The sequence below is a fragment of the Aliivibrio sifiae genome, from assembly GCF_002954715.1.
In the GTDB taxonomy this organism is placed as follows: Bacteria; Pseudomonadota; Gammaproteobacteria; order Enterobacterales; family Vibrionaceae; genus Aliivibrio; species Aliivibrio sifiae.
This window is the reverse complement of sequence record NZ_MSCP01000001.1, coordinates 901,453-1,132,138: the sequence shown is the minus strand read 5'-3', so window position 1 is coordinate 1,132,138 and position 230,686 is coordinate 901,453. Positions and strand designations below refer to the sequence as shown.

General features: G+C 38.1%; 217 protein-coding genes, 1 pseudogene and 1 riboswitch. Of the genes and pseudogenes, 83 read left to right on the top strand and 135 right to left on the bottom strand.

All coding sequences use genetic code 11. The features are described 5' to 3' along the window. The first annotated feature begins 205 nt into the window (after positions 1 to 205). Entirely contained in the window at positions 206 to 1,426 is a 1,221-nt protein-coding gene (locus BTO23_RS05040) for a NupC/NupG family nucleoside CNT transporter (RefSeq protein WP_061011519.1), read from the top strand. 127 nt (positions 1,427 to 1,553) lie between these two features. Here BTO23_RS05040 and BTO23_RS05035 read toward each other — a convergent pair whose 3' ends face one another. The 7 genes from BTO23_RS05035 to BTO23_RS05005 all read right to left on the bottom strand — a co-directional run bounded on the left by BTO23_RS05035 (position 1,554) and on the right by BTO23_RS05005 (position 6,780). Then, positions 1,554 to 1,844 carry a putative quinol monooxygenase gene (locus BTO23_RS05035; RefSeq protein ID WP_060991006.1) on the bottom strand — a complete coding sequence of 97 codons (291 nt, stop codon included), beginning with the start codon at positions 1,842 to 1,844 and terminating at the stop codon, positions 1,554 to 1,556. Between the two features lie 75 nt (positions 1,845 to 1,919). After that, positions 1,920 to 2,231: a cupin domain-containing protein gene (locus tag BTO23_RS05030; protein WP_060991007.1), complete on the bottom strand. Its 312-nt coding sequence runs from the start codon at positions 2,229 to 2,231 to the stop codon at positions 1,920 to 1,922. Positions 2,232 to 2,243: 12 nt separating this feature from the next. Further along, the gene (locus tag BTO23_RS05025) at positions 2,244 to 2,900 is read right to left on the bottom strand and encodes a Qnr family pentapeptide repeat protein (protein WP_105063079.1); all 657 of its coding nucleotides are present in this window, start codon (positions 2,898 to 2,900) and stop codon (positions 2,244 to 2,246) included. 234 nt (positions 2,901 to 3,134) lie between these two features. Beyond that, a complete protein-coding gene (locus BTO23_RS05020) occupies positions 3,135 to 3,509 on the bottom strand; it encodes a hypothetical protein (protein ID WP_061002373.1) in 375 nt (124 codons plus the stop codon). A gap of 151 nt (positions 3,510 to 3,660) precedes the next feature. Continuing rightward, a complete protein-coding gene (locus tag BTO23_RS05015) occupies positions 3,661 to 4,272 on the bottom strand; it encodes a sugar O-acetyltransferase (RefSeq protein WP_060991010.1) in 612 nt (203 codons plus the stop codon). Between the two features lie 44 nt (positions 4,273 to 4,316). Next, on the bottom strand, positions 4,317 to 4,727 hold the full coding sequence (locus BTO23_RS05010) for a PACE efflux transporter (RefSeq protein WP_060991011.1): 411 nt from the start codon (positions 4,725 to 4,727) through the stop codon (positions 4,317 to 4,319). Between the two features lie 118 nt (positions 4,728 to 4,845). Further along, a complete protein-coding gene (locus BTO23_RS05005) occupies positions 4,846 to 6,780 on the bottom strand; it encodes a transglycosylase SLT domain-containing protein (RefSeq protein WP_061011512.1) in 1,935 nt (644 codons plus the stop codon). Positions 6,781 to 7,047: 267 nt separating this feature from the next. On the opposite strand from BTO23_RS05005, the gene BTO23_RS05000 reads away from it, so the two are divergent. Then, the gene (locus tag BTO23_RS05000; RefSeq protein WP_105063518.1) at positions 7,048 to 8,355 is read left to right on the top strand and encodes a polysaccharide deacetylase family protein; all 1,308 of its coding nucleotides are present in this window, start codon (positions 7,048 to 7,050) and stop codon (positions 8,353 to 8,355) included. 38 nt (positions 8,356 to 8,393) lie between these two features. Here the strand turns inward: BTO23_RS05000 and BTO23_RS04995 are convergent, their stop codons facing one another. The 4 genes from BTO23_RS04995 to BTO23_RS04980 form a co-directional block, all read right to left on the bottom strand. Next, positions 8,394 to 8,795 carry a DUF3465 domain-containing protein gene (locus BTO23_RS04995; protein ID WP_105063078.1) on the bottom strand — a complete coding sequence of 134 codons (402 nt, stop codon included), beginning with the start codon at positions 8,793 to 8,795 and terminating at the stop codon, positions 8,394 to 8,396. Between the two features lie 60 nt (positions 8,796 to 8,855). Continuing rightward, a complete protein-coding gene (locus BTO23_RS04990; protein ID WP_060991014.1) occupies positions 8,856 to 9,404 on the bottom strand; it encodes a VRR-NUC domain-containing protein in 549 nt (182 codons plus the stop codon). 388 nt (positions 9,405 to 9,792) lie between these two features. Beyond that, positions 9,793 to 10,449: a class I SAM-dependent methyltransferase gene (locus BTO23_RS04985; RefSeq protein ID WP_105063077.1), complete on the bottom strand. Its 657-nt coding sequence runs from the start codon at positions 10,447 to 10,449 to the stop codon at positions 9,793 to 9,795. 76 nt (positions 10,450 to 10,525) lie between these two features. Then, on the bottom strand, positions 10,526 to 11,878 hold the full coding sequence (locus BTO23_RS04980) for an MATE family efflux transporter (RefSeq protein WP_060991016.1): 1,353 nt from the start codon (positions 11,876 to 11,878) through the stop codon (positions 10,526 to 10,528). Positions 11,879 to 12,001: 123 nt separating this feature from the next. On the opposite strand from BTO23_RS04980, the gene BTO23_RS04975 reads away from it, so the two are divergent. Together BTO23_RS04975 and BTO23_RS04970 are read left to right on the top strand one after the other, a co-directional pair. Next, positions 12,002 to 12,946, top strand: coding sequence for a LysR family transcriptional regulator (locus BTO23_RS04975; protein ID WP_060991017.1), 945 nt, complete (start codon positions 12,002 to 12,004; stop codon positions 12,944 to 12,946). Positions 12,947 to 13,047: 101 nt separating this feature from the next. Beyond that, positions 13,048 to 14,658, top strand: coding sequence for an NAD(P)/FAD-dependent oxidoreductase (locus tag BTO23_RS04970; RefSeq protein ID WP_060991018.1), 1,611 nt, complete (start codon positions 13,048 to 13,050; stop codon positions 14,656 to 14,658). A gap of 69 nt (positions 14,659 to 14,727) precedes the next feature. On the opposite strand, the gene BTO23_RS04965 is transcribed toward BTO23_RS04970, so the two are convergent. The 3 genes from BTO23_RS04965 to BTO23_RS04955 form a co-directional block, all read right to left on the bottom strand. Then, a complete protein-coding gene (locus BTO23_RS04965; protein WP_081091933.1) occupies positions 14,728 to 14,994 on the bottom strand; it encodes a hypothetical protein in 267 nt (88 codons plus the stop codon). Between the two features lie 58 nt (positions 14,995 to 15,052). After that, positions 15,053 to 15,490, bottom strand: a complete 438-nt coding sequence (locus tag BTO23_RS04960) for a PaaI family thioesterase (protein ID WP_060991019.1) — start codon at positions 15,488 to 15,490, stop codon at positions 15,053 to 15,055. Positions 15,491 to 15,657: 167 nt separating this feature from the next. Next, on the bottom strand, positions 15,658 to 16,320 hold the full coding sequence (locus BTO23_RS04955) for a hypothetical protein (protein ID WP_060991020.1): 663 nt from the start codon (positions 16,318 to 16,320) through the stop codon (positions 15,658 to 15,660). Between the two features lie 262 nt (positions 16,321 to 16,582). On the opposite strand from BTO23_RS04955, the gene BTO23_RS04950 reads away from it, so the two are divergent. Then, on the top strand, positions 16,583 to 16,747 hold the full coding sequence (locus tag BTO23_RS04950) for a CCGSCS motif protein (protein ID WP_081091539.1): 165 nt from the start codon (positions 16,583 to 16,585) through the stop codon (positions 16,745 to 16,747). A 52-nt stretch (positions 16,748 to 16,799) separates the two neighbouring features. Here the strand turns inward: BTO23_RS04950 and BTO23_RS04945 are convergent, their stop codons facing one another. The 5 genes from BTO23_RS04945 to BTO23_RS04925 form a co-directional block, all read right to left on the bottom strand. Further along, entirely contained in the window at positions 16,800 to 17,345 is a 546-nt protein-coding gene (locus BTO23_RS04945) for a sugar O-acetyltransferase (protein ID WP_060991021.1), read from the bottom strand. A gap of 106 nt (positions 17,346 to 17,451) precedes the next feature. After that, positions 17,452 to 17,715: a hypothetical protein gene (locus BTO23_RS04940; protein WP_060991022.1), complete on the bottom strand. Its 264-nt coding sequence runs from the start codon at positions 17,713 to 17,715 to the stop codon at positions 17,452 to 17,454. Between the two features lie 25 nt (positions 17,716 to 17,740). Beyond that, positions 17,741 to 18,541, bottom strand: coding sequence for a PhzF family phenazine biosynthesis protein (locus BTO23_RS04935; RefSeq protein WP_060991023.1), 801 nt, complete (start codon positions 18,539 to 18,541; stop codon positions 17,741 to 17,743). 27 nt (positions 18,542 to 18,568) lie between these two features. Beyond that, complete coding sequence (locus BTO23_RS04930) at positions 18,569 to 18,994, bottom strand: DUF1090 domain-containing protein (RefSeq protein WP_060991024.1); 426 nt, start codon at positions 18,992 to 18,994, stop codon at positions 18,569 to 18,571. A 37-nt stretch (positions 18,995 to 19,031) separates the two neighbouring features. Beyond that, entirely contained in the window at positions 19,032 to 19,517 is a 486-nt protein-coding gene (locus tag BTO23_RS04925) for a GNAT family N-acetyltransferase (RefSeq protein ID WP_245922080.1), read from the bottom strand. A gap of 163 nt (positions 19,518 to 19,680) precedes the next feature. Here BTO23_RS04925 and BTO23_RS04920 point away from each other — a divergent pair, with 163 nt between their 5' ends. Further along, positions 19,681 to 20,445 (top strand): carbohydrate deacetylase, encoded by a 765-nt coding sequence (locus tag BTO23_RS04920; RefSeq protein ID WP_105063076.1) that lies wholly within the window; start codon positions 19,681 to 19,683, stop codon positions 20,443 to 20,445. A 73-nt stretch (positions 20,446 to 20,518) separates the two neighbouring features. On the opposite strand, the gene BTO23_RS04915 is transcribed toward BTO23_RS04920, so the two are convergent. The 4 genes from BTO23_RS04915 to BTO23_RS04900 all read right to left on the bottom strand — a co-directional run bounded on the left by BTO23_RS04915 (position 20,519) and on the right by BTO23_RS04900 (position 24,759). Next, the gene (locus BTO23_RS04915; protein ID WP_060991026.1) at positions 20,519 to 20,800 is read right to left on the bottom strand and encodes a hypothetical protein; all 282 of its coding nucleotides are present in this window, start codon (positions 20,798 to 20,800) and stop codon (positions 20,519 to 20,521) included. A gap of 158 nt (positions 20,801 to 20,958) precedes the next feature. Continuing rightward, positions 20,959 to 23,688 (bottom strand): glycoside hydrolase family 3 protein, encoded by a 2,730-nt coding sequence (locus tag BTO23_RS04910; protein WP_105063075.1) that lies wholly within the window; start codon positions 23,686 to 23,688, stop codon positions 20,959 to 20,961. An 85-nt stretch (positions 23,689 to 23,773) separates the two neighbouring features. Continuing rightward, positions 23,774 to 24,262, bottom strand: a complete 489-nt coding sequence (locus BTO23_RS04905) for a hypothetical protein (RefSeq protein ID WP_060991028.1) — start codon at positions 24,260 to 24,262, stop codon at positions 23,774 to 23,776. A gap of 11 nt (positions 24,263 to 24,273) precedes the next feature. Then, positions 24,274 to 24,759 (bottom strand): GNAT family N-acetyltransferase, encoded by a 486-nt coding sequence (locus BTO23_RS04900; protein WP_060991029.1) that lies wholly within the window; start codon positions 24,757 to 24,759, stop codon positions 24,274 to 24,276. Positions 24,760 to 25,098: 339 nt separating this feature from the next. Between BTO23_RS04900 and BTO23_RS04895 the strand changes: the two genes are divergently transcribed. Next, positions 25,099 to 27,570, top strand: coding sequence for a M9 family metallopeptidase (locus BTO23_RS04895; protein ID WP_105063074.1), 2,472 nt, complete (start codon positions 25,099 to 25,101; stop codon positions 27,568 to 27,570). Positions 27,571 to 27,618: 48 nt separating this feature from the next. Here the strand turns inward: BTO23_RS04895 and BTO23_RS04890 are convergent, their stop codons facing one another. The 4 genes from BTO23_RS04890 to BTO23_RS04875 all read right to left on the bottom strand — a co-directional run bounded on the left by BTO23_RS04890 (position 27,619) and on the right by BTO23_RS04875 (position 31,432). Then, on the bottom strand, positions 27,619 to 28,014 hold the full coding sequence (locus tag BTO23_RS04890; RefSeq protein ID WP_061002384.1) for an ACT domain-containing protein: 396 nt from the start codon (positions 28,012 to 28,014) through the stop codon (positions 27,619 to 27,621). Between the two features lie 56 nt (positions 28,015 to 28,070). Further along, on the bottom strand, positions 28,071 to 28,958 hold the full coding sequence (locus tag BTO23_RS04885) for a DMT family transporter (RefSeq protein ID WP_245922079.1): 888 nt from the start codon (positions 28,956 to 28,958) through the stop codon (positions 28,071 to 28,073). 119 nt (positions 28,959 to 29,077) lie between these two features. Further along, complete coding sequence (locus BTO23_RS04880; protein ID WP_105063073.1) at positions 29,078 to 30,496, bottom strand: lipopolysaccharide biosynthesis protein; 1,419 nt, start codon at positions 30,494 to 30,496, stop codon at positions 29,078 to 29,080. A gap of 12 nt (positions 30,497 to 30,508) precedes the next feature. Further along, a complete protein-coding gene (locus BTO23_RS04875) occupies positions 30,509 to 31,432 on the bottom strand; it encodes a glycosyltransferase family 2 protein (protein WP_105063072.1) in 924 nt (307 codons plus the stop codon). A 268-nt stretch (positions 31,433 to 31,700) separates the two neighbouring features. Here BTO23_RS04875 and BTO23_RS04870 point away from each other — a divergent pair, with 268 nt between their 5' ends. Together BTO23_RS04870 and BTO23_RS04865 are read left to right on the top strand one after the other, a co-directional pair. Next, on the top strand, positions 31,701 to 32,846 hold the full coding sequence (locus BTO23_RS04870; protein ID WP_105063071.1) for a glycosyltransferase family 4 protein: 1,146 nt from the start codon (positions 31,701 to 31,703) through the stop codon (positions 32,844 to 32,846). A 183-nt stretch (positions 32,847 to 33,029) separates the two neighbouring features. Continuing rightward, a complete protein-coding gene (locus BTO23_RS04865; protein ID WP_105063070.1) occupies positions 33,030 to 35,084 on the top strand; it encodes a tetratricopeptide repeat-containing diguanylate cyclase in 2,055 nt (684 codons plus the stop codon). A gap of 96 nt (positions 35,085 to 35,180) precedes the next feature. Here BTO23_RS04865 and BTO23_RS04860 read toward each other — a convergent pair whose 3' ends face one another. Further along, positions 35,181 to 35,534: a YkgJ family cysteine cluster protein gene (locus BTO23_RS04860; protein WP_105063069.1), complete on the bottom strand. Its 354-nt coding sequence runs from the start codon at positions 35,532 to 35,534 to the stop codon at positions 35,181 to 35,183. 131 nt (positions 35,535 to 35,665) lie between these two features. Continuing rightward, positions 35,666 to 36,079: a VOC family protein gene (locus BTO23_RS04855; RefSeq protein ID WP_060991037.1), complete on the bottom strand. Its 414-nt coding sequence runs from the start codon at positions 36,077 to 36,079 to the stop codon at positions 35,666 to 35,668. Between the two features lie 193 nt (positions 36,080 to 36,272). Here BTO23_RS04855 and BTO23_RS04850 point away from each other — a divergent pair, with 193 nt between their 5' ends. Beyond that, on the top strand, positions 36,273 to 36,917 hold the full coding sequence (locus tag BTO23_RS04850) for an NAD(P)H-binding protein (protein WP_105063068.1): 645 nt from the start codon (positions 36,273 to 36,275) through the stop codon (positions 36,915 to 36,917). Positions 36,918 to 36,973: 56 nt separating this feature from the next. On the opposite strand, the gene BTO23_RS04845 is transcribed toward BTO23_RS04850, so the two are convergent. Beyond that, positions 36,974 to 37,660 carry an MOSC domain-containing protein gene (locus tag BTO23_RS04845; protein WP_061002396.1) on the bottom strand — a complete coding sequence of 229 codons (687 nt, stop codon included), beginning with the start codon at positions 37,658 to 37,660 and terminating at the stop codon, positions 36,974 to 36,976. A gap of 233 nt (positions 37,661 to 37,893) precedes the next feature. Between BTO23_RS04845 and BTO23_RS04840 the strand changes: the two genes are divergently transcribed. Then, a complete protein-coding gene (locus BTO23_RS04840; RefSeq protein WP_060991040.1) occupies positions 37,894 to 38,604 on the top strand; it encodes an SDR family NAD(P)-dependent oxidoreductase in 711 nt (236 codons plus the stop codon). Between the two features lie 10 nt (positions 38,605 to 38,614). On the opposite strand, the gene BTO23_RS04835 is transcribed toward BTO23_RS04840, so the two are convergent. The 16 genes and pseudogenes from BTO23_RS04835 to BTO23_RS04755 form a co-directional block, all read right to left on the bottom strand. Continuing rightward, positions 38,615 to 38,809: a CPXCG motif-containing cysteine-rich protein gene (locus BTO23_RS04835; protein ID WP_060991041.1), complete on the bottom strand. Its 195-nt coding sequence runs from the start codon at positions 38,807 to 38,809 to the stop codon at positions 38,615 to 38,617. 81 nt (positions 38,810 to 38,890) lie between these two features. Further along, complete coding sequence (locus tag BTO23_RS04830; protein ID WP_060991042.1) at positions 38,891 to 39,241, bottom strand: YbbD-related protein; 351 nt, start codon at positions 39,239 to 39,241, stop codon at positions 38,891 to 38,893. 102 nt (positions 39,242 to 39,343) lie between these two features. After that, complete coding sequence (locus BTO23_RS04825) at positions 39,344 to 39,631, bottom strand: hypothetical protein (RefSeq protein WP_060991043.1); 288 nt, start codon at positions 39,629 to 39,631, stop codon at positions 39,344 to 39,346. Between the two features lie 294 nt (positions 39,632 to 39,925). Beyond that, entirely contained in the window at positions 39,926 to 40,276 is a 351-nt protein-coding gene (locus BTO23_RS04820; RefSeq protein ID WP_060991044.1) for a hypothetical protein, read from the bottom strand. 492 nt (positions 40,277 to 40,768) lie between these two features. After that, positions 40,769 to 41,302, bottom strand: a complete 534-nt coding sequence (locus BTO23_RS04815) for an outer membrane beta-barrel protein (protein WP_245922078.1) — start codon at positions 41,300 to 41,302, stop codon at positions 40,769 to 40,771. 645 nt (positions 41,303 to 41,947) lie between these two features. After that, positions 41,948 to 42,529, bottom strand: coding sequence for a hypothetical protein (locus BTO23_RS04805; RefSeq protein ID WP_061002401.1), 582 nt, complete (start codon positions 42,527 to 42,529; stop codon positions 41,948 to 41,950). A gap of 142 nt (positions 42,530 to 42,671) precedes the next feature. Beyond that, positions 42,672 to 43,026 (bottom strand): annotated as a pseudogene (locus tag BTO23_RS04800) (hypothetical protein); the annotation flags it as partial. A 95-nt stretch (positions 43,027 to 43,121) separates the two neighbouring features. After that, positions 43,122 to 43,649, bottom strand: coding sequence for a GNAT family N-acetyltransferase (locus BTO23_RS04795; protein ID WP_105063067.1), 528 nt, complete (start codon positions 43,647 to 43,649; stop codon positions 43,122 to 43,124). A 236-nt stretch (positions 43,650 to 43,885) separates the two neighbouring features. Next, positions 43,886 to 44,902, bottom strand: a complete 1,017-nt coding sequence (locus BTO23_RS04790; protein ID WP_061002404.1) for a formate dehydrogenase subunit gamma — start codon at positions 44,900 to 44,902, stop codon at positions 43,886 to 43,888. Between the two features lie 16 nt (positions 44,903 to 44,918). After that, positions 44,919 to 45,527: a formate dehydrogenase FDH3 subunit beta gene (gene fdh3B, locus BTO23_RS04785; RefSeq protein ID WP_061002406.1), complete on the bottom strand. Its 609-nt coding sequence runs from the start codon at positions 45,525 to 45,527 to the stop codon at positions 44,919 to 44,921. 13 nt (positions 45,528 to 45,540) lie between these two features. After that, a complete protein-coding gene (locus tag BTO23_RS04780; RefSeq protein ID WP_061028673.1) occupies positions 45,541 to 48,396 on the bottom strand; it encodes a formate dehydrogenase subunit alpha in 2,856 nt (951 codons plus the stop codon). A 12-nt stretch (positions 48,397 to 48,408) separates the two neighbouring features. Next, on the bottom strand, positions 48,409 to 48,609 hold the full coding sequence (locus BTO23_RS04775; RefSeq protein ID WP_060991052.1) for a twin-arginine translocation signal domain-containing protein: 201 nt from the start codon (positions 48,607 to 48,609) through the stop codon (positions 48,409 to 48,411). A gap of 78 nt (positions 48,610 to 48,687) precedes the next feature. Continuing rightward, entirely contained in the window at positions 48,688 to 49,299 is a 612-nt protein-coding gene (locus BTO23_RS04770; protein ID WP_060991053.1) for a TorD/DmsD family molecular chaperone, read from the bottom strand. A gap of 4 nt (positions 49,300 to 49,303) precedes the next feature. Beyond that, entirely contained in the window at positions 49,304 to 50,968 is a 1,665-nt protein-coding gene (locus tag BTO23_RS04765; protein ID WP_170066694.1) for a 4Fe-4S dicluster domain-containing protein, read from the bottom strand. Positions 50,969 to 51,171: 203 nt separating this feature from the next. Further along, positions 51,172 to 51,735 (bottom strand): DUF3306 domain-containing protein, encoded by a 564-nt coding sequence (locus BTO23_RS04760; protein WP_060991055.1) that lies wholly within the window; start codon positions 51,733 to 51,735, stop codon positions 51,172 to 51,174. Then, positions 51,716 to 52,177: a DUF3305 domain-containing protein gene (locus BTO23_RS04755; protein ID WP_061002411.1), complete on the bottom strand. Its 462-nt coding sequence runs from the start codon at positions 52,175 to 52,177 to the stop codon at positions 51,716 to 51,718. The genes BTO23_RS04760 and BTO23_RS04755 overlap by 20 nt, the downstream gene beginning before the upstream one ends. A 154-nt stretch (positions 52,178 to 52,331) precedes the next feature. On the opposite strand from BTO23_RS04755, the gene BTO23_RS04750 reads away from it, so the two are divergent. Then, a complete protein-coding gene (locus tag BTO23_RS04750) occupies positions 52,332 to 53,171 on the top strand; it encodes a formate dehydrogenase accessory sulfurtransferase FdhD (protein WP_061002413.1) in 840 nt (279 codons plus the stop codon). Positions 53,172 to 53,294: 123 nt separating this feature from the next. On the opposite strand, the gene BTO23_RS04745 is transcribed toward BTO23_RS04750, so the two are convergent. The 11 genes from BTO23_RS04745 to BTO23_RS04695 form a co-directional block, all read right to left on the bottom strand. Beyond that, positions 53,295 to 55,412, bottom strand: coding sequence for an HD domain-containing phosphohydrolase (locus BTO23_RS04745; protein WP_245922077.1), 2,118 nt, complete (start codon positions 55,410 to 55,412; stop codon positions 53,295 to 53,297). Positions 55,413 to 55,454: 42 nt separating this feature from the next. Further along, positions 55,455 to 56,603 carry a membrane-bound lytic murein transglycosylase MltC gene (gene mltC / locus BTO23_RS04740; RefSeq protein ID WP_061002415.1) on the bottom strand — a complete coding sequence of 383 codons (1,149 nt, stop codon included), beginning with the start codon at positions 56,601 to 56,603 and terminating at the stop codon, positions 55,455 to 55,457. Positions 56,604 to 56,844: 241 nt separating this feature from the next. Continuing rightward, a complete protein-coding gene (locus BTO23_RS04735; RefSeq protein WP_105063065.1) occupies positions 56,845 to 58,737 on the bottom strand; it encodes a methyl-accepting chemotaxis protein in 1,893 nt (630 codons plus the stop codon). Between the two features lie 368 nt (positions 58,738 to 59,105). Beyond that, complete coding sequence (gene pcp / locus BTO23_RS04730; RefSeq protein WP_061002419.1) at positions 59,106 to 59,744, bottom strand: pyroglutamyl-peptidase I; 639 nt, start codon at positions 59,742 to 59,744, stop codon at positions 59,106 to 59,108. Between the two features lie 8 nt (positions 59,745 to 59,752). After that, the gene (locus BTO23_RS04725) at positions 59,753 to 60,658 is read right to left on the bottom strand and encodes a DUF979 domain-containing protein (protein WP_061011468.1); all 906 of its coding nucleotides are present in this window, start codon (positions 60,656 to 60,658) and stop codon (positions 59,753 to 59,755) included. Then, positions 60,652 to 61,341 (bottom strand): DUF969 domain-containing protein, encoded by a 690-nt coding sequence (locus tag BTO23_RS04720; protein ID WP_061011466.1) that lies wholly within the window; start codon positions 61,339 to 61,341, stop codon positions 60,652 to 60,654. The genes BTO23_RS04725 and BTO23_RS04720 overlap by 7 nt, the downstream gene beginning before the upstream one ends. 210 nt (positions 61,342 to 61,551) lie before the next feature. Beyond that, positions 61,552 to 62,796: an NRAMP family divalent metal transporter gene (locus BTO23_RS04715; protein ID WP_061002424.1), complete on the bottom strand. Its 1,245-nt coding sequence runs from the start codon at positions 62,794 to 62,796 to the stop codon at positions 61,552 to 61,554. Positions 62,797 to 62,910: 114 nt separating this feature from the next. Beyond that, the gene (locus tag BTO23_RS04710; RefSeq protein ID WP_061002426.1) at positions 62,911 to 63,867 is read right to left on the bottom strand and encodes a 5-oxoprolinase subunit C family protein; all 957 of its coding nucleotides are present in this window, start codon (positions 63,865 to 63,867) and stop codon (positions 62,911 to 62,913) included. After that, positions 63,864 to 64,586 (bottom strand): 5-oxoprolinase subunit PxpB, encoded by a 723-nt coding sequence (gene pxpB / locus BTO23_RS04705; protein WP_245922076.1) that lies wholly within the window; start codon positions 64,584 to 64,586, stop codon positions 63,864 to 63,866. The genes BTO23_RS04710 and pxpB overlap by 4 nt, the downstream gene beginning before the upstream one ends. Continuing rightward, entirely contained in the window at positions 64,586 to 65,326 is a 741-nt protein-coding gene (locus BTO23_RS04700; RefSeq protein ID WP_105063064.1) for a 5-oxoprolinase subunit PxpA, read from the bottom strand. Before BTO23_RS04700 ends, pxpB begins: the two co-directional genes overlap by 1 nt. 63 nt (positions 65,327 to 65,389) lie before the next feature. Further along, complete coding sequence (locus BTO23_RS04695; RefSeq protein ID WP_105063063.1) at positions 65,390 to 66,175, bottom strand: putative hydro-lyase; 786 nt, start codon at positions 66,173 to 66,175, stop codon at positions 65,390 to 65,392. Positions 66,176 to 66,322: 147 nt separating this feature from the next. On the opposite strand from BTO23_RS04695, the gene BTO23_RS04690 reads away from it, so the two are divergent. Beyond that, on the top strand, positions 66,323 to 67,216 hold the full coding sequence (locus BTO23_RS04690) for a LysR family transcriptional regulator (protein ID WP_061002431.1): 894 nt from the start codon (positions 66,323 to 66,325) through the stop codon (positions 67,214 to 67,216). A gap of 38 nt (positions 67,217 to 67,254) precedes the next feature. Here BTO23_RS04690 and BTO23_RS04685 read toward each other — a convergent pair whose 3' ends face one another. From BTO23_RS04685 to BTO23_RS04670, 4 genes are all read right to left on the bottom strand, one after another. Then, positions 67,255 to 70,146 (bottom strand): alkaline phosphatase family protein, encoded by a 2,892-nt coding sequence (locus BTO23_RS04685; RefSeq protein WP_170066693.1) that lies wholly within the window; start codon positions 70,144 to 70,146, stop codon positions 67,255 to 67,257. Positions 70,147 to 70,487: 341 nt separating this feature from the next. After that, on the bottom strand, positions 70,488 to 70,838 hold the full coding sequence (locus BTO23_RS04680; RefSeq protein ID WP_061002434.1) for a hypothetical protein: 351 nt from the start codon (positions 70,836 to 70,838) through the stop codon (positions 70,488 to 70,490). 63 nt (positions 70,839 to 70,901) lie between these two features. Beyond that, positions 70,902 to 71,432: a GNAT family N-acetyltransferase gene (locus tag BTO23_RS04675; RefSeq protein WP_105063061.1), complete on the bottom strand. Its 531-nt coding sequence runs from the start codon at positions 71,430 to 71,432 to the stop codon at positions 70,902 to 70,904. A 134-nt stretch (positions 71,433 to 71,566) separates the two neighbouring features. Beyond that, positions 71,567 to 73,819 carry a peptidase U32 family protein gene (locus BTO23_RS04670; protein WP_061003227.1) on the bottom strand — a complete coding sequence of 751 codons (2,253 nt, stop codon included), beginning with the start codon at positions 73,817 to 73,819 and terminating at the stop codon, positions 71,567 to 71,569. Positions 73,820 to 74,001: 182 nt separating this feature from the next. On the opposite strand from BTO23_RS04670, the gene BTO23_RS04665 reads away from it, so the two are divergent. Next, positions 74,002 to 74,649: a glutathione S-transferase gene (locus BTO23_RS04665; RefSeq protein ID WP_105063060.1), complete on the top strand. Its 648-nt coding sequence runs from the start codon at positions 74,002 to 74,004 to the stop codon at positions 74,647 to 74,649. On the opposite strand, the gene BTO23_RS04660 is transcribed toward BTO23_RS04665, so the two are convergent. The 7 genes from BTO23_RS04660 to BTO23_RS04630 all read right to left on the bottom strand — a co-directional run bounded on the left by BTO23_RS04660 (position 74,646) and on the right by BTO23_RS04630 (position 78,455). Next, positions 74,646 to 75,110, bottom strand: coding sequence for a GNAT family N-acetyltransferase (locus BTO23_RS04660; RefSeq protein ID WP_061002439.1), 465 nt, complete (start codon positions 75,108 to 75,110; stop codon positions 74,646 to 74,648). The genes BTO23_RS04665 and BTO23_RS04660 overlap by 4 nt on opposite strands. 75 nt (positions 75,111 to 75,185) lie before the next feature. Next, positions 75,186 to 75,626 carry a GNAT family N-acetyltransferase gene (locus BTO23_RS04655; protein WP_061002441.1) on the bottom strand — a complete coding sequence of 147 codons (441 nt, stop codon included), beginning with the start codon at positions 75,624 to 75,626 and terminating at the stop codon, positions 75,186 to 75,188. Between the two features lies 1 nt (position 75,627). Further along, positions 75,628 to 75,846 (bottom strand): DUF6500 family protein, encoded by a 219-nt coding sequence (locus BTO23_RS21285; protein ID WP_060991074.1) that lies wholly within the window; start codon positions 75,844 to 75,846, stop codon positions 75,628 to 75,630. Between the two features lie 17 nt (positions 75,847 to 75,863). Next, a complete protein-coding gene (locus tag BTO23_RS04645; protein WP_061002442.1) occupies positions 75,864 to 76,709 on the bottom strand; it encodes a sulfurtransferase in 846 nt (281 codons plus the stop codon). Between the two features lie 24 nt (positions 76,710 to 76,733). Then, entirely contained in the window at positions 76,734 to 77,522 is a 789-nt protein-coding gene (locus BTO23_RS04640; RefSeq protein WP_061011449.1) for an SDR family oxidoreductase, read from the bottom strand. 9 nt (positions 77,523 to 77,531) lie between these two features. Next, complete coding sequence (locus tag BTO23_RS04635; protein ID WP_061002445.1) at positions 77,532 to 77,951, bottom strand: GNAT family N-acetyltransferase; 420 nt, start codon at positions 77,949 to 77,951, stop codon at positions 77,532 to 77,534. A 57-nt stretch (positions 77,952 to 78,008) separates the two neighbouring features. Beyond that, complete coding sequence (locus BTO23_RS04630; protein WP_105063059.1) at positions 78,009 to 78,455, bottom strand: GNAT family N-acetyltransferase; 447 nt, start codon at positions 78,453 to 78,455, stop codon at positions 78,009 to 78,011. Positions 78,456 to 78,641: 186 nt separating this feature from the next. Here BTO23_RS04630 and BTO23_RS04625 point away from each other — a divergent pair, with 186 nt between their 5' ends. Next, complete coding sequence (locus BTO23_RS04625; RefSeq protein WP_105063058.1) at positions 78,642 to 80,339, top strand: chitinase; 1,698 nt, start codon at positions 78,642 to 78,644, stop codon at positions 80,337 to 80,339. A gap of 85 nt (positions 80,340 to 80,424) precedes the next feature. Here BTO23_RS04625 and BTO23_RS04620 read toward each other — a convergent pair whose 3' ends face one another. The 4 genes from BTO23_RS04620 to BTO23_RS04605 form a co-directional block, all read right to left on the bottom strand. Further along, positions 80,425 to 80,916 (bottom strand): hypothetical protein, encoded by a 492-nt coding sequence (locus BTO23_RS04620; protein ID WP_245922075.1) that lies wholly within the window; start codon positions 80,914 to 80,916, stop codon positions 80,425 to 80,427. 211 nt (positions 80,917 to 81,127) lie between these two features. Further along, a complete protein-coding gene (locus BTO23_RS04615; RefSeq protein WP_060991081.1) occupies positions 81,128 to 81,523 on the bottom strand; it encodes a hypothetical protein in 396 nt (131 codons plus the stop codon). A gap of 116 nt (positions 81,524 to 81,639) precedes the next feature. Continuing rightward, on the bottom strand, positions 81,640 to 82,080 hold the full coding sequence (locus BTO23_RS04610) for a hypothetical protein (protein ID WP_060991082.1): 441 nt from the start codon (positions 82,078 to 82,080) through the stop codon (positions 81,640 to 81,642). Between the two features lie 152 nt (positions 82,081 to 82,232). After that, on the bottom strand, positions 82,233 to 83,792 hold the full coding sequence (locus BTO23_RS04605; RefSeq protein ID WP_060991083.1) for a BCCT family transporter: 1,560 nt from the start codon (positions 83,790 to 83,792) through the stop codon (positions 82,233 to 82,235). A 305-nt stretch (positions 83,793 to 84,097) separates the two neighbouring features. On the opposite strand from BTO23_RS04605, the gene BTO23_RS04600 reads away from it, so the two are divergent. Genes BTO23_RS04600 through BTO23_RS04590 form a run of 3 tightly spaced genes read left to right on the top strand, consistent with a single transcriptional unit; the run spans position 84,098 to position 86,559 of the window. Next, the gene (locus BTO23_RS04600; protein WP_060991084.1) at positions 84,098 to 84,487 is read left to right on the top strand and encodes a PepSY domain-containing protein; all 390 of its coding nucleotides are present in this window, start codon (positions 84,098 to 84,100) and stop codon (positions 84,485 to 84,487) included. A gap of 35 nt (positions 84,488 to 84,522) precedes the next feature. After that, positions 84,523 to 85,179 (top strand): response regulator transcription factor, encoded by a 657-nt coding sequence (locus tag BTO23_RS04595; RefSeq protein WP_060991085.1) that lies wholly within the window; start codon positions 84,523 to 84,525, stop codon positions 85,177 to 85,179. A gap of 15 nt (positions 85,180 to 85,194) precedes the next feature. Further along, the gene (locus BTO23_RS04590; RefSeq protein WP_105063057.1) at positions 85,195 to 86,559 is read left to right on the top strand and encodes an ATP-binding protein; all 1,365 of its coding nucleotides are present in this window, start codon (positions 85,195 to 85,197) and stop codon (positions 86,557 to 86,559) included. A gap of 41 nt (positions 86,560 to 86,600) precedes the next feature. Here BTO23_RS04590 and BTO23_RS04585 read toward each other — a convergent pair whose 3' ends face one another. Together BTO23_RS04585 and BTO23_RS04580 are read right to left on the bottom strand one after the other, a co-directional pair. Next, positions 86,601 to 87,878, bottom strand: a complete 1,278-nt coding sequence (locus BTO23_RS04585; protein ID WP_105063056.1) for an LssY C-terminal domain-containing protein — start codon at positions 87,876 to 87,878, stop codon at positions 86,601 to 86,603. A 21-nt stretch (positions 87,879 to 87,899) separates the two neighbouring features. Then, positions 87,900 to 88,631 carry a glycosyltransferase family 2 protein gene (locus BTO23_RS04580; protein WP_061011439.1) on the bottom strand — a complete coding sequence of 244 codons (732 nt, stop codon included), beginning with the start codon at positions 88,629 to 88,631 and terminating at the stop codon, positions 87,900 to 87,902. A 284-nt stretch (positions 88,632 to 88,915) separates the two neighbouring features. Here BTO23_RS04580 and BTO23_RS04575 point away from each other — a divergent pair, with 284 nt between their 5' ends. Next, on the top strand, positions 88,916 to 89,098 hold the full coding sequence (locus tag BTO23_RS04575; RefSeq protein ID WP_060991089.1) for a hypothetical protein: 183 nt from the start codon (positions 88,916 to 88,918) through the stop codon (positions 89,096 to 89,098). 282 nt (positions 89,099 to 89,380) lie between these two features. On the opposite strand, the gene BTO23_RS04570 is transcribed toward BTO23_RS04575, so the two are convergent. After that, entirely contained in the window at positions 89,381 to 91,423 is a 2,043-nt protein-coding gene (locus BTO23_RS04570; protein ID WP_061028710.1) for a sensor histidine kinase, read from the bottom strand. After that, on the bottom strand, positions 91,420 to 92,838 hold the full coding sequence (locus tag BTO23_RS04565) for a sigma-54-dependent transcriptional regulator (RefSeq protein WP_061002461.1): 1,419 nt from the start codon (positions 92,836 to 92,838) through the stop codon (positions 91,420 to 91,422). Before BTO23_RS04565 ends, BTO23_RS04570 begins: the two co-directional genes overlap by 4 nt. A gap of 283 nt (positions 92,839 to 93,121) precedes the next feature. On the opposite strand from BTO23_RS04565, the gene BTO23_RS04560 reads away from it, so the two are divergent. The 6 genes from BTO23_RS04560 to BTO23_RS04535 all read left to right on the top strand — a co-directional run bounded on the left by BTO23_RS04560 (position 93,122) and on the right by BTO23_RS04535 (position 98,986). Next, positions 93,122 to 93,943: an ABC transporter substrate-binding protein gene (locus BTO23_RS04560; RefSeq protein ID WP_105063055.1), complete on the top strand. Its 822-nt coding sequence runs from the start codon at positions 93,122 to 93,124 to the stop codon at positions 93,941 to 93,943. A 3-nt stretch (positions 93,944 to 93,946) separates the two neighbouring features. Further along, positions 93,947 to 94,645 carry an ABC transporter permease gene (locus BTO23_RS04555; RefSeq protein ID WP_060991093.1) on the top strand — a complete coding sequence of 233 codons (699 nt, stop codon included), beginning with the start codon at positions 93,947 to 93,949 and terminating at the stop codon, positions 94,643 to 94,645. A 12-nt stretch (positions 94,646 to 94,657) separates the two neighbouring features. Next, on the top strand, positions 94,658 to 95,365 hold the full coding sequence (locus tag BTO23_RS04550) for an energy-coupling factor ABC transporter ATP-binding protein (protein ID WP_105063054.1): 708 nt from the start codon (positions 94,658 to 94,660) through the stop codon (positions 95,363 to 95,365). After that, on the top strand, positions 95,343 to 95,927 hold the full coding sequence (gene mobA, locus BTO23_RS04545) for a molybdenum cofactor guanylyltransferase MobA (RefSeq protein WP_060991095.1): 585 nt from the start codon (positions 95,343 to 95,345) through the stop codon (positions 95,925 to 95,927). Before BTO23_RS04550 ends, mobA begins: the two co-directional genes overlap by 23 nt. Then, positions 95,924 to 97,705 carry a bifunctional molybdopterin-guanine dinucleotide biosynthesis adaptor protein MobB/molybdopterin molybdotransferase MoeA gene (locus tag BTO23_RS04540; RefSeq protein ID WP_105063053.1) on the top strand — a complete coding sequence of 594 codons (1,782 nt, stop codon included), beginning with the start codon at positions 95,924 to 95,926 and terminating at the stop codon, positions 97,703 to 97,705. The genes mobA and BTO23_RS04540 overlap by 4 nt, the downstream gene beginning before the upstream one ends. Before the next feature lie 216 nt (positions 97,706 to 97,921). After that, positions 97,922 to 98,986 (top strand): formylglycine-generating enzyme family protein, encoded by a 1,065-nt coding sequence (locus BTO23_RS04535; protein ID WP_105063052.1) that lies wholly within the window; start codon positions 97,922 to 97,924, stop codon positions 98,984 to 98,986. A gap of 42 nt (positions 98,987 to 99,028) precedes the next feature. Here BTO23_RS04535 and BTO23_RS04530 read toward each other — a convergent pair whose 3' ends face one another. The 4 genes from BTO23_RS04530 to BTO23_RS04515 all read right to left on the bottom strand — a co-directional run bounded on the left by BTO23_RS04530 (position 99,029) and on the right by BTO23_RS04515 (position 104,971). Beyond that, a complete protein-coding gene (locus BTO23_RS04530) occupies positions 99,029 to 101,521 on the bottom strand; it encodes a LysM peptidoglycan-binding domain-containing protein (RefSeq protein WP_105063051.1) in 2,493 nt (830 codons plus the stop codon). Positions 101,522 to 101,536: 15 nt separating this feature from the next. Continuing rightward, positions 101,537 to 102,130 carry a DUF4123 domain-containing protein gene (locus tag BTO23_RS04525; RefSeq protein ID WP_105063050.1) on the bottom strand — a complete coding sequence of 198 codons (594 nt, stop codon included), beginning with the start codon at positions 102,128 to 102,130 and terminating at the stop codon, positions 101,537 to 101,539. After that, entirely contained in the window at positions 102,112 to 104,376 is a 2,265-nt protein-coding gene (gene tssI / locus BTO23_RS04520) for a type VI secretion system tip protein TssI/VgrG (RefSeq protein ID WP_105063049.1), read from the bottom strand. The genes BTO23_RS04525 and tssI overlap by 19 nt, the downstream gene beginning before the upstream one ends. Before the next feature lie 76 nt (positions 104,377 to 104,452). Next, complete coding sequence (locus BTO23_RS04515; RefSeq protein WP_061002478.1) at positions 104,453 to 104,971, bottom strand: Hcp family type VI secretion system effector; 519 nt, start codon at positions 104,969 to 104,971, stop codon at positions 104,453 to 104,455. Positions 104,972 to 105,481: 510 nt separating this feature from the next. Here BTO23_RS04515 and BTO23_RS04510 point away from each other — a divergent pair. The 6 genes from BTO23_RS04510 (at position 105,482) to BTO23_RS04485 (ending at position 113,971) form a co-directional block, all read left to right on the top strand. After that, the gene (locus BTO23_RS04510; protein WP_105063048.1) at positions 105,482 to 106,999 is read left to right on the top strand and encodes a type I restriction-modification system subunit M; all 1,518 of its coding nucleotides are present in this window, start codon (positions 105,482 to 105,484) and stop codon (positions 106,997 to 106,999) included. Further along, complete coding sequence (locus BTO23_RS04505; protein ID WP_105063047.1) at positions 106,989 to 108,275, top strand: restriction endonuclease subunit S; 1,287 nt, start codon at positions 106,989 to 106,991, stop codon at positions 108,273 to 108,275. Before BTO23_RS04510 ends, BTO23_RS04505 begins: the two co-directional genes overlap by 11 nt. Positions 108,276 to 108,345: 70 nt before the next feature. Beyond that, positions 108,346 to 109,464, top strand: a complete 1,119-nt coding sequence (locus BTO23_RS04500) for a PDDEXK-like family protein (protein ID WP_105063046.1) — start codon at positions 108,346 to 108,348, stop codon at positions 109,462 to 109,464. 16 nt (positions 109,465 to 109,480) lie between these two features. After that, positions 109,481 to 112,753, top strand: a complete 3,273-nt coding sequence (locus BTO23_RS04495; RefSeq protein WP_425427808.1) for a type I restriction endonuclease subunit R — start codon at positions 109,481 to 109,483, stop codon at positions 112,751 to 112,753. Then, the gene (locus BTO23_RS04490) at positions 112,753 to 113,544 is read left to right on the top strand and encodes a M48 family metallopeptidase (protein WP_105063045.1); all 792 of its coding nucleotides are present in this window, start codon (positions 112,753 to 112,755) and stop codon (positions 113,542 to 113,544) included. The genes BTO23_RS04495 and BTO23_RS04490 overlap by 1 nt, the downstream gene beginning before the upstream one ends. Before the next feature lie 94 nt (positions 113,545 to 113,638). Next, a complete protein-coding gene (locus BTO23_RS04485) occupies positions 113,639 to 113,971 on the top strand; it encodes a PBPRA1643 family SWIM/SEC-C metal-binding motif protein (protein ID WP_105054831.1) in 333 nt (110 codons plus the stop codon). A gap of 140 nt (positions 113,972 to 114,111) precedes the next feature. Here the strand turns inward: BTO23_RS04485 and nagK are convergent, their stop codons facing one another. Beyond that, positions 114,112 to 115,023, bottom strand: coding sequence for an N-acetylglucosamine kinase (gene nagK, locus BTO23_RS04480; protein WP_105063044.1), 912 nt, complete (start codon positions 115,021 to 115,023; stop codon positions 114,112 to 114,114). A 126-nt stretch (positions 115,024 to 115,149) separates the two neighbouring features. Then, positions 115,150 to 115,893, bottom strand: coding sequence for a tRNA-uridine aminocarboxypropyltransferase (locus tag BTO23_RS04475; protein ID WP_105063043.1), 744 nt, complete (start codon positions 115,891 to 115,893; stop codon positions 115,150 to 115,152). An 86-nt stretch (positions 115,894 to 115,979) separates the two neighbouring features. Here BTO23_RS04475 and BTO23_RS04470 point away from each other — a divergent pair, with 86 nt between their 5' ends. Then, positions 115,980 to 116,783 (top strand): sterol desaturase family protein, encoded by an 804-nt coding sequence (locus tag BTO23_RS04470; RefSeq protein ID WP_061011418.1) that lies wholly within the window; start codon positions 115,980 to 115,982, stop codon positions 116,781 to 116,783. A gap of 55 nt (positions 116,784 to 116,838) precedes the next feature. Here BTO23_RS04470 and BTO23_RS04465 read toward each other — a convergent pair whose 3' ends face one another. The 3 genes from BTO23_RS04465 to BTO23_RS04455 all read right to left on the bottom strand — a co-directional run bounded on the left by BTO23_RS04465 (position 116,839) and on the right by BTO23_RS04455 (position 120,212). Beyond that, on the bottom strand, positions 116,839 to 117,537 hold the full coding sequence (locus BTO23_RS04465) for a pseudouridine synthase (RefSeq protein ID WP_105063514.1): 699 nt from the start codon (positions 117,535 to 117,537) through the stop codon (positions 116,839 to 116,841). A 176-nt stretch (positions 117,538 to 117,713) separates the two neighbouring features. Then, complete coding sequence (locus BTO23_RS04460; protein WP_061037187.1) at positions 117,714 to 118,352, bottom strand: CatB-related O-acetyltransferase; 639 nt, start codon at positions 118,350 to 118,352, stop codon at positions 117,714 to 117,716. 267 nt (positions 118,353 to 118,619) lie between these two features. Then, a complete protein-coding gene (locus BTO23_RS04455; protein WP_060991111.1) occupies positions 118,620 to 120,212 on the bottom strand; it encodes an AbgT family transporter in 1,593 nt (530 codons plus the stop codon). Between the two features lie 430 nt (positions 120,213 to 120,642). On the opposite strand from BTO23_RS04455, the gene BTO23_RS04450 reads away from it, so the two are divergent. Further along, positions 120,643 to 121,122: a C40 family peptidase gene (locus BTO23_RS04450; RefSeq protein WP_060991112.1), complete on the top strand. Its 480-nt coding sequence runs from the start codon at positions 120,643 to 120,645 to the stop codon at positions 121,120 to 121,122. 88 nt (positions 121,123 to 121,210) lie between these two features. Here BTO23_RS04450 and BTO23_RS04445 read toward each other — a convergent pair whose 3' ends face one another. Beyond that, positions 121,211 to 121,546 (bottom strand): DUF3802 family protein, encoded by a 336-nt coding sequence (locus BTO23_RS04445; protein ID WP_060991113.1) that lies wholly within the window; start codon positions 121,544 to 121,546, stop codon positions 121,211 to 121,213. 277 nt (positions 121,547 to 121,823) lie between these two features. Here BTO23_RS04445 and BTO23_RS04440 point away from each other — a divergent pair, with 277 nt between their 5' ends. Further along, positions 121,824 to 122,693 carry a fructosamine kinase family protein gene (locus BTO23_RS04440; protein WP_060991114.1) on the top strand — a complete coding sequence of 290 codons (870 nt, stop codon included), beginning with the start codon at positions 121,824 to 121,826 and terminating at the stop codon, positions 122,691 to 122,693. Positions 122,694 to 122,931: 238 nt separating this feature from the next. Next, on the top strand, positions 122,932 to 123,132 hold the full coding sequence (locus BTO23_RS04435; protein WP_105063042.1) for a zinc ribbon domain-containing protein: 201 nt from the start codon (positions 122,932 to 122,934) through the stop codon (positions 123,130 to 123,132). A gap of 10 nt (positions 123,133 to 123,142) precedes the next feature. Here BTO23_RS04435 and BTO23_RS04430 read toward each other — a convergent pair whose 3' ends face one another. Further along, positions 123,143 to 123,757 (bottom strand): riboflavin synthase, encoded by a 615-nt coding sequence (locus BTO23_RS04430; protein WP_061011414.1) that lies wholly within the window; start codon positions 123,755 to 123,757, stop codon positions 123,143 to 123,145. Positions 123,758 to 124,020: 263 nt separating this feature from the next. Here BTO23_RS04430 and BTO23_RS04425 point away from each other — a divergent pair, with 263 nt between their 5' ends. Beyond that, positions 124,021 to 125,403, top strand: a complete 1,383-nt coding sequence (locus BTO23_RS04425) for an MATE family efflux transporter (RefSeq protein WP_060991117.1) — start codon at positions 124,021 to 124,023, stop codon at positions 125,401 to 125,403. An 82-nt stretch (positions 125,404 to 125,485) separates the two neighbouring features. On the opposite strand, the gene BTO23_RS04420 is transcribed toward BTO23_RS04425, so the two are convergent. After that, positions 125,486 to 126,505: a hypothetical protein gene (locus tag BTO23_RS04420; protein ID WP_061002490.1), complete on the bottom strand. Its 1,020-nt coding sequence runs from the start codon at positions 126,503 to 126,505 to the stop codon at positions 125,486 to 125,488. A 34-nt stretch (positions 126,506 to 126,539) separates the two neighbouring features. After that, positions 126,540 to 127,859: an anaerobic sulfatase maturase gene (locus BTO23_RS04415; protein ID WP_061002491.1), complete on the bottom strand. Its 1,320-nt coding sequence runs from the start codon at positions 127,857 to 127,859 to the stop codon at positions 126,540 to 126,542. 211 nt (positions 127,860 to 128,070) lie between these two features. Between BTO23_RS04415 and BTO23_RS04410 the strand changes: the two genes are divergently transcribed. Together BTO23_RS04410 and BTO23_RS04405 are read left to right on the top strand one after the other, a co-directional pair. Beyond that, positions 128,071 to 128,856 carry a formylglycine-generating enzyme family protein gene (locus BTO23_RS04410; protein ID WP_245922097.1) on the top strand — a complete coding sequence of 262 codons (786 nt, stop codon included), beginning with the start codon at positions 128,071 to 128,073 and terminating at the stop codon, positions 128,854 to 128,856. Positions 128,857 to 128,937: 81 nt separating this feature from the next. Further along, positions 128,938 to 130,587 carry an alkaline phosphatase family protein gene (locus BTO23_RS04405; RefSeq protein ID WP_060991830.1) on the top strand — a complete coding sequence of 550 codons (1,650 nt, stop codon included), beginning with the start codon at positions 128,938 to 128,940 and terminating at the stop codon, positions 130,585 to 130,587. Between the two features lie 87 nt (positions 130,588 to 130,674). Here the strand turns inward: BTO23_RS04405 and BTO23_RS04400 are convergent, their stop codons facing one another. The 9 genes from BTO23_RS04400 to BTO23_RS04360 all read right to left on the bottom strand — a co-directional run bounded on the left by BTO23_RS04400 (position 130,675) and on the right by BTO23_RS04360 (position 142,293). Further along, positions 130,675 to 131,586 carry a LysR family transcriptional regulator gene (locus BTO23_RS04400; protein ID WP_081091554.1) on the bottom strand — a complete coding sequence of 304 codons (912 nt, stop codon included), beginning with the start codon at positions 131,584 to 131,586 and terminating at the stop codon, positions 130,675 to 130,677. 64 nt (positions 131,587 to 131,650) lie between these two features. Continuing rightward, complete coding sequence (locus tag BTO23_RS04395) at positions 131,651 to 133,000, bottom strand: BatD family protein (protein ID WP_105063039.1); 1,350 nt, start codon at positions 132,998 to 133,000, stop codon at positions 131,651 to 131,653. After that, complete coding sequence (locus tag BTO23_RS04390) at positions 133,000 to 134,715, bottom strand: VWA domain-containing protein (protein WP_105063038.1); 1,716 nt, start codon at positions 134,713 to 134,715, stop codon at positions 133,000 to 133,002. The genes BTO23_RS04395 and BTO23_RS04390 overlap by 1 nt, the downstream gene beginning before the upstream one ends. Beyond that, entirely contained in the window at positions 134,708 to 135,781 is a 1,074-nt protein-coding gene (locus BTO23_RS04385; RefSeq protein ID WP_105063037.1) for a vWA domain-containing protein, read from the bottom strand. The genes BTO23_RS04390 and BTO23_RS04385 overlap by 8 nt, the downstream gene beginning before the upstream one ends. After that, the gene (locus BTO23_RS04380; RefSeq protein ID WP_105063036.1) at positions 135,771 to 136,295 is read right to left on the bottom strand and encodes a DUF4381 domain-containing protein; all 525 of its coding nucleotides are present in this window, start codon (positions 136,293 to 136,295) and stop codon (positions 135,771 to 135,773) included. The genes BTO23_RS04385 and BTO23_RS04380 overlap by 11 nt, the downstream gene beginning before the upstream one ends. Further along, the gene (locus BTO23_RS04375) at positions 136,292 to 137,230 is read right to left on the bottom strand and encodes a DUF58 domain-containing protein (protein ID WP_061028731.1); all 939 of its coding nucleotides are present in this window, start codon (positions 137,228 to 137,230) and stop codon (positions 136,292 to 136,294) included. Before BTO23_RS04375 ends, BTO23_RS04380 begins: the two co-directional genes overlap by 4 nt. Positions 137,231 to 137,238: 8 nt before the next feature. Beyond that, positions 137,239 to 138,231 (bottom strand): AAA family ATPase, encoded by a 993-nt coding sequence (locus BTO23_RS04370; RefSeq protein ID WP_060991126.1) that lies wholly within the window; start codon positions 138,229 to 138,231, stop codon positions 137,239 to 137,241. A 97-nt stretch (positions 138,232 to 138,328) separates the two neighbouring features. Then, complete coding sequence (locus BTO23_RS04365) at positions 138,329 to 140,575, bottom strand: multiheme c-type cytochrome (RefSeq protein ID WP_105063035.1); 2,247 nt, start codon at positions 140,573 to 140,575, stop codon at positions 138,329 to 138,331. A 170-nt stretch (positions 140,576 to 140,745) separates the two neighbouring features. Further along, complete coding sequence (locus tag BTO23_RS04360) at positions 140,746 to 142,293, bottom strand: arylsulfatase (RefSeq protein WP_061002509.1); 1,548 nt, start codon at positions 142,291 to 142,293, stop codon at positions 140,746 to 140,748. A 241-nt stretch (positions 142,294 to 142,534) separates the two neighbouring features. Between BTO23_RS04360 and BTO23_RS04355 the strand changes: the two genes are divergently transcribed. The 5 genes from BTO23_RS04355 (at position 142,535) to BTO23_RS04335 (ending at position 148,395) form a co-directional block, all read left to right on the top strand. Next, a complete protein-coding gene (locus BTO23_RS04355) occupies positions 142,535 to 144,085 on the top strand; it encodes an arylsulfatase (RefSeq protein WP_065591250.1) in 1,551 nt (516 codons plus the stop codon). Positions 144,086 to 144,153: 68 nt separating this feature from the next. Beyond that, on the top strand, positions 144,154 to 145,059 hold the full coding sequence (locus tag BTO23_RS04350) for an AraC family transcriptional regulator (RefSeq protein ID WP_105063034.1): 906 nt from the start codon (positions 144,154 to 144,156) through the stop codon (positions 145,057 to 145,059). A 172-nt stretch (positions 145,060 to 145,231) separates the two neighbouring features. Continuing rightward, the gene (locus tag BTO23_RS04345) at positions 145,232 to 146,803 is read left to right on the top strand and encodes an arylsulfatase (RefSeq protein ID WP_061011390.1); all 1,572 of its coding nucleotides are present in this window, start codon (positions 145,232 to 145,234) and stop codon (positions 146,801 to 146,803) included. A gap of 199 nt (positions 146,804 to 147,002) precedes the next feature. After that, a complete protein-coding gene (locus tag BTO23_RS04340; protein WP_105063513.1) occupies positions 147,003 to 147,857 on the top strand; it encodes a DMT family transporter in 855 nt (284 codons plus the stop codon). A 16-nt stretch (positions 147,858 to 147,873) separates the two neighbouring features. Continuing rightward, positions 147,874 to 148,395: a MerR family transcriptional regulator gene (locus tag BTO23_RS04335; protein WP_105063033.1), complete on the top strand. Its 522-nt coding sequence runs from the start codon at positions 147,874 to 147,876 to the stop codon at positions 148,393 to 148,395. A 19-nt stretch (positions 148,396 to 148,414) separates the two neighbouring features. On the opposite strand, the gene BTO23_RS04330 is transcribed toward BTO23_RS04335, so the two are convergent. Together BTO23_RS04330 and BTO23_RS04325 are read right to left on the bottom strand one after the other, a co-directional pair. Further along, the gene (locus tag BTO23_RS04330) at positions 148,415 to 148,690 is read right to left on the bottom strand and encodes a nitrogenase-stabilizing/protective protein NifW (RefSeq protein WP_060991133.1); all 276 of its coding nucleotides are present in this window, start codon (positions 148,688 to 148,690) and stop codon (positions 148,415 to 148,417) included. A 165-nt stretch (positions 148,691 to 148,855) separates the two neighbouring features. Next, a complete protein-coding gene (locus BTO23_RS04325; protein WP_060991134.1) occupies positions 148,856 to 149,200 on the bottom strand; it encodes a hypothetical protein in 345 nt (114 codons plus the stop codon). Positions 149,201 to 149,424: 224 nt separating this feature from the next. On the opposite strand from BTO23_RS04325, the gene BTO23_RS04320 reads away from it, so the two are divergent. From BTO23_RS04320 to nqrM, 3 genes are read left to right on the top strand one after another with little or no spacing between them, the layout of a single operon-like run. Then, positions 149,425 to 149,712: a DUF134 domain-containing protein gene (locus tag BTO23_RS04320; protein WP_061002517.1), complete on the top strand. Its 288-nt coding sequence runs from the start codon at positions 149,425 to 149,427 to the stop codon at positions 149,710 to 149,712. Then, positions 149,709 to 150,149, top strand: coding sequence for a NifB/NifX family molybdenum-iron cluster-binding protein (locus BTO23_RS04315; RefSeq protein WP_061028735.1), 441 nt, complete (start codon positions 149,709 to 149,711; stop codon positions 150,147 to 150,149). Before BTO23_RS04320 ends, BTO23_RS04315 begins: the two co-directional genes overlap by 4 nt. Next, entirely contained in the window at positions 150,146 to 150,343 is a 198-nt protein-coding gene (gene nqrM / locus BTO23_RS04310) for a (Na+)-NQR maturation NqrM (RefSeq protein WP_061011384.1), read from the top strand. Before BTO23_RS04315 ends, nqrM begins: the two co-directional genes overlap by 4 nt. A gap of 108 nt (positions 150,344 to 150,451) precedes the next feature. Here nqrM and BTO23_RS04305 read toward each other — a convergent pair whose 3' ends face one another. The 8 genes from BTO23_RS04305 to catB all read right to left on the bottom strand — a co-directional run bounded on the left by BTO23_RS04305 (position 150,452) and on the right by catB (position 156,118). After that, positions 150,452 to 150,811 (bottom strand): DUF4156 domain-containing protein, encoded by a 360-nt coding sequence (locus tag BTO23_RS04305; RefSeq protein ID WP_060991138.1) that lies wholly within the window; start codon positions 150,809 to 150,811, stop codon positions 150,452 to 150,454. Between the two features lie 183 nt (positions 150,812 to 150,994). Next, positions 150,995 to 151,237: a hypothetical protein gene (locus BTO23_RS04300; RefSeq protein WP_060991139.1), complete on the bottom strand. Its 243-nt coding sequence runs from the start codon at positions 151,235 to 151,237 to the stop codon at positions 150,995 to 150,997. 259 nt (positions 151,238 to 151,496) lie between these two features. After that, the gene (locus BTO23_RS04295) at positions 151,497 to 151,949 is read right to left on the bottom strand and encodes a YccF domain-containing protein (protein WP_060991140.1); all 453 of its coding nucleotides are present in this window, start codon (positions 151,947 to 151,949) and stop codon (positions 151,497 to 151,499) included. 58 nt (positions 151,950 to 152,007) lie between these two features. After that, positions 152,008 to 152,169: a hypothetical protein gene (locus BTO23_RS04290; protein ID WP_105063032.1), complete on the bottom strand. Its 162-nt coding sequence runs from the start codon at positions 152,167 to 152,169 to the stop codon at positions 152,008 to 152,010. A 53-nt stretch (positions 152,170 to 152,222) separates the two neighbouring features. Further along, on the bottom strand, positions 152,223 to 152,675 hold the full coding sequence (locus tag BTO23_RS04285; RefSeq protein ID WP_060991141.1) for a hypothetical protein: 453 nt from the start codon (positions 152,673 to 152,675) through the stop codon (positions 152,223 to 152,225). Between the two features lie 131 nt (positions 152,676 to 152,806). Then, positions 152,807 to 154,075: a DEAD/DEAH box helicase gene (locus BTO23_RS04280; RefSeq protein WP_061002525.1), complete on the bottom strand. Its 1,269-nt coding sequence runs from the start codon at positions 154,073 to 154,075 to the stop codon at positions 152,807 to 152,809. Between the two features lie 172 nt (positions 154,076 to 154,247). Continuing rightward, positions 154,248 to 155,279, bottom strand: coding sequence for a cytosolic protein (locus BTO23_RS04275; protein WP_105063031.1), 1,032 nt, complete (start codon positions 155,277 to 155,279; stop codon positions 154,248 to 154,250). Between the two features lie 209 nt (positions 155,280 to 155,488). Next, on the bottom strand, positions 155,489 to 156,118 hold the full coding sequence (gene catB / locus BTO23_RS04270) for a type B chloramphenicol O-acetyltransferase (protein ID WP_105063030.1): 630 nt from the start codon (positions 156,116 to 156,118) through the stop codon (positions 155,489 to 155,491). A 304-nt stretch (positions 156,119 to 156,422) separates the two neighbouring features. On the opposite strand from catB, the gene rbsD reads away from it, so the two are divergent. From rbsD to BTO23_RS04240, 6 genes are all read left to right on the top strand, one after another. Next, complete coding sequence (gene rbsD, locus BTO23_RS04265; protein ID WP_105063029.1) at positions 156,423 to 156,842, top strand: D-ribose pyranase; 420 nt, start codon at positions 156,423 to 156,425, stop codon at positions 156,840 to 156,842. Positions 156,843 to 156,854: 12 nt separating this feature from the next. Continuing rightward, positions 156,855 to 158,369, top strand: coding sequence for a ribose ABC transporter ATP-binding protein RbsA (rbsA, locus tag BTO23_RS04260; RefSeq protein ID WP_105063028.1), 1,515 nt, complete (start codon positions 156,855 to 156,857; stop codon positions 158,367 to 158,369). After that, entirely contained in the window at positions 158,366 to 159,352 is a 987-nt protein-coding gene (gene rbsC, locus BTO23_RS04255; RefSeq protein WP_060991147.1) for a ribose ABC transporter permease, read from the top strand. The genes rbsA and rbsC overlap by 4 nt, the downstream gene beginning before the upstream one ends. A gap of 139 nt (positions 159,353 to 159,491) precedes the next feature. Further along, positions 159,492 to 160,373 carry a ribose ABC transporter substrate-binding protein RbsB gene (gene rbsB, locus BTO23_RS04250; protein ID WP_061002537.1) on the top strand — a complete coding sequence of 294 codons (882 nt, stop codon included), beginning with the start codon at positions 159,492 to 159,494 and terminating at the stop codon, positions 160,371 to 160,373. A 195-nt stretch (positions 160,374 to 160,568) separates the two neighbouring features. Continuing rightward, on the top strand, positions 160,569 to 161,489 hold the full coding sequence (gene rbsK / locus BTO23_RS04245) for a ribokinase (protein ID WP_105063027.1): 921 nt from the start codon (positions 160,569 to 160,571) through the stop codon (positions 161,487 to 161,489). Between the two features lie 78 nt (positions 161,490 to 161,567). Then, the gene (locus BTO23_RS04240) at positions 161,568 to 162,569 is read left to right on the top strand and encodes a substrate-binding domain-containing protein (RefSeq protein WP_060991150.1); all 1,002 of its coding nucleotides are present in this window, start codon (positions 161,568 to 161,570) and stop codon (positions 162,567 to 162,569) included. A 67-nt stretch (positions 162,570 to 162,636) separates the two neighbouring features. On the opposite strand, the gene BTO23_RS04235 is transcribed toward BTO23_RS04240, so the two are convergent. After that, a complete protein-coding gene (locus tag BTO23_RS04235) occupies positions 162,637 to 163,491 on the bottom strand; it encodes a DNA ligase (RefSeq protein ID WP_060991151.1) in 855 nt (284 codons plus the stop codon). Between the two features lie 352 nt (positions 163,492 to 163,843). On the opposite strand from BTO23_RS04235, the gene BTO23_RS04230 reads away from it, so the two are divergent. Next, complete coding sequence (locus BTO23_RS04230; RefSeq protein ID WP_170066692.1) at positions 163,844 to 166,504, top strand: ExeM/NucH family extracellular endonuclease; 2,661 nt, start codon at positions 163,844 to 163,846, stop codon at positions 166,502 to 166,504. Between the two features lie 92 nt (positions 166,505 to 166,596). On the opposite strand, the gene BTO23_RS04225 is transcribed toward BTO23_RS04230, so the two are convergent. From BTO23_RS04225 to BTO23_RS04215, 3 genes are all read right to left on the bottom strand, one after another. Next, positions 166,597 to 168,066 (bottom strand): MATE family efflux transporter, encoded by a 1,470-nt coding sequence (locus tag BTO23_RS04225; protein ID WP_105063025.1) that lies wholly within the window; start codon positions 168,064 to 168,066, stop codon positions 166,597 to 166,599. Between the two features lie 144 nt (positions 168,067 to 168,210). Continuing rightward, entirely contained in the window at positions 168,211 to 168,957 is a 747-nt protein-coding gene (locus tag BTO23_RS04220; RefSeq protein WP_060991154.1) for a hypothetical protein, read from the bottom strand. 75 nt (positions 168,958 to 169,032) lie between these two features. Next, positions 169,033 to 169,191 carry a hypothetical protein gene (locus BTO23_RS04215; RefSeq protein ID WP_105063024.1) on the bottom strand — a complete coding sequence of 53 codons (159 nt, stop codon included), beginning with the start codon at positions 169,189 to 169,191 and terminating at the stop codon, positions 169,033 to 169,035. A 301-nt stretch (positions 169,192 to 169,492) separates the two neighbouring features. Then, a riboswitch (glycine riboswitch) is annotated at positions 169,493 to 169,598 on the top strand. Positions 169,599 to 169,694: 96 nt separating this feature from the next. Between BTO23_RS04215 and BTO23_RS04210 the strand changes: the two genes are divergently transcribed. Then, positions 169,695 to 171,077 carry an alanine/glycine:cation symporter family protein gene (locus BTO23_RS04210; RefSeq protein WP_105063023.1) on the top strand — a complete coding sequence of 461 codons (1,383 nt, stop codon included), beginning with the start codon at positions 169,695 to 169,697 and terminating at the stop codon, positions 171,075 to 171,077. Positions 171,078 to 171,464: 387 nt separating this feature from the next. Beyond that, positions 171,465 to 173,150, top strand: a complete 1,686-nt coding sequence (locus BTO23_RS04205) for a mechanosensitive ion channel family protein (RefSeq protein ID WP_105063022.1) — start codon at positions 171,465 to 171,467, stop codon at positions 173,148 to 173,150. Positions 173,151 to 173,242: 92 nt separating this feature from the next. Here BTO23_RS04205 and BTO23_RS04200 read toward each other — a convergent pair whose 3' ends face one another. Then, a complete protein-coding gene (locus tag BTO23_RS04200) occupies positions 173,243 to 173,884 on the bottom strand; it encodes a LysE family translocator (RefSeq protein ID WP_061011359.1) in 642 nt (213 codons plus the stop codon). Positions 173,885 to 174,105: 221 nt separating this feature from the next. On the opposite strand from BTO23_RS04200, the gene BTO23_RS21575 reads away from it, so the two are divergent. The 6 genes from BTO23_RS21575 to BTO23_RS04170 all read left to right on the top strand — a co-directional run bounded on the left by BTO23_RS21575 (position 174,106) and on the right by BTO23_RS04170 (position 180,223). Beyond that, a complete protein-coding gene (locus BTO23_RS21575; protein ID WP_105063021.1) occupies positions 174,106 to 174,237 on the top strand; it encodes a hypothetical protein in 132 nt (43 codons plus the stop codon). A 199-nt stretch (positions 174,238 to 174,436) separates the two neighbouring features. Then, positions 174,437 to 175,921: a carboxypeptidase M32 gene (locus tag BTO23_RS04190; RefSeq protein ID WP_105063020.1), complete on the top strand. Its 1,485-nt coding sequence runs from the start codon at positions 174,437 to 174,439 to the stop codon at positions 175,919 to 175,921. A 163-nt stretch (positions 175,922 to 176,084) separates the two neighbouring features. Beyond that, positions 176,085 to 176,336 carry a type II toxin-antitoxin system antitoxin HipB gene (gene hipB, locus BTO23_RS04185; protein WP_245922074.1) on the top strand — a complete coding sequence of 84 codons (252 nt, stop codon included), beginning with the start codon at positions 176,085 to 176,087 and terminating at the stop codon, positions 176,334 to 176,336. Between the two features lie 275 nt (positions 176,337 to 176,611). Beyond that, positions 176,612 to 177,838 (top strand): dipeptidase, encoded by a 1,227-nt coding sequence (locus tag BTO23_RS04180; RefSeq protein WP_105063018.1) that lies wholly within the window; start codon positions 176,612 to 176,614, stop codon positions 177,836 to 177,838. Between the two features lie 114 nt (positions 177,839 to 177,952). Next, complete coding sequence (locus tag BTO23_RS04175; RefSeq protein ID WP_105063017.1) at positions 177,953 to 178,891, top strand: helix-turn-helix transcriptional regulator; 939 nt, start codon at positions 177,953 to 177,955, stop codon at positions 178,889 to 178,891. Between the two features lie 105 nt (positions 178,892 to 178,996). Next, positions 178,997 to 180,223: a dipeptidase gene (locus BTO23_RS04170; RefSeq protein ID WP_061028775.1), complete on the top strand. Its 1,227-nt coding sequence runs from the start codon at positions 178,997 to 178,999 to the stop codon at positions 180,221 to 180,223. A gap of 401 nt (positions 180,224 to 180,624) precedes the next feature. Here the strand turns inward: BTO23_RS04170 and BTO23_RS04165 are convergent, their stop codons facing one another. Continuing rightward, on the bottom strand, positions 180,625 to 182,196 hold the full coding sequence (locus BTO23_RS04165) for a cryptochrome/photolyase family protein (RefSeq protein ID WP_105063016.1): 1,572 nt from the start codon (positions 182,194 to 182,196) through the stop codon (positions 180,625 to 180,627). A 37-nt stretch (positions 182,197 to 182,233) separates the two neighbouring features. Then, entirely contained in the window at positions 182,234 to 182,374 is a 141-nt protein-coding gene (locus BTO23_RS04160; RefSeq protein WP_105063015.1) for a DUF2256 domain-containing protein, read from the bottom strand. A gap of 376 nt (positions 182,375 to 182,750) precedes the next feature. Between BTO23_RS04160 and BTO23_RS04155 the strand changes: the two genes are divergently transcribed. The 4 genes from BTO23_RS04155 (at position 182,751) to BTO23_RS04140 (ending at position 185,599) form a co-directional block, all read left to right on the top strand. After that, the gene (locus BTO23_RS04155) at positions 182,751 to 183,434 is read left to right on the top strand and encodes a glutathione S-transferase family protein (RefSeq protein ID WP_105063014.1); all 684 of its coding nucleotides are present in this window, start codon (positions 182,751 to 182,753) and stop codon (positions 183,432 to 183,434) included. A gap of 86 nt (positions 183,435 to 183,520) precedes the next feature. Continuing rightward, positions 183,521 to 184,648 carry a zinc-binding dehydrogenase gene (locus BTO23_RS04150; protein ID WP_105063013.1) on the top strand — a complete coding sequence of 376 codons (1,128 nt, stop codon included), beginning with the start codon at positions 183,521 to 183,523 and terminating at the stop codon, positions 184,646 to 184,648. 169 nt (positions 184,649 to 184,817) lie between these two features. Further along, the gene (locus BTO23_RS04145) at positions 184,818 to 185,093 is read left to right on the top strand and encodes a DUF3081 domain-containing protein (protein WP_105063012.1); all 276 of its coding nucleotides are present in this window, start codon (positions 184,818 to 184,820) and stop codon (positions 185,091 to 185,093) included. Positions 185,094 to 185,095: 2 nt separating this feature from the next. After that, a complete protein-coding gene (locus tag BTO23_RS04140; RefSeq protein ID WP_170066691.1) occupies positions 185,096 to 185,599 on the top strand; it encodes a CIA30 family protein in 504 nt (167 codons plus the stop codon). 47 nt (positions 185,600 to 185,646) lie between these two features. On the opposite strand, the gene BTO23_RS04135 is transcribed toward BTO23_RS04140, so the two are convergent. Further along, positions 185,647 to 186,312: a hypothetical protein gene (locus BTO23_RS04135; protein WP_105063011.1), complete on the bottom strand. Its 666-nt coding sequence runs from the start codon at positions 186,310 to 186,312 to the stop codon at positions 185,647 to 185,649. A gap of 54 nt (positions 186,313 to 186,366) precedes the next feature. After that, a complete protein-coding gene (locus BTO23_RS04130; protein WP_105063010.1) occupies positions 186,367 to 187,254 on the bottom strand; it encodes a LysR family transcriptional regulator in 888 nt (295 codons plus the stop codon). 133 nt (positions 187,255 to 187,387) lie between these two features. On the opposite strand from BTO23_RS04130, the gene BTO23_RS04125 reads away from it, so the two are divergent. The 3 genes from BTO23_RS04125 (at position 187,388) to BTO23_RS04115 (ending at position 190,726) form a co-directional block, all read left to right on the top strand. Continuing rightward, positions 187,388 to 189,073, top strand: coding sequence for an amidohydrolase (locus BTO23_RS04125; protein ID WP_105063009.1), 1,686 nt, complete (start codon positions 187,388 to 187,390; stop codon positions 189,071 to 189,073). 134 nt (positions 189,074 to 189,207) lie between these two features. Next, positions 189,208 to 190,338 (top strand): threonine synthase, encoded by a 1,131-nt coding sequence (locus tag BTO23_RS04120; protein ID WP_105063008.1) that lies wholly within the window; start codon positions 189,208 to 189,210, stop codon positions 190,336 to 190,338. Between the two features lie 10 nt (positions 190,339 to 190,348). After that, positions 190,349 to 190,726 carry a RidA family protein gene (locus BTO23_RS04115; RefSeq protein WP_061011336.1) on the top strand — a complete coding sequence of 126 codons (378 nt, stop codon included), beginning with the start codon at positions 190,349 to 190,351 and terminating at the stop codon, positions 190,724 to 190,726. 12 nt (positions 190,727 to 190,738) lie between these two features. Here the strand turns inward: BTO23_RS04115 and BTO23_RS04110 are convergent, their stop codons facing one another. Then, positions 190,739 to 191,575 (bottom strand): LysR family transcriptional regulator, encoded by an 837-nt coding sequence (locus BTO23_RS04110; RefSeq protein ID WP_105063007.1) that lies wholly within the window; start codon positions 191,573 to 191,575, stop codon positions 190,739 to 190,741. Between the two features lie 491 nt (positions 191,576 to 192,066). Here BTO23_RS04110 and BTO23_RS04105 point away from each other — a divergent pair, with 491 nt between their 5' ends. Together BTO23_RS04105 and dnaK are read left to right on the top strand one after the other, a co-directional pair. Then, positions 192,067 to 192,486 carry an Hsp20 family protein gene (locus tag BTO23_RS04105; protein WP_105063006.1) on the top strand — a complete coding sequence of 140 codons (420 nt, stop codon included), beginning with the start codon at positions 192,067 to 192,069 and terminating at the stop codon, positions 192,484 to 192,486. A 214-nt stretch (positions 192,487 to 192,700) separates the two neighbouring features. After that, entirely contained in the window at positions 192,701 to 194,599 is a 1,899-nt protein-coding gene (dnaK, locus tag BTO23_RS04100; RefSeq protein WP_105063005.1) for a molecular chaperone DnaK, read from the top strand. Between the two features lie 99 nt (positions 194,600 to 194,698). Here the strand turns inward: dnaK and BTO23_RS04095 are convergent, their stop codons facing one another. From BTO23_RS04095 to BTO23_RS04070, 5 genes are all read right to left on the bottom strand, one after another. Next, entirely contained in the window at positions 194,699 to 195,307 is a 609-nt protein-coding gene (locus tag BTO23_RS04095; RefSeq protein ID WP_105063004.1) for a DNA-3-methyladenine glycosylase family protein, read from the bottom strand. 300 nt (positions 195,308 to 195,607) lie between these two features. After that, complete coding sequence (locus BTO23_RS04085; protein WP_105063003.1) at positions 195,608 to 196,981, bottom strand: leucine-rich repeat domain-containing protein; 1,374 nt, start codon at positions 196,979 to 196,981, stop codon at positions 195,608 to 195,610. After that, a complete protein-coding gene (locus tag BTO23_RS04080; protein WP_146107783.1) occupies positions 196,978 to 197,313 on the bottom strand; it encodes a hypothetical protein in 336 nt (111 codons plus the stop codon). The genes BTO23_RS04085 and BTO23_RS04080 overlap by 4 nt, the downstream gene beginning before the upstream one ends. Then, complete coding sequence (locus tag BTO23_RS04075; protein ID WP_105063001.1) at positions 197,310 to 200,864, bottom strand: hypothetical protein; 3,555 nt, start codon at positions 200,862 to 200,864, stop codon at positions 197,310 to 197,312. The genes BTO23_RS04080 and BTO23_RS04075 overlap by 4 nt, the downstream gene beginning before the upstream one ends. A 19-nt stretch (positions 200,865 to 200,883) precedes the next feature. Beyond that, entirely contained in the window at positions 200,884 to 202,332 is a 1,449-nt protein-coding gene (locus BTO23_RS04070) for a hypothetical protein (RefSeq protein ID WP_105063000.1), read from the bottom strand. A gap of 455 nt (positions 202,333 to 202,787) precedes the next feature. Between BTO23_RS04070 and BTO23_RS04065 the strand changes: the two genes are divergently transcribed. After that, positions 202,788 to 203,813, top strand: a complete 1,026-nt coding sequence (locus BTO23_RS04065; protein ID WP_105062999.1) for a DnaJ domain-containing protein — start codon at positions 202,788 to 202,790, stop codon at positions 203,811 to 203,813. 433 nt (positions 203,814 to 204,246) lie between these two features. Here the strand turns inward: BTO23_RS04065 and aqpZ are convergent, their stop codons facing one another. Beyond that, on the bottom strand, positions 204,247 to 204,933 hold the full coding sequence (gene aqpZ, locus BTO23_RS04055) for an aquaporin Z (RefSeq protein WP_060991183.1): 687 nt from the start codon (positions 204,931 to 204,933) through the stop codon (positions 204,247 to 204,249). Positions 204,934 to 205,291: 358 nt separating this feature from the next. Between aqpZ and sbcB the strand changes: the two genes are divergently transcribed. From sbcB to cdd, 4 genes are all read left to right on the top strand, one after another. Next, positions 205,292 to 206,716, top strand: coding sequence for an exodeoxyribonuclease I (gene sbcB, locus BTO23_RS04050; protein WP_060991184.1), 1,425 nt, complete (start codon positions 205,292 to 205,294; stop codon positions 206,714 to 206,716). Beyond that, positions 206,713 to 207,063 carry a CidA/LrgA family protein gene (locus BTO23_RS04045; protein ID WP_060991185.1) on the top strand — a complete coding sequence of 117 codons (351 nt, stop codon included), beginning with the start codon at positions 206,713 to 206,715 and terminating at the stop codon, positions 207,061 to 207,063. Before sbcB ends, BTO23_RS04045 begins: the two co-directional genes overlap by 4 nt. Then, a complete protein-coding gene (locus tag BTO23_RS04040; RefSeq protein ID WP_060991186.1) occupies positions 207,063 to 207,737 on the top strand; it encodes a CidB/LrgB family autolysis modulator in 675 nt (224 codons plus the stop codon). Before BTO23_RS04045 ends, BTO23_RS04040 begins: the two co-directional genes overlap by 1 nt. Positions 207,738 to 207,887: 150 nt before the next feature. Continuing rightward, on the top strand, positions 207,888 to 208,796 hold the full coding sequence (gene cdd / locus BTO23_RS04035) for a cytidine deaminase (RefSeq protein WP_060991187.1): 909 nt from the start codon (positions 207,888 to 207,890) through the stop codon (positions 208,794 to 208,796). 72 nt (positions 208,797 to 208,868) lie between these two features. On the opposite strand, the gene BTO23_RS04030 is transcribed toward cdd, so the two are convergent. Then, positions 208,869 to 210,032: an amidase family protein gene (locus BTO23_RS04030; RefSeq protein WP_061002650.1), complete on the bottom strand. Its 1,164-nt coding sequence runs from the start codon at positions 210,030 to 210,032 to the stop codon at positions 208,869 to 208,871. A 217-nt stretch (positions 210,033 to 210,249) separates the two neighbouring features. On the opposite strand from BTO23_RS04030, the gene purT reads away from it, so the two are divergent. Continuing rightward, on the top strand, positions 210,250 to 211,425 hold the full coding sequence (purT, locus tag BTO23_RS04025) for a formate-dependent phosphoribosylglycinamide formyltransferase (RefSeq protein ID WP_105062997.1): 1,176 nt from the start codon (positions 210,250 to 210,252) through the stop codon (positions 211,423 to 211,425). A gap of 201 nt (positions 211,426 to 211,626) precedes the next feature. Further along, positions 211,627 to 212,817 carry an amino acid aminotransferase gene (locus tag BTO23_RS04020; RefSeq protein ID WP_105062996.1) on the top strand — a complete coding sequence of 397 codons (1,191 nt, stop codon included), beginning with the start codon at positions 211,627 to 211,629 and terminating at the stop codon, positions 212,815 to 212,817. A gap of 68 nt (positions 212,818 to 212,885) precedes the next feature. On the opposite strand, the gene BTO23_RS04015 is transcribed toward BTO23_RS04020, so the two are convergent. Together BTO23_RS04015 and cysB are read right to left on the bottom strand one after the other, a co-directional pair. Beyond that, positions 212,886 to 214,085 (bottom strand): methyltransferase, encoded by a 1,200-nt coding sequence (locus tag BTO23_RS04015; protein ID WP_105062995.1) that lies wholly within the window; start codon positions 214,083 to 214,085, stop codon positions 212,886 to 212,888. A 33-nt stretch (positions 214,086 to 214,118) separates the two neighbouring features. Then, positions 214,119 to 215,093, bottom strand: coding sequence for an HTH-type transcriptional regulator CysB (gene cysB, locus BTO23_RS04010; protein ID WP_105062994.1), 975 nt, complete (start codon positions 215,091 to 215,093; stop codon positions 214,119 to 214,121). A gap of 287 nt (positions 215,094 to 215,380) precedes the next feature. Between cysB and BTO23_RS04005 the strand changes: the two genes are divergently transcribed. Then, positions 215,381 to 216,145 (top strand): hypothetical protein, encoded by a 765-nt coding sequence (locus BTO23_RS04005; RefSeq protein WP_060991193.1) that lies wholly within the window; start codon positions 215,381 to 215,383, stop codon positions 216,143 to 216,145. 72 nt (positions 216,146 to 216,217) lie between these two features. Here BTO23_RS04005 and miaE read toward each other — a convergent pair whose 3' ends face one another. Next, entirely contained in the window at positions 216,218 to 217,018 is an 801-nt protein-coding gene (gene miaE / locus BTO23_RS04000) for a tRNA isopentenyl-2-thiomethyl-A-37 hydroxylase MiaE (RefSeq protein WP_105062993.1), read from the bottom strand. A gap of 227 nt (positions 217,019 to 217,245) precedes the next feature. Between miaE and BTO23_RS03995 the strand changes: the two genes are divergently transcribed. Continuing rightward, positions 217,246 to 217,629, top strand: coding sequence for a hypothetical protein (locus BTO23_RS03995; protein WP_060991195.1), 384 nt, complete (start codon positions 217,246 to 217,248; stop codon positions 217,627 to 217,629). A 33-nt stretch (positions 217,630 to 217,662) separates the two neighbouring features. Here the strand turns inward: BTO23_RS03995 and BTO23_RS03990 are convergent, their stop codons facing one another. The 4 genes from BTO23_RS03990 to BTO23_RS03975 form a co-directional block, all read right to left on the bottom strand. Then, positions 217,663 to 218,043, bottom strand: coding sequence for a hypothetical protein (locus BTO23_RS03990; protein WP_060991196.1), 381 nt, complete (start codon positions 218,041 to 218,043; stop codon positions 217,663 to 217,665). A 245-nt stretch (positions 218,044 to 218,288) separates the two neighbouring features. After that, a complete protein-coding gene (locus tag BTO23_RS03985; protein WP_060991197.1) occupies positions 218,289 to 219,971 on the bottom strand; it encodes a flagellar assembly protein A in 1,683 nt (560 codons plus the stop codon). Positions 219,972 to 220,039: 68 nt separating this feature from the next. Then, positions 220,040 to 220,327, bottom strand: coding sequence for a glutaredoxin (locus tag BTO23_RS03980; RefSeq protein WP_061002659.1), 288 nt, complete (start codon positions 220,325 to 220,327; stop codon positions 220,040 to 220,042). Between the two features lie 26 nt (positions 220,328 to 220,353). Then, on the bottom strand, positions 220,354 to 221,100 hold the full coding sequence (locus tag BTO23_RS03975) for a YggN family protein (RefSeq protein WP_060991199.1): 747 nt from the start codon (positions 221,098 to 221,100) through the stop codon (positions 220,354 to 220,356). Positions 221,101 to 221,274: 174 nt separating this feature from the next. On the opposite strand from BTO23_RS03975, the gene BTO23_RS03970 reads away from it, so the two are divergent. Continuing rightward, complete coding sequence (locus BTO23_RS03970) at positions 221,275 to 222,378, top strand: phosphoribosylaminoimidazolesuccinocarboxamide synthase (RefSeq protein WP_061002661.1); 1,104 nt, start codon at positions 221,275 to 221,277, stop codon at positions 222,376 to 222,378. A 70-nt stretch (positions 222,379 to 222,448) separates the two neighbouring features. Here the strand turns inward: BTO23_RS03970 and BTO23_RS03965 are convergent, their stop codons facing one another. Together BTO23_RS03965 and hrpA are read right to left on the bottom strand one after the other, a co-directional pair. Beyond that, positions 222,449 to 222,922 carry an outer membrane beta-barrel protein gene (locus tag BTO23_RS03965; protein ID WP_060991201.1) on the bottom strand — a complete coding sequence of 158 codons (474 nt, stop codon included), beginning with the start codon at positions 222,920 to 222,922 and terminating at the stop codon, positions 222,449 to 222,451. Between the two features lie 108 nt (positions 222,923 to 223,030). Continuing rightward, a complete protein-coding gene (gene hrpA / locus BTO23_RS03960; RefSeq protein WP_245922096.1) occupies positions 223,031 to 226,870 on the bottom strand; it encodes an ATP-dependent RNA helicase HrpA in 3,840 nt (1,279 codons plus the stop codon). 258 nt (positions 226,871 to 227,128) lie between these two features. Between hrpA and BTO23_RS03955 the strand changes: the two genes are divergently transcribed. Then, the gene (locus tag BTO23_RS03955) at positions 227,129 to 227,455 is read left to right on the top strand and encodes a TusE/DsrC/DsvC family sulfur relay protein (RefSeq protein ID WP_060991203.1); all 327 of its coding nucleotides are present in this window, start codon (positions 227,129 to 227,131) and stop codon (positions 227,453 to 227,455) included. Positions 227,456 to 227,479: 24 nt separating this feature from the next. Here the strand turns inward: BTO23_RS03955 and yccX are convergent, their stop codons facing one another. After that, positions 227,480 to 227,752 (bottom strand): acylphosphatase, encoded by a 273-nt coding sequence (gene yccX, locus BTO23_RS03950; protein WP_060991204.1) that lies wholly within the window; start codon positions 227,750 to 227,752, stop codon positions 227,480 to 227,482. An 85-nt stretch (positions 227,753 to 227,837) separates the two neighbouring features. Here yccX and BTO23_RS03945 point away from each other — a divergent pair, with 85 nt between their 5' ends. Next, positions 227,838 to 229,241 carry a methyl-accepting chemotaxis protein gene (locus tag BTO23_RS03945; protein WP_105062991.1) on the top strand — a complete coding sequence of 468 codons (1,404 nt, stop codon included), beginning with the start codon at positions 227,838 to 227,840 and terminating at the stop codon, positions 229,239 to 229,241. Between the two features lie 182 nt (positions 229,242 to 229,423). Then, positions 229,424 to 230,614, top strand: a complete 1,191-nt coding sequence (locus BTO23_RS03940; RefSeq protein ID WP_105062990.1) for a class I SAM-dependent methyltransferase — start codon at positions 229,424 to 229,426, stop codon at positions 230,612 to 230,614. Positions 230,615 to 230,686: the final 72 nt, after the last annotated feature.

Sequence of the window (230,686 nt, the reverse complement as noted above, 5' to 3'; positions counted from 1 at the left end):
ACACTTAATTATCCCATATAGTAACAACTGACTCTCCCATATGTGATAAACCTCTCAAATATGCATTTATTGATGAATAGATAAACGATTGCTTCATTTTTTGTTATCGTAATGTAGAATCAATAACAATTTGATCCTTGTCACACTTTTATTTTTGACTAGAATACCCCCGCAATCATTAACTAAATACTATTGGAGTTTGACCTTGAACTTTTTGGTCAGTATTTTAGGCATTGTTTGCCTATTCGCGATTGCCTTTCTCTTTTCTGAAAACCGACAAGCCATCAAATGGCGCACTGTATTAGGCGCGTTCCTAATTCAGTTACTATTTGCCGGATTCATTCTTTATGTGCCAATTGGCCAAACTATCCTTAATAGTATCTCTACTGCCGTCTCTGATATTATCGCTTATGGACGTGTAGGCACCGAATTCCTTTTTGGTGATTTAGCTCAATATAAATTAGGCTTTATTTTTGCCGTCAACGTTTTGCCTACCATCGTTTTCTTTTCAGCCTTAATCTCTGTTCTTTACTACCTAGGTATAATGGGATGGATCATTAAAATTATTGGTGGCGGTTTACAACGTTTTCTTGGTACAACTCGCACAGAGTCCATGTCAGCTACGGCAAATATATTTGTAGGTTCGGTTGAAGCACCTTTAGTCGTCCGACCTTTCCTTGCTAAAATGTCACGTTCTGAATTGTTTGCCGTTATGGTTGGTGGTTTAGCATCTGTAGCTGGCGGCACAATGGTAGGTTACGCGGGTTTAGGCGTTGAGTTACGTTATTTAATCGCTGCAAGCTTTATGTCTGCCCCTGCTGGTTTGATGATGGCAAAACTCATTGTTCCGCAAACGGAAGAAATTAACGAAGCTGATCAATATGAAGATGACGATGTTGATGACGCCCCTGTCAATATCATTGATGCCGCATCACAAGGCGCATTAAATGGCTTACAAATTGTCTTTGCCGTAGGTGCTAGTTTATTAGCTATTATCAGCTTAATTGCCCTAGTTAATGGTGGGTTACATAAAGTCGGCTTATTGGTTGGTTTTGATAATTTAAGCTTAGATCTTATTTTTGGTTACTTATTTGCTCCTATCGCATGGTTAATCGGTGTTCCATGGTCAGAAGCGACTGTTGCTGCAAGTTTAATTGGTAAGAAAATCGCAATTAACGAATTTGTTGCCTTTGCAGACTTAATGGCAGTTAAAGACCAATTAAGTGAGCATTCTCAAGCTATTGTTACCTTTGCTTTATGTGGCTTTGCAAACTTAACCTCTATTGCCATGCTAATGGGTGGATTAGGTGGTGTCGTTCCAAGCCGTCGCCCAGACATTGCCCGCTTAGGTATGAAAGCTATCTTTGCTGCAACATTAGCAAACTTAATGAGCGCAACTGTTGCTGGTATCTTCCTTTCCTTCTAAAAGAATCGATAGTGATATGATACATCAGATATAAAAAAGCCACTCATGATAATACGTGAGTGGCTTTTTAATCATAACTTTCTTAATAACTTGTTATATCTAAAAAAGTTTAATAATTTATCGTCAACTAAAGCTTCGTCATACGATTAAGAACAAATGAGGCGATGGAACCGTCTACTGCTTTTACATACTCAGCAATATGAGCAGAATTTAAATGGTCTTGTAAAAGCACTTCGCTCTCCCATTGCTCATGGAATACAAATACACACGGGTTGTCATTATCTTGATGTAAATCATACTGAATACAACCAACTTCTTTGCGTGTCGGTTCAAGCAGTTTAAGCATTTCAGCCTTAACCAATTCAGCTTTACCTTCTTGTGCTTCAATTCTTGCCACAATAGTTAGTGTCTGTGTCATTTTATTTGTTCCGTTCTATGAATAGAGAAGACAGAGTAAACGATTAAAAGCCCAAATGTAAGAATCTTCACTTACTCAATAGAAGACCGCTAACCAAATAGTTAAATTATCAGGATCTGTTTTACTCACTTTATGTTTTTGATGTGCAGGGATAGTTAAGTAATCCCCCTTACATAGGGTTTTCTCTGTTCCATCTTTAAATACAATCGTACCAAAACCTTCAAGCACTAAAACCCATTCATTTTCATCTTGATCATACCAACCCGAATCAGGCGAACTTTGACCTGACGATACTATTCTCTCTATACGCACTGAATGACTTGTCACTAGATCAGTAAATACCTCATTACTTAGCTCAGTAGGAAGGTTCGTAAACAAATTACTCATCACACTCACCTATTAATCAGGTAAAATAACCAAACCTAATGGTTCTAATAACTGCTCTTGTTGCCAACCACAAATTTTAACGCCGGTTAAATCAACCCTACGAGGATCTAAGCCTTCTAATTCACAGTGGCACAAATTAGCATCTTGCATTCTAAATTGATCCCAAGCGTCTTCTGAGAAAGAACCACGAGAAAGATCAGACCCTTTTAATGACGTCCCTTGTAGGTTTGCACCATTCCATTTATTTTCAAATAAATCACACTTTTCAATACATAAACGTTCAAAATTAGCGTAAGACAAATTACAACCAGTGATATAAACAGAACAAAAATACATTTGGTGACTGATTTGATTTACAAAATTCGCTTGCAGGAAGTTCGCCCCTTTCAGATCACAATCTCTAAACTCGGCACCAAATCCATTCGCTCCTTTAAAATTAGCCATTGTTAAACGACAATTTTTAAATGAAACATCTCGTAAATCACTGTAGTCAAAGTGGCAACCTTCAATTGCACCCTGCTCAATAAAGGAACAGTCTACAAATCTAGCATCTCTTAAATTTGCTCGACTAAAATTACAGCAATAAAACTTACATCCTTCATAATATGATTCACTTAAATCTTGGCGTGAAAAATCTACTTTATTAAATACTTCATTATATGTAGCCATGTTTTGCCTCTTTACGTTTTATAAAAGAAGACTATCAGTATCCATAATAAATACCAATAAATATAAACCCTTTAAAAACATAAACTTAAAATCATGCAAAATAGCTATTTTAAGGACCTAAACAAAGCCTCTCGTAAACAATAATCAAATTAAAAGCCGAGAATGATAATAAAAAAGCTTTAAACGGCTAAAGCCAATAGAGGCATTATTGAATAACCAAGCTTGTCTCGAACATTACACGAGTATTTTACTTTTTGAACGGATAAACACGGAAACTTGATTACTACGTGGAAGATTCATCCTCATAATATTTTCACAGCAACGCATTAATATTTGATGGGCTTTTTCTTCCAATTCATCATGACTATCTAGTGATGAAAATGATATACACAGATCCATTTTATGGGCATATTGCAAAATATCTGGAGATTGGGTTGAATTAAAAATAACATCTTCACAAGCTTTAGCTTGGCTATCAACTATCCATTTCTTTACTAAGATCGCCTGAGCTGCATTACTTAATGTTATTGCGCTTACAAAGTCTTTCTGCTCAAAGTAAAGATCAATGGCCCTATTTAATTGATGTAATGCAATTGATACATTATCCATAAGTTACCTCCTTGTCTGTTGATAAAATCAGCTCGAATTCCAAAAACAAGCTTCTCTATTAAGAGTTTAGATAACTTTGCGAACACAAAATGCTATCACGATCACTAATATATTTTTTTGTTCAAAAAAAGAACAATTGTTAATTCTATCGTTAATTATTATCTGCCATTAATGGGCGCCACATCTCATCTAATTCTTCATCTGTCGGCATTTCACTGTGAGAAATTGACTTAATTACACGACAAGGGTTACCAACGGCAACACAATCAGAAGGAATATCTTTGGTTATAATACTGCCTGCTCCAATAATGCTTCTATCACCAATGGTTACACCATCTAAAATTACGCTATTCGCACCTATCCATACATTATTACCAATAGTAATAGGGTTTCCTGTCGCGATAGGAAGTACGCGTTCAGCAAGATTAAAGGGGTGCCCTGCAGTGCTAATGACTACATTAGGACCAATTTGAACGTATTCACCAATAATGACGGGGGCGAGATCAAGGATCGTGACGCCTGTATTTAAGAACCCTCCTTGTTTAAAGTGAATATTTTTCCCCATATCACAATAAAATGGAGGGATAATAGTCACGCCCTGACAACCACCTAAAAGACGATGTAGTAATTCTTGTCTCAATACCTCTTGTGAAGGCCGACTGTGATTAAAATCATACAGCATTTCTTTTACTTGATTCTGAAATGCCATAAGCTCACGATTAATAGGGATATGCACAGTAAAATCTGACAATTTATTGCTCATTTTCATTCCTTTTTTAAATGGCACACCCTATTTACTAGCCTAGATTACACGCTAATAGGGAAGGTTTTATCATAAGCTAGGTTATATACATATGCATAAAACAAATAGAACACGACGAGACCGATATCAAGAATAAACGCTTCGATTAAGCTGATACTTAAAAACCAAGCTATGGCAGGAATAGTTAAAATAAGTAATCCACCTTCAAACCCTAAACTGTGCACTACACGATTCAAGGTCGTTTTTACCGTGTTTCCTGTTTTTCTTATCATGTATTTATCAAACAAAATGTTATAAACATAATTCCAACCTGTCGCCACCACCGAAAAGACGACTCCCATAATACCAACATGGCCCATTTCAAAGCCAAATTGGCTCAACAGACCCACAATCAATAACAAACCGATTAATTCAAATAATATAGCGTGACGGATACGATCAAAACGAGTTCTCATTATATAACTCCAAACGTTAATGTTAGCGCTATTATATAAATAAAAACCGATAGAAAAAGTTAGTTACCATCTGTTACTTAGATGGTAACAACACAAGAAAGTGACACTGTAATGAAAATTACAATGAAGGAGTCCATTTCAATTCAGAAGCGGTAAGAAAATCGCCTTCTATCTTTAATAAATCTCGGTAATACATCTCAAACATTAAAATATTCTTTACATAGACACGAGTTTCTTTAAAAGAAATAGATTCAATATAACCAAAGATATCAATCTCATTGCTTGCTTGTCGTCGCCATACTGCCACCATAGTAGGCCCTGCATTATAGGCCGCAAAAGCAAGAGCCCTATTTTGATCATAATGACGAAGTAAGTGACCTAAATATTTACTACCTATCTCAACATTCTTATTGGGATTGAAAAGCATAGAACGCTTTTTATACTCTAAATTATATTTATCTGCCACGTAAGCCGCAGTACTCGGTAATACTTGCATTAAGCCTAATGCCCCTACTGGAGAATGAGCTGACGGATCAAACCCACTTTCTTGTCGAGTTAAAGACAACAAGGTAACCATATTAACCTTATGCTTCTTACTATAACGTTTAAACAGAGCTTGATAACGAACAGGAAAACGTAATTCAATATAATCCCATAACTCTCCAACCAACGTTGCATCATGAGCGAAAGCATTCCAATTCTGTGCTACTGCATAACGGGTCAATAATGCTTTATCCCGCTTATCTACTCTAGAAATTAAATGGCGCCATTGGCTTTTTGCCGCTGCTTCTTTTCCTAAATCAAGTAATTCATTAACTCGTTCTATATCAGGAAGAAAAGGAGATAATTTATCGGTATCCAAATCAACGCTAGAAATCGGGTACTTAACCATTCTATTTAGGGTGATTGCCGCTGCAACACTATAGAAGTGACGATCTCCAGCAATACGCTTTAATCTTGCTTCTCCATTCTCTTTCTCCCCAAGAGATATTTCACTGCGTCCCAACCAATATTGCCAACGATAACTTGCTTGCTCTTCTTCTGAAAGACGTATAACCCAATGTTGAATGTCTTTCCATTCAGTCTTTCGTATTGCTAAACGTATTCTTTGTTCTAATGCTTGGTCATTAGTTGATTGATCAAAGGTACTATCTCGCCATTGAATTATTTCTTCATCCTTTATATCTAAAAGTCGCACAGCGGCATATTCTAAGCTAGGTTGAAACTCATTAATACTAAATGAGAAATGATCATTTAAAAACACAGAAGCCTCATGGGCTTTATCAATGTCATACCGAGCTAAATGCCGAAACATCACCTGAGCATAGTCACGAGTAAATAGAGAATCTTCTTTTGTTTCAAACGTCATTATTAGTTTGTCTGGTTGCTTATATAAACGAAGCATTTCAGAAAGAAGATCTTTCATCTCTTCGTTAGACACAAGTTTACGAAGGTAGGTAATAAGACGAGGATTTTTGCTTTGAACAGCTAACAACGCACGCTGAAATATCACCTCATCCGTTCTCTCTCCAGCCTTGTCCCAATACGAGAAAAGTCCATTGCAGGCATTAGAGACACTTTCACCATTTAACCAAAGCTTTTTTGCTCCGCTAAATGCCATTTCTTTATTATCTTGATGATAAAAAGCAGTGTAATACCAACATTGATAATCTTGATCTCTAGGAGGTGTCGTTTGGTAATCTAATAGTGACTTCCAATTCTTAGAAGCAATCATTGCATTAAGGTAGTCAGCTCTTATAGATACCGAGAAAGGATAATCAGAATAATGTAAAGAAAATTGGTTAACCTGTTCTGGGGTCTTATTGGTGATATCAAATAAAAAAGCGCGATAATCCGTATACGCGGCTAAAGCATAGTTATCAATATCTGCACGTTTTCTGTTATAAACCGAAATATCACTCTTATTAAATCCTTGTTGAATCGCATCATAGGCATAACGATTTAACCACAGCTCTGAGACGGCAAAGGCACTCGAACTGCCAAGCACTCCGATAAATACCACAAACCAATTAACCTTAATCATCAAACGCATTGAAAGTCCTTTTTCATACATGCATAGATTGAGTTTGGTTCAGTTATATCAAATTATCTAGTCGACTGTCGTTCCATTTTTGAAAATCTCATTGTGTAATTGTTCTTTCTTTTAATTACACCCCATAGTGAATAACGTCGCAGATTTACATGCGGATATATAAAGCCCCGACTCATTATTTGTTTTGTCATCACCTCTTACTACACTCCTTTTTCATTTTAAAAAGGAATTTGTAAAGTGACAAAATCAACAATAATCAAGATTTCAATGCTTAGTTGCGTATTCGTCTTTAATTCACTACCAATACAGGCTTCTCCTATCGTTAGTGATAACGTTCCTCCCTCATCAAAATCACCTATTCCATTATCAGAAACACCTATGTTTATTAGTTTAGGGTTTGATGACAATGTAGAGTCTGATGGGTTGATATGGGTAATGAACCAATTAGCGGATACAACCAACCCAATAGGAAATGATAAATACGCCGAACAACCATTATCAGCGTCTTTCTTTATGCATTGCGAACCAGCAAGAGGCAAGGAAGAAATAAAGTCACTATGGCGACAACTTGTCATCACAGGTCACGATATAGGTAACCACACAGAAACTCATCCTGACGATAAGGTTAATTATAACCCTCTTCAATCATGGATGACTTCAGAGCAATGGCAGCAAGAAGTGGAGAGCTGTAACTCTTGGTTAAAACAGTCGATTAAAAATGGAGGCATTGGGGTAAAAAACGTTTCTGGATTCCGATCTCCATATATGACGTATAACGACAATACGCTTAAAGCAATCGTAAATGAGAAAATTCGTTATGATGTCAGCTTTCCAGCAGGAATTACTTCAGAACAAAATGGCCTTAACAATTATTGGCCGTTTACTTTAGATAACGGCAGTCCATCACATAATCAAGCCGTAAACGGTTGGTGGAAGCCGAGTATTAATAACTACCCTGGTCTATGGGAGATCCCTTTACACACATTAATTGTTCCGCCAGACAACGAACTAGAAAAATATGGATTAAATTATTCACTCAGAGACAAAATAGCGAGTCGTATTGGCTATTTTGACCCTACCTCAGGCAAAGGAGATAATTTTGACTGGAACCTCTATACCACGCCAAACTGGGGGGCGGCTGGTCTTAATGAAAATGATGTAGTTGCCATATATAGCTACAATCTAGACCTTCGCTTAAAAGGCAACAGAGCACCACTTGTTCTTGGGCTACATTCTGCTTTTTATGGTTACATAAATGGAAAAGAGCATGTTGGCATGCCAGAAACAACCGTTAAGAGCCGTCAAAATGTATTAAAACGGTTTATCACATATGCACTAACAAAACCAGAAGTAAGGTTTGTAAACCACAAGCAGATCATTGATTGGATGGTTTCTCCTGAGCCATTAACATTATGCCCGCAAAAAGAATGGCAAGTGCATGATGTTTACCAAAAAGGCAATACGGTCACTTACCAAGAAAAAATGTGGCAAGCTCAATGGTGGACACAGTTAGAAATCCCCGGGCTCGTAGAAAACTCACCATGGAAAATAATTAAAACTTGCACACCCTTATAATGAAAATCCCCTTCTGTTTAGGAAGGGGATTTAAATTTCTATTCGTAAGTACGTCCGTTGTGCTTTAACCATCCATGAGTATGACGATTTCCTGGGTCAAGATGAGTCCAATGTACGACGCCGCCTTTATTTGAATATTCATATTCACCATAAAACTTAACAGTATCGCCTTTTTTTAAGTTTGGAATTCTCGGTGCTAAGTCAATATTATGCGCAATCAAAATGGTTAAGCGATTATCTAAACGAAGTATAAACTTTTGATGTCTTGAACCTTTATTATCATCCGGTAACACTCGAATAACCTCTCCCACGCCCTCAACTTGAACATCACTACGATGAGAATCAAAAGCACGCTTCACGTCAGCGTTACTTGCCCACACTGAAGATGAAAACAGACCTAGAAAAAATAAGAAACTGACTAATATACGTTTGACCATAATGGACTCTATTACCTACTGCTTAATAAGCATATTAAAAATTCGAGTTAATATATAAAAGAATTACACACCAAGTGGGTTTGGAAACTGAACTACCTTGATATCGTAACTTTTGGGAATATAAGGGTTGCGCTCTTCTGCAAGATAAGCGACTTCTACATCGCATTCTAATACTGATTTAATGTTTGATAAACAGATTAACTCAGCGTCTGAAAGAAATTCATTCTCTTTTTTTACCACTACAAACAGTATCGAACCGTCAAGTTTATATAAAAATAAATCAGGCTCACCTGAGGTTAATCCTGTTCGTAACCCTTTAAAGAGTGATAGCTTATTTGGATTGATGTACTGAGCAAGTAAGATTCGGCCTTCTGTATACAATGGATTATCAAGTTCCCAATTACCAAGCGCATAAAACGCCGTACCTAACCACCCCTGTTTCATGTATTGAGATAACCCAAAATACGCACCAAAATACTCATTAGGTTGTTGCTCAACCTCTGTCGGGATAAGTAAACTAGAAGGTAACCAGTTTTCTTTCTTCCCTTTTTTCCAACCATCAAGTAATCGTTGAGGATACGTAAATACCGTCTCTTTAATCGTGTGAATCATCATAAATTCCTTTTATAAACACAACAATGTAATCAAACTTGTAACGAAGTAGCATTAACTCAGAATATTTTCACTTGGTGTGAGTTATCACAGAGTAGATAAACTCATTTTTTTGAATCTTCGTATTCTTGGTATTTCTTTTCTATCCAGCGATGTAAATGTTGTCCCGTATTCTTTTTTATCATGTAGGCGATAAAAGCGAGTAATATTAAGCCTATTACTATTCCCATTACATCCCTTTGATTTAAAACATTTAACATAGAGATAAATTACCACGAATCTAGGGCACAATTTGTGAACTTATTTGAATATCTAGAATGAAAAAGAGATGTTTGAAAGGAAACACTCAACACAGTAAATGCTGAGTGCAGAACAAAAGATATCTTTGCTATTTTTTTCGAGCAGAAAATAGAGCGACGCAACCAATAACGTCTATTTTTACATCAACAAAATTGTCGTTTAATGCCGCTTCTAGTGCATGAACGTCATCGCCTTCATTAGTAAAAATGCCCTTCTTGTTATAGACACTCATTAATTTACTCGCAAATGCATTCTTTGGAACCCCTTGGCCTAGAATAGTACTGCCAAATAACACCCCACCATCATTTAACACTTCATGTAAATGCGTAAAAATAACGCTTTTTTCAGACAAATCACCAGGTAAACAATGTAGTAAATAATTGATACTAATTGAATCAAATTTCTCACATTTAAACTCTAAAGGCTCTAATATATTTCTGCGATACACTTCTGGATTAAAATGCTGAATTGCCGTTGCTGTTGATTCAAGACTATTTTCATTCAGATCAACTAAGGCTATGCGTCTCTCTATTTGCGATAAATAATTTTTTAAGTAATAGCCAGTACCAACCCCTATATCTAAATGATTCTTTGATGCAAGTTCAATAAACTGTTGGCTAATCAATTTCGTTGGGCACTTCCATAAGTAATGGTTTGAAAAACCTAATACCCATAAATCATAGATCGAGAGTACTTTTTTGGAATACACCGCTTGCCCAGCAAACGTCGCTGAATCTTTATTCATTATTTGTACCCGAGACTGTTTTATATAAAAGAGCCCGAATTTACCTTAAATACACCAACTAACAAATCTTACCAGACTAATTCACACTGTGAATGGTATGGTTTCTTATATCTCCATGACGGCGAATAGCAATCATTAAATGTATTAATAAAAGTACCCCAGTCACTCCTAGACCAACACCAATACCAGCCCAAATACCGGCTAAACCAAATAAAGGCATTAAGAACCATGCTGCAGGTAAACCAAACAGCCAGTAACCAATAGCAGTCATTAATGTTGGCATAGAGACTATTTTCATGCCTCGCAATAAGTTAATCGCTAGCAATTGCCATGCATCGACAATAAAACACAAAGCAACAACCCAAATTACGGAAGACAATAATGTCGACATATTATTCGTTCCATCATCAAGTTGGAACAAGTCAGCAATCATATTAGGCCAAAGAATGAAAACGGCAGATAAAAAAACACTAATAGCAGTCACAAGCAAGAAGCTATGTAATGACGTTTTCTTTATACCTGCGTAATTTTCCGAACCAAAGTCACGCCCTACTAAAATGGCGGCGGCTTGAGAAAATCCAAAATTGAAGTTCCAAGTAAAACTTAAACACTGCAATAGAATTTGATGTAACGCCAACGAAGCAATACTGATCGTACCTGCCATTAATGTACCGCCATAAATCAATCCATGCTCAAGCAGCGCCGCTAAACCAATAGGTAATCCCATCATTAATAAAGGCGTCATTAATTTAAACGAATACTCATTTCTATTAAGCCATGGTGCAAATGCATAGTATTCAGATTGTTTAAATACCCAAGAACCATAACCAATCATCACAACAAAGGCTGATATTGCCGTTCCTAACCCTAAACCAGTAAGACCCATATCAAATTGAAACGTTAAGACATAACTTATCGGAACATTTAAAATCACAGTAATAACAGACATCACCATAATCGATCTAACATTACCCAATGCACTGGTTAGGCCACGCAGTACCAGTAATATGAATGATGGGAACATAACCCATTTCAAAGCGTGAACGTATTCCATCGCCAAAGTAATCATCTCTTCTGGTTGATTCGCTGCTCTTAATACTACTGGTGCATACGAAAAAAGAAGCATAAGAACAATACTTAATAGCACAGACAGTAATACTGCCCCTTTAACCGCTAAACGGATCTGTTGATTTCCATAATCAGGTCTTGCTAAACGCTGCCCATAAGCAATCGCGATTAAGTTAGCGACACAGCCAACGGTGCTACTACCGATAATAAAAATAAAAAAATAGATTGAAGCGCCCAGACCACCACCTGCCAATGCAGAAACACTTAACCGCGACATCATCCAAACATCAGTCAACACCAATGCCATAGAAATAAGTTGTGAGATGATGAGTGGGAATGCGAGTGACAGTATTTTTTTCATAAAAAGAGAATTCTTATATTAATTAAACCAAGGTATCAATAAGCCAAAGTTAAAGGGTTAGAGACTGGTATTCAATTGATATATCCGTCACACTGGCATTCCAAAAACTCATGCGAATAAATTATGACCCCTTATCCCAATTTACCGTACTCACATAACGGACTAAAAACCTTTGAATCCGTGGCGCGCCTAATGAGTTTTACCTCTGCCGCCAATGAATTGAATGTGACTCAAAGTGCTGTAAGTCGTCAGGTAAAGCAGCTTGAAGATGATCTCAGTGCATCCCTGATTATACGAAAGCACCGAGCCATTGAACTGACTTTACAAGGATTAGAGCTTTATCATGCGTTACAAGGTAACTATTCCACATTAGAATCAATCATTTCATCTTGGCAAGAACCAAAACAGAAACGAATCGTTATCAAAGCAACTCTCAGCTTTGCTACTCGGGTACTCATCCCTAAAGTTCGAGAGCTTAATGAACGTTACCCTGATTACGAAATCGTAATTATCCCTTCTTTAGAAGAAGACGAATGTTTAGATAAACCTGATTATGATCTACTGATCTTCCATACACGTTTAAAAGATCATTACGACAACAAAGAAAATATGTTCCTTCTTCGAGAAGAATTTATGGCCCCAGTGTGTGCTGCAAGTATCGCAACAGAGCATACTAATATAGATTCAATTTTAACCATGCCAAGATTGCACCCTACGCTTGATCACCACGATTGGAAGATGTGGCTAGCAGATGTCGCTATGCCCCCGTATCAACAGATAAGAAATACCAGTTTTCTTTCTCTAGATCTTGCATTAAGCGCCTGTTTATCAGGACAAGGCGTGACCGTTACCGATTTATTATTAATACTTCAAGAATTAGAAAGAGGTTTCTTCTATTGCCCTGAAAATGTGAAAATTCAACACAGTGCATGGACCTATTATGGACACCAACGCACCCACTCAGCCGTAATTGATGATCTAATTAAATGGTTAAAACTGAGCTCAGAAAATGAAATTACATTATTGAAAAAACTGGCAAAAAAACATCATTGGTATGGTGTGATATAAAATGAATACTTTTGCCGTTTTTAAGCGGTAATATTGATTACATTTTTGAGATAGATCACGTAAACTACGCGCTTATTTTCATGCCAACTATCAGGTGAATTATGATACGTATCAACCAAGTTAAATTACCGCTGGATCACAGTGAAGACGAACTGAAAAATGCAGTTTTAAACACACTGTCTATTACTGAAGAACAGCTGGTTGATATCCATGTATTTAAACGTGGCTATGACGCACGTAAAAAAAATCAAATTTTCTTAATCTACACACTAGATATTACCCTGCAAGACGTGAATGAAGAGCAGCTATTAGGCAACTTTGAAGACAACCATAATATTCGTGTTTCACCTGACACAGAATACAAATACGTTGCCACTGCTCCTGCTGATTTATCTGAGCGCCCTATTGTTATTGGTATGGGCCCATGCGGTTTATTCGTTGCTCTAATTCTAGCGCAAATGGGATTCAAGCCAATCGTCTTAGAACGTGGTAAATCAGTACACGAACGTGCGAAAGATACCTTCCGTTTTTGGCGTACCAGTGAATTAAACACAGAATCAAATGTTCAGTTTGGTGAAGGCGGCGCAGGTACTTTCTCTGATGGCAAGCTATACAGCCAAGTGAAAGATCCAGGGTTCCTAGGACTTAAAGTAAAAACAGAATTTGTTGCAGCCGGTGCTCCTGCTGAAATCATCTACGTAAGTAAGCCTCATATCGGTACTTATAAGTTAGTGACGATGGTTTCACAAATGCGCAGTAAAATCATTGAGCTAGGCGGTGACATTCGTTTTGAAACTCGCGTTGATGAAATCAATATCGAAGACGGACAAGTGACAGGCGTTACACTAAACGGTGGCGAAGTGATTAATAGTAAACACGTTGTTGCTGCTATTGGCCACAGTGCTCGTGATACATTCCAAATGTTGCACGATAAAGGCGTACATATGGAAGCACAATCATTCTCGATTGGTTTCCGTGTTGAGCATAAACAAGAAATGATTGACCAAGCACGCTTCGGCAAAAATGCAGGTCACCCACTTCTAGGTGCCGCCGATTACAAATTAGTTCACCACTGTAAAAATGGCCGTTCAGTATATAGTTTCTGTATGTGTCCAGGTGGTGTTGTTGTGGCTGCAACTTCAGAAGAACATGCAGTTGTAACTAACGGCATGAGCCAATATTCACGTAGTGAGCGTAATGCAAACAGTGCTATCGTTGTTGGTATTTCACCTGAAGACTTCAATAATGATCCACTACAAGGTATTGCTCTTCAGCGTCAATTAGAGCGTAATGCGTATGTGATGGGCGGCAGTAACTATGATGCACCCGCACAAATGGTGGGTGACTTCCTAGCAGCAGGCAAAGGCAAACCATTCGAAAACGTTGAACCATCTTATAAACCAAACGTAAAAATGACCGATTTAAGTGATGCACTACCAGACTTCGCTATTGAAGCAATTCGTGAAGCTCTACCTGCATTTGCTAAGAAAATCCGTGGTTTTGACAGCAAAGATGCAATGCTAACAGGTGTTGAAACTCGTACTTCATCACCAGTTCAAATTAAACGTGGCCCAGACTTCCAAAGTATCAACACGAAAGGTTTATACCCTGGTGGTGAAGGCGCTGGCTATGCGGGTGGTATTCTATCTGCAGGTATTGATGGAATTAAAATCGCTGAAGCGGTTGCTCTAGATATGCTAAAAAACGCGTAATAACCTAAATGAAAAAGCAGTATATTTCTATACTGCTTTTTCTTCTTTACTATATTTCCAATTCTCAATTTACACGAAGAAAATTAATAATATGCCACCTAAAATAATAATAGCATAATGTCTTGGGCCACTAGAAACATGAGTGAGTAAAGAAAAATAGACAAATGACACGCACAGAGTTATCACGCCCCATATCAGTGACATAAAGAACGAAGATCCTGATAGCAAACTCATTAACACAAGAGGGATAGTATAAAGAAGTGTTGGAGGATAAGGGTTCATCCTAACGCCATGCAACGTCAATGCAGCAAATAGAAAAATCAATTTAAATAACATGATGCATCCTTAATTAAATATACCTGTAAATCTAGTGCCACATTACCATTAACTGGTATTATTTATCGCGATATATCATGCAAGTTGCGGTCGAATGTGCGTATAAGTTTCCTTTTTCATCTCTTAAACTTCCCTCAGATATTCCCAAAGAATAACCCGATTGTATAACTCGACTTTCAGCGATTAATCGTGTGTTTTTTGGTATTGCTTTCAACATCTTTACATGAAGATCAATTGTCCCATAACCAATGTTCGGCTCTAATGTCGTATGAACAGCACAACCTGTCACTAAGTCCATCACCGTTGCGAAAAAACCACCATGCACTCCACCAAGTGGATTTAAGTGTCGTTCATCAGCCATGGCTTCAAAGATAACCTTTCCATACTCTGCCGATATAATCTTCATAGGAACAACGTCAGCCATTGATGGATGAGGAAAATCCCCTGTCACCATTGCCTTCATTAATTCTAAGCCTGATAGCTTTTCATTGAGCATCACATTTCCTTATGTATTTTATTAGTATTGTTATCTACATTAATAAAAATACCGCTTAAATAAGGGAATGCTATTATTCATTAGTCATAGTGTGAGCTAGATACCATCTGGACTGACCACTTAGTTATCAAATGGATTCATAGTACAGTTCTACATTAACTTAACTGTCATAAGTTTTGTTTCTCTATTTTTAATTCAGCCGACACTTTAGTTACACGAACAGAAATAGCAATGCAGATAAGATAAGGACTTAGATACCAAAACAGCTCTTCTAGTGGGTGTTTTTGTGTTTCTAACATCGTACTTTCATAGGCATATTTTTGAGTTTGATAATTATCAAACATACCTTGCAACCACATAACATTCGAATCGATTAGTTCAGAACTGAATGTGATTTTTGGCAAACTATTAAACGTAATATTGGGTAATTCATCAAAATTAATAGATTGTAAATAATGCGCAGATTCTGAGAGCCATAAACAAAATGGTTGCGTTCCGGCACGTTCATCAACTCTTGAATCATTCGCACATAAAAAACTATTTAATTGATTTACGGTATAATCATTAATAGATTCAAGGCTTAATACGGCGCGAGTATGCTCTGTTTCAGCCCAATCACTTGCCACTCTTGATCTCACCTCAGATACTGTCCCCATCAAACCAATACCAGCAACAATAGGCCAAAGATAATCAATTTTTTTCCATTGTATTTTAGACAGATTTTTACCACATAATAATGGTATATGAAGAAAACCAGTAAGCAGCAAAGTCATAAAGAAAAAGAAGGTCGAGTTAGAGAGAATGATCTCACTATTAAAAAAACTGTCCATAACTACCTATTTATATGTACTATTTTTAAATATAAAACGCATAATGCCCCACCCTGAGATGTTTTGCTACATAAGTCTAATTAGAAGGAATCACCGACTGCCTCTTAATATGAAAGCCTTGTATATTCATAACCAGTAAACACCCCATTAAATATCGATGAAAGTATTCGAACTTATTTGTCCTATGTTAAATCTTGACTATTTGTAACACTTTAAATAAGATGCATTTCAAATGCACCTTATTAATTACAGAGAGATCACCATGGCACTATCGTTCACAAAGATATTCAAGAAAAGCGAAAGCAAACCAACTGATGATAAATTAGTACAACAACCAGCCTTAAATGAAAAAAAATCGTTTGAAGATAAAGAGAAAAAAATAAAAAAACACGGAGAACCAGGAGTTTGCTGTGGTTCATGCTCATAATAGATAATGAAAAACCTCGGCTATTTACCGAGGTTTTTATTATTTATAGGTCCTAAATTGATTTAATCACACGACACGGGTTCCCTACAGCAACACAGTTGTCCGGAATATCACGATTAACAACACTACCCGCACCTATCACACAATTATTACCAATCTTAACTCCCGGTAAGACAGACACATTGCCACCAACCCAAACATCATTACCAATAGAAATACTAGCACCGCATTCTGTTTTCTGACGTTCAATAGGATCTAAAGGATGAGTACCTGTCGAGATCATAACGTGTGGACCAAATAAGACATTATTACCAATAGCCACTTTGCATACATCGACAATAGTCAGGTTATGATTAGAATAGAAATTACTACCAATTTCAATATTATAGCCATAATCACAAAAGAAATTTGGTTCCATATGAGCCTGATCTTTTATACACAAAAGCCCTTTCAATATCGCCATTCTTTCGTTTAATTCAGTTGGATCAGCCAGATTAAATTGATGGCATTTCGCTTTAGCATTCATGCGATCATTAAGTAAAATTTCATCCCAAGCATCATATGGAAGACCAGCTAACATTTTTTCTTTTTCAGTCATTTAAAACCCCAGAAAGTTTAATAAAAACAATTATCTCTGGATTATACTTAACATCAAGAATACGGAATGTGACCCACTTTAATTAATCAATTTTTTTACTTTCAGCTTACTTAAAACCAAATAGAAAGCGCGATAATTTAGCACCTATAATAAAGAAAATAATAGCGACCAGAAAAATAAACGCAGACGTGACGGCGTAACTTACAGTTTCAGAAAAACCAAGGCCAAACGCCAAAGAAAAAACAATGCCTTGAAATGCGTCATAAGGCCAACGATACATTGGAAAATGTGAACCAATAGATAGCGCAGCAATAAGTCCTATTAAACCTAGTAATGAAGTAAAAAAACCCGTGATTATTGCTTTATTCATATAATTTACTCTAGACAAATGTTCTCTATACGAACATTTGTCCTTTTATTGTGGTTACTGCAGAGCCAATTAGCTTTATTCTTCCATTAGAAAGAAGTTCTGTACCAACGTAACCACCTCGAGAAGAAGCTTGATAAGCATTAAACGTTGATTTCTTCAATTTCTCAGCCCAATAAACCGTTAATGCACAATGCGCCGAACCAGTAACAGGATCTTCATTAATTCCTACCCAAGGCGCAAAATAGCGAGAGACAAAATCCAATGATTCTGATGAAGATTTCGCGGTAATCAACACACCACGACCAGAAAGCAACTTTAACCCATCGAAATTAGGGGATAACGCAAGTAACGCCTCTTCACTTTCTATTTCAATAAATTCTTTTGAGTCAAACAGACCAAATGAGATAACGTCTTTTTCATTAATCCCTAAACACGTTAATAACGCCTTATTTTTTATCGAGTTAAACGACATTGTGGTGGATGGAAAATCTAATTCAATGGTTGAGTCTTGAAGTTTGGCAGACAGGACGCCAGACAACGTATTAAACTCAATACATTCACCCGCTTTTGCAACACCAATCTCTTTTAAAATATGCGCAACAGCCAAGGTTCCGTGACCACATAAAGCCACTTCAACTTGAGGTGTAAACCATCTTAATCTCATGTCTGAAAGAGATAAAAAAGCCGTTTCGGATACGGCCATTTCTTCAGCAATAGATAGCATCAGTGCTTCTGTTAAGCCATTTTCGCTAATACAAACACCCGCAGGGTTTCCTTTAAACGCTTCACTCGTAAAAGAATCAACCTGATATATATTTAAATCCATTTGCTATTAACTCCTAGATACTTTGATTTATTTGATTCTTGATAATTCGTCTTTAAGTTGCTCTATTTTTTGTTCTTTTTCTGCTATCTTTCTTTGATATTTTTGAATTTTATCTTCTTTCTGATCTTGCTTTGCTTCAATGAGATCGGAGTGATCTTCAGCCATTTCTTCATTTAACTCTTCAATTTCTTCTTTCAAGTCGTCTTTAATGTCTGCATCAGTACAATAAGTAGCAACTTCTTTCAGTGCTATTTTTAAGCCAGGCAGCTTATGTTCATTCCCATTTTCTTTAGCAATACTAATTTGCTTTTCAATCTCACAAGTTTTCTGAGCGCAACCTACTTGATCACGGCAATCCAATGTTGCTGACGCTTGCGCTGTAGACAAACCTAAAAACAATCCACTGCAACTCATTGCAGAGATAACACACAGACGTGATAATTTTTTATTCATAACATTTCTCCGAAAATTGACGACAGTAACTATAAAATTAACTTATTATTAATTCTTGTAAAGACACTACTTTGTTCTCATTATGCGTTAATAACTGAATTTCTTTAAAGCCCATTTTTTGATGGAAAAGTAATGAAGGGTCATTCGGTGGCATAATATCAATTTCAGCAACAACACAAGATAACGAACGCTCTGCTGCCAAATCCAACGCCTGCTTATAAAGTCTCGATGCGACTCTTTTTCCTTGAAAATGCTCAGAAACAACAATTCTATCTATATACAAAAATGAATCGTAATTCTCATTAAACCACTCATAGTTAATACTTTCATATTTTACTCCTTGAGTAAAAGCCAGCATAAAACCTGCAATATGGTTATCTTCCTCGATAACAACAGATATCGCCGACATTTCAATGAGCCGAATTAACTTACTCTTATCCATTGGACTTAATACGTGCACAAACTGCTCATTTAACTCAAGTATCGCATCAATGTCTTTCTCTAAAATGGCTCTAATAATCACGTTTTCTCCTTCACGTAAAATTTATGTACCCAATCAAATCGTGGTCTCTATCACGCATTAGAACCAGCAATCCCTTCCCCAAGTATACTCACTTGTCAGTGGTGATTAAATGGCTTATTAATAGATTTAGCAGTTCAACATATTCAATATTAAGGTAACTACCATGAAATTAATCATGAACGCCGATGACTTTGGGTTATCAGAAAGTGTAAATAACGGGATCGTAGAATGCCTAAAGTCATGTATCGTAAAATCCACTACCATAATGATGAATCAAAAAGGTGTTGATCACGCAGCACTGTTGTATAAAGAAGGTTTAGTTCCTGAGGTTGGATTACATTTTACTGTCACTGCAGGACAACCGTTATCTAATCCTTTGACCGTATCAAGCTTAGTTGATGAACATGGTTATTTTCTCGATAGAAAAATATTAATGACAAAGAATGTGAGTGATGAAGAAGTCTATATTGAACTTAAAGCACAGTACAACGCAGCAATTAAGGCAGGTTTTGACATTAATCATATTGATAGCCACCATTTCGCTGGTGTATACCCACCACTAAAAAAAGCATTTATTCGATTTGCTAATGAAACAGGTCTTCCGGTTCGCCGCATAGATAATATTATTAGTGGCCAAGATGGACTAATCGTACCAACTCCAGATGCATTTGATGCTCAATTTTTTGATGAAGGCGTTTCTCTTAAACAATTACAAACACTACTGTTAGGCTATAAAGAAACGCTTTCTAATGGCGTTTTAGAACTCATGTGCCATCCAAGCACAGAAGACAATTCAGATCTTACTAAGTTAACGAGTTATAAGGCTATGAGAGTTGTAGAAAGAGATTTATTAACATCACCAGAATTATCACTTTGGCTCAAAAAAGAAGGGATTGTGTGTATTGGCTTTAATGACTTATCTAACTAACGTTTGAAGCATGAAACCAATGACGTTATATAATTTATATCGTGTCATTGGTTTTGTGTAATAGAAAAATCAATTAAATAATTGCAGTCCCTTCAACTTCCATAACGCTATTTGCATCAGCACGATCAATAATTTTAACCAAAACTGATTGTATGGTTTCATCTTCTCTCACGTTATTTTCACTGACAAATTTTTGCTCTTGAGGCTCTGCACCTTCTTCTAAAGTAAAAGTTACAACAACTTCTGTTGCTAGTTCAGACGTTTTACCGAAATAGGATAGAGAAAGCTGAGGATATCCTTTGAATCCTTTTTTAACTTGTTTTGCTATACGCTTTTTTGCTTTATCCACATTCATAACTTAATCCTTGTGCTTATTGAGCTTGAATAATTTCATTCTGATTTAACTTACACGCTAATTCCTAACGATGATGTCAATCTACCACCTAAGCTACTGAAATCAAAGAATGTAATCATTATTATTAATACCATTGTTAACCAACGCATTAATTGATATTAAATCGGCTTAAAAATATCACAACTCATTGTATTCTCGGTAATTCCTTTTTCTTTCGGTACGTATCTAATTTCCCCAATATCAAACTGAAACGGCTCATCTGAGTACAACAGAAAAGGGGTATTGATATTAGAAAAATTCACGCCATTATCCGCAAAACATTGTAAAGGAACTTTAACGGTTACCCACTCAGATTCAGAAACTTCTACAATGGCTTTTAGTTCCTTTTGTATAGGAGCGATAGCACCACAAGGGTAAACACAATGAGCAGCCAATTTTAATGAACTAGGGATCTCGCTTTTCACTGCAATATCAAACTCTAATGTTGAGTTTGCCGTCAAATAATGACGCATGTCGAGCCCTTTTTTATCTGGCGTTTGAATATAAAGTTGCATAGGAAGTTGTTTACCAAAATCAATTCTTAATGCATCTTGTTGATGCTTATAATTAAGAGATAATATTGACGCACTGCCAACTGTCATCTTTTTAGCTCTAGAGATAAACGTCCCTTTCCACTTTGTCACTTTTCCACTCATTTTAGGTACAAACGTGGTTGTCGCTTCACGACTGAATATCTCAAGATTTGTCGTTGGTCGATCTTTAGCTTTTGTTTCTCCACACCCCCATTGGCGTTTATCCATAAACAATGTAGGTTGAGATGCGGCGTTCTGCTCAATGGCATAATTCAAGCCATAACCGTAAGGAAATAAGGGCATGAATTCTTCCCCTGTTTGCTCAAAATCTGGCACATGGTAATTGGGGATATTTCGACTGTTCTCATTAATGGTCGTCATACATTTATTGTTTGGCCAAGAATAAGAAAGCTTACCGCTAAAATCAGCTCCATTTTGGGCAAATAATACGTCAGTAATCCCTCGACCTTCAGTACCAGGTAACCATGCCGCGACAAAGGCATCTGAAAGTGCTAATTCAGGATTTACATACAAAGGACGCCCAGAGAATAAGATTGTGACTACCTTAAACCCTTTCTTTTTCATCTCTTGAATTAACTGTAAATCTTTTGCGTAGCTGGGTTTTAATTCTGAATACGCCAATGTTTGATGATCTTTAATATCTCCATACATTTCAGCATATGGATCTTCTCCCATTACCACCACAGCAATTGCATCCATCGACGCTTGGTTAGGGTCGGTATATACATGTTTATCTCCAACCACCTGTTTAAACGCCTCTAAAACCGTCGTCGCATGAACAAAATCCTGAGACTTATTTTCATTACCTTGCCATGTTAATGTCCAACCACCACTCTGTTTTTGAATGTCATTGGCGGCACTTCCTAGCACAACATAGCTATGATTTTTTTGTTTAAATGGCAGTATTTTATTCTCATTTTTTAATAAAACCAGAGACTCTCTAACTGCCTGCCGAGCTACTTTTCTATGTTCAAGTGCTCCTAAAACTTGCTGTTCTCCCGCAAGAATACGATAAGATGGCTTTGGTTTCTCCCATAAACCCGCACGCATCTTAACGCGTAAAATACGAGTCACCGCATCGTCAATGCGAACCATTGGTATTTGTCCACCTTGAACTTGTTTGATGACATTTTGGTAAAACGCTTTCCAATCTTTATTGTCTGTCACCATAAACAAATCATTACCAGCATTCACCGCTTTGGGACAGCTTTGGTTAGTACAACCTTCTACTTCACCATGACCATTCCAATCGGTCACAACAATGCCATCGAAGCCTATTTTTTCTTTTAATACCTCAGTGATTAAATAACGACTGCCGTGAAGTTTACCAAAACGATTATTATTTCTATCTTTTGAGTTTATCGACTTACCTTTCAGATCGTAATTCTGCCAAGAGTTAAATGATGTCATAACCACTTGAGCACCAGCTTCAAGAGCCGAGTAATACCCCATAGCATGAATGTTTCGTAAGTCGTCTTCACTATAGAAAGTTACACCACGATCAACACCGTTAAACGTGCCTCCATCACCAATCCAATGCTTTACCGTAGATAGTACGCGCTGCTCAGAACGAAGCTCTTTTTCAGTACCTTGCAACCCTTTAACGATAGAACTGGCGTATTGATACGTTATAGTTGGAATTTCTGAATAGCCTTCGTAGATTCTTCCCCATCGATAATCACGGGGAGTTGCAACTGTTGGTGCAAAAGTAAGATCAAGACCTGTAGCAGCAACTTCTTTTGCTGTAATTCGACCAATCTCAAAAAGCAGCTCGGGGTTATTTGCTGCTCCTAATCCTATGTTATGAGGGAATAATGTCGCCCCATAAACATTATTGTTTCCATGCACAGCATCTGTTGCCCACATAAATGGGATCCGAAAACCTCTGCCGGCATATGCTTGATCTAATGCGGTCCAATATTTATCAGATTGCAAAGCCCATTCTAATGCCGACGCATGTTTATTTTCATTTGGCCAACCACCACCGCCATTAAGTACTGACCCAATTTTATATTGTTTCGCTTCTTTAGGTGTAATTTGACGATATTCAGGCATGATCATTTGCCCAACCTTTTCACCTAATGTCATTTGAGCAACGATATCCGCAACCCTTTCTTCAATATAATCTCGTTTTGGAATATCGCTTTTTATTTTCGGCCACTCCTGAAAGTAAGGTAGCGAACCGTCATCGAATAAAGGAACAGTACTTTGATCTGAAGAGACAGGAAGAGTCGTAAGAAAAATGAGAGAAAAGCCAATCACACTCGTATGAGTCGTGCTATTTTTGATAACCATCGAGAACCCCTTCTCTAATTCCATCCATTATTTTTAGTCTAGGATAAGAAAGAGGCTCAAAAAAGCAGTAAAGATAAAATAAATACTACTTAACGCTACGTAAAACAGAATCCAAATTATCAGATATCAATTCGAACTTATCGAGAATCTGATCATAACCATATTGAGAAGGTAATCCCCAATCATCGCACTCAGATTGTGTAGGGACTCCGGGCAATAATGTCAGTTGCAAACGTGCTTTATGATCTCTGGCCATAAATCGAATATCATATTCAGAATAGCAATAGCGGCTCTCTAAAGCTGAAGACAACTTCCAACGAACAAGTCCTTTTCCCAGTAGCGTTCCACTTGCTTTATTTTCAACCCTTAATATAGGCTGACTCTGTCCATACGTTACTATGATGTGACGTCGTGCTTTTTCCCATAGTGTGGTTTGTTTTCCATTAAGTCCGTTATAAGTAAATGTCTGTGCTTTTATATCAAAAACAGTGATTGGCGAATCTAAAGGACCTAATTGCGTACTACAACCAGAGAGTAACGTGGCCAAAATTAAGACTACACTTTGCTTCTTCATTTCTTACTCATTTAAATTACAGACGATTCGTTATCTATCGTCTTTTCCATCACATAATTTACAAGCTTTTGCCCACGAATATCAATCGTTTGTTGTCTAATAATCGTAAATCCAAAGTGCTCATAAAAAGGTTTTGCCGTAATACTCACTTCTGAATAATATCGCGGTATCCCTTTCTGCTTACCTATAGAAAAGACCTGATTCATTAATGCTCTGCCGACGCCCTCTCCTTGATATTGATAATGACAGAAGAAATGATCAATTAACCCGTCATCTTGTAAGTCAGTATAACCAACAATGACACCATCTAGTTCTGCGATAAAAGGACTCAACTTTCCCATTCGATTTCTCCAAACAGTAAAGTCAAAATCACTAGGAGCCCATGCGATTACTTGTTCTTTAGAGTAATCATTAATATTTACATTTCTAACCGTATTAAAGAATATTTCCCATAATGCATAAGCATCATCCTCAACATAATCTCTTATTTTTAACATGGTTCAACCTCTTATACCGATAATTGCAATGATAATATAAATAAAACTCAATCTAGCAGTGTTCAACCCCTCCCTTAATATAGAGTTAACTTTTTGATCATTATTTATTATCACCTTTCACGCTTATATTTATTTAATTTTGATATTTATGTTTTTCAGACATCAAATTAACCCTAATTCAACAAGAAAAAACAGTTATTTAATCTAAAGCAATAGGTGTAATTACTATATATATGATTCTTGAACTGAGTTCTTAATAATAAGAAACTCATTGGTATAGTGAATGTATTATTGATAAAACCGCATCTCCAGAAAATATATACAATAACTAGAGATACTATGATTAATAATTACATCAGCAGTTGGTACCGCATCGCTCCTCTTGCACTTGCTATTTCAGGAAGCTTAATTTCAACATCTACACTTGCTAGTGACTCAAGTGTATCTCAATCATGTTCAATACAGAACATCTCAGAATCAAGCCAATTTCTCAATCAAATAGAAGTTGCAAATAACGATTGTCAGAGAACTTGGTTTAATGCGCCCCGTTCAATGTTTGAATCCTTATATAGCGAACCGCAATTACAAAAAGTAGTCAGCCGACTTAATCAACGCATTACTGAATATACAGGTGAGGAAACACAAGCAAAACGCATTGAAAACCTATCAGAATATATTCGAGCGGCCTATTTTGTTCGTTATGGTTTTAAAGCAGAGCTAAACGATTATTCTGAACAACTTGATATGCAATTGGCTGCAAGTATTCAATCTTTTATTGCTCATCCACAAGCGATGGCAAAAGGACAGAAGCAAGCAAGCGCGATGCACAGTATGATCTATATGATTGACAGTATTCGTAAATTACCTTCAATCATGGGTTCTCTTGTACACTTATTAGATTCTCTTACAGTTGAAAACGCAGAGAGTTGGGAAAATCAGAAAAACTTAAATGTATTGTTTCAGGCAATGAGTGGGCACTCTGGCATACAAACATATTACGATAATCTACAAGCCCACCCTGAATATCTTACACAATTACATCAGTTTATCTTAAATAAAGAATGGGCCTTAAAAACTGGTTCAGGGTTCTTAGTCACTAATGCTGGCCGTGAAATGGGACGTTTACTTGCAAGCCCACACACCAGTACTCGTCAGCAAGTATTTACCATTTTAAAAGACTTATTAGATCGTTATCCATTAGGGGGTAAGAGCGATAAAATGTGGGTTGGTATAGCAGAAATGATAAACTATTTCGCCCCAGATAGAGCAGCAGAATTTGGTCTTGAAAATGCAAAAAGCGAATTAGAACAACGTATTATTACCTTAAACTATGAATGCGATGGTCCTGCAATCATTCGTGGTCAAAATATGACTCAAGAGCAAGCTCAAATGAGTTGTGACACATTAAATGCAAAAGAAGCTGATTTTCACCTAGTTACTAATAGTGGTTATCGTCCAGTCAACGATGATCTAAACGATAGTGTCGAAGTTGCTGTATTTGATAGTCATGCTGATTATGTTACTTATTCTTCTTTCCTATTTGGGAATACCACAAACAATGGTGGGCAATATCTTGAAGGCTTACCAAGCAATATAAATAATCAAGCTCGTTTTATTGCTTATCGCCAAGATAATGAGAAAGGGTTTTCTATCTTAAACCTTGAACACGAATACATACATTATCTAGATGGTCGTTTTAACCAACATGGTAGCTTTAACGAGAATTTACGTGAAGGCTATATCATTTGGTGGTTAGAAGGTTTCGCTGAGTACATGTCTTATAAAAACAGTTACAGTGCAGCTATTCAAATTGGACGAGAAAAAACCTATCGTTTATCTGACGTATTGGCGACAACCTATGATCATAATACTGATCGAGTCTATCGTTGGGGCTATCTAGCCGTTCGTTTTCTTATCGATAACCACCCTGAAGATGTCAACATTTTATTAACACTCTCTCGCGAAGGTGATTATAAAGAATGGGCAAGAAAAGTAATAAACATTGGAGAACAATACGACAATGAATTCAATCTATGGTTGGACACTGTAATTGATGAAACGACACCTGATAACAAAGAAACCAATGAGCAGCAAAAACCAACACAACCTTCAGAAACGATGACTGCACTAAGTGCAAATACAACCATTACACTATCGTCAGAAATTTATAATGAGCAATTATTTTATTTTGATGTCACATCAGATGCAGCAGTCGTGTCTGTATCTATCAATGGAGATGGTGATGCCGATTTATATGCAAGTTTCAATAAAGTCGCTCATTACTATGATTATGAAACAAGTAACTTTCAACATGGTAGCGATGAAAACATTCAATTTACATCACATAATACCAGTATACCCCTTAAAGTCGGTCGCTATTATTTTAGTGTCGCAGCACGAGAAGCGTTTAAAGAAGTGACTTTGGCGGTTAATGTAGACACTAAGAGTACGTCCACGACTCCTTCAATGCCATCTGATAATTTAAAACCGATCCTACTAGATAATAATCTTGCAACAGACATCATAATTAATAAACAGCGTTATTTAGCATTATATGTTCCAAAGGATGAGCAAACTGTCCGTATTTGGGTTGATAAGAAAAAATCAGCAGCAAATGTAAATAAAGGTGATATTAATCTCTATGCAGCTAAAGGTTATTGGCCAACAGAGATCCAAAATGAAGTCTCCTCTACAGGTAAAGCAAGTAACAAATTCATTGAAATGAACGTTGAGAAAGCAGGTTACGTTTATTTCTCAGTAACAGCCTCTCAACCTGATAATTTAGTGGATGTCTACGCTACATTCTATTAAAACAGTTCTATCTAATAGTTGCGGCATTGTCGCCGCAACTATTTAATATCAAAGGCTAAATTCTTTCAATGCCTCTAATGCTAGCTCTGCTTTCTCTTTTTGAATAAAGATATGGTCATGATAATAAGCAGCAATTACATTTGCACTAATGTCGTATGATTTTAATTTACTTGCAACAGCAGCAGTTAACCCCACCGCATCCAAACTAGAGTGAACCATTAGTGTGATCAAACGATAAACACCGTTGAATTCAAAATCTCCTCGACGAGCTTCTTCTAACGTTAATACTAGTGTTAACCCTTCACTTTCCTGGTATGTTGCTAACGGATTATATTGGACGTATTCACTCAATTTTCCCTTAATTGTACAGAACACATATTCTCCATCCATTAACTTTGGAGACATTGATGCTAACAACATATCTAAATCCGTAATACCTGACATCTTCTATTCCTACCTATTTATATCAATCCAATATGACGACACATCATAACTAGTGCTTACCTAGTATCACTATTAACTTTCATGCCACTTACTACAACACTTAATATCCCACCTAACACAAGAATACAAGCGACAATCAACCTTTCAGAAATCGGTTCAGATACAAATATAACACCACCGATAGCTGCAATAACTGGCACTGATAATTGTACGACGGCAGCTTCCGTTGCCGATAAACCTCTAAGAGCCATATACCACACAGTGTAACCCAGTGCAGAAGCAATAGATCCGGATAACACCGCAAGAATGATTCCTGAATTTGACAGTTCAATGGTAGGAAAAGCAATAAACAATAATACAAGCACTAAAGGCATCGTGTACTTAAAGTTGTTTGCTGTATCAATGAGAGGGGTCGCTGACCCTCGACCAAATAAAGTATATCCCCCCCAAGCGATACCAGAGGCCATCATTAATACAAACCCTGACACACTCGGTGTAGTTAATGTTGGATACACCAAATAAGCTAAACCGGTAAAAGAAACACTAACACCAACCCATTCATAAAAACGCAGTCGATTCCCTTTTATCATATTACAAAAAATCATCGTGAGTTGAACCGCACCAAATAAAATGAGCGCACCAGTTCCCGTATCTAACGATACATAAGCAAGTGAAAACGTAATGGCATAAATAAATAACAGAAATGATGACTTCCAACGCTTAACCTGAACTGTTTTTTGCTTTGGCGAGTGGAGGGATTTAATATTCAACAAAATAAAAAACGTAAAAATACCAGACAGAAGACGAATTATTGTAAAGCTTGATGCATCAATGGCTTCGCCTTTCAATGCGATCCTACATAGCACCGAATTCGCAGCAAATGCAACAAGAGCAATAAGTGTATACATAACCGTGTGAACTCTATTTTGAAATACTTTTTGCAAACCAATCCCTTTTATAAAGCGTGTCTTAATAATACATTTATTAGTATCTTCTAAACGTATCACCCACTCGTTAAAAAGAGAACAAAAAATAACACGCGAACAAAGTGTTAATTTTTACTTCAACTTGGTTTGGACTTCATGATCGTCGTATCAGACAAAGGAATAACAGCACTCTTAACAAAACTAAACAATGCAAGTAAACTCACCCCAACCCCAGTGACAATCTCTGGTATTCCTGTAAATACATTTCCCAGAAAATGATTCAATGTAATCGCAAAAAAAGCAATCACGATGCAAGTGAGCCATTTTGAATGCTCATAAGGAAGAAACTCCATCGATTGACTTGCCATGTATAACAACACCAAGCGCAATGTATAGGCTGTAGCAAGCACACCAACCACCCCCCATAAACCAAACATTGGTGTGATAACAAAATAACCAACGGCAGCAACAATGGCACAAATACCTTGTATCCACATTTGAGATTGACTCGAATTACCGCTGTAACACCCTAAATTCAAATAGTCCCCTGCGTTTTTTATCATGCCAATTGCCAATAAAACCACGGCGATTGTTCCCGCTAAATGATAGCTACTCGGTAAAATAATCATAATTAATCCGGGAACAGTAAGGATCAACAAAGTCCCCATAACGATACCTATGTTTACGCCAAGTAACGCCTTATCTGCACATTTTTTCTTTCCATTCTCAAGCTGTAATATAGATACCCGATTAGGAAACCACCACAACGCATAAGGTTGAAGAATAAGCCCTAATATCAACGCAAATTTAGCACTAACGGCATAAACAGCCAATTCCTCAACTCCGATGAAGCTTGCTAAAAACCAACGATCTAATCCATTAATCATATATACAGACGCGCCACCAACCAATACCGGTAATCCGAAACTCAATACCAACTTAGATGATTTTAAATAACCAAACTTTCCCATTTCTTGCCATTGGTAACTCAATAAACATATCAGTAAGAGGATACTTGATACGGCACCAGAGATAAGTACACCATCAATACCATACCCCGCTTCTAACAGAGAAAATGTCATCAACGCCTGTATTATTCCCTTAAATACGTTTAAAAAACAAAAACGTTTGGCCATCGCATTCATCCTCAACAAGGTCAACGGTATCGAGATAACACCATCAAGCATCGTAGGAATAAGCAGAAGAAATATTTGATAGGCAGAAAATTTAACTGGCAATACTAGCAATAAGGCGGGCAAACTAATTGCTATTAATAACCCACCGAGCAGACAAACAAACACACTTAACGTAAAACAGTTTGATATTAACTTACGTTTATCCTCTCCTTTCGCAACCCCAACATAACGATACATTGCATCCACAATACCAAAACCAAACAAGATGGTTCCGATGTCGGCAAGTAATACTAAAGACTCTAAAGAACCGTATTCTTCAAGTGTCATTTTATGGGTGATATAAGGGATCATCACAAGAGAGATCCCCTTCATCATTAATATCCCAACCGCGTAATAGGCTGATTGTTTGAGTGAACTCATTCTATCTTCCTCTTAAACCGGCAATAACATACTTTTACAATCACCAAGTAAACTGCGAACCCTTCTTTTTTGAGGAGCAAGGAATAAAGAATAAATACCATACGTTATTGCCGTGCTATGTTGGCACAAACCACGATGATAATCAGCGTATCCCTCTAATATCCTCGCTCGGGCATTATTAAGAGCTGAAGAAGATAAGTTCCAATGGTGTTTTTCTTCTTGATAACGACTTAAAATCAACTCGATACATCGAAGATTCCTAAGTCGTAACCCATCGGTTTGTGTCGTTGAATTCTGACGCATTAAATAACCTGTTTGAATGGAATTCAATATGCCAACACCATGCTTTTCACATATTCTTAGCCATAACTCCCAATCTTCACCATATTTCAAATCTTCATTAAATCGATGCATCTGAGTTAAAATCTCAGCTTTCACCATTACCGTCGACGTGCCTATAATGTTATTTCTTATAATGAAATCGAGCGGATTTTTAAGCGTGATAAACTGTTCATCTTGTCCCTGAAATTGATCCCAATAACCAAAACAATCGACTATTGACTCATAACTTTCAGTTAAATGATCATAATTGGTGAAGCTCATCGCTAGATTTGGAGAATCAGCATGCAGAGCTAATTGCAATGATAATTTTTCTGGTAACCAGAAATCATCGGCATCTAAAAATGCAATAAATTCACCAGATGCTTTCGCGATTCCTAAGTTCCTTGCCTGAGCAGCGCCGACACCATTGGTCGTTATCGTTATAATTCTTTTATCCATTAATTTATTTAGATAGCTTGCCGTACCATCAGTACTATTATCATTGATGATCAATAATTCAAAATCTTGGTGTGCTTGCGCTAATACACTTTCTATCGCTGTAGGTAGAAAAACTAAGCAGTTATACGTTGGAATGATGATCGATACCTTCGCCATAATTTTATCCCTAAACACTGAAGTAATAATTGATTACAGCAGAAAGCATGCCAGAACATAATTCATTGAATTTATTATGCTATTTCTATTTTTCTTAAAATGCATATCTGAAGTAAACAATACAGCCAGAATCATTTCATATTGATTGTCATATTGAGAATAACAACACACAATCAAAAGATACTTAAGTAACCCGCTGATATTTAACAACATAATTAATGGCGTATATTTTGCTTTAATTACTTAGTCAGTATTAGAGGATATGAATATGAAGAAAGTGGCTTTTATCGCTCCAACCTATCCTGTTCTTAGTGAAACCTTCATTCAAACGGAAGTTGACGCTATTAAGGCATGCGGACATGACGTATGCGTATTAACGTTTGAAATTGAAGATTATCAACATGAATTTGATTATAACGTTATTCAAATAGGTAAAAATATACAGACAGATATGTATAAGAATCTTCATCTGTCGGGAGCTCTAGAAGCGATAAAATTCATTCGTGAACAAAAGCATTTACCTAAGAGATCTCTTTTTAACTACGGATTAAAATTGGCTCTACAACTTGCTGACATAAAAGCTGAACATATTCATGCTCACTTTTGCCAACACACTGCGGCTCACGCGATTGTTGCAGCTAAATTCCTTAATATTACCTGTTCATTTGTAGCCCATGGTCATGATGTTTATGAAACCGCTTATGATATCGACAAGAAGATCTTAGCCAGTGACTTTGTTGTTACCGTTTGCAAAGACATGAAGAATGATTTTGAAAAAATGGCGGCAGGCAACATCAAACTCTTACATTGTGGTGTAAAAACAGATCAATTTGTAATGGAAGATAAAAAACCTTCTGATCATTTAAGCTTTGTATTTCTTGGTCGATTAGTTCAACAAAAAGGAATTCATCATTTAATTGATGCTCTTGCGCCCATAGCTAAACGCCTCAATATTCATTTAGATATTGCTGGTACGGGGGAAATGGAAGTGCAATTAAAAGAGCAAGTAATACGTAAAGGTTTATCAAACCACGTACGTTTCTTAGGTTCAAAACCACATCGATGGGTAAAAGAAAACTTATCAAAATACGACTGTCTAGTCGCCCCTTTTTGCTTTTCTCAAACAGGATGTGTTGATACTGGTCCACTAGTACTGAAAGAGGCCATGGCTGTTGGTACGCCAGTTATTACAACCAATATTATGGGTTGCAAAGAAATAGTAACCTCAGAGACTGGCTACTTAGTCAACGAAAAAAATGTCATCGAACTAAAAAATAGTATTGAACAGTTTGCCAAACTTACCTTTGAACAAAGATTTGAAATGGGGAGCATGGCAAGAAAACGAGTGGTACAAAACTTCAATGCACTAAAACAAGCCAAACAGTTATCAAATTGGATAGAAAGCCCAATATAAAAAGAACAATTAACAACAAAAATACTTACCCTTTATGACAACTTAATCAAAGGCTGTTTACATGTAACAATGTGGCTTATTGATATAATGGTATTTTATTCCTTATTTAAAACGGCAAGCTATATTTACCTCTTTGTCATTGATATAATAGATGGTAATTAGTGTTTTATCACAATGACTTATATGAAATTAAAATATTTAGCTGCTTTCGTTTTCTTAGCTAGTTTTATCACTTTTTGGTTTATTGAAAGTAACTTCGATAAGCCAGTTACCTGTCTATCAAGTCACTCCCCTCATATTCAAGAAGCAATTACGATCATACTTAAAAATCAATCTTCTCGAAGAGGTGAAAAACTTGATATTCTCTCTCAGGCCGTCTCTTCAAAAAATAGAAATATTGACACTAAAAATCAAAATTGTTCTTTTTATACTCACTTTATTCAAGGCTATATTGCTTCTGCTAATAACAATTTTGATCTCGCAGAAAATCATTTTAATGACTCACAGCAACACCTTTCACCCTTAATTCCTACTCACATACAATCTCGTTTTTATTATGAGTTAAGTTACGTTCAGTTAAAACAAGGAGATGCTCAAATTTCTGAACGTAATTACGGTAAGGCTGAAGCCCTATTTAACAAAAAAGAGCAGCATCATAATACGTTCATTACCATTTCCTTAGGTCGCACCTATGATCTTGCATATGTCGATGAAGGCAGCGAACTGAGTATTAAGCAAGCACAAAAAACATTAGAATTTGCTGAAAGCATTCGTTATTCAAAAATGGAAGATGTCTATTTTATTCTAGGATTATCCTATTGGAATAATAATCAAACTATTATGGGGATCAATTTCAAATTAAAAGCATTAAACAGCTACATTCAAAAACAACAGCATGGTGACATTACTTACACCCTCACCGATATTGGTATTGATTATCTTTTTCTTAGAAATTATGACGAGGCAATCAGACAACTGACGCATGCATTACAATATCAAGCTGAGAATTATAAAATTCCACCAAAAGAAGCATATTACATTACCTATAAGCTCCATACTGCTTATCTACAATTAAATGACTTAGGTAATGCTAAATACTATTTAGACAAAGCACAGTTCTTTTTAGACACGTTAGCGGACTCAATAGACAAAGAAAACTTTAAAAGTAACCAGTTACTGTTAGAAGCCGATTATCTTACCACCATAGATAAGGCTGATGAAGCACTCTTATTTATTCATCGAGCAAGCGAACGTCATCAACAAGGTTTAGCGAATAGCTTCTATCATTTTGATATTAGTCTTCATGAAACCTATGGGAAAATCTACAATCGCTTAGGTCTATATGAACAATCAGTCCAACAGCATAAACTTGCCGAAGGTTTGATCAATAAACGAAAATTATTCTACCTACAAAATAGAAATTACATCTATTTATATGAAACTTATATGAAGCAGATGAGTTATGAAAAAGCGATTTCTTATTTAGAGAAAAGTCATTTCTTACATGAAGATCAACTGAATAGTAATAATCAGGCTCAAACTCAATTTCTTGTATATTCTTTTGATAACACAAAAAAAGAAAGCCGTATTTTAGAGTTAGAAAAGAACACAAACTACATTATTATTTTTACAGGCTTACTTATATGCATACTCATTGCTTTTGCTACTTTTATGCGTATTCTGATGGGAAAAAATAAAGAAATCAGTACTCTTAATATCCAATTACATCAATTAAGTATTACAGATGGGTTAACCGCAATACCAAACCGTAGAGCATTAGAAGATCACCTTTCTAAACCTTATGATCAATTAAATACGCGATCCATTATGATGATAGATATCGATTATTTTAAACAATACAATGATACCTATGGGCACAAACACGGTGATGATGTATTAATCGCCATCGCAAAAGCATTAAAAAGCTGTTGTAGGAATAATGATTTTCTGGCTCGTTTTGGGGGGGAGGAGTTTATTTTAGTCATGGATCATGCAGATAAAGCTAAGTCGATTTCAACTGCAGAACACATAAAAAAGAGTATTGAGTATCTCGAGATCCCCCACCAAAAATCGGCGGTATCTCCTTTTGTCACATTAAGCATTGGTATCACAACATTCGACGTAAATACTCCCTATAAAGATAATGAAACCGCAATCATCGAAGCTGATAATGCACTCTACTATTCTAAAAGTAATGGACGAAATCAATACAATCATTTGTGTGACATTGTTTTTTAATCATTTTCTTTAAAGAATATTTCGTATCCAGATAAATAAAAACCGAGCAGACTCCTGCTCGGTTTAAACTTTAATGAGATAAAAAGCTCGTTATTTTTACACTAGTACTTGTCGTGTATTCGCAATGTAGTGATGGATCTGACGCTCTGTTTTTGAATCAATCATCTCTTTAGGTCGACAACTATTTGGACACGGCATATTCGGTGTCGTACCAAAAAGACGACATATTAACGGTCTTTCTTCATAAACGGTGCAACCTTTCGGGCCTAAATGAACGCAGTCAAATTCATTTAATGCTGCTTCATGCTCTGCATCGCTTTTCACTGGTAAACGAGACATTTCTTCGGAAGACGTCGTAACAGGACCACAACAATCATGACACCCTGGTGTACATTCAAAGGTTGGAATACGTTCACGCAGACTATCTACGATCTCTCGATTATTGTTCATACCTATCTAACCTTTAGTTAATTCAAAAACTAGTATAACTTATCGCGGCTTCACTTACAGTCAAGACAACATAATGTATCTTGATATATGAACGTCTCCCGCTATTTGTATCCTTGCGCGTTTATGTGTATTTATTTACTCGTTTGATTTAATTGTAATAAATCCCATTTTGTACCGTATAAATCCTTAAAAACGACAACAGTTCCATACACTTCCACACGTGGCTCTTCCATAAACTCAACACCTTGAGCTTTCATAAATTCATAATCACGCCAAAAGTCATTCGTTTGGAGAAATAAGAAAACACGCCCTCCAGCTTGATTACCCACTGATTTTAATTGTTCGTCATTACTTGCTTGAGCTAAAAGTAAATTCGTACCCGTTGAATTTGGCGGCGAAATTTGAACCCATCGTTTACCATCACCTAAATCGGTATCCTCGATGAGCTCGAACTGAAGCTTCTTAGTATAAAATTCAATCGCATCATCATAGTTTTCAACAACTAAGGCAATATTACCAATTCTTTGTTCTATCGCTTTGCTCATATCAATCTCGCTAAAGTTTAAAGTAAGAATTCGACCCTATTTCATCAATAAACTCTTCAACCTGCAATGTCGTTTGTTCCTTTGTTCTAATCCCTCTTTATTCTTTTATTATGAAATTTATTCATGAAAAACCTAGTAAAACCAAAATCTTTAATGCAAACTATTATCATTATCACTAATAAAGAGAAACAATATGAAGAAGGTTGCTATTTTTGGTGCTGCTGGTGCGTTAGGCGCTGCATTAGTCGAATTTTTTTACGAGAAAGGCTTTATTGTTATCGGCATAGCCAGAGATCCAAGCAAAAACTCACGTTTATCAGAACTAAAAATACAAACATTAACTTGCGATGCTACCATTCAAGCAGAAGTTCAAACAGCAATAAGCCAGTTATCAACCGATACGTGGATAATATCAGCAATGGGAAGCTTCAATGCTGATGTTCCTGTTGATTATATTGGCCATAGGCACTTAATTAATGCGCTTGAAAAAACAAATATTAACCGCTTCCTGATGATTACTTCTTTAGGCTGTGGTGATTCTTGGGAATATTTATCTGATCGTTCGAAGAGCGCTTTTGGATCTGTCGTTAGAGAGAAGTCACTGGCTGAATCTTGGTTACAAAGCAGTCATTTAGATTTCACCATATTGCGCCCTGGTGGTTTAATGAGTGGAGACACAACAGGAAATGCCGAACTATCACAAGGCGTGGAAGTTCATGGATTAATTAATCGAAGCGATGTGGCAAAACTAGCTCATCAACTCTTAGAAAATAAAGATAGCATTGGGAAGATTTATGAATGTATCGACCCGACAGTAACTTACCCAGTTAGCAATTAGCAATTAGCAATTAAGAGAATAGAAGTACCAATAAGGTAGGTACTTCTATTCTGTATTTAAAGACCTGCGTGTCCGAGTAATCTAAAATTCCAATTCTCTATGCGGTTAGTCTCAAGACGCTCTATTACTTTTGTCATCCAACTAGCTGATAATTTAGTTTGTTGCTGTAACTTTAACAGACCATCATTATTCAGCGGATCACCAAAAAACACATCACATACTTCACGTATTGTCATTGCGTTAGATTCTCGTTCAATCAATTCGAGAGGTTCATCAGCACTAACCATTCCCGGTTGAATGATACGATATAGCCAGCCACAGCGACTAATATCTTGCATATCAACCGAGAAATTCTCTACCTGCCAACGTTTGCTCAATTTAAAGCATGGCGAACGAGGTTGACTCACTTCGATAATAGCCTCTCCCCATTGATAACGATCACCCAAACAAACCGTATCTTCTGTCATTCCTCTTGAGCTAAGGTTTTCTCCCATACCAGGAGCCTCCCACTGAACATCACCGCCGTATTTTTCTTTCCAGTAAGCATAGTGTTCTAAAGGATATTGATGCAACGCACGCTCTACCCCACCATGATGTCGTAAATCAGCGCATTGATCACCTTCCAGCCCTTCCAGAGAAAGGGATAAGTGGGTTTCAATAGGTGATTTATTTATCGCGGTATCAAAACCATAACGATGCTCTACTTTTCCACGGTAAATTCTATCAAGATAGTTCTTTTTCATGTCCTAACCTCGTTTGCTTACTGGGTACTTTGAGACGTAATCGTATAATACGTCCATCATCAAAACCAATGATCTTAACACTCTAAGGACTAAATATATGCCATCGCTTTAATCGCTTTGTTATCTTCTTGCTAAAAATAAATAAAAACGATAAATACCGACATAAGATTGTCACTTTTAGAAAGTATTGGAAGGTGTTAAGGTGCAGAAAACTAATAAACAAGGAGTCTGTTATGTCTAAGTTTGCACTCATTACAGGTGCGAGTCGAGGTATAGGAAAAGCGATTTCTCATTACTTTGCTCAACAAGGTTATTCACTTATTTTAGTATCACTAAATAAGGACAATCTCAATACTACAAAGAGAGAATTAGAAGCCCTATACCCATCAAACAGTATCGAAGCCATTAGTGTCGATTTTAATAACCCTACAGATGTTGAATCCAGCATTTCATCAATTATTTCTAACCACAACTCTATCGACGTGATGGTAAATAGCGCAGGAGTTCTCATGGCGGGACATACTAATTTAACGCTAAATCAACTCTCAGAATTAATAAACGTTAACCTACTTTCTACGATTACTGCGTGTAATTTGGTTGTCGAAAAAATGAAAGAACAAGGTCATGGTGAGATTTATAATATCGGCTCAACCGCAGGCCTAGAGCCGGTTCCCAAAATTGCCGCTTATTCCGCAACAAAAGCCGCTATTGTGAGTTATAGCCAATCACTCTATCAGGAGTTACTTCCTTTTGGAGTTAAGGTCTGCTGTTTATGTCCAAGTGTTGTTGATACAGATATGACTAATGACGGTCGTATTCTTAATGCCCTTAAAATAGAAACTCAAGACTTAACCAAAGCTATCGATTTTATTCGTAGCTTATCGCCAAGTGCAAGTATGTCTACACTTTCAATTCGTTGTAAAACCATTGATTTAGAAAAATAATCATTTACGGTTAAACTTCATTTTCATCATTTACAATCACTACTAACTCATCTGTGTCATTAGTAGTGACTTGTATTTGAATGGGACGACAACACACGCTGCAATCATCAATATATTCTTGGTTACGATCTTCTTGATCAATTAGAATAACAATTGATTCATTACAATAAGGACAACGTATTGTTTCTTCATGTAAAAGTTCCATTGTGCCTCTTTAAATTGTCATCATATCTTCTACTAAGCTTAGAGGAAGATTTAAAATAATCGTATTATTAACTGAAATATATTAATTCGTTGATAGGATGTAACTCACCAAGCCATTTTCTTCAATCTCAAAAGTCCAACGGCTTCTACCAAGAGAGTATTCAAAAAAACGACGCCTATTATTTATTGGGGTAAGTTGCGATACAAAAGTAGTCAAATCGTGTTTAGCTATAACAAAACTCCCCGTAGAAACATCGAGATCAAGATCATTATTAACATTAATCTCTGTTGTTGATTCAGGCAAAATATTTGGTAACCAACCGCGAACAAAAAGTTGATGTTCCGAAGCATCTTGATATGTTGGATAGTAATGACTTATGTTCTCACTGCATCCTGAAATTAAAAAAGTGATAATTAATATAAATTTTTTCAAGGTTATCCTCTAACATATATCACAATGTAACAGTAATATCCCCTAGCCTATTAATATGATAAAGATTCATATACATACCAACTCTAGGGGATAAATTTTATATTAGAACTCTGTCTTTGAGCGTGCTATTTCATTCTCAAATTGTCCTATATTCCCTGCTTTTATCAATTGAACCATTGACTGAAATAGTTCTCGAATTCTATCAATATTACCAGCATTAGCACGAGTGCATAGATTACCAAGTACTGAGTTTGCTAATCTCATTAATCTCGCTCTATTTGGTCCTGATACATACCTTTTAATCGTATTTTTTATTACGAATAATTCACCAGTTGCCACCGCATCAGGTGATTGATTCGCCACAAAAGCTTCAGCTTGTTCTTGATACATTATAAACCTCCAAAAAAAATAACGTGTATTCGAGAATAACTGTACCAAAATAACAAATAAAAATTTACTGAAACGCTAGGTATAATAACTATTTTAAATATTACATATAACCTATTCTGTAGAATATATTAATATTCATCAATGAATAACGCTACCTGGAATGTATTATTAATTATAAAGCAAGGACAATATATTATAACTTGTACCAACCCCGCAAATATCGTGTAACCATTGTAATGATAAATATATTAGCTCTGTGGGTTAGTTTTTAGATATAAAAATAATTCAATATTTTCAAAACATGTATTTATTAATGCTAGCATCAATCCAATCATTTAAATCATTAGGTTCAGTAGAATAATTTAATTTATTTGGTTTAGTTTCACTGTCTCTCTGGATGAACTTTGTAATCGACTTTAAGATATCTATTTCAAATTCACAGCCATCCTCTAAAAGTAAACGGTAACCTGTAAATATAGATTGGAACATTCCATTAGCTTCAAAATCTTGATTAAGCCGTTTAACTTCTGTTATTTGACGATTTTTTATTCCGTCATTAAAAAAGATTTCGTTTTGAAGAGTTATGTTTTCGGATTCAAAAATTTGTGAGATGTAACAAGCAGACTTAGCGTTAAAAACAATCATGTATAGCATTTACCTTATTGGTTATAGTTATGTTTAAAGTGTTACTTATATCACATAAATTATAACCAGAGGTCCAATCTCAAACTCGAGATTTCATTTCCTTTCATACATTGTAACTTTCACTCTTATTTCGCACCTTACAAAAACCATAAAATACAAAAACTTAAATTAAATTGTATGTTTTAACCTCAAAATATAATAAAAAATACTAACAGGACTTATATTTAGTTACACAAACTTGTAAATGATTATCATTTATTTAGAAGAGTTCCATTATAAAAGGACCTACCTTTCTAAGCTCTTAAGTTAAAAAATATTCAACGACTTTGATTTTCACCCTCTTTCACTTTTGCACTCTTCCACAACACATTGGAACAAGAACCATAAGTTCCACATCATGAAACCTTCTAATCTGAATGAAAAAAGCTCGATAAACAAATAACGAGCCTCTTGATGGCACAGCTACATTTTCAACACAACTTAACCGTTGCCTTAATTAAATAATGAGTTTAATTTATAACCAACAAGCACTGAAATATCTTTCTGTCCTAAATCAGAATGCAAGTCAACCTCCGTATATCGAATACCAATAAACCAATCTGTCATATTAAGATCTGCCCCTACTCCGTATTTAAAACCATATGATGTATCGTCCATTGATGGATCTGTTTTAAGCATTGAGTACCCAATAAGGCCATAAGCATCAAGAGCAACAGAATCCGATAGTTCAAATCTTCTTCCTAGTGGTATATTTGCTGATAATGCGTATTTCTCTTTAAGGCCAATTGAGTCTTTAAGAGATGAGTTTTGAATTATCTTACCTTCTAATTCTCCACCAACAAAAAATGAATTTTCATAGATGTTTCTAGCTCCAAAGTATCCTTCAAATGCATCACCCGTTTTATCTGATATCTCATGAGAGGAATAACCAGCAGCAATATAGACATCTTGGTATTTGTCATTAGTTTCTTGTGCAAATGTTGAAAATGAACACACGGTTACAAGTAAAGGAAGTATTTTATACACTGTTTTATTCCATAAAAAGATTTTATTTCGAAGTTTACTTATAAGTAAAAAATTAAGACATAGCATATTCTCATTAAGTCTTTTCTGGATATGCTAAATTAAACATTTGAACTCGCCTTCATCTAATCACTTATACCACAGAAAGATTCCTGTTTATCCCAAATTACCTATGAACGGTTTTATGCGCTCACAAGGTAATTTTATCTGTAAGAAAGTACTGCCGTGTATAAACTTTCTCGTATGTAACAGTTTGAGATCTCCCCTGCTGAAGCCTATTTTCTGCTTCTTTATCTTTCTCAAATTTCACCCTAAATACGTTCACCGAATTAGACAATTTCGGAAAAATGGAAAAACAACCAAATTATCTTTACTTATTCTAGACCCCTAAAAAAACAGGATAAAGAAAAAGTATAATAAATATAATTAACATAAAACTAAATGATAATTCATCATTCGATTTTTTAAGATAGAAATCAAACAAAAAAATGATTGGAGCACTTAACATATATACCCATAAAGTAAGTTCCACATTCTTATTTATCCAAAAACTAAAACAACATAAAAAAAATAACGAAATACGATGTGGCCATGTATTTGTAGTTAATAATATTAAGATAACAAATTCAGCAATAACAAAAAGAAAAGCTAATTGTGGCATGATGAACAACCACCTGAAGCAGATACTCCTAACCCACCAGCGGCAACAGTACCAAAAACTCCAGCTCCCATAATAGGAGTTAATCCTCCACCAACTGCGCCAGAAAAAGCGCCAATCGCTACTTCTCTAAAACCAGCATCAGGGTTACTTCCTACTACAGCCATTGCCCCTACAACAGCTCCGCCTCCAGCATAGATCACAGCAGGTGCGATCTTTAAAGTGATCTTCTTTTTATCTAAGTCTCGAGCAACAATAAGCCCTTTTCCTTCCAAGCCAATAACGACACCTTTTGCATTATTAAGTGCAAACTTACCCGTAGTCGTTAAATATTCTTTTGGATATACAATGTATGACGATTGCTTTAAATCTATACTTTCAATTTTAGCTGACGATAAATTAATAAATACCGCCTTATCAACTTTTGTCTGCAAGCAGTACCCATTATTGGTGTCTAACCTATAGTACTTCCCTAATTTTAATATATTACAATCATTAATATTGTATGCATCAGCATATGATTGTGGAGCCATTGTTGCCAAACAAAACACTGCGATCATTCTAATTTTCATCCTAGCCATCCTTCTTATTATAAAATTAACAGAACAATAACATTGAATGATAACCATTATCAATAGTTAGTATATTCTTAATGCCCACTGTAATTCGTTACACACAAAAAAGCCGAGCAAAGTTACCCTGCTCGGCTTTAAATGTAAGTTTGCGCTTTCGCATAACGTCGAAATAAAAGTTTTTTTCCCCAATCATTAATCCAACCTTTGTCGTAAGCGTGAGATATTGCCTCTGCATTTAGCGATTTATCATCGTTTTTTCTAACCCGCTTTATTGCTTGGAAAATGTTATCTTAAGGTAAACCAATGAACCTCTTAACACAGCAGTTTCCAACAGTCGCATAGTTAGGATTTAACTTGTTCTTAAAATTACAAATTTCAATGATAGGGAAATGCCCACACAAACAACGCTCTGGCTCATCAGCTTCGTATATTTCGTACAAAGTCCATTCAGATTTAGTAACATCCGATAGTTGCGATTGAGACAACTTAATTATTTCTTCTGTTAATTAATATTCCGACATACTTACCTCGTATAGCTAACACTCCATGCTATACGACAACGTATCGCTTTATGCAGTTAACTCAAACCCTACTTCGATAAGCCATAAATAGCATGGTTGATAATACTGCCATTCAAGTTTTCTCGATTAGAAATAATGCCTTCTAATGTCATTCCTAAACGCTCACAAACTTTACGGCTTGGTAGGTTATGCTCGCCTGCTGCTATTTGAATTTTCTCAAGTTGTAAATCTGTGAATGCAATCTCGATTAACTTAGACACTGCACGAGTAATAATACCCTTACCTTGATAAGACTCACTAAGCCAATAACCTATCTCTGCCACTTTTAACTGATGGTTAATCGTATTAAAACTAACATTACCAACCAACTCACCTTGGTAGATCATGGCGCAAACCATTCCTTTGCCTTCGGCATAATCCAATAATGATTTACGAACAAAGCGTAAAAAGAAATCCTCAGATTTTGCATGTGGTGGCCAAGCTAGCCATTGAGACAAATAAGCATCTTCCTTCGATACGATTTCAAAATACTTTTTCGCAAAAGATGGCTCAATAAGTGCCAATTTTAATTCACTGTCAACCTCTACTGTAAACATAAGTCATCCTTTGAAGTGGTTATTTATCTTGCGTACATCATATCCTTTCTTAAGTAGATTTCATGTGCTTTCTTTTTGTTTTGCCTTTAAGTTCTAGTTTTTATTAAAACCCAAGCTATTGATAATATTAACCATAAGCAGTGCATTTTCTCTTTCCTCAATCCTTAGGTACAAAAAAGCCGAGCAAGTTACCCTGCTCGGCTTTTAAATTTTTACAGATAAATTCTAAGGACTAACTACTTTTTATCTTGTGGTTGATTCTCTGGTAAGTCTTTAACTTCATTATACCATAAATCATGGTGCTCTTTTGCCCATGTTTCATCAACATCACCGGTAACCATGCCATCTAAACCCGCTTCCATACCGAACAAACCGATATAGATGTGGAAGATGAAACCACAGATTAAGACCAATGCTGATAACATATGAACAAGGTTAGATAACTCCATATCACGGCGTAATTGACCGAAGATTGGGAAATCTAATACGAAACCACTGAACGCGACAACAACACCAAAAACAATCAATAACCAGTAAATCGCTTTTTCACCACCATTAGAGAAACCTGCTGATGGGTGCGATCCTTTGTGTTTACCAACCATGCCGCCCATTTTCATGAACCACTGCATGTCTGTTTTGTTGAAGATTGATTTTCTCCACCATTTCAGAAGTACACACATTAATAGAATAAAGAAGATTGGTCCCATGTAGTTATGGTACTGCTTCGCAGCATAAATAATCATGCCCCAAAGATCAGTTGGTAAGATTGGCTTTAAAAAGTGCTTACCATAAACCAAGCATAACCCACTGAACGCTAAAGTTAAAAAGCTAAATGCCATACTCCAGTGTAAGGCACGGTCCATACGAGACCAGCGTTTAATCTTACGACCTGTTTTTGGTTTACTTAGTTTTAATGGGCCCACGACAAAATACGCCAGAGTTACCATTACTAAACTACCAAAAATAGCAAGCGCACCTAAAGGCGACATCCATTTTTCTTTCAATACAAACCATGTACCACCAGCTGTACTAATAAGTACTCCGTGCTCTGGTGACTTTGAGGTTGTGTAACCTTCTTGACCAGATCTTACTTCACGCCAAAAATCAGCGCCCGCAAGCTGGGTCATTTCTTTCTCTGCACTCTTATTCGCTGTGCCTTCGTTTGCCATGCTAGGCATTGCAAACGAAAGCGTTAATGCTGCCAATAATGGCAGCAATAACGAAAGAGAAAGACGTTTTAATTGTGTAAACATCACTCTCTCCACTGGATTAGCTCTTAGTCGCATCAAACGATAAGTCTTCACCATCTGTCCAACCTGCGTCTTTTGCACCACGTTCTACAACACGTTGACGGAAGATGTCAGATACTTTCTCTGCATCACCAGCAAGCAGTGCTTTTGTTGAACATAATGAAGCACACATTGGTAACTTACCTTCTGCGATACGGTTTGCACCGTACTTATCACGCTCTTCTTGTGAACCTGGTTCTACACCCGGACCACCTGCACAGAATGTACATTTGTCCATTTTGCCACGCTCAGCAAATGCACCCTGTTTAGGGAACTGCGGCGCACCAAATGGGCAAGCAAATAGACAGTAACCACAACCGATACAAAGATCTTTGTTATGACGTACGATGCCATCTTCTGTGTGTTCAAAACAATCCGCAGGACAAACGGCCATACAAGGCGCATCTGTACAGTGCATACATGCAACAGAGATTGACGTTTCACCCGGCTCACCGTCGTTTAGTGTTACTACGCGACGACGTTGGATGCCCCACTCTAGTGCATCATCATTTTCGTTTTTACATGCTGTGACACAGCCGTTACATTCAATACAACGCTTGGTGTCACATAAGAATTTCATTCTAGCCATTTTATATCACCCCTTACGCTTTCGTGATTTTACATAGTGTCACTTTGGTTTCCTGCATTTGTGTTACAGGATCATAACCATAAGTGGTTGCTGTGTTTGCTGCTTCGCCAATAACGTATGGAACCGTACCTTCTGGGTACTTAGTCGTTAAGTCTTCACCTTGGAATTTACCGCCAAAGTGGAATGGTACGAACGCTAAGCCCGGTTTAACACGACGTGTCACCATTGCTTTAACGTGAATTCGCCCTTTCTCTGCGCCTTCAACCCAAACCATATCACCGTCTTTAAAGCCGATGTCGTTTGCGTCTTTCGGGTTAACTTCGACAAACATTTCTTGTTGAAGCTCTGCAAGCCATGGATTTGAACGCGTTTCTTCACCACCACCTTCATACTCAACCAGACGACCAGAAGTCAGAATAATTGGGTATTCTTTTGACTTGTCTTGGTCTTGAATTGTTTTGTACAACGTTGGAATACGGAAGTTAGCCGCGCGGTCATCCCATGTTGGATAATCAGCAACTAAATCACGACGTGGTGTGTATAACGGCTCACGGTGTTGTGGAACACGGTCAGGGAACGTCCATACAATCGCACGTGCTTTTGCATTACCAAATGGCATACAACCGTGTTTAATTGCAACACGTTGAATACCGCCAGATAAGTCAGTTTTCCAGTTTTTACCTTCTGCTGCTACTTTTTCAGCCGCAGTCAGGTCGTCCCACCAGCCAAGTTGCTTAAGCAGTTTGTCTGTAAATTCTGGATGACCGTCTTCAATTTCACAGCCTACTGGATAGCTGTCTTCTGCAAGTAAGCTTTCGCCTTCAAATTCCACACCAAAACGAGTACGGAAGTTACCGCCACCTTCCGCTACAGGTTTAGACGTATCATAAAGAATGTGCGTACCTGGGTGCTTCATTTCTGGCGTGCCCCAACAAGGCCAAGGAAGACCATAGGTTTCGCCATTAACTGGGCCGCCTTCTGCTTCTAGCGTTGTTTTGTGGAACGTGTGCCAGTTTTGTGTATGCGCTTTAATACGCTCTGGGCTTTGACCTGTGTAACCAATTGTCCACATACCTTTGTTGAATTCACGAGTAATGTCTTCAATGACAGGTTGGTTGTTCTCATCAATTTTGATGTTTTTGAACAATTGATCTGAGTAACCCAGCTTTTTAGTCAATAGGTACATGATCTCGTGATCTGGTTTTGATTCAAACAATGGTTGAATTACTTGCTCACGCCATTGGAATGAACGGTTTGATGCCGTTACAGAGCCGTGCGTTTCAAACTGCGTTGTCGCAGGAAGAAGGTATACGCCATCGGTACGATCGTTCATTACTGCTGCAACGGTTGGGTATGGGTCGACGATTACCATCATATCCAACTTGCTCATTGCTTTTCTGATCTCAGTACCACGTGTTTGTGAGTTTACTGCATGACCCCAGTAAAACATTGCACGGATATTATCGTTTTGCTCGATGTTTGCTTTGTCTTCTAAAACACCATCAACCCAACGAGATACTGGAATACCAAAGTTATTCATTGGCGTTTTGCCATTGTATTTACCTTGGTCGAATCGGTTTTGAACCCATCCGTAATCAAGATCCCACACTTTTGACCAGTGTTTCCATGCGCCTTCACCAACACCGTAGTAACCAGGAAGCGTATCTGAAAGAACACCTAAATCCGTTGCGCCTTGTACATTATCGTGACCACGGAAGATGTTTGCGCCACCACCAGATTTACCCATGTTGCCAAGAGCAAGTTCTAATACACAGTATGCACGTGTGTTGTTGTTACCTGTTGTATGTTGAGTACCCCCCATACACCAAACAACACAACCTGGACGATTTTCTGAAAGCAGTTTTGCAGTTTCATATACTTCAGCTTCTGTAACGCCTGTTACGCGTTCAACTTCTGCTGGGTTCCATTTTGCAACTTCTGTGCGGATCTCATCCATACCAAACACACGTTGGTTAATGAATTCTTGATCTTCCCATTTGTTAGCAAAAACGTGGAACAATACGCCCCAAATGAAGGCAACGTCTGAACCCGGACGCAATGAAACATAGTGATCTGCTTTTGCTGCTGTACGCGTACGACGTGGGTCGGCAACAACGATCTTACAACCATTCTTCTCTTTTGCGATCAGAATATGTTGCATTGCTACTGGGTGAGCTTCTGCTGGATTTGAACCAATGAATAGCATAGATTTACAGTTATGCATATCATTGAACGAGTTGGTCATCGCACCGTAACCCCATGTGTTTGCAACACCGGCTACTGTAGTTGAGTGACAAATACGTGCTTGGTGATCGACGTTATTTGTGCCCCATAATGAGGCCATTTTACGGTACAAATACGCTTGTTCGTTATTGTGCTTAGCAGAACCTAGCCAGTACACTGAATCAGGTCCAGACTCTTTACGGATCTCAAGTGTTTTGTTACCAATCTCTTCGATCGCTTGATCCCAAGACAGTTTTTTCCACTTACCGTTTTCAAGCTTCATTGGGTATTTTAGACGACGTTCGCCATGGCCGTGCTCACGCAGTGCTGCGCCTTTTGCACAGTGACCACCTGCGTTAAATGGGTGATCAAATGCAGGTTCTTGACCTGTCCACACACCATTTTGAACTTCAGCGTAAATACCACAACCTACAGAACAGTGTGAACAAATAGTACGTTTCACTTCTGTTGGCGCATCGACTGGCACTTCCTGTGCTTGTGCTTTTCTCATCATGCTTGGAACAAACATGCTTGCGCTTGCTACTGCACCAGCGGCAATAGTTGAGGTACGCATGAACATACGACGAGTAATGCCCAGTTGGTTTTCTTGTTTTTGTACCGAATCGGAACGTTTAGTCAGTTTCATTATTATGCTCCGTTATAGGCTGTCGTAATAATCACGAATATGTTGAGTTTCACGATATCCATCGCCTTTTTTCTCAACGCTTTTTTCAGCAGTTACTGATGGTGTTGCGTTTGCTGTTCCTGAAACCGCAGCAGCTACTGTTCCTGCGGCAGCAGCAGTTGCAAGGCCCTTCAGTATATTTCGGCGGTTTAGGTCCGTTTTGTTATTGCTCATTCAATGCTCCTTTGCTTCCAATTCACTTGGAATGGGCGTCTGTTTTTATGGTTTTAATTCGGGTTGTCACGACGACATTTATACTTCTGTGACTTCAATTGCGTTTGGATTTTTTGCAAAGCGTGTTTGTTCTACACTAAAGAACGCTTCGGCTAGGCACGCCACTGATTTGTAGAAATCTGCATTTTCTGCGTTATTGATTTGCTCGCACAGTGAGACATACCAAGGTTGAATGTGACGATTAAAGAAACGTTGTTGCAGCACTTCTGCATCACCCGCCTCAATAAGCATAGCCATTACTTCACATAATGCTGAAATATGATCTTCTGGTTCTTTTACGTCTTCTGCTCGCTCAAAACCTAATTGCATTAGATCTTGGCGAAGTGCGACTAATGGTTTTTCCATTAAAGCACCAGCTACATGCCATGAACCAAACGGCATGACTTCACCACGGCCGATACCAATAAATAAATTTTGGTATTCGTCTTCTAATTTTTCTAATGTTGCTTCTGTGCTTGATTTCTCAGCCGCTTTAACCAATTGGTTCCACGCTTGGCTCATGCCATGAGTGTCACTCTCTTCCGTTTCAATAGTAATTAGCCAGTCAACCAATGCTTGCTCTGGTGCTGAACGGAATAAATGTGCTAATAAGCCATAAATTTCTTGTCGGATCTGATGTTGTTCATTCATGGTATTAGACCTTTAATTGTTTTTCTGGGTTTGCTGATAAGTCGACAAAGATGTCTTTTACACGACAGTCTTCACACATGTATAAGCGGTTAATTGAGGCTTCATCGCTAAAGTGAGGGTTACCTTGTAACTTCGTTCTTAGCATTTCAATCATTGATGCAGGGGCAAATGGTTTGCCGCACGTTAGACAGCATGCTGCGTCTTCTTTATGCATTATTTGTGTTTCTTGGCGTTGTTCTTGGTTCCAGTTCATCTGCACTTTCATGCTTAATGCTTTTTCTGGACACGCATTCACACACAAGCCACATTGAACACAATCTTGCTCGATAAATTTCAATGTAGGTGAATCTGGATCACTGTGTAATGCACGCGTTGGACATACTGCGACACAACCCATGCACAACGTACAATCTTTAGTTTCGCAATCAATAGTGCCGTAAGGTGCGTGAGATGGCATAGTTTGAATTTCAGTGATTTCAATGTTGTTTGCAGCTAAATGATCCAATGCGCCCATTAAGCGTTCGCGCTTGTTACCTGTTAATTGACCATCAATAATTGATAATGGCGTATCAATTAACGTCATTTCATTTAGGGCTTCCATGTACACAACTTGCACACGTTCCGGTTCAAGACCAAGTTGCGTTAAGAACGCCTGTGCGATTTCAACTTCTTGAGTTAATACTCGTTGAATCGTTTCTGGCATTCTGCGGCTTGCGATAAACAAAACCTGAGCAGCACCATTCACTAATGTAGAGAACCATGTGTCGATACCAACAGATAAAATTTCATCAAGTACGACAGGAATAACATGATCAGGCATCGTTTTTAGCGCCATAACATTGAAATTTTCATGACGATCACTACAGAAAGCGATAATTGGAGTCTCGCCACCTTCTTTTCTATAGTTTGTTAGTAAACGAGCTGCAAAATTTTGTGTTTTTTCGGCTTCTGGCAATGCATAGCTGATGGCTTCTGTTGGACAAGCCGTTGAACATGTACCAACACCTTGACAAAGGTAGGGGTTAATTTGAATATGATGACCGCTTTCTGCAGTGCCTTCACTGGTTAATGCACCAGCAGGACAAGCATCAACACAACGTTCACACCCTTTTACGCCACGAGAACTATGGGCACATAAATCAGGGTTTAAACGGAAATATTTTGGTTTATCAAACGTACCAACAAGATCGGGTAACTCATCAAGCACTTGTGCAAGCGTAGGATAGCCACGACCGACTGGGTAATAACCAGGGACTGGTACTTGCTCTGTCATTACACTGTCTAGCTTCATATCCAGCACTAAATCGAATGCTGTTGCACCAATGGTGACTTTCGCTAGGTTTACTTTTTCGCCATTCACAACACATTCGATATCAAATGCACCTAAAAAGCCTTTTACAGATAACTCTTTGGCAAAGTAGACCGTACGAGCTGACTCATGAGCTTGGTTTTCTGATTCGGTAGAGACAAGCGTGATGCTGTTTAAATCAGTAAATTGTTCAGCAACATCAACAATGATGCGAGTAGGTCCAATAATAACGAGGTTGCCACGGCTTTCATAGCTTACTGTTGGTGGGATCAAGTTGTTCAGCTCTACGGTTTGCGTAATAGCAAACTGACGCGCTTTGGCATTTGTTGTTTCAGATTGTGCTAAAAATTGAGATAACATTGCTTCACCTATTCTTAACCCCATTCGGGCCTATTCAGTTCTATGACTGGTTTCTAGGTGTTATATCGCAATAACCGTACCAACTTAATGGATAATAAATATTTATATTAATAGCCAGAATCGCTGTATTTTTACACTATTTTTTGTCTTTTATTTAATGACGGGACATTTTGTCTCAAATTGGTTCAAAATGTCCCTATTGGTTAGATGGTCTTTTTTGTCTCACTTTCTTGTTCTTTATCGCCCGTAACGCATTGATATTCATTATCATTCCCATTAAGTGCGCTATTATTGTCTATATTTATGATGGGGTCTTCCGTTGATAATTCAGGCTCTAATTCACTCTCATCTTCTTCTACTGGCTCAACCATCCAATCTCTTAATTTAGCTGCGGTTTCTGAATCTAACTTTGGTGGTGTTGAGTAGTTAGGTTCATCTTCCATCGCAAATTCTGGATTTAAAAACATCTTTCTTAATGCGGCTTTTTTCAGATTTTTATCTACGCCTACTGCCATAAATTGGCTCACATTACTTGTACCTGTAATATCACCAAGATCATCTTCGGTGGGAAGCTCAACACGCTCTTCTAACGCCTCTACTGCTTCTGTAGAAGTTTCACCAGAATGTTCAACAGAATCATTAACGTCTGTCAGATCGTCGAGGTACTCACCGCTCTCAATAGGTTCTACGGTTTTCTCATCACTAACTTCTTCACCTTGTTGAACTTTTCTTTTTCTTAATGACCATCTACTTAGGAAGTTGCTCACTTGCGCGCCCCGCACCTTTGCGTTTCTTTCTACGAACTTCAATCAGTTCACCGTGTTTACCAATATAGGCTTCTAACCATGCTTGCATTGGCAATGGCATTCCAATAGACAATACAACGTAGTCTCCATCCATATATTGTCCAATTACACTTTGAGACGCTGTAATCATGACTGGCGTTAGAACATCGTTGTCATTTTCAAATGCAAAAAATAACTTAGGATCTTGAGAGCTTAAATTGAAACGATAATCGGTTCGTTCATCACGGAAAATCTCTAACTCACGTTCAAATAAAATAGCATTACTTTGTGCGGTTTCTGATATTTTTTCATATAAATGAATATCACCAATATGCCATGAAGGAGCACTCCAGCGACCTACTTGCTTGGTTTCTTCAATCACTTCAAACTGAAGCGGCCATTGATTTTCTGTTTTTTGATCCACAAGTCACCCTTCTTTTTATTAGGCTTTTTTATCTCTATGCGCAATATAAAGCAATCCTTATACCAACAGCACTTTCTTTTTCATTTATCTCTATGGTATAAAATTTGCGTGTATATAATTAATTACCTTAAATCTCATTAATTTGGAGCTTACTTTGAGCCAATCACCAAGAATAATAACTACTGGCGCTGTACCTAAACAAACCCTTACTGTGGATGTTTATGATGAATACGGTGAGAAGCTAACAAAAGAAGTCGCCTGCGAACAACCATTAACGGTGATGTTGAATTGGCAAGAAGTGGTCACTCTAATGACGCTAGGTGCTCGTCCCGCTGAGTTAGTATTAGGATATTTAAAAAACCAACATTTTATTAGCGATGTAACACTATTAGAATCAATCATGATTGATTGGGAAACAAAAACAGCAGCCGTTAACACTAAAGAAACGACGGAACACGTAAAAGAGAACTTGAAGAAAAAAACAGTAACCTCTGGCTGTGGTCAAGGCACCATGTATGGCAACGTAATGAAGCAACTTGAGAATTACCAAGTACCTCAAATTACAATTAATCAATCTGATCTCTATGAATCACTAGAAGCACTGACCTACCATAACGACACCTATAAAGCAGCTGGTGCAGTTCATGGTTGTGCCATTTGTGAAAACAACCAAGTGCTTTCTTTTGTGGAAGATGTAGGTCGCCATAATGCGGTTGATACGCTTGCGGGTGAGTTATGGCTAAACCGTGGTACGGGCGACAATAAACTGTTTTATACGACAGGTCGTTTAACCTCTGAGATGGTTATTAAAGTTGCTCAAATGGGGATTCCTGTTCTGCTTTCTCGCTCTGGCGTAACGCAAATGGGCTTAGACTTAGCTCAGAAATTTGGTATTACTATTATTGCTCGCGCTAAAGGTAAGCGTTTCCAAGTGTTTGCTGGCCATGAAAAAATCAATTTTGATGTGAAAGGTGAAACAGTTCTTAGGGACTAGGTCCTAAGAAAAACAGGGACGAGTAAGAGCGAAAAGCAATTACTCATCCCTATAGCTTAGAGCTAGCTCTTAAGAAAATCTTTTACTCGTTCCTAGTCCCTAAAATCTAGCCTCTACTCCTACCTACTGATTGTTCTCAAAGATCGCTCTGAACTCTTCATGGTAATGTAAAAATAAATCTGTAATTACTGGGTCAAACGATACTCCTCGTTCTTCCTCTATGATCTTAATCGACACTTCATGAGTAAACCCTTCTTTATAAATACGTTTTTGCCTTAAAGCATCATACACATCTACAATACTGACGATTCTCGCTTCAATTGGGATCTCCTCACCAATTAAGTTTAAATACCCTTTTCCATTCCACTTCTCATGATGATAAAGCACAATATTTTTAGTGATTACACTAAGTTCTGTGTTTTTAATTATCTCATAACCAATGTTAACGTGTTGCTTCATCACGTCAAATTCATCAGGATCGAGCTTACCCGGTTTCTTTAAAATATAATGAGGAATACCAATTTTGCCTATATCATGCAAAGACGCAATCATTTGAATGTCTTGAACAAATGCTTTTGGCATACCCAGTAGATTAGATAAATATCCTGAGTATATGTTAATGCGTTTGTTGTGCTCACTTGTTTCTTCATCACTGTATAACGAAGCCATTTCTAACGAACCAATCAAAGATTCATTCATGGTTAAGAGGCGATCTTTCGTCTTTTTAGCAACGTAATCACGAATAAGTAAGAGAGCGATAATTAATAAGCAAGTACTCAAAATACCAATTAACAACCATAAGTCATTTCTTTTGTATTTCTTATTCTCATTAATATAAATATTTTTAATCAGTCGTTCATTGTCTGAACTGATCGAAATCAGGTTGATGGCATCAAACAATGCCTTATATTCTTTTTTTACTGCGATATACACGGAGACTTTTTCTGTCAATATCCCAGCCGTTTTTAAATCGTACATATCATGGTTGATAGTATGATTCAGCAGCAACCTTTGGTCACCAAACGCATAGTCCACTCTACCGTCATTGATCGCTTTAATGATCTCTTCAAATGTATCAAAAAAGACCATTTTCACATTTAAGGTATTATTTTTTACATAATCATAGTAATACGCATTTTTTAGCATTCCGACCGTCGAGTAATTCACGTCTGCGATTCGAGAAATAAAATTACCTTCCAGTTTATTAAACACAGAAAGCTCAAAACTATAATAAGGCTTAGTTAAAAAATATTTTTCTGTAACACATTGACTTTTAAAGGTTGAAAGCAAAATATCGAACTCAATACATTCACCTGTTGTTGGCTCTGTAAAGGTAACGACATCTTTAAAAATTAATTTAATACTATCGAACAGTGTTGGTGCTATTCCATGGTATTCATTATTTACGAGGTAACTGGTTGGAAAATCATTAAACCCATAGCCCGCGCTGACTTTTAGTCCATTGAGTTCTTTGCTTTTTTTAAATAAATAGATGAAATAGTCTTCGCGAGATTTTTTAACCATCTCTTTTACTTCAGCTGATTTTAACTCTGTAAAATATTTAATTAAAATACTGTGTAACTCAACCTGATCCTTTGATATCGCAAACGATGTATACAGATTCTCTAACCGAGGTAAATCTAGCGTTGGGTAAGCTTTGTCGGTAATAACTTGTGTATCAGCGACAAATGCATCAATTTCTCCTGCGTTCAGCGCTGTTACGAGTTCATTTAACGAATTAAACTTAACCGGAATATACGCTATTTTACCTGAATATTTATTCACAAAGTTAGTCGTCGAATACCAGGCTTCAATAAGGCCTAGTTTTTTATTATTTAAACTAACCAGATCTTCAATATTCAAGGTATCTTTAAAATACACCTTGGTGCTAACTCTATATAATGTCGGGACAAAAAAGTAGTTTGCACGTCTTTCTTTTGTGTTGGCAAAATCAAAGTAAGCACCGGTTTCTAAGTTATTAAATTGTTCATGTAACACATCAACATCTTTAACTTCTATCGTAAATTCCGTGTTTAATTTTTTGTTTATGTCTTTGATTAAATAGTTATAAAGCCCTTTTTTTTCCTCGCCTTCAATAAAGAACAATCTTGAATCATAATCATCATTATAAAACATAAAATTCTGATTATGATTTATCCACTCTTGTTCTTCATCTGTTAGCTCAAACGCACATGAAAAAGAAGAACACAAACACACCAATAAAAACCAAAACAGTTTCACTTATATACACCACTAATTATCAATAGTAACGAAGGCTTTGCATTATGCTTTTTCATTAAACTCTTTCTGGAATTTCAATACTTTTTCTAAATATCGACGAGCTTCTGCTTTAGGGTGTTTATTGGTTAATGCCCAGTACAGTTGGCTAGGCTGTAAGCTATTTATTTCATTAATTGCTTTGGTTTTACTCGGATCAAAAGTGGTGAATACACCACCAGAGCCACCGTTATAAGCAGAGATCATGCTGTAATGTTTATTCGTTGCGTGTGTGATATCTCGTAAATAACGATTTTTTAAGATATAGAAATACGCAGTTCCTGTATCTATATTATGTGCTGGATTAAATAAATATTCTTTCGTTGGTATGCCTGGTTTGTTTTTTACTAACTTAAAAACGTCTGCTCCTGCCGTTTTGGGGATCACTTGCATTAGTCCATACGCGCCAGCATGACTTACAGCATAAGGGTTAAAGCTGCTTTCCGTTTGAATAATGGCATAGATTAAATCAATTGATATATCGTATTCTTTCGATGCTTTTTTGATCAAGTCTGCATACTGGAATTCACGCTGTTCAAGATGATCATCTACCATTGAGATCTCAACGTAATACGCTTTCCCGTTTTTAATGGTTTTTGATTGGAGTTTGTTTTCAATTAAGTAATCTGCGTACTTCCCTGCTCTCCAAGGCCATTCTATGTCTTTATTTTCTTGATCTTTAATTTGGCCAAGTAGAAACGGGCGACCACGTAGAGGGATCGATTTATCACTAAATAAATCAACATGCGATGGATCCGCTGGCATTAAAACGGTCCCAATGATTGCTTTTTTAAGTGTTTCTTTAGGCTGATACTGAGAGATTGTTGAGACGTAAATTTTACCTTTATCGAAATCAATATGTGCACGAGTACGATAGCCATCAAGGTACTTTACATAACGGTGTTTACCCGCTTCAAGGAATTCTTTATCTCCCCATTTATTGTGAACTTGATTAGCTAGATTCGCTAATTGATCTTCAATCGATTGGTTTGGCTTAGAGGATGTAGGATCAGTTACTGTCGTATTATTTCCATTATCACTACTGCAGTTACAAGGTGTGCTTCCCGGTCTTTGAGATGGGTGTGTACCTGAAAAAATAGGTGTGCAAGAAACGGTAGATAAGCAAATCAGAAGAGAAAGCCAATAGTTTTTCATTTATGTCCTAAATAGCATATTGACTTTAATTTTCAATACACTGGGATAAATTACACGTAGCGTGTTAGCCGATAAGGAGGCGTATTCTACACTTTGTTTTAATTTTGGGAATAGAGACTGAAAGAAGTTTTTCAATATTTTCATAGAATAAGAAGCCAAGCTCACAATGGAACAAGAATCACAATTTTTTGACATAAAAAAACCGTCAAAAAATGACGGTTTAGATATGATTTTTTGTATTTTATAGCTTATAGCGTTTAATTTCTTCTTCTAACGAATCTGCTAATGATTTTAATGCTTCAGCTTGTTGTGCTGCCGTTTCAGCTTCGCTTGCCATTTGGTTTGCCACTTCTTGCACACCTTCTGTATTGCGACTGATCTCAGCGGTTACGCTTGATTGCTCTTCTGCTGCTGATGCTATTTGCGTTGCCATATCGCTAATGACATTAATTTGAGCTGCGATATTTTCAATGCTTCCACCTGCCTCATCAACGTCTTTTACGCTAGTTTCAGCAAGGTGATGGCTATCAGACATCACAGACACCGCTTCTTGTGTTGTTGATTGCAACGTTTCGATCATTGATTGAATTTCTTCAGTTGAGGTATGAGTTCGTTGCGATAATACACGAACCTCATCAGCAACAACCGCAAAACCACGGCCTTGTTCACCTGCACGCGCCGCTTCAATTGCTGCGTTTAAGGCTAATAAATTAGTTTGCTCTGCAATAGAACGAATTGTGGCAAGAATTGAACTGATCTTTTGTGCATGACCGTTCAGATCTTCGATGATCTCTACTGCGCTATTTACTTCTCGCGCTAAGTTACCAATAGACGATTGACTTTGGTTAACTTGTTGATGACCTTCTTGGGTTAAATCTACTGCTTGTGATGCTGATTTCGCCGTATTTTCAGCATTACCTGCAATTTCTTGTGTTGCACTTGCCATTTCTGTTACCGCAGTGGCAACCATTGTGATTTCATCTTGTTGTTGACGAATATTTTCACTTCGCTGAACTGCTGAATCTGCCGAGTCTGCCGCTGAACGATTAAGCTCTAACGTGATCTCGCGTAAGTTAGAAGCCATAGTATGCAAACGAGACACAAACTGATTAAAGTTTTCAGCTAGTTTACCCACTTCATCATCTGACTTAACATTAATTCGAACGGTTAAATCACCTTCACCGTTTGCAATATCTGCAAGTGCTTCTGATACTGTGCCTAGTTCACGTAGCTGACGTGTCACTAACCAGCCAGTAAATAACGAAACAAACAATAAAATCAAACCGCCAATAAGTAATAATTTAACGAGCATTGCATTCAATGGTGCTTCTAGAGTTTCTTGATCCATCACTAACGCAATTGCCCAGTTAGTATTAGGTACTGCCGTCACCATTACCGCTTTTTCTTGATCACCTTGTTTGGTAAAAAAGAAGCCGTCTGATGCAATCTCATTACTTAAATTATTAGCATCAAAACCTTGTCCTAATTCTGAAATTGGTTTTAGTGCCATTTTTTCATTTGGATGTGCTACAACAATTCGGTTAGTTACATCTAACAACATCGCATAACCATTACCAGGAACTGAAATATCAAGAACATCTTCGATTAAAGCACCCAAAGCTAAGTTTGATGCTGTTACACCCACAATTCGGCCATTTTCACGAACAGGCTCTGTTAGCGTCACAACTAGTGCTTGCATAGTATGGCTGACATAAGGTTTTGTGGTTATGCCTTTATTCGCAGCCAATGTTTCCTTATACCAACCTCGTGTACGTGGATCATAACCTTCGGTGTTTAGTGATGGATCTTGGCGCTGCATTACACCCTCAGCATCACCATAGTAACTAAGACCAAAACCACCAGAGGTTAACGTTTGTTTGAGATGAGCGACCACATCTAAATTTGGGTCTCGTTCAATCGCTTCTTTCATTGCGGTAATAGCATCTTGACGACCTTTAAACCAATCACCAATACCTAAACTGTATGCTTTAGCCGTATTTCCACTCTCGCTGCGAATGCCATCCCACGCTTGTGTTTTCATTGTTTGATATGAAAAAGTTCCTAGCGATATAATCGTTAATACGATAAGTGCAACACTTGTTAAAACAAGCTTCATTTTTAAGGTTAAATGCATATTTTTCTACTTCTATTTGTTTATTATTTAAAGTAAATAAGAAGGCAATAAAGAATAAACAGTGGAGCCTACACTGGCTTCTATATTGCCCAACTCATTAATGACACAAATGTTTACATTATGATTCATACTAACAGTATTTACATTTTAAAACGTGTTCTTTTTCACAAATAAAACCCAAAAATAAGCGCAAATTTACTCTTAATTTTTGGATAAAGAAAACACTTAGCATCATAAACACACACACTTAACACGGCATTTACAAGCCACTGAAATATAATGATTATTTATAGAGCTATCATTAAAAAACCCAACAATATAAATAATTGTTGGGTTCAAAAATAAAGATGGGATTATCTATTTTTAAATCAACAAATAGTACCTGCCCCTTCTTGAATGTCTTCGTTATTATCAATGATAGCTTGAGCTGCAATAGCTAAGCCTTCAGCTATTTGCTCTAACTTCATGGTTGGTTGAGAACCATCAACAGATTGTTCTGGCAATAACGGTATATGAACAAAACCATGGCGAATATTCGTGTCTTTTAGGTAATGCTGAATCCCATAAAATAAATGATTACATACAAATGTACCAGCAGTGTTTGATAGCATCGCAGGTATTCCTTTACTTTGAATTGCATTCACGATTGCTTTTATTGGCAAAGTAGTGAAATAAGCATCAGGCCCCCCCTCGATAACTGGTTCATCAATAACTTGAATACCTTCATTATCAGGAATTCGAAAGTCATCCACATTAATGGCTATGCGCTCAGGCGTTATTGCACTTCTGCCTGAAGCCTGACCAACGGTAATTACTGCATACGGTTTTTGCTCTTCAATGGCTTGTTTTACTACTGCTATCGATTTATAACGCACAACCGGTACTTGGCAAATACTGATTTCACCACCATTAAGTTTACGGCCTGCAATTAGCCTTACAGCTTCTAGCGCAGGATTAATTTTATCATTACCAAAAGGTTCAAAACCTGTAATTAATATCTTTTTCATCGTTAATCCTAAAAAGCAAAAAAGTACATAAAAGAAGTGTTAATCAGCAACATAATAAAACCGGGAATGAATTGGGTAATAATCACTTGGTTTTTATTATCTAACTCCAATAATGCCGCAGGTACAACGTTAAAATTGGCTGCCATTGGTGTCATTAAGGTTCCACAATAGCCAGAGATCATACCTAGCACCCCCACAACGATAGGATCTCCCCCCATTTCAACAATTAATAGTGGGATACCAATACCTGCGGTAATAACAGCAAAAGCGGCAAATGCATTACCCATTACAATTGTAAAAATAGCCATACCAAACGTATATGCAACCACATAGGCTAATATACTACCGTGTGGCACTATTTCTTTTACTATTTGTGAAACCGTATCACCAACACCAGCCTGACCAAATAAATAGCCTAATGCTGCCAAGAATTGCGATAAAATCGCTGCCCAGCCAATGGTATCAATTAATCTACGCCCTTCATGAATACTTTGAACAGGCTTACACTTCGTCAACCAATTAGCGACAAACAATGAAAGAACAGAGCTTATCCCTAAGCCAATAAGTGCACTTTCACCGGTTACTTGGCTCCATAAAATCGTACCAACAGGGACAATAATCGCGGGAAGAAACAGCATATTCTGTAAAGACTTAGCACTGCTTTTTCTAAACTCATTCTCACTTGAGTTATATGACCCAGTACCCATTAAACCCACTGAAGCAATTAACGTCATAATAAGTACTAATACGCCAACAACCCAATCAGGTAATACGCTACCAAAACAGAAAGAAACACCATAGGCTAGCCAGAAAAGCCCTGTCCCTATTGCTTTCGGATTCTTTTTATCCATAAAACTTTGAAGAGAAAACGCAATAAGAAGTAAGCCTGTCGCTTGATAAATATACTCTAACATTCTTCTTGCTCCTGCTTACCAGCTTTTGCTAAGCGTGAATCTTCCACCCATGCTCGAACATAAAATACGACACACGAAGCCAAAGCTGTAGGAATTGCCCACATGAACATGTCATTTAAGGCGACACTGTAACCATGCTCTTCAAGAACACCTTTAATTAATAACAAACCGCCCGCACCAATAAAAATTAATTGGCTAAAGAAATTAGCAAAGTTTTCACTCATCGCGGCTAATGCTCGTAGATGTTGTCTTTCTTTATTCGTTAATGGTTTTCTATTTTTCTCAGCAGCAGCTTCTGCCATTGGAGCAACTAAAGGACGGATCATGGATGGATGCCCTCCCAAGTTTAAACCTAATGCATTCGTTACTTTACGTAGTAATAAATACGTAAACATAACTCGACCAGCAGAGGCTTGCTTAATGGAACCAATTAACGTTTCAGCTCGCTCTCTTAAACCAAAGCGTTCTAATACTCCAATCATAGGGAGTACAAGTATGAATAAAGACATATAGCGATTTTGAGTAAATGACGCTCCTAAAATAGATAAGATCTCAATAAAATCAATATCAGCAACTAAACCTGTCACTATCCCTGCAGTTAAAATAACCAATAACGTATTTAAACGTAAAGCAAGCCCAAGAGTAATTATCACTACTCCAATCAATGGCCAGAAATCTATCATCATATATCCTTATTTGTTTTATCTCAGCCTTACATCATGCCAGACTGATACTTATAATTTACATTGTGTTAAAACCTATGAGGCCCTAACACGCAGGTAAACGCATTAGGGCCTACAATTTAGTATATTTAAAATCAAAAAGATAAAAACCATTACCTGAATAATAATTCTAAAATATAACTATATTCTTAATATCACCGGTCAGTTTGTTTAAAAAACCATCACATACAAGGTGTATATGCTCATGAGTGCCATCATTCCTGTAATTAACCAACCAAAGACAGACATCCAAACTGGGTGTTTATAATCACCAACAATCGATGATTTTGTTGCAGCAATAAGCATAAGCCCTAACGTTACTGGTAAGATAAATCCATTTAAAGCACCTGCTACAATCAATAACATGACAGGCTTACCAATAAAGCAAAATATAAATGTGGATACCACAATAAAGCCAATGATAAATCGACGTGAATGCAACTCAATCGTTGGGTGTAATGTTTTTAAGAATGATACTGACGTATATGCTGCACCAATAACAGAGGTGATCGCGGCGGCCCAAAGAACTAAGCCAAAGATCTTATAACCTACATTACCTGCGGCATGCTTAAACATCGATGCAGGAGGATTTGTTGGATCTAACGTGACCCCAGAACTAATCACCCCCAATGCTGCTAAAAATAAAATAACACGAACCACTGAAGCTAAACTGATTGCAGAGACAGAACCTCGGTTAACTTGTGGTAGTGCTTCTTGACCCGTTACACCCGCATCAATCAAACGGTGCGCCCCCGCAAAAGTAATGTAACCACCAACGGTTCCACCAACCAATGTAATAATCGCAAGTACATTAAGCTTCTCTGGCCATACTGCTCGATATAAGGCCTCACCAACAGGTGGAGAGGTTGAAAACAGAACATACAATGTCATGGCAATTAACGCTGCGCCCATTACGATAGTAAAACGGTCCATCATTTTAGCTGCATCTTTTAACATAAATATCGCAACGGCAACTACAGCACTAATTGCAGCCCCGACGATTGGTGTGATATCTGGAAATAAAACGTTCATCCCCATCCCTGCACCACCGATATTACCAATATTAAAAGCTAAACCACCGATGGCAACCATACCTGCAATCACATAACCAAGACCGGGGAAAATATCATTCGCAATATCTTGCGCTCGTTTTTTAGACACAACAATGATTCGCCAAATATTAAGCTGAGCACCAATATCTAAAATGATAGAAATAAGGATAACAAATGCAAAACTTGCACCTAATGTTTGAGTAAATACAGTTGTTTGAGTTAAAAAACCAGGCCCAACGGCTGAGGTCGCCATCAAAAATGCGGCGCCCATAATTAACGACCAACTAAAGCCCGAACGCGTTGTTGATGCTCCTTCATTTTGCGTCACATAAGACGACTGAGGTTCTGTTTTTTCTGATGACATACGATTTCCTTTTGTGGTCACAGTGTTGCACTTTAATGTGCAGCGTTCTTCTCGTTAATCGAGATTATTGTATTAATATTTTGATTCTGGTTATTGATGTCGTAATAAACTCATTTAAGAACAATACGACGTAAAAAATTGACGTTGTATCATCAATTCAGCTTCCGCACTGTAAAGCTCTTTTTCATAAAATTGAACAGTTGAACCCGGTAAGCATTGTGCTAAACGATTAATATCGGCATGTACTACGCACCCTATTTTTGGGTATCCTCCAATGGTTTGACGATCTCGCATTAGCACTATCGGTTGGCCGTCACTCGGAATTTGAATCGCTCCAAGTGCAATACCTTCAGAAATTAAGTTATTACGCTGACAATGAATAGCCTCACCGGATAAGCGATAACCCATACGATCAATATTGGTTGTGACCGTATAAATAGATGAGAAAAATCGTTCGCGATCCACAACCGAGAAATCATCATATTGATAGCTAGGGATGACACCAATATTAATATGGCGATCATATGTAGGGATAAATCGACTCGGAACTTGCTTACGAGATCTTGGCTCAGAAAAAGACGTTGATAATTGTGAAACATCCACCGAATAACGAATTAAACGATTTGCAGTTAATGGGCTACCTTTACGATCATCCCCACCTAATCCATCACGACTTACCGTCGCTGAACTGCCTAAAACGGTGTCAACTTTAAACCCACCACTCACTGCTAGATAAGATCGTAAACCTGACTTTGCAGTACCCATATCTAGTTTATCGCCCGAATTAATTACATAGCTTTGCCAAGGGTAAATCGATTCCCCATTGAGCTTTGCCCCCATATCAGCCCCAGTTAATGCAATTGAGGTGGCAGCATAAAATGTACAGCTAAACTGCCCTAAAGTGATTTCAATTTGAGTTGCATTCAGATCGTTATCTAATAATTTATTAGCCCAATCAAACGCATGCTCATCCATTGGCCCTCCAGGCGTGACCCCAACCGATTGATAACCATATCGACCTTTATCTTGAAGTAACGCTAACGGCCCTGTGCTGTGAACTCGTAATGTCATACGTTATGCGCCCCTTCTTCTAACAATGCCTCGGAAATTTCTCCTCCCATCGCTATGTATTCTTCTCGTGAGATAGGCTTGAATATCACTTTTGCTCCCATCTCAAAGACTGTTAGGTTCTCACGATTAAAATCAATTAAGTTAATCGGTGTTCGTCCAATGACTTGCCATCCACCTGGTGACGACTTGGGATAGATTGCGGTTTGTTGTTCAGCGATAGCTAAACTGCCAGCAGGAACACTCAGACGTGGTGTACTTTTACGAGGGATATGAATACGCGGGTCAGTATTGCCTAAATAAGCAAAACCCGGAGCAAAGCCAATAGCATAAACTCTATATTCTTGAGAAGAATGAATAGACACAATCTCATCAAAAGATAAACCGGTATGACGACTTATTTCTTCAGCATCAAGCGACACTTCTTTTCCGTAATACACTGGTAATTCAATCACAACAGAAGATGATGATAATTGCCCACATTCGTTACTTTTTTGAAGACACAGATTTAAGCGAGACATAAACGAACGTAACTCTATACGTGTTAAGTCATAAGTGATTAAAATGGATGTGTACGATGGCACCATATCAATCACAAATAAATCTGATTCTTGCTCAATCATAGCTACCGATTGAGCAATCATATCTGCAGTGTCAGGACTCACCATATCTGAAAATACGACTAAAACGCTTGCTTCACTAACGGCTGATATTTTCATCATCATTCCGCCTTTTTCTGTAACTTATTACGTAAATACGCGGCTGTTGGTACAGCAAAAGGACCATCGCCGTGAATGCATAATGTGTCGGCATGGATCCTTATTTTCTTTCCTGTCAGCGTTGTAACACTACCTTGATCAATCAATTGATCCGCTTGGCGCTGAATTGCTTCATTCGTATGATGGCTTGAATTAGGCACATTACGCGGAACTAATCGCCCTTCTTCGTCGTAAGCCCGATCTACAAATGCTTCAAACCATAATGTAATGCCAAATTTATCGGCCAATGTTTGGTAGCGAGCGTGATCAGGAACAGCCATAATAACCAAGGGTAAAGTGACATCGTAACGCTGTAATGCATCCAATAAAGTTTCAAGAATCGCATCGTCTTTCATCATCGCGTTGTATAACGCACCATGAGGCTTCACGTAACTTAATCTTGTATTTTGGCTTTGACATATTCCCTGTAATGCACCCAGTTGATAAATAAACAATGCGGCCAAATCTGCAGCACTCATTACAATATCGCGTCGTCCAAACCCTTGTAGATCGTTGTAACCGGGGTGTGCTCCCACCATCACATCATTAGCTTTTGCTAACGCGACTGTTTTCATCATTACGCTAGGATCTGATGCATGCATGCCGCAAGCTATATTTGCCATGTCTAATGCTGGCATAACGACAGCATCTTCACCTAATACCCACAATCCAAAGCTTTCACCCATATCACAATTAATTTTCATTTCATTTTCCTTAATGATTTACTCACTATTTAGTTGCTACCATACGGTGATGACTCAATATAACTAAAGCACTGCGAACTCAGAACTTAAGCGATCGGTGATCAACATTTTTCCTGGTGCATGAGTAATACAAAATGGAGGGCGACTTTGACGGATCACATTTTGTGGTGTGACTCCGCACGCCCAAAACACAGGAATTTCATCTGAATTGATGTGAACCGCGTCTCCATAATTAGGCTTCCCAATATCTGAAATACCTATCGTACTCGGGTCACCAAAATGCACTGGTGCACCGTGAGATTTAGGGAATCGGGTCGTTATTTGAATGGCACGTATCGTATCCTTTGCCCTAAATGGACGCATCGAAACTACAAAACTTCCATTAAATTTCCCTGCAGGCTGGCAAGCAATGTTTGTGTCATACATTGAGACATTTTTGCCTTCATCAATATTTCGAATAGATAAACCCGATTGAATTAAGGCTTCTTCAAACGAGAAAGAGCAGCCTAAGACAAACGTGACTAAATCATCTTGCCACAGATCTTTGAGATCAGAGACTGAGGTTTCAAAGTTACCTTCATAGAACACATGATATTCAGGAACATCTGTCGACAAATCAATATCAGCCCCAATAGAAGGAAGATATCTCTCTCCTGGTTGAGTCACATCAATTAATGGGCATGCAACAGGATTCTTCTGACAGAAAAGCAAAAAATCTGCAGCCCAAAGCGCAGGCAAAATAACAAGATTCGCTTGTAGATACCCCGGAGCATAACCTGATGTCGTTTTTGTGAACTCATTGCTTCTGATTTTTTTACGTAGATTATCGAGTGATAAATCCTTATCCATCCCGCTCTCCCTTTACGATTGTAATTTTATCGTTAACTAGGAGTTACACTACTGCTTATTTTAATAATGTCTATTCGTATTTTTCTGTTATTCTTGATAAATATTTTTTATCACCTTGCAGTGGAATTAATCTAAGAGAGGCATGGAATGCTTAATCTAAAACAACTTGAAACCTTTGTGTGGATTGCACATTTAGGCAGTTTTCGAAAGGCTGCAAAGCATTTATGCACAACACAACCTGCGATTTCAACACGCATAGCAAATCTGGAAGAGACATTGAATGTACCCCTGTTTTTTCGTGATACAGGTTCGATATCGTTAACCGCAAAAGGACGAGAGCTGCTTCCCTTTGCTGAGAAACTGTTAAGTAATGCAGACCAATTTCATGCGCTGGCTAATAATTCAGAGGCTATTTCGGGAATATTACGCGTTGGAGTATCAGAGACTGTCGTTCATACATGGCTACCTCACTACCTTTCTTTAATCCATCAAAACCTACCTCACTTAGAAGTTGAGCTCATTGTTGATGCAACCATTAATCTTAGAAAAGAGCTATTAGCTCGTAATATTGATGTGGCGATTTTATTAGGAGACGTTATCGAACCAAATGTGATTAGTCATTGCATTTGCGAGTATTCATTGCATTGGGTGGCAAGCCCTACGATACCAAGCACCGCATTGCAAACCGTCACTCATTTTTCTCGTTGGCCAATCATTACGTATGCACGAAATACTACGCCATACCATGAGGTTGAACGCTACTTTACAAAGCATAACAATCAACCCACACGGTTCTATTCTGCAAGCTCACTCTCCGCCAGCATTCGCTTAGCCGAAAGTGGAGTCGGTATTGCGATGTTACCTAAAGAAGTAATTAACGACGCTCTTAACAATAAAACATTAAAGATAATTAAAACTGACTGGATACCAAGCCCATTGCAATTTTCTGTCGCTTATCTCGATACACCGATTAACTTAATGACGATTGAAGCAGCAAAACTTACCTTTGAGGCAGCTGAGCAATATCAAACGTTAAGTTAATCTATTAATCTATTAATCTATTAATCTATTCTCTTTTGTTATTTACTTAATTGTATGTCTAACTCGCTGAGCAAAGAAGGAAAGCCCCAACCGTTGTTATTCTCGATAACAGTTTCTTGAGTAAGGTACTCATATAATGTCGGAGCAAGTGAGCCGTTAGCGTTACTCTTTAATGGCGTAACATTAGGACCAACAGGTGTTCCCCAGAAGCCCAAAAAGGCATCTTTCTCTAAGTAATGCTCACCTGCGTGCCTACCGGGTACTTTAGTATTAAACCCAATTCCAAATTTAGGAAATAAGTTTATCGTTCCAGCTCGCGCTTCTTCATACAATTTAGCTAATTGATTCACTGAATCAGGACGTGCAGTGTAAGCGGTTAAGCTTCGCCATTCTTGCTCTGTACACCATGAACTGACATCATCACTAATGGCAGAAACCATGCATCGTTGATATAACTCTTGATATGATGCTAATTCAGCTTCATTTGGCTGCGATTTATATGGATTAAGAATATCGAGTTCAAGTAACTGGGATGAACCAATAACAGGCTGATAAAGTAATCGGTCCCCTTTTTTAGTGATTAATTCATCAACTCTAACATCGTCTTTAAAACCAATAATTCGAACTTCGCATTCATCTAACGAACAACTTGTTTCTCTAACAACGAGATAATCTAGCGATTCTTCTAAACGTGAAGCAACTTCATTTATCACATTGATAGAATTGCCTTTTGGCGCATTCACTGGCGTCCACGTTGTTAGCTCTACGTACGTTGGTTGCACTTTCCAACCTTGAGTAGAATTAAAGAAATCCATCATAAAATTACCGCCTGCGGTAGAGGCAACCACCACATCAACTTCTTTATTACTTTCATAATTAAGCGCGTTAGTAATTTTAGGGCCTTCACCCTCATCCGAAGAGATCTTCTTAATCACTAACGGATAATCTAGTTCTTCTTGAAGAGAATCGAACACCTGCTTTTCTGGATTAAGAGAATAATACACAGGAGATAAACCGTGATCTCCTGCCATTCCCCAAAGTGTTCTATCGTATACGCCCGCTTCTTTATATGTATTAGTAAATTGCGTTAACCAATAATCTAATCTATTTAGCTCCCCTGTCGGCATCAATATTTCATCACTAAACGGACCGGCGAAATGAGCAAAATGGTCAGGCCATGGGTTATAGATTAAGGTGTAATCTGGCATCCCTTTTTGTTCTAACTTCGCAAGGGATTCTAAGTTTTGTTGGATCTTCCATTTTTGCGTTAATTTACTGTAAATATCCAAAACAAAGATATCATCATAAATACGGATCTCTTCAATTAACTCTGAGCGCATCTTAACAATCGCTTTCTCTACTTTGGCTCGTTGCGTCAACTCTCGCAAGCAGCGTTTTTCACCAAAATCTCGTAAGCTTTCACCAGCTCCTAGATTAACTAAACCATCATAAGTCGTGTGTGCATTCCAATCGTATTGCGCATTACAATTTAAGGTCACTAAGTAATCCAAACGATCAAACATGGTTTGAACTTTGTTCGCATCCATTAGGCGATCAAGCTGCAAAGCATCGTTGCCGAAAAAGTAATAAGCACGATCTTCTTTTCTATCGACAAAATGAAAGTTCGGTATTCCTGTGCCTCCTTCACCCGACACTTTCGCACCTGTTTTTATTATCGGTAAATTACGAACACTAATAGTAGGTGTTGATGATATTCCCACATCGACAATACTTTTATCGTATTTTTGGTATAACTCAGTAAAAAATGGCAGATAAGATGAGTCGTTATACTCTTCCTCTGTCAGTCTTTTTAAGAATGATAACTGTTGTTCGTGCTCGGGTTGTATGGTGATTTCATTCTGAGGCTTGTAAGTTTTATGTTTAAGATGGTCTTGATATACCTGTTTGATGAATGGTTTTTTCTGTGGCGATAAAATACCTTCAAGCAACCCTTGTTGCAACCCATCTACCGTAACTTGAACTGCTAGTCGACGTTGCTGACGAGATTCTAAATAAGCAATAACCGTCTCTGGGTTATCTTTAAAACTTTCTTGTAGCCATTCATTCAGCACCTCTTGTCGCTGTTCTTGATAAATAAACTGACGGTACGATTTCAATACATTAAGACGGACAAAATCAATAAGAGTAATAGTTAACGCTTCTGCTTTGTTGTTCACTGAACCTTTATGCTGAGGCTTACCATCTTCAATGATTTGTTCTAACGCCCCTCGCATTTCTCCCTCATCCATACTTGCAACAGCTTTTGTCATTCCAGCAATAATAATCGGTTGGATTTTATCTATTATTTTTCTGTCTTCTGGGGTATCTGAGAGATAAGTATAGCGCTCGGGCAATACCTCAAGATCCTTCCACTCACCAATTTGCACCAATTCATCATAAAGAATCACCATGTTCGCAATGAATTTACGATCAATGTTTAGCCCTTGGTGATGACTATCAGCTAACTCTGGTTTCTCTTCTTTTTTACCATCATTTAGAGTAAACAGAGAATGACTAAATCCATTAAGTGTTTCTTCATCGTATTGTGTTTTCAAGTAGGCTTTAAAGGCATCTTTATTATCCATGTCTCCATATTTATCAACGAAGGTATAAAGAAAATGTCCTAAAGGGATCGCATATGAGGGGTTAGAAAGCTTCGCAATGATACTTTTCTTAACATCGCTGTCTAATGGAAGAGATAAAATGTAAGCATCTAATGTGATACCTGCAATAGTAAAAATCGCAGCATCACGAACCGTTTTCGTTGTATAAATGACCGATGAGTTTATCTGATTTTTTAGTATTTCCGCTGAGTTAACCACACCACCAACTACAGGAATGGCACTGACGTTGGCTGAACTGTTGGCACTCAACATCGATAGAGACAGTACACTGAGCGTAAGTATTGACGAAAACGATCTGTTTTTCACTTTAACTTCCTTTTTATAGCAATTTGGATAAGTCATTGATCAGATAATTTTAGTATATAAGAATGATCAATAATTTATTTAGACTGCATTATATAGTGTTGAACGATTTGTTTCATGGATGGGATTCTAAAATATGGCTAGTTATGCATTTGGATGTAATGAGGAGGGTTAAAATAACAAAGGAAGTGCGATGATATTTACATTGAAATGATTCATGGAAGCCCTCTACAAAACTCATTAATATGAATTTTATAGAATACTCCCATTGCAATTTAATTCTGGTTAGCTCATCAATATTAGGATGCAGCTACGACTATCATGTCATTGATAGGTTTAGTCGATTACAGCCCGAAGCCAATTTTAGGTTGACGACGAACAGAGCGCACACCCCATGGACCTAAATCTGGTTTTGGTTGGCCTTCAAAGTCACCAAGACAAATGTAACCTTTAGAAAGGTAACGGAACAAGAAGTCACCACCATCTAATGAACCTGTTTTATCATCACCAAAAGGTAAATGAATACGCTCAACACGAAGATCCTGTGCTTTCTTAAATGCAGGATAAGCCGTTGAGTTAATCTGGTATGCGTCTAAGTTTTTCAGTAACGCTTTATCTGACATTTTTGCTTTCATACGAGCAAAGATCATTATTAGACGTTTCTGTTTTTCAGAAGAGACGATGATCATTTCCATTATAGGAATTCCTTTGAAACAAGAAAGTATATAGCAAGCCCTGCTCTAGAGCTATATCTCACTTTATATCACTGTAGACAACTGCTTAATTACACAGCGATATTCATAACAATCAATAATTTCACCATCCACAATGGTAAATTCAGGCTTAAACCCAACTTGTTTGAAGCCATTTTTACTTAACACTCTTTGTGAGGCTAAGTTGTCTGTCGCAGCGGTAGCAATTAACTGGCTCAATGCGAGCGTATCTCTAGCGACATCAATCAACTCTTTAGTTGCATAAGTAGCGAGTCCTTGAGAAATAAATTCCTCACCAATTCGGTAACCAATAAAACCGGATTCTTTTTCTCGGTTAATGTTATAGAGATTGGCACGCCCACAAATTGTACCTTGGGCATTCTTCAATATCATGGGATAAATTCTGTCTTTGTCATATTCAGAAAGATAAAAATCAATATGATCTTTGATCCCTTCTTCACTGAAAAAGTCTTCGTCTCGCGCTTCAACAAATGATTCAAACCATTCTTGATTTACTAATTCAAACTCCAGTAACGCGGCTGCATCTTCTGTTTTAAGTAGTTGTAGTGTCACCATAGCCAATCCCTCTAATTGTTTATAATTGCACTTCGTTCTATCAATCCATATTTATTACTGAATTATAGACAAAAAAAAGCCGTGACACGTAATCACGGCTTTATATTTTCTGCAATATTAATTAAACGTTAATCTTACAGACCTTGTTGGTATTGGTCATTAGTGTTGATTGGAACCATGGTGAATAACTCTTCTTGAACACTCATGTCACCATTAATTAGCTTCTCAAAATGCTTAACTAACTCAACTTTATCGGCTTGCTCTTTAGAACCACCACCAATGTTAGTTAAATCAATAAAGAACTCATCAAACAAGTCTGAAAAGTCTGTCACGATATCCATATTGAGGAATTGTTCGTGGTTATAGATACTTGGGTAACCACCTTTTTGCTTATCGACCGCAAATGAAATGCCTTTCACGTTAGTAATTGTGGTGGCTTTCTCACACTTCAGCATACAACCCGCTTCAATCGCAGGCTTGTTACAACCTACGGTTTGTTGGAAGAAACACTGACGGCTTGTCATCATCAAAATTGGATGATAAATGCTGTAGGCTAATTTGAAGTTCTCAGGACGACGAATGTGTTTCATCTGACCTTTATTGATCTCGTTTGAAATAAACGCACCCGCACAGTTTAGCGTTTCTTTCATTGTCACTAACGCGTGTGAGTTTGTTGTATTTAAGAATGGACCAGCAACCCATTCAATACCCATCTCAAAGGCTTTGTAAGCAATACCCGTGTTATTGGTTACGATACGAGCCGGTTTTACTTCTTCAAGTACTTTTACTGCTTCATCGTAATCCTTACCAATAAGAACTGCAGGGAACCATGGGATCAAACGTGGATTCTCTAAAAAGATATTGATGTATTTACGATCACGTTTTTTAAAGCTTTCTGGTAACTTAAAGTAGATATCAGCATCCGTAGCATCACATACATTTAAGTCAGCAACATCAGCTATAAGCATAGATAACTTAGGCTTTTCTTCTACTTTAGGTTGTTGTGGTAATGCAGCTACTTCTACGTATTTAATGACATCTCTAGACCCATTCAATAAGAAAGCAACTTGATCTTTAATTTCAGTCAACTCACGGAACGGAACGGCTAAGTTTTCTCCTAATTCAGAGAAATCATAACCTAATAATTCATAATTAGGATTAATCACACCTTTGAAGCGTTTTTCTAACTCTTTTGACGTAATCGATTTTTGACCCGCTTCGCTTAATAGAGACGTTGATTTCACTTCAAACGTGTCTTGTACTTCATCTTTTGGTGTAACTACCACCGTTAGTGGTTCACCTAATGTTGCTTTGAAAGCAATGGTAACCGCAATCTTATCAATGCTTAGTGATTTCACTTTTTCTTCAAGTGTCGCGCCAATTGCATTCTTATCGGTATACAAATCTTGTTTTACATCTTGGATTTGTACCACATCGATCGCATTACTCTTTTCAACAGCGTAATTCACACTGTTATCACGAGGGTTATCGATAAACATGTCTTTAGTTAAATTGCCTTTTAAAAACTTGTTGGTTAAACCACGGTTAAACACTTTATGTAGATTTGAGTCATCTTCATATAGCTCACCTGTTTCAACAAATTTATTAATATTTTTACGCCAGTTTTCAACTACAGTATATACGTAGTGAGCACCTTTAATACGACCTTCGATTTTCAATGAATCGACTTTTGCATCAACTAATTCAGGAAGATCAAAATACGCTGAGTTATCTTTTAAGTTTAATGGGTACTTAGTGCCAACGTTTGTTACTTCGTATTCATCACGACAGGCTTGGCTACAACGACCACGATTACCTGAGTTACCGACACTTACTGAGCTTGAGTAACATTGACCAGAGAAAGCAATACACAAAGAACCATGCACAAACACTTCTGTCAGCATGTCATGTTCATGAGCAACCGCTGTCATCTCTTTAATTTCAGTAATGTTCAATTCACGGGACAAGTTAACGCGAGAAACACCCACTTTAGATAAGAACTTAAGTTGGCCTTCATTATGTGTTGTTAGCTGAGTAGAAGCGTGAACATCTAATGTTGGGAAGTGTTTTTTGATCAGGTTAAAAACACCTAAATCTTGAACAATGATGCCATCAACTGTTGTATTCACTAACTGATTCAATACTTTGACTAATGATTTGATTTCATGCTCTAAAATAACAACATTTAAAGTCAGAAATACTTCACAACCGTATTCATGAGCTAATCGTAATACGCCATTTAACTCATCAAATGAAAGATTGGATGCTCGGTTACGGGCGTTAAAAATATCTAAGCCACAATAAACGGCATTTGCCCCTGCAACGATGGCTGCTTTGATCGCTTCAACATCACCACCAGGTGCCAATAATTCAAGTTTTCTACTCATTATGAAATTGCTCGCTTCGGTTTTTATGTAATAATATTTTTGAGGAGGCATTCTACTCGCCTCACGCTTTCATTACCACTCATTAGGCTTTTATTGATCCAGATCATGATGAATTTTTCGTGAATCTCTTGCTTCTATCCGCTAAGATGTTAATAAGCAATCGAATTTTAGGTACTTACCCGATGACAACACCTATTCTATATTCCTTAAGACAATGTCCTTATGCTATGCGTGCTCGCCTTGGAATTCTGCACGCTCAGCAAGTTGTCGAATTACGTGATATTGATATGAATAATAAACCACAAGAAATGCTATCAATTTCACCTAAAGGCACAGTTCCAGTATTAGAACTTAATAAGGGAAGCATTATCGATGAAAGTATTGAAATAATGGTATGGGCCCTTACTCAATCTGACCCGAGTAATTTACTTTATTCTCACGATCAAAATCAGTTGCCAATGATGCTTGAGCTGATAGAAAATAATGACATTACCTTTGTTGGTGCACTACAAAAATACCGTGCTGCTTCTCGTTATCATGATGATAATGAAACAGAGTGCCGTGATATGTGTTGCGAATGGTTAAGAGAAATTGAACAACGTTTATCTCAGCACGCCTATATCATGGGAAAAACACCCAGTTTAGTTGATTACGCCATCTTGCCGTTTATTCGCCAATTCTCACGAGTGGATAAGAAATGGTATGCACAAGCGCCCTTTCCTTATTTACGAGGCTGGTTAGTTAATCATTACAATGACCCTACATTTTCAAAAGCAATGGTGGGTTATCCGAAGTGGTCAATAAATTCTGATCCTGTCTTATTTGGTTAATAGCCCATATAACCATTAAAACAGAGAGAGCGCTCCATATCGACGAAATGCTTATCTTCACTCACAATTTGGTAGCCTAAAGATAAGTAAAAGTCGATCACTTGTTGATTGGATTTAAACGCAGAAAGACAGCATTTAGTTACCCTGTCACTATAATAGCGTTGGTAATATTTCATTACTGCAGAACCTACGCCTTTCTTCTGGTATTTTTCGAAAATAATCAACAGATAGATATGGACACTCGCTTCTTCTTGTTTAGTGCAGATTAACCCTAGACGCTCTCCATTAAACATTATCCACTCAAGCCATTCTTTCTTATATGAATTAGAAAAACGCTGAATCTGAAGTTCTTCATTCCAACCGAAGCTTTTTTCTATTGCTGGATATAAGTATTTTTTGTAAATAGGAAATAACGATGGATATTCACAAGCAGTAACTTTTTGAAAAGTGATTCTATCCATAGATTATCCTATTTATTATTTAAAAATACCGTCAACTACTGCTTGGTTTAGCTGTATATAAATTGTAGACCATAACTAATCAATCATGCTTTTTTGGAACTTAATTTTACTGCTCTCTACTGAGCCAGTATCTTCATATCCTGAAATAGCATAACCACTTGAAATAAGCAGTTGTAGCATTGCTGGGTATCGATTCATTGATTTAACACTAATGCTTTGATACCCCTTTTCTTTCGCCCATTGTTCTTGGGTTAATCGAAGTTGAGTCGCTATGCCTTTTTTACGAGTATTTGGGATCACGCCACCAAGCCAACTATAAAACTCTGTCACTGAACGTTGATAGCCGAGCTTATAAGCCACTGGTTGTTCATTTTCAAAAGCGATAAGAATTAAATGCTCAAGACCATTCAACTTACTGCTTAGTTTTTCTTTAGTATTGCGAGCATCAAACTCTGGGATTTGATGATCAACATAAATAACATCGTCAATTGTGCCTTGGCGGATTTCTACTTTCATTTTATTGCCCGTTTTTTACCATGTCTTTTATTTTTACTGCTTTTTCAAAATGATCTAATTTATGTGTCAAGATCCACCATGTGGCAGCTTCCATTAGTAATTCTGAATCATCATTTTTATTGGCAAAGAAGGCATAAAAAGACAAACCGACATTGTCTCCTTTCTGCACTACTTTTTTATCACAGACTTCAATAATTTTTTTTCGTAAACTGTCTCGCATGAGTGATCCTTCTTTCATTATTCAATAGGTAATGCATTATTGGTTCCCCAATCAGCCCACGACCCATCGTATAAAGTAACCTCTTTATAACCAATAGATACGGCCGCTAAGATCAAAATACATGCAGTGATGCCTGAGCCACAACTAAAATAGGTTTTCGTCTCAAGAGATGAAACGCGCTCAGAAAAAATACAAGTAAGCGTCTCTTTATCTTGATAGGTATATTCATCTAACAAGATAGAAAAAGGGAGGTTTTTTGAAGCGGGAATATGCCCACTACGGACTCCTTCTCTTGGCTCTGGTGCTTTACCTAAAAATCGCATTTCAGCTCGAGCGTCTAAAATGGCAACATTAGTATTTATGGCGTTAAACACTTCATCAGAACCACAAGCCAATCCTACTACTTCTTTTCCTTTTGCATTACCAACAAATGTATTTATTGTGTATTCAGAAGCCGTTTCTCTTCCTTCTTTTATCCATTGAGGCAGCCCACCATCTAGCACATAAACATTTTCAAACCCCATTATTTTAAATGTCCACCACGCTCTCGGGGACGAATAAATACCCTGATTATCGTAAATGACAACGGTGCTATCGCTATTAATTCCTAATTCTTGAACAGCTTGAGTAAACTGTTTTTCAGTAGGTAGTGCGTGGCTTTGAGAAGAAGAATGGTCACAAAAATCAGCTTCGACATCCAACTTACGCGCCGTCGGTAAACAAGAAAATGCATCATAAACTAACGGTTCTTTACCGACGACATTCGCCATATAGGCATCAACAATCACAAGATTATCGTCAGCAATATGTTCCGCTAACCATGCAGTCGTTACGAGTGGGTTAGTTACTAATGGATTACTCATTATTCTGTCCTTAATTAATGGCGTTTAAATGTCATAAGAAATTTGCATTACATCTGGATAAATGAACTCATAATCCAGTAACTTTTTGATTTTTTCATTGCTAATAATTTTAAAGGTTTGGGTTTCTGATTCTATAAACTCAGGTGTTTTAACCCCAATTTGTTGAGTTGCTTTAGTATAAAACTCGCGTTTACTTGGATGACTATCAGCACATGCATTAAATACTTCATCCCACTTTTCTTGCTTTATAATCTGCGTAATTAACTCAACACAATCATCTTGATGGATCATGTTTACAGGAGCGTCCGGATTGCTGATCGAACGACCACTTTTCTGAAAAAATCGTCCAGGGTTTCTTTGATAGCCCACTAAACCACTAAAACGGATCACTGTTGTTGTAAATGCTGATGATTGAGAGAATAGAGATTCAATTTGAAATAATACAGAAGATTCAGAGGCAGCAACATCTTCAGTAACCACCGCATTATTATCCGTATATACCGAGGTTGAACTAACAAAAATCACATGTTTAATAGGAGAAGATCCTAAAATAGAGATCAGGGAAGTAAAGCCGGTTTGATTCTTAGATGGGATCGCAATAATTAAAATATCTGAATCCAGAAATGAACCCCATGATTGGTCTATTATCTCACCATCGATATCCAACACAAATGGAGTAACAGAGATAGCTTCTAAGGAATCTATTTTTTCTTTGCTGCGAACTGAGCCTTTAACAGCAAAACCATTGCTCACTAAATGTTTTGCCAATGGAAATCCTAACCAACCACACCCTAATACACTTATTGATGTCATGACTTATCCTTAAAATAGCTTTAACTGACTTGCATCGGATAACACCCATGCGCTGTTATGTGCTTCAAAACCAATCTTCGGATAATAACCTTCCGCTTGTGGAGCGGCTAACAAAATCAATTTACACTCAGGAGAGACCTCTTCTTTCGTCACTAAAATAAGGTACTTACCAACCCCCATTGATTGAATTCTTTCATCCACAGCTAAATCTGATAGATAACAACAAAAATTAAAATCAGTGACAGAGCGAGCAATACCGATGAGTTCGCCATCTCCCCACGCTGTTACGATTAAATTTGAGTTATCAAGCATCGCTTGTATTTTTTCAACATCATCAATGGGACGACGAACACCTAAAGACGTTTTCTTTAATAGAGTAATAAACTGCTCTGCTGTAATAGGTTCATTGACTTTATAATCGATTTCCATGCTCTCTCTACCTGTAATGCTAGCTATTTTTTATTTTCAATAAGACACAATAGCAAGTTACTCAACAATATCTAGAGCAAGAACGAGACGATCTTCACCAATATCAAAATAGTCTTGCTCTTCTTCAACTAAGTAAAAGCCATACGATTGATACAAGGTATACGATCCTGTATTTTTAGGACAAACAGTTAATAATAATCGCTTATATCCTTTAGCATTCTCAATCGCTGTTTCTAGTAATTTTTTACCAAGCCCCTTTCCTTGTGCATGTTTAGAAACCGCTAAAGATAATACCCATGCGTCCCCTAAAGATTGACTTGATGGTACTTGAAGTACATACCCAAGAACTTGAGCTTTATCTTTGGCTACTAATAATCCATTTGACCAGCAATCAAATGCTTGTCTAATAAAAAAAGCAGGATAGCCATGAGAGCCGAATGCCTCAGTTTCTACATTGTAAATACACTTTAGATCTGCTTTGTTCGCTGGCTCGATACTTATCATTAATATCCTTTCCTTACCTGACAATAAATCACACTATGAATGTAATTTTTCTTATAATTTATACTCTTTGATGCGACTCGCATAGTTAAAACAGGTTCACACATCTAGATAACTAAACTGTATAAAAACTTCTATAGTTATTCCAACTTATTTTTATTTTGTAATTAACTACAAGGAGCGTTACCCATGTTTAAACTGGCCGTTCTGCCAACATTGCTTGCATGCAGTTTTGCAGCTAATAGTTTTACCATGAATCCCCAGCCTGATCCTGAAAACCCGACAGGCTATATTGTTACTCAAGCTGAAATTGATGCTGCTGAGGCCGCAAAGACAGCAGATCCTATGTATGATGTTTGGGCAAAAGCTTTAGCAACTCAACCTAACTCTATTGTTGACGCCATCGATACAGGCTTAGCTACAAACCCTGCCAACGTAAAACGTGTTGAACGTGTTTTTCCTGCATCTGAATGGTTCTTTTTAACTCAGATGGCAGCCCCTGAATATTCTTATACTCGCTTCTTACAGGCAATTGGTAAATTCCCAGCTTTCTGTGGTGATTATACTGATGGCCGTGATTCTGATGCTATCTGTAAGAAATCTATCGTTACCGCATTTGCACACTTTTCTCAAGAAACCGGCGGCCATATCGCAATAGATAATACATGGGATAATCCACTGGGTCTTGAAGAGTGGCAACAAGCACTAGTCCATGTTCGTGAAATGGGCTGGTCTGAAGGTCAAGAAGGCTACACAACAGGTTGTGGTCAAAATGATTGGCAAAATAAACGTTGGCCATGTGCTGCGGGCCAAGGTTACTTCGGGCGTGGTGCAAAACAACTGTCTTACCACTTTAACTACGGTGCTTTCTCTGAAGTAATGTACGATGGCGATGCAACTGTCTTACTTAACAACCCCGCTCTTGTTGCTGATTCTTGGTTAAACCTTGCTTCAGCTATTTGGTTCTTCTTAACACCCCAAGCACCAAAACCAGCCATGCTTCATGTCATAGATCGAACTTGGAGCCCTTCACAGCGAGAAACCGATGCAGGTATCGGTTATGGTTTTGGTACTACAATCAATGTCATCAATGGTGGTATCGAGTGTGGCGAACAAAATAAAGATAAAGGCCAACCTGTTAACCGTATTCGTTACTGGGAAGGATTAGCAAAACACTACCAAATCCCAGCTGAAGCCGATGAAATGAATACCTGTTGGCAGCAAACACCTTACGGTAGTTTAAATCTAAATGGTGCGACCGATGTGCTTTACACGAACTGGGATGGCAACTGGAAATACTACTCAGATCGTCCAGAAGGCGCTTCATTTGAGTGTGAATTAGTTGGTTTCCAAACCGCGTATTCTGCACTTGTCCCTGGCGACTATGAAAAATGTGTGACTAATTTCTATGAATCACACGCTAACTGGCCTGCGACTCGTGTTGTTGAAACACTCCCAACAGACCCATCAGAGCCAACCGACCCGACAGATCCAACAAATACTTGGGATGCTAGTAAAGTTTATAATACTGGCGATCAAGTGGTCTTAAATGGCGTAACTTACCAAGCAAAATGGTGGAACCAAGGCGAAAACCCAGTAACAGGAACAACTGGCGTTTGGGAAGTAATCAGTGGAACTCCAACAACAAACCCTGTTAAACCTACGCCACCAACACCGGTAGAACCTACACCACCAATAGAGCCTGCACCTGTTGAGCCAACACCTCCAACGGTACCTGCCGATCCAAATTCAACTTGGGATACAACAGCAACTTATAATACTGGTGACCAAGTCACAATTAACGGCGTAACATATCAAGCTCAGTGGTGGACTCAAGGTAATAACCCTGAGACTTCTGGCGAATGGGGAGTTTGGAAAAGAGTTTAATACTATCTAATTAAATAGATAATCTGAACGTAAAAAGCCCTTCGGTATTTATTGAAGGGCTTTATCGTATTTAACTATATTAAAACTAAGCGGCAACTGGTGTTAACGACTTAGCTTGTGTCTCTACATACCAAAATGCCAATAATGACACCGCCCAAAATTGGAATAAATATTGAACATCTGAAGCCCCTGCTAATGTTTGAGAAACAGCCATTGATGCCGTAACAAACAAAGAAGACAACAAACCTGCTTTCAATAATGTTTTAGGTTTATTTGGTAATATCTCTAACTTCAAGAATGAAGCAATTAGAAGAACAACAGGTAAAATCTGTAGGACAATTAATACAGGAAATAAATAGTCGTACATAGGTACCAACAATGTATCTGTTAATGGCTTTTTCGACCATGTTCCTGCTATATACTCCTTCCAACCATCCCAACTGTCACCGTGTCGTGTTCCAAAAAAAATGCCATAAAACTTATCAACTACCCCATTTGAAAACCAAAATGGTGCAAACAACATGTAGAATGGTAAATATTTAATAACATCAATCGCTTTTTCTAATTTTTTCATCATAATTTCCTAAGTAAAATAAAAATAATTCATTCATTTTTATACCAATGTAATTAATTAGATGACCTATTTATTACACAAGGAAATTACTTAAGAGTAAGGCGAAAATTCTTATAAGTAGTTATTCTACAATAATAATTTTTAACGCAACTATTAAGTTATTTAACCAGCAATAATGATCAAATAATTATTGGAATTGGTATTACTTAAGTTTTTATTCCAGAAAGACACAAAATCGAAGATGCCGACGCCGAACCTTTTGAACTTGTCGCTCTATTGGTTCAACAAATAAGGGGGGTGCATGCAAGAGAGGGATAACAAGTAGTGCAATACCAAGCAGCAACCATGCACATAACAAAAGATCGTGCATGCTATTTTCAAATGACAGTAAATGCTCAACTAAATCACATTTTTGAGCAACCGTCTGAGCCCCGCTATCAATAGCAGAATCAAGTTGATGCGCTCTTGCTTGTGCTTCAATTAAATGATCTTTACAACTAGAAGTTGCACCGACCAATTGACTAAAACAAATGAACACACTTAAAAGAACAAAGCCTAATAATAGCTTTGCTCTAAATTTTTTATCTCTATTTGAAATAAGTGCAGTCATAAAAATCATAATAATAAATTCGAGCGGTAATTAAAACAGCCTGAAAACACAAACTCTATGATGTGTATCAGTTTTCACCTTATAAATAACAATTTACGTAAATTACAACAAAAAAATTAACTTACTACCCTAGTTTGAGCTAATTTGAGATAAGAATGAAGCTCATCATTTTTGTATTCGATCGCGGAATGAATATTGATATGAGAATTCGCAACAATAACAAAATCGTATTGGTTTTCACCTTTGAATATTGATACGTATAATAAGCCATTATCTAACTCCCAGTGTCCTACTGTTTTTAATCTATCAAACAACGTAAACTCAGTTAAACTCCCGCTCGCCTTAAAAATAACCTCTGTAATGTAGCCAGCAGTACATGATTTAATCCAAGTAGATGCATCTATTTCTTCAACTAAAAAATCACGTTTCTCAGAAAGCCACTTATCATATTGTTCGATTTGTATATCAGTTAGTGATTGACTGCCTCGCTCTATGATTGGTCTTCCTTGCGTCTCTCTAAAAAATAACTGCTGTAAAATAGCGGTTTTGTTTTTCATTCTTACCTCATCATATAAGCTTATTCAGGACTTATAATTGTTGTATCACACTTAATGATGTTTCATCTACCTACTTAGTACAAATAACAGGCATTAAAAAAGGCTTACCACAGATCCTGCGATAAGCCTTTCATTCAATATTAATTTACCTGTTATGCAGTCGCTGTTTTCTGACTAACCGCTTCAGACTGGCTGCTTTCTTGCTCTACTTTTTTCATTCGTAATACGGCAATCGGTGCCGAAATAAACGTAAAGCCAAGTAAGATTGATACTGGAACCGCTGTGATCACAATGAAAGATTGTAGAGCATTTAATCCACCGTCTCCGGCAATCAATAATACACCTGCAACCACACCCATCATTATTGCCCAAAACAGACGTTGGTAACGTGATGGAGTATCAGTCCCCTCAACTGCCATTGCAATTGAATACGCCATTGAATCCCCCGTAGTAGCAACAAATGTTGTAGTCAGTACTAAGAATGCAGGGATTAACAACCAACTTAACGGTAACTGCTCTAGTGATGCTAATAGTACCGCAGGTAATCCAGCTTCTTGTAACGGACCAGAAATACTACCTGGCGTTTGTAACTCAAGGAAAATACCCGTACCGCCTAACGCAGAGAACCAGAAGTTTGTTGCGATAGGTGCAATAATTGCTACTGTAATCACAAGTTCACGAATACTGCGACCTTTTGAAATACGAGCAATAAAGATAGCCATCATTGGAGCAAAACCAATAAACCAACCCCAGAAGAACCATGTCCACCACGAGTTCCATGCAGGATCTGCAGTGCTTAAGCTCATTTCCGGAAGGTGTTGAATATAGTTACCAAATGCCAGACCAAACTCAGTAAAGATAAAGCTTGTTGGACCTAGAACTAAAATAGCCACTAATAATGTAACAGCAGCAATAACATTCATTCGGCTTAACCACTGTAAGCCTTTGTCCATCCCTGTGAAGGCTGAAACTGAATAAATGGCAACAATTATAGATAAAAGACCCATTTGGCTCATCAGGGAGCTTTCAAGCCCTGTTAGAACAGTTAAACTATAGCTTAGCTGAGTTGCCAAGAAGCCAATCGGACCAATAGTACCTGCTGCAACTGCAATAATTGAACAAGCATCGATTAATGAACCTAACCAATGGTTTTCAAGTTTCGTACCTAAAATCGGGTATAGCAACGCACGAGGACGTAATTTAACACCGCAGTTATAATGTGCATACATTAGTACAATCGTACTTAATGTGCCCAATACCGCCCATGCAAGAAAGCCCCAATGCAAAAAGCTTTGACTTAATGCTGGAGTTACCGCAGCAAGAGTACCACTTTTAATGTCTGAGAAAGTTGGAGAAGGCGTGATGAAGTGAAAGATAGGTTCAGCAGCTGACCAGAAAACGCCACCGCCAGCAAGTAAGGTACACATGATCATTGCGACCCATTTAAACGTACCGAACGTTGGTTTTTCTTCACCACCCATTTTGATTTTGCCATAACTGCTCATCGCGATGATAAGGGCTAGAACAAACGTGATGATCATTAACCACTGCCACCACAAGCCAAACATTGTCGATGCCGACATGAACATGGTTTGAATCGTTGCGGTAAATGTTGAGAGATCAACAAGAGCAAAGAGAAGAAATAAAAGGATAAATCCTATAGTAAGTGTTGGAACTAGTTTATCGCTATTTTCATTGCTATTTTTAAACATGGGTATCCCACTTGATGCGTGAGGGATGGGACTCTAGCAGCTTGAAAAACGTAAAACCAGTGAAATATTTTTAAAAATGGCAAAAAAACAGTCAAATAATTATGATTTCAATCACAAAAAATAGCACTTAATCATTTAAATCAACAAGTTATAAAACACACTATCAAATAGCACAATCGCTCACAATAATTTACACATTTATCAAAATAACTCATTATTGGTAGGCCATTTAAAAAGTAAATTCATGTTCTATTCATCTTCGTTGTTTTATACTGCATCATGTATTGACTCTACTAGGAAGCATCATGCTTAGAAAATCAGCTTTATACCTAGCCACCCTTTTTGCTCTGTTTTCAGTTTCTCAACATGCTTTTGCTGATGGACATCAAAATGGACACAAATTAATTCTTGATGTGCCTCAAAATGAAGCTCGAATCGAAATCGAAGAAGATCAAGATGAGGTTTATGACGCAGTTCAGGCTGGATTAGTTAAACCATTCTCGGAACTATATGCCATGGTTGATAGTGACTTTCATGGTCGCATCATTAAAGTTGAGCTAGAAGAAGATGACGATGAATGGACCTATGAGTTAAAACTTGTTCATAATAATAACGTTATCAAAGTTGAGTATAACGCAACAACCTTAGCAATTACTGAAATCAAGGGGCGTGACATACGCTCAGCCTTGAAATAATAATCCCTACATAATCACTAGAGACAAGAATTATAATGAAAATTTTAGTTGTAGAAGATGAACCTCGTTTAGGCGAACAAATTATAGAAACACTAGAAAGTGCAGATTGGGTTCCAGAGTTATCTCAAGATGGTATCGACGCTTTATATCGAGCAACTACAGAAGAATGGGATGCCATTGTTCTTGATCTTGGTTTACCAAAGTTAAATGGTTTAACGGTTTTAAAAAGCATCCGTGACGAAAACATTAATACACCCGTTATTATTTTAAGTGCGCGCGATACACTATCTCAACGCGTTGAAGGCTTAAATGCCGGTGCCGATGATTATTTAACTAAACCATTTGAAATGGTCGAGTTAATCGCCCGTATTCGTGCTCAGTTACGTCGAGCATCAGGAAACGCCTCTCCTATTCTCAAAATTGGTGACTTAAGTTTAGATACCAGAAGCTCAAAAGTGTTATGGCAAGAACAAGCAGTAAGTCTTACCGCTCTAGAATATAAAGTCATTGCCTATTTTATGCACAACCCAGAAAAGGTAATCTCAAGAACAACCTTAGTTGAGCATATTTATAAACAAGATTTTGATCGTGATTCAAACACCGTTGAAGTTTTTATTGGTCGTATTCGTAAAAAAATTGCACCTAATATAATAAAAACAGTTCGCGGTCTTGGTTATCAATTAAACCCTTAAAATAAAAGGTCTGTTGTGAAAAGAGCACCTAGACACCTTAAAGGTACGTTCAAAAAATTGAGTTTAAAAAGCCGCTTGCTTCTTGCTGCGGCTTTTTGGCTATCTGCTATGATCTTAGCTGCAGGTATTGGTATTCCAAAATTAGTCAATGACTATTTAGTTCAAGATGAGAAAGATCAGCTCTCTCTTTCTATGGATGAAATCACGGCAAATATAGAAATAAATGACAGTGGTAATCTTACTATGCCCTCTCGTTTATCTGATCCTCGCTTTAATCAACCTTACAGCGGACTTTATTGGACAGCCAGTACCAAAAATACAGAATTACGATCTCGTTCTTTATGGGATAAAAAACTCACATTCGAAGAAGATACGTTAGATATTAGCCCTAATGTTAAAGGCGCTAATGATGAAAAACTTATTTATATTCAAAAGAAAATTTACCTTCCTGAAATAAAAAATCCAGTGACAATTACGATCGGTCTGGATGAAGATCCTCTAGAAAAAACATTACAACAACTCACAGGCCAACTTTGGGTAATTCTGGGCTTATTATTCAGTGGCGTGTTGTTTCTTATTGGTATTCAGGTCAGTTGGTCTCTGCGTCCTTTAGTACGAATGCAAGCCGAGTTAGTGATGTTACGTAAAGGCGAACAAAAGAGTTTAAGTCAGCACTATCCTCAAGAGATCTCCCCTTTAGTTTCAGACCTCAATGCATTGCTATTTCATTATCAAGAACTACTTGAGCGGGCTCGTAATCATGCAGGAAACTTATCTCACTCACTTAAAACACCATTATCGGTATTAAAGAACGAGCTATCTTATTTAACAGAAGAAGAAAAAGCTCGCCTTTCTGTTCCAATAGATCAATTACAAGGACACATTGATTATCATCTTGGTCGTGCTCGAATGGCAGGTTCAATGAATATCCTCTCCGTTGCTACCTCTCCTTCTGAGCGTATCGATGCGATATCAATGGCATTCGATAAAGTCTATGCAGAACGTGAGGTTTTATTAATTAATGAGCTTGATATAGAATCAAAAATAACCGTCGATAAAACCGATCTCGATGAAATGCTAGGTAATTTACTTGAGAATAGCTACAAATGGGCAAACTCAATGATCCGTGTTCATTCCTCTATACCTGTTCATAATCAAATAAGTATTATTATTGAAGATGACGGCTGCGGAATTCCAAAAGAAAAATTCGAACATGTTTTAAAGCGGGGTTTTCGTTTAGATGAATCGACCCCAGGTACAGGGCTTGGCTTACACATAGTGAATGAAATGGCACACAGTTATCGAGGTTCATTAGCATTAGATAAAAGCCCAATGGGTGGGTTAAAAGCGACGTTGACCTTCCCTCTAGTACAAAATTAGGTTTTTTACTTCTCACAAAGAGCTAAGGCAAATGAATAACCTTAGTTCTTTGCCACTAACAATGACTCTGAAGGCCTGATAACTAATACCTTCCCATCAGAATAGTAATCATGCTCTTCGTCTTTAATTATCGGTTCTAAATAAGACATATTTGATGTTTTCAATGATAATTCTTGAGTATCAATACTTTGCTTAAATCGTTCTCTTTCTTCATCTACATTTGGATCAACACTGTGCAGTAACGTAACAATCCCACGATAAGCGGTAATAGTCAGACCATCATCATAACTTAACGCACCTAACCATACTTGTTCACCATGTTTATTTTTGCCCGCATCCCACCAACGAACATGGCTACGTTTTAATAAATCACCAGGTAATTGAAATGCCATATCTTGTATCCGCCCATTCCAAAACAAATCCGAGACTGGTGGTGTCTTATTCTTTAATAACGCAAGGTAATCTAAAAATTCAATATCATCTCGAGAAAATGTTTTGTTTTCAATCCAACCTAATTGGGTCATTACGCTTTTAGGATGATAACCAATAAGTGTAATATTAACGGCTTGAGCATCGAAAATAGATGACACACCGGGAAATACTTTAAATGATGCTTGCTGCTCATCAAAATATAAAGGGGCGGTAATTGGATCTTCAGTAACATCATCAGCGACCCAAAAAAAGTGGTTGTAATTAAGATAAATAACAGCGCAAAGGATCACTACTATTGATTTTTGACGACTATTTTTCCATTGGTATTTATATGCAGTGGCTAAAATAACAATAACGGTGAAGAAGGTAATAATAAATTGCTTATGCTCTATGACAAAAAACTTAACGTCATTAAACCAAGGAAAAGCCTCTAGACCATAAGATAACAGGTAGCCCCAAAGTACAAATTGACCAACACCAAGGAATAAACCAATCGTCGCAAACACTGAGAAACGACGCCACGAAATTTGATTAACCCCCGCAATAAAAGGGACAATCCATGCAACTGGACCCAATAAGCGTGCAAACATCAATACTGCATTGCCTTTTTTTTGAAGTGATAGTCGGCAGCGAGCAATTGGACGTCGTGTTTTTGGTTGCCATTTAATCAAACGTCTTTGAGCATTGCGACCAAACCGGCGTCCAATAAAATAACTCAGCTGATCACCTAAAAGCCCTCCCATAACGACGGCTACAACCCCCACCCAAATACCTTGATGAAGCTGAAATCCTGCTGCAATTAAAAAAGGCTCACCCGGAACAAATAAGTTAGGTCCAATAAGCGCATCTAATAATGCGCCTATAAATAATGTCATTGAATCGTACATAACTCTCCCTACCGATTCACATTACTTCTGCTCTGAATAATGGCCGAATTTGTATTCCATTTCATTACTGCGCATTTCACCAAAGAAAAAACGACGTACGTTAGCTTTTAAATAAGTTGCCCCCATTTTAAATAACCCATCCTGATCCAAACGACGAGGATCAAACTCAAAAGTCATTGGTAAGAAACGAAAACGCCACGTTTGACTTGCTCTTTTTACGTAATCACAATCTTCACAAAGCGTGATTGCTTCATCAAAACCTTGTAATTCTTTATGAGCACGTTTAGTTGAGAAAATACAAGCGCCTACCGCTGTTGGAAAAGTATATTGAGTTAAAAATAATCCAAAATTAAACAAGCTATACCCAACACGGTGTGCCATAGGTAAGCCTTTTGAGCCCATATAAACACCTGCAACTTCCAGTTTCTTGTCATCCAATTGTGTTAATGCATTAAAGATAAAATCTGGTTTTAAACATACATCAGCATCTAGAAACAATAGACGTTCATTTTTTGCAAGAGAGGCCCCAATATTACGACCTAAACTTACCCCGCGCTTTTCCATTTTATGAATCGTTAGCTCTGGAATAGAAGCTTGATACGCCTGCGCTACTTCACAAGTTGCATCATCGCTGTTGGAGTCAACTACGATTACTTCAAAGTTTTGATATGTCTGAGTACTTAAACCTTCAAGCAAACGAGCAATTCTTTTCTCTTCATTTAAGGTAATAACAACAATACTTAACGGTTTCATATTCTTTCTCCATATACGATTTAATTAGCTTGGAGTAAGAATACAGTCTTGTATCTTAATGATTAGTGAGCAAATTATTCATTTTGGGTTCATAAACAGATGTTCTAGCATTGCCACTCTAACCTTCTTATTTTTCTCTATACAAGAAATGAACTAGTGTAGATATCGTTAAGCTGCCATTTTATTTTATAAATCTAATATTACATTTTTACCTGTAGCACATATTAAATGTAAGATTTATGGTTAAAGAGACATCAAGTCATTTGTAGCTAAGGAGAAAGTAAATGAAAGTGCTCATTCAATACATTCAAACAGGTGTTTATAAGGATCATGCTTGGGAGGCTTCAAGTGTACGTTTAAAAGGTCAGCTTCATGCTGTTACCCCTTCTTACGCCGCTCAACTTATCGAAAAAAATAAAGCACAATTACATACAGATCAAACTGATAGCATTGTAATTATTGATTAATATTATGATGTAAGAAATTTGCTAGAGGTTTAGAAAAGAGTAAATAAAGAAAAGATAAATAGAGGAAAAAGGAAAGCCACACGTCTCAGAATGTGGCTTAATTTGGTACTGTTCGGGGTCATAACCGGACGACCTAACTATCTAATAACACTGACTAAAATTCAACATTTTTCGATAACATTACGGTTAAAAAACAAACAAAAATCATGCTATTCAGCATTTTTGTGAGGCGGGTAACATTTCCGCCCTCTTTTAATTTATTAAACGTAAATAACCTATGGGTTAACCAACCAAATTATCGTACTGGTGATGTTCAGATTTTGTCGGTAAATAAATAATAAATGTAGACCCTTCTCCGACCTGTGAGCGTGCTTTTATCTCCCCACCCGTTTGACTGAGCAAACTTTGAGACACCGAAAGTCCAAGTCCTGTTCCGTCACGCTTAGTCGTGTAAAACGGATCAAATATTCGATTCAATTGCTCTGCATTTATTCCAGTGCCAAAGTCTTCAATCTCAATAATTGCACCAAGCTCAATCTCTTCTTCATACCAAGTTCTACTACGAATAATTAACTTACCTTTGCTGCTCATTGCATGAATGCCATTCATTTGTAAATTAACTAAAACTTGCAGTAAATGATGTCGATTTACTTCAACTTTTGGCGGTTGCTCAAAATCAAACTCCACTTCAATATCACGCTTATGTGAACCAGTTCGAACTAAAGTGACGCTCTCTTCAATAATCGGATTGATGTATTGCCACGTCACCTCATCTTGAATGCCACCCTGTCGACTGTATTGCAATAAACTGCGGGTGATATTACGAATGCGGTCAATCTGCTCCATTATCGCATCGAGTTCTTCAGAAATGGCATGAGCATCATCGCCTAATTCATACTTAATTAGCTCTGCATTACCGAGTATTACTGCGGTTGGATTATTGATCTCGTGGGCTATACCTGCGGTTAGCTCACCCAAAGACGCCAGCTTTTCACTCATAACAAGCTTATCTTGCGCTTGTTTTAATAATTTAATGTATTGCTCAAGTTCAATCGTTTTTTCATGTAAACTGGCAGTTCGAGACTCTACTTTTGACTCTAATTCTTTAGAAGCACTTTGGATCTCTATGTTTCGCTGTTGCAATTGATCCAACATATTATCAAATTGCTGTGCAAGACTTGCTAATTCGTGCCCGTTATCTAATCCTAAATCACCGATTCGTCCTTCTTTTCCAAGCTGAACTGACTTAACCACATAATGAATTTTTTCAATTGGTTGAAAAAGATCTCTTGCTCCACGATGCACAAAAATAGTCGATAATAATAGAGTGATGAGTATTGTTACCCCTGCTTCCACTAAATTCTGCAAGTATTGCTTAAGTAACGGCCACTCTAAATATCCGGTATACAACATGCCTATGACTTTATCATCCATGTCTTTTATTGGCTGATACGCAGAGATATACCAATCGTTGTAAACATAAGCTCGGTTAGTCCAACGCTCCCCATTTTCAACCACTATTTTTTTAACTTCTGGTGAAACGATGGTCCCTATTGCTCGTCCTTGATTAAGAGATTTATTAGCAAAATCATTATGTAACGGAACATTAGTACTAATACGTAAATCATCTAAAAACAGAGTAACGGTACCGTAATTATCTGCGGGTAAATCGCCTTCTGGGTAAATAAGATCTCGGATCCTATCGACCAAGAGAGTACTATTATTAAGAATAATACCGCTATCAACTATCCAAGCTAAATTCCCTTCTTTATCAAAAATTGGAATTAATGTTCTACTGACCAAACCACGTTTTTCAATGCTGCCGTCTTCTTTATTGATAACTTGGACTTGAGTGCTTAATTCTGGACTAATATTCTTTAAGTCCTCGTTCGTCATCACTTGAAAAAAGGTACGAGAGATCCCTAATGACAAGGCCTTAACTAATGAGGTAGGAAGGTGATGACTGTAATCAACCGGATGAACAACAATAAAATCAGAATTATAGTTGTCAGCTTGATGTTCAGCCCAATATTGAAGGTCAGGATCATGATTTCTCAATCTTGTTTGAAACTGATATGACTCAACAAAGCTACGAAGCTCTGCGCCTTGCTCTTGCTGTAAAAAATCAATGCTATTTTCTGCTACTGATAATTTACTTCCGACATCATTAAGTGCGTTTTGCCACGTATAGTGCACAGACCAAAATGCCGTAATAATGACTAGAGCAAGTAAAGTTAAAAATAAAGGAACCGAGTTTAACCATAGTAAACGATATCTCACCATGGTTTTTATTCTGCGTTTCCATAAAAGAGGAGATAACATCATGCGCTCTCTTCACTCCACTCTTTAAACTTTCTCTCTAACGTTTTACGAGCAACGCCAAGCTGTCTTGCTGCTGCTGATTTATTGCCATCATGCAAATCAACAACCGTGATAATGTGCTTTTTTTCTACTTCTTTTAATGTCCAATGCTCTGGGTAAACATCCATTTCAGGCATACAGCTGCACTCTGTTTCTTTTTGCTCTATTGCAACGTCAAATGCGGTTTCTTGATGCAGAGGAGTGTTACCTTGCAATCCAGACCAGTGATCAACGGGTGGTTTTCCTAATAGAATACAGCGCTCAATCATATTTTTGAGTTCGCGAATATTACCCGGCCAATCGTAATGACTCATAGCCACTATATCTTCATGTGCCCAGTGAATAGGTTTTAATCCCATTTCTTTGGCTATCATGTGCGAGAAATGCTCGGTTAAACACGCTAAATCGGCTTTACGTTCACGCAATGCAGGCAAAGAAACGGTTAATACATTTAAGCGGTAAAAAAGATCTTTTCTAAAATTGCCTTTTTCAACTTCTTCAAGCAAGTTTCGATTTGTTGCAGCAACAATACGTACATCCACTGGGATCTCTTTTTCTGAACCTACAGGGCGAATGGCTTTTTGCTCTAAAGCTCGAAGTAGCGACGATTGCATCCCAATTGGCATTTCACCAATTTCATCTAAAAATAAGGTACCATTATTTGCAACTCTAAATAGCCCTTCTCGCCCTTTTTTCGCACCAGTAAAAGCCCCTGATGTATGACCAAATAATTCACTTTCTAAAAGATCTGGGGCAATAGCACCACAGTTTAATGGCACAAATGGTCCATTTCGATTACTTAATTGATGTAAACCACGCGCAACCAATTCTTTACCTGTGCCAGATTCACCTTCAATTAGAACCGCGGCATTTGATGGCGCGAGTTGAGCTACCATTTGCTTTAGTTGTAAGGTTTTATCTGCATTACCAATGATTTCTATTGGATTATTTTTTTCGATTTCCCTTTGCAGCGCAAAATTGGTTCGCTCAACAAGACGACGATCCATACAGCGTCTTACTGCTTGTAGCATGTTTTCTAAATTAAATGGTTTTAGTATAAAATCGGCAGCTCCTAAACGAAGCGCTTGAATCGCAGTATCTAATTCTGCGTACCCTGTCATGAATATCACATCATAATTACGAGAATCGCTAGCAATACTTTCTTGCCACTCTAACCCTGTTTGACCCGGTAAATTAATGTCTAAAATAATAAGATCAAGATGATGAGATTGGCGGATCACTTCTGCATCTTCAATTGTTCCTGCGGTATGAACTTGACCGAATTGTTTACTTAATGCTTTTTTAAGTATGGTTTGCATACCTATTTCATCATCAACAACAAGAACTGAAAATGCGTGCCAATCTGATTTCGCGACCATAATGTTTCCTAATTAAGAGTACTGACAGGGATTTGTGGGTCAAAATGTCCTAATTATTCTAACCTGTATTCTACAAAATGTATCCTTTCTCATGAGACATTTTGTCCTAGTCACATTTTTTGTAAGGTTTTTATGTCAGAATGCCATTCAATTGCTTATATATCATTACTTTATAGATAAAAGCATCAATACAAATTTTGGCATAGTGATTGCTTTAATGGCAATGAGTCTATTCGTTTGAGACATTTACTTACGATATTACCTTTCATTACATGGATATAACATGAACAATAAAATCAGTACATTTTCAGTTATGGCTACACTGGCTCTTGGTTCTTTTTCTGCTACGAACGTATATGCAGATGACGCAAGCACCATCCGTCTGGCAACAACAACGAGTACTTACCACTCAGGTTTATTAGATTATTTATTGCCTGAGTTTAAAAAAGATTCAGGTTACGAAGTTCAAGTGCTTGCAGCAGGCACTGGTAAAGCTCTTAAAATGGGCGAAAACGGTGATGTTGATTTAGTAATGACTCACGCACCTAAAGCCGAAGCTGACTTTGTTGAAAAAGGTTATGGTATTGAACCAAAATCATTAATGTACAATGACTTTGTACTTGTTGGCCCTAAAGCTGATCCTGCACATATTCATGGTATGAAAGATGTTACTGCTGCATTCAAAAAAATGGCAGAAACCGATGTGACTTTCGTTTCTCGTGGTGATGACTCTGGCACAAACAAAAAAGAATTGAATCTTTGGGCTCAAACTAAGATCGAACCTAATTTCGGTGGCTACAAAGCGGTAGGTCAAGGCATGGGACCAACACTAAACATGACCTCTGAACTGCAAGCTTACACACTAACAGACCGTGGTACATGGTTAGCTTACCAAAACAAATTGGATCTTGAGATAATGGTTGAAGGCGATAAGCGTCTATTTAACCCATACCAAGTAATCCTAATCAACCCTGAACGTTACAACAACTTAAACACCAAAGGTGCGCAAGTGTTTAGTGATTGGTTAGTTAGCGATAAAGGCCAAGCAATGATCAATAGCTTTAAACTAAGCGGTAAACAACTATTTACTGCGGACGCTAAATAATTCATGAGTATATTAGCCACCTCTCACGAAGCAATTCAATTACTGTTCAGTGGTGATACAGCATTATGGAGCATCGTAGGTGTTTCGTTCTCAGTATCATTGTTTGCAATGGCGGTTGTATTACTCCCTGCATTATTGCTGGCTTTTGCGCTTGCATATGGCTCGTTTCCTGGGCGGTGGCTACTGCTCTCTATTATTAATACATTACAATCAGTACCTACCGTCGTTATCGGTTTATTGTTGTATATGATGCTTTCTCGCTCAGGACCTCTGGGAGATTGGCAGTTACTATTTACGCAAGAAGCAATGGTCATTGGCCAAATGTTTATCTGCTTCCCTATCATGGTTGCTATGATGCATGGTGCATTTCAACACAGTGATCGCCGAGTATGGGAAACCGCATTTACCTTAGGTGCGTCATTGCCTCGTGCTTTTGGCAGCTTAATTTGGGAAACTCGATTCCCTATCCTAGCCGCCGTTATTGCTGGATTTTCTCGGATCATTACCGAGGTTGGTTGTTCTATGATGGTCGGCGGTAACATCTTTAATGCTACACGAAACATTCCAACCGCAATTGCTATGGAAAGCCAAAAAGGCGCATTTGCTCAAGGGATTGCTCTTGGCATGGTGTTATTAATCTTAGCGCTAGTGTTAAATTTTTTACTCTCTATCACTCGTGGTAAAGGGTATTTACGTACTTAGTAGGCATAAAAAATGACAATAAGAATTACTGCCGATAATCTATCGATGCGATTTAATGATCGTGTACTTTTCCACATCCCGCATTTGTCATTAGGGCCAAAAGAATCGGTCTATTTGCGTGGCGCTAATGGTGTGGGAAAAACAACACTGCTTAAGATTTTATCTGGTTTACAAACCCCGACGGCAGGTAAGCTCAACCTTAATCAACCACACTGGACGGCTCGTTTATTTGGGCGCTCTGGAAACAATCAAATCGTATATTTACATCAGAATCCATTTTTATTTGATGGCACGGTTTTCGATAATGTTATTTATGGCATGAAATACACCACCATGAATAAACTTGAAAAACGTAATATGGTGATTAATGCTCTACGTATGGTTGGGTTAGAAACCTTAGCTGATGAACATATTTCTGTTTTATCTGGCGGAGAAAAACAGCGTGTGGCTATGGCAAGAGCTTGGGTGCTAAAACCTTCTATACTGCTAATGGACGAACCGAGTGCCAGTGTTGACCAAGAATCCATCGATTTATTGGTAATTATGGCCAAAGATCTCCTTGATCGCGGTTCTAGCATTGTCGTTACTAGTCACCAAACCAATGCATTGACTGAAATTTGTCATCGTCAATGGACCATTTCAGACGCAAAGCTGATAGAATCAACCCCATTAAAAGTGATTGTTAGCAAGGATAAGTATGCTCCAGCCAAAGCAAACTAGTTGGGTAATTTTAGCGGGCGGACAAGCCCGTCGCATGGGTGGCCAAGATAAAGGCTTTGTTTCATTTCAAAACAAACCTCTTATCGAACATGCAATAGACATATTAACACCTCAAACCGATCAGATTGCCATCAACGCTAATCGAAGTATCGAACAATACTCAAGTTACGGTGTCACCTTCTCTGACCAATTTAACGATTACCCAGGCCCATTGGCAGGAATGCATTCTGGTTTAATCAATATGAACTCTGATTGGGTTGGTTTTATTCCTTGTGATTCCCCTAATCTACCTGACAACCTTGTCTCTTTATTGTGTGATGCAGTAAAAGAAGACACTGATATTGTGGTCGCTCATGATGGCGAATACATGCAACCGGTCGTCACTTTAATGCATAAACGTATCATTCCTAAAATTGATGCTTTCTTAGCGCGCGGTGATAGAAAAATCATCCTATTATACAAAGAGTGTAATACCGTCTTTGCTGATTTCTCTGCTTACCCAAATGCTTTTATCAATTTGAATAGCCCCCAAGAACTCGAACAATTTGGATCTTTATTATGAGCTTAACGACTGCGTCTATCCCTTTATTGGGTTTTGCTGCTTATAGCGGCACAGGTAAAACGACATTACTAGAAAAGCTATTACCAAAGCTGAATGAAATGGGACTAAAAGTCGCAGTCATCAAACACGCTCATCACAATTTTGATATCGACCAAGAAGGCAAAGATAGCTACCGTTTGCGTAAAGCCGGTGCTAGCCAAATGCTAATTAGCTCTCGTTTTCGTAATGCATTAATCACTGAAACTCCAGATGAAGAAACCACCTGTCAGCAGCTAATCAATAAGTTGGATCAAACTGAACTTGATTTAATTCTTATTGAAGGCTTTAAGCAACTGCCATACACCAAGATTGAATTACACCGTGATGAAGTGGGTAAACCTTGGATCTTCCCTGAAGATAACAACATTATTGCGATTGCGTCAGACTCAAAAGCAGAGTCAGATCTACCTCAAATGGACATCAATGATACAGATATTATTACCGCATTCATTGTTGAATACGTGAAACAGCATCAGCATAAACAACAAAGTGACTTATCTGCTAATTGTGATGAATTATCTCCTGCGCTTTTATCAGTTAGCCAAGGCAGAGCTAAGATTTTAGATGCTATTACACCTCTAAAATCACAAAGTAATGTCTCTTTAGTTGAATCCATTAATGCATTAGCGGCTCAAGATATTTTATCGCCGATTAATGTTCCTCAGCATAATAATTCAGCAATGGATGGCTATGTGATTTGTGGTGATGACTTAGACCGTGATAACTACACAGTGGTTGCCGAAATCATGGCAGGACACAGTTACGATCACCCTCTTCAACATGGTGAAGCAGCAAAAATCATGACAGGTGCGCCAGTCCCTGCGAATGGCAATGCGGTGATCATGCGTGAGCAAGCGATTCAAGAAGGTAACCAAGTACGCTTTGATACTGGTAAATCAGGTATTCGTAAAGGCCAAAACGTTCGTCTTGCTGGTGAAGATATTGCTATCGACCAAATCTGTGTAGCTAAAGGCTCACGTATCACAGCTCCTGAAGTCGGCATGCTTGCTTCACTTGGTATCCCCTCTCTTCCTGTATTCAATAAAATTAAAGTCGCTATATTCTCTACTGGTGATGAAGTTCAAGCTCCAGGTGAAACACAAAAAGCCAATTCAATTTATGATTCTAACCGTTTCACGTTGACGGCATTATTGCAGAAGATCGGTTGTGAAGTGATTGATTTTGGCATCATTGAAGACAGTGAAGCCGCTTTAGAGTCAACGCTTTCTCAAGCATCACAACAAGCAGATATGATCTTATCTTCTGGTGGTGTGTCGGTTGGTGATGCCGATTATATCAAAACGATCTTAGATAAATTGGGCAATATTAATTTCTGGCGTATTAATATGCGTCCCGGTCGCCCTCTTGCCTTTGGTCATATTGGTGACACGCCTTTCTTTGGTTTACCGGGCAACCCTGTCGCGGTAATGGTGGCGTTTTTACAATTTGTTGAGCCTGCATTACGTAAACTTCAAGGCGAAGACAATTGGCAACCTGAAACCTTTACTGCAATTGCTAAAGAGTTTATTCGCTCTCGCACTGGCCGAACTGAATACAGCCGTGGTATTTACTCGATTAACCAAAATGGTCAAATGGAAGTAGTAACTACAGGTAAACAAGGCTCTGGTATTTTACGTTCAATGAGCGAAGCAAACTGCTTAATTGAAGTGCAACCTGAAGTCGAATCGGTGGATATTGGTCAGAAAGTGACGATCATTCCATTAGGAACAAGAGCTTAAAGCACCTGAATAACTTAAAATAACGCTAAACTTAGCCTCACTTTTGTGGGGCTTTTTCTTATAAGGCTACATAAAAAAACAATATCTGCATGGCACAAACTTCACTCTTATCACTCCCCGTAAACACTGAACAAATATCACATTTTACTTCCTGTTACACCTTCAATGAGAACGTAAAATAGCTTAAAATAGAGGCATAAATTATAAGGAAGAATTATGAAAAACAAATGGTTAGGATTTGCTTGCTTACTACCATTACTAAGCGGCTGTAATGATGCGCACTCCTCTATTAGCGCATCAAGTGACACGGTATCAAAACAACAAATTGATACCATTATTACCAACATCAATAAGTTGTACCCCGATGCATCAACCGAATTAAAACAAAACGCATTAAACACTGCGGTTCGTGCTATTGAGAATCTAGTGTTCGTAAAAGGCGGTAGTTTTGAAATGGGGGATTTTGGTGCTCCTTGTGAAATTCCAAGTGGTACAAGAGAGAGAATAGACTGGTCTCCTGATGCACAATGTTTAACATCATTCTCTAGTGTTGAAACAGGAGCAGATCATCTTCATCAAGTAACTCTTAATTCTTATTCTATATCCAAATATGAAACAACCTTTATTGATATGGAGTGGATGCGAAAAATTAATGACCTACCAGTTGCAGAAGATAATATTAACGATAGAACAATTATCACAAGAGACTCTAATGCATATAAAAAATTAATAGAAAGTAAAAAATATAGCGCAGCTAGGAGTAAAAGCTGGCAAGAAACTAAAGATTACTGCCAATGGTTAAATGATATGACGGCTTTACCTTTTGATTTACCAACAGAAGCTCAATGGGAATATGCCGCCCGTAATCGTGGTGAAAAACTCTATTTCGCGACAAATACTGGTTATTTACAATACAAAAATGGGCAATATAAAGATCTAAGTAATAGCGGTCTCTATACTCACTATACTGAAAGTGAAGTTAATGCAAGTACAGATCTTGAAAGATTTGTTGGTCAACTGCCAGCAAACCCATTAGGTATTTACGGAATGAGCAACAATATTAGTGAATGGGTTAATGATTGGTATTCACCAATTTATTATAAAGAGTCTCTAAAAAATAATCCTAAAGGACCAAAATCAGGAACAATGAAAGTAATGCGTGACGGTGGAAATATAACAACCTTTGATCGCCTCCCAACTAAACCAATACAAGATGGTTATTATCCATCCAATAGTTTCCGATGCTCTTTACAATTAAATAAACCTATTATTTCTCTTTAGTAATACAACAAGCCCTTACTCTCTCGTAAGGGCTAATTTCAGCTATACGTACATACCTTCATTACTTTCTTTAATCATTGCAATCAATTCTTGTTTTTTTTCAAAACGGTCATTAGGTAAAGGACTAGTAAATGGAGTTAGAATTGTACTTATAACTTGATCGTTATCTTCCGCTAAAGAACAGACCCATGAATTAAATTCTCGTTGTTGTCCTCCATCAAGAATTTCATTAATACGAGATAAGTTCGTAAATAAAACTTGCTCTCCTATTTGCTTCTCTCCCGTGCTATTCATCCGCGATAAAATCTCTTCAAATTTCCGCCAATTATACGTACTTTGTTTTAGTAAAACACAAATTGCCATTTCTTGTTTTTCGTTCATGCTTAACAAAAACTCTTCAACTAAGGTTTCTAGCATTATACCAATTACTTCTGGCAATAACTGATTAGGTTCTGTCTCACTATATATAGATTGTTCCAAAATTCGTTGAGCTAAATATTCAGCTTCTTTTTGTCTATCTCTTTCATCCCAAAATTCATTAACTTTTTCTACACTTTTTTCAATCGCTTTCTGAAGAGCACAATCGGAATACTGAACCATATCAGAAGCAAACGCTAAATAACTAGCACGTACTAAATGTCTATAAGCTAACTTATCAATATTCCCCAATTGACGATAACCAACACATTGAAGACCTTTCAAAATAATTTTAGCTAGTTCCCATATTTCGCCACCATCAATCACAGCACCAAAGCTGCCACTACCACCAACCCCCCAAACAAGACGACCAGAACATACAAAATAAAATTTTTGCCCTCGCAAACTCAATTGAAAATCAGCCCCTGATCCTAAACCAGCAGCTATATTGCCACCGCCCTTAACTTCTGCTAGCGATTTAAATTCAGGTTTTAATTTCTGTTCATCTTCCGGTGGCGATTGCCACTCTACGCCACCACACAATTCACCGCCCGCTTGTGCACCTGCAAAACCTTCAGCTTTAAAACCAACCTGTCCTTTTGCAGAAGTCGATACACCGACTCTTGGAGAAAATAATACACCTATGCTGCCATCCCCTTTAGGAACCTCTCCTTTAACCATGACACTAGCCATAACCCCAGTAAATGCACTTAATTGCATAGAGCTATTTAATCTGAAACATCCGAATGAATATGTTGCATCTTTACCCTTTGCATCAATATATGAAAGAGTGACAGGATAACCAGATTGATATGGAATATACGCTTTAATGGCTACAGTTGCTTCCGCTAATGAAAAACTAGCCTCGGCACCAATACCAATATCTGCCTTTTTAACGGTAGCAGCAGCTTGAGCCCCCCAACGAAATAGTTGAGCCTCTTTACTAATAGCGAATTGAAGTTTGCCATCATCATTATATAAGTGTTTCTTCGATTGAAATTCACGCCAATGCCCACCATCAGCTTTCCATTCATTCAATTTCATTGCTACAGGGCCATCTTTTAAAGACGTTTTAATATTGTTCTTAATATCTTCTTTTATTGCCTTAGCAAAACCTGCTTTGTCGTTTTGCTCTAAAGCTTGCATTGTGTTACTGCGCTTATAAACTGGTTTCCAGCGTTTTTGTTCTTGCTCTACAAACTCACTACGAAGATAAACATATTTATCATGCTTTACTGAATACACTTCAACCAAATGTCTTTTGTTTTTTTGACTAACTAAATTTTTTCCTTCAGAATTGAAATTATCTGTATTTACAGATTGATTGTTTGGCTTTTCAGGACTATTTTTTTTACTTGCAACGGTATGACTTAACGCTGTTAAATCGTCAATTTCAGATTGAATTCGAGTTAAAACTCTTCTTCTTAACTCGATAAGAGAGTCTTCTTCTAAAAAGAAAGTATCACTATATTCTTCAACAAATGTTTTCTTTTTCCTTAACTCTTCTAACCTCGCATCAACTCGTTTTATATTCTCATCATTCTTTTTTTCTGTACTGCCACCAAAAGCTGACGCTACTTTCCGACCTATCTTTGCTTCTGTTGATTCAACCAAACAAATCGCACCTGCATTACTTGCGTCATTTAGCCACACTTGTCTCTTTTTCGCGTGCTGCTCTACTTGTTGTTTAGTAACATTTTTGCCTTGAGGGGTTTCTTTTAAAAGTGTTGCATAACCTTCTAGCAAGGAGTCCATACACTTCGCTTCTTCATCCATGTATTGAATAGATTTTTCATCTAAACAATAGAAATCAGTCATTGCTTCACCAGTAACAAATACAACATCATGCACTTCTTTGGCTTCACATTCTGGTGCAGCCATTAATGTGCATGTTTCCGCTGTGGGGCGTACTTTTGAAATAGGTTCGACTGTGTTGGTTTGCTCTACCTCTTCATCCTCAATTTCCTCAGGAAGATGAATACTGTCACCCACATGAATTAAATCTGGGTTAGGTTGATATTTTGGGTTCAATTCAAGTAACGTGGTAAAAGGGACATCATTATCAATGGCAATTTTAAGCAGCGTGTCACCGCTTTGAACAATATAAGATTGGCTCATGGTGTTAACACTCCTTTACCACTGAGTTGAGATGGATTGCATGGACGCAAAATGCTGTTCAGTCATTGTCCATTGATAATCAGAAAACGGAGGGGTTATAGCCACAGGTACTGAAACAGTAAGCCATGATTTATTAAACCACGTTATTTTAGTCACCGGACCGAAATAGTCTCGACGATCTGTATCAGACATAGATGCCACTAAAGGCAATAATCCTCTTGGATCGTAATAGCGTAAAAACACCTCTCCATTGCCCTTTTTAACTACTAACGCATTACGTAATGAATACATTAATTCACTGCTGCTAGTTGTGCTCTCTGTATAAAGCAACGCACCACAATGCGCTGAACTCATTTTATCAACACAGGCATTTAATAAGGGTTGAGAGTGCGATAAATCAATAACAATAGGTCCATTTTTTATCGCATTAAACTGCGTCGCTTTAAATAGCTCAAACGTATTTAATTCCTCAACGTATAGACTCAGCTCCGCATGCCATTCAGGCCATAACTCTGATTCAATTAATGCGTAAATATTTTCTGATGAGTTAAGTAATGGTGTTTCAACAGTATCAATTCGCCACTCACTGTTTAGCTGTGCAGTTGACATACGCCCCCCTTACCACATTGGCATAACTCTTTCATTAATGAACCTTCTTCAACCATTTCACTGTACGCCGCAGAGTTCATCACTGGCTTAGTCGATGCTAATGGAGACATTGAGAAGGCACGAGGAGGATTTATACTCACACTGGAACTCTGACCTTGAGCAGCGCTAGGGTTAATCGCAACATTGCCCCCAGCTAAAGCGACCGAACTGGCGCCATCAACCATAATATCTGAGCCATATAGCGTTATTGTTCCGTTATTTTTCAGAATAAAACCTGAGCTACCAACTTGAGCGCTAATTTCATCAGCACTGATTATGGTATGATCTCCATCAGATTTAATAGAAGCATTACTTCCAACTTCTACCGTGAGATTTTTACCTACAGTTAATGTATCGTCGGCACTAATATCACGACTCATTGACCCCATAGTTATCGTGCTTTGTTCACCCTTAATCGTCAGCTCATCATTTTTACCCACTGAGCTTTTTCGGTTTTCGTAGATTTTTAAGACTTGATCAACGGCCACGCTCTTTTCTATATTGGCGTTGTATTTAACGTTTACATCTTGTTCAACCGTTTCTTCAAAGGTTTGATTTGTTATTGATGTTTTATGACCTTCGATGGTTTCTTTTCTGTCTTGATTTATTTCATTAATTTGATTGCGTCCGACTTCTAACTCTTCATCATTGCCTATGGTTCTGAATCGGTTATTTAGTACCTTAGTTCTCATGTCTTTTTGAGCATGAAAGTAGACTTCTTCTTGATTGGCTTCGTCTTCAAACGACATTTCGTTATAACCTTCTCCTTTATGGGTTTGGGTACGAAACACCGTTTTGGTTTTATGCTCTGGCAAGGCGTATGGTGGCGTGTTCAGGCCGTTATATACAGCACCCGTCACTAAAGGTCTGTCTGGGTCACCTTCTAAGAACGTAACCACCACTTCATGCCCTATTCTTGGTAAATACACCGCGCCCCATGTAGGAGCTGCCATCGATTGACTCACTCGTAACCAACAACCTGAATGCTCATCATTGTTACCATATCGGTCCCAGTGAAATTGAACCTTAATGCGTCCCATTGGGTCGGTATATATTTCTTCGCCTGCTGGGCCTACGACCACTGCGGTTTGAGGACCATCAACCACAGGGGCTGATAGTTTATTTGCTTTATATTCAACATCACGAGGAATACAAGTAAACTGGTTTTGATACGTTGTTGGAAGCTCGCTTGACTCTTCTTCATGCACACGAGGATCATACCCACTGTGCGTTACAGAGGTTAATATATAATCTCTATTTATCGTGCTTCTAGGGTGTTTTGTTAGGTTAAAGCTATAGCCTGCAATTAAACGCATTATATTACTTTCAGCGTCAATTTGATGATTATAAACCTGATGTTCGGCTACCAAGTAATTACTGCGCTGTTGGCCCTGTTCAATTTCTCCGTAGCGTCCCGGATAATCAAAAAATGCTAAATCGCTATCGCGCTCACCCTGTTGTTGAACGTGTTGTGGGATACGAGGCTGCTCGTAGTTATAATCAGTTTGAGTGACATGACCAGTACGTACACGATTATAAGCACTTAATTCAAAGATATGCTCTCTATCAGAATTCCCGCCACCATCCGATTGATAAACCAATGGGCCAACATAAGAAGCATTTAATGGAGTACTAACTAACTCTGGGATGGCGTCATTTTTATCGACAATCACCATCGTATGGTTATTTGCGGTGTGCTCAAAGTAATACCATAGGCCATGCTCTGCCAACAAACGCTGAACAAAATGACTATCAGTTTCTCGATATTGAAGTAGGTAATCTTGGTTTGGATAGGAATTAAATAACTCAAAGCGATAATCAGTTACCGATGCGCTATCAAGCACTTCAGTTAAGATATCGACAATCGATTTATCTTGAAAAATACGGCAATCTTGTCGTTGAGTCAAAAACCATAATTGAGGGACAAGTGTTATTTGATAGCGAGAGAAGCGGCGTCCTTCACCTAAATAACGGACTTCATGAACCACACCGTGAAATAAACGTCCTACATCCATTCCTTGCCCCAACACCGTTAACAATGCAGGCTTTCGACTTAATACGTCAAACTCTATATCAGGATTCAATGATAATAGCGACAGGGTTACCTTAAATGGTTGAGAGACTTCTTCAACCACATTAAAACTCTCAACTCGAAACTCATGTTGTGTGCCGAGGACTTCAAACTTAAACTCTACCTCTTTACTCATTATGTACACCTGATAGATATGACGACAAATAGGGCCAAAATAAGGCCCTAGCTTTTATAAATAGTTTGCGAATTGATTACGCTTCGCGTGGTGTACGCCAGTCATCATTACCTGCCGTACCACACGTTTCGTGAGTCACTTCAATTGCACGGTAAGTGAACTTAAGCACTTCTTCAGTTACACGATCAGACGTTGCTGCATCTTGGCAATGAGCCATACGAGTTTGCATATCAACTAATAGTGCATCAATCAATTTGATTGTGTAGTAATGCTCTTGCTTACCAGACGTAGAAGTACGGTAGAAGTTAATGCTACATTCAGGCAGTTTCTCTCCAGAGACTAAAGCGTTAAATAGTAGTGGAGAACAACGGTCTTGTTGTTTAGTTACGATCACTGGACGATGAACACGCTGACCAGTAGGTTGACCACTTTGTGGATCACGTGGAACTGTTAATACGTGATCAAGTTCTTGAACTAGAAATTCATCAACGTGAGCTTCCTGCCATACGTTACCTACTGAGTCTGCTGAGTATGCATCTTTAGTGATATCGCCTTGAGTTTGACCTTTAATTGACATATATGCTGGAGTTGGCATGGCTTTATTCCTTAATAATTGAATTCGATTTAGAGTCGTGAACTTCACGAGTTAAATTCAATAGAGCAATTAGAATGCCAAAAATAAAATCAAATGAATACAACAAGTTAGAGCTTTCACTATTTACAAGAACAATAAATAAAAACAATAAATTGGATAATTATCCAATAAGTTGTTTCAAGCATGTTGTATTTTTTTCTTAGGCTCTCCCTCCTACTCCATCTTGATTTAAAAAACTGTAAAAAAACACCATAACCACGTATTATATCCCCATATTTCATTCGCTTAATTAGCACTAATACCATTCTGGATAAGTAGTTGTTCAGATAATTGCGTAGGAAAAATTGATTAGAACAAGGCATAAATTACAGTAACTAGTTGATCTAATTACACCTAATTTTTGCAATAAAAAGGTATAACGCAGATATAATCAATTTTAACAAGCAAGAATGATCAAATACTTATGTAGATTGGTATAAATAAGCGTTACACATAACAGCTAGGTAACCCATGCCACATACCCAAATCAACCAAGACGACATCAACAAAGCCGTATGGTCTGCTTGTGATACTTTCCGCGGCACCGTAGATCCATCTATCTACAAAGATTTCATTTTAACCATGCTGTTCTTAAAATACATTTCAGATGTTCACCAAGACAAAGTAGATGAATTAGCTAAAGAATATGGTGGTGAGCCAGAGCTGATTGCGGCAATGATGGAAAGCCAATCATTCAAAATTCCAACAGGCTCTACGTTTTGGGACTTGTATGAATCACGCTTTGAAGCAGGTAACGGCTCACGTATTGATAAAGCGCTACACGCCATTGAAGAAGCCAACGGCACTAAATTAAAAGGCGTGTTCCAAGATATTAGCTTTAACACTGATAAATTGGGCGATGAGAAATCAAAAAATGACATTCTACGTCACCTATTAGAAGACTTTGGTAAAGAAGCATTAAGCCTACGCCCAAGCCGTGTTGGTTCGTTAGATGTCATTGGTAACGCTTACGAATACCTAATCAAACACTTTGCGGCTGGCAGTGGTAAATCAGCAGGTGAATTCTATACTCCACCAGAAGTATCAGATTTACTTTCTATCATCTTAGAGCCACAACAAGGTGACACCATTTGTGATCCTGCGTGTGGCTCTGGCTCACTACTGATGAAATGTGGTAAGCAAATTCAAAAGAACCTTGGCGGCTCTAAGCAATACGCCCTATTTGGCCAAGAAGCGATTGGCTCTACATGGTCATTGGCAAAAATGAACATGTTCCTACACGGTGAAGACAACCACCGTATTGAATGGGGTGACACCATTCGTAACCCTAAGCTTCAGGATACTGAAGGCGGTCTACTGCACTTTGATGTCGTAACAGCCAACCCTCCCTTCTCTTTGGATAAATGGGGTCATGAAGATGCAGAAAGCGATCATTTTGGTCGTTTCCGTCGAGGCGTACCACCAAAAACCAAAGGTGACTATGCGTTTATCTCACACATGATTGAGACGTTAAAACCACACACTGGTCGCATGGGTGTGGTTGTGCCTCACGGGGTGCTATTCCGTGCATCTTCAGAAGGTAAAATCCGTAAACAACTGATTGATGAAAACCTATTAGATACGGTTATCGGTCTGCCTGAAAAGCTGTTCTTTGGTACGGGGATTCCTGCTGCAATTTTGTTATTCAAAAAACAGAAAGACGACAAGAAAGTTCTGTTTATTGATGCGTCTCGTGAGTTTAAATCAGGAAAGAACCAGAACGTATTAACGAGCGATAACATTCAGAAGATTGTTGATACCTACAAAGCTCGTGAAACGACAGATAAGTATTCTTACCTAGCCACATTAGAAGAAATTGCCGAGAACGACTACAACCTTAATATCCCTCGTTATGTCGATACCTTTGAAGAAGAAGCGGAAATTGATTTGATGGCAGTGCGTAGTGAGCGTTTGGCACTACAAACCGAGTTAGCTGAGCTAGAAGCGGAAATGGCGGGTTATCTGAAGGAGTTGGGTTATGAGAGCTGATTCAAAATACCCGCCAAGTGTCAAAGCTGGAAAACCAATACTAGGTGAAACTCCCGAAGGTTGGGCAAGAGAATCATTGAAGAAGCATTTGACGCTTGAACAACGAAAAGTAAAAGTTCTTGATGATAAAGAGTACGATCTTGTGACTGTAAAACGTTCGCGAGGTGGTGTTGTTCGTCGAGAGCACCTTTACGGGAAGCAAATTTCAGTAAAAAGTCAATTTTACTTAAAGCAAGGGGACTTTTTAATCTCAAAGCGACAAATTGTTCATGGTGCATGTGGGATCGTACCTGAACATTTAGATGGTTCTATCGTTTCTAATGAGTATTCAATATTCACTGCTAAAGATAGTTTTGATCTGAACTATCTACGTTATTTGTCAGAAACGCTTTATTTTCAACAAACTTGCTTCCACTCAAGTATTGGTGTTCATATTGAAAAAATGATTTTCAAATTGGATAACTGGTTTAAATGGGACTTCAACCTCTCCCCACTCCCAGAACAGCGCAAAATCGCCCAAATCCTTTCGACATGGGATCGCGGTATTGCAACCACTGAAAAGCTAATTGATGCCAGCAAGCAGCAGAAAAAAGCCTTAATGCAGCAGTTGTTGACGGGTAAAAAGCGTTTGATTGGTCCTGAAACGGGTAAAGCGTTTGAGGGGGATTGGGTGGAAGGCACTCTAGCAAGTATTCTAACTAAAATTATCGATTATCGGGGTCAATCTGTACCTAAAGCATCTACAGGTATTCCTTTGATTACAGCTCGTAATGTTAGGAATGGTTTTCTCGATTTCACATCAAAGGAATACATAGATGAATCGGAGTTTTCGAGTTGGATGAAAAGAGGAACACCAGAAGCTGGTGATATTCTTTTCACGACTGAAGCTCCTATGGGAATGGCATGTAGATACCCATCAGAAGGGGTTTATGGTGTAGGTCAAAGAACAGTCACACTTAGAGTGAATGACAAAATATATTCTGATTTTCTTCTCTACTATTTACTGTCCGAGAAAGGACAGCTATTAATTGAGTTACGCTCGTCTGGGTCAACGGCAAAAGGTATAAAATCAAGCGAACTAAAAAAACTAGATGTGATATACCCAGTTAATGTGAAAGAACAACAAAAAATCGCCTCAGTCCTAACCGCTGCCGATAAAGAAATCGAGTTTCTAAATGCCAAACTTGCGCACTTTAAGCAAGAAAAAAAGGCATTGATGCAGCAGTTGTTGATGGGTAAGCGCCGCGTCACAATCGATGATAACGCTGCCGCCTAATCCATGGCTAACAGAGCTTGTGCTTACATAAGCTCTATTTAAAACAATAATAACAATGTCATAGGCTAATATGGAAACTCAATTACAACGCATAGAAACTCTGATTGAAAACATAAAAAATCTTCCTAAGAGTGAATCGGCAGAATCTACTATTTTTAGTATTGGGAGCAAAGGATATTATGAGAATCCAACCACAGATATTCTAGCTTTCTTTATTGATGACAATGCTGAACATGGCTTAGGAGCACTGGTACTTGAGGCTCTAGTAGAAACATTACCCGAAAACATTCGTAAACTAGATTGCTCACTATCATCAACTCCTGAGCGTGAAGTTGTGACTAAGGCAGGGAAACGCATTGATTTACTATTGGAAGGTCAACAGTGGGTCATGGTTGTGGAAAACAAAATATTTCACGAACAAAACAACCCATTTCAAGAATACGAAGATTTTGTTTTTACACAGCATCCTGAACGTTTCACTGAAAAAGATCCTATTTTTATCGTTTTATCACCATCAGGAAGTGTACCGTCTAAGTACCCTACATGGATTGGCATAAGCTACCCAAGCTTGGTTGCCTCTATTAAACAAAAATTATCAGACTATTTTATTTCACAACCACTCAATAAATGGGTAGTGCTATTGCGTGAGTTTATTTTGCATTTGGAAAATATGATGAGTACAGACCGAACTTCTGAAGAGAGCATCAATTTTATTCTTAATAATTTGACGCAGATTAAAGAAGCACAAGATTTGAAAATTAAAACGATAAAGTCTTACCAAAAAAACTTGCTGCAAGCATTGCAAACCGAACTTGAAATAGAACTAAACTCCACTATTGTGCATTGGAATGGTTTTCCTGCCATTCGATTTGCTTACGTGAACTGGCCTACAGATTCTGATGTCGTGCTGTTCTTTGATGGTCGTGATAGAAAATCTTTCTGCTTCAATTACTACGCCAGTGATATCAATACCGATGCCCAGCGTGCAATAGCCGATGCTCATTTCAAAGAACTTGATTGTGGCAATCCATGGAACGAAGTTCGTGATACTTGTCGCTGCTACAAAGCACACTTCGAAGGGTTGAGTAGTGGCGAACTTTGCTTACAAACAATACAAGCTAAGATGGCGCATAAATTACGCCTAATGAATACATTTGAATGGCAAATTCGACCAACATTAAATCAATAACTAAATGGTGAATAGTGTGCAAACTGTCCCTAACTTCAAAGAAGAACAAAGCGCAAAAATACCTGCGCTTACGCTATTAACCAACCTTGGCTATGAGTTCATTCCACCAAGTGACTGCACGGTTATGCGAGGTAACTTATCAAGTGTTATCTTACCTAATGTATTGCGTGACGTGCTGCAACACAAAACCTATTCTTTTATGGGTAAAGAGCATCATTTATCAAAAAATGCGATTGATAAAATCATTCAAGAATTAGCCAACCCAGCCATGAATGAAGGCTTAAAAACCGCTAATGAAAAGCTGTATAACTCATTGACGTATGGTATTAGCGTCACTGAGTTTGTGGATGGCAAAAAAGCCAACCCAACCATTCAGATCATTGATTGGGAATACCCTGACAACAACAAATACCACTTTACTGAAGAGCTTGAAGTCGAAAATACTCACGGCACCAAAAACTACATTCCTGATATGGTCTGCTTCGTAAATGGCTTGCCTTGGGTCGTGATTGAAGCCAAGCGCCCTGACTCCTCAACGGTAGGAAAACCCACCATTGAAGAAGGCGTATCTCAAACCATTCGTAATCAAAAACAAGATTGCATCCCTCACCTATTCGCTTATAGCCAATTGGTAATGTCCGTTAATGGGCACGATGGACGCTACGCTACTTGCGGAACCCCAAGTAAATTTTGGGCAAAATGGAAAGAAGAAGAAATCACAGAGCACACTTTTTCTCGCTTAAAAAACACGCCATTATCACCAGAAAATTTCGACCGTATTTTTAACCATCGCCCGAATAAGGTGCGTGAAGAGTATCTATCGCTGATCTCAGGCGGTGATTTAATGGTAACTAACCAAGACCGTTTATTAATATCGCTACTTCATCATGATCGCCTATTAGAAATGACTCGCCTTTATACCCTGTTTGATAAAAAAGTCGGCAAGATTGTTGCGCGTTATCAACAAGTGTTTGGCATTAAAGCTCTCGTTAAGCGTATCACCTCATTTGATGATCTGGGCGCACGTAATGGTGGCGTAATTTGGCATACCACAGGCTCTGGTAAATCGTTCACCATGGTGTTTTTATCAAAAGCGCTTATCTGGCTTAAAGAGTTAGCAAAATGTCGCGTGATTGTGGTTACCGACCGAACAGATTTAGAAGATCAACTGGCAGGCACCTTTGCCTCTGGTGGTGCACTGTCAGACAAAGACAGAAAGACAGCAATGGCGACCACAGGAAAACGCCTAGCCGAGCAAATTGGTAAAGGGAATGAGCGTATCATCTTCTCTATCATCAATAAGTTTGGTACCGCGATTGAGCTACCAGAATGTTACAACAACAGCCCGGATATTATCGTATTAGTAGATGAAGGGCACCGCAGCCAAAACGGTGAAAACAACATTCGTATGCAACAAGCTCTACCCAAAGCCGCTTATATTGGATTTACAGGCACCCCACTGCTGCAAGACGATAAAACAGAAAATAAATTCGGTAAGATCATCCACTCTTACACCATGCAGCAAGCGGTAGAAGACCAAACCGTTACCCCACTATTGTATGAAGAGCGCATTCCTGATCTCAGCACCAACGACAAAGCTATTGATGCGTGGTTTGACCGTATTACCGATAAATTATCAGAAAAACAGCGCACGGATTTAAAGAAAAAGTTTGCTCAAAAAGGTCAAATATACCAAACCGAAGGACGTTTAGAACTGATCGCCCATGATATTTCTGATCACTTTCAAAACTTTAAACACCAAGGGTTAAAGGGACAATTGGCGTGTGACTCTAAAGCCTCTGCTATTCAATACAAAAAGCTATTGGATAAAATTGGTAAAGTGACATCGGTTGTTGCAATGTCTGCTCCTGATACTCGTGAAGGCCATGACACGGTTGATGGTGAAAGCACTGACACAGTACAAAATTGGTGGAAAGCCAATGTAACAGAAAAAGAATGGCGTGATGAAAAGACCTACACCAAACACATTATTGATGAGTTTAGTAAAGACGACGGCCCCGATCTCATGATTGTGGTTGATAAGCTACTCACAGGCTTTGATGAGCCAAAAAACACCGTGCTTTACATTGATAAACCGCTTAAACAACATAACTTAATTCAAGCCATTGCGCGTGTGAACCGTTTGCATGCTAAAAAGCAATTTGGCTATTTGATTGATTATCGCGGCATTTTAAAAGAGCTTGATGCATCGATAGCAAACTACCAAGAGCTAGAAGAGCGCATTAAAGGTGGCTTTGATATTGATGACCTAGAAGGTCTTTACCATCGCATGGATACCGAATACAAAAAATTACCAGGATTATATCGCGATCTCTGGGCTATTTTTGATGGTGTATCAAACAAACAAGATGGCCCTGCATTGCGCCAAGCGTTAGCACCAAAAATCGATACCATTGATGGGTTATTAACGGATACCAATCTTAAAAAACGTAACGATTTTTATGACGCATTAACCGCGTTCTCTAACTGTTTAAAAGTGGCACTGCAATCAGCAACCTACTTTGAAGATAAGAGTTTTGACGACAAACGAGATTTATACAAAAAAACCTTAAAATCCATGTCTGATCTGCATAAACAAGTCCGTGAAGATGCAGAAGAAACGGTTGATTACGATGAATATGCAGAAAACATTCGCACCATGTTGGATAAACATATTGGTGGCGTAGAAATTCAAGAATCCGAAGGCGCTTATCTGGTGGGTAATATGGGTAAACACGCCAAACCAGAAGAGATGAGTGACGATGAAGCACGTAACAAAAAAGACGTGATAACAGGCCGTATCACTAAGATGATTGAGCAAGATTTAGCGGATGACCCTTATGCCCAAGCGTATTTCTCTAAATTATTGAAACAAGCCATCGATAAAACCAAAGAGATGTTTGATGCCCCTATTAAGCAATATCTGTTATTTGCTGATTTTGAAGAGCAAGTGATCGCTCGTAACGTTGAAGGGTTACCAACAGACCGTTTCTCTGAGCTTGATCCAAAAATCAAACGTCATGTGCAAGCGTACTTTGGTCTGTTCTTAAAGCACGTAGAAGATACCAATACCTTGAGCGAAGATGAACGTTTCAACTACGCATTAAACATTGATGAGATAGTTACCGCAGCCGTTGCGGAGTTTTCAATTAACCCACAAGAGATTGAAAACCAGATCCGCCGCCAACTATTGCCCGTTCTATTCAAAGCAATTGGGATGGATAAAACCAATCTAGTGATTGCGGACATTATCCAGATCACTCGTTTAAGCGTAGCAGGTCATCATTAATGGCATCGGTAAACGAAAAAGAGAGTAACAAAGAAGAGTACAGCTTTATCTATGGTGATGAAGCTGTCTCCTACTCTGTTATTAGAAAAACCGTTACTCAAAAAACCAGTAGCGAGAACGCAAAGCGTAAAATTAGCATCAAGATTCATCCTAACTGCGAAATTGTGATTAATGCCCCTGATGATGCAGAGCGAAGCGACATACATGATGCCGTGATGAAACGTGCTAGTTGGATTTACGACGCACTAAAAGAGTTTCGTGCCCATTTAGCGTATGTAGAAACCAAACTGTATGTAAGCGGTGAAATGCAATTTTATTTAGGCCGTCGCTATGTACTTAAAGTGGTTGAAGATAACTCCGCGTTACCCAGCGTAAAAATGAGTCGAGGCAAACTACTTGTTACCCTCACCCGTTTTAATGACGACAAACACGCTCTAACCAAAGCGTTAGTCTCTGGTTGGTACGGCGTAAAAGCAGAGCGTATTTTTCATGAACGGTTAGCAGAGCTATTGCCACAAGCGACATGGGTTGATGGCATTCCAAGTTTTCGTGTGATGCCAATGCAAAAACAATGGGGAAGCTGCTCTGCCAAAGGGAATTTGATGCTTAATCCTCACCTAATCAAAGCCCCTAAAGAGTGCATTGATTATGTAATACTGCATGAGCTTTGCCACATTGCAGAGCACAATCACAGCGAACGTTTTTGGCGCTTATTAACCAGTGTTATGCCAAATTGGAAAGAAGTGAAAAGCAAGCTAGATGGTATGGCTGAGCTGTATTTAAATGAGTAAATCAAGATTACTTTTTTTAAACCCTTTATCACCACTGCTGTTTATAGTATAAACATGCCTAAAATACTGTGTTCAAAAATTATAAGGCTCCAAGATGTCTAAAATGTTCTTCAAAGGTCGTATCGAGACTCGTCAAAACCACGTTCTTTCTGGTTTTAACACTAAGCGTGACGTTAAGTTAGGTACTGAAGAAGCACCACTAACTTTAGTTGTTCAAACAGAAGAACGTAAAGTTGAAATTGAAGCGCAGCTTACTGAGCACAACTTATTCGCAAACATCGAAGTGAATGCGGAAAAAGAAGAAAATATTCTTGAGCTTGAAGGCGTTTTAAACAAGCCAAAAACAACTCGTTTTGAAAAAACACCTAACCGTAACGAACCTTGTTCTTGTGGTAGCGGTAAAAAATACAAAAAATGCTGTGCTTAATAACGACTTAGTTATTTAACCTTTAGCTACTTAGCTAATCGCATTACAAAAAAAGAGCCTCTGTTTATCTGTTAATAATAACAAACAACATGAGGCTCTTTTTGTATCTGCATTTTCTATTTTTTGCGCTGCTTAGGCTATTATTCTTTAATGTTTAAGAATGCAGCACCACGAACACCACCTGAATCACCGTGTTTCGCTTTAATAATTCGAGGAACACGCGCAACAGATAAGAGATGTTTTGGTAATCGTTTTGGTAGCTCTTCGTAAATCAACTCAAAATTTGACAACCCGCCACCCAAAGCAACGACATGTGGGTCAAAACAAGTGAATAAGTTAGCAAAACAAATCGCTAATAGCTCCATAAAGCGCTCTACGTGCTCAACAGCATTCGCATCACCGGCTTCATTAGCTTTAATGATATCGATCGCTTTTTTCTCTTCGCCGTAATAGTGAACATAAAGCAGCTCAAAACCACGACCAGAAAGATAGCTATCTAAACAGCCTTTATTACCACAACCACAGCCTAATAGAGGAGCATTTTCACCTAAATGGAACCATGCATCGATTGGTAAGCGAGAGTGTCCTAATTCGCCAGCAACATGGCTATAGCCAGAGAATGCTTTACCGTCAAAAATTAAACCACCACCAAAGCCTGTGCCTAAAATTAGGCCCATTACTGATGGAGAGTCTTTTAATTCTTCATCCCACGCTTCTGATAATGCGAAACAGTTAGCGTCGTTATCGATCTTTACTGAGCGACCAATTTTAACTTCTAAATCTTTACGTAAAAATTGACCTTTAGCAGCAGGTACATTACTTGTTAATAAAGCACCCGTTTCAGCATCTTCCATTCCAGGAATGCCTAAACCAACTTTACCTTCTACGCCAAACTCAGCGTCATATTTTGCAATTAAGCCCGCAATATCATCAACCAATAATGCGTAATCTTCTGTTTGTGTTGGAATTCGTTCAGTGGCAACGCGCTCTAATTTTTCATTAAACGCACCAAATTCAATCTTTGTGCCGCCCACATCAAAACCGTAGTACATAAGGTATCCTTGTCCTAATCTATTCTAAATTTTTTATGGTGTTATCTTACCTAATTTATATAAATACAGACTGTGACCTAGACGATATTCATTGGTTTTTAGTGTGAGATGAACCTCAAAGTAGTATTAGATTTCGTTATTTACTTTCAGTTCTGTACGAAAATCAATCAAGCGTTTTAAACCCATGCCACGCTCTGCCCCTTTTACTGGGCGTTTACTGTATAAATAATGTTCTCTAAATAATTCAAACCAGCATTCAAGATGTCTGGCATTCTCTTTTTCACCAAACAAACCCAATACTAAACTGGCTACTTCAACCGTCGATAATTGGTGGTCTTTCGACGCTTTACGCATGATATAACTAGATAGATGATCACGATTAAATGACAACACTGGCAGCTGGTGTAAATAAGTACTTTTACGATACATACGCCCTGCTTCGCGCCAACTTCCATCAAGCAAAATAAATAGAGGCGTTTTTCCCTCTTCAACAACGATATCATTCGTTACTAACGCTTTATTTTCAATTTGCTCTTCAGGAAAAATAACAAAAGGCTGATACGAATCATCTTGTAATAAGGCTAACATATCTGCATTTGGCTCAGTTCGAGACCAAAGATAAGCATGAGTTTCAGGAATTAAATCGGCAATGAGCTTGCCTGTATTGCTTGGCTTGAGTACTTCTGTATCAAACATGATCAACAAGAAAGCCGCTTGTGAAGTAGCCTCTGGTTGATACTCACAAATACAATAATCTTGATGCACTTGGCAAAATTCACAACGATTCACATTAGCTCCACGCGCATTGAAGGGTTTTGTAGAACGAGCTAATCTTTCTTTGTATAATTGATGAACTTTGTGAATACGCATTTGTAATAACCAAGCTATTTATATGGAAAAAAAAGCGCATTTTACTTACAGTATGAGTAATAACAAGTTCTATAAGAGAATTCCTGATGGAAATTAACTGGATTGAACAAAGTGATACCCTACGACTAGGGTGTTTTATCACTGCATTCATCATTTTTGCTTTGGCGGAATACAAATGGCCGCGTAAAGTTTTGACTCAAAAAAAATCAACACGATGGTTAAATAATATTGGATTGGTCTTTTTTAATAGCGTCATTCTTCGTTTAGCTTTACCTTTATTAGCCGTAGATGCAGCTTTAATTGCTCATCAAGAACAATGGGGACTGTTTAATTATTTAGGCACTCCTACTTTTCTAACCGGACTATTATCGATCTTATTATTAGATTGGTTAATCTATTGGCAACATCGTGCATTTCACCGTATACCGCTATTGTGGCGCTTACATCGTATGCACCATTCAGATCAAGATATCGATGTCACTACAGGCACTCGCTTTCATCCAATTGAAATAATTATCTCAATGCTTGTCAAAATAGCTGCGATTGGATTATTAGGCATCCCTGTTGAAGCGGTGATCTTATTTGAAGTTGTTCTGAACGTAAGTGCGATGTTTAATCACAGTAACTTATTTATTCCAAAATGGTTGGATCGTTATGTCCGAGTATTATTGGTAACTCCTGATTTCCATCGAGTGCACCATTCCGTTCATATCTCTGAAATGCACAATAACTATGGGTTCTTTTTATCCATTTGGGACTATTTTGGTAAAACATATTTAGTGAGACCTCAAGATGGCCATGAAGAGATGAAAATTGGCCTTGGTTTTTTCCGAAAAGAAAAAGAACAGCGCTTAGATAAAATGCTTACTCAACCATTTAGAAATAAATAGATTATCATTTAAGTGAGAAAGAACGGCTGATAAGTAAGGTTGAACCTAACCTTACTTATTTTACCTTCAGATTGAATGATTGAATTTCATCACTCGTCAAATAACGCCATTCACCTTCTTCTACATCCAGAGTTATCTCTCCAATCTTTTCACGGTGCAAAGAAATTACCTTGTTACCAATTGCAGAAAACATGCGTTTTACTTGATGAAACTTCCCTTCCGTAATTGTTAAAAGCACTTCTTTTGAGGTAATAATCTCTAACTTTGCTGGTCGCGTAAGTTGAGATTCGCCTTGCAATTGAAGACCTATAGCAAACTTTTCGGTTGCATCTTCTGTTATCGGTTTACGTAAACCAACTCGATAAACTTTCTCACACTTCTTGCTTGGCGTAATTATATTGTAAGACCAACTACCATTATCGGTGATTAGAACTAACCCTGTTGTATCTGCATCTAAACGTCCTGCAACGTGTAGCTCTGCATTATTGCCTTCAGTAATGTAGTTAAACAATGAGGGATAAGCTTCGTCGATATTTGAACAAATGGTATTAGCAGGTTTATTCATTATTAAGTAACGAAATGGCCTAAGCGTTAAAAGAATACCGTTTAAAGTTACCTGATTATTTTCATGGACTTGGGTTGACACAGCCGTGACAACGTCACGATTGATATTCACTTTACCCTCTTCGATCATTGCAATCGCTTCTGGTTTTGTTAATTGTGTACTTTTACATATAAATTTATCAAGGCGCATAATCACAACATAGGTCATTCATTTAAGCCCCATTATCCTTCCTCTCTATAAATAATACCAATGCAATTAATTAAGTGTCATTTTCATATTCAAATATGATGACCAATGATTTAAAAAAATAGCCTTTCAATTAATGAAAGGCTATTCGTTATTTTATTATTTGAATTTCATTTATATTACTTATGAGTGTTATCGTAACGCTCTATCGCCGTTTTTAACTTGCCCATATCTGAGTTAGATAAATACGGTTGCATTGCTTCAAATTTATCTTGCGCCCAATCATATATTTTTAAAGTAAGCAGCTCATCGATGACATCTTTTTCAAAGCGATACTTAACTAACTTTGCAGGGCTGCCACCAACGACACTATAAGGTTCAACGTTTTTTGTTACTACACTATTTACAGCAACGATAGCACCCTCGCCAATCGTTACTCCAGGCATGATCATTGAGCGCATGCCAAGCCAACTACCATCATGAATATACGTATCACCTTTACTTTCGTAAGCTTCATCAATCGTATTCATGAAAGGATAAAGACAAAACCAATCCGCTCTATGGGTATGATTCCCCCCCATTAAAATGATCACTTCAGCGGCAATACAGACATAATCACCAATATAAAGCTTATCTATTTCCCAACGAGGTTCCCACTGACGACTGACTTCATCACCATGTAAATAACGGACAACAGAATACTCAAACCCCTCATCCCAGCAGTCACTGTAATAACTATGAGAGCCTTTGATTGAAATGTTAGGGTTTGTGTTTACTTCATTCAATAATTGAAATTTTGACCAGTGTTTTTTTGTCATGACATTGTTCTCTTTGTTTCATTTTAGTTTGCCACGGAACGCTTAATTGTGGCGATATGTTCACGTTCAAAACACATCACCTTAATCTATCTGAGGTTGTTTCAATAAAGGAATTAATTTCATAATAATACACCACTACTTTCATTAAACGTGGCCAGTGTAAAACAATTAAGAACTCAGTTCTAGTTGTGGTTAAATACAAAAAAGGCGACCCGAAGATCGCCTTTGTTTTAAGTGTTTATTGTGAAGCGCTTATTCTATTACCTATTATGGTGTATAGAACGTTGCCGCCCCTGGCCCTACAGGCAGACCAAATACGAATACCCAAAGGTAAAACAGAATACTCCAACCAAACATAAAGCAGATTGAGTATGGAAGCATGGTTGCGATCAGTGTACCTATGCCTAGGTTCTTCATGTAACGTGTCGCTACCGCAAGAATAAGACCAAAATAGCTCATCATTGGAGTGATGATATTCGTTGTTGAATCGCCGATACGGTAAGCCGCTTGAATTGTCTCAGGAGCATAACCTACTAGCATTAACATAGGAACGAAGATAGGAGCCGTTACTGCCCACTGTGCAGACGCTGAACCGATCATTAAGTTAATGAAGCCACACATTAAGATAAATGCGAAGAACAGCATTGGACCAGTAAGACCCACATCTTGTAAGAAGCTCGCACCACCTACAGCAATTACCTGACCAAAGTTAGTCCACTTAAAGAAAGCAACAAACTGTGCAGCAAAGAACACAAGTACAATATACATACCCATTGAAGACATTGATGTCGCCATTGCATTAATGACGTCACGATCATTCTTCATCGTACCTACAATTTTGCCATAAACAAAACCTGGGATTGCAAAGAATACAAAGATAAAGGCAACAATACTCTTAAGGAATGGAGAACCAGATACCGTCCCATTAGCTGAACGTAATACGCCATCTGCCGGAACAATAGTCCATGCAAGTAATGCACTCACAACAAGAACAGCAACACCTGCAAATTTAAGACCTTTTTTCTCAACGGCAGTCAACTTACCCATTTTATCATTTGATAAGTCTTCTGAAGCCTCTTCATCATGATATTTACCTAACTTAGGCTCAACAATTTTCTCAGTTACAAATGCACCAGTAATTGAGATAAAGAAAGTTGATACAAACATAAAGTACCAGTTAGCTTCAGGGCCAACCGTATATGTTGGGTCAATCATTTGCGCTGCTGTTTCAGTAATACCAGAAAGCAGTGGATCAACCGTACCAATTAGAAGGTTTGCAGAATAACCACCAGATACACCAGCAAACGCCGCAGCAAGACCAGCAAGCGGATGACGACCTAGTGAGTGGAAAAGCATTGCAGCTAGAGGAATAAGTACCACATAACCAAGCTCAGAGGCTGTATTTGAAATAATACCAGCAAAAACAACGGTTACTGTAACCATACGCTTAGATGCACCCATTACCATGCCACGCATAGCTGCAGATAACATCCCTGAATGTTCAGCAATTGCAACACCAAGCATTGCAACTAGAACTGTTCCTAATGGTGCAAAACCAACAAAGTTTTTCACTAAGTTAGTCACAATAAGCTGTAAGCCTTCAGCATTAAATAAGCTAACGACATGAATCATACCATCAGCAGCACGACCTTTCGCCCCTTCTGGACGAGGATCCATTACTGATAATTCAAAATAACCAGCGATACCGGATAAAACGAGAATTGCCACACAAAAGATTGCAAAAAGAGTAATTGGGTGTGGTAAAAGGTTTCCTAAGTATTCTACTGAATCAAGAAAACGAGTGAACAACGGCCTTTTTGGCTGCTGTTGATTTTGTTGTTGCGATGCAGACGAACTCATCTGTAACTCCTTGTTTTTGTCTTACCCTTTTATAATTCAGCACGCCATTCTCATACAAATGGTTAAATAATAAGTGCTTTCGTTAAAAGTAAGTACTTCCAAAATTCACGCAAAGGTTACATGATTGTAAAATTCAATGAAAGTTCGAAATGTCACAAAATGTTTCACCTGTAGATATTTCAACCAAAAATAACTCAAAAGATAAAACTTTAAATTAACAAGAAGCCGAAAAGCATTACAAAATCAACATTTAAACCATCAAAGCATACCTATCTAAGAAGAATGTGATTCAAATCATGATATAAATAAAGTGATTAAACTCATCCAAAATAGCCAAACTCCGGTCTAGCTGATATTCGTATTAATATTGCTTTTTCTACCAATTATCGGTCAAAATAGTGCATTGCCTTTTTATCATCTAGGATTGATTATGATTCGCCAATCTATCTGTGTTCTTGCTTTACTCGGTTTATTTGGATGCGCCTCTTCCCCATCATCGCCACAACTAACAAAGCAAGAGATAGAGAAAAAACACCCTCAGCTATCACAATCAAATGACTACCAAGACTACTTTCAAGAATGGCAAGGAGTTCCTTACAAATATGGTGGTACCAATAAAAATGGAGTCGATTGCTCTGCTTTCACACAAGATGCATTAAGTAACCTTCATCAATTGTCGTTACCGAGAACAACTCAATATCAAGTAGTTACTGGAATAAAAATTCCATTATCAGAGGCAAAGAAAGGTGATCTTATTTTCTTTAAAACCAGCGTAAAAGTAAGGCATGTCGGTGTGTATATTGGTAATCGTGAGTTTATGCATGCTTCGACTTCAAAAGGCGTGATCATTTCAAGTTTAGATAACCCATATTGGAAAAAAGCATTCTGGCAAGTAAGAAGAGTGTTATAGGAAAGAAAGACAATAGAAACGGCCCAAGTAAAATAATGACCGGTTAGATCCCTATTTTACTTGGTGTTGCAGATAAATTTAATCGTGATTATTTAAATGCACTATCGAATAGGTTTTTAATAAGTCCAATATAGTCATCTAAAAACATAACTTGTTCATTTGTCGCTTTTTGAACCCAAGCACCTGCTAATACTTCACCTAAATCTGCAACAACAGCATCAGCTTCACGCAATAACGTAAATCGTACATCGGCGTCCAACTCTGGATTTTGTTGGAAAACAGCCATCAAGTTAGAAGCCACTAAATCATTTACGATATCTTCTACCGTCTCTTCACCTGTATCCCCTTGCTGATTAGCAAAAATAGACAAATGCTCGGTAAGGTATTCAATCAGTGCGTGGTAACCCTCAGTGTTGACAATCATAATCTGTCCGTCTTGTAATGGTTCATAATAATGATAAATGCTTATTTTATATAAGCTCTTTGGGTTAATTTATCAAAATAGAGAATAACTCTCAAACTCTTTCCATTTATATTGACAAACAAATTTTACATAACTTTTCATACACCATCTCTTTAAACTCAATCATTTAAGCGATTCCTCAAAAATCGGCGTATTTTTTAGCTTTAGTTCACAGATATTTATTAAGAATACACTATTCTTAATTAAGTGATTTTTAAGACAACAAAGAGAGGTAATTATGTGGCAGGCTATCGCAAAACAAATCTCTGATGTAACGGGACGCCCTTTTATCATTTCTGAACGTGAAACAGTCAATGGTGGCGAGATTAATGACTGCTATATGATCAGCGATGGAACTCAACGCTACTTTGTTAAGGTGAATGAACGCGCAGAACTTCCAATTTTTGAAACAGAAGTGGAAAGCCTGACTCAACTTGACCAATCAGACCACATGTTTGTCCCATCCCCTCTTCATGTTGGCACTACAAAAGAACACTCTTTTTTAGTTTTGAACTTTCTACCTACTAAACCAATGGATCAACAAACATCCTATGAACTTGGTGTAAGCCTTGCTAACCACCACTCATGGGGAGACCAACTAGAGTATGGATTTGATTGTGATAATTACCTAGGTAACGTACTGCAAGTAAATACTTGGCATAGGCGATGGGATTGCTTCTTTGCTGAGCAGCGTATCGGTTGGCAATTGCAATTGCTGCGTGAAAAAGGCATGGACCTCGGCGATATAGAAACCCTAGTCAAAAACACAAAACGTATTTTACACAATCATCAACCTAAACCAGCACTATTACATGGCGACTTTTGGCATGGCAATATTGCACTCAGTGTAAAAGGCCCTGTAAGTTATGATCCTGCTTCTTATTGGGGCGATCCCGAGTGTGACCTTGCAATGGCTGAACTGTTTGGTGGTTTCCAAGACAGTTTCTTTGAAGGGTACGAATCTGTTTCTCCTATTTTAGAAGGCTTTGAGACTCGTCAACATTTATACAGCCTTTATCACGTACTTAACCATTGCACCATGTTTGGTGGTGAATACATGTTCCATGCCCAACAACTCATCGATAAGTTAAACCTTAATCAAAAATAAACCGCTAGTTTATAGGGTAGGTAATTGTCTACCCTATAACTGTAACAAATTTATAAATTAAACCCCTGATCAACTTTTCCACTTAATTTACTTCTAAAATGAACTCTTTTTCTTATTATCTACGTATCACATTGTTGTCTCTTTTCGTTTTATCCATGTTAAACAAAGTGACTCACTCTAAGGCTAAGCATTCGTTAGGGTGAGAATTGAAATACTAATTTAAGTAGGAGTTATTGTGATGAATTATATAAGAAAAGACATTAAGTGCCCTAACTGCCAATACACTATTGGTTTAGTCATAGACAAAAATCAACCAAGTCAGCAAATCTACGATGACTGCCCATCTTGTCATCGTGCTATTGAAATGAAAATGGTTGTAAACCCACTGACTCAATCTGTTAATTTTTCTTTCGATAGTGTTGAAGATGGGCTATTTTGAATTCCTAGTCTTACGCTCTATTTTGATTCGCTAATACACGCTCAACCGTATCGACAATCGCTTGTGTTTGCGGATCAATTTCTAAATTAATTTTATCGCCAATGTTACGTTGGCCTAAATTGGTTCTTTCTAGTGTCTCTGGAATTAAATTAACATTAAACCCATTTTCATCGACATCTCCAATCGTTAGACTGATCCCATCAACACCAACATACCCTTTGTGTAAAATATATTTACACCACTCACTCGGCACATCAAACCAGATTTGACAGTTTTCTTCTGTTTTATTAATAGCTCTAACCGCCATGACACCGACAATGTGTCCTGACATTGAATGACCACCAATTTCATCACCAAATCGAGCCGCGCGCTCAATATTCACCGAATCCCCAACGCTTAATAAACCAAGGTTAGTTAAGCGCAGTGTTTCTTCAATTAAATCAAACTGTACCTGATTATTATTAATCTTCGTTACCGTTAAACAACAACCATTGTGAGCAACAGACGCACCAACTTCTAAATCTTGCTCATAAGGCGTAGGAATTTCAATAACGTGAGTTTGAAACTTCTCTTTTTTGATGATCTCAATAACCTTGGCTGTAGTAGCAACAATCCCAGTAAACATCAGTATCTCCAATAAATATAAGAAAAATAATTCAAGAGTATTATTTTACTCTATCTCTTTTTTTAAAATATCTACCATACGTCTAATATTTCATTTTGTGAAGTGCGATGACTTCTATATACTGTCGGCTTTCTGCTTACCTTTAACAGTTCCTCTGTTTAAAGCACTCAATCAGACCTTTTTTATTCTTATTGCGGTCATCACCGTAATGAAGAATCAACAGTTATATTCCTTATTTACACATATATTGATACGGTGACGTAGTGCACAGATACCAGAAAGAAATCGTTCGATTAATCAAATTATCAACTCCCGTCCTTATTGCGAGTGTCGCTCAAACAGGCATGGGCTTTGTTGACACAGTAATGGCTGGTGGCGTAAGTGCTACCGACATGGCTGCCGTAGCTATTGCAGCAAGTGTTTGGCTTCCATCCGTATTATTCGGTGTTGGTTTGCTAATGGCACTTGTCCCTGTTGTCGCTCAACTAAACGGCTCAGGAAAGTCTAAAAAAGTCCCATTTGAAATTCATCAAGGCATTTATCTAGCTTTGATTGTTTCCATCCCTATTATGCTAATCCTTTATAATGCGGGCTTTATTATAGCTTCAATGGATGTAGAGCCTGAGCTGTTCGAAAAAACACAAGGGTATTTACACGCGGTATTATGGGCAGCTCCTGCTTTCCTACTGTTCCAGGCATTACGTAGCTTTTGTGAAGGTTTGTCGTTAACAACGCCAGCCATGATCATTGGTTTTATCGGTCTTGCTGCTAACATCCCTTTAAACTGGATGTTTGTTTATGGCGAATTTGGTGCCCCTGCACTTGGTGGTGTGGGTTGTGGTGTTGCTACTGCAATCGTGTACTGGCTAATGTTTGTGACCATGGTTATTTATACCTTTATCGCACCAAAACTACGCCGCGTAAACTTGTATGAAAACTGGAATAAACCACAAGCGAAAGAGATCTACCGTTTATTCAAATTAGGTTTGCCAGTTGCTTTATCTATCTTCTTTGAAGTAACTTTGTTTGCTGCTGTTGCTCTATTAGTTTCACCATTAGGTTCTATCGTTGTTGCCGCTCACCAAGTCGCGATTAATTTCTCATCTTTAATCTTTATGGTGCCAATGAGTATTGCGATTGCCGTTAGTATCCGTGTTGGTCATAAACTGGGTGAAAACGATCTTGAAGGTGCAAAAATCGCGAGTTTTTGTGGTCTTGCTTTTGGTTTACTAATGGCGTGTTGTACTGCTGTTTTAACGCTGTTATTCCGCGAACAAATCGCATACTTATACTCAGACAACACTGAAGTTGTAAACTTAGCGGTAAGCCTAATGCTCCTTGCGGCTATTTACCAATGTACCGATGCCGTTCAAGTTGTGGCAGCTGGTGCTCTTCGTGGCTATAAAGACATGACTGCTATCTTTAAGTGTACCTTTGTCTCTTACTGGATTGTTGGACTACCAACAGGTTACATCCTTGGCATGACCGATTGGATTGTTGAACCTATGGGGGTTTATGGGTTTTGGTTTGGTTTCATTGGTGGTTTAACCACTTCAGCGATTCTATTAAGTCTGCGTTTACGTTGGCTACAAAAAAACCCTACAAAAATCAATATGGAAATCGATGAATTGCAAATAGTGCATTAATTCAGATAACCATAAACAGCAAAGCCCGAGGTATTAACCTCGGGCTTTTTTATATCATTTGTCTTATCAAAATGTATCGTCGCTATTTCTGCTTTTCTTTCAATTGAGTAATAACATATTCAGGCGCAACCTTTGCTAATTCTACTAAGCAAGCATCGGCCTTCTCATTATTATAACGAACGTAAATATCACACACCGCGTACAATTGCTCTGGAGATCCTGAAATCATATACGCTTTTTCAAACGATTCTGTCGCCAAATCGACATCGATATCCTCTTGCAATACACCATTCAAGTACCAATAATAACTGTTATTTTCCGCTAAAGTTGCTGCAACTTTTATGGCTTGTGCTGCGCTTTCTTTTTGATTTAAACGTACTTGAGTCAAGGCTTTTGAATAATATAAACTCGCCTCCTTAGGTAATTGAACAAGCCCCTTATTCAAAACCTCTAACGCTTGTGCATCTTGATTTTGAGCACGATAATTATCAGATAGATTTAACCATACTTGACTATTTTTAGCCGCACTTCGTGTCAATGGTTGATATAGCTCATCCGCCTTTATCCACTCTTTATGCCAACGATACACATCTGCTAGCAATAATTGAGAGGCTGTATTTTTCTGACCCTCCAATTGTGTAGAGAGATAAGCCACCACTTCATTGTAAGGGGCTTCCATTTTCTGTTGTTGCTCGGCCGTCATCACACTGTATTCACGCAATAAATTAGTGGTTGCCGTCATTCTAACTGTTAAATTCTCATCATTAAGTAACGGAGATATCATGCGCCAACGATGTTCAAACTGATACAATTCAGAACCAATAACGGCCGCTTCTCGTAAGAGAGGATCACTTTCTTTTAAACCTCTAGCCACCGCAACCAAACTGTTTTGATTTGGATAACGTGCTAATTGACGTAATGCATCCGCTCTTTTTTCTACACTCTCATTTTTATTTTGAGCGGTATAGGCTAATTGCTGTTCAGGCGTTAAGTTTTGCGCTTGATTAGCTGGCTCAGCCCCTGTTGATGCGTATGACGGAGCTGAAAACCCTAATAAACTCACCAAACCAATTGCGGCGTACTTCTTTACTGCGTGATTCACTAATACTCTCCCCAGTCTTTATTTTATGTTCAGATTAAAATTTAGTTGGAAAAACAGCCTTTCTTTGTGCTTGCTGCATTTTTACATCGCTGTATTTCCCATGCTGAACAGGGTTACCTAGCATTTTCAAAATATACGCGATCGACTTATCTGCATGAGCAAAGAATTTCTTCCAACCTGCACATAAATAATTCAATCCTGGCTCACCATCTCTTGTTTTAATAAAGCGATTTTTTGGACATTCACCATGGCACGCAAATTTATACTCACATTGTTGACATTGACTGGTTAATGTTTTTGATTTTGCAAAACCAAACTCTTGTTGCTTACGACTGTAGGCAAGTTCATCTAATTCTTGAGTATGGATATTGCCAATCTTATATTCTGGGTAAACATAATGGTCACACGCAAATACATCACCATTGTGCTCCATTGCTAAACCTTTGCCACAGATCTCACCCAACGTACATAATGGGTTTTTACGTCCCATCCATGTTTCAACACTGGCTTCAAAATATTGCACAAAGACTTTACCTAAATCATGTTCCGCCCACTCATCAAACACCGCAATTAAAAAATTACCCCAAGCTTCATCTGATACACACCATGGTTCCATGATCGATTCTTTGTTACCTGGAATTAAACGCTTATCGCCTTGGCGTAATTGCGCCGTCACTTGCTCGGTTTGTGGTGCTACAGTTCTAAAACTTTTTTGCTCTACAATTGGGATGAATTGCATTTGAGGAGACTTAACCACGTCACGCAAGAATCGGTACACTTCTAGAGGGTTACGACTTGTTAGGTTATTTACACACGTTAACGTCGCAAATTTCACATTATGCTTATGCAACAGATCCACAGCTTTCATCACTTGATTAAACGTACCACGACCTGCTTTATTTGTTCGATATGCATTATGTAATAACTCAGGGCCATCAATACTTAAACCAACAAGAAAATTATTCTGTGCTAAAAATTCACACCACTTATCTGTTAATAGTGTGCCATTAGTTTGCAGATCATTTGAAATGAGGATCCCATCTGGTTGGTATTTTTTTTGAAACTTAACAATTTTTTGGAAGTATTCCAAACCTAATAATGTTGGCTCACCACCTTGCCATGAGAATATAATCTCAGGCGTATTTTGACCTTCAATATACTGACGAATATAGATTTCAAGAGTGTCGTCATCCATTTGTGGAGAGCAGCCTTTCTTATACTCAAGTAAATCTTCTTTACTCAAATAATAACAATAAGAGCAATCAATATTACACACTGCACCAATTGGCTTTGCCATAACATGCAATCGTTTAGAGGCTTTACCTTGAAATTGAGGACCTTGAGTAATGATCATATTGATTCCTATTTATCTGACGAAATTAGTCGAGAGAACTTGCCTAGAAAATGTCCTAATCCACCCTATGAATTAACCCACTAAGCAAGTTCTAACCTTATAATAAACAAAAAGAACACATGCATTAGTTATACACGTTATTCCATTTTGGAAAGTTCTTTCACTGTATGATAAATACTCAATCATTACTGTAGAGAACGTCATGTTTAGAGTGTCTTTTTTAAACAATACAAAAATATTACTCACCACGATTATTCTTAGTTCCGCATTGTTAGGATGTGCGAGCTCTCCCCCGCATCCAATCGCTCTTAAAATAGATCAAGATATGGTTCGTATTGATGGTGGCAAATACCTAATGGGTTCTGACGCTTCAGAGGCTAAAAAAGCAGAAAAGCCAGCACACCTTGTTATGGTTAATGACTTTTACATTTCTAAGTTTGAAGTTACGCAAGAACTATTTGAATCAGTGATGGGCTCATCATTAAGCTATTTCCAATCGCCAGATATTCCCGTCAATAATCTAAGTTGGCAACAGGCTAATTTTTTCATTAAAAAACTGAATGAAATGACAGGTGAAACGTATCGCCTTCCAACTGAGGCTGAATGGGAATATGCAGCCCGCGGAGGCAATGCAAGTCAAGGTTATGCTTACAGTGGTTCAAATAACATTGATGAGGTCGCATGGTATTCAAAAAACGCCAATAACCAAGCTCATCCTGTTGGAATGAAGCACCCTAATGAACTAGGCTTATATGATATGACGGGGAATGTCGGTGAGTTTGTAAGTGATGCTTATGATGATAATTTTTATCGTTTTTCACCAAAAGACAATCCAAACAATGCGCGAGATGAAGCCAGTGGCCTTGCACATAAAACCGTTCGCGGCAGCAGTTTTTCTTACAACGCGAATGAATCAGAAAACTACCGTCGAGACTTTGCAAGCCAGTCAATCATTATGTCTGACATGGGTTTACGCTTAGTAAAAGACGCACAATAATGAAAACACCCATACATTTTGGCAAGGAACTCAATAATGAAAAATAAAACAATACATTATGTAGCGTTAGCCAGCGTTTTAATGACCCCCACATTTTCATTCGCCGCTGAACAAAAGCCTAAACTCGTCTTACAGATTACGGTTGATGCGTTAAGAGGCGATTTACTAGAGCGTTATAAAGCAAACTTTGGAAAAGGTGGTTTTCGTTATTTAATGGATGACGGAACTTATTATACTAATGCTTATTACCAACATGGCAACACTGAAACCATTGTTGGTCATGTCTCTTTAGCCACAGGAGCCCCACCCAGTGTACATGGTATGGTGGGTAATGTTTGGTATGACAGAAACGAAAAACGCTTAGTTTATAACGTGGAAGACGGTGACTACAGCATGCTTTCTTCTGGTGCCGGAGTAAATAAATCAACAGAAATAGACCCAACTCAAAAGGTTGCAACCCAAGATGGTCGTTCTCCCAACCCTATTTTATCAACCACATTTAGTGATGAACTGGCTATTGCAACCAATGGTGAATCAAAAGTATTTTCTGTTTCAGTTAAAGACAGAGGTGCAATCTCTTTAGGTGGCCATTCAGGTAAAGCATTTTGGTTCTCTAAAGCCGGATCTGAGTTTGTAACCAGTAATTACTATTATGATGAATACCCTAATTGGGTAACTGCTTGGAATGAGAAAAAACTGCCCGATCAATATTCTGGTACACGATGGGAGTTATCACTTCCTGCTGACCAATACACTCTTAAAGAAAGTAATCCAGATTATAAAGTCGATTTAGCGGGATTCAAACGCAGCTTCCCTCACCCTTATGGGCCAGCAAGTTATAAGTACTATACTACCATGCTTACACTAAGCCCTGCTGGTGATGAATTAACAGAAGACTTTGCCAGTACTTTATTGAAAAAAGAAAATTTAGGTCAAGGTACATTTACCGATTATCTGGCGGTTAGCTTCTCTGCAACTGATTACGTAATTCACATGTATGGCCCAACGAGTTTAGAAGCAGAAGACAACCTCATTCGATTGGATAAAACTATTGCCAAACTATTAAAAAATGTCGACGAACAAGTGGGGTTAGAAAATACTCTGATTGTTCTGTCTGCCGATCACGGTGCGCCAGAAGCGCCAGCGGTGGTGAATGCGTTAGGGGCTCAACAACCCGCACTCTTTGACCAGAAAAAACTCATATCTCCAGATCTATTATCTCGTTTAAAAACCGAGTTTGGTTTAAGTAAGGACGCAATTCGTTTGTACGCACAACCATACGTTTACTTAAATCATGATGTAATAAAAAAGAAAGGAATTTCATTAGATAAAGTACAAAAAGCCGTTGCAGAAGAACTCTTAAAGGTAAAAGGGATCGCTTATGCTGTGACAAGTTCTGATATAGAAAAAAATCAGGTGCCAAATACGCATACTATGCAGTTGGTTAAAAATAACTATCATCCTTTACGATCTGGAGATGTTTATGTGGTGTACCAACCAAGGAACTTCATTAATGATATGGATGGCCTAACCATTGCATCTACTCATGGTTCCCCTTGGCGTTATGATACTTACGTTCCTGTCATTTTTGCTGGTTATAACATTGATGATGAAAAAATCAGCCGTGAAATTACGCCTTACGACATCGCTCCAACTTTATCGAGCATCTTAGGGATAACCCAACCAAGTGGTGCGACTGGAAAAGTCTTAACGGAAGTAATTCAAGACTGATAAGCGATTAAATAAAGCAAAAATAAAAAATCCGTGTTGGTATATCAGCACGGATTTTTTGTTGTATATGATGAGACCTAAACGTTTCTAATTTATATCAAATTCTACTTTTGCTGCTTTTTGAATTTGTAATCTTAGCCAACGGTGTCCACTTTCCGACGTTCTACTTGGATGCCAAATCGAACATAAATCATGTTGCTGACGATCAAAAGGCAAATCTAATGATTTAAGGTTGTAATACGCACCTAAGTCATCAATTGCCGATTGTGGCAGCATACCAATCATTTCAGTCGAACTAATAATTGGCATCATTTCAAATGCACCTGCGGCTCTAATTACAATATTTCGAGCTTCCAGTTCTCCAATATCTTCTGCGTTTAATAAGCTACTACGGCTGTGCCAACGTGATGCAGCAACGTGTTCTTCTTTTAAAAACTCTTCTAACGTAATTGAATCACTAATTCGTGGGTGGTTTTCGCTGCATACAACTCGTAACTTCTCGGTATAAATGACTTCTGATTTTAAAATCGTTCGTCCTCTTATTGCCATATCAATCACTAAATCATAACGTTGCAAACGTAAATCTGCTTCAAGATCTTCGGTAAACTGAGGATGAACCTCTAATGATATATTGGGGGCACAAGCTCGAATTTGACGTACTAATCTTGGAATAAGCGAATAACTAACCGTAGACACAACAGCGATCGAGAAAATACGATTTGAGGTTTTTGGATCAAATTCTCTCGATGCTGATAGTGTTGATGTGAAATTTTTAAGGGCGGCAGACATCGCAGGATAAATGTCAGAAGAGAATACGGTTGGCTCTACTCCTGATGTATTACGATGAAATAAAGGATCATCATAAATTTCACGTAGCCTTTTTAACGCTTTACTTACTGCTGGTTGGCTGATGTTCATTCTTGCCGCGGCTTTAGAAAGATTTTTTTCTTCATAAATCGCGACAAAAATAGGTATTAAATTAAGCTCTGTACTTTTCATAACTACTGACACTGCTGATTGATCCCTACGCTCACTGTATATAACTCAAAACTCGACACAACCTTTACTCTTTCCTTTTGTGTTGATTCTCTTGGTTTTTTGCATATTTTCTTCGTAACTGATTAAACTGAGGAAATATCGCTTTTGGCTTCCACATTAATAAGAGAGAAGATAATCCATTTGTCGGAGAAGATATTCTTTTCCATAAACGAGAGGATAACGTTTTAGTGATGTCTCTTGTTTGAAACATAGACGCATCTTGTTGCCAATCACTAGTCGAATCGCAGGATTTTAACTCCAATGTTTTATTCTTCATTCTCAACGTTCGATAAAGAAGCACCCTAACTGTACCCCACTCTTTTTTATTTACGGCTTTCGAATACATAAACCAAGCAGGCAATGGGTGGGTTTGATAATAACGAACCATTTTAATCACGGTAAACAAAGCAGCAATGGCACTTATCATCAGTATTACTAACCATTGCCAATATTGGTGCAACCAAGAACTCATCGTATGGGAGACAGAAAACGATTGACCATCAAGCGTAATGGTTTTTAATTCTTGGGCATCGGTATCCCACCAGGTTAAGTTAATAGCAGGAAACGCTACCTCGCCCCCGTTTTGAAGTACATAAACAACGGACTCTTTTCGTTCTGACAAATAATCGCCACGAGTCTGTGAATCATCTAATTGATTCGGTTGTGAGTACGTTTGATAATTCGCTGTCGATGTTTGCTTAATTAATTCAGGGATCAGCATCGCTAATGTATCTGAACCCTTGATGGTGATGGTACGAGTAATCGCATCCCCCGCTTTTAAGTCATCATTTGACTTATCCCACTCTTGTTCAACTGAAAAATCACGACCGGACACCCATTCAGAATCATCATTCAATAAACCTGATGGCGTAATGGCGGTAAACCGTTGTGGTTCTGTATATAAAACACCAGAAACATTCCCCGAATTTTCTCGTGAAACTTGTACCTTAACAGCGGTTGGTGGGACTACAAAATTGCCTTCAACTTGTGGGTATAATGTCACCTCCCAACGTTGATGAGTCCAAGTGACTCCATTACGCCTTTCTGTAAAATTCGTGGCTAATTGATTACGCTGTTTGGCTACTACATTCTGAATTTCTATAGGAGCGATCCGAGTACCTCCGGTAAACCACCTTGGCGTAACAACTTCTATATATAAAATGATTTGCTGATTTACGGCATAAGTTGGCGCTTTCTTACTCTTGTTTTCTTTAGCGTTATTTGGATCACTTAGCCACGTTTTTATCGTTACTTGATCGGATTTATCGAGTGTTTCAACCGTACTGGCTCTAGAACCAAAACTTATCACCATTAATATAACGGCGACAAAAATGCAAAGGTGTATGACTCGACGTTTATCGTTATTTTGAGACATTATTTACCTTCTCCACTATTTTCTGACCCAGAAACCGATGATTGAGAACCAGACGACTGCGCTCGGAGTTGAAGCTGAAATTTCGCGCGTAAGAAATACTTAGGGTCAGCCTCTACACGACGTAACCATTTATCAGCAAGTTCTTGGCTTCCTAAAATTTCATTCGCATTTAGTTTCTCTTCTTTCATTAATGCAGAGTCAACCTTTTCATCAGCACCATCTCCCGTTTTAGGCTTATCATCCCCTAATTCAAAAGACTCTTCAGGCCCATCAGTACTGCCTTTCTGACTTTCACTCATTCGATTCACTTCATCGACAATGCCTTGCATGATCGATAAATTGTTTTCTACTTTTTCTTTTAACTCACTTTCAAGATCTCTTTCTAGCAATAACTGATAAACATCACGAGCAGCAAGATATTCTCTTTGTCTTGCCAACGAATTCGCCGCATTAAAAATACCTAGATTGGTTTTTACTTGTAGAAAAGCACTGTGAGCCAATTTATATTCGCCGGCATAATAATAAGCGATGCCTTTTTTTAATGGCTCTTGATAATGTTTTGCCGCCATCAAATACTCGAATTTATCAAAATACCATTGTCCTTGTTGATCTGGCGTTAACCATAAATCCATCCACCATTGCGTCGTTTTATCCCATGCGGTCACTTCTTTTACTGGTTCATTCGTTTTGGCTTTTAGACTGACCGTTTCAGCATAAGTTGGAGTCGAATAAAAGCTAGGAAAAACAATCAATGCCACCAAACACCATTTTACTAACCAGCCTTTTCTAAACCATGACAACATTAAGAGAGATACGGGAAATAAAAGAAAATATCCCATGTCTTTCCACGGCATTGCCGATTCATTATTTAGCTGCATATGGCGTTCTATTTTACTGTTTAGCGTCTTAATATCACTGTCATCAATCGTCACTTCGACCACACTACCGTTACTTTTACTGGCTAATGATTTAAGCGATGAAAGATCCATCGGGTTATCACTGGCTCTGTCACCATTACCCGCTGCCAATACTAATAATTGATGTCGGCTTTTCTCAAAGTAACTCTTAAATGCATCAGTCGTTGCAGGGTTAACACCATCAGTAATTAGCAGTACTGTTCCCACACTTTCAGCACCCAATTGTGGTTCAATCAGAGGCAGCGCCGTTTCTGCATTTTTACCTTCTACAGGCATAATATCGGGTTGAATTGCAGCTAGAAATGGCGCGAATACCGAATCATCTTTAGTTAATGGCATGGCTAAATGTGCTGAACCAGAAAAGACGACTAACCCTGTTTTACCACCTTGTCGTTGCTTGATTAAGTCTCGTATTTTTTGCTTAGAACGCTCTAATCGGTTTGGCGCAAGATCTTTCTGCAACATCGACTCACTGTTATCTAAAACGATCAATAACGCTGCTTTATCTTCACCAAATGGAGACGCTTCACGTTGCCAAGTTGGACCTGCACACACGATAATAGCGACAAACATAGAAACACCTAACAACTTTAATGGCAGCTGCTTTTTCCATCCCGCATCATTAATGGTTAACGCGCTACGTAAATGTTTTGGTAACTGTTCTTGCCACTCATTTTTTGAATCTTGCTTCCAACGCAAATAAATCACAATGCCGAACGGAATTAAGACCAGCAACCATAAAGGCCGAATGAAATGAAACTGAACAATAATTTGCTGCCACATCAGAGAATCAAACATGCTTTTCTCCCGATTTAACATGACGCTTAATCGTCGCAAAGCCAAAAGCAAATAAATACATCATAACGATCAACATCATTGGGTATTGATGAATTGACTGCTTTGGCCGATAAGTGGTGCTTTCATACAATTGAGGCTCTAATTCACCAATCGCTTCATAAGCTTGATCTAATTCATCACGATTAATGGCTTGAAACGCTTTTCCACCAGAGGCTTCTGCAACTCGGTTGATCACATCCATATCTAATGCTTGTTCACCAACGGTTCTGGGATCACCCATTGCTATCATATGAATACGAACATTTTTAGCCGCTGCAACTTTAGCTGCATCAATCGGTTCGACATAGCTGCCAGTATCATTACCGTCCGTTAAAACAATGGCCACTTTCTCTCTTGGTTTTTCAACAGAGTCATTCTGTGAACTGTCTTTGTTTATCTCGTCTTCTGATGAACTTTGCTCAAAGACTTTAATTGCCAACCCTATTGCATCACCCAAATGGGTACTTTGTCCTGCCATTGCCACGTCAGTTTGATTCAATAGCTCTAACCACACTTTTTGATCTGCCGTAAATGGGGTTTGCACAAACGCAGCATCCCCAAACAGAATTAACCCTAAACGATCACCTTTTCGAGTTTTAACAAAATCGGCCAACACTTCTTTTGTTGCCTCTAAGCGAGATATCTTTTGAATAGATCCTTTGTCTGAAGAGGCTTTAGAGACAAAATCTTGTTCTGCCATCGAGCCTGATAAATCCACTACGACCATCACATCTCGCCCTAAGCTTTCACGAGTTTGAGGTTCTCCTAAAATAGTTGGTTTAGTCAGTGCGAAAATTAATAAACACCATGAAATAATCAAAAATGTTTTTTGCCAATAACTCGCACGTAATTGACTTGCTCCTTCAGATGGAGATTCATCTAATGCTTTTACTAACACATCAAAAAAAGGCACTTTAATTGCAGATTGACGTGTACGATAAGCCGGTATTAACCAGTAAATAATAATTGGTAATGGCAACATCCATAACCAATATGGATTCGCTAGTTCCAGTTGATTAAACTGCATGTGTGCCTCCAGTTTGCTCTAATGTCGGTACGACATGACTCGTTAACCATTGTTGACACAAACTCATTAACTCATTGAGTTGTTGCTCTGACAACGCATATTGCTGCTGCATTAACGAACGTATCCATTGTTGCCCAAGCTCACCATTAAAATCACAAACACTATTGGGTGAATAAGAATCTAATGCGATAAGAAAATCGTCTTTAAAGAGTGTCGCATTCTTTGCGTTAATATGTGTAAGTACCGCCTTCATGACTTCAAATATCTCATAACTTAACGATGGATTATTCACAGAACTCGACAGTAAATTTAATAAGGAGCTTGCTTCTCGACGATAGCGATTTTCCCACCATTTTTTAGTCGACTTAGCGATATAATAAATAGCAAAAACAAAAAGAAGTATTGCGACAATTTTCCAACCTATCGTTTGAGGAAACCAACTCACATGATCGGGAACAGTCACTTCGCTCATTTTTCTAAGCATATAACTGCTTGGCGGCTCATGAATACTCATCGTCTGCCTCCTATCGCACGTTTCAGCTGCTCGATATGATGCCCTGACGTATCCGCTTCAATAAGAGGAAGGCCCTTGGCTGCCATCAACTGAATTAATTGTTCTTTCTTTAAATCTTGATAGTCAGTTAACCCTTTATTAGCCAAATCAAATTTCTTTGCATCGCTAAGGTTAATCTGAAATGCACCATCACCCACAACCCATGAGCTGCTTTGTGATGGAAAATTGGACTCGAAAGGATCAGAGATTAATACTCCTAATACATCATTATGTTTTTGAAGGTGTTTTAAGTGAGTTATCTCATCAGGAGTTACACCATGCCAATCACTTAAAATAATAATGGTTGCTTCTTTAAGCTTCAATCGACCTAATAGCGTCACAAACTGTGAAAAACCAACATCATCAACGTCTTTACTGTCTACATCTAAAGATTGATTAATGCTAGATAACAATTGCAATCGATGGAGTAAATCACCTTGAGAGCGTTTTGGCGTTAACCAATGCATTTTCTCGCTTGAACTGATGACAAAACCAACACGATCGCTGTCTTGCAAAATACGCCACGCAGTGAGTGCTGCCAATTCAGCGGCAACAACCGACTTCATTGTCTCTACTGATGAAAAATACATACTGCTACGTTGATCAACACAGATAATAAAATTGCGATCTTTTTCTTCAGTGTACGATCTAACATGAGGTTTACCCGTTCGCATCGTCACCTTCCAGTCAAGATTACGAATATCATCACCGAGTTGGTAATGCCTTAACTCCTCAAAATTTAAACCTCGTCCACGAAAAATAGATGAATGACGACCAGACAGCGCGGTGCCTGATTTTAAATTTGGTAATAAACTGAATGATCTCGCTTGAGATTGCAGTTTTACTAATTGGCTATATTCACAATGAATACGTGTGTCGGTGCTTTTTTCGTTCATAAAAAGCCCTACCCAATAACAACATGATCCAACAATTCATTGATGACTTGCTCTTGCGTCACGCCATCAGCTAAGGCGTCATAACTCAACGTTATACGGTGCCCCAGCACTGAATGTGCCATCGCTCGAATATCATCCGGCTCTACGTAATCTCGACCTTGCAACCATGCATACGCACGCGCGCATTTATCTAATGAAATGGATGCACGGGGACTCGAACCAATTTCTATCCAACGAGACAGGTTTGACTCAGAATAACGCTCAGGTTTACGTGTCGCCATAACCAAAGCAACGATATAACGCTCACTGATCTCAGACACTTCGATTTGAGATAATTCAGAACGCGCTTGCATCACTACAGAAGGATCAAGTTGAATAGTCGTTTCTATTTCAAGGTTATCTTCTGTCTGTTTTTGTGGTGACTCTTCTCCACGAACAAGACGAATAATATCTAATTCAGCATCATCATCTGGATAATCAACCGACACTTTCATGATAAATCGGTCCATTTGCGCTTCTGGTAACGGATAGGTTCCTTCTTGCTCTACTGGGTTCTGTGTTGCAAGCACCATAAATAATTCAGGCAGCGCATGAGTTTGATCGCCGACGGTTATCGTGCCTTCTGCCATCGCCTCTAATAATGCGGCTTGTACTTTAGCTGGCGCTCGGTTGATTTCATCCGCTAAAACGATACTGTTAAAAATAGGCCCAGGTTGAAAATGCAATTGCGGTTTGCCATTTTGCTCTTGGTATACTTCTGTACCCGTCACATCAGATGGCAATAGATCTGGCGTAAATTGAATACGCCCAAACGAGGTATGTAAATTATCAGCCAACGATTTAACCGAACGCGTTTTTGCTGTGCCTGGCAACCCCTCTAATAAAATATGCCCTTGAGTTAATAACCCAATAACCAGTGAACGCACGACATGGGATTGACCAATCACCGACTTCTCTACCTGAGAAATAAGCGATGTAATAGCCTGCTGAGTTTGATTCATGTTTTCTCCTTACGTTCACAAGTTAGACCAATAGATACTAAAATTTAGCTTTCACTATTCTAGTTAAGTCCATCATAACTATTGGTTATAGTGTTCATTAATGAAGCCTTTTTTTAAGCTCATTGATCACATTTTTAGGGGCGTATTGCTCCAATTGGGTAATACAAGATTGCGCTTGTAATGATTTCGCTTTTAACAATTGATCACACTGTGCAAATAAATGCTGAGGGTTACCACTTAAACTAAAAGCCCTTGCCAGAGCATCCGCTCCTTGGTTCAGGTTAATACCTTCAAGTGATAAACCATATACATACCAATATTGTGCATTTTGAGGTTCCACCACTGTCGCTTGTTCAAAGTAGTTTGATGCCTCTGTTTTTTTTCCTAAGCGTAATAATGCTAATCCTGCGCTGTAACGTAATGCACCTGATTTAGGTTGTGCTTTTATCCCTTTTTGCATCAAGGAAAGACCTTTCACTTCATCGCCTTGGGAACGATATAAATCCGCAAGATTTACGTAGCTATTCACAAAATACGGTTCAATATTTATTGCACCTAGATACGCTTTTTCTGCTTTTTTAACATCACCTTGCGCTCGATAAACATTACCTAAATTGGTACGTCCAAATCCTCTATCGGCATTAAATAGTTGAATATTGATGTATTCATTTAATGCCGGTGTTAATTGCTCGCGTTGCAATGGATTCCATTCCGGCCAATACGCCGCTAATGCTCCAGCCGCTTCAGCACGAATACCCAACACACTATCTGTTAATAACGGCGATAATATTTGCCAACGATCATGAGATGAATACCCTGCTGAACCTTGAATTGCCCCTAAACGAATTAATTCATCATCATGTTTTACCGCTCGCCCCAATGCCACTAAAGTGTTCTTACTTGGAAATGCGCTTAAACGCTGTAACGCAGAACCACGAATAATGCCTGATTGTTTTGCATCTTGTGCGGTATATGAAAGCGCATCACCTGCTCCACGATAATTAATGTCTGAGGCATAAAATGCGACAGCAAAATGCTGTTGATTTCGATAAGGGGAATCAGGGAACCATTCGCCGACTTTTTTATCTGCCCACACATCGTCCTTCTCTTCATGACATTGCGTACACACATTAGGAGTGCCGATATTTTTACTTAAATCAGGCCTTGGGATTTGCCAACTATGATCTCGCCTTGCGTCTACGCCCATGTACGTTGTTTCTGGCATGTGGCACGTCGTACATTGCGATGCTTCGGTATTGGCTTCATGAAAGGTGTGCTTCTCTGGTGTATATTCTGATGCAATATGGCATTGGCTACACACGGCTTGCTCTGGAATGTCTAATTTGGTTGAATGCGGGTTATGGCAATTAGTACAAGTTACGCCCTTTTCTGCCATTTTTGATTGCATGAAAGAACCGTATACATAATCTTCATCGTAGATCTGACCATCATTATGGTACAAATCAGAAGTAATCAAACTTGGTAAATAACTGTCTAAGAGCGAGCCCTTTACGTGCGCTTGATCTTCATTAATTTGAACTCGACGGCTATGACACTGCGCACACACCGCCACTTGATCTGTTGGTTCAATGTCTTTAGGTTGAAGCGTTGAATGGCCTTCTTTAAAAACCCACTCTTTGACTGGCTTACTCAAATCACGATCAAAACCATAGTGGGGATTTGTATTTTCTGTTTGGTTCTTACTCCAAGTAATATGCTCACTCGCTGGACCATGACAGGCTTCACAACCAACATTAATTTCAAACCAACTGGTATTATAGGTATCTGTTTTTAAGTCGTAATTCTTCTTCACATCGGTTGAGTGGCAATCGGCACACATGAAGTTCCAATTCTGTCCTGTATTAGTCCAATAAAACTCATCGGTTTTTTCCATATTGGGGTAAAGATGATACCAACGCTGACCACCCTCTTCTTCACTACGCGAATCCCACGCGAATGGTATTAGTTGAATACGCCCGTCTTCAAATTCCACCATGTATTGCTGTAATGGCTCGAAGCCAAAGGTGTAGCTAATTTGATAGTCGTTAAACTTCCCATCAGGCCCTTCGATATTGACCCAATATTCATCGCCTTTCTTAAAAAAGCGATTTGGTTTTCCTTTAAACTCAAAAATCGCGTCATTAAAATCACCAAACACGCTGTCTTTATCCGCGTGTTTCATTGCCATGTCATGATCTGAACCTTTCCAAGCCTCAGTTTCTTCCTTATGACAATCAATACATGCATCACTACCAACAAAATCAGCAGAAAATACATTTGATGAAAAGGTCATCATACTCATCCATACAACGAAAAACCCATAGACGATTCTTTTACTGCTCATATACATCCTTGTATTGATATTTATTTTTAATAACTAAAGATAACAATTATTTAGATATAGTCCATCTAGTGCCATGTTTCCATTACAGAGATAATATTTGTGATTTAACAAAGGTTTCGACTAAAAATAAAAAAGGGCTCCGAAGAGCCCAAATATTACTGGAGGTTCACTTACTTATTATGCGGTTGTTGAAGTTTTTCCATAACCTGATCCAAACTAAAGCTTGCCGCTTTTTGACGAGGTGGGAATTCTTCAAATGTCGCTAGGTATTTCCCCACATACGCTTGTGCTGGAACAAACATATACGCATGGTCTAACAGCCAATCGTAATAAGTATTCGATGTTACATCAGCAACTTCGTATGGATCCATACGTAAGTTAAACAGTTTAGGCACACGTAATGTGACAAACGGTTCAGCCCAAATTTGCAACGTACCTTTCACTCGTTGCTCCATGAATACCGCTTTCCACTTGTTATAACGCAGAGCTGCTAGATCGCCATCATCGGTAAAGTAGAAGATCTCTTCACGACGGCCTTTCTCTTCTTTACCCGTTAGATAAGGTAGGAAGTTGTAGCCATCAAGATGGTTTTTGAAACTCTTGTTGCCAAGTTTTGTTCCTTTTTTCAACTCTTCTTTAATATTGTCGTTACCACCAATCGCTGCAAATGTTGGTAGCCAATCCATGTGGTGCATTATTTCATTAGAAACCACACCCGGTTCAATTTTACCCGGCCAGCGAACCATGGCAGGAACACGGTATGCCCCTTCCCAGTTGGTATTTTTCTCACTACGGAATGGGGTTGTACCCGCATCAGGCCACGAGTTCATGTGTGGACCATTATCGGTAGAATAAAATACGATGGTATTATCTTTAATGCCCAGATTATCAACGGCTTTTAGAATTTCACCTACGTGATTATCGTGTTCAACCATGCCATCAGCGTAATTACTGATACCAGTTGAACCTTGAAGCTCTGGTTTTACGTGAGTTCTAAAGTGCATTCGAGTTGCGTTCCACCATACAAAGAATGGTTTCTTCGCTTTAACTGCTCGTCCCATAAAATCAATCGCAGCGGCCATAGTTTCATCATCAACCGTTTCCATACGCTTACGCGTGAGAGGACCGGTATCTTCAATCTTGCCATCAGCATAAGATTTAATAACCCCACGAGGACCAAATTTCTTACGGAATTCAGGATCTTTAGGGTAATCAATATTCTCAGGTTCTTCTTCAGCGTTTAGATGGTAAAGGTTGCCAAAAAACTCATCAAATCCGTGCGCTGTCGGTAAAAATTCATCTTTATCACCAAGGTGGTTTTTACCAAATTGCCCAGTCATATACCCCATTGGTTTTAGCACTTCAGCAATGGTGGCGTCTTCTGCTTGCAGACCAATATCTGCACCAGGTAAACCAACTTTACTCAAACCTGTGCGTAAAACACTTTGCCCAGTAATGAAAGTAGAACGTCCTGCAGTACATGATTGCTCACCATAGTAATCAGTAAACATCATCCCTTCTTTGGCGATACTATCGATATTCGGTGTTTTATACCCCATCAGACCAAAAGTATAAGCACTGATATTTGATTGGCCTATATCATCCCCCCAAATAACCAAAATATTTGGCTTCTCAGCAGCAAGAGTGTACCCAGAAGCACCCATTAATACGGCTCCAAGAATACTTAATCGGCGTTTTGTTCCCTTTTTCACTTCCATATAAACTCCTGTTTCCTTTTAATAAAAGAGCATCGATTAATGTATAGTTCACAAAGTAAACACTTTCAATAAAATAATAAACATTTTATTTACAATACTAATTATAACTTTCAGATATGAGCAACATAACCAGTTCCAATACAGCGTTATTTCCGTTTTTACAGGATGATAAGGGTTTCTTTCAAATATTCTTCTAATCGAAAACCACAGATATATAGATACATTCTTTTAGGAAAAATTCATGAATAAAATACTAAAGAAAACTGCTATTGCTACTGGAATAGTCATTTCAGGAATGCATGTTGCCTATGCAGCAGCGCAACCTAATATTCTCGTTATTTTTGGAGATGACGTTGGTTACGGAAATATCTCAGCTTACAACCAAGGTATGCTTGGCTATCAAACGCCGAATATTGATAGTATTGCAAACGATGGCGCTCTCTTTACCTCTTATTATGGTCAGCAGTCTTGTACGGCTGGGCGATCTGCATTCATTACTGGACAAATGCCGATCCGAACAGGGTTAACTAAAGTCGGTATGCCTGGTGCAAAACAAGGTCTACAAGCAGAAGATATTACCCTTGCTCAAACCTTAAAAGATTTAGGTTATTCCACAGGGCAATTTGGTAAAAATCATCTTGGTGACAATGATGATATGTTGCCAACCAACCACGGTTTTGACGAATTTTTCGGTAATCTTTATCACTTAAATGCAGAAGAAGAACCAGAAAATCCTGATTATCCAAAAGATCCAAACTTCCGTAAAGACTTTGGTCCTCGTGGCGTTATTCACTCATACGCTGACGGGAAAATTGAAGACACAGGCCCTCTAACACGTAAGCGCATGGAAACCGTTGATGAAGAAACATTAGATGCCGCAGTCAACTTCATGACGAAAGCAGTAAAAGCCGATAAGCCATTTTTCACATGGTATAACACCACACGAATGCACGCACGAACACACATAAAAGCCGAAAACTCAGGAAAAACAGGCCTTGGTGATTACGCAGATGGCATGGTTGAGCATGACAATATCATCGGTAAATTATTAGATAAGGTCGATGATCTTGGTATCAATGATAACACTATAATTATTTATACCACCGACAATGGTCCAATGAATGCCACTTGGCCTGATGCCGCTTTCAGCCCATTCCGAGGAGAAAAAAACACTGGCTGGGAAGGCGGATTCCGAGTTCCAGCTGTTGTGAAGTGGCCTGGACATATAAAACCCGGCACAAAACTTAACGGAATGTTTGCAGGTGAAGATTGGCTACCTACCCTAGCTGCTATCGCAGGTAATAAAGAGATTAAGAAAGAATTATTAACAGGCTACAAAGCCGATAATGGTGTGACTTACAAAAATCACCTAGACGGTTATAACCAAGTCAATTACCTAACAGGAAAATCAAAAGAAAGTGCACGTAAAGAGTTCTTCTATTGGTCGGATGATGGTGATCTACTTGCAATGCGTGATGGTCGCTGGAAGCTACACTTTAAAATACAAGAGCACCAAGGTTGGGAAGTATGGACTCGTGAACTTACTACGTTACGTATGCCAATGATTTTCGATCTACAAGTTGACCCATATGAAAAAGCAGATCAAGGGTTTGGTTATGATGAATGGGCATTTGATCATGTGTTCTTATTTGTTCCTGCGCAGGCTAAAGTTGCCAAAATGCTTCAGAGCTTCAAAGAGTTCCCTCCACGTCAAGAAATCCCTAGTTTCTCAGTTGATAAAGTAATGAATCAAATGATGAATATGGAAAAAATATCCAACGCGGGTAAATAAGTAACACCTAAATAAACAGAGCTCATTCTGGGCTCTGTTTATGATTGAATTAGCTTTAAAGGTAAAAAATGACAAATCTAAATCACTTCACATTCGATGAATTTAGCGAAAAACTGTGGGAATTATTTAATGGGCAAGCATTAATCCCCAATTTCTCCTCTACGCTTGATACTGCAAACTTTACCTTTCAATATCTAGAACGAGATAACGTTAATTTTTATTTATTCGAAAGTCCAGATCCAATCATTTTATTTAGTTTTCACTTACCATTATCACCCCATTCAAAAACGTTATTACTATTAGATGTTAATAGCGGTGGTTTGCGCTTGAATGGCATTGAGTGTAAAAATAATCAATTCGCTTTAATCTCAGAGCAAAGCCAATTACCTTTTTGTTTTCAGATCCCTGCCAATTCACCAATTTTAGTGTGTGATATAAAAAGCAACAACAAAAAATTCAACCAACTTTGTCATAGCATGGTACCAGTAAGTATCGATGTAAATTATGCTCAAGAATTAAGAGAAATCACCCAAAAAGCGGCTAAATCCTTTCCTGATAATACCGTAAACATTGGTGCTATATTACTCATTCGGATTGTAGAATTACTCGCATTTCACCCGACCCCTATGCGCCAAGAAGCGCCAACTGGTAGAAGTAAGTTATCAAGAAAAGATTTTATTCCAAAATGCATTAATTTTATGATGGAAATGTCTTCCACCGAGGCGATCAAACTTCTCTCCAAGCAGCAGAATATATCTGAAAAAACCATTCGAAATGCATTTAAATACATCACTGGTTTTACCCCAAAAGAGTTCGAACAAATCAGTAAACTGTTTGCCTTTCGCCGAGCGTTAAAGCGACCTGAAATTGTAACGGTATTCGAAGCTGCCATCGTCAGTGATGTTTACCGATGGTCTCGTTATGCCAGCAGATACTCTACCATTTTTAAGGAGTTACCAATTGAAACTCTTTGATAAAGCTCTCATTTCACCTGAAACCAAAACGCTGCCAATTAGCATGTAAAATTAATTAGAATCAAATAGTTACAATTAAAAATAACTTTTGGTTATAACGCCTATAAAGCGACGATTTATTATTTCTCATTTAGAGTGCAGATAATTAATCGTAACTAATTTGGAGTTCTTTATGGGTCATCATTTAAGTAAGATCGCTGTTGGTGTCGGCTTACTTGCCACATCAGGTGCAGCAGTCGCAGCTTCTCAACCTAACATTCTTGCTATTTTTGGGGATGATGTTGGGTATTGGAACATCAGTGCTTATAACCAAGGCATGATGGGTTATCAAACCCCAAATATTGACCGTATCGCAAACGAAGGCGCACTTTTTACTGACCACTATGGACAACAATCTTGTACAGCAGGGCGTGCCGCTTTCATTACAGGTCAAGAACCTTTCCGTACGGGCTTATTAACTATTGGTATGCCAGGCTCTGATCACGGTATTCCTGATTGGGCTCCAACTATCGCGGATCTTCTTAAAGAACAAGGTTACATGACTGCTCAATTTGGTAAAAACCACCTTGGTGATCAAGATAAACACCTACCAACCAATCATGGTTTTGATGAGTTTTTCGGTAATCTTTACCACTTAAATGCGGAAGAAGAGCCAGAAACATACTACTACCCTAAAGATCCTGAATTCCGTAAAACTTATGGTCCACGTGGTGTAATTAAGTCATACGCAGACGGTAAGATTGAAGATACAGGCCCAATGACCCGTAAGCGTATGGAACATGCTGATGAAGAGTTCTTAGATTCATCACTCGCTTTCATGGAAAAAGCCGTTAAAGCAGATAAACCATTCTTCATTTGGCACAACACCACTCGTATGCACGTTTGGACTCGTCTGCAGGAGAAATACCAAGGTGCATCAGGCATTAGTATCTATGCCGACGGTATGCTTGAGCACGATGACCAAGTTGGTATTTTACTCGATAAACTCGACGATTTAGGTGTAGCTGATAACACCATCGTTATTTACTCAACAGATAACGGCGCAGAAACAGCAACATGGCCTGATGGTGGTGCAACACCATTCTACGGAGAAAAAGGCACAACATGGGAAGGTGGAATGCGTGTTCCTCAACTTGTTCGTTGGCCTGGTACTATCAAGCCTGGAACTAAAATCAATGAGATGATGGCGCACCAAGATTGGCTGCCAACGCTACTTGATGCTGCTGGTGTTCCAAACGTAAAAGAGAAATTAGCTAAAGGCTACAAAGCAAATGGTAAAGAGTTCAAAGTTCATATCGATGGTTATGATTTCAAACCACTGTTTGAAGGAAAAGTAGATAAAGGACCTCGTGAATCATTACTGTACTTCACTGCAAATGGTGAGCTAAATGCGGTTCGTTGGAAAGATTGGAAACTTAACTTTGCTGTAATGGAAGGTAATATTTCAAATGCCGTTCGTCTAGAACCAAACTGGCCCCAAATTATCCACTTACGTGCTGACCCATTTGAAAAAGCACCGCATGAATCAGGCATGTACTTACGCTGGATGGCTGATAACATGTGGTTATTTGTACCAATGCAAGACGTACTAGGAGAGTTCTTTAGCACGCTACCTAACTACCCAATGCAATCAGGTCAGTTAATGAACCCTGCTGCAATCAGTTCTCAGTCACTTCAACTGCAAGGGAAGATGCAACAGCTAGATAAATTACAACAACAAATGAACAGCTTAAACGTTAAGTAGTTCATTAAACCGCGACAATCTAGCCCTCAATGGTCAAACGTTGAGGGCTTTTTATTATAAATAATTTACAACTATTATTGACCCGTCTACAGGTAACGGGTTCAAAATACTCTCTTAATCAAACGTTCACGTTTAATATAGTGAGATATTCATGCTTATCAAAAAGTTATTCGCATTCCAATCTACGGTCCCTGCGCCCTTGAAAGGCATATCTCTTGCCTTAATTTCTACCGCCCTCTTTGTTTTATCTGGCATGTTAGTTCGTCTACTTAGCGCGACTATAGACACCTTCGAAATCCTCTTATTTAGGCAGATAGTCTTCATCATTGTTCTCTTGCCTGCAATCAAGAAAAACATCGAGGTATTACGGAAACCTAAAAAAATAAAACTGCACACATTAAGAATATTCAGTGCCTTTGTTTCTCTATATTTTGGCTTTGTTACTGTAAGTAATTTACCTTTTGCTGATGCTCAGGCGTTAGGTTTTTTACAAGTCCTATTTGTTGCACTAATCTCTAGAACCTTTTTATCAGAAAGGATGACCCCTTCTAGAGTATTAACTATTTTAATAGGATTTGTTGGCGTAATGCTGATCGTACAGCCTGAGCTTGATAATATTGCATCACCCTTTATTCTAACGGGTGCAATCAGTGCATTAGGAGCAGCTATTGCTGTCGTTTGTGTTCGCAAAGTAGCAACAACGGAACCTAAAATCACCTTATTAGCTTATCAAGCTCTCTTTGTCGGTTTCATAACTCTAGCCCCTGCTATTTACAATTGGAAATGGCCAACATGGTCCGAACTAAATTTACTCATACTTGTAGGTCTTTTATCATCAGTAGGTCAATGGATTGGGGTTACCGCGTACAAATTTACTGAAGCTAACATCGTTGCAAATGTGCAATATGTGAGTATTCTTTACTCATTAGTTTTAGGCTTTTTTATCTTTGCTGAAATACCCAATGATCTCGCTATTATTGGCGCGATCGTTTTACTCTCAAGCGCGCTTATTCCCCTGCTTTATACTCATATAAAAGCAACGGCAACGAATTAAAAATAAAGGGAAAATAATGCTGACAATTACCGAATTTGCTCGTCAATACAATGTCTCTCGTACCACGATTTTGTATTACGAACGAGCAGGCTTGCTTGCTCCTGCCACTCGTACTGAAAATGGCTATAGAACCTACGGGAAAAAAGAATGTGTACGATTAAAGAGTATTCTTTCTTATCGTTCTTTTGGTGTTCCTGTTAGCGAAATTGCCCCTATACTTGAAAGCGAAAGTGAGCCAGAACAAGAGCAGGTACTTCGAAAACAGTTCAACGCACTAGAAGATGAAATTAAGCAATTAAGAAAGCAGCAAAAAGCCATTGTTACTGTATTAAATCAAGACACCAAAATGACTCCTGATATTTTATCAAAAGAGCGTTGGACAGAATTAATGAAAACTTCAGGATTAAGTGATGAAGATATGGTGAATTGGCATATTCAATTTGAGAAACTAGAACCAGAAGCACATCAAATTTTTCTAGAGTCGTTAGGGATAGAAGAAAAAGAAATAGTGGTATTACGTAAACGCTTTAATTCTTAACCTATTGTTTATATAGATACTATCGACGTTGGCACGTAGTACAACCCCGACAGGCAGAGCGCGAATGTTTACTTAAATAACTCCGCTGCACCTTGCAGTACGCGTTTTTAAGCGCACGACGAGCAGAGAACCAATCATCCGGCTTTGTTAGTAACAAATACCCATTAAAGCGTTTCATTAATTGTAAGCGATTCTCATCGATAAAACGGCTATCAAAACCAATATCAAAATGGTCTAATGCTTGCTCTATCTTAGTAAAACTCGCTATTGTTTTTTGAATCTCTTCTTGGCTCATTATTTACCTGTGACGTTTTATTTTCGCTAGTGTAAAGTAAATGGATATTCAATTATTGATGTAACACGTCTATTCCATTATTTATATTAATAAACGACCAAAAAAATGCCCTCAATATTTTGGGTATTAAGGGCACTGCTTATTATTTTAGTTTAAACACGATATTCAGTGCTTAAAAGTATTCATTTCTGTTGCACTTGTTGCGGTTAAATCGCCCGCTGGATTCAACAAATGCGGTAAGATCTTAGGTAAATTTAAGACAATATCTTTATCTTCAACCGAATAAATCACCTCATTATACCAACCCAATAACCCCATTGACGCGTAACCAATAGCATCGTTATCTTCACGGTGTTCAATGATGATTTGTAGAAAACGTAAGATTGCTTTATCGTTTGATCCTGCTTGCTCACGAGTTGTGTGAAAAATCTTAGTCGCTTCAACTACTAACCCTGCGTATTCAGTTTCAACTGAAACCTTAAAAGAGCCACCATCAACAGATATTTTCATAATATTTAGCCAATTAAATTATTCTAATTAGGCCGAATAATAACGAAAAATGGGTTCTTTGTCGTTACTACTTCTTCAAACCAGTTGATCTAAGTAAAGAAAAATAGTGCCGTGATTATTTTTTAATCTGACATCAGCTCTAGTTTATAGCATATGCCAAAAATAGTTATTGGCATATGCTATAAATACTCTTATACTAACTCTGTATTTAATGGAGAGCATTCATGGCTAGACCTAAAAAATGCCGCAGGATCTGTGGCAGAGCGCCCTACAGTTGCTTTAAGCCAAATGGTATACCAACAACTGAGTTACCTCAAATTGAGTTACTTGCAGAGGAATTAGAGGCATTACGCCTAGCCGATTTTGAAGGGCTCAGCCAACAAGAAGGAGCAGATCAAATGATGATCTCTCGTCAAACCTTTGGGAATATTGTTAAACAAGCAAGATACAAAGTAACGAGTTGCTTAGTACAAGGAAAAGCCTTAATGCTCCAAACGGAGACAGAAGAATGATATTTGCAATTCCCTATCAAAATGAACGCATTGCAGGGCACTTTTCAAAAGCGGAGGCGTTTATTTTTACTGATAAAATAAACTCTATAGCAAGAAGTAACCCAGCATTAAATAATAATAGTTGTAATGGTAAGAAATCTATACTTACGCTACTACAAGAACAGCAAACCGACGTTGTCTTAATTCGAAATATTGGACAGAAAATATTAGCAAAACTACTTAATGCTAATATTCGTGTTTTTCGCACGTCAGGTCGCATGTCACTAGATACCCTGCAGCTTTCTGAACTAACAGAATTAACCGATCCTTCACAAGGTCGCCCATGTAAAAATAATAAACAAAACTGCTGTAAAAAAACGGCAACTATAAAGCCAACAGTGCTAAAACCATTACAAAAATTTAATGGGCAATTTACAGTACTTGGAGTAAAACAATGAATACCCTATTCATTACTTTTGGCGTTTTTATGCTTGTTATTTTACTAATGGCATTAGGCGTTATCTTTGGACGAAAAGAAATTCAAGGTAGCTGTGGCGGGTTAAATAATGTTGGAGTTAATAAAGTATGCAACTGTGAAACAACTTGCGATGAACACAAGTTTTATCAAATTTCAGAGCCTACAGATAAATAAATTAAAGCTTATCACTTCCAATTAGTACAATTAAAAATAAGCAGTGGCGGTTAACTATCTTCACTGCTTATTTAATATAAAACGTTTAAATATGATTACTTATATTTATTATTCTACTGACGGTTTTGCTTCTTCTTTTTTATCACACAAGTATGCATTACCAAACATAGTAACTGAGCTTGAAAAATTAAGAGGTTGAAACAAATATAATGTATCAGCACCTAATGCCGCAGTTTTAATACGCATTTGATTTAACGCTCCCCAAACCATATCTTTATCTGCATGAAGCCAGTAATCATAAAAATGGCCTTCTGAGCCAAATACGATACCCATGCGTTTACACTCTTTCACTGCATCAACTTCATCCCAAATCACGTCTACTTTTTTTGATTCTTGAGTTGGAAAAGTTACACAGCCTGTTAATAACATAGTCGATGCTAGTACTACACTAGCTATTAGCGTTTTCATTAAATAATCACTAACCAAATAAATGTTGCGCGATTTTAGTGAAAAAAACGCCACTGGCAAGTGAAAAATGAATAGGAGTGTAATTTAATAAGAGACAGTCAGTAATATGCCGATAAAACATAACACTGACTCTTATTTTCAATTAATACATCTGTTAAATAACATTTTCTGATTTATAAAGTATCATTCACTAGGATTCGCGCTATACCAAGCATCTAGTAAATCTTTTCCATAAATTATTTCTATATTCATATGCATAACCAAAAGAAAAGCAGCCAATAAAAAACAAGTTATATTAAACCAAAAAGTCACCTTCTTTCGAGCCACCTCATAACATGCAATATTAATAACAACTAACGCAAAAGGGTAAATAATCAATAATAAAAATAACCATCCAAGATAACCTGATATTGCCATATCTGTCATAATACACCTCATTACCTTAATCATAAATGACATTTTATTGAATCAACATCATCACATATTTTTATTAGCAATGTTTATACTATATGAATTAATTCTATTTTTTGTATTGTCTTTCGCAACTCTAACAATATCTCTCTAGTTTTTTATTTAATACTAAAGTAACATTTACTTATATTAAAGACCTAGCTCATAAATTATGAATAAAATAAATAGTATCGATAACTAGATATATATTATCGACACTATTTTTATATGATAGCTATCGCCACTTATCGGCTTCTGCTCTTGCATTTGCATTACGGGCGGCTGCTGCAACTTCTTTATCTACAATTGTCTGTCCAATAGGAGCTATCGAAATCGCCGCAAGTTTCAAGTGCTGAATCGCAAATGGAATACCAATGATAGTAACAAAACACGCAATTGCTGATATGACATGTCCGATTGCCAACCAGAAGCCCGCAAAAATAAACCAAAGAACATTACCTATAAAACCAAGGCTACCCGTCCCAATGTCTTCATTTAACGTCAATTCATCACGCGCAATCGCTTCTTTTCCAAAAGGAAAAAATGAAAAACCAGCAATAACAAAACACGCTCTTCCCCATGGGATACCAATAATACTAATGAAAGCAAGAATGCCAAAGAAGCACCAAGCCAACCCCATGAATACACCACCAAAAAGGAACCAAATTAAATTACCAATTGCGCTCATTTTCTTTCCTTAACTTAAATACGATTATTTATACCAATGTAACTAATCAATGCCGTAATTAATCATCAGCACCACATTTTGCACATTCATCATAGGTTCTTTCCCCTTCATTAATCACTATATATTGAGTGACACACTTTTCACACAAAGCGAGAATGGGATAGGCTTCTTTTCTTTTTTTTGAAGCGGTATTACCTTCGGTTGTATAAAACTTTCTCATCGAGATACCCTATATTTTTCAAATTTACTTTGAATCTAGATTCAATATATTGTTTATTTAAAAATAGTTTTCGCTTTTAAGATATCCTCTTCACTGATACCTTCCTGTAAAGAAGGATTACTTGGGTAGTTCTTACCATCAAATATCATGAGTACATTCCCTTTCCCTTTGGACCAAACAATTAAATCATTCCATCCATTATTTTTTGTCTTAGTAACACTTATTGGCCTACCAGTGACTGTACTTTTAGAAATAAGAGTAAAGTCTGCTCCCGTATTTTGGAAAACCAACATTGAGCAACCACCAGAACCGCACCAGTTCATGCCTTTTAACATAACAACCGCATCTTCAAGTCCATCACTATTTAAATCGGTATAAGCCACATCAAAATCTGGTGCGTTATGTTCAAGCGCAACTGAAACCGCTTGATGTATGTCTGGCCTTAACTGCGGTTGCTCACTGCAACCAAACAAGAACAATGAAAAAGGTATCCACAACAATTTCATACAAGCCTCTCCCTAATAATCTTAGTTATATCTGTCTAAATTCACCTTTCAATAGTACCATTAAAACAAAAACACTCGACAAGGTTAAGTGTCGAGTGCTTTTCATTTTAATTTAATAGGTTACGTCATGTTTACCAGTTGTCTGGGTATTTTCTTTTATTCTTTTTACCAGTACCTTCTGGTTTTGCTACCGGTTTAATTGCTTCTAATAAAGCATCTGTGATCTCTTCATCTACCTCAAAGCCTGAAATTTGCTCACGCTCAAGTCGGATTTTATTTTTCTTTTCGATAATTTTGAAGTGATGGTAATCTTCATAATCAATAAGAGATAACGCTAGACCTACCTCACCCGCACGGCCACTTCGACCAATACGATGCATGTAATCTGATGGGCTTCTTGGTAAATCAAAGTTGATAACAACAGGTAGCTTTTCAATATCTAAACCACGCGCTGCAATATCTGTTGCGATTAATACTTCAATCTCACCCGCTTTAAATGCTTCAAGAACACGGCTACGAGCACCCTGCCCTTTATCACCATGGAATACTTCAGCAGTAATTCCACGCTTAGATAACTTATCAGCTAAGTGGTTACAGCTGTTTTTCGCATTCACGAAAATAAGCGCTTGTCGCCATTCATTCTGATTAATCAAATGAGCTAAAACTGCGGTTTTTTCACCCTTATTAACGGTAAATACGCGCTGTACTAGTGTACTTGCGTCTGCACTCTGTAATTGAATTTCAACAGGATTATTCAATAATTCTTGAGTTAATACTTGTACTTCTTCAGGGAACGTTGCTGAGAACAACAATGTTTGTTTGTTCTTTGGTACCAGTGCTAATAGCTCATTAAGCTCATCAGTAAAACCAAGACTTAACATTCTATCGGCTTCATCAAGTACTAAGGTTTTTACTTTATCAAGCTTAATCGCGTTGCTTGAAATCAAATCCAATAATCGACCTGGCGTTGCCACCAAAATATCGGCACCACCACGTAGGGAAAGCATTTGAGTATTAGCAGATACACCACCAAAAACAGAAACTGTTTTAATTGCGCCGTTAAAATGTACTGCATAAGATTTAATGCTATCAGCAACTTGTTTAGCAAGCTCACGAGTCGGAACTAATACTAACCCTGTAACGTAGTTGCCTTTAGAGTTTTGTGTTTTGCCTGATTGCTGAAGTTCAGCGATTTGCTGCAACATTGGTAATGCAAATGTTGCTGTTTTACCTGAGCCAGTATTTGCCCCTGCAATTAAGTCACGTCCAGTTAATACACTTGGGATAGCTTGCGCTTGAATAGGCGTTGGCTGTTGGTATTCCAACTCAGTTAATCGTGCTAACAAAGGAGAAATAAGGCCAAGTTCAGTAAAGTTGGCTGGAGTTGTGATAGTGCTCATTAATATAAAGGGCTCAAAGCTAAGATAATAGCCGACTATTTTAACTTATTTTTGCTTTCTAAAGTGAATTAAATCAGCAATACAAAGCTCTCTATCGATAAAAACCATACTCTGAATACAACAACGCCCCATCTAATACGGGGCGCTTTCATAATCAAGCAATAAATAAGATCTACAGTAACTGTCTCAGTTTATGTTCAACTATAGGATCATTTGGTACTAATTGTTGAGCCATTTCCAACAATTTGATCGCATCTTTTGGGTGTTCATCTTGATGTCTAATTGCGATATCAATTAGCGGCTGTACATCAATTTGTGCTTGATGCTCTTGCACATGCTCTTCTTTCTCATCAATCAGAATATTATGAGCTTTACTTAAAAGACCCAAACGATGTTCTGAACTTGAATTCACTTTGCTGAGACGTTTGTAATAATCTTCTTTAAAGCGCAATGTTCTCGTTTGCTGGCGGAACTGAGCAATATCAATCTGTTGATTACGAATGAAATCGACGGCAACTTGTTTATAAAAGCCAAATTTATTTAAGTACGTTGCGTGAGTTCCGTGGCCCATTCCAAATACTCGTAAGTGAGTCAGTTCTGGGTAACGTTTAGCGTGTAAACGATCTATGCGATTGGTCGGGTCATAAATGATGTACCCCTTCGCTTTACCTAAATCAAGATCGTGGTAATCACCTTCCCAATCAAACTGCTGTGCAATTTCGGTACTAGAGCGATCATCCCAAGGAGCCGTTTTTTGGTTTTTAGTACTTACAGGGTGAAACAGCAATACTTGGTCAAGTTGCAATAAATTTGCAAAAGCACCGACAGCGAAACCACCACGACTCAGGCCATAGCCCAAACGATAAGTAAAAGGTTCAAGCAAGGTAGCTAATTGTTCTAAAAAGAAAATTAAATTGCGGCTACGAAACCAATTACTTTTTCCTAAGTGTTGGAAAGAGATAACATTCACTTGCTGCTTTTGCGCTAAATGGTAACCCCAAGGTGCAAAATCTTCATGCAGATCTTGCTCTTGTACGTTAGTACCAGCAGGAGAAAAAGTGAATAATAGCGGCTTGTTCACATCAACAAAGTTATATTTAACATACACATTATCTAGTAGGTCTCCACCAGACATTGGCAGTTGTGCTTGTTGCTCTGAACGTGAGTTGGTTAACCACTCATCTAACCAATATAGTAATTTCATTTAATCTTCCATCAAAAACAGGCGCGAGATTGTATCAAAGATGGCCGTTAAACGAAAATATTAGTTTGAACACTAATAATTACAGTTGGAATGATTTCGGTACAGAAATGCCAAGTTATAGACACAACTTGGCATTCTGTTTGGTTTTCTTTTTATAACGCAGTAGATCTAGACAGCTATGAACCAGTGGTATGAGTCCATCATTGCTATCAATTCTTACTGTTTTTCCAATATAAATACAGACCAGAAATATCTGCTGAGCAGAGTAAACTCATTGCTCCTTTGATTTGCTCATCGCTCCACTGCCACCACTTCATTTCTAGCAGTTGTGATATTTCATTCTCGGTAAAACGATAGCGAATGTGTTTGGCAGGGTTTGAACCAACAATAGAATATGGTTCAACGTTTTTAGTCACCACTGCTCGACTTGCGATAATGGCACCATCACCAACAGTGATACCACTCATTATCATCGCTTCAGTGCCAATCCAAACATCGTTACCAATGACAGTATCACCTGAACGCTCAAAACCATCTTTAGCGTCACTGAAGTTTTCATTATCTTGATAAAAAAATGGAAACGTACTTGCCCAATTATTTTGATGCCCTTGGTTGCCTGCCATCATAAATACAGCACCAGACCCAATTGAACAATAACTGCCAATAATTAGCTTATCAATATCGGTTCTATCTGCCAGCAAGTAGCGCGCACAATCATCAAAGCTGTGATTATGGTAATAACCTGAATAGTAACAGTGCTCACCCACGATGATATTTGGATTCGTTACTTGTTCTTTTAATGATTTTCCAACAAACGGGCTTTCAAAATAATTGTTCACTACACATTCTCTATTTTAAACTTATAACCTTACTATCATAACATTTGATTCGTTTAAGTTAGCTTAATTTTCACGACCTCCTCTTTATGTATATATTTTTATTCCCACCCACCAAAATTTGACCAAGATCTCTTATTTAGTCTTTCATCAATTAGATTTCTGCGTTTGATCACACTTAGTTACATTCCTTGATGCAATGTGCCATTTCTTGCTCTAGATTCACCATCGAAACGTTTACGCAAACGTTTCGATGAGCATTAAACAAGCAGTATGTGTTCATTATTAATTAACTAAAGGTATTCTCATGAAGAAAAATACACTACTAAATGCTGAGTTATCGTATGTAATCGCCACTCTTGGCCATACTGATGAAATCACGATTTGTGATGCCGGCTTGCCTGTTCCAGAAGAATCACAACGAATCGATTTGGCATTAGTTCAGGGAATACCAACCTTTATTGATACCGTAAAAGCAACGCTTTCTGAAATGCAAATTGAAGGCGTAATTGTTGCTAAAGAATTCAAAACCGTTAGCCCACAATTACACGATGCGCTAATGAGCCTAATTCACCTTGAGGAAGAACTGCGTGGTAAGCCAATCACGGTTTCATATACTCCTCATGAAGAATTCAAAGTCCATACTCGTAACAGCAAAGCCATTGTTCGCACGGGCGAATGCACTCCTTACGCTAACGTGATTTTCCAATCTGGCGTTGTATTTTAAATAGGACACGTTATGACTCAAGCTATCTTAGAATTAAACGGCATTGAGAAAGCCTTCCCCGGTGTAAAAGCACTGGACGGCGCTTGTCTTAATGTCTATCCCGGCAAAGTCATGGCTCTTATGGGCGAAAATGGCGCGGGTAAATCGACCTTAATGAAATCATTAACGGGTATCTACGCAATGGATACAGGTGAAATCCGTTACGAAGGAAAAGCAGTTAACTTTAATGGTCCTAAGCATTCTCAAGAATCTGGTATCAGTATTATCCACCAAGAACTGAACCTTATTCCTGAACTGACGATTGCTGAGAACATCTTTTTAGGCCGTGAGAAAACCAATGCATTTGGTGGTATCAAATGGGCTGAAATGTACAGTGATGCCGATGCCCTACTTAAACGTCTAAATGTAAAGCACCACTCACGTCAACTATTAGGTGAACTGAGTTTAGGTGAACAACAAATGGTTGAGATTGCAAAGGCTCTGTCGTTCAAATCTAAAGTTATCATTATGGATGAGCCGACAGATGCACTAACAGACACTGAAACTGAATCTCTATTTAAAGTGATTAATGAGCTTCGTGATGAAGGTTGCGGCATTGTTTATATCTCACACCGTCTAAAAGAGATCTTCGAGATCTGTGATGATATTACCGTGCTTCGTGATGGTAAATTCATTGGCGAAAGAGTCGTTGCCGAGATTGATGAAGACATCCTAATTGAAATGATGGTAGGCCGTCGTTTGGATGAGCAATACCCTCGAATTGATGTTCAACACGGTGAAAAATCTCTAGAGCTTATCGATGTATCTGGTCCTGGTGTTCATAATGTTAGCTTCTCATTAGATCGCGGAGAAATCCTTGGGATCTCAGGTTTAATGGGCGCAGGTCGTACTGAATTGATGAAAATCATCTACGGCGCAGAGCCAATGACATGCGGCGTTATCAAACTGAACAACAAGATGATTAACCCAATCTCACCTCGTGATGGATTGGCAAACGGCATCGCTTATATCTCTGAAGACCGTAAAGGTGATGGACTTGTTTTAGGTCTATCAGTTAAAGAAAACATGTCTTTATGCTCACTCGATAAATTATCGAAAGGGGTTCAATTAGATCACTACGCAGAAGTCACTGCTGTCGAAGATTTCATTCGCTTATTTAATATCAAAACCCCTACTCGTGACCAAATAATTGGGAACTTGTCTGGTGGTAATCAACAAAAAGTAGCGATTGCTAAAGGCTTAATGACTCGCCCTAAAGTCTTGATTTTAGATGAGCCAACCCGTGGCGTTGATGTTGGTGCGAAAAAAGAGATCTACCAATTAATTAACCAATTTAAAGCGGAAGGCATGAGCATTATTTTAGTCTCATCAGAAATGCCTGAAGTATTAGGAATGAGTGATCGCATTTTAGTTATGCATGAAGGCCATATCAGTGGCGAATTCATGGCTAAAGATGCCGATCAAGAAAAATTATTGGCTTGTGCAGTAGGTAAAACTGTTGAGCAAAACGTCGAGGTAACAGCATGAGCACTAAATCTATGACTCCAGCAGAATCACAACAAAAGAAAGGCGGCATCTTCTCTAAAGAGTGGCTGATTGAACAAAAATCATTAATCGCGCTATTGCTTTTGATTGTCGTGGTTTCTTTTTTGAATGACAACTTTTTCACTGTCGACAATATCTTAAACATCTTACGTCAAACCTCGGTTAACGCGATCATCGCAGTAGGTATGACATTGGTTATCTTAACCGCAGGTATCGATTTAAGTGTTGGCTCTGTATTAGCCCTTTGTGGTGCTTTTGCTGCAACCATGATTGGTCTTGAAATTCCGGTAATGATTGCGGTTCCTACTGCACTACTTGCAGGTGCTGCTCTGGGCGCAATCAGCGGTATCATTATCGCTAAAGGTAAGGTTCAAGCCTTTATCGCGACGCTAGTAACAATGACGTTATTACGTGGTGTGACAATGGTTTACACCGAAGGTCGCCCTATTTCAACTGGTTTTACTGATGTAGCTGACAGCTTTGCATGGTTCGGTACAGGTTATGCACTTGGCATCCCAGTTCCAATCTGGTTGATGGTTATTGTATTTGCTTCAGTATGGTACTTACTAAACCACACACGCTTTGGTCGTTATGTTTACGCACTGGGTGGCAATGAATCGGCAACACGTTTATCTGGTATCAATGTGGATCGCGTTAAGATCGGTGTTTACGCTATCTGTGGTCTACTTGCGGCACTGGCTGGTTTAATCGTAACCTCTCGTCTTTCTTCTGCTCAGCCTACTGCTGGTATGGGTTATGAGCTAGATGCTATCGCAGCGGTAGTTCTTGGTGGTACAAGCCTAGCGGGTGGTAAAGGTCGCATTATGGGTACTCTAGTTGGTGCTCTGATTATCGGCTTCTTGAACAACGCATTAAACCTATTAGATGTTTCTTCTTACTACCAAATGATTGCCAAAGCTGTGGTTATCTTGCTGGCGGTACTAGTGGATAACAAAAACAAGTAATACCTAATAATTATATAATCAAACATATTTTAAATAACGATACCCCTATAAATTCGTTTGCTGTTTAAAACAAGAATAGGCACAACCAGACGTACCATGTTTGACTTGTGCCGCCCTACACCCTTATAAGGAATATAGAATGAAAAAGTTAGCAACCCTAATCTCTGCAGCACTACTTTCTGCCTCTTTTGCATCAACAGCTTCGGCTCAAGATACAATGGCGATGGTCGTCTCTACTTTAAACAACCCATTCTTTGTGACAATGAAAGAAGGCGCTGAAGCAAAAGCAAAAGACCTAGGCTACAAACTGATTGTTCTGGATTCTCAAAACGATCCAAGTAAAGAGCTTTCAAATGTTGAAGATCTTACGGTTCGTGGCGTAAAAGCAATTCTAATTAACCCAACAGATTCTGACGCGGTATCAAATGCGATTCGTATGGCTAACCGCTCTGGTATCCCAGTCCTAACTCTTGACCGTGGTGCAAGCCGTGGTGATGTTGTAAGTCACATTGCTTCAGATAACGTTGCTGGTGGCGAAATGGCAGGCAAATACATCATGGAAAAAGTGGGCGAAAAAGCACGCGTTATCCAACTTGAAGGTATTGCTGGTACATCGGCTGCGCGTGAACGTGGTGAAGGCTTCATGAAAACAGTAAACAGCGGTGATTTAACTCTACTTGGTAGCCAACCTGCTGATTTTGACCGTACTAAAGGTCTTAACGTAATGGAAAACATGATTGCAGCAAACCCTGATGTTCAAGCGGTATTTGCTCAAAATGATGAAATGGCGTTAGGTGCTCTACGTGCTGTTCAAGCATCAGGAAAAGACGTGTTAATCGTAGGTTTTGATGGTACTGAAGATGGTATTGCAGCGGTTAACCGTGGCCTACTTGGTGCAACTATCGCACAACAACCTGACCTAATCGGTGCACTTGGTGTTGAAACGGCGGTTAAAGTACTTAAAGGTGAAACAGTAGAGAAATACATCCCTGTTGACCTGAAAGTTATCGCAAAAAAATAAGATAGCTTAATAAATAAAACTGGGGCATTGGTACGCTCACAACTAAATTGTACCGATGCTCCACTCTTCTCAAAGAATAAGACACTGCTAAAACGTATCGTTAAATGAAGTTATATAACTAAACCTGTTAGACAACCATTTACCCATATGTTTTAAGACCATATTCCGGTCACAGATAAGAAACAAAGGCACATTATGAATAAATTAGTTGTTTTAGGTAGCGTAAACGCAGATCACGTTCTTCAAGTTGCTTCTTTCCCTCGCCCGGGAGAGACGTTACACGGTCACAGCTATTCTGTTATTCCTGGCGGTAAAGGCGCAAACCAAGCGGTTGCTGCAGCACGTTTAGGAGCTGATATTGCTTTCATTGCAAGTGTAGGTGATGACAGTTTTGGTCACCAAATGATTGAAGCGTTTAAATTCGATGGCATTAATACTGAAGGTGTGATGATTGAAGAAAACACCCCAACAGGTATCGCGATGATCCAAGTGGCAGCAACAGGTGAAAACAGTATCTGTATTTCTGCTGAAGCGAACGCACGACTAACGGCAGATCGTATCGCTCCTCACCACGGATTAATCGAAGCAGCTGATACCCTATTAATGCAGCTTGAAACACCGATTGAAACCATAGAAAAAGCAGCACAAATTGCAAAAGCAGCAGGCACAAAGGTTGTATTAAACCCTGCCCCTGCTCACCAATTAAGTGATGACTTATTACAACTTGTTGATATGATTACGCCTAATGAAACAGAAGCTGAATTATTAACAGGTATTGAAGTGACAGATATGGCAAGTGCTCAACAGGCTGCCGACGCGCTTCATGCTAAAGGCATTGAAACGGTGATGATCACTCTTGGTAGCAAAGGGGTATGGATCAGCCAAGATGGTAAAGGCCGCCAAGTTGAAGGCTTTAGAGTTCAAGCAACCGACACAACAGGTGCTGGCGATACTTTTAATGGCGCGTTTTTAACAGGATTACAATCTGGTCGCAAATTAGATGATGCCATTAAATTCGCTCATGCTGCCGCCGCTATTTCAGTTACACGAATGGGTGCTCAAACGTCTATCCCTTCTATTACGGAAGTCGAACGTTTTCTATTAGAGCATCATTAAAGGTCACATTGAACACGACCTGTCTCTATTTTCGTGCCTTTATTTATTTTAAGTAAAGGCATCACAAGGATTGAATTTATGGCAACAATCAAAGATGTAGCCAAGCATGCAGGAGTTTCAACTTCTACCGTCAGTCATGTATTAAACAAAACACGTTTTGTCAGTGAAGACATCTCAGAGCGTGTTGCGCTTGCTGTTACAGAGCTAAACTATGCACCATCAGCACTCGCTCGCAGCTTAAAAGTCAATCATACAAAAACCTTTGGAATGCTCGTTACTACCTCTACCAACCCTTTCTTTGGTGAAGTCGTAAAAGGCGTAGAACGACGTTGCTATGAAATGGGTTACAACCTTATTTTATGCAATACCGAAGGCGATGCAAAACGTGTTCATTCAAGTTTAGATACCCTACTGCAAAAGCGTGTTGATGGTTTATTGTTGATGTGTACTGAGATTGAAAACCAAGTACTTGAACTATTCTCTCGTTATCAAGCCGTTCCAACCGTTGTTATGGATTGGGGCTTAATTGATTTCCCAAGTGATAAGATCCAAGATAACTCGCATCATGGTGGTTACTTAGCAACAAAACATTTGATTGAACAAGGCCACAAAGAAATTGGTTGCTTAACGGGCCCATTAAACAAACTGCAAGCGCAGCAACGTTTAAGCGGATTTGTGCAAGCAATGGAAGAGTCTGGATTAGAGATCAACAAACAATGGATCGCTTCAGGTGACTTTGAGTGTGAAGGTGGTGAAAGCGCATTTAATGAACTTCATGCAAGAGGAAAACTACCAACCGCATTATTTGTTTGTAATGACATGATGGCAATGGGAATGATCAACTGTGCGAGTAAAAAAGGCATTTCTGTTCCCAATGATATTTCTATTGTTGGTTACGATGACATTAAAATGGCAAAATACATCACACCATCATTAACGACAATTCATCAACCAAAACATCGCTTAGGTCAACAAGCCGTTGATTCTCTACTAGAAAAAATCGCAACAAAATCAGAAACCAACCGAGTGTTTCAATTAGAACCAACACTTATGATCCGCGATAGCGTTAAAGCTTTATAAGTTCCCTATTTTATAGATACATTATATATCCCGTAAAAATAGAGCACCTTTCCCCCGAAGTGCTCTATTAATACCCTTCTCGCACTGCAATATATCTCGCAAATTTAGGGATCCCACTGTCAGTAAATCCATTGTAACGATAAGTCACTTGTGCCCCTAATGCTGGTGGATTCTCTCTTACAGCAAGACTTAAACCGCTGCCAATTTTAAATTCTTTTCCATTAGGCATTCTTAATATTAATGCCCCAACCATGCCTTGAAATTTTCCTTTTCCATCGGTATAACCAACAATAATGGCTTCATCATCTTGGTGTTTCTTTACTTTAATCAAATCATCACTGCGTCCCGGGCGATACTCCTCCGCAATTTTTCTTAACATCAGTCCTTCACCATTCTGGCTTGAAATATCTTCTAGCGCTTTTAAAAGGGCTTCTTCAGTACTGATAGGATAATGTTCAACCAATTTTAAATGTGGTTGGTTTAACTGATTAACAATCGCTTCTAATTCATAGTAGCGCTTTGAAAACATGCCCGTCGATTGTGGTAAATCAAACATCATAAAACGAATATCAGCCCATTGTTTATCGTCTGGCTGGCTATCTAGAACTGTTCTTGCTACGTGTTGAAAGCCTCCTCGACCAGCCCATAGCTCACCATCAATCGCATGTTTTGGTAGTGATTCAATAAACCAATCAGGTGCCACAATAGTATGCCCCTTACGAGTAAGTAACTCAGTTCCCGTCCAATAAGCTCTTATTCCATCTAATTTTTCACTTGCCCAATACGCATCAATGTCGAGCCCTTTTTCGTAGCTGTTCGCCAAAGAAACTGCAATAGACGCTGTATTTGGCTCATCATGTGAAAAAACAGGAGTTGATATTAATCCTATGGAAATCAAAACAGAAAGAGTGGTCTTCTTCATTAAAGCGCGCCTATAAATAGTGATATTTTTTATAATTACATGTCAATCGGAGTTTCATTAGCTCTTTTTATCATAAATTCATACAGTTTCGACTCATATCCACAATCAATGTAAGCGTTAAAATTAATAATTTTCAATTTTGTCTTATACCATAGAAACCTGTCTAAATACCCACTATTACTGATCTTGTTATTTAATTGACCTCTGCCAAATTTACACCTCTTCAAGCCGATTTAGATCCCACTCTTAATGTAAAGGTAATGAATATGACATATCAATGTGAGAGCTTTAATCGATAGTTTTTATAAATAAACTTTTAATTCATATAACAACGACTATGGAAAGCAGTGAAATGAAAACAACTCAGTTAAAAACCTCTCTTGCTATGGCTATTGGTTTAGCGCTCTCTGGTAATGCTTATGCAGAAATTATTATTTCTCAGTACGTTGAAGGCGGAAGCTACAATAAATCGTTAGAAATCAGTAATACGGGAGATAACCCAGTCTCTCTTTCTGGCTATGTTCTTAAATCTAAGTACAACGGATTAAATGAATGGAAAAATGATCTCGATCTATCCGCAATAACACTGAACGCAAAAAGTGTTTATGTAATTTCAAATAGCCGAGCTTCTGATGAGATAAAAGCCGTAACCGACAGTATGGAAAGCATCGTCAACCATAATGGCGATGAAACATACATGCTATTTAAAGACGGTGCAGAGCATGACCGAATTGGTATTGATGATGACGTTGATTGGGGCAAAGACAAAAGTTTTGTACGTGCCGTTCAAACGCCAAGTACAACATTTGATGCCAACATGTGGCTTGAAAAGCCAAAAGACAATATTGATGGTTTAGGCTCATACCAAGAAGGTGTAACACCACCACCACCGTTTTCTTGTGAAACAGATTCTGGTAATACACCAGCCTTTACTGAAATCAACGCAATTCAAGGAACGAGCGATAAATCACCACTAATCACAAGTGGCTTCATTTCTGATGATGACTATTTTGTGCAAGGTATTGTCACAGCTCGTGGTGAAAGCTTATTAAAAGGTTTTTATCTACAAGGCTTAAATGATGATCATGATTCAAATAGCTCTGAAGGTATTTTTGTCAGTACTGGTAGTGCCCCAGCACAAGATATTCAACCGGGTGCTATTGTATGTGTGAAAGCAAAAGTACAAGAGTATTATAACCAAACACAATTAAAGCCTGACACCAATAACTATATTGTTCAAAGGACTGAATCCCCTGCACAAGTGAATGAATTAGTCATTAATGAAGGTGAAACACTTGCAGATGCATTAGAGCGCCACGAAGGGATGAAAGTAAAACTGACATCTCATTCAGATCTACGTATCACCCGTAATTTCAGTTTTGATTATGGGAGCAAGCGCAACAACATGGTACTTTCCCATGGTGAGCCTTTATTTAAGCCTACCCAACTGTTTGCAGCAGAAAGCCCTGAAGCAATTCAATTAGCGAAAGATAACGTTAAACGCCAAATTACCATTGAATCAGACAATAAAGCAGCGAACGGAAAAGTCCCTTACTTCCCTGATTTTTCCTCAGATATAGATCAAGATGGCAGCGCAGATTCTTATCTTCGTTTAGGCGCTCGTATTGAAGGCTTAGAAGGTGTCATTGCTTATTCTTATGGTCAATATCGATTAGTCGCGACCAATACAATCACACAAGAAAACATCATTACTAAAGCGTTTAACGCGGATGGCGACACGCTATTCAACGTAGAACGAACTGATGAACCAAGCATTGAAGATGAAGATTTAACCATCACAAGCTTTAACGTTTTAAACTACTTTACTTCAGTCGCTACGAACGGCGATGCCAACCCAACAGGTCAAAACCGTGGCGCGGTAAATGCCGATGACTTTGCGGTGCAACAAGCAAAAATCATTGCCGCTCTAACGGCCATTGATGCAGGCATCATTGGTTTAATGGAAGTTGAAAACAACGGCTTTGGTAAAAACAGTGCTATTTATGATCTAACCAAAGCACTAAATGCCAACTTTGAAGATGAAAAAGATCATTATAAATTCGTTGAAATTGAAGCCGCTGATAAATATCAAAGTGAATATTTAGGCTCTGATGCCATTATGGTTGCCCTACTTTACCGTCCTAGCGAAGTGAAACTAGAAGGAAAAGCACGAGTAATCAAAACACCGGAACAACACGTTGCTGAGAATACCGTCACTCGTGATAACAAAGGCATCATTGAGTTTAATCCTGCATATGATAAATACCAACGTCACAGCTTAGTGCAAGAATTCATTGTTAAAGAAGCAAAAGAGCCTTTAACAGTTGTTGTTAATCACTTAAAATCGAAAGGCTCTGAGTGTATTGAGCAATGGCAGAACTTCGAAGAAGACAGTGATCCTGCCGATCTACAAGGCAACTGTAATCGCTTTAGAGTATCTGCAGCCAAAGCCATTGGTGACGAGCTAAGTACTGTTGAAGGTGATGTTCTTATATTAGGCGATATGAATGCCTACGGGATGGAAGATCCACTACTGACATTGACAGATTACAGTCCAGAAAAATATGACCGCACTATCTTCACAGCCTCTCATACTACATTGGGGAATGATGCCGAAGGTAATCCGCTTCCGTATGAAGAAACTGGCAGTCAAATTACCCAAGGTTATGGCTACCTAAACCTCAATACACTATTACACGGAACAGAGACCTTCTCTTATACCTATTCAGGTGAACTAGGAAATCTTGATCACGCATTAGCAAATGAATCACTGGCTGATCGAGTAACAGAAATTGAAGATTGGCATATCAATGCAGCAGAAAGTAACTTATTTGAATACAGCTCAAAATACACAGGTGACATGGTGAAATACAATGACATGTATTCTGCTTCGGATCATGATCCTATCGTTATCTCACTTGAGTATGAAAAAGCAGCGTCGTTCAATTTATTCGCTTTAGTTTCTTTATTCGGTTTTGGTTTCTTACGTAGAAAAACAGTTAAAAGAAGCTAATACTCAATACCATAGCAAATAAAATGGTGGCTCTGTATCTCAAATATCAAGCATACAGAGCCACCATCTTTATGTATTAAACCTTTAACTATTTAACCAGAAAGAGAAGGTTTTTCTAATTTTTCTTCATTCTCAATACCACTTTGCATTATTACCGCATCATTATTACAAAACGGAGTCATGGTAACGCTAATATCAGCCAATGAGTCTTCAGTACATACTTTCTGGCAATGCTCTTTCACCATATAAATAACGTGCGTTCTCAATACAATTATACTAATAATACCAAACACAACATTACCTAATGCCTGACCATACAATACGCCTAACCCACCAAACCATTGAGCACCAAAATACACAAATGGTAACGTACCAATGGTTGCTTTGCTCAAATTAAGAGCCGTTGAATACAGAGGTTTACCTAAATTATTAAATGAGGTGTTAGCGACAAACATCGCACCATTAAAAATAAAGGTAATTGCCACCACAGTGCAAAACGTAGCCATAATCAAGGCGGCATCACCAACCAAATTAAAGGCACTTATGATTTGATCTTGAAGCACATATAAAATTAAAGATACCCCAATACAGTAGATTGAAGAGAAGAATAGCGAGTTCCTCAATGTATCTTTCACTCTATCGATTCGCTCAGCACCGTAGTTTTGCCCAATAATAGGCCCAACCGCACCTGACATCGCAAAAATAACGGCAAAGGTCACTGGGATTAACCGTCCAATTACCGCAAAGCCGGCAACAAAATCTTCACCAAACGGCGCTAATGTTGACGTAACAATTGCATTACCAATAGGCGTTGCCGTGTTAGTCACAATGGCAGGGACCGCAATCGTAAAAATAGCCGGAGAATGATGCTTAATATCAGCCCACTTAGGCAAAGAAATCAGTTTATGTGTCACAATTAACGGGTACAGTGAAAAAGCCAATACCGTCGCTCTTGAAATAACAGAAGCAATCGCCGCCCCTTCCACATTCATATTAAACCCAAAGATGAAAATAGGATCTAAAATCGCATTAACAATGCCACCATATAACGTTGCTAGCATCGAACGCTTTGCATCCCCGACAGCCCTTAAACCGGCTCCCGCAGCCATCGCAATTGCAATCAATGGCGTGCTTGGTAAAAGAATCGAAAGGTATGCTTGTGCACGTTCAGCAACCACTCCTTTTGCGCCTATCATCGCGAGTAATTCAGGAATGAAGCAAAACATAGTGATCGTAACAATGCTATTAACAATAAATGCAATAACAAGCGTGCTTGAGGCTAGCTGTTTTGCTTTCTCATTTTCTTTTGCACCTAGAGCTTTTGATACCAAAGCCCCCATCGCAATTGAAGAACCAATAGATACAGACGTAGAAAAAAAGATAATAGTCCCAGCGAACCCAATTGCCGCCGCCAGTTCAACCTGCCCTAATAAACTAATAAAAAACATATCTAGCAAGTCAACAACAAACAGTGCCATTAAACCGATAGAGGCCGTTCCTGACATCACTAAAATATGACGCATTGTCGAGCCTTGGACAAACTTAGCCGTTTGACTGCTCATTCTTGTTCTCCTTCAATATCAAACTATACGGTGCCATCGTTCTATGCATTTCCCCAAAAAAGCTAATGAAAACTATTATCACTACAAATCAAAGGTATAAAAAAAGCCACAATATCCTGTAGCTTTTCTTTAAAGTAAACCGACCTACATACCTAGATCATCACTGATGCTATCGATTTCTTTAATGTCCATTTGCAAAAGCTGAAGCTCATCGTTGTATCCGGCTATTTTTTTCTTTGCCAATTCTTGTCGCTTACATACATCCGATTTCACATCCCAGCTCTTACCTTCAAGATAAACAGCACACTCTTTCTCTAGCTGCTTTTCATTTGCCATTGTAACTTCGATTTTAACTTCTAAATTACTCGCTTCTTCTTTTAATTGAAGCTGACGCTGAAATAATTGTTTCGCACGAGAAAGCATAGTGATCTGCAAATCAACTTGATTCGTCAATTTATCGATTTGTTTATTTTGCTCTTCAACTTGCATACCTAATGAAGCGTTCTGCGATTTTAAGGCGCCCACTTCTTTTTTTATCGATGCTTGTTTTTTTGATTCTGTCACAATAGCTTGTGCTTTTTCTTCATCAAGCGTTTTCTTTTGTTCTTCAAGTGCTTGTTGTTTTTCTTGCTCAATCAATACATCAACTTCAGTACTTTTTACATTGGCTTGCTTTAATTCTGTTTGGTATTGCTTAGTTTTTGCTTCTAACTGAGCATAAGTATCAGACCATTTATTATCTGAAACACTCGAACCGATTAATCCACCTGCAATAACACCAATAATTAGTGTCACTCCGGCAACCCAGTGACTCGTTTTTGATTTTTCTTCGATAATGATGACATCTTCATCATGCTCGTCAGTCGTTCTGGTCTGATTTTCTACACCCACGCGTTAACCCCAAACATTATAGATAGTGAATAGTATAGATTTGTTCTCTACACATTTTGTTAATTATAAGACAACTTATCGAATTAGCTCTGAAATCATGACGTACGCCACATAAACAACCACTCCAATCACCGATGTATACACCACCGATTTTTGGATCTTTTCATTTGCTCTGTACTTAAACAGTAACGCTGAAAGAGCTAACAATAAAATAATCACAGCAATTCGTAACATAGTACACCTCACTTTTTATTTATTTTAGCATACTTTAATCATGTAAATACTTGAGTTATCGTTGTTATTTTGAACAAAGAAACCGATTTCGATCAATTTTTATCTAAATTGTAAATAAAATGCATGACAAAAAAATGTGACTTGTCTAACATACCTGACTTAGCTACTTTGTAGCTTACAATTTGTTGATCCGATGAAGACTGCAGGAGAGCGGCAAGGCCATTATTTGGCAACGCCCACCGAAGAAGTAAATCTTTCAGGTGCCTAGTTCATTTTTATGAATAAGGTGAGGACTGTAGTTGGAGGAATCTCTGGAGAGAGCCGTTAAATCGGCCGCCGAAGGAGCAAGCCCTTATCTGAAAAATGATAAAGGTGAAACTCTCAGGCAAAAGGACAGAGGAGAAAGTGATCCGATTAATCTCGGCTCTATACTATTGCCTATTTTTTGGTTTTGGTACACCACTCTCTCTTCTCCTTACTATATGCTTTATTAAGGGGAAACCATGAACACCTTTCACAACACGCTTGTTACTATCGATAACTTCATCTGGGGTCCACCTCTGTTGATGCTATTAGTGGGTACAGGTATCTACTTTACGTTCCGACTTCGTATTTTCCAGTTACGTCACCTACCAACTGCGCTTAAAATGGTCTTCTCAAAAGAAGAAAATCAAAGCACAGGTAAAGGCGATGTGTCTAGTTTTGCAGCCTTATGTACTGCCCTTTCTGCCACTATTGGTACGGGTAATATCGTCGGTGTGGCAACCGCGATTAAAATGGGTGGCCCTGGTGCTCTATTTTGGATGTGGCTGGCTGCTGTATTTGGCATGGCGACAAAATACGCGGAATGTTTACTTGCAGTAAAATATAGAAAAACAGACAGTAAAGGCCAAATGGTTGGCGGCCCAATGTATTACATTGAGTACGGCATGGGTAATAAATGGCTAGCAAAGCTATTTGCATTATTCGCGTTAGGCGTTGCCTGTTTTGGTATCGGTACTTTTCCGCAAATCAATGCAATCGTTGATTCAGCTCAGTTAACAATGAATGCACCGGCTTGGCTAACAGGTGGAGTCCTAACTGTTTTAGTGGCTATTGTTACTTTAGGTGGCATCCAATCTATTGCAAAAGTAGCTGAAAAAGTCGTACCAACCATGGCTGTAGTCTATGTAGTTTCTTGTCTAACGGTTCTTATCATGCAGATAGAAGCGTTACCAGCAGCTATTCAATTGGTTATCACCTCTGCATTCACCGGTTCAGCAGCTACTGGTGGCTTTGTTGGCGCATCAATAATGCTAGCAATTCAATCGGGTGTCGCTCGTGGTGTGTTCTCAAACGAATCAGGTCTAGGTAGTGCACCTATCGCTGCTGCTGCTGCAAAAACAGATTCTTGTGTAAAACAAGGTTTAGTATCAATGACAGGTACTTTCTTTGATACCGTGATTATCTGTACCATGACAGGCTTAACCTTAATTGTTACTGGCGTTTGGCAAGGCGATGCCGCTGGTGCGTTAATGACAACACAGGCTTTTGCTTTAGGACTAGGCTCAGACCAAATTGGTCCTTACTTAGTTTCTATTGGTTTAATGTTCTTTGCTTTTACCACCATTCTAGGCTGGAACTATTATGGCGAGCGCTGTGTTACCTACCTATTCGGTAATAAAGGGGTTCTGCCGTACAAAGTCATCTTCATTGCTTTAGTGGCTTCAGGCGCTTATATGAAACTTGATACGATTTGGGTCATTGCCGATATTGTTAATGGTTTGATGGCAATACCTAATCTAATCGGTTTAATCGCATTACGTCATATCATTATTGAAGAAACTCACCTTTTCTTTAATAAACAAAGCAATAATGAAGAAGAAGCCATTTTAAACCGTGCTTAATGCTAACTAAAGATGTCTCTAGCCATTAAGCCAGAGACATCTTGATACATTTATTTAACTAGGTTAACAAACAGAACCTTGTAAATTTGATATACTCACTTAGTGCTACTTTACGAGGTGATATATGGAAATATTAACTCTGATATTTGGCTCAATATTATTGGTTATGGTAATTGGATTTTTATTCTCCTTTTTCAAAGCATTAATCATTGAGTACAAAAAACTTGATTAGATAAAAGTACAATGCAACATGATAAAAGCAGCTTTAGTGGCTGCTTTTTCATTTTTGTGACAGCCGCTTAAAAAGTTCTTCTGCCACTTTCCCTTATATTTCACTACAATAAGTAGGTTATCCGCTTAATTTCATTTCAAAGCAATAGAGGCTCTATGCGTATCTTTATTTGGTTCCTTCTTATATTTAGTTCCTTCACTTTTGCTAATGAAGCCCAAGATCTGGCTGATTTAAATAAAATCAATAATGAAGTTGTGCGATTAAAAAAAGAAGCGTCTTCATTCTCTGGAAGTGATCTTGCCGTTATTCGAGTTCAACAAGTCGATAAAAATAATCAACTTCGAGCCGTACTCGCTGATTTAATTAAGCGCCATGATGAAACCACAACCCCTCTTTTAATCAAAGAAGTCGAAGGACAAGTAATCTATGCCGAACGAGCTATCGCGTATCTTGATAAAGACATAAAAGACAAACAAGAAAAATTAGATAAAGCGGATATCGAGCACAAACTTGCTTTGCAAAACACCTTAAAAGAATCTAGAGATTACTATTACCTTTCTCTTAATGATCAATTAGAAAACTACCAATGGCTGACTACGTTAGGTCAATCAACAGACGCTCAGCTTGTTGCTTATAAACTATTTATTGATCAAAAAATCAAATTCCTTTCCGCGTCACTAAGTTTTGATACAAGCCGAGAACAACTACTGTCAGACCAACTTCAACGCTCTTCTGATTCTGAAAAGTCATCACTCACGTTAGAGCATCTCTTTTTTGAACGAAAAGTATCTAATTCAACCTATGGCTTAGCCAAACTCATTGCCATTGCCGATCAACTAAACATCAATACCACCGATTACAAACGCCAACTGTTTTCTACCACGGGGAATCTAACCGAAGATATTCTCAACTTCCCTGTTATTGCCGCCATTTTAAGTAACTGGATTTCATCTGGCAGTAACTGGCTACTTAAACACGCACCAGATCAACTCCTTAAATTCTTTGTTTTCTTCTTAATCCTATTTGCAACACGTTTATTGGCGAAGTTAACTCGTAAAGTCGTATTGAAAGCGGTGGTGCAACCTCATTTACGAATGAGTAAATTGATGCAGGACTTCTTTGTCTCTATGTCGAGTAAGTTAATTTACTTTATTGGTATTTTAATCGCCTTCTCTAAAGTTGGTTTAGATCTCGCCCCTGTACTAACTGGTTTTGGTGTTGCCGGTATTATTATTGGCTTCGCATTGCAAGATACCTTATCCAACTTTGCATCGGGCATGATGTTGCTTATCTATCGTCCATTTGATGTTGGTGATCTGGTTGAGGCAGGTGGCGTAACTGGCAAGGTAAGCTCAATGAGCTTGGTAAATACCACGATCAAAACCTTTGATAACCAAATCATTATTTTACCCAATAGTAAAATTTGGGGAGACGTAATAAAAAACGTAACGCATGAACGATTACGCCGTGTCGATATGGTATTTGGCATTGGATATGAAGACAGTATCGAAAAAGCAGAAAAGATCTTAGCTGAAATTGTCGATGCTCACCCTGCTGCATTAAAAAAACCAGAGCCAAACATTCGTGTTCACGTTCTAGGCGCTTCTTCTGTTGATTTCATCGTTCGTCCTTGGGTTAAAACCGATGATTATTGGGATGTCTATTGGGATGTCACTCGTGAAGTGAAATTGCGTTTTGATAAAGAAGGGATCTCAATTCCTTTTGCTCAACAAGATGTGCATGTTCATTTTGCTAAAAAAGAAAAAAAACCAAAGAAACCAAACCCAATAACCGAAAAAATTAGTAACGTGATTGAATCTGTCCGCAATAAAGACAGTTAACCCATCAAGTTATCAGTTTCAATAAATGAAACAAAAAGAATGCTATACCTATGATTTTAAATTTTCAGGTATAGCATTCTTATTTTTACAATCTACTTAGATACTAATAAATTCACACCCAACAAGATAAGCACGCTGCCTGTTACCCTTTCTATTCGGTGAGTCATTTTCTCGCTCGACATTAATTCCTGTGCTTTTTCAACTAACAATGCAATTCCACCTTGCCAAAACATAGCAACGATAAAATGCACACTTGCCATCAACAATGATTGAATAAAAGCATTATATTCAGGGTTAATAAATTGCGGCAATAAAGCCAAATAAAATACGGCTGTTTTAGGGTTTAAAATATTCGATAAAAAACCTTCTTTAAAAGACAAGGTTAACGATTCTTTCTTTTCTTTTATCGCTTTTACTTTCGTTGTTTGTTTACGTTGCTTAAACGTACTTCTAATTGATTGAATGCCTAACCAAATCAAGTACGCAGCCCCTATCGTTTTTATAACGGTAAATAACTCCGCAGAGCTTACTAACAATACCGATAAACCAATCGCCGACATAGTCGCATGAACAAATAAACCACAACAAATCCCCAAACTGCAGGTAATACCATCTTTCCAACCACCACGGGTCGTATTGCGGATCACCAAAGCTGTATCCAATCCTGGCGTCATTGTTAATAGTACAATGGCAATAAAAAATGCCCAAAAATCTAGAATCACGTGAATATCCATTTAATTGTGAGTTTCATTAATATATCTCGTTTTCTTTTAATTACTACTTAATTTCAATCAACTTATAAAATCGAACATTTACTCTATTCATTTTTCGAGATTTAATCTATTTACCGTATTTATATAAATTAACCCAAATATCAAACCATTTGACCTTAATACGAAAGTTATTAAGAACAAAGCCCGATAAAGTACGCGCATCAATCGGGGAGAGAAAATTAATGAATCACGTAACATTTGAATATCAAGTAATGGGTTTTGGCAACTGGATTTCAGCAACCGTATCAGCAGATATTGCAAATACATTAGCCGAAGAGTATCGATCTTATGGCTGGCCAGTAAAAATCAGCTAAGCACCTAATTTAAAATAAATTTCTTACCTCGCTCGCTGCAGGGTATTTTTTATCTGCACTTTGAGAAAAATATTCACCATGAATTTTACTGAACCTTTATGTCTTAAAAACTGCGTTATAAATACATGAAGCATTCCTTTCTAAGTAAAACCGATCAACAATGAAAACACGAATAAAAAATAATAATGAAGGAATATCCATGAGTCATTATCAAAAATTGGTTGAACATAGTTTAAAAATTTCTCGATTCGAGCATTTAGGTTCGATTTGTGGATGGGACCAAACAGCAGTAATGCCGTCTGGCGGTAACGAAGCTCGCTCAGAAGCAATGGCTGAACTGTCTGTTCATTTACATCAACTAGGCAATGCACCACAACTGGCCGAATGGTTTGATAAAGCAGAATCAGAGTCTCTATCTGATAACGAACAAGCTAGCCTTCGTGAAATGAAATTAAAATGGCAACAATCCACAGCCCTTCCTGAAGCCTTGGTTCAAGCACAATCTTTAGCGGGTTCTAAATGTGAACACGCATGGCGAACTCAACGTGGAGAAAACGATTGGGAAGGATTTAGTAAAAATTTTGCAGAAGTTGTCGCCCTTTCTCAAGAAGAAGCGCAGATACGAGCAAATATCTCAGGATTAACGCCTTACGACGCCATGCTTGATTTATATGAACCAGGCACAACAACGGCAAAACTTGATGTGGTATTTAACGATGTAAAAACGTGGCTTCCTACTCTTATTCAAAACATACAAGAGAAACAATCTACTGAGTCCATCTACTTACCTGATGGCCACTACCCGACAGAGCAACAACGCCAACTTAGCGTAGATGTGATGAAGTTTTTAAACTTCGATTTTAATCATGGTCGTCTTGATGTAAGCATGCACCCTTTCTGTGGCGGCGTTCCTACTGATGTTCGTATTACCACTCGTTATGATGAAAACGATTTTGTGCAATCATTAATGGGTACAGTACATGAAACAGGCCACGCACGTTATGAGCAAGGGTTACCAAAAGAATTTGCAGGCCTTGCTGTTGGTCAAGCTCGCTCAATGGGTATTCATGAGTCTCAAAGCTTATTTTTTGAGATGCAATTAGGCCGCAGTGCTAAGTTTATTTCTCAACTGTCTCCATTAGTGCAAAAGAACTTTGTGAATGCTGATCAAAAAATCTTTAAGACAGATAATCTGCAAAAAATCTACACACGCGTAAACCCTGATTTTATCCGTGTAGATGCCGATGAAGCGACATACCCTGCTCACGTTATTTTACGTTATGAAATTGAGCGTGATTTAATGAACGGTAAAATTGGCTATAAAGATATCCCTGAATTATGGGATGCCAAAATGCAGCAGTACCTAGGTTTAACCACCAAAGGCAATTACAAAAACGGTTGCATGCAAGACATTCACTGGACAGATGGTAGTTTTGGTTACTTCCCAAGCTACACACTAGGCGCAATGTATGCTGCACAATTTATGGCTGCGATAAAGCAAACCGTAGATGTAGAAAAAGCCACATTAAGCGGTGATTTAAGCCTTATTTTCACTTGGCTGTCAGACAATATCTGGAGCAAAGCATCATTATTCTCAACTGATGATTTAGTGAAGCAAGCAACGGGTGATGTGCTGAATGCAAGCTTCTTTAAGGCGCACTTAGAGAAGCGTTATTTGGGATAAGAGCGAAAAATTAATTAGCTACTTTACTCTAAGTAATGAAGAAATAGATGTAGTTCTGCTGCATCCATTTTTTGTATTTGATTTTTGGGCATCCCTTTATCCCCGATAAGGGATTAGTCCTGATTTATCCCTTATCGGGGATATACATAATATGATGGGATGTATGATGATTTATAATCCAAAGCAATTAACTAACCATTTAAAGCTTATTAGAACCAAACACAACCCGACCCAAACAGAGCTTGCTAAAAAAGTTAGAATAAAACAATCCACGCTATCTAGCTTTGAGAATCACCCTGAAACGACTCAATTACAGATACTCTTTAAGATCCTTCATACATTAGAAGTTCATTGCATTATTCAAGAGCAAGTCCCAACAAATCACGAAGACAATCTAGACAATGAGGCATGGTAATGGCTGTATTAACTTCATACATGAATGGTGAGCGTGTTGGAGAATTTACTAAACTAAAAACGGTGCGCATCAATTTCAATTCGATGCTGATATAAATGTTGAACATAAAGATCATCGAGCTCTTTCCGAAGTCTCTAGTGACGAACCTCAAACTATAACTCATATATCACTTTATATATTAAATGGTGTTCTATACTTATTTGAAATTATTAACTATTTCAATACAATCAAATAAGAAGCGATTAAAAATTACACACATTGGACAAGGGATTACCATGCATAAATTACTACTTGCGACGACAATTGCCTCGCTCTCCACAGCGGCAACAGCATCCGTTGAAACCAAAGATTGGCACGAGTTTGCATCTAAAGACGCACAAAAATATGTCGCCGACAACATCGTACTCGACTTTTACGCTTCTCCAAGCGGTACTGGTTTCACCAAAGACTCAGAAGTGGCGAACTATATTGATTTAGCCCATGAACGTGGAATCACTGGTGCATCGGTTACTCTCGGCGCACCACATACGCCTAATCTAGTTGCCTTTAAATCTGAGTACGGAAAATGGACAAAAGCCTCCTCTTCGGCGAAAACACCAATTCGTTACGTTAAGACTGTTGATGATTTTCAAAAAGCGCATGACAATGGTGAATACGCCATTATGTGGGCAAGCCAAACCACAATGCCATTAGAGGGTGACGCAGCAAATGTAGCGGTTATGGCTGAGTATGGTGTCAAAACTATGCAGCTCACCTACAACGAAACAGAGCTTACCGGTTCTGGTGTCATCTCGATGATCAATGGTGATACCAGTGGTTTGACTGACTTTGGTAAAGAGGTACTTGATGAGATGGTTGAACACGGTATTACCGTCGACCTCTCTCATACTTCTCATTACACAACGCAAGGCATTACTAACTACATGCAAAAGCACCATAAAGGTGTGCCTGTCATCTACTCACACTCTCCTATTGCCTCGACTTATGGCTGTGAACCGCATGAAACTCTGTCTGAAACAGAAAAACGCATGGCGAAGAAGAACCTGAAAAAAGGTGACCCAGACTTTCGCCTAGCCGCTTGTTACCGTCTTCTTTCTGACGAACAAGCGAAAACTGTTGCTGACATGGGTGGTGTTATCGCTGTGACCGCAACCGAATGGATGATGGATGGTGTGTGGCCTGAAGACATTACACCTAAGCAATTTGCCAAAATGATTGATGGCGCTGTAAAAGTCGCCGGTATTGATCATGTAGGTATCGCAACCGATGATATGATGACAACAGCGAAAGTCGTGCCTTTCACCATTGCCAATCCAGATAAGTATGCAGATAACGGCTACATGGTTAATGCCTTTAACAAAGGTTCTACGGGCTGTGCCGAGCTGTCAAAACACATCGCAGGTGTCGTCGATAGCTTATGGGCAATGGGTTATTCAAATGCTGATCTCGCTAAGCTATTCGGTGGTAACCTATTACGAGTTTATGAGGAAACATGGAAATAAAATTTAACTCATCTTTTTCATAGCATAGACCTAACGCTCACAACCTAACATTGTGAGCGTTTTGTACGCTAAATAGTCACAGCTACCACAAACTTTGAGACAGGAGAGTGTGAATTGATCCCTTTGATCCATAAATACGCAGTCATCACTTTTATTGAGTTTCTCAAGAGTGAAGTAAAAGATGTCTGGCCATTAGTGAAAAGCGCCAACGTTCCTATTTATTTGGACACAAGCTCTGCTCAACTCACTTCATTTTCTGCCTTCTCAAAGTTACTTGAACAAGCGCATGATAAGTTACCCTCTGAAAAATTTATCGCACTGATGCAACACTCAGCAGAAAGATTCATTGAGCAAATTCTACCTACCAACAACCAAAAAAAGCCATTATTACAGCAAGTTGTAGAACTTATACCTGTCAATTCAATTACCTTAAATAAAAGCGGCAACTCGTACTCTGTAGAGCTTGAGGCTCCGCACCAAAGCCAGCCTCTATTTTTGTCTGAGCTCTACTTGTTAGTCATCACCCACAGTTACTATAAAAGGATAGACACCCAGTTAGACGCACCGATTAAATATTACTTAAAGCACCCCCACGCCTCTGATCTTGAGCAACTCAACATCGACAGCCGAACGCCGCAGTTCTTAGGTCAACACTACACGGCTCTTTTCTACAATCAGACTGCTAAACGTGAATTAAACCTCAGTAGCACTTACCCCGTGACATTTCATAGTAAACAGCGCGATTATTCAGACCAGATCTCTGCTGTACTTGAAGGCTATATCGGACGAGAAGACCTCTCTATAGAGCAGCTAAGCCAGATCATAGGAATGAATGAACGCACTATTCAAAGGCGCTTAAAGAGCGAAGGGTGTACATTTCGAAAAATCAAAGAGTCATTAAACATCGCTTTTGCAAAACGAGTCTTAGTTGAGCGCAACGCATCCATATCTGATGTGGCAGAGCACCTTGGCTATTCTGATGCTTCTCAGTTTATTCGAGCCTTTAGAAGATCTGAGAACACAACGCCACTGCAATGGCTTAAACAGACTTAACAACCTTAGCAATTCATCGCACCTACTCACATTGTCGCAAACTGCACATTTTTGGCATTTCAAATCGATATATTTGCACTCGTAAACTAATTCGAGGATAAACAGATGAAAAAACTTCTAATCGCAACGTTAATCTCCGCAACAACCTTTAGTGCACACGCATCAATTGAAACCAACGATTGGCACCAATTCGCATCCAAAGAAGCTCAGCAATACGTCGCTGACAATATTGTGCTCGACTTCTATGCTTCGCCAAGCGGTACAGGATTTAGCAAAGATTTAGAAGTGGCAAACTACATTGATTTAGCTTATGAACGTGGCATTACTGGCGCTTCTATTACCCTTGGTGCACCGCACACGCCAAACCTACTTGCCTTTAAATCAGAGCATGGGAAATGGACCAAAGCCTCCTCTGCGGCAAACACACCAATTCGTTACGTAAAAACCGTTGATGACTTTCAAAAAGCGCATGACAACGGTGAATACGCCATTATGTGGGCAAATCAAACGACCATGCCATTAGAGGGCAACGCAGCAAATGTAGCGGTTATGGCTGAGTATGGCGTCAAAACCATGCAACTCACATACAATGAAACCGAATTAACCGGCTCTGGCGTGATTTCAATGATCAACGGAGATACCAGTGGTTTGACTGAGTTTGGTAAAGAAGTACTTGATGAGATGGTTAAGCATGGTATTACCGTTGATCTTTCTCATACTTCTCACTACACAACCAAAGATATTACAGACTACATGCAAAAGCATCACAAAGGTGTGCCTGTCATCTATTCTCACTCACCTATCGCCTCTACTTATGGTTGTGAGCCACATGAAACGCTGACGGAAACAGAAAAGCGCATGGCACAGAAGAACCTGAAAAAAGATGACCCCGATTTTCGTCTAGCTGCGTGTTATCGTCTGATTTCGGATGAGCAAGCAAAAACCGTCGCAGATATGGGCGGAGTGATCGCGGTGACCGCAACCGAGTGGATGATGGACGGTGTTTGGCCTGAAGATATTACGCCTAAACAATTTGCCGAAATGATTGATGGTGCTGTACAAGTGGCGGGCATTGATCATGTGGGTATCGCAACCGATGATATGATGACAACAGCTAAAGTCGTGCCTTTCACCATTGCCAACCCAGATAAGTATGCGGATAACGGCTACATGGTTAATGCTTTTAATAAAGGTTCTACTGGCTGTGCCGAGCTATCAAAACACATAGCAGGAGTGGTAGATAGCTTGTGGGAAATGGGTTACTCAAATGATGATTTAGCTAAGCTATTCGGCGGCAACTTAATGCGAGTTTATGAGCAAACATGGAAATAAAACAGGACTAATTCCAGGCCATACAGATAACGCTCACAGCTATAATGATGTGAGCGTTTTATTATTCAACCATCACAAATAGGAAACTTGGATTGATCACTCTAATTTCCAAATATGCATCTAAATTACTGTAAATAAAAAAATCTTACATGAACTTTATTGATAAATTCAGTAGTGCTTGAGCAAGCTTCATCTGGTCAACAAATGTTGTTTTGGATAATGAAGTTCTACTTAGAGACGAAGTGAACTAGTTTTAATCTCTCACCTCAAGAAGCAGTCATTTCTCAACTTAACAAATATAGCCGCTTACCTTTCTTCGTTCGTTACTTCTACAGCTTCTTTCCTTCCCTAACACGTTTTGGGACAAAAGCGTGTTAGCTTGAACTATATGTTAGAAACACTTACAACTCCTCAATATTCAATAGCAACAGTTTCGCTCTATCTAAGATAACTTGCTGCTGTTCTTCTGATTTTTTCTTCCAATTCGCATAGACCATTCTGGTGCGGGGATTATTATTAAACTGCTCAATGTGTGTATGCATAAAGTGCCAATATAGCGCATTTAATGGACACGCTGTCTCTTCACTCACCTGCTTTACGTTGTAGTGACAGTCAGGACAATAGTCACTCATTTTATTCACGTAGTTACCACTGGCAGCGTAAGCCTTAGAGGCCACAATACCACCGTCTGCAAACTGGCTCATGCCCCGCGTATTTGGCATTTCAACCCACTCAATTGCATCAATATAAATCCCTAAATACCACTCATCTACTTCGTCAGGTTTAATGCCTGTTAATAAGCAAAAATTACCGGTTATCATCAAACGTTGAATATGGTGTGCGTAGGCGAAATCAAGAGACTGTTGTATTGCATGATGCATACAGTTCATTTTTGTTTTTCCTGTCCAAAACCAACTTGGTAATGATAATGACGCTTCAAGTGCATTTAGGTTTTGGTAATCAGGCATATTGCGCCAGTAGATCCCACGTACAAACTCTCTCCACCCTAGAATTTGACGTACAAAACCTTCTATCTGAGCAATATCTATGGCATCTGGGCGTTGATTAAACTCCGTAATAGCAGCATCAATCACTTGCATAGGACTGAGTATTTTTGCATTGAGAGCAAAGGATAAACGGCTATGAAACAAACTCCATTGCTTTTGCGTTAGCATATCATCAAGCTTACATGTCATTGCATCTTGAAACTTCCCAAACAACGGTAAGCAATAGCGACAGAAAAACACCAATAACTCATTCGCCTGCTGCCGATTTACTGGCCACAATAGTTGATTATTCGCTTGTCCAATCATCGTCACATTATGACGCTCTAGACGCTTAAGAATATCAGTGACATCGTTCGCGAATAATAATGGCGTGGGTACACTGTCAAACTCACCTGCCTTTAATTTGTTTTGATTTGCACCATCAAAGTTCCATTTGCCTGCAACGGGTTCCCCCTCACCCATCAGAATATTAAAGCGCTTTCTCATTTTACGATAAAAGGGTTCCATACGATGATGATGGTTCGGCTTAAACTCTTTTTCAATGTTCGCTTCAGAGAGAAAGAAGTGCTCACTTTCATAACCTTGAGAAGATATTTCTAACGACAAACAGTATTTATCGAGCATGTCACGTAAACGATATTCATCAGGGAGTTGATACTCAAAATGGGTAATATGGTGTTTAGCAATAAGGTGATTTAATAGATCGTCTATTTTTTCAAATGGCTTCGTATCGTCCAAGGTTAAGTGCATCACTCGATGCCCTGCACTTTCTAATGCGGCTGCAAATTGGGTCATCGCAGCAAAAAAAGCACACACTTTTTGTACATGGTGTTTTACATAGGCGGTTTCTTGATGCATTTCTGCAATCACGTAAATCGTTTGTGGATCGGTGTGTTGAAACCATGAATGGCTGGCATTTAATTGGTCACCTAAAATGAGTCGTAAGCGGTCAGTGGTGGCATTCATAATCATCCTCTATCTTAAATCTTCATATGTGGATTTATTATTCACTTTGATGTCGTGAAGACCGACAGCGCTTAGAGCAATATTTAACCATTGGCCAGTCTCGCTCCCATTTCTTTCGCCAACTAAATGGTCTCTGGCAAACAACGCATATCTTTTTTGGCAACTGTGATTTTTTCATCGTTTTATGCCTGATCTAATCTGTCGTGATAACGCCCTAACCCATTAGTCCTTGAGCTTAAGACTCGACCTTATGAGTAATCCTTATTCTTCGGCTTGCCACTTGTTAGTGTAGTGACCATCTGGATCATATTGCTGGGTCTGTTTTTCAATATTAAATGTACTGAGATAATTACGTAAAAGGGAGCGCAATGGTTCACAAAACAACCGAATAACAACTCAAATTCCACTCTCTCCTCTTTCCTTCCCTCTTTAACTGTTGTTTAAAAGACAATAGTGATTCGCATTTCCCCTTATATATAACCGAATTAAAACAGGTAATAATACGTTTAACTTAACGATTACAATCTTCACATTAAATGATGGAAAACTGATTTATGATTACTTTGCACGGTTTCGCGGCTAGTAACTATTACAACTTGATTAAACATGTACTGCTATACAAACAACTGCCCTTTCAAGAAAACCTAATTTACGGTGGTAGCGACGAGTTACTCGCAATAAGTCCGGCTGGAAAAGTACCTGTTATCACGATGGATGATGGCTTTCATATTTCAGAGTCGAGTGTCATTTGTGATTTTATCGAAGATACATACCCTTCAATACCTCTGTATCCTGAAAACACAGGTGAACGTGCGGTTGTACGCCAAATTATGAAGATAGCAGAATTGTATTTTGAACTGCCAAGCAGACGATTTATACCTTATGTGTTGTTAGGTACTGAAGTTCCAGAATCAACAAAAGCAGAGGTACGCCAAGTATTACATCGTGGGATCTCAGCTTTAAATAGGTTGTGCAAGTTTTCACCTTGGGTTGCAGGAGAACAATTAACGATGGCTGATATTTACGTTTATTACGTAAACACCATTGTTAGCACGTTTGGCTCTAGCCAACTTGATTGGGACATACTTGCAGAGGTGCCAGGAATGAAAGAATGGAACAATACAATGAGTCAATCAGCCATTGCTAAAAGCATAGAAGCAGATCGTCAAACAAACATGCCCGAGTTTATCCAAAAGATAAAAGCTCAAGCTAAAGCTAAAGCAGCGAAAATTAAATAACACTTGGTCATAAAACAACGAATAAAATATGCCAACACACTACCGTTATTGGCTCAAAAAATGTAACTATTTTCTGGAGAAACCCTATGACAAATACAAATATTCAACTTATTTCAACAATCAGCGAAGACAATAAACTAACGCTTTCCTTGCAAGACATCGACATGCCACAACCTAATGCCGATGAAGTTGTTATTCGTATTGAAGCAGCACCATTAAATCCATCTGACTTAGCAGTAATGTTCAGTGCTGCTGATATGACAACTGCAGCACAATCAGGCTCTGAAAATAAACCAGCGATTACGGCTGATATCCCTGCTCAATTTATGCCAGCAGTTAAAGTTCGCGTAGGAGAAGCAATTCCTGTTGGCAATGAAGGTGCAGGAACGGTTATCGCAGCAGGCTCATCACCTGCCGCACAAGCCTTAATGGGTAAAACCGTTGCAGTAATTGGCGGTGGGACTTACCGTCAATTTAAATGTGCTAATGTGCAAAGTTGCCTAGAATTAAAAGAAGGCACGACAGCGAAAGAAGGCGCGTCATCATTTGTTAACCCGCTTACTGCATTAGCAATGGTTGAAACAATGCGTGCAGAAGGTCATAAAGCCATCATTCATGCCGCTGCAGCCTCTAACCTTGGCCAAATGCTCAACCGTATTTGTATTACCGATGGCGTTGATTTAATTAATATTGTACGTAAAGAAGAGCAAGAAAGATTATTGCGTGATATGGGCGCAAAATATGTAGTTAACTCAAGTAGCGAGACTTTCCTGACTGATTTAACGGTTGCGATTATTGAAACGGGAGCAACGATTGCGTTTGACCCAATTGGTGGCGGTCAATTAACCAGTGACATCCTTAACTGTATGGAAGTTGCCGCAGCTCGTGATATGAAAGAGCACAGCGTTTATGGATCTGACACTTTCAAGCAAGTGTATATTTATGGCGCATTAGATCGCGGCCCTATTACGTTAAATCGTAACTTTGGCTTTGCTTGGGGAGTAAATGGATTCTTACTATTCAATGCATTAGGGAAATTAGGAACGAAAACAGCAATGGCAATGCGTAAGCGTGTTGCAGATGAAATCACCACCACCTTTGCTAGTCACTACACGCATGAAGTGTCATTGCAAGAAGCGTTGCAGTTACAGTCATTGGCCGCTTATTCTAAACAAGCAACAGGTGAAAAGTACTTAATTACGCCTCAGAAATGATCTAAAGATCTACCAGTTGTTTAAATGATAGTGGATGCAGTTAGACTGAACTGCATCCATTTTTCTAATTAATAGCCGGACATACTCTTGTGATCTAAGTGTGGTGCCTAATCGTAGTTAGTTTAGTGATACAAAATTGTTCCTATCGTATATGAGACAGGAGTTGTATATGGATAACAGACTTACCACTAAAGAGTTTCTTAGAGTGTTCGATTGCATTCGTTCGACTGGCGACCGATTAAACAATAAATATTTATTGGGCGAAGTGTATACATGGCATGATTATGATGGCTACACCTGTTGGCTGGGCTACAGAGATGTTACCGTCACGCTAATGTTTCATGGTTCACTTAAAATAGAATTCGAAAAATCATCAAACTACTCTGATTTCACCAAACAATGTTTAGCAATGATTACAGCAAATCATTGCGATAGAGAGAGTTAAACATGAGTGAACAAGCGATCCACATGATTGATTTAACAAAACCTACCGAACATCAAAAGTGGTTAGCCATAAATGATAATGTTATGGGTGGTATTTCAACTGGACGACTCACTTATGACGGCAAATCGTGCCAATTTCAAGGTGAATTATCGCTAGTCAATAATGGGGGGTTCAGTTCAATAAAGCGTTTGCTTGAACCACTCCCCAAAGAAGTAAACACAGTGAAACTTACGTTCGTTGGTGATGGGCGCTCCTACCAGTTAAGACTCACAATGTGGAAAGACGGCTCATCCATTCACTATAAACACGAGTTTTCCACCATAAAAGGAAAGTCGCAGCAGAAAGTAGTTAACTTAACAGACTTTCAGGCTGTTTTTAGAGGACGGTTACTCAACGAAGCACCTGAGCTTATCGCAAACGACATCAAACACGTTGGCTTCTTAATTGCTGATAAGCAGACGCAAGCCTTTAGCTTAAATCTATTCCAAATTCAGTTTACAACGTGACAGAAAACTAGGTAAATGAATAAAATCTTTGCTATACGACATTACACTCACTGTTTATCCTGAAAGCCCTCAATCGATACTTTTATAAGCTGTTCTACTTTTTTACTTGGTGTTTCAGCCATGCTTTGTTCCTGACTGTGCTCAAAATAAGTGGCATGAAGACTGGAAGTAACATCAAAAGGTTCATCTATTTTCAATTCTTCCAATTTTATTCTGTCTCCAAGAAATAATGTATCTATTTGCTCAATCTCACCTGTTTTCGCATTTAAGTTAAATAGCCCTAAGTACCAAAAATTTCCTGTCCCTTGGTTTGTAACAGAAAATGGTGCAGAGAAAATCATCTCATCGCCAATATTACCAAGATTTAAAGGTGTGATTTTATAATAATCTAAACTGACTAAGCCATGTTCATCGCCATTTTGGTATTTCCCAGTAGCAAGGTGAACATCGTCATATTCCGTAAGTTCGGTTAGCGAAACTTTAACTTTAGAGTCCGGTAATTGGATCTGCCAATAATCGTCGGTATCAAAACTAAATAACGTTAGCATGACGTTATTCTTAAAATCTAAGTTGCTTGTAGTATCAAAAGGAACGACTTGATCATCGGTTTTCACGACATAAATATCATCATTAGTGGAATTAAAACGATAGACTCCAGCAACTATAACTAACAAAACAACGGTTAAAATCACCAATACTATTTTTCTTGTCATAAATTATCCTTACGTTTTATAAGTAATTAAAAAGCACAATAACGTTATCAAGATTTAAAAACCACCCCACTCTTCAATCCATTCCAAAATAAGTCCAAACACTTCTATATCTGACTTTCCATAGCAATAAAAGGCGTTTAGACCAAATGACATGTTATTTCCTAGTTCTTTTAAGCTCAGTTCGACAAGCTCACCTCGGTTTACGTATGGCTTCATGTAGTGCCTTGGCATAATAGTCCAGCCGTTCTGCTTTACTAACTCACACAATAGATCGTTATTACTGACGGTATGCATTTTTGGTGAAACCTGAATCGAGGTAAAATTCGATTTTAAAGTAGCAAGGTTCTCGGTAACGTATTGCGTCTCTAACATCAGATTTTCAAGTTTTAAATTATCAATTAACGCCAAAGGTGAATTAACGCTTGCATAGCAACTGACTTGAATCGGTTTCATCGCTTTCCATGTCACTTCTTTCTCAGCAAACAACTGCCCTCGATATGGCATGATGGCAACATCACATTCGCCTTCTTGAAGCTTATCAATCGCTTCTTGTCTGGTTCGATGCATCCAATTAATAATAATGTCTGAGTTATAATCCATCACTCGTTTTTCAATATGAGTGATTAGGTTTAGTGGCGTTATTACATCATAGTAAATCGTAACGGTATGAACATTCGATTCGTATAAGGCTTGGCTTTGCACAAACAAAGAACGGTTCTGCTTTTCGACTAGCTTCGCACGATGGTATAACTGTTTGGCTTTCTCTGTTGGAACCGCTTTTCTACCTTCTATCACAAACAGCGAGTAACCTAACAGATCTTCATACGCCACCACGTGTTCACGCACTGTAGTTCTCGATTTTTCAAGATATCTTGCTGCACTGCTGTATGAGCCATGTTCATACACGGCAACAAAAGCGCTCACTTGCTCTAATGTATGCATTCAATCACTCCTTTGATTTTATATTTCCATCCAACTTGTTAGGCATACCCTATCATAACTGACTTCTTTGTTTTGGTATTCCATGAAAAGATATTACTTAATTTATGGTTATGGCAAAAACAGAGAGGACATTATGAAGACGTTCCCATTGAGTTTACTTGCAGGCTTTCTTGTTTCACCTTTTGTGTTAGCTTCACCTGATCTGATTTTTACCAATGGTGACGTAATCACGGTGACGGGTGAATCTGATCGCGCAGAGGCTATCGCTATTAAAGATGGCATTATTGTCGCGGTAGGCAATAACCAAGAGATCCTTAAGCAAAAAGGCACAAATACCCAAGTTCGAGATTTAAAAGGCAAAACCCTTGCGCCAGGGTTTATCGACAGTCACGGCCATTTTGCTCAATATCTTCCTTTAATTGAAAGCCCATTTCTCTACCCTGCACCAATGGGCAATGTGAACTCGTTTGATGATATTAGTGAAATAATGACGCGCTATTTTAGTCAACCGAACCTTGATAAAAACAGTCTTCATGTTGCTTTTGGTTATGATGATGCGGAGTTAAAAGAGAAACAACACCCAACTAAGCAGTTCTTCGATACGTTCAGTAAAGAGTACCCTTTCTGCGCTGTACATATCTCAGGGCACCTTGCGGCCTGTAACAGTAAAGGCCTTAATTTTATTGGGTTCACTAAACAAAGCACGAACCCAGATGGCGGTGTGTTACGCCGTGACGATAATGGTGAACTGACTGGTGTATTAGAAGAGTCTGCTATTTATCCTATTTTAGGAAACTTGCCAGAAATGACACAAGAAGATGCGATTCGTCGTTTTGGTAAGGTTCAAGACTTATACGCAGGCTACGGCATTACTACCACACAAGAAGGCTTAGCGACACTTCCAGCTCTTAATGCAATGAAAACGATGGCAGAGAGTGATTTGTTAAAAATTGATCTGCTTGCTTATGCAAAATGGGTTGATTTAGAAGAAGCTGTAAAGTTAATGCCCATGAAATCGTCTATTAATGGCTTGACGTTGGCTGGTGTTAAAATGGTGGGAGACGGTTCTCCACAAGGAAAAACCGCTTATCTCTCAACGCCATATTTTGAGCCACCACACAGCCACGCTTATGATTACCATGGTTACCCTGTGTTAACCCAAGAAGAGATGAATTTGTGGGTGGATAAAGCGTATCAAGTGAATGCTCAGATCCTAAGCCACAGTAACGGCGATGCGTCGGCAGATATTCTATTAAATGCGGTTGAGCTTGCTGATGCGAAATATGGTAAAGAAGATCGTCGAACTGTGGTTATCCATGCTCAAACAACACGTTTAGACCAAATTAAACGCATGAAGAAAAATGAGATGATCCCTTCTTTCTTCCCTGCTCATACCTTTTTTTGGGGAGATTGGCACCGTGATTCTGTATTAGGCCCTTGGCGTGCATCTAATATATCACCGATGGGTTGGGCAAATTCTAATGATCTGATGTTTACCATCCACATGGATGCCCCTGTACTGTTCCCAGATATGATGACCAATATGTGGAGTGCGATAAACCGTGTAACTCGAAGCAACCAGACACTAGGTGAGCATCATAAAATCACGCCATATCAAGCATTAGAAGCCATTACGATTAATGCCGCGTATCAAAACTTTGAAGAAAAAAGCAAAGGAACGATTGAAGTAGGTAAACGTGCCGATTTGGTGATTTTAAATGAGAACTTACTTGAGGTTGATCCTATGAAAATAAAAGACATCATTGTTTTAGAAACCATTAAAGATGGAAAAACGGTGTATGTAAATAATGATGACTAACCCCATATCAATAGAATCGCCACTCTTAACCAATACCATTTAGGAATAGAATAAATGCCTACGTTTCCGTTATAACATTAGCAAAAAATCAGTAAAGTCCTTCTAAACAATACTGGGTTTAGAAGGCACTATCTATGAAATATATTTGTATGAACTGTAACAAAGAATACTCTCCTGCACCTGAATTAATTAAATGCACATGTGGCTCCGCTTTATGGGTTAAACCAACATCTTCGTTTAGTAAAAATGACCTGATAGGTAATGAGTTTACATTCTTGCGTTATTCCAATGCCTTTCCAATAAAAAAACATGATATCCAAGTGTCTTTCAATAATCCTATAACACCACTTACTCAAGCTGAACTATCAGGGGTTCCAATACTAGTTAAAATGGACTCCTTGCAACCAACGGGATCCTTCAAAGACCGAGGAGCTGTTCTGGTTATCAACTACCTTAAAAATCATGGCATAAATAGCATCGCTGAAGACTCTAGCGGTAATGGTGGCAGCGCTTATGCCGGCTATGCGGCTAAAGGAAAAATGGAATGCAATATATTTGTACCTGCGGGAACCTCTTTAGGAAAAACCACACAAACCCGATTATACGGCGCTAATTGCATCGAAATAACAGGAACAAGAGAAGATGTAGCCACGGCTGCAATGGAAAGTACCAAAACACATGGAAGTTATTATGTTGGGCATAATTGGTACCCTCTATTTATTGAAGGCGTAAAATCTATCGCCTATGAAATATGGGAACAGTGTGGGTATAAAGCACCTGATAATTTTGTCGTTCCCGCAGGAAATGGAAGTTTATTAGCAGGCGCATACCTTGGTTTCTCAGAATTATTAAAAAGTGGTGAAATAGATAAACTCCCTCGTCTTTTTGGTGTTCAAAGTGAAGGCGTCCAACCGTTTGTTCAAGTATTCAATAATACAGATATTGAAATAACGTCATTAAACACGATAGCAGAAGGCATCAAGATCCAACGTTCATCCCGCCTAAAAGAAATCGTTGAATTTGTTCGAGGCTCTAAAGGGTGCTTTATCAGCGTTAGTGAACAACAGATCCAATTAGCATTAAAAGAAATGGGTAGCCAAGGATATTTTATCGAACCCACCTCTGCTACCGCTTTTGCTGGCATCGCTCACCTTCTCAAAACAGGAGAAATCAATGCTAAAGAGGTAACGGTAGGTGTGATAACAGGAAACGGCCTTAAAGCAACGAACACTATTGAACACTTAATCAATGTTCTAATCGACTAAGGGGATACTAATGAAATTTATACAAACTAATAATGCTTTAAAGGCTGTCGGGCACTATTCTCAAGCGATAGTTTGTAATGGACTAGTCTATGTATCAGGCCAACTGCCCATAGATGCGGATACCGGAGAAAAAATTACGGGTGATGTAGAACAACAAACCCGTAGAGTATTAGATAATTTAAGATTAATACTTGAAGAAGCAGGAACGGATCTTCAGCAAGTGATAAAGCTCGTTATCTATATTTCGGATGTTGATATGTGGAGTATCGTGAACACCATCTGTAAAGAATATTTTCTACATCACAAGCCAGTAAGAACAATTGTACCAACGAGAGAACTGCATTTTGGATTAAAAATAGAGCTTGATTGTATCGCCCTATGTGAATAACTCATCACGTATTTAAAGCGATATTTCAGATAACGTTGCGACGACTTTCTGGATACGATCCAAACGAAAGTTATTTTGTCTAATACAGATATAAATGGGTCTAAAAAGAGGCTCAAGCTCACTGTATTGGTATAAATGACGCTTCTCTATATTCAAAGCTTTTACTACAGAAAGAGGGATCAGTGCAGGTGCGGTCCCTTGAAGTGCCAAGTGGGCTGCTGCAGTATATGAGTCTAACTCAATAACAGGACTCACCTTTAATGCATCTAAAATAGCGGATTGGTAAGTATTTGCACTATTTGTCAGATCTGTTGTTATTAGTGCATTAGGTAACTTGTCTAAAGGTGTACTACTTACAATATAAAATGGCTCATCAAAAAGGTGAAAGCTTAATAAACCATGCCCAGAAGGTAAATAACCGGCACATAATCCCAACGTCGCCTTTCCTGATTTAACATGTTCTACTATTCGAGGGGTATGATTTGTTGTAATAGTTAAATTAGGATCTTCTTGAAAGCAGAGTGATAAAGCAGGACTAAAATAGCCGGCAACAAGTGTTTCTGAACAATCGATACGAAGTAAAGAATCATCAGCTAACGCTTGTTGTTCATATATCTGGCCACATAATTCACTAAACGTCGGGCCAATGTTCTTAATTAACGCTTTAGCATCAGCGGTAAGAGTTACATAGCGACCATCCGGCTCAATCAACCTTTTCCCCAGACGCTTTTCTAATTTAGTTATGCGCTTACTAACCGCTGATTGGCTAAGATAAAGTACACTACCCGTACGACTCATTGTTTTTTCTTTACTTAAAACCAAAAGTGTTTCAATACCTTCAAGTAACATATCATTATCTTATGAAAATCAGGAATAATTAAGTCAGTTTATCTACATTTCATACACACTGTAAAGAGGAAGGCCTCAGCATAAAACAATGTTTAAGATGGAAAAATTTGCTTCAACACACATTTATAAATAGTAAATTCATAATTAGAAAAAGTGGATTCAAGCTAGAATTCTAAACAATCGTTATCCCACCACAAAAATAATCATTAAATTTTCTAATCAAAGTATTGACACCAAAGTTTCGGAAGCATATATTGATTACATGAATTGCTATTTGGAGTTCATCGGTAACTGGTTCGCCTTATTATAGGGAACAAAACGTTATCAAAATGAAATAACCCTATTGATTACTTACTAAAGAATAGTAGCGTTGTTTCTAACATTTAATCCTGAACCATATGTCATTAATGAGTCTACATTGGCTCTGAATATGAGTTCTTTCTCCTCGCTTAGTGCGTCGAGAACTATTGCTTATTTTAAAGGATAGTATTATGCGTAATATCGATTTCTCTCCCCTGTACCGTCATGCCATTGGTTTTGATCGTCTGTTTAATCTTGTAGAAAACAGCGCTAACAAACCATCTCAAAATGGTTACCCACCATATAACATCGAACAGAAAGACGAGAACAACTACCGTATAACAATGGCTGTTGCTGGTTTCTCTGAAGATTCGTTAACAATTTCTCAAAATGAACATATGCTGATTGTGTCAGGTGACATTACTTCATCTGAAATAAAGCCAACTTACGTCTATCAAGGCATTGCAGAGCGCAACTTTGAACGAAAATTTCAACTTGCTGATTATGTAACCGTATCTGCAGCAAGCATGGAAAATGGATTACTTCATATCGATCTTGTTCGAGAAGTTCCAGAGCCGATGCAAGCACGTAAGATTTCAATTAACAAATAACACCTATTTCCGTTAATCATAGGCAGTAATAACACGTTGTATTTACAATTAAAAATACAGCCCTCACCTATTGATTCACGGGAATTAGCATCATCATATTTCATTGAGAATAGCGTAGCTCCGTAAATACACACTCGGTTTACGCTTATTAAAAACATCAAATTTAAATTATTTGCATTAAAATAACTAATGCGAATTCAAAGGAAAAATTATTATGGGTAAAATCATTGGTATCGATCTAGGTACAACGAATTCTTGTGTTGCTGTTTTAGATGGCGACACACCACGTATCTTAGAAAATGCAGAAGGCGAACGTACAACTGCATCGGTTATTGCTTACACAGATGGCGAAACTCTTGTAGGTCAGCCAGCTAAACGTCAAGCGATTACTAATCCACAAAACACGTTGTTTGCGATTAAACGTCTGATCGGTCGTCGTTTTGAAGACGAAGAAGTTCAACGTGATATCGAAATCATGCCGTACAAAATCGTTAAAGCTGATAACGGTGATGCTTGGGTTGAAGCGCGAGGTCAAAAAATGGCTGCGCCTCAAGTGTCTGCTGAAATTCTGAAGAAAATGAAGAAAACAGCGGAAGATTTCCTAGGCGAAGAAGTAACTGGCGCGGTAATTACTGTTCCTGCTTACTTTAACGATGCTCAACGTCAAGCAACCAAAGATGCTGGTCGTATTGCTGGACTTGATGTTAAACGTATCATCAACGAACCAACCGCAGCAGCTCTGGCTTACGGTCTAGACAAAAAAGGCGGCGAGCGCACTATCGCGGTATACGATCTTGGTGGTGGTACATTTGATATCTCTATTATTGAAATCGACAACGTTGATAGCGAGCAAACTTTCGAAGTACTTGCTACAAACGGCGACACTCACCTAGGTGGTGAAGATTTCGATAACCGTATGATCAATTTCTTAGTTGATGAATTCAAAAAAGAACAAGGCATTGATTTAAAAAATGATCCACTGGCTATGCAACGAGTTAAAGAAGCAGCAGAAAAAGCGAAGATTGAACTGTCTTCAGCGCAACAAACGGACGTAAACCTTCCTTATGTTACTGCTGATGCAACGGGTCCTAAGCACATGAACGTTAAAGTGACTCGTGCAAAACTGGAATCTCTAGTAGAAGACCTAGTAATTCGTACGCTTGAACCATTAAAAGTAGCTCTAGCAGATGCTGATCTATCTATTGATGGGATCACTGATGTTATCTTAGTAGGTGGCCAAACACGCATGCCTATGGTTCAAGCTAAAGTTGCTGATTTCTTCGGTAAAGAAGCGCGTCGTGACGTGAATCCTGATGAAGCAGTCGCAATGGGTGCAGCCGTTCAAGCTGGTGTATTGGCTGGTGACGTTAAAGATGTCCTTCTTCTTGATGTTACTCCTCTGTCTTTCGGTATCGAAACGATGGGTGGCATAATGACGAAACTAATCGAGAAGAACACAACAATCCCAACGAAAGCGGACCAAACGTTCTCAACTGCTGAAGATAACCAAAGTGCGGTAACAATTCACGTACTTCAAGGTGAGCGTAAGCAAGCGACATACAACAAATCTCTAGGTCAATTTAATCTAGAAGGTATTCAAGCAGCACCACGTGGCATGCCACAAATCGAAGTAACATTCGATCTAGATGCTGATGGTATCTTAAACGTATCAGCAAAAGATAAAACAACGGGTAAAGAACAAAAGATCACTATCAAAGCATCTGGTGGCTTAACTCCTGAAGAAATCGAAGCAATGGTACAAGAAGCTGAAGCGAACAAAGACGCGGACAAAAAGTTCGAAGAGCTAGTAACAGCACGTAACCAAGCGGATCAAATGATCCACGGTACGAAGAAACAAATCGAAGAAGCAGGCGATGCACTTCCAGCTGACGAGAAAGAAAAAATCGAAGCAGCAATCAAAGCACTAGAAGACGTTAAGTCAGGCGATGATAAAGAAGCAATTGATGCGAAAACTCAAGAGCTAATGCAAGCAGCACAAAAGCTAATGGAAATCGCTCAACAGAAAGCTCAAGCACAACAAGGTGCTGACGCAGGAGCGCAACCTAAGCAAGAAGATGATGTCGTAGATGCGGAATTTGAAGAGGTAAAATAATATCTTACTCAACACCAAAACTACCTAGACATTAATAATGTAGATTCAGGGCGTATAGAGGAAACTCATACGCCCTTTTTCTCGGATTTAAATAAGAAGCTACGTATCTTTATGATAATACTGCCAAAGGAATAACGAGCCGACACTCCTCCATGGTCGCCAATGCTCTACCATTTCTCTCGCTTGTTTTGGTGTTGGTTTATCAGTAAGTCCCTTTAGTCTTCCTAACGCAATCAATACCCCTAGATCATCCGCAGGGAAAATATCTTGTCGCCTTAATGAAAACATCAAATAAATCTCAGCACTCCAACGGCCAAATCCCTTTAGGTTGGTAATTGCAGTAATCGCGTCTTCATCACTTAATGTCTTTAGCCCATCAATATCTAGACTCCCAGATTGAACCGCTAAGGCTAACCCTTTTGCATATTCAATCTTGCGCCAAGATAAACCGGCATCTCGAAGATTTTGCTCTTCAACACCCAGCAAACGTTCAGGAGTAACCTCTTCCAACAAGTCAACTAAGCGCCCCATTATCACCGCCGCCACTTTAGTTGATAATTGCTGACTAACGATAATAGATAAGAAAGCATCAAAACCATGAGGGTTCACTCTCGGTGATGGATAACCTTGGATTTTCATTGCGGCTTCCAACTCCTTATCTATCAAACAGAGCGCTTTTAATCCCTGTTTTATTGTTTGTTCATCCATACTCACCGACTCCTACACTGACATGATTATCTCTTTTGAATTTTATGCGAAGTGAGGGGAAAAAGCAGCTAAGGGATTAATCTCCTATTCATAAATAAATTCTACTCAATCTCTTTTCTAAAAAGAAAAGGGGATATAAAGGCTTGTATAATCCAAGCTAATAAAAGCAGATATATATAATCCAAATTAGTTACAACGCCATCGTTAAACTCTATCCACATTCGATGCAGAACTTGAGGCAACAAAATGATAGAGATAATTTGATTGCAGCGCCTAGTTAAGTTACTTTTCTCTTTCATCTTATAAGTGCCCTTTTTCCCATAGGTTATATATCTTATTGAGATCATCATCGGATGCATTCATTTCAAACGGCGTAAATTCAATCGAAATAGAACAATATGGGTATTTAGCTATCGCATCAAAATCAACACTTTCCAGTTCACTATCACTTAGCTTGATCATATCAAGGTGTGGTTTTTTCCCTATATACCCTAGTCTTTTAAACTTACTATCGGATAAATCAATTTCAACCAGACTCTCTAATGGAAAAAGTGCTGATATATCAGTAATTTCATTCTTTTCAAATCTGACGTATTTTAAGCTTGTTAGTTTTTCTATACCGTCTAATGACGTTAACTTGCTGTCAGAAATCTCTAATGTTTCTAACTCAGGCAAGTCTTCTAGTATAGGGACTTGAGTAATATCACCGCCATTAAAGGTAACTTCTTTTAAGTTAGGTAAGTTTACTAATGGCATTAATGAATATCGATAAGGGTTCATTATCATTAATATCTCTAATGACTTCGGTAATGTCACTGTAGATATCCCCCTATCCTCTGGCCATTTAAGTATTAAATATTTTAATTTATTCAACTTTGAAATATTTTCGATATCATTAGCTTTAGGATTATATAACGTGACTTCTTTTAAATTTATTAATGTTTCAATCGCAATAGTTTGAATATTTAGCATTAATGTCAGGTGCGTTAATGATTCATTTTTTTCTAAATATTTATAATCAATGCTTTCCTTTGCATTTAAATATAAATATTGCAGTATTTTTTGCTGAGATAAATGATTAATATTAACTAATGTTCCACTTTCTATAATTGCATAAGTAAGTTTTCCATACTCAGGTAAACTAAGAGTTTTTATCTCTCCACCGGTTACTCTCAGTCTTTTTAATTTAGTAAATAGACTTAAATCTAAATGTTCAAATCGAAAGTCGACATCCCACAACCCTAAATATTCTACATCCCTCAAATTAAATAATATTTCTTTACTTAATTTAGCTCGCCCTCCAGAAATAGCATGAATTACTTCACCTGACTCATTTAATAGTACTGTAATTTTAGGAATAGAAGCAGTGCTTGAAATGCGGTCGCCATCAGATGTAATTATAGATGGCACAAAAATCATACTTTCCCCTCTACCAATTTTTCCTCCCGTATCTCCTGTTAAGCCTTTTACATAAAAGTAAATATCCGTCCCAATACTACTAGCCAGCTTATTCAATTGCTGAGCAGTTCGTGATTCAGAAATAACAACTTGAGCTTGCTCTTCTTTTGATAAGGAAGATGCCTGAAGCAGCTTACTAAAAGTAAACAACAGGAATACTATAAATAAAGAGAACGTTTGATTCCGGCGCCTAGTTAAGTTACTTTTCTCTTTCATCTTATAAGTGCCCTTTTTCCTAAAGTATCTAATAATATACTTAATCTAGGAATACTCGCTGTACCTACGATAGTACCATTATTTTCTGATAACAAAGCTGGGACATATAAAATGTTTTTTGTACTTATATTTCCAGTCAAACCCTCGACATAAAAGTAAACATCTATTCCAATATCGTCAGCTAGTTTTTGTAATTTTTGAGCCGTTGGAGATGTTAAAATAACAACTTTAGCTTGCTCTTCTTTTGATAAGGGAGATGCTTGAAGGCAACTACTAAACGCAATTAGCAATACTCCTATATATGAAACCAAGGTTTTGTTTAGATTCATCATTTAAACCCTTCTGACTTTAATTTTGGAATACGATAAGTTTCGTGTTGCCAAACAGAATCTAAGAAGAAACGCTGATCCTCTTTATTTGGTGGAATAAATACACCTTGTTCAAGCAAAGTAGCTACATGAATACGGTCAAATTGATTTTCTGCATTGCTATTTAGAATAGAAATAAAAGCAGATTCTTTATTGTTCTCTAAATCTATGTTGATACTTTTGACTTGCTCATAATAATTAATGATATCGTAAATATTCTTTATTCCAGAAAATTCATCTAAGCGAGTATCGAATGTAACCAGTGATTCAATGTGTGCCTTTTGATAACCCAATAAGTACATTGGAATAACTGCTCTCCATGATAAACCGCCTAGTTCGACATATCCTTTGTTTATAAATAGGCCCCACATTGATTCCGATAACTTATCAGCAACTATAGCCACCTCTTTTTTGGTTTTTTGACAATTATTTAATTGATCAAATGGAGAGCTATGTAATACTTTTATCAGTTCATCTTTTGATTTGTTGTACTTAATATCAATATCGAGTTCAAGTGGAGTCCCTGAACGATAATCTCTTAATGTCGTTACCACCTCGCTACTATTGATCAAAGCCATAACTTTATCTCTTTCAAAGCCCTCTTTAAACTGGGACCAAAGTGTTAATAGTCTTTTTTGAGCTTCTGCGCTATTAGCAAGTTGATACATCTGCACTAATTCAACAGCAATCACTAAAACAGTAATTGCGGTTCCTACCACCACTAAAACACCACTGCCCACCATCCAACCATACAACAGTAGACTATCTGCAATTAAAGAAGCGGTACTTGCCATTAAAAAAGCATCGCTATCTGCGGGATCATATTCATTAATGGCTATCGCTGTGGTAATAAGTGTCGCTACCGTTAATATTTTAGCCAAATGGTCAAGAGAACTACCCAGTAGCTTTATAGAGAAATCAAAATGTCCTTTTGCAATACTTGTGACTTTCAGCCTCTCGACTACTACGGCAATACTTTTTGCCATGCTTAACGTATCTGAAGTGACTGTTAATGTAGATTTAATTAACTCTAACTGAACTCTATTACTGTCCCACCCTTTCTCTTTTGCTTGATCTTCAAGGCTTAACGCAATTTGAATATTAGTGGTTAAGTTGTAATATACGTAAAGTACTTTAGCAAAAGCAAACTGGTTATATTTACTTTGTCTGCCATCAAAGTGTTTATAAAATGTATCGGTCAATCCGCCATCACCATTAGCTATGTTTTCTGAATAGCGCTTTAAGCTCTTGCTTGCTGCAAAGCGCCTTTCTTTATTACCCTGTGTATTCTGCGTAACTACAAATGCTCTAAATATATCACTTAAATCGAAGGCTCTCGATTTCCCTTTTGTTACTTCTAATACCCTAAAAACTCGTGAAACCGAATTAAAGAACCTTAAATGATACGCGGCATCTCCTTTAATTTTTTTATATAGATCAGAGAATATTTCTTTTTGAAAACAAGAGAGTATCACCTGAAGTACGCAAGGAGAGCCAGGCCCAGGAACAACAAGTCCTTTTAAATCCCATATTTTTTCAAAAGTGATTACAATATCCTCCGAAAAAATACGATCTAATAACGTTTCTGAGTGATTATTGCTTCTTTTTTGAATTAAATCAGAATAATCTCGAATCTGTTCGTTGATATAACTATTACTTTTATTAACAACCGAAATTCCATTTTCATCCTCATTAATAGCTTGTGCTGAACCTGCATTTTTCTTAGCCCAAACACTATCAAACTGCTTATACAATTCATGCTCGGGATCAATCGATAATAATGAATCTAAGCTTGGTGAAACAACCTCATCAAATAATTTTTGTTTGTGCTTAGAAGACGAAGACAGCGCAGCATAACACTCGGCTATGGTGTTAAAAATTAATGCCCAATTTCCTTCTTCGACCATATAAGGGCCGGGAGCAAAGCCATTTTTAATTTTTTCATGTTGTGATTCATCATTAATGGCTGCTTTTGCACATTCGACATAGCGCTGTAGCTCAGATTTTAAAGCTGAAGAGTTGATTAAATCCCATAATTGATCACAACTATAATTTACGTGTCCTTTCTCTTTTGCGAGAGCATTATGAAGCGGACTTATTGTGCTCTCTGGGTTTTCCATAGTCTCCATCATGGCATTTCTTAAAGCGACTAATGCCTTATACAGTGACTCGCGATCTTCTGCTTCTAAGATCCTTTCTTTATCTTCATTACGAAAGAACACATCCCATGTCATGCCCAGCACTTTCATTTTAATTCCACTAAGTGCCAAGGCAGTCCAATCCATTTTCTCGACACCTTTAAATGGATATTCAGTTTGTAACTTAAGCAAGTCAATCATTTCATTTAAGGCAGATAAACGTACGTAGAAGGCACTCAACACAAGGTTATATTCATTAATCTGGCGCTGAACAATACTTAGTACTTTACGCAAACGATGATTCCACTCTGGCAATGTGCAATGAACTGCAATCTTGCCGTTATAAAGGTATTCTTGGTATCTGTATTTACGTGTATCAATATCATCAGGACTCACACCAAAGGCTACGACACTTTCAATACAGTCTCCCGACGAAGCGTTATTAGCTTCCTCTTTTTTTATGGAAGAAAGGGTTTCCATTGATTTAGACAAGAAAGGGGATTCATCTAAAGGGTATACAAAAAAGCGAGCCTTCGTTGTTAACTTTATGGGTGAAGATGAAATTCCATACCGAGCATGATTATTTTCTCCTTCTCTCTGCATCATGAATGCTTGTATTGAAAGTATTTTTGCTAAACGTAACCTATCCTCTTTAGTTTCTTCATTTTTCTCCATCATCAAATGATATGAAATAACTGAAATCGGTTGTGCAAAGCCAAAACTGTTAGTTATCGCAACGTTAGGGTTCGTTGGCACCCAACTAGCTTCACCTGTCTCTGCATAATGATTTTTTTCTTCCTCCCAGTACCAAACATATCGGTTATCAAGTGCCGAATCATCATCTGCATAAACAAAATTAGCAATGCTATAATCAACCTTTCGATTGCTCGTTATATGGGTCGCTTTTCCATTCAGTTTATTCTCTGCTTTATGAGTACAAATCTGCCTAGTTTCTCTTGGTATAAAAGGAGGGATCTTTTTATTATCTTGTAATTCAAGCTCCCAATGCTGTACCGGATAATATTCGTCATTGTCGGTTTTTATTTTCTGCAATTCAGAGTTTTGATAGAGAGCCTTATAATCTTGTTGTCGTTGTTTTAACTTTATAAGATTAAAATTAAGATCGTCTTTACCTATTTCATTAAATTGGGGGCTATTTTCTAAAGCCTCTTTATGACCGATAATTAAACGTTCAATATTATCTAGCTTCTGCTGAAGCTCATCACAACGCAGGCGGATCTCACGTTGAATTATAAGTTCATTCTCTCCAAACTCTTCTTTTTTATCAGTAAGTCGTAAGATCAACGCACGGTTATATTCAAGTTGATCGAGCAATCCATCAAATTTTGGTTGCTGTGATGTTAATGTTGACTTCATACTTTCCCTAGCTCTTATATTATTCAGCGTCATGGCAATCAAACCAATTGATCGTTTCTTCATTTCGGGTCGCACTCATCGACAGACCACAATGATATTGCATATTTTTAAGTGCATTCTTCTGAAGGCTCTCATCAATATTACCGTGCTCAGCTATCATAAAATCATGGTTTTTTAATCGTTGATTTAAGCCAATCTCACCTTCCAATGATTGCAAGGTACCAAGCTCAACAAAAAGTCGATTTGAAAAATCAGTATCGTATTCATTTGCTTTCATATTAATAAACACACTCTCTAATTCAGAAAATTCATCGAGAGGTATAAAGCCAAGATCATCAGTTATTCGTTCGTATGTTTTTCCATCAGCTTCAAGTATGTAATCCATGTTGGCATAACGCTGATCAAATTGATCTCTTAATATAATACCTAGTCTTCCACTATTATTGGTTAACCTAATTACTGCGGTTTTATTATTTTGTTGGTTTAAGTAACCTTGACTTGGTGCGCTTAAAGCATCACTCAACTTATTTTTATTAAGCGATGAGAACTCTTGTAGATCTATAGCTACAATATTATTTTGATTATCAAATGACTGATTCACTGAGTAACTTTTTAATTCATCTGCTGATATTAATGTTTTGTATGAATCATAATCAGTTTCGATATTTTTAATTACATTCCACGGGAGAGCAGCCCTGCTATATAAAAGAGCCACCCCTTTATCTGCTGTTTGAGCTTCTCCTGCGATTTTATAAGGCAACCAAAGGTGTGGAAGCGGATAACCTTCAGCTTTCCTTAAATTTTTATTTACATGCTCTTCAGGTAGATTACGGTAATATTCGAGATCGATATCACTGAAGGTACTATTTTTATCTACAAAGACTTCTCGCCACAACCTCTGTTTCCAAAAAATATAAATATAGCCTTTTATTACATCTGCTAATTGTTTCTTTTCTTTCTTTTCAGAGACATATATCAAGGGTCTCACTGGCACTAATACATTATCCCACTCTCCCATTTCTATTTCTTTTTTCACTGGGCTGATGCCTTCACCCAATAAAAAATTAAACTCTTTAGCGGAGTGCGTTTTAGGGATCGTTAAATAGAGAGATCTTGGTGTTGTATCTAAATCAGAGAATTCAACAAGGCTTCGATGAGTAAGCTTACTGTCTTTTTGTATCTTCTTGGTTTTCTCATTTAAGCCTTTTAGCTTAGATATTGAAATAGACGCAGCATTGTTAGGCCATTGGCCTGCAAATTCTACCACTATTTTATTATCTGCTCGTTTCTCTATTGCCATAACAGGTATGGTTGATTGGACTTCTTGGTGTCTTAGTGTTGGCCTTGTTTTTATTCGTGAATAACTCGTTGGATTTTGAACGCGATCAATTCGTTGCTGCAAACCTGACATAACAGGCAAGTGTAACTGTTCAACACTTCTATTTTGAGGAGAAAGAGATAAAGCCACCCATTCTCCCTTTTCTATTAATCGCCTTAAGTTACGTGTCAAACCATGTATATCTTGCGCATTACTTATACTTCTATTCTTCTGAAGTTTTTCAGGTAAAGAACGACGAAAGGAAACAAGAGTAGATGTATTTCTTACCAATACGATAAATTCATTGGGTGTTAAAAGATACGGAATATCTTTTTTAGTAAGCGAGTAACCTGGAAGCAGGCGATAACGACAGAGCATGGTATTCCCTACATACAAACACGAAATTAATACAGTTGAAATTGTTATATAGATATAAGCTAGAGGTGGTCAAACTCAATAGTTAACTTCTAGGTCGGCTTCTCTTGTTTTTGTAAATGGGATATTTCATAGTTACATGCCTTCTTGTCTAGACCTTTTATCTTTACTTTTCTACCTCCCTATAGCTACACTGTTGCCGTCTTTTTATTGTTAATAATTTTATATTTATGGTTCGTTCGATTCTGCTTATTATTACTCTGCTTTTTAGTTTAGCTATTCATGCCGATTCTTTAGAAGAAAAAGCAGAATTAGGTGATGCACGCGCACAACTAAAACTCGCCATGGAGTATGAATCAGGAACTAATCGACCAATTAATATTGATCATGCTATTCAGTGGTTTAAACAAGCTGCTATGCAAGATAATACGACAGCACAGTTCAATTTAGGTCAGATATATAAGAATGGGTATGGTGTAGCTCAAGACAGTAAACAAGCCATCTATTGGTTTACTCGTGCAGCAACACAAAATAACCCTCCTTCTCAATTCTATCTTGGTGAGATTTATGAGTACGGCTTATCTGGAAAAGTTGATTTATATAATGCGTCACTGTGGTATCAAATTGCGTCTCATAATGGTCACGGTGAAGCGATGCTTGGTTATAAACGAGTATTGAAGTCGTTAGCCGAAGAACAACAGAAACCGAAGCAAGCTCAAGACACACAAGAAATCGCTCCTCAGAGTGAAACAGTCCAACCAACACTTAGTGAACCAACAGCTGAGCCAAAAACAATTATTATCACTCAGATGGAAAAACCAACGGCATTAATCACTTTTGGTAGTTATTTACTGATCGCTATTATGATAGTTATTTTGATTTTTTTATTATTGCGATTAAAAAAAGCAATGAACCAAAATAAAGAAAATTCACCATTGCACTCTAATTTTGCCAAGTCGTTACAAAACGAAAAACTCAAGCAACTGCAAGATACAAACGAGAAATTAAAGATCAGAGCCGATGCTCAAGAAGTCACGATAAAGCGCTTAAACATTGAATTAGATACAACAAAAAAAGCATCTTTTAGCGCTCCTATTTTCACCCCATATCAATTATTAGGAGTTACAACGCAAAGTAATACTTCAGATATTAAAAAACAATATCGTAAACTTGCTCAGCTCCATCATCCTGACCATGGAACCGATGGTGTGATGTTAACTGAGATAAATAAGGCTTATAGCCAAATAAAACTGTAAAAGGTCTCAAAGCTGGCTGAATATCTTTACAATCTAGAAGGACACTATAAAATCACTGCCTTTAAAATATGTTATGAAAATGTAATAAAAATAACTTAACATATAAAAATTAAAGCATTAATTGCCTTGGTATTATAAGTAGAGAAAGTCATATGTTTAATCTAGAAGGTCACTGCGACTGGTGTAAAAAACCAGCAATGGTATTGCAACATCAGTACTGTGATGGAGCAAAATACTACGCTTGTCAGAATTGTAACGATTATGCCAAAATCGATATTAGAGAATACGATTTAGCTGAGATGGAACACATAAACCAAAAGTAGCCATTCCATCAATCGTACAAAATAACTGATAAAAAAATGCCGATGACTACAATCATCGGCATTTTTATTTTATTAGCAAACCACATGAATACAGTTTGATAAAGTAATAACTAAGACTCTTTTGCCATTACTTTGTAGATCAGAGCACCAATGATAGCACCTACAATTGGAGCAACCCAGAATAACCAAAGCTGAGAAACGGCCCAATCACCAACGTATAAAGCAACAGCTGTACTACGTGCAGGGTTCACTGAAGTGTTAGTGACAGGAATGCTGATTAAATGGATCAATGTTAAACATAGACCAATTGCAATCGGAGCAAAACCCGCTGGAGCACGGCTATCTGTTGCACCCATGATGACAATAAGGAACATTGCAGTCATTACAACTTCTGTAATTAATGCAGCAGTCATTGTATAACCGCCAGGAGAATGTTCACCGAAGCCGTTTGAGGCAAAACCACCCGCTAAATCAAAGCCAGCTTGACCACTTGCGATTAGATATAAAATACCACCCGCTGCAATCCCGCCTAAAACTTGTGAAATAATGTAAGGAACGAGATCTTTTACATCAAAGCGTCCACCAACCCAAAGGCCGATAGATACTGCTGGGTTAAGGTGACAACCTGAGATATGTCCAATCGCAAATGCCATTGTTAATACTGTTAGACCAAATGCAAGCGCTACTCCGACAAAGCCTATGCCTAAGTCAGGGAAACCTGCTGCTAATACTGCACTACCACAACCGCCCAGCACTAGCCAAAACGTACCGACAAATTCCGCCATGTATTTATTCATAATTATTCCTATATAGTTATTATCACTTGATTTCACTAAAAATTTTCATCTCGAACCAAGTTCTTGTTCAAATGAAATATAGGTTATGATTAACAAAATGGACACTTTTATATTTCAATTTATTTCCAACTCTTATTTTTAAGACATCATTCCAAGAGCTGTAACACCTATTTATACTAATAATTCCAATATGTTGAATGAATTAGACACAATACGCCATAACTCAACATAAGATCCGCTTTCTACTATAGTGAGATAATTACAGGATTAATTTTTCTTCAGCTTACTCTTTCTAATGCCTTGCGATTATGTGATAGATCTCTGATAATTAATACATTGCTATTAATTGGACACACTTATGCCGCAGGATAATGCACCAAGTTTCTTCTTCTTTGATTACGAAACATGGGGAACTAGCCCTTCACTCGATCGCCCATGCCAATTTGCGGGTGTCCGTACCGATGAAGATTTCAATATTATTGGCGAGCCATTAGTCATTTATTGTCGTCCACCTATTGATTATTTGCCTTCTCCTGAAGCCTGTTTAATTACAGGTATCACACCACAAACTGCAGTAAATAAAGGTTTGTCTGAACCAGAGTTCATTACTCAAATTCATAATGAATTATCAAAACCAAATACCTGCTCGCTAGGTTATAACAACATTCGTTTTGATGATGAAGTCTCTCGCTACACCTTATATCGTAACTTCTTTGAACCGTATGGTTGGAGCTGGCAAAACGGCAACTCTCGTTGGGATTTATTGGATGTGATGCGTGCAGTTTACGCACTTCGTCCAGAAGGCATTCAATGGCCAAAAGACGAAGAAGGCAAACCAAGCTTTAGATTAGAAAAACTCTCTCAAGCAAATGGCATTGAACATGAAAATGCCCACGATGCAATGGCTGATGTTATTGCTACGATTGAGTTAGCTAAAGTGGTTAAAAAAGCACAACCTAAAATGTTTAACTATCTGCTTTCTATGCGCCATAAAAAGAAAGCGGCAACGTTAATCGACATCGTTGAAATGACCCCACTAATGCATGTTTCTGGTATGTTTGGCGTAGACAGAGGTAACATCAGTTGGATTGTGCCTGTTGCTTGGCACCCAACCAATAACAATGCCGTTATTACGATTGATTTAGCATTAGACCCTAGTGTATTTCTAGAATTAGATGCAGAGCAATTACATCAACGTATGTATACCAAGCGTGCAGATCTGGCTCCTGACGAATTACCTGTTCCGGTAAAATTAGTGCATTTAAATAAGTGTCCTATCCTTGCTCCTGCAAAAACATTAACCGCAGAAAATGCTGAAAACCTAAATGTAGACAGAGCCGCCTGTTTAAAAAATCTTAAAGTGATCCGTGATAACCCTGAGATCAGACAAAAACTGATTGCGCTGTACAGCATTGAACCTAGTTATGAGAAATCAACCAATGTAGATACCCTTCTATATGATGGCTTCTTCTCTCATGCTGATAAAACGGCGATTGATATGATCCGTCAGTCAACCCCAGAGCAATTAATCGACTTTGAACCAAATGTCAGCGACCCACGAATTAAACCATTATTGTTCCGTTATCGTGCGCGTAATTTTCCTCACACGCTTAATGAATCAGAACAACTGAAGTGGCAATCACATTTACAAGATTACTTCCAAACTCATTTACCTGAATATGAATCAAGTTTTGAAAATCTCTACCTTGAATCTGAAGGCAATGAGAAAAAAACTGCGATTCTTCGCGCCGTTTATAATTACGTACAACAGTTAATATCATGATTAAATATATATATTCTTTCGCTTGGATTTTTGCTTCATTGTTTGCTGGTAACAGCCTTCAATCGTGGCTGAACATTTCTGTTCCCGGTAGTATTCTTGGAATGCTAATTCTATTTGCTGCAATGGTCATTGGCGTATGTAAACCAGATTGGACTGCAACTGGCTGTCAATTTTTCATGCGTAATATGCTGATCTTATTTATCCCAATTTCAGTAGGTTTAATGACGCATTTTGATTTATTACTTACTAATGCAATTCCTATTATTGTCAGCACTGCGGGTGGCTCACTATTAGTATTAGTTTGCCTATCATTATTTATCGATCGTCTTGATAGAGGTAATAAATAATGTGGGTTATTTTAACGGTTGTTGTTTTTTACTCGGCGCGTTGGTTTGCAAAACGCTTCCCTCACCCAATCAATAATCCATTGTTATTAAGTGTCTTTATTGTCATCCCAATTTTGATGGTATTAAAAGTACCTTATGAAACTTACTACGCAGATAATGCATTTTTAAGTTATTTACTGCAGCCAGCTGTCGTTGCATTAGCTTATCCATTGTATGAACAATTACCTCATATACGCGCTAACTGGAAGATTATCTTATTGGCTTGTAGTGTTGGTTCTCTATTCTCTATGCTGTCTGGCGCATTCTTAGCGGTGTGGATGGGAGCAGATATGCAACTCGTTGCGAGTATTCTACCAAAGTCTGTGACAACGCCTATTGCAATGGCAATTTCATCACAACTTGAAGGTGAAGCCGCAATTGCAGCTATTTTGGTATTACTGGCAGGATTAATGGGAGCGATTTGTGCATACCCTATTTACAATATGCTAGGAATAAAAAGTTCATTAGCTCGTGGCTTAACTATGGGTAATGTCTCTCATGCGTTAGGTACAGCACAAGCTGCTGAAGTGAACCCTCAAGATGCCGCTTTTAGCTCATTAGCCCTCGTTATTTGCGGCATTATTACCTCGTTAGTGGCCCCAATTATTTATTCGTTAATGCTATTGATGAAGTGAGCGCTGGGTAAAAGAACACCAAATACGCTGTGACCTCTCTCTCAATGATGTAATTAATGTAAAATTGCATCATTGAGTGTGAGTTTGATCTATGTTTCGTTTCGAATTCCCTCTAAAATGATCCCATAATATTTAAAAAGGATCATATAGATGACCACCCTACATAAAGACTCTCTGCAACAACGCTTAGAAGAAAGTATGAAAACACTTCCTTCTGCACTGCAATCTGCGATTGCCCCTTTAATTAACGAGCAATTCACTGGTGTTATTGCCAAAGAACAATTTCTATCTTTACTTTCTCAAAGTGAATTAAGTGATAAAGAATTAAGATTAGCGCTTCTTCCTTTAGCCGCGGCATTTTCTGTAGCCCCTATTTCAAATTTCTATGTAGGTGCAATCGCTCGTGGCGTTTCTGGTGATTTATACTTTGGCGCGAATATGGAATTCAGTAACGTTCAGCTAGGTCAAACGATTCATGCCGAACAATCTGCAATTAGTCACGCTTGGATCCATGGTGAAACTGGCATTTTAGACATCACGATTAATTTCAGCCCTTGTGGCCACTGTCGTCAATTTATGAATGAATTAACGACCGCAGATAGCTTAATGGTTCAACTTCCCGAACGTGATGAAAAATCACTACAAGAGTATTTGCCAGAATCTTTCGGCCCTAAAGATCTAGGCATTGAAGGAGGATTGCTTGCTAAGGTGTCTCATAAGCTGACTTTTGAATCTAACTCTCCTTTGCTAATTACAGCATTTGAAGCAGCAAACCGCAGTCACGCACCTTATTCTAAGAACTTTAGTGGTGTGGCATTAGAAATGAACAACGGTAATATTTACTCTGGTATGTATGCAGAAAATGCGGCATTCAACCCTAGTTTACCCCCGCTACAAGTGGCTCTAGTGCACGCAAATATGTCTCGTGAAGCATTATCTGAAATCAAAAAAGCGGCGTTGATTGAAGATCATAAAGGGGCAATTAGTCATTTAGCAATTACAACATGTACGCTAAAAGATCTAAGCCCTAATATGGTATTAGAGTACGTTTCTTTGTAATGAAGAATAAATAGAGGAGGTAATCCCTCCTCTATTTTTTAATTTAAGGTTTACCTATCGAGTTCAATAGCTCTATTGATTACTCTTCCAACGAATAGCGGCATCAATAAGCTGTCTATCCATTCCTTTTTGGCCAATTAATGAAATTCCCCACGGTGAATTATTTACTGAGAACCACGGAAGATGTAATTGTGGCAAATCAGCTAAACTCGCCAATGACGTATATTTCAATATTTGAGTATTAAGCTTATATAACTGCTCACCTGATGCTGTTCTTGGCGGTGCAGTATTCGCAGTTGTTGGCATTAATATTAAGGTCTTTTCATCTAAAATCGATTCTAAAACCGATTGGACCAATTCTCTTTGCTCTAAGGCGATACGCTCATCTTTATATTTTAATGAAGCAAGCCACTTCATTTGCATCTTAATTTCATCATTAACCACAGAATTATTCTTTTCAATCCAAGGTTCGATATTGCGTAATCCTCTGGTAGCAGAAATTACTTTAAAGCTTTCAGCAGCCTTTGTGGTAATGATCTTACTGATCGCTTTACTGCGAACCACTTTGTAAGGAGATGAAGCGATCAATTTTTCTAATTTTTCTTTTGCTTCGTCTGGAACATCAAGAAATAAGCTATCCAATACAACGATACGCTCAATCATCACTAGCGGTGACATTGGTGTTAATGTTGCTGCAACCTTTCTTATGTCTGATAAATTGTTTGCAACCCACCCAAGCGACGTATCTTCTTTTGCAATGCTATAAATACCATTCATATTAACGCCACAAGTCGAGGATTTAAACCCATACAAACCAGCATATAACGCAGGGATCCGAACGCCGCCATTTAAATCAGTACCCAAACCAATATCAGCAAACCCATTTGCAACAGCCGCCACAGCACCACAAGAAGAACCACCTATAAATCGTCCTTCACTGTTTGGATTTAAAATAGCTTCGTAATGAGCATTATTACCGTGCAGGCCAAAACCAAACTCATCCATCTGAGTTTTTCCGACAAATATCGCCCCTTTCTTTAATATTAGATCGACAACTGGTGCATTCGCTTTCGCTGCTTTTTGTTGTGATAACCACGTAGGGTTACCTAATCCATTTGGAGTATCTTTTATATCAATACAATCACTTACAACAAACTTCTTATTTTCTAAAAGACCATAAAACGCCCATTGCTGTGTCTCTCCTGAATGAGGAACGCAGGTGGTTTGATCATCCATAATTTAGTACTACTACTTAATTCAAAAAAAATAGCATACCAGTCGTGACATTGAATACAATTCAACACATTCACCCTACCTATAATTCAGTCAGTAGTGTGATCTATATTCCAGCTTTATAAACAACTTAAAAGAATAAAACCAAAAGCAAACGTTTGCGTATCTACTAATTTTTAGTATGATACGGCCATATTTCACTACTACATGAGAATTTATTATGTTTGGCACTGCTCTATCTTCTTCTGCAACAAAAGTATTATTACTTGGTTCTGGCGAACTGGGTAAAGAAGTGGCGATTGAATGTCAACGTCTTGGCTTAGAAGTCATTGCAGTTGACCGTTACTTAAATGCCCCTGCAATGCAAGTGGCTCATCGTAGTTATGCCATTGATATGTTAGACGCTGATGCACTAGAAGAAATCATCAAAAAAGAGCAACCAGATTATGTGGTGCCTGAAATTGAAGCCATTGCGACCGATAAGTTAGTTGAGTTAGAGAAACAAGGCCTCAATGTCGTCCCAACGGCTAATGCAACAAAACTAACCATGAACCGCGAAGGCATTCGTCGTTTAGCCGCTGAAGAATTAAAACTTCCGACGTCTCCTTACCGTTTTGTAGATACTTATGATGAGTTGGTTGAAGCCGTTAAGTTTGTTGGTATGCCTTGTGTCATCAAACCAGTGATGAGCTCATCTGGAAAAGGACAAAGTGTGATAAAAACCGAGACTGATATCAGAACATCATGGGATTACGCTCAAGACGGTGGCCGTACTGGTGCAGGACGCGTCATTGTTGAAGGATTTGTTGATTTTGATTATGAGATTTCGTTATTAACGGTTCGTGCGGTTGATGGGGTTCATTTCTGTGCTCCAATTGGTCACAGACAAGAAGATGGCGATTATCGTGAATCTTGGCAACCACAAATAATGACCGAAGCCGCATTAAAACAAGCTCAACAAGCCGCTGAAAAAGTGGTGAATGCGCTCGGAGGATACGGCCTATTTGGTGTAGAGCTGTTCATTAAAGGAAATGATATTTACTTTAATGAAGTATCTCCTCGCCCACATGATACTGGTTTAGTTACTCTAATTTCACAAGAAATGTCCGAGTTTGCTTTGCATGTACGCGCTTTTACGGGAATGCCGATTAATAGCATAATGCAATATGGTCCTTCTGCTTCTTCTGTTATTTTAGGTCAAGGGGCATCAACAAATATCCGTTTTGATGGCTTAACAAACGCACTAAGCCAACCACAAACTCAAGTGAAATTATTTGGAAAACCAGAGATCGATGGACGCCGCCGCTTAGGGGTTGCGATTACTCGTCGTGATAATTTGGAAACGGCAATTGAAGATGCAATCTCTGCATCAAACAAAATCAATATTACATACTAATAGCCTACAATCGATTCATCAGAATGGTATATGAATACCGTTCTGATGTCTTTTTTACCACTTTTCATCTGATTTCATTCTTTAATCAATAATTTTTAGCTTTTTCGTTATCTAACCGTTGCAAACTTACAAGGTTAACGGGTATAAATAACTAAATTGCTCGTAAACTTCTTTATTTTAATCTCACCATGGATGATGACTATGTTTGAAAAAATCTCTGCTGCACCAGCTGACCCAATTTTAGGTCTTACTGATGAATTTAAAAATGACCCTCGTGCTGAAAAAATCAACCTTGGTGTTGGTATTTATAAGAACGAAGCGGGTCAAACACCTGTATTAAAAACGGTAAAAAAAGCAGAAGCAGTATTGCTTGATACTGAAAAAACAAAGTCATACTTAACCATCCAAGGTACAGCAGAATACGGCCTAGCCGTTCAAAAACTGTTATTTGGTAACGATGCTGAAGTAATTACAGAAAAACGTGCTCAAACAGCTCAAGCTCCTGGTGGTACTGGTGCATTACGTGTTGCAGGTGAATTCATTAAGCGTCAACTTGGTGATGTAAAAATCTGGATTAGTAACCCAACGTGGGCAAACCACATTGGTGTATTTACTGCTGCGGGCATTGAGACGGCACAATACAGCTATTATAACGCTGAAACTAAATCGAAAGACTTCACTGCAATGCTAACAGACTTACAGCAAGCAACTGAAGGCGATGTTGTTCTGCTTCACGGTTGCTGCCATAACCCAACAGGTATCGACCCAACAGCTGAAGAGTGGGAAGAGCTAGCTAAACTGTGTTCGAATAAAGGCTTACTGCCTCTATTTGACTTTGCATACCAAGGGTTTGCTAAAGGCGTAGAAGAAGATGCTTCTGGTCTTCGTACTTTTGCAAAATACTGCCCAGAATTACTAGTAGCAAGTTCATTCTCCAAAAACTTCGGTTTATACAATGAACGTGTTGGTGCTTTCACTCTAGTAGCAAAAGACCCAATCGTTGCTTCTGATGCTTTCTCTCAAGTTAAAGCGATCATTCGTTCTATCTACTCTAACCCACCAGCGCACGGTGCTGCTGTCGTTACATATATCTTAAATGATGATACGTTACGTGCGGAATGGGAACAAGAAGTTGCAGAGATGCGTGACCGTATCCAAGAAATGCGAACTCTATTCGTTACTACATTAAAAGAACAAGGTGTTGCTGCTGATTTTAGTTTCATTGAAGGTCAAAACGGTATGTTCTCTTTCTCTGGTCTTTCTAAAGAACAAGTAAACCGTCTTAAAGATGAATTTGCTATCTACATTGTCGGATCAGGCCGTATCAGTGTCGCAGGCATGACAAAAGATAACATGCTTCCTTTATGTAAAGGAATTTCAGCGGTTCTTTAATTCTCTGCTAACGATATAAATCAATAAAGGCGCTTAAATTAAGCGCCTTTATTATTTCAATAATACATTTATTGCTGCTGTTTTTTTGCTTGGATGACAATGTTTCGAGGCGTATCTTCCTTTAAACAAAACTCACCAATACGAACGTCATAATTCGCTTCTTCCATCAATAAAGCACGATCTAAACATAGCCACACTTCTAATGGCCTTTTAAATAAATGCTGAATTAAATCGCATTTTTCCATAGAAATAAAAGCCAACTCCCCTTTATTGAACCAATACTCATAATCCACACTCTCAGGTAGCATGAGTTCTTTTTTCTCTGCAGCCCAATGACAAAAAGCTTCAAATCCATCACTTAATAATGATTTTTTAATACTTGGAATAGAAAGGTACGCCTCATTCTCACTCAATGATTGTTGTAACGCCTTAAAGCCCAAACGAAAACACATCTCTAACTCACGGTGATGTTGAGTTCGTAACCCTGCGACTACTGTTTCTTGTAAAGGCAAACGCAGATCATCTTTCGATAATTCTAAGGCTGATTTTTGTGATAATAAAGATAGACCCAAATAATTTTTTGACTGCGTTAGATGAAAACAACAAGGAGAAATAGTAATCGCATCAATATTATTTGAAATACCTTTCGTCAATAAATTTATATGTAGATCACCACAAGCATGCAAAGCTATTGCGTGCTGCTTCTCTTGTATCAGCTCATCGCTTTGCGAAGAAAGTGCATCGCCTTGTATAAACATCATGCTTAATTGATGGTTATTCGCATAGGTTTGACCACTATCACATAAGGACTGTTGCCACTCCAATGTAGTAACCGGTTTTCCGGTCGTTGCCGCTAATACTCGACCTAAATATCCTTTACCGCCACACCACTCTAACCATCCATTTTCTGGTTTATAAAACTCAGCCCCTAATGCACTTAATTTAGTAATTTGTTGCCATTTCCGTCCGTTAATACCGGAGTCTAATCCTTTAGGGAACCCAGGTACAGATGCTGTCAACTCTGGTAATTGAGTTAAAGAATAGAGTTCTAGTAATTGTGGAATATAGGCAGAAAGTTTAATGGCGAGTTCTTCAGGGTTTAATTTTAAACGCTGAACTTCTTGAAGTGATAATCCATCAAGCCAATGACTTAACTCAGTATGGATTTCACGCCATGGATAATCTGAACTGTGAAACGCAGAAAATTGCCAAAAAAAGACCGTCTGAGCTAACAAACGGTCTATGTTTAAGAATTGCTGAGAATGCATGAAAATGGTCCTGAAAATAGTATCAGGACGATCTTAACGGACAGGAAGATTAATGTCTTTAAACATCTCTTCAATTTCGTGATTATTTTTAAGCATCGTTGCTTGTTCAACAATTGGCCGTGTTAAATGAGGGGCGAAGCGTTCCATAAAGTCAAACATATAACTCTTTAGGAATGATCCACGTTTAAAACCAATCGTCGTTGTACTTGCGTCGAATATATGACTTGCATCTAATGCGACAAGATCTGAATCTCTTTCAGGATCCATTGCCATACTTGCGATAACACCTACACCAATCCCTAAACGAACATAAGTTTTAATAACATCAGCATCGGTTGCCGTAAAGACAATCTTAGGTTTTAATCCAGCCTTATTGAAAGCGCTGTCTAATGCAGAACGACCAGTAAAACCAAAAACATAAGTCACTAGTTCATAAGCCGCTAGGTCTTCAATAGTAATCTTAGTTTTTTTCGCTAATGGATGATCTTTGGTTACGACAATAGAACGATTCCAATGGTAACAAGGAAGCATGATCGCATCTTGGTACAAATGAAGCGCCTCTGTTGCAATAGCAAAATCAGCTGTCCCTTTTGCAATGGCATCTGACATTTGTGCTGGTGTGCCTTGGTGCATATGCAAAGAAACATCAGGATAACGAGTTGTGAAGCCTTTGATCACATCAGGCAAAGCATAACGTGCTTGTGTATGTGTGGTTGTAATATTCAATATGCCTCTTTCTGGATGAGTATGTTCACCCGCGACAGATTTGATACTTTCAACACGAGACAAGATTTCACGAGAAATTTTAATAATTTCTTCGCCTGACGGCGTTACCCTTGTTAAATGTTTACCACTACGCTCAAAGATTTGCACACCCAGTTCATCTTCTAGCAAACGGACTTGCTTACTGATACCTGGTTGTGAGGTGTATAGTGACTCTGCAGTTGAAGATACATTTAGGCTATGGTTAACCACTTCGACAATGTACCTTAGTTGTTGTAATTTCATATTAATTTACCTGTAATCCTTTACATCAAAATTTATTATACTTATACGATACAGTTATATACCTATTCCTATCTATTTTCAAAGCCTTATCGTTAATATCTATAAATTGTTTAAATTAAAATCAAATACATTAAAGAAATGTGAACACTTGTCGATAACGTTAATTAAGACCTAGTATCATTACCCCCTTTCGAGTAATTTACTCGTAGGAATCAGCCCCTTGCTATTCATTTAGTTTACAAGGTGTTACACTAGAAATCATTACTAATGGATGTATGTTATAAACTATGAATATTGCTCTAATTATTGGACTTTTTGCGATTCTACTTACTTTGATTATCGGCTATAACGTCATTGTTCAATACAGAACAAAGATCGAATCAGCTAAAAAGCAAGAATCTGCAAAACATATGGTTATTATTGATTCAACCGAAGAACTTATCGGTAATGCTCATCACCTTCCATACAGTAAAGAACTATTAGTTTGTTTAAACCAACGAATTCTTGATGCTTTACGTGCAATTTCAGAACTTGATCCAAATGATCGTTCTTACCCTGCTCGTATTGAGAATATGGACCAACAGCTGCAACAGTTAAAAACAAACTATACTGGTGGCGATAGCACCAACTTTAAAGTTCCAAGTAATGATAAACAAGCACTCATAATGCTGAAGTTAGTAAAACGCCTTCGTGATACATTACGCGCAGAACATAAAAAAGGCCGAGTAAATACCCAAGTATTTGTAGCAGAAAACGCACGTCTTGAATCAATGCAAGTTCGTATTAATATTGAAAATGTAGTGAAACGCGCTAAAGAAGCAACACAACGCGGACAAGCAGGTACTGCTCGTCAATTACTGAAAAAAGGCATCGATGCTCTATCTAGTAAGAATGATGGTTACTCAAATAAAGCACGTAACCAACTACAAGATATGCTTGATGAACTAAATAACAAAACTAAGAAAAAGCAAGATCAAGAGCTTCAAGATAAATTAGATAAAAACAAAGATGATGACATTGATGTTTTATTCCAGCCAAAGAAAAAATGGTAATTATCTAATTCAATTAAAAATAAAAAGGTCGCTTACTGCGACCTTTTTTATTTCTACTGAGTCTAATAGTAATTACTGGTTAATGACATTGGTATAATTAGACTGGAGGTATTTCATAGATGGTTTGCCACTATGAAATTTAAAATCATCGTCATCCGATTGAATTAAATTCACTTCCACTTTTGCAAAATGTGCAACTCGATCACTCACATCACCACCAGCAACCTGCTCTGCTAATGTAATATAATCTTGATAATGTCTAGACTCTGAGCGCAATAAAGAAATATAGAATTTGGCTAAATCTTCTTCTAGATACGGAGCAAGTTTTGCAAATCGTTCACAAGAACGAGCTTCAATAAAGGCACCAATAATCAACTTATCAATCAACGTATAAGGTTCGTGAGTAATTATATTACTCAACATACCTTTTGCATAACGACTCGCTTTAATCCCTTCGTAGGGAATATTTCTCTCTTCCATAATTTCGAGCACTTGATAAAAATGGTGTAATTCTTCTTTTATCAATAAGACCATTTTATCTATCAGCTCTTGACTATATTTAGCATCTTTACGAGCGGTGATCTTTTTGGAAATATTACTTTTGCCTTTTAATGTTTCTAAAGATCCTACTTTTTTATAAGCGAACTCTTCATAGGGCTTAAACCATTCTAATAAAGTCGCCGCACTTTCTTTATCTACTGCATATTTACGAATTAGGTACATCGCACTTTGCGCGGCTTTTAACTCACACAATAAATGGTCTTTAAGGATCACAGCTAAATTGTGTGTTTTTTTGGCTTCATCAATCCATTCATCTGGCGTTTCACACTGTAGAAAAGAGTAAATTGGTTCTAATAATGATTTATCGTACATGCTTTTTTATCATCAAAAAATTCTAATTTAATTATACCAAAGCTATCTCTTACTGTTCAGGCTTTCCTTTGCATAATCTTACAACCCTTCAATATCAATAGCTTATATATAAAGCCCATTATTTAATAGTATTGCAAACTATATATAAAAGAAAAAATAGCTTGATCATTAACCAAATAAAAAGTACTGTACAAATACACACTGTATGGATGAACAGGTATTTTACTATGAACAGCGCAATGGCACTAACAACGTACTCACACTCATTTAATCACTTAATCTCACAACGTATTACAAGTGCTGCAAGCCAAGTTAATGCGCAATGTGAAGCTCATTTCATACAAATATTAAAGAGTTTATCCAAGCAAGATAAATGGATTTTTATCACTGCAAATACATCAATGCCAAGTTGTGAAACGTTGTTAAAACACGGTATTGAACTAAATAGATTGGTTCGATTAAAGGCATCAAACCATCTTACAGAAAGAGAAACGATAGAAAAGGCAAAACAATTTGGTACTGCTAGTGCTATTATTTGTAACTCTAACTGTTATTATTTTTCGGATTCACAATGGGTAACATTAAACCGAAAAATAACAGTACTGCACTAATTTAATTCAGGGTATATCGCTATTGAAAATAGCTCACCTTTCTTTTAAATGAACATACAGAAGATCTATATCATCGTTTGATTGAGATATATCGGTATACGTGTTTTCTAAAATATAATCGACTTGATCTTTATCTAATATATAGGGCAGTTTAATTTCTAAATCAGTGATGCCTTCAATGCGTGCCAAGCGGATAAGGCGGATCATATTCGATTCGTCATTAATGTGAGAAGAGAGTACCTGCAAGGCCTCTTTACGGAGTCTTTCTTTAGTTGGAGTCGAATCATGAACTGACGCATTCCAAACTGTACCAAACGTTGGAATGATACTTTTTAATGCTTGAGAAAAAGTCCATTTTTGTTTACTTGAGTCGACAAGAAATGCACTGTAATCAAACTCAATTATATTACTCATATTTGCCTCGATATAATTCCCACATCTACTTTCAACATCCTATTGAAAAGCACAAATGTCTTACTACAAGTATTTAGTATCGCGAATATTAAAAGTACCGCAAGTTTAAAATTCGTTACCGATCACACTTAAGAATTCTTAACTCTGAACCTTATCATTGCGCTAACACACCATTTACACAAATACATTTTAATAACAAAAAACCGCTACTAAGAGCGGCTTCTATTCAAATTAAATGCTATAAATTAATCATTTATAAGATTGGTATTTTTTGAAATTATTGGGTCAATCTTAATTTCATATTCATTAAAATAGACCTTGCATGGACTATGCTCACGCTTTGTTGTTACTTGTTCATCAGCATATTGAATAATAACTTTTGGGTACATTCTTTCTGTTACTTTAACGACATTCTCACTAAGTTGTTTTCTTAGTTCCTCTTCTGCTGACTGGAATCGCGTCATTGAAAGTGTAATTTCTTTGTTTGATTCTTCTTTCATTGTTTGAACACGTTCAATCTGCTCAGGTGTTCGCTCTGCTTTTGGAACTTTAGCAAGATCCATCTCTGCACGTACAACCTTCATTGTATTCTCTTGAGCCGCTTTATATTTAGCGTTCAAGTCTGCAATGTTTTCTTTGTATTTATCAAAACGAGTAAACGCTTTTACTAAAGTTTGAGTACCTGCGGTTGCACCCAGATTAACCGTCGTAATTGTAGAGCCTGCATATACCTCACCACCAACAATAGACCCAGTTCGACCTGACTTATCCATAACAGTGACTGCATTCTTACTTTTTACAAAACTTTGGATTGAATGTAACCCTAGCTCAATATCTCCAGAGGCTTGTAAATTTGCTGATTGCACAAATTTAGCGACGATTTTACCACCAGCTTTAACAAAACACGTGTGTTCTTCACCCTCTTCAACTTGATGCCCAATAATGCCTTTCATTGCAATAACATCGCCATGAGCTTGAACATCTGCTGATTCAATAAAGCCACCAACGGTAACCGTACCTGTTGCTCTTACGATCATGTCTGCGGCGATATCACCACTAACGATAACACTGCCTTTAAATTTTACATGACCCGTTGAAATATCAACGGCATTTAAACACAAGGCATTATCAACATCTGCGCCATCTTTATTAATCCATGGCATTCCAGAAGTGGTTGCGATAACTAATTCTGGATCATCTGGAGAAATAGTTGCCCCTTTACCTGCTCGAAGTTTGATATTCTTACCCGGTGTCGCTGCAATAGCTTCACCTTTAACCGTGTAGCCATCAGTTCCTTTTGTTGCTGGTATGCGACGGATTAGAGCGTCCCCCTCAACAACAGTGATAGTTTCACCTAGATCACGCATATCAACTTTATCTTCTTCGCCTTCTTTTTCTTGAGGTTGTAAGGCTTGCTCACGGAAATCCTCAACCAAGGGCATGAAGCTAGCATTTGTTCCATCAATAGGTTCTTTGCCTTTAGCGACTAACAGGGCAATTTTTTCACCAGCACCTAAATTTCGGCTTAATACCATGATTTTTTTTAATGCATTTCGACTAATACCACGAGTGATTTCCATGCTCGTAAGCGCAGAAATAATGTCGCTACTTTGAATGTCACGTCCGCCATATGCCCCAACAACCGTCATTGATGCTTTCATGTCCAATTCTTCTAAAGCAATAAGTACTTCAGCATTACGGCGCTCTGCAACATTACGATTTTGATGGTTACTTACCATGCCACTTTTTATATCGTTAATGATCGTAACAATGATTTTTTCATCAAAGAAAAAATCATTTGCACCCATCTCTTCTAAAGAATCTTTAAATCCTTTTAAAGTTGGCTCAGCATCCGGCTGAAACTTATCAGGAAAAAACAATACAACAGCATTATCATCCTGTATTAACGTTAGAAGAGAATTCCACATATCCATCACTCTTAGTATTCATTGCAGCTATTAATTTAACTGCTGGTATTAATTAGTTAACTGCTATTCTACAGTTCAAAATCGCCTAGATCCATGTCGGTATCTTGACGTTCAAAAAACGCCACTAAATCGTCATGTCCGCCAATGTATTTCCCATCAAGGTAGATTTGAGGCACTGTATTCACTGCAATACCTTCTTTTTCTTGAATTAATGCAACCATTTCTTCTTTGCTTAAATCTACGTCTAATGTAAATACTTTATAGGCTATGCTTTTATCGTCCAAAATCGCTTTTGCTTTAACACAAAATGGACATACTGTTTTTGAAAAAATAATTGTTTCTGCTGTGTTGAACATCGTAAGCTATCTCTTTATTTATATAGTTAAATGGTAAATACCGGATACGGTTGTAATTCTGGAACGAGCTGATGCAAGTCTTGCTCTTCTTCTGCGATATCTTTTGCTGAATCACACAGTTCTTGAGCTTCTTTTTTAACTTCTGCTCGATGCTCTTCCATTTTTGATTTCATTGCAGTTTGTGCATCAGCAAACTGTTGTTGCAGCTCAGAAAAATTAAGTTCTCCTTCCTGCATCTTAGTTGACAATGAATTAAATACGCTCGCAAATATCTCTTTATCAAGGCTTTTGATCATTACTTCAAAATCTTGCTTCCAAGTCGTATTCACTTCTTTAAAGAAATCTTGCTCTAAAATTAGGTCTTTACCTTGATAGAATTTTTGTTTTGCGGTCACACCATATTCATCGATCTTGATTTTTACTGCATCAAATGAGCCTTGTGCATCAAAAGACGTTTCAATCTCACTAACAAAATCATTCGCTGCAGCAATCCCTTTATCGGTGAAATCAACAACCGTTGGAATATAACCAGAAATTTGTTGTTGGTATTTTTCCACCGCTTTTTTTTGCGAAGCAGTTAAATCGAGCTCTTTACCATTAACATACACACGACCGTCGTGATCAATCCTCAATTTATCTTGAGCTTTATCTACTTTCACTTCACCTGTTGGAGTCAGTAATACATCGTTTTCAACATTAACCGGACACATGTTTGCCCAACTGTTACTTGAAACCATTAACATAGCTAAAGCGATGATTTTTTTAGATCGCATAAGTGCCCTATTGAGTTATTTGTTTTATGTACATTAGTTTAACTGATAGCGACTCCCTAGCTCAACACGGTTTTTTAAACAAAAAATAGCAAACGTTTGCTTTTGTTGTGGTAGTCATAAATAGTTCTGGTATGATGCTTCCAGTTTTTAAATAGTTTATATAGGAATTCTATAATGAGTCTTTCCGATCAAGTGCTTGCTGTTAATGACGATCTCCCTATCCGTACTGATAAACCAGTGCACAGCGGTAAGGTTCGTTCTGTCTATTGGTTAACAGAGGAAGACAGCCGCCGTCTTATCAAAGAAAAAGGCTACAATGTTGCTTCTGATGCGCCTTTAGCGATCATGGTTATTAGTGACCGTATTTCAGCATTTGATTGTATTTGGCACGGTGAAGGCGGGCTTAAAGGTATTCCAGGGAAAGGAGCTGCATTAAATGCAATTTCTAACCATTGGTTTCAACTATTTAAAGATAACGATTTAGCAGATAGTCATATTCTAGATATCCCTCATCCATTTGTATGGATTGTTCAAAAAGCCAAACCTGTGATGATAGAAGCAATTTGCCGCCAATATATTACTGGTTCAATGTGGCGTGCTTATACCAATGGTGAGCGTGAATTCTGTGGTATTCAAATTCCTGAACGTTTAGAAAAAGATGAGCAGTTACCTGAGTTACTATTAACGCCGTCAACCAAAGGTGTTTTAAAAGGCATTGAAGGCGTTCCTGAAGTTGATGATGTTAATATCACACGTAAAAACATTGAAGATAACTACGCAAAATTTAACTTCTCTTGCGAGGAAGACATCGCATTATATGAGAAATTATTAAAAGAAGGCTTTGCGGTTATTTCTAAAGCATTAAATAAAGTCGATCAAATATTTGTCGATACTAAATTTGAATTTGGTTATGTGAATGATGCGCAAGGCAATGAAAAGTTAATTTATATGGATGAAGTCGGCACTCCTGACTCATCACGTATTTGGGATAAAGAAGCATATCGTTCAGGTCATATTATTGAGAATTCAAAAGAAGGCTTCCGTCAATTCTTACTTAATCATTTCCCAGATCCAGATATTCTTTTAAATAAAAACCGTATGGATGAACGTTTTTCTTTAGCCGAAGAGAATGCTCTGCCACTAGAAGCAATGATGGATTTATCTAAGACCTATTTAGACATCGCAGCAAAAATCACTGGCGCACCAATTACGCTAAGTGATAACCCAAAAGCAGAAATCATTAAAGTATTAAAAGATGAATATCAACTAGTTGATTAATATTTCATTATTCAGTTAAAAAAATGGCGACCAATGTGGTCGCCATTTTTGTATTCAAATAATCACAAGATTATAGGAAATGAACCGTTAAGTTTACTGATGCAAAATCAATGTTTTCATCACCAACAGTAAAGTTATTGTAACCAGCACCAATAGTGAACATTGGGATGATGTTATATTCAACCCCTAGGCCAAAGAATGGATCAACGCCATCGTCTTTACGGTAACCGTCAGCTTCCCAACTATGCATACCTGCTTTTCCGTAAACGTGTAGTGGGCCTAACTCAATGCTTGGCTTAACTGCAAAGTTAACAGAAGTTACATCTGTTGTCTCGCTACCAAAATCATAAGAACCTAGGTTCCATGCACCCATTTCTAAACCGATGAAAGGAAGGATACCAGTACCGATATGTGCACCGTATACCGTTGAGCTTTCGCCTCTGTAATCAGCAGAACCTGCTTGTACGCCACCATAAATCCATGAGTCAGCTGAAGCTGTTACAGATACGCTTGCTAGAGCTAACGCTAAAAGTGTCTTTTTCATTTTCAATCCTATTTTTCAAAATGGAGCGGCAATCTTTGCCGCTCTTTTTAATCTTATTTATAATAAAGCAATTAATATGCCGAAATTATCTTTAGTTTAGGTGATACCTTAACAATCGGCAATGGCATTTTTAACTCGTTTATCAGAAACCGGATATGGCGTGCCTAATTGTTGAGCAAAATAGCTCACTCTTAGCTCTTCTATCATCCAACGAATGTCTTTTACTTTATCTGGGATTGGTTGCCCTTTTGGAATTTTGTTCAACAACTCTTTGTATTCATTGTTGATGCTTTCTACTTTAAGTAAATGAACACGGTCTCTATTTGGGTCAATTGGCAGTTTTTCCATTCTACGTTCGATCGCTTTCATGTAGCGGTGAATATCAGTTAATCGCTTCCAACCGCACTCTGTGGCAAATCCTTTGAAGATTAAATTCTCTATCTGAGCTTTAATATCAGACAGTGCAAACGCCATGCTCAAATCTACACGACCTTTCAATTTTTTCTGTATTTGGAAAGCCGTCGTTAAAATCGTTTCAACTAATTTAGCTATCTCTACAACTGTATCTCCAAGCTCTGCTCGAATGTGCTCTTTCATTTTTTCGAAAGCTTCAGGTTCCCAAACTAGGCCACCTTTCTCTTCAATTAACTTATCAATACCACAAGCAATACAATCATCAATTAAATCTAACACTCGACCGTATTGATTAAAGTACAAACCTAATTTTGACTTGTTTGGTAGATTACTATGTAAATACTTAATTGGCGACGGAACATTAAGAAGGATCAAACGACGTTGACCCGCCTTCATCGCATTATGCTGCTCTTCTTCTGTCTCAAACAGTTTGATTTCAACACTGTCTTTACCATCAACAATCGCCGGGTATGCCTTAACTTCAAAGCCACCACGTTTTTGAGTGTAAAGTGCAGGAAGTTCACCAAAACTCCACGTTTTAAGACCTTTTTGTTCAATATCATCGTCAGCAACTTGAGATAACGTCTCTTGAACCTTGTCTTTCAAGCCATCTTTTAATTCGTATAAATCACAACTTTCTTTAAGCTTACGATTACGATGGTCAATAACTCGGTACGTTACCTTTAAATGATCAGGAATTTGCTCTAATTTCCAATCTTCACGTAATACTTCAACCCCAGTCATACGTCGTAGTTCTTTTTCAAGACTGTCTAATAACGGTGCATCAAATGGTGTCGAACGAGATAAAAACGCATCAGCATAGTTCGGCGCTGGTACAAAATTACGACGAATCGTTTTTGGCAAAGATTTAATCAATGCGACAACTAACTCATGACGCAAACCAGGGATCTGCCAATCAAATCCATCCATTGTCACTTGGTTCAAGATTGGTAATGGCACATGTACTGTTACACCGTCACTATCTTGACCTGGTTCGAATTGATAACTTAACTTCAGCTTTAGACTACCTTGATGCCAGAAATTAGGGTAATCAAGATCCGTTACATGACTTGCATCATTACGGAATAGCATTTCTTTTTCGAAATTCAATAAATCAGGCGTTTCTTTCTGCGCTTTCTTCCACCACGAATCGAAATGACGACCAGACACAACGTCAGTATTCACTCGCTGATCATAAAATTCAGCAAGTTGATCATCATCAACTAAGATGTCACGGCGGCGTGATTTATGCTCTAACTCTTCAACTTCTTGCAATAACTTGCGGTTCTCTTTGAAGAATTTATGATTGGTATTCCAATCCCCTTCAACTAAAGCGGAACGAATAAAGATTTCACGACATACAGGCCCATCAATCGAACCATAGTTAATTTGACGCTTGGGTACGATTGGAATCCCATAAATAGTGACTTTTTCGTACGCCATTACCGCCGCAGATTTCTTAGACCAATGCGGTTCACTGTAGCTACGTTTAATCAAATGTCCCGCTAACGGTTCAATCCATTCAGGTTGAATTTTCGCAACAATACGACCCCATAATTTAGAGGTTTCAACCAGCTCTGCCACCATTATCCATTTTGGCTGTTTTTTAAATAAACCAGACGCAGGAAAAATATGATAACGGGCATTTCGAGCCCCTTGGTATTCATTCTTCTCTTGATCTTTTTGACCAATATGAGAAAGCATACCAGCTAAAATCGCCGTATGAACACCTTGATACCCTGCCGCTTCTTGATTTACTTTATAATTAAGCTCTTTCATTACTTGGCTTAATTGATAGTGAACATCTTGCCACTCACGAACACGTAAGTAGTTTAAATAATCTTTGCGGCATTGCTTTCTAAACTGATTACTAGAAAGTGCTTTTTGTTGCTCTTTCACATATTGCCAGATATTTACAAACGTTAAGAAGTCGGAGTCTTCATGATTAAAACGTTTATGCTTTTCATCCGATTGTTGTTTTTTGTCACTTGGGCGTTCACGTGGGTCTTGAATCGACAACGCCGCAGCAATGATCATCACTTCTTGCAATGCATTGTAGTTTGGTGCTTCTAGAACCATACGAGCTAAACGTGGATCAATGGGTAAACGAGCTAACTCACGGCCAACTTTCGTTAAGCTTTTCTTTGAGTCTTTAGCGTTTGCATTAATTGCACCTAACTCTTCAAGCAGTTTTACACCATCTTGAATATTACGATTATCTGGTGCTTCTACAAATGGGAAGGCTTGAATATCACCTAAACCTAATGCCGTCATTTGTAAAATAACAGACGCTAAGTTAGTTCGTAAGATTTCCGGATCGGTAAATTCAGGACGTGCAACAAAATCTTCTTCTGAATACAGACGAATACACACACCTTCCGACACACGACCACAACGACCTTTACGCTGATTCGCACTCGCTTGTGAGATCGCTTCAATTGGGAGACGTTGTACTTTAGTCCGGTAGCTATAGCGACTGATACGTGCAGTACCTGGGTCAATAACGTACTTAATACCCGGAACCGTCAGTGAGGTTTCAGCCACGTTGGTTGCCAATACAATTCGACGACCTGCGTGAGGTTGGAATACTCGGTTTTGCTCTTGAGAAGACAAACGTGCATATAAAGGCACAATTTCCGTATCTCTTAAATTGCGTTTCTCTAGTGCTTCTGCAGTATCACGGATTTCTCGCTCACCCGTCATAAACAAGAGAATATCTCCTAACCCTTCTTCACACAGTTCATCAACTGCATCAAAAATGGCTTCAAGTTGATCTCGATCGGTATCATCGCCATCTTCAACAATTGGACGATAACGTGTTTCAACAGGGAAGGTTCGACCTGATACTTCAATGATTGGGGCATTATTAAAGTGTTTAGAAAAGCGCTCAGGATCAATGGTTGCCGAAGTAATGATGATTTTTAAATCGGGACGCTTTGGTAACAATTCGCGCAAATAACCCATAATAAAATCGATGTTTAAACTACGCTCGTGCGCTTCATCAATAATAATGGTGTCATATTGATTTAAGTATCTGTCGTTTTGGATCTCAGCAAGTAAGATACCATCCGTCATCAATTTAACTTGAGTACGTTCTGACACTTGATCGTTAAATCGAACTTTGTAACCAACATGGCTACCAAGCTGTGTTTCCATCTCTTCTGCAATACGATCTGCAACCGAACGTGCCGCAAGACGACGTGGTTGTGTATGACCGATATTACCAAATTTACCACGACCTAATTCTAAACAAATCTTTGGTAGCTGGGTTGTCTTACCTGAGCCCGTTTCACCAGCAACGATAACCACTTGATTATTTTCAATTGCTTCTGCTATTTCGTCTTTCTTTTGACTAACGGGTAGTTGTTCTGGGTATTTAATGGTTGGACGATCGGTTTCACGATTGTTAGCAACCTGCATAGATTGTGCGATATCTAATGCAATTTCATCAAACACGGCATTCCTTGATTCTTCTTTTTTAATGCGTGATGCGCCTTGAATGCGTTTACTTAGGCGAAAACGGTCACGCAGCATGCATTCACTTAATGCTTTTCTAAGTGTTGCAGCTGAATTTTGATTTGATTGACTCAAAATATATATATCCTACTGAATCTTTTATTATTCATTAACTGTGGTAATTCTATCACATTCTTTACTTTATCGACTGTTGAGGAATAAAAATCTCTTTTACTTATGCGTAATAATAATGAGTTAATTCAACATCGTGATTGCTCGAACTAAACTCTATTTGCTAAACTTAGTCCATTAATCCTATTTTTTAAGATAAGTGATATGGAATTTAACGGTAAGCACATTGAACGCGACGCCCAAGGCTATTTAATGAATCATACTGATTGGTGTGAAGAGTTAGTCCCACAGCTAGCAAAAGAAGAAAATATTGAGCTAACTGAAGCACACTGGGAAGTCGTTCGCTTTGTTCGTTCTTTTTATGAAGAGTTCAAAACCTCACCAGCGGTTCGTATGCTTGTAAAGGCGATGGAAAAAGAGCACGGTCCAGAAAAAGGCAATAGTAAATATCTATTTCAACTATTCAAGTTAGGTCCTGCAAAACAAGCAACAAAGTTAGCTGGCTTACCAAAACCAGCAAAATGCCTTTAAATTCTTATTACAAGTATCGTGATTTTAATACATTTTAAAATCAGATAATTCTTGCCACTGGGTGTCTATTTTCTCGACTGACTCTACACGAGCTAATTGAGGCCCAGTATGCAACCATTCTTCTAATTCATTCACTTTACTCTCTTCACCACAAGCTAGAACTTCAACCGACCCGTCATTTTGATTTCGAGCATAGCCTGTTAGCCCAAGCTTCAGAGCGGTATGCGCCGTATGAAAACGAAAGCCAACCTGCTGTACTTTTCCCTTTACTGTAAACTGAACTGATTTTTGTGACATACTTCACCTATAAATATGATGTATAATAAAATTTTCTTAATCATAAGATATTATCGTTTCTTTTTATCATGTATACGGATTTATAATGAAAGAAAGTGCATTCCGCTGGATAGACCAATATCTTATTCACCTTAAAATTCAAGAGAAGTTCTATCTCCTTTTCTTGTTACCTATCATCGCTCTTTTAAGTCTAACCGCTATTATGAATTCTGCTGCTGATAATATGATGGCAGAAACCTTGGAACATGAAGTTCAATTCGTCGCAACAATGCTTGATCAACAAAATATCTCACGACAAGATGCAATGAGCCTTCTAGCCCAATCTGCAGAGTTTTCTGTTGGCTCTGGTCAACACAGTGCATATGTAAACTCTGGGGATTATAACATTAGCGCAAATTCTGATGTGACACTTTGGTCTACATTATCGACGTTACAGTTATCTCTAATTGCAGCCGTTTTATTACTCATGGCTGTTGGTGTCTATTACATAATGACTTTTATTGGTGGTGCTATGTTTACTATGAATAAGGCATTAGAAACCCTTGAGTCTGGTGATTTAACACAACGAATGAACTTCTTTCCGGTAAGAGATGAGTTCAGCATTATTGCTATCACTATCGATAAATTAGCTGAGCGTGAACAGCAACTTGTTTTAGCCATGCAAGAATCTGTCGCCTTAATTCAACAAATGAGTTCAGAACTAAGTCAAAACAGTCATAAAAGTTCAGATGCTTCAGACAAACAATTGGCTCAACTTGACCTACTTTCTAGTGCAACAGAAGAAATGGCAACATCAATTCAAGAAGTGGCAAATTACACCCACGAAGCCTCTTCTCAATCAACTGATGCGATGGACTCAGCTCGCCTTGGTCAGTCTCAAGTTGATTCTGCAGTACAAGCTATTCAGCATCTGTCTGCAGAAATTAATCAAGCTGCTCATGCGGTACAAGAATTAGACTCAAATGCGGCTAAAATTGATGAAGTTGTAGCAACTATCAATGGTATTTCACAGCAAACAAACTTACTTGCGTTAAATGCAGCAATTGAAGCTGCTCGTGCGGGAGAACAAGGCCGAGGATTTGCTGTTGTAGCTGATGAGGTAAGAACACTGGCAAGTAGAACTCAACAAGCGACGGTTGAAATTCAATCAATGATTGAAGCTCTACAAAATAACAGCAAATCATTACTAACATTAACGGCGAATACCGTAAGCAACGCAGAAACGGGGCAAGAGTTAATGCATCAAGTTCATAATGACATTTCAAGCATTGCTGATCGTAACGATACAATAGCTCAAAGTAACAATGAGATCGCAACCGCGGCAAGTCAGCAAGGTGAGGTAGCAATGAGCATCGCTTCTACCGTTGAAGATGTTCGAACACAATCAAATCAAGTACATAAAATGATCAAAGATTCTGAATCAAACATTGAGCAACTACGCTTAAAAGGACAAGACTTGGAGTTACTTCTTAATGGGCTGAAAGCGTAAATAACCATTAGTTCATACCTTACAATAACCTAATATCATGCAGTAATAAGTCACTTTATTACTGCATTCTTTTTATCTATCTTTATTTATTTAGATTATTCCTTTCCTTCCCTCGTTCTTAGTTTGCTTTTCCTTGTTACATCAAAGAGAATAGCCCCCTAATTAACTCATCAGAGCACAATATGACTGTTTCAATCTATTTAGTAAAAGGACGTGATAAAGCATTACGTCGTCGTCATCCTTGGATCTTCTCTCGCGGTATTGAGCGTATGGAAGGTAAACCAGAGCTAGGTGAAACAGTTGAAATCTACTCAAACAGCGGTGAGTGGCTTGCACGTGGTGCATTTTCCCCACAATCTCAAATCCGTGCTCGTGTTTGGACTTTTGATAAAAATGAAGCCATCGATAAAGATTTCTTTGTTCGCCGATTAAACCAAGCGCAAGACCTACGTGATGTATTGGCTGAACGCGAAGGCTTAACGGGTTACCGTTTAATTGCTGCTGAATCTGATGGTTTACCAGGTGTCACAATTGATCGTTACCAAAACTATTTTGTTTGCCAATTATTGAGTGCTGGTGCTGAAGCAACTAAAGATTTATTAGTGGAAGCATTAATTGAGTGCTATCCAGAATGTAATATTTACGAACGTTCTGACGTTTCTGTTCGTAAAAAAGAAGGCCTAAAACAGCGCACTGGTGTTCTACATGGTGAAGAACCACCTGAATCAGTGATCATTGAAGAAAACGGCGTGAAAATTAGCGTTGATATCGTAAATGGTCATAAGACAGGTTTCTATCTTGACCAACGTGATAGCCGTGAGCGTTCATGCAAATACGTGAAAGACAAAACAGTGCTTAACTGTTTCTCTTACACGGGTGGTTTTGGCCTCTACTCTCTTAAAGGTGGCGCTAAACACGTTATCAATGCAGATGTTTCTCAATTGGCATTGGATAACGCAAAAAACAATACTGAGATTAATGGATTTGACTTATCTAAAGCTGAATTCTTAAACGCTGATGTATTTAAGCTATTACGTGAATACCGTGATAACGGTACTAAGTTTGATGTTGTAATTATGGATCCACCAAAATTTGCTGAATCAAAAAATCAGCTAACTGGTGCATGTCGTGGTTATAAAGACATCAATATGCTAGCAATGCAAATTCTTAATCCGGGTGGTACGTTATTAACGTATTCTTGCTCTGGCTTAATGGATGCTGGTTTATTCCAAAAAATAGTTGCCGATGCGGCACTTGATGCAAAACGCACAGTTCAATTTATTGAACGTTTTGAGCAAGCAGCGGATCACCCACTTGATTCTGCATACCCTGAAGGTTTCTACCTAAAAGGTTTTGCTTGTCGCGTAGTATAATTATCTCACGCAATTCAACATTGTTATTTTAAAAAAGGCGAGATGGGTAACCCTCTCGCCTTTTTAGTTCTG

What these genes read in the sequence shown, in the direction of transcription:
- BTO23_RS05035 (WP_060991006.1), bottom strand. Translation starts at nt 1,844, where the DNA reads ATGACACAGACACTAACTATTGTGGCAAGAATTGAAGCACAAGAAGGT.
- BTO23_RS05030 (WP_060991007.1), bottom strand. Translation starts at nt 2,231, where the DNA reads ATGAGTAATTTGTTTACGAACCTTCCTACTGAGCTAAGTAATGAGGTA.
- BTO23_RS05025 (WP_105063079.1), bottom strand. Translation starts at nt 2,900, where the DNA reads ATGGCTACATATAATGAAGTATTTAATAAAGTAGATTTTTCACGCCAA.
- BTO23_RS05020 (WP_061002373.1), bottom strand. Translation starts at nt 3,509, where the DNA reads ATGGATAATGTATCAATTGCATTACATCAATTAAATAGGGCCATTGAT.
- BTO23_RS05015 (WP_060991010.1), bottom strand. Translation starts at nt 4,272, where the DNA reads ATGAGCAATAAATTGTCAGATTTTACTGTGCATATCCCTATTAATCGT.
- BTO23_RS05010 (WP_060991011.1), bottom strand. Translation starts at nt 4,727, where the DNA reads ATGAGAACTCGTTTTGATCGTATCCGTCACGCTATATTATTTGAATTA.
- BTO23_RS05005 (WP_061011512.1), bottom strand. Translation starts at nt 6,780, where the DNA reads ATGCGTTTGATGATTAAGGTTAATTGGTTTGTGGTATTTATCGGAGTG.
- BTO23_RS05000 (WP_105063518.1), top strand. Translation starts at nt 7,048, where the DNA reads ATGCTTAGTTGCGTATTCGTCTTTAATTCACTACCAATACAGGCTTCT.
- BTO23_RS04990 (WP_060991014.1), bottom strand. Translation starts at nt 9,404, where the DNA reads ATGATTCACACGATTAAAGAGACGGTATTTACGTATCCTCAACGATTA.
- BTO23_RS04985 (WP_105063077.1), bottom strand. Translation starts at nt 10,449, where the DNA reads ATGAATAAAGATTCAGCGACGTTTGCTGGGCAAGCGGTGTATTCCAAA.
- BTO23_RS04980 (WP_060991016.1), bottom strand. Translation starts at nt 11,878, where the DNA reads ATGAAAAAAATACTGTCACTCGCATTCCCACTCATCATCTCACAACTT.
- BTO23_RS04975 (WP_060991017.1), top strand. Translation starts at nt 12,002, where the DNA reads ATGACCCCTTATCCCAATTTACCGTACTCACATAACGGACTAAAAACC.
- BTO23_RS04970 (WP_060991018.1), top strand. Translation starts at nt 13,048, where the DNA reads ATGATACGTATCAACCAAGTTAAATTACCGCTGGATCACAGTGAAGAC.
- BTO23_RS04965 (WP_081091933.1), bottom strand. Translation starts at nt 14,994, where the DNA reads ATGTTATTTAAATTGATTTTTCTATTTGCTGCATTGACGTTGCATGGC.
- BTO23_RS04960 (WP_060991019.1), bottom strand. Translation starts at nt 15,490, where the DNA reads ATGCTCAATGAAAAGCTATCAGGCTTAGAATTAATGAAGGCAATGGTG.
- BTO23_RS04955 (WP_060991020.1), bottom strand. Translation starts at nt 16,320, where the DNA reads ATGGACAGTTTTTTTAATAGTGAGATCATTCTCTCTAACTCGACCTTC.
- BTO23_RS04950 (WP_081091539.1), top strand. Translation starts at nt 16,583, where the DNA reads ATGGCACTATCGTTCACAAAGATATTCAAGAAAAGCGAAAGCAAACCA.
- BTO23_RS04945 (WP_060991021.1), bottom strand. Translation starts at nt 17,345, where the DNA reads ATGACTGAAAAAGAAAAAATGTTAGCTGGTCTTCCATATGATGCTTGG.
- BTO23_RS04940 (WP_060991022.1), bottom strand. Translation starts at nt 17,715, where the DNA reads ATGAATAAAGCAATAATCACGGGTTTTTTTACTTCATTACTAGGTTTA.
- BTO23_RS04935 (WP_060991023.1), bottom strand. Translation starts at nt 18,541, where the DNA reads ATGGATTTAAATATATATCAGGTTGATTCTTTTACGAGTGAAGCGTTT.
- BTO23_RS04930 (WP_060991024.1), bottom strand. Translation starts at nt 18,994, where the DNA reads ATGAATAAAAAATTATCACGTCTGTGTGTTATCTCTGCAATGAGTTGC.
- BTO23_RS04920 (WP_105063076.1), top strand. Translation starts at nt 19,681, where the DNA reads ATGAAATTAATCATGAACGCCGATGACTTTGGGTTATCAGAAAGTGTA.
- BTO23_RS04915 (WP_060991026.1), bottom strand. Translation starts at nt 20,800, where the DNA reads ATGAATGTGGATAAAGCAAAAAAGCGTATAGCAAAACAAGTTAAAAAA.
- BTO23_RS04910 (WP_105063075.1), bottom strand. Translation starts at nt 23,688, where the DNA reads ATGGTTATCAAAAATAGCACGACTCATACGAGTGTGATTGGCTTTTCT.
- BTO23_RS04905 (WP_060991028.1), bottom strand. Translation starts at nt 24,262, where the DNA reads ATGAAGAAGCAAAGTGTAGTCTTAATTTTGGCCACGTTACTCTCTGGT.
- BTO23_RS04900 (WP_060991029.1), bottom strand. Translation starts at nt 24,759, where the DNA reads ATGTTAAAAATAAGAGATTATGTTGAGGATGATGCTTATGCATTATGG.
- BTO23_RS04895 (WP_105063074.1), top strand. Translation starts at nt 25,099, where the DNA reads ATGATTAATAATTACATCAGCAGTTGGTACCGCATCGCTCCTCTTGCA.
- BTO23_RS04890 (WP_061002384.1), bottom strand. Translation starts at nt 28,014, where the DNA reads ATGTCAGGTATTACGGATTTAGATATGTTGTTAGCATCAATGTCTCCA.
- BTO23_RS04880 (WP_105063073.1), bottom strand. Translation starts at nt 30,496, where the DNA reads ATGAGTTCACTCAAACAATCAGCCTATTACGCGGTTGGGATATTAATG.
- BTO23_RS04875 (WP_105063072.1), bottom strand. Translation starts at nt 31,432, where the DNA reads ATGGCGAAGGTATCGATCATCATTCCAACGTATAACTGCTTAGTTTTT.
- BTO23_RS04870 (WP_105063071.1), top strand. Translation starts at nt 31,701, where the DNA reads ATGAAGAAAGTGGCTTTTATCGCTCCAACCTATCCTGTTCTTAGTGAA.
- BTO23_RS04865 (WP_105063070.1), top strand. Translation starts at nt 33,030, where the DNA reads ATGAAATTAAAATATTTAGCTGCTTTCGTTTTCTTAGCTAGTTTTATC.
- BTO23_RS04860 (WP_105063069.1), bottom strand. Translation starts at nt 35,534, where the DNA reads ATGAACAATAATCGAGAGATCGTAGATAGTCTGCGTGAACGTATTCCA.
- BTO23_RS04855 (WP_060991037.1), bottom strand. Translation starts at nt 36,079, where the DNA reads ATGAGCAAAGCGATAGAACAAAGAATTGGTAATATTGCCTTAGTTGTT.
- BTO23_RS04850 (WP_105063068.1), top strand. Translation starts at nt 36,273, where the DNA reads ATGAAGAAGGTTGCTATTTTTGGTGCTGCTGGTGCGTTAGGCGCTGCA.
- BTO23_RS04845 (WP_061002396.1), bottom strand. Translation starts at nt 37,660, where the DNA reads ATGAAAAAGAACTATCTTGATAGAATTTACCGTGGAAAAGTAGAGCAT.
- BTO23_RS04840 (WP_060991040.1), top strand. Translation starts at nt 37,894, where the DNA reads ATGTCTAAGTTTGCACTCATTACAGGTGCGAGTCGAGGTATAGGAAAA.
- BTO23_RS04835 (WP_060991041.1), bottom strand. Translation starts at nt 38,809, where the DNA reads ATGGAACTTTTACATGAAGAAACAATACGTTGTCCTTATTGTAATGAA.
- BTO23_RS04825 (WP_060991043.1), bottom strand. Translation starts at nt 39,631, where the DNA reads ATGTATCAAGAACAAGCTGAAGCTTTTGTGGCGAATCAATCACCTGAT.
- BTO23_RS04820 (WP_060991044.1), bottom strand. Translation starts at nt 40,276, where the DNA reads ATGATTGTTTTTAACGCTAAGTCTGCTTGTTACATCTCACAAATTTTT.
- BTO23_RS04805 (WP_061002401.1), bottom strand. Translation starts at nt 42,529, where the DNA reads ATGAAAATTAGAATGATCGCAGTGTTTTGTTTGGCAACAATGGCTCCA.
- BTO23_RS04795 (WP_105063067.1), bottom strand. Translation starts at nt 43,649, where the DNA reads ATGTTTACAGTAGAGGTTGACAGTGAATTAAAATTGGCACTTATTGAG.
- BTO23_RS04790 (WP_061002404.1), bottom strand. Translation starts at nt 44,902, where the DNA reads ATGTTTACACAATTAAAACGTCTTTCTCTTTCGTTATTGCTGCCATTA.
- fdh3B (WP_061002406.1), bottom strand. Translation starts at nt 45,527, where the DNA reads ATGGCTAGAATGAAATTCTTATGTGACACCAAGCGTTGTATTGAATGT.
- BTO23_RS04780 (WP_061028673.1), bottom strand. Translation starts at nt 48,396, where the DNA reads ATGAAACTGACTAAACGTTCCGATTCGGTACAAAAACAAGAAAACCAA.
- BTO23_RS04775 (WP_060991052.1), bottom strand. Translation starts at nt 48,609, where the DNA reads ATGAGCAATAACAAAACGGACCTAAACCGCCGAAATATACTGAAGGGC.
- BTO23_RS04770 (WP_060991053.1), bottom strand. Translation starts at nt 49,299, where the DNA reads ATGAATGAACAACATCAGATCCGACAAGAAATTTATGGCTTATTAGCA.
- BTO23_RS04765 (WP_170066694.1), bottom strand. Translation starts at nt 50,968, where the DNA reads ATGTTATCTCAATTTTTAGCACAATCTGAAACAACAAATGCCAAAGCG.
- mltC (WP_061002415.1), bottom strand. Translation starts at nt 56,603, where the DNA reads ATGAAAAACTATTGGCTTTCTCTTCTGATTTGCTTATCTACCGTTTCT.
- BTO23_RS04735 (WP_105063065.1), bottom strand. Translation starts at nt 58,737, where the DNA reads ATGCATTTAACCTTAAAAATGAAGCTTGTTTTAACAAGTGTTGCACTT.
- pcp (WP_061002419.1), bottom strand. Translation starts at nt 59,744, where the DNA reads ATGAAAAAGATATTAATTACAGGTTTTGAACCTTTTGGTAATGATAAA.
- BTO23_RS04725 (WP_061011468.1), bottom strand. Translation starts at nt 60,658, where the DNA reads ATGTTAGAGTATATTTATCAAGCGACAGGCTTACTTCTTATTGCGTTT.
- BTO23_RS04720 (WP_061011466.1), bottom strand. Translation starts at nt 61,341, where the DNA reads ATGATAGATTTCTGGCCATTGATTGGAGTAGTGATAATTACTCTTGGG.
- BTO23_RS04715 (WP_061002424.1), bottom strand. Translation starts at nt 62,796, where the DNA reads ATGTCATCAGAAAAAACAGAACCTCAGTCGTCTTATGTGACGCAAAAT.
- BTO23_RS04710 (WP_061002426.1), bottom strand. Translation starts at nt 63,867, where the DNA reads ATGACATTACGAGTTCACAGCACAGGGCCGTTAGCGTTACTTCAAGAT.
- pxpB (WP_245922076.1), bottom strand. Translation starts at nt 64,586, where the DNA reads ATGATGAAAATATCAGCCGTTAGTGAAGCAAGCGTTTTAGTCGTATTT.
- BTO23_RS04700 (WP_105063064.1), bottom strand. Translation starts at nt 65,326, where the DNA reads ATGAAAATTAATTGTGATATGGGTGAAAGCTTTGGATTGTGGGTATTA.
- BTO23_RS04695 (WP_105063063.1), bottom strand. Translation starts at nt 66,175, where the DNA reads ATGGATAAGGATTTATCACTCGATAATCTACGTAAAAAAATCAGAAGC.
- BTO23_RS04690 (WP_061002431.1), top strand. Translation starts at nt 66,323, where the DNA reads ATGCTTAATCTAAAACAACTTGAAACCTTTGTGTGGATTGCACATTTA.
- BTO23_RS04680 (WP_061002434.1), bottom strand. Translation starts at nt 70,838, where the DNA reads ATGGAAATGATCATCGTCTCTTCTGAAAAACAGAAACGTCTAATAATG.
- BTO23_RS04675 (WP_105063061.1), bottom strand. Translation starts at nt 71,432, where the DNA reads ATGGTGACACTACAACTACTTAAAACAGAAGATGCAGCCGCGTTACTG.
- BTO23_RS04670 (WP_061003227.1), bottom strand. Translation starts at nt 73,819, where the DNA reads ATGAGTAGAAAACTTGAATTATTGGCACCTGGTGGTGATGTTGAAGCG.
- BTO23_RS04665 (WP_105063060.1), top strand. Translation starts at nt 74,002, where the DNA reads ATGACAACACCTATTCTATATTCCTTAAGACAATGTCCTTATGCTATG.
- BTO23_RS04660 (WP_061002439.1), bottom strand. Translation starts at nt 75,110, where the DNA reads ATGGATAGAATCACTTTTCAAAAAGTTACTGCTTGTGAATATCCATCG.
- BTO23_RS04655 (WP_061002441.1), bottom strand. Translation starts at nt 75,626, where the DNA reads ATGAAAGTAGAAATCCGCCAAGGCACAATTGACGATGTTATTTATGTT.
- BTO23_RS21285 (WP_060991074.1), bottom strand. Translation starts at nt 75,846, where the DNA reads ATGCGAGACAGTTTACGAAAAAAAATTATTGAAGTCTGTGATAAAAAA.
- BTO23_RS04645 (WP_061002442.1), bottom strand. Translation starts at nt 76,709, where the DNA reads ATGAGTAATCCATTAGTAACTAACCCACTCGTAACGACTGCATGGTTA.
- BTO23_RS04640 (WP_061011449.1), bottom strand. Translation starts at nt 77,522, where the DNA reads ATGACATCAATAAGTGTATTAGGGTGTGGTTGGTTAGGATTTCCATTG.
- BTO23_RS04635 (WP_061002445.1), bottom strand. Translation starts at nt 77,951, where the DNA reads ATGGAAATCGATTATAAAGTCAATGAACCTATTACAGCAGAGCAGTTT.
- BTO23_RS04630 (WP_105063059.1), bottom strand. Translation starts at nt 78,455, where the DNA reads ATGATAAGTATCGAGCCAGCGAACAAAGCAGATCTAAAGTGTATTTAC.
- BTO23_RS04625 (WP_105063058.1), top strand. Translation starts at nt 78,642, where the DNA reads ATGTTTAAACTGGCCGTTCTGCCAACATTGCTTGCATGCAGTTTTGCA.
- BTO23_RS04620 (WP_245922075.1), bottom strand. Translation starts at nt 80,916, where the DNA reads ATGATGAAAAAATTAGAAAAAGCGATTGATGTTATTAAATATTTACCA.
- BTO23_RS04615 (WP_060991081.1), bottom strand. Translation starts at nt 81,523, where the DNA reads ATGACTGCACTTATTTCAAATAGAGATAAAAAATTTAGAGCAAAGCTA.
- BTO23_RS04610 (WP_060991082.1), bottom strand. Translation starts at nt 82,080, where the DNA reads ATGAAAAACAAAACCGCTATTTTACAGCAGTTATTTTTTAGAGAGACG.
- BTO23_RS04605 (WP_060991083.1), bottom strand. Translation starts at nt 83,792, where the DNA reads ATGTTTAAAAATAGCAATGAAAATAGCGATAAACTAGTTCCAACACTT.
- BTO23_RS04600 (WP_060991084.1), top strand. Translation starts at nt 84,098, where the DNA reads ATGCTTAGAAAATCAGCTTTATACCTAGCCACCCTTTTTGCTCTGTTT.
- BTO23_RS04595 (WP_060991085.1), top strand. Translation starts at nt 84,523, where the DNA reads ATGAAAATTTTAGTTGTAGAAGATGAACCTCGTTTAGGCGAACAAATT.
- BTO23_RS04585 (WP_105063056.1), bottom strand. Translation starts at nt 87,878, where the DNA reads ATGTACGATTCAATGACATTATTTATAGGCGCATTATTAGATGCGCTT.
- BTO23_RS04580 (WP_061011439.1), bottom strand. Translation starts at nt 88,631, where the DNA reads ATGAAACCGTTAAGTATTGTTGTTATTACCTTAAATGAAGAGAAAAGA.
- BTO23_RS04575 (WP_060991089.1), top strand. Translation starts at nt 88,916, where the DNA reads ATGAAAGTGCTCATTCAATACATTCAAACAGGTGTTTATAAGGATCAT.
- BTO23_RS04570 (WP_061028710.1), bottom strand. Translation starts at nt 91,423, where the DNA reads ATGATGTTATCTCCTCTTTTATGGAAACGCAGAATAAAAACCATGGTG.
- BTO23_RS04565 (WP_061002461.1), bottom strand. Translation starts at nt 92,838, where the DNA reads ATGGTCGCGAAATCAGATTGGCACGCATTTTCAGTTCTTGTTGTTGAT.
- BTO23_RS04560 (WP_105063055.1), top strand. Translation starts at nt 93,122, where the DNA reads ATGAACAATAAAATCAGTACATTTTCAGTTATGGCTACACTGGCTCTT.
- BTO23_RS04555 (WP_060991093.1), top strand. Translation starts at nt 93,947, where the DNA reads ATGAGTATATTAGCCACCTCTCACGAAGCAATTCAATTACTGTTCAGT.
- BTO23_RS04550 (WP_105063054.1), top strand. Translation starts at nt 94,658, where the DNA reads ATGACAATAAGAATTACTGCCGATAATCTATCGATGCGATTTAATGAT.
- mobA (WP_060991095.1), top strand. Translation starts at nt 95,343, where the DNA reads ATGCTCCAGCCAAAGCAAACTAGTTGGGTAATTTTAGCGGGCGGACAA.
- BTO23_RS04540 (WP_105063053.1), top strand. Translation starts at nt 95,924, where the DNA reads ATGAGCTTAACGACTGCGTCTATCCCTTTATTGGGTTTTGCTGCTTAT.
- BTO23_RS04535 (WP_105063052.1), top strand. Translation starts at nt 97,922, where the DNA reads ATGAAAAACAAATGGTTAGGATTTGCTTGCTTACTACCATTACTAAGC.
- BTO23_RS04530 (WP_105063051.1), bottom strand. Translation starts at nt 101,521, where the DNA reads ATGAGCCAATCTTATATTGTTCAAAGCGGTGACACGCTGCTTAAAATT.
- BTO23_RS04525 (WP_105063050.1), bottom strand. Translation starts at nt 102,130, where the DNA reads ATGTCAACTGCACAGCTAAACAGTGAGTGGCGAATTGATACTGTTGAA.
- tssI (WP_105063049.1), bottom strand. Translation starts at nt 104,376, where the DNA reads ATGAGTAAAGAGGTAGAGTTTAAGTTTGAAGTCCTCGGCACACAACAT.
- BTO23_RS04515 (WP_061002478.1), bottom strand. Translation starts at nt 104,971, where the DNA reads ATGCCAACTCCAGCATATATGTCAATTAAAGGTCAAACTCAAGGCGAT.
- BTO23_RS04510 (WP_105063048.1), top strand. Translation starts at nt 105,482, where the DNA reads ATGCCACATACCCAAATCAACCAAGACGACATCAACAAAGCCGTATGG.
- BTO23_RS04505 (WP_105063047.1), top strand. Translation starts at nt 106,989, where the DNA reads ATGAGAGCTGATTCAAAATACCCGCCAAGTGTCAAAGCTGGAAAACCA.
- BTO23_RS04500 (WP_105063046.1), top strand. Translation starts at nt 108,346, where the DNA reads ATGGAAACTCAATTACAACGCATAGAAACTCTGATTGAAAACATAAAA.
- BTO23_RS04490 (WP_105063045.1), top strand. Translation starts at nt 112,753, where the DNA reads ATGGCATCGGTAAACGAAAAAGAGAGTAACAAAGAAGAGTACAGCTTT.
- BTO23_RS04485 (WP_105054831.1), top strand. Translation starts at nt 113,639, where the DNA reads ATGTCTAAAATGTTCTTCAAAGGTCGTATCGAGACTCGTCAAAACCAC.
- nagK (WP_105063044.1), bottom strand. Translation starts at nt 115,023, where the DNA reads ATGTACTACGGTTTTGATGTGGGCGGCACAAAGATTGAATTTGGTGCG.
- BTO23_RS04475 (WP_105063043.1), bottom strand. Translation starts at nt 115,893, where the DNA reads ATGCGTATTCACAAAGTTCATCAATTATACAAAGAAAGATTAGCTCGT.
- BTO23_RS04470 (WP_061011418.1), top strand. Translation starts at nt 115,980, where the DNA reads ATGGAAATTAACTGGATTGAACAAAGTGATACCCTACGACTAGGGTGT.
- BTO23_RS04465 (WP_105063514.1), bottom strand. Translation starts at nt 117,537, where the DNA reads ATGCGCCTTGATAAATTTATATGTAAAAGTACACAATTAACAAAACCA.
- BTO23_RS04460 (WP_061037187.1), bottom strand. Translation starts at nt 118,352, where the DNA reads ATGACAAAAAAACACTGGTCAAAATTTCAATTATTGAATGAAGTAAAC.
- BTO23_RS04455 (WP_060991111.1), bottom strand. Translation starts at nt 120,212, where the DNA reads ATGAGTTCGTCTGCATCGCAACAACAAAATCAACAGCAGCCAAAAAGG.
- BTO23_RS04450 (WP_060991112.1), top strand. Translation starts at nt 120,643, where the DNA reads ATGATTCGCCAATCTATCTGTGTTCTTGCTTTACTCGGTTTATTTGGA.
- BTO23_RS04445 (WP_060991113.1), bottom strand. Translation starts at nt 121,546, where the DNA reads ATGATTGTCAACACTGAGGGTTACCACGCACTGATTGAATACCTTACC.
- BTO23_RS04440 (WP_060991114.1), top strand. Translation starts at nt 121,824, where the DNA reads ATGTGGCAGGCTATCGCAAAACAAATCTCTGATGTAACGGGACGCCCT.
- BTO23_RS04435 (WP_105063042.1), top strand. Translation starts at nt 122,932, where the DNA reads ATGAATTATATAAGAAAAGACATTAAGTGCCCTAACTGCCAATACACT.
- BTO23_RS04430 (WP_061011414.1), bottom strand. Translation starts at nt 123,757, where the DNA reads ATGTTTACTGGGATTGTTGCTACTACAGCCAAGGTTATTGAGATCATC.
- BTO23_RS04415 (WP_061002491.1), bottom strand. Translation starts at nt 127,859, where the DNA reads ATGATCATTACTCAAGGTCCTCAATTTCAAGGTAAAGCCTCTAAACGA.
- BTO23_RS04405 (WP_060991830.1), top strand. Translation starts at nt 128,938, where the DNA reads ATGACCCCCACATTTTCATTCGCCGCTGAACAAAAGCCTAAACTCGTC.
- BTO23_RS04400 (WP_081091554.1), bottom strand. Translation starts at nt 131,586, where the DNA reads ATGAAAAGTACAGAGCTTAATTTAATACCTATTTTTGTCGCGATTTAT.
- BTO23_RS04395 (WP_105063039.1), bottom strand. Translation starts at nt 133,000, where the DNA reads ATGTCTCAAAATAACGATAAACGTCGAGTCATACACCTTTGCATTTTT.
- BTO23_RS04390 (WP_105063038.1), bottom strand. Translation starts at nt 134,715, where the DNA reads ATGTTTGATTCTCTGATGTGGCAGCAAATTATTGTTCAGTTTCATTTC.
- BTO23_RS04385 (WP_105063037.1), bottom strand. Translation starts at nt 135,781, where the DNA reads ATGCAGTTTAATCAACTGGAACTAGCGAATCCATATTGGTTATGGATG.
- BTO23_RS04380 (WP_105063036.1), bottom strand. Translation starts at nt 136,295, where the DNA reads ATGAGTATTCATGAGCCGCCAAGCAGTTATATGCTTAGAAAAATGAGC.
- BTO23_RS04375 (WP_061028731.1), bottom strand. Translation starts at nt 137,230, where the DNA reads ATGAACGAAAAAAGCACCGACACACGTATTCATTGTGAATATAGCCAA.
- BTO23_RS04370 (WP_060991126.1), bottom strand. Translation starts at nt 138,231, where the DNA reads ATGAATCAAACTCAGCAGGCTATTACATCGCTTATTTCTCAGGTAGAG.
- BTO23_RS04365 (WP_105063035.1), bottom strand. Translation starts at nt 140,575, where the DNA reads ATGAGCAGTAAAAGAATCGTCTATGGGTTTTTCGTTGTATGGATGAGT.
- BTO23_RS04360 (WP_061002509.1), bottom strand. Translation starts at nt 142,293, where the DNA reads ATGGAAGTGAAAAAGGGAACAAAACGCCGATTAAGTATTCTTGGAGCC.
- BTO23_RS04355 (WP_065591250.1), top strand. Translation starts at nt 142,535, where the DNA reads ATGAATAAAATACTAAAGAAAACTGCTATTGCTACTGGAATAGTCATT.
- BTO23_RS04350 (WP_105063034.1), top strand. Translation starts at nt 144,154, where the DNA reads ATGACAAATCTAAATCACTTCACATTCGATGAATTTAGCGAAAAACTG.
- BTO23_RS04345 (WP_061011390.1), top strand. Translation starts at nt 145,232, where the DNA reads ATGGGTCATCATTTAAGTAAGATCGCTGTTGGTGTCGGCTTACTTGCC.
- BTO23_RS04335 (WP_105063033.1), top strand. Translation starts at nt 147,874, where the DNA reads ATGCTGACAATTACCGAATTTGCTCGTCAATACAATGTCTCTCGTACC.
- BTO23_RS04330 (WP_060991133.1), bottom strand. Translation starts at nt 148,690, where the DNA reads ATGAGCCAAGAAGAGATTCAAAAAACAATAGCGAGTTTTACTAAGATA.
- BTO23_RS04325 (WP_060991134.1), bottom strand. Translation starts at nt 149,200, where the DNA reads ATGAAAATATCTGTTGATGGTGGCTCTTTTAAGGTTTCAGTTGAAACT.
- BTO23_RS04320 (WP_061002517.1), top strand. Translation starts at nt 149,425, where the DNA reads ATGGCTAGACCTAAAAAATGCCGCAGGATCTGTGGCAGAGCGCCCTAC.
- BTO23_RS04315 (WP_061028735.1), top strand. Translation starts at nt 149,709, where the DNA reads ATGATATTTGCAATTCCCTATCAAAATGAACGCATTGCAGGGCACTTT.
- nqrM (WP_061011384.1), top strand. Translation starts at nt 150,146, where the DNA reads ATGAATACCCTATTCATTACTTTTGGCGTTTTTATGCTTGTTATTTTA.
- BTO23_RS04305 (WP_060991138.1), bottom strand. Translation starts at nt 150,811, where the DNA reads ATGAAAACGCTAATAGCTAGTGTAGTACTAGCATCGACTATGTTATTA.
- BTO23_RS04300 (WP_060991139.1), bottom strand. Translation starts at nt 151,237, where the DNA reads ATGACAGATATGGCAATATCAGGTTATCTTGGATGGTTATTTTTATTA.
- BTO23_RS04295 (WP_060991140.1), bottom strand. Translation starts at nt 151,949, where the DNA reads ATGAGCGCAATTGGTAATTTAATTTGGTTCCTTTTTGGTGGTGTATTC.
- BTO23_RS04290 (WP_105063032.1), bottom strand. Translation starts at nt 152,169, where the DNA reads ATGAGAAAGTTTTATACAACCGAAGGTAATACCGCTTCAAAAAAAAGA.
- BTO23_RS04285 (WP_060991141.1), bottom strand. Translation starts at nt 152,675, where the DNA reads ATGAAATTGTTGTGGATACCTTTTTCATTGTTCTTGTTTGGTTGCAGT.
- BTO23_RS04280 (WP_061002525.1), bottom strand. Translation starts at nt 154,075, where the DNA reads ATGAGCACTATCACAACTCCAGCCAACTTTACTGAACTTGGCCTTATT.
- BTO23_RS04275 (WP_105063031.1), bottom strand. Translation starts at nt 155,279, where the DNA reads ATGAAATTACTATATTGGTTAGATGAGTGGTTAACCAACTCACGTTCA.
- rbsD (WP_105063029.1), top strand. Translation starts at nt 156,423, where the DNA reads ATGAAGAAAAATACACTACTAAATGCTGAGTTATCGTATGTAATCGCC.
- rbsA (WP_105063028.1), top strand. Translation starts at nt 156,855, where the DNA reads ATGACTCAAGCTATCTTAGAATTAAACGGCATTGAGAAAGCCTTCCCC.
- rbsC (WP_060991147.1), top strand. Translation starts at nt 158,366, where the DNA reads ATGAGCACTAAATCTATGACTCCAGCAGAATCACAACAAAAGAAAGGC.
- rbsB (WP_061002537.1), top strand. Translation starts at nt 159,492, where the DNA reads ATGAAAAAGTTAGCAACCCTAATCTCTGCAGCACTACTTTCTGCCTCT.
- rbsK (WP_105063027.1), top strand. Translation starts at nt 160,569, where the DNA reads ATGAATAAATTAGTTGTTTTAGGTAGCGTAAACGCAGATCACGTTCTT.
- BTO23_RS04240 (WP_060991150.1), top strand. Translation starts at nt 161,568, where the DNA reads ATGGCAACAATCAAAGATGTAGCCAAGCATGCAGGAGTTTCAACTTCT.
- BTO23_RS04235 (WP_060991151.1), bottom strand. Translation starts at nt 163,491, where the DNA reads ATGAAGAAGACCACTCTTTCTGTTTTGATTTCCATAGGATTAATATCA.
- BTO23_RS04230 (WP_170066692.1), top strand. Translation starts at nt 163,844, where the DNA reads ATGAAAACAACTCAGTTAAAAACCTCTCTTGCTATGGCTATTGGTTTA.
- BTO23_RS04225 (WP_105063025.1), bottom strand. Translation starts at nt 168,066, where the DNA reads ATGAGCAGTCAAACGGCTAAGTTTGTCCAAGGCTCGACAATGCGTCAT.
- BTO23_RS04215 (WP_105063024.1), bottom strand. Translation starts at nt 169,191, where the DNA reads ATGTTACGAATTGCTGTGATTATTTTATTGTTAGCTCTTTCAGCGTTA.
- BTO23_RS04210 (WP_105063023.1), top strand. Translation starts at nt 169,695, where the DNA reads ATGAACACCTTTCACAACACGCTTGTTACTATCGATAACTTCATCTGG.
- BTO23_RS04205 (WP_105063022.1), top strand. Translation starts at nt 171,465, where the DNA reads ATGCGTATCTTTATTTGGTTCCTTCTTATATTTAGTTCCTTCACTTTT.
- BTO23_RS04200 (WP_061011359.1), bottom strand. Translation starts at nt 173,884, where the DNA reads ATGGATATTCACGTGATTCTAGATTTTTGGGCATTTTTTATTGCCATT.
- BTO23_RS21575 (WP_105063021.1), top strand. Translation starts at nt 174,106, where the DNA reads ATGAATCACGTAACATTTGAATATCAAGTAATGGGTTTTGGCAACTGG.
- BTO23_RS04190 (WP_105063020.1), top strand. Translation starts at nt 174,437, where the DNA reads ATGAGTCATTATCAAAAATTGGTTGAACATAGTTTAAAAATTTCTCGA.
- hipB (WP_245922074.1), top strand. Translation starts at nt 176,085, where the DNA reads ATGATGATTTATAATCCAAAGCAATTAACTAACCATTTAAAGCTTATT.
- BTO23_RS04180 (WP_105063018.1), top strand. Translation starts at nt 176,612, where the DNA reads ATGCATAAATTACTACTTGCGACGACAATTGCCTCGCTCTCCACAGCG.
- BTO23_RS04170 (WP_061028775.1), top strand. Translation starts at nt 178,997, where the DNA reads ATGAAAAAACTTCTAATCGCAACGTTAATCTCCGCAACAACCTTTAGT.
- BTO23_RS04165 (WP_105063016.1), bottom strand. Translation starts at nt 182,196, where the DNA reads ATGAATGCCACCACTGACCGCTTACGACTCATTTTAGGTGACCAATTA.
- BTO23_RS04160 (WP_105063015.1), bottom strand. Translation starts at nt 182,374, where the DNA reads ATGAAAAAATCACAGTTGCCAAAAAAGATATGCGTTGTTTGCCAGAGA.
- BTO23_RS04155 (WP_105063014.1), top strand. Translation starts at nt 182,751, where the DNA reads ATGATTACTTTGCACGGTTTCGCGGCTAGTAACTATTACAACTTGATT.
- BTO23_RS04150 (WP_105063013.1), top strand. Translation starts at nt 183,521, where the DNA reads ATGACAAATACAAATATTCAACTTATTTCAACAATCAGCGAAGACAAT.
- BTO23_RS04145 (WP_105063012.1), top strand. Translation starts at nt 184,818, where the DNA reads ATGGATAACAGACTTACCACTAAAGAGTTTCTTAGAGTGTTCGATTGC.
- BTO23_RS04140 (WP_170066691.1), top strand. Translation starts at nt 185,096, where the DNA reads ATGAGTGAACAAGCGATCCACATGATTGATTTAACAAAACCTACCGAA.
- BTO23_RS04135 (WP_105063011.1), bottom strand. Translation starts at nt 186,312, where the DNA reads ATGACAAGAAAAATAGTATTGGTGATTTTAACCGTTGTTTTGTTAGTT.
- BTO23_RS04130 (WP_105063010.1), bottom strand. Translation starts at nt 187,254, where the DNA reads ATGCATACATTAGAGCAAGTGAGCGCTTTTGTTGCCGTGTATGAACAT.
- BTO23_RS04125 (WP_105063009.1), top strand. Translation starts at nt 187,388, where the DNA reads ATGAAGACGTTCCCATTGAGTTTACTTGCAGGCTTTCTTGTTTCACCT.
- BTO23_RS04120 (WP_105063008.1), top strand. Translation starts at nt 189,208, where the DNA reads ATGAAATATATTTGTATGAACTGTAACAAAGAATACTCTCCTGCACCT.
- BTO23_RS04115 (WP_061011336.1), top strand. Translation starts at nt 190,349, where the DNA reads ATGAAATTTATACAAACTAATAATGCTTTAAAGGCTGTCGGGCACTAT.
- BTO23_RS04110 (WP_105063007.1), bottom strand. Translation starts at nt 191,575, where the DNA reads ATGTTACTTGAAGGTATTGAAACACTTTTGGTTTTAAGTAAAGAAAAA.
- BTO23_RS04105 (WP_105063006.1), top strand. Translation starts at nt 192,067, where the DNA reads ATGCGTAATATCGATTTCTCTCCCCTGTACCGTCATGCCATTGGTTTT.
- dnaK (WP_105063005.1), top strand. Translation starts at nt 192,701, where the DNA reads ATGGGTAAAATCATTGGTATCGATCTAGGTACAACGAATTCTTGTGTT.
- BTO23_RS04095 (WP_105063004.1), bottom strand. Translation starts at nt 195,307, where the DNA reads ATGGATGAACAAACAATAAAACAGGGATTAAAAGCGCTCTGTTTGATA.
- BTO23_RS04085 (WP_105063003.1), bottom strand. Translation starts at nt 196,981, where the DNA reads ATGAAAGAGAAAAGTAACTTAACTAGGCGCCGGAATCAAACGTTCTCT.
- BTO23_RS04080 (WP_146107783.1), bottom strand. Translation starts at nt 197,313, where the DNA reads ATGATGAATCTAAACAAAACCTTGGTTTCATATATAGGAGTATTGCTA.
- BTO23_RS04075 (WP_105063001.1), bottom strand. Translation starts at nt 200,864, where the DNA reads ATGAAGTCAACATTAACATCACAGCAACCAAAATTTGATGGATTGCTC.
- BTO23_RS04065 (WP_105062999.1), top strand. Translation starts at nt 202,788, where the DNA reads ATGGTTCGTTCGATTCTGCTTATTATTACTCTGCTTTTTAGTTTAGCT.
- aqpZ (WP_060991183.1), bottom strand. Translation starts at nt 204,933, where the DNA reads ATGAATAAATACATGGCGGAATTTGTCGGTACGTTTTGGCTAGTGCTG.
- sbcB (WP_060991184.1), top strand. Translation starts at nt 205,292, where the DNA reads ATGCCGCAGGATAATGCACCAAGTTTCTTCTTCTTTGATTACGAAACA.
- BTO23_RS04045 (WP_060991185.1), top strand. Translation starts at nt 206,713, where the DNA reads ATGATTAAATATATATATTCTTTCGCTTGGATTTTTGCTTCATTGTTT.
- BTO23_RS04040 (WP_060991186.1), top strand. Translation starts at nt 207,063, where the DNA reads ATGTGGGTTATTTTAACGGTTGTTGTTTTTTACTCGGCGCGTTGGTTT.
- cdd (WP_060991187.1), top strand. Translation starts at nt 207,888, where the DNA reads ATGACCACCCTACATAAAGACTCTCTGCAACAACGCTTAGAAGAAAGT.
- BTO23_RS04030 (WP_061002650.1), bottom strand. Translation starts at nt 210,032, where the DNA reads ATGGATGATCAAACCACCTGCGTTCCTCATTCAGGAGAGACACAGCAA.
- purT (WP_105062997.1), top strand. Translation starts at nt 210,250, where the DNA reads ATGTTTGGCACTGCTCTATCTTCTTCTGCAACAAAAGTATTATTACTT.
- BTO23_RS04020 (WP_105062996.1), top strand. Translation starts at nt 211,627, where the DNA reads ATGTTTGAAAAAATCTCTGCTGCACCAGCTGACCCAATTTTAGGTCTT.
- BTO23_RS04015 (WP_105062995.1), bottom strand. Translation starts at nt 214,085, where the DNA reads ATGCATTCTCAGCAATTCTTAAACATAGACCGTTTGTTAGCTCAGACG.
- cysB (WP_105062994.1), bottom strand. Translation starts at nt 215,093, where the DNA reads ATGAAATTACAACAACTAAGGTACATTGTCGAAGTGGTTAACCATAGC.
- BTO23_RS04005 (WP_060991193.1), top strand. Translation starts at nt 215,381, where the DNA reads ATGAATATTGCTCTAATTATTGGACTTTTTGCGATTCTACTTACTTTG.
- miaE (WP_105062993.1), bottom strand. Translation starts at nt 217,018, where the DNA reads ATGTACGATAAATCATTATTAGAACCAATTTACTCTTTTCTACAGTGT.
- BTO23_RS03995 (WP_060991195.1), top strand. Translation starts at nt 217,246, where the DNA reads ATGAACAGCGCAATGGCACTAACAACGTACTCACACTCATTTAATCAC.
- BTO23_RS03990 (WP_060991196.1), bottom strand. Translation starts at nt 218,043, where the DNA reads ATGAGTAATATAATTGAGTTTGATTACAGTGCATTTCTTGTCGACTCA.
- BTO23_RS03985 (WP_060991197.1), bottom strand. Translation starts at nt 219,971, where the DNA reads ATGTGGAATTCTCTTCTAACGTTAATACAGGATGATAATGCTGTTGTA.
- BTO23_RS03980 (WP_061002659.1), bottom strand. Translation starts at nt 220,327, where the DNA reads ATGTTCAACACAGCAGAAACAATTATTTTTTCAAAAACAGTATGTCCA.
- BTO23_RS03975 (WP_060991199.1), bottom strand. Translation starts at nt 221,100, where the DNA reads ATGCGATCTAAAAAAATCATCGCTTTAGCTATGTTAATGGTTTCAAGT.
- BTO23_RS03970 (WP_061002661.1), top strand. Translation starts at nt 221,275, where the DNA reads ATGAGTCTTTCCGATCAAGTGCTTGCTGTTAATGACGATCTCCCTATC.
- BTO23_RS03965 (WP_060991201.1), bottom strand. Translation starts at nt 222,922, where the DNA reads ATGAAAAAGACACTTTTAGCGTTAGCTCTAGCAAGCGTATCTGTAACA.
- hrpA (WP_245922096.1), bottom strand. Translation starts at nt 226,870, where the DNA reads ATGCTGCGTGACCGTTTTCGCCTAAGTAAACGCATTCAAGGCGCATCA.
- BTO23_RS03955 (WP_060991203.1), top strand. Translation starts at nt 227,129, where the DNA reads ATGGAATTTAACGGTAAGCACATTGAACGCGACGCCCAAGGCTATTTA.
- yccX (WP_060991204.1), bottom strand. Translation starts at nt 227,752, where the DNA reads ATGTCACAAAAATCAGTTCAGTTTACAGTAAAGGGAAAAGTACAGCAG.
- BTO23_RS03945 (WP_105062991.1), top strand. Translation starts at nt 227,838, where the DNA reads ATGAAAGAAAGTGCATTCCGCTGGATAGACCAATATCTTATTCACCTT.
- BTO23_RS03940 (WP_105062990.1), top strand. Translation starts at nt 229,424, where the DNA reads ATGACTGTTTCAATCTATTTAGTAAAAGGACGTGATAAAGCATTACGT.